Consider the following 227,039-nt stretch of genomic DNA (forward strand, 5'->3'; position numbering starts at 1 on the left):
AGGCGCTCGCCGCGAAGGTCGCCGCGTCCATGTCGGCGTGGCTGCCGCTGTCGACCCGGCTGACGAGGCCGGGCTTCGGGTAGGTGTCGAGTTCGAGCCGCAGCGCCGCGACGGCGAGCGCGGCCAGGTGCGCGCTGGGCGCTACCGCCCCCCTCCCCCCTCTGCGGGGGAGGGTACCCTGCGAAGCAGGGGTGTCGGGACGAAGTCCCGCAGAGAGGGGAACGACGGTGCAGGATCGGGCTGGACCCAGCGTGAGAGCCGCCTCCCTTCCGGAAGCCGGGTTCCCCTCTCCCGACCCGGCCTTACGGCCGGCCCACCCTCCCCCGCAGAGGGGGGAGGGAGATGGGGAGGGCGCGCCCGTCATGCGGCTTCCCGTGGCAGCAGTTCCGCGACGTCGCGCATCTCCAGCCGGTCGCGGTGCTTGGCGAGCACCGGGCCGCCCGCCTCGTGCAGCTCCCGCCACTGGATCCCGGCCCCATCCGAAAAGATCACCTCGCCGTCGATGCGCATCGGCGCCGCCGCCGCGATCCCGGCGAGGCCGGCGAGGAAGCCAGCGGGCAGGTCTGCGACCGGCCAGAGCAGGTCGAGGTCGGAGGCGGGGGAGAGGTAGGCGAGCCCGGTCAGCGCCTGCCAGAGCAGGGCCCCGAACGGGCGCGGGACGATGCCGTGCGCCGCGCCGAGCGCGAGCAGCGCGTCGATCGTCGGCCGCCACGCCTCCGGGGCCGTCGCGCGCGCCTGCGCCAGGGTCGGCGCGGGCAGCGGGGTCAGCGCCGCGGACGGCAGGGCGAGGCCGATCCGGCGCTTGCCCGCCGCGGGCGGCAGCGGCAGGCCGAGGGGCACACGGGCGCGATCCTCGCCCGGCGCGTAGCGGCGCACGATCAGCGGGCGGCCTCGGACGGCCCAGTCGGCCACGAGCGGCGCGCCGTCGAGGTCCGGCCGCCGCGCGACGAAGTCCGCGAAGGCCTGCGCCTCGGCCCGGACGAGGTCGTGGCGCCGCAGGTCGTCAGCCACGCCGGGCCTCGGCGGCGACCGCGGCGGCGACGGCCTGCGCCACCGGCCGGCCGCCGCGCTCGGCGCCGAGTCGGTCGCGGACGTCCTCCGCGGGGAGCCCGGCGATCAGGTCGCGGACCTGCGCGTCGAGCGGCCGGGCGGGGTCGAGCACCGCGTGGACCGCGCCCGTCGCCACCATGTTGTCGAGCCCCGGCGCGAAGACCGGCGTCGACTTCGCCATCTCCTCGAGCCGCTCCAGCGGCAGCTTGGTGACGCGGGCGACCGAGGGCAGGTCCATCACGCTGGGGTTGGCGCCGGGCAGCGCCGCCAGCACCCGCGTGGCCAGCGCCGTCGCGATGAAGGCGCCCGCCGCCGAGTGGCCGTAGATCAGGCCGACGGTCGGGTGGCCGGCGCGGTCGGCGAGCAACAGCGCCTTGGCGAGATGGGCCAGGCACTCGTTGAGGCCGAGCAACTCGTCGCGCCGGCTCATGCGCTGGCTGTCGGAATCGACCAGCACGAGGATCGGCACCCTGTCGCCCGCCCGCACCGCGTCGAGCACGGCGCGCGACAGGGCGAGCGCGCCCTCGACGCCGAGCGGGGTGTCCCCGTCGATCCCGATCACCGCGGCCTCGGCCCCGTCGAAGGGCGCACGTCCGGTGACGAGCCCGTCCGCCACCCGGACGGCGTGGCCCTCGGGAAAGAGCGAGGCAAGGATCTCAGCGAGCGTCATGGTGCGCCTCCGCCACCCGGGCGACGGTCTCGTCGAAGGAGGCCGTGGTCATGGCTGGCACCGCGTCCGGATCGTTGACGCCCATCCGCGCCCAGATCTCGGTGGCGTCGCGGCAATCGCCGAAGCGGGCGATGCGCGCCTCCAGGCGGGCCTGCTCGGCCTCCAGCGTGGCGAGATCGAAGGCGGGCGCGCGGCCGATCAGGTCGAGGGCGGCGGCCCGGAAGGCCGCCACCGTGTCGGCCGCGAAGGCGTCGGCGCCGCCGATGAGCCGGCGGTGCTTGCCTCCCATGGTGCGCCAGACCAGCGCGCGGTCGCGGGAATCGAACTCCTCGGCGCCCTGGTTGGTCTCGATCACCTCCGGCCCCGAGACCGAGATGCGCCCGCCCTCGGAGACGGCGAGCCGCGAGCAGGCGCCCGCGATGAGGCCGCCGCCGCCGTAAGCTCCCGCCCGGCCGCCGATCAGGCCGATCACCGGCACGCCCGCGGCGCGCAGCTCCGCGATCGCCCGCATCGCCTCGGCGATCGCGGTCTCGCCCGCGTTGGCCTCCTGCAGGCGCACGCCGCCGGTATCGAACAGGATCAGCACGGCGGCGGGCCGCAGATCGCGCGCGGCCCGCAGGAGACCGATCAGCTTGGCGCCGTGCACCTCGCCGAAGGCCCCGCCCATGAAGCGGCCCTCCTGCGCTGCGACGAGCACGGGCTTGCCGTCGAGCCGGGCGCGTCCCACCACGATGCCGTCGTCGAAGGCGCGCGGCAGGTCGAAGAGCGGCAGGTGCGGACTCATCCGCCGCTCGGTCGGCGGCAGGAACTCGTGGAACGTTCCCGGATCGGCGAGCGCCGCGACGCGCTGGCGGGCGGTGGCCTCGTACCAGCTCAGCGCCCGCGGGTCGGTGCCCGCGGCCATGGGTGCGGCCATGGCTCAGGCCTCCATCAGGCGGGCGCCCTGAAGCAGGCGCAGGGACACGGTGTCGGGGCGGGCGCCCCCGTCGTTGATGCTGATGCGGAGGCCGCCGGGCTGCGCGCGGGCGACGAAATCGGCCACCACGGCCTCCCAGACCGGGCCGTAGCCCGCGATCGGCGTCTCGATCGCGACCTCGCAGGCATCCGGCGGCAGCACCCGCTCCAGCAGGATCTCGAGGTTGCCGGAGGCGACCACGCCCGTGATCGCGCTCGGCGCCGTGCCGCCGAGCGGCTTCTCGGTGGTGTGGCGGAAGGTCAGGGATTCCATGGCGGCCTCACCAGTTCCGGAACTTGGCCGGCGGCTCGTAGAGCCCGCCCGACCAGTGCACGAGGTCTTTGATCGACTTGGCGGCGAGCAGCGCCCGGTCGGCGTCGAGCGGCTCGATGCCGAGATCCTCCGGCCGGCGCACGATGCCGCGGGCGCGCAATTCCTCGACCTTGGCCCGGTCGCGCCCGCGCCCGATCTCGGTGTAGCCGGCCACGCCCCGGATCGCCTGCTCGCGCTCGTCGGCGTCCCGGCAGAGCAGCAGGTTGGCGATGCCCTCCTCGGTGACGATGTGCGTGACATCGTCGCCGTAGATCATCACGGGGGCGAGCTCGAGCCCGGTCTTCCTGGCCAGTTCCAGCGCGTCGAGGCGCTCGACGAAGGTCGGCACCAGCTTGTCGCCGAAGGTCTCCACGAGCTGCACCACCAGCTTCCTCCCGCGCATCAGCATCGGATCGCCGACGCCTTGCGCCTCGTGCCCCGCCTTCATCCAGGTGTCGGAGGGGTGGCGCCGCCCGTGCGGGTCCGAGCCCATGTTGGGCGCGCCGCCGAAGCCCGCCACGCGGTCGCGCGTCACGGTCGAGGAATGGCCCGCGAGGTCGATCTGCAGGGTCGAGCCGATGAACAGGTCGCAGGCGTAGAGCCCCGCCGTCTGGCAGAAGGCGCGGTTGGAGCGCAAGCTACCGTCCCGGCCCGTGAAGAAGACGTCCGGCCGCTCGCGGATGTAGCGGTCCATGCCGACTTCCGAGCCGAAGCAGTGCACCTGTTGCACCCAGCCCGCCTCGATCGCCGGGATCAGCGTCGGGTGCGGGTTGAGCGCCCAGTGCGTGGCGATCCTGCCCTTCAGCCCCAGCCGCTCGCCGTAGGTCGGCAGCAGCAACTCGATCGCCGCGGTGCCGAAGCCGATGCCGTGGTTGAGGCGGCGGATGCCGTACTCCGCGTAGATGCCCTTGATCGCCATCATGGCCATCAGGACCTGCGTCTCGGTCATCGCGGCCGGATCGCGGGTGAAGAGCGGCTCGACGTAGAAGGGCTTGTCCGCCGCGACCACGAAGTCGATCCGGTCGCCCGGGATGTCGACGCGCGGCACGCGCTCGACGATCTCGTTCACCTGCGCGATCACCACGCCGTTCTTGAAGGCGGTGGCCTCCACCACGGTCGGCGTGTCCTCGGTGTTCGGGCCCGTGTAGAGGTTGCCCTCCCGGTCGGCCGAGACGCCCGCGATCAGCGCCACGTTCGGCGTCAGGTCCATGAAGTAGCGGGCGAACAGCTCCAGGTAGGTGTGCACCGCCCCGAGCGCGATCTGCCCGCCGTAGAGCATCCGGGCGATGCGCCCGCCCTGGGGACCCGAGTACGAGTAGTCGAGCCGCCGCGCGATGCCGGTCTCGAACACGTCGAGATGCTCGGGCAGCACGATGCCCGACTGCACCATGTGCAGGTCGTGGACCTTACCCGGGTCGCAGGCGGCGAGCGCGCGGGCGAGGCAGTCGGCCTGCTTCTGGTTGTCGCCCTCCAGGCAGACCCGGTCGCCGGGGCGCAGCACCGCCTCGAGCAGCGCGACCGCCCGCGTCGCCGGAACGACCTTGCCGTCCGCGTAGGCTCGCCCGGCCGCGATGCGCTCGTCGGGGAGCCTCGCCTCGCTGCGCCAGTCCGTCATCGCTGCCCACCCCGATCTCGCATTCACAACGTGCCTAATCCGGTACTCGTGCATTCACAAGGCATCGATTTGGCGATATCGGTATCCCACGCAAGCGCGGCGTCAAGAGGCTGCGCGTGTTCGGACCGCGGGAGGGTGTCATGGAGAGTGCCGGCGCCGAGGAGCGCGAACTCCTCTCCGACCGTATCCGGAACGCGCTCACCGACGCGATCGTCTCCGGCGCCCTCGCGGCCGGCACCGCGCTCGACGAGCAGGAGCTGGCCGACCGCTTCGGCGCCTCCCGCACCCCCGTGCGCGACGCCCTGCGCCAGCTCGCCTTCAACGGGCTCGTCGAGGTGCGCCCGCGCAAAGGCGCGGTGGTGACGCGCATGACCTCGGAGCGCATCACCGAGATGTTCGAGACCACCGCCGAGATCGAGGCCATGTGCGCGCGGCTGGCCACCTACCGGATGACGCTTCTGGAGCGCGGCCGGCTGATGGAGCTGCAGGAGCGCGCCGCCGGGATGATCGCGCGCGGCGACCTCGACGCCTACGACGCCCACAACCTCGTCTTCCACGAGACGCTCTATGGAGCGACCCACAACGGCTTCATGGGCGAGCAGGCATTGGCCCTGCGCACCCGCCTCGTCGCCTTCCGCCGGACGCAGCTGCGCCAGGACGCCCGCATGGCGCGCTCGCACGCCGAGCACGGCGAGATCCTGGCCGCCATGGCCGAGGGCGACGGCGAGGCCGCGGCCCGCCGCATGCGCGCGCACATGCTCAACGCGGCCAACGCGCTCGCCCGCTGGATCGCCGAGCATTGAGCGGCGGACCGGCGCGGTTTCCCTCGGCCCGCCATCCGCTCTAAACCCATCCGGCCAACGCAAGACGCTACGGGTCTCGATCGCCGATGAGCGCGCATGCTCCTCTACCGCCGGCCCGTCCCGCGCCGGACGCCCTCGCCGCCGTCCTCGCCGGACTGCAGGAGCGCTTCGGCACGCGCCTCTCGACCTCCGAGACCCTGCGGGCGCAGCACGCCAGCACGCTCACCTGGGCTCCGAGCCAGCCGCCGGACGCCGTGGTCTTCCCGCACACCACCGCGGAGGTGCAGGCGGTGGTCCGCCTCTGCGCCGGGCACCGGGTGCCGGTGATCCCGTTCGGCACCGGCTCGTCGCTGGAGGGCCACGTCAACGCGCCCTACGGCGGGATCAGCGTCGATCTCTCAGGGATGAACCGGATCCTCGCCGTCCACGCCGAGGATCTCGACTGCGTGGTCGAGGCGGGGCTCACCCGCAAGGCGCTGAACCTGCACCTGCGCGACCAGGGCCTGTTCTTCCCGATCGACCCGGGCGCCGACGCCTCCTTCGGCGGCATGGCCTCCACGCGGGCCTCCGGCACCAACGCGGTCCGCTACGGCACGATGCGCGACGCGGTGCTGGCCCTCACCGCCGTGCTGCCCAACGGGGAGATCGTCCGCACGGGCAGCCGCGCCCGGAAATCGGCCGCGGGCTACGACCTCACCCGCCTGCTCGTCGGCGCCGAGGGCACGCTCGGCCTCATCACGGAGCTGACCCTGCGGCTCAGCGGCATCCCGGAGGCGACGGCAGCCGGGCACTGCTCCTTCCCGAGCGTGAAGGCGGCCTGCGACGCCACCATCCTGACGATCCAGTCCGGCCTGCCCGTCGCCCGGATCGAGCTGCTCGACGCGGTGCAGGTGCACGCCAGCAATGCCTACTCGAAGCTCGACCTCCCCGAGACGCCGCTGCTGCTGGTCGAGTTCCACGGCACCGCGGCCTCGGTGCACGAGCAGGCCGAGCGCTTCGGCGAGATCGCCGCCGGCGAGGGCGGCGGCGCCTTCGCTTGGGCGACCGAGGCCGAGGCGCGCAGCCGTCTCTGGCAGGCGCGCCACGACGCCTACTGGGCGGCGCTCGGACTGCGGCCCGGCGCGCGGGCGGTCGCCACCGACGTCTGCGTGCCGATCTCGCGCCTCGCCGATTGCGTCGCCGAGACCCAGCGCGACATCGCCGGGAGCGGCCTCCTCGCCCCGATCGTCGGCCATGTCGGCGACGGCAACTTCCACGCCCAGCTCCTCGTCGACGTGGACGACGCCGACGAGGTCGCGCGCGCCACCGGCTTCATCGACCGCCTCGTCGCGCGCGCGCTGGCGATGGAGGGCACCTGCACCGGCGAGCACGGCGTCGGCCAGAAGAAGATGCGCTTCCTCGAGGCCGAGCACGGCGCGGAGGCCCTCGCCGCCATGCGCGCCCTGAAGCGGGCCCTCGACCCGCTCGGGATCATGAACCCGGGCAAGATGCTGGAGGCCTGACGGGCCCGGTGGGCCGGCGCTGCCGGAGGCCAGGGCTCCGCCCTGGACCCGCGAAAGGTCTCGACCTTTCGAAACCCCGACCCGGCGGCCTTCGGCACCGCTCGCCGCAACCAACCGGCCGTGCGCGACATTCCGCGCCGGTGGACCGCACTGCGAGGAGGCGACGTGCCCGGCTGGATCGAGAGCGCCCTGTGGTGGCACGTCTACCCGCTCGGCTTCGTCGGCGCCCCGCGCGCGGCGCGGGACGAGGCCGGGCCGGTGCACAGGCTGGGTCGCCTCGAGGCTTGGCTCGACTACGCCGCCGAGATGGGGGCGACCGGTCTCGCCCTCGGGCCGATCTTCGCCGCCGCGACCCACGGCTACGACACCCTCGACCACTTCCGCATCGACCCGCGCCTCGGGAACGAGGGCGATTTCGACGCGCTTGTCGCGGCGGCCCGCGCCCGGGGGCTGCGCCTGCTGCTCGACGGGGTGTTCAACCATGTGGGCCGCGATTTCCCGGCCTTCGCCGAGGTGCTGCGTTCGGGCCCGGACGCGCCCCGGGCGGGCTGGTTCCGCCTGTCCTGGCCGCGCGGGCCGGGGCTTGAGCCGGACTACGCCTGCTTCGAGGGGCACCGGCACTTGGTCACCCTGAACCACGACGCGCCGGAGGTCGCCGCCTATGTCGAGCGGGTGATGACGCACTGGCTGGCGCGGGGCGCCGACGGCTGGCGTCTCGACGCGGCCTACGCGGTGCCGCCCGCCTTCTGGGCCCGGGTCCTGCCGCGAGTGCGTGCCGCCCATCCGGAGGCCTACTTCGTGGGCGAGGTGATCCACGGCGACTACGCGGGCTTCGTGGCGGCGAGCGGCCTCGACGCCGTGACCCAGTACGAGCTCTGGAAGGCGATCTGGAGCGCGCTGAACGACCGCAACCTCTACGAGCTGGCCCACGCCCTGGAGCGCCATGATGGCTTCCTCGACCGCTTCGTGCCCCTGACCTTCCTGGGCAACCATGACGTCACCCGGATCGCGAGCCGGCTCGCCGACCCGCGCCACCTGGGCGCGGCGCTCGCGGTGCTGCTCACCTGCGGCGGCACGCCCGCGATCTACGCGGGCGACGAGCAGGGGTTTCGCGGGGTGAAGGAGGAGCGCGAAGGGGGCGACGACGCGGTCCGGCCGGAATTCCCGGCGACGCCCGCCGGCCTCCCGGCGGAGGGCTGGCCGACCTACCGCCTGCACCGGGACCTGGCCGGGCTGCGCCGCGCCCATCCCTGGCTGCACCGGGCGCGCATCCGGATCGACCATCTGGCCAACCGGCAGATGGTGGCCCGGCCGCACGCGGACGGGCACGCGCTCCTGCTCGCGCTCAACCTCGACGACGCACCGGCCGCCCTGCCTTCCCCGCGGGGGCGGGCCGTCGAGGCGGGGACCGGGCAGGTGATCGATCCCGGCGCGGCCGGCGCGCGCATCCTGGTTCCGCCCCATGCCTGGGCGGTGCTCTCCTGCGCCTGAACCGGCCGGAGCGGGCGGCCCGCGGCTCAGTCGTTCGCGCCGAGGCTCTCGATCAGGTGGTTGAGGTCGGTGCGCAGCGCCCGCACTTCCGGCTCGCTCAGGGCGAGCTGGCACATCACGCTCTCCCGCACGCGCACGGCCTCGCCCCGCAGGCCGCGCCCCTCCGCGGTGAGCGCGATCTCGACCTCGCGCTCGTCCGACTGGCGCCGGCTGCGCAGCAGGAAGCCGGCCCCTTCCAGGCGCTTCAGCACCGGGGTCAGCGTACCGGAATCGAGCCGCAGGCGCCGCCCGATCTCCGAGACGGTGACGCGGTCCTGCTCCCACAGGACGAGCAGGACGAGATATTGCGGATAGGTCAGCCCGATGCGATCGAGGAGCGGCCTGTAGGCCTTCGTCATGCGGTGGGCGGCCGCGTAGAGCGCGTAGCAGAGCTGGTTGTCGAGCAGCAGCGGATCGCGCGCCGGATCCGCCTCCTCCCGTCTGTCGTCGACAAGAACCATCAGACTCGCTCGCAACCGTTCCGGCAACGCATCTGGCCGGATGCCCTCTCCCCTACGATACCCGAGGATGCGCCCTGCGCCAGAGCCGAAATTTCCCCACCCGTATCGAAGGATAGATCGTCCGCGGTTTCAAGAGCCGCCTCGCCCGCGGCCCCAGGGGATCCCGGTCCGGTCCCTGCGCCGGAGGCTCCGTTCGCCCGCGGGCGGGCCCGGCTCTGGTCGGCGCCGTCCGCGCGGAACCGATGAAGCGGCCCCTGCCGCACCACCGAAACCGGACCGTCGGCATCGGCGAGAAAAGGACTTGCCAAGCCGGAAACGACCCCTTAGACACCCGCTCACGGACGGGGCGGCGCCGCTGCCAGCCCGGTCCGACAGGCGCCCGTAGCTCAGCTGGATAGAGCACCAGACTACGAATCTGGGGGTCAGAGGTTCGAATCCTTTCGGGCGCGCCATCACTACGCTAAGCCATTGCTTGGCCTGAAATTCCCCTTAAATCAGTGCCTTAAGCAGCCGCCGGTCCTGCAATCCGGTGATGCAAAATGCTATGGCACGCATGGCCTACCGAACCACGGATCGGAACGGGACGCTCTACTTCCGCCGGGTCATTCCCGCCGAGCTGCGCCCCTTCATGCCCGCCCCTTGGACGGGTAAGGCGAACTGGACGAAGAGTCTCCGGACCAAGGAAGCGCGGAAGGCGGTCCAGCCCTACGCTCGCTGCCTGAGCGACTGTGAGGCGGACTTCGTGGCGGCCGAGCGGGCAAAGCGCGGCGAAGCACCGATGGCCGCCCCTCTGCGCCGGTCCGCCATGCCGTCTGTCGAGGAGATCGAGGCGGACGTGTTTGCCGCGCTTCTGGCCGCCGACGATGCGGCGCGAACCGATGGCGACGCCCGCAAGCAGCTTCAGACCGCCGAGGCGAGAGCGGAGTTGCCGCACCTGAGGGCCATCGCGCTCGACGGCCGATGGATGGAAGAGGACTTCTTCGAGGGCTACGGCGAGGAGCTGGAACTGCTGCACGGCGATTATGCCAGGGCACTCGCACGCCAGAACCCTCAGGTCGTGGATGCGGAGTGCCGAGCCTTCCTACGCCACCGCGGCATCCCGATCGAGCCGGACTCGGGCGACTACCGCGAGGCAGCCATGGCGATCTTGCGAGCCCATGTGCGTGCCTACGAGGCGAAGCTGGAGCGTCAACTCGGCAAGGCCATCGCCACCCCCGCGCCGAGCCGCAGGAGGGGGCCAACGTTGTCCGAAGCCTATGCCGCATGGAAGACCGGGAGTGGCGCTCGGGGCAGCAAGAAGCCGGGCGAGCGGACGCTGCTTGAGGCCGACTACGCGGTGCGGCGCCTCACGGAGTGGCACGGGGATATCCGGCTGGGCGACCTCACGCGGGAGAAGGCGCGGGACTTCAGGGACAATCTCGCCCGGGTGCCCACACGGTTGCCCGGCGACCTGAAGCGACTACCGATGCGCGACCTCCTCAAGCGAGACCTCAGCGCCTACGCCCCGCAGCACGCGGCCACGATCAACAAGACCCTCAACATCCTCGCCGCCATCGCCAACCACGCGGAGGCGGCCGGGAGCCTGGACGGTGTGCCGGACTTCAAGAACCCCTTCGGCAAGGGCACCAAGTTGGTGGTGGATGCGAGGGTGGAGGAGAAGCGGCAACCGTTCAGCGCCGCGGACCTCACGGCCATCTTCACCACGGGGGTCTTCCGGAGCGGGGAGCGCCCGCGAGGCGGCGGCGGCGAGGCGGCCTTCTGGCTCCCGGTTCTTGCGCTGCTGTCTGGCGCCCGCCAAGGCGAGCTGGCGCAGCTTCGCCTTACGGACCTGTCTCAGGATCGGGAGACGGGGGTCTGGTATCTCGATATCAGCACGGCGGGCGGCCGGAGCATCAAGACCGCCTCCTCCCGCCGGAAGATCCCGCTGCATCCTGAGCTGGAGCGCATTGGCCTCCTTCGCTACCGGCAAGCCCTTCTGGACGGCGGGGCCAAGCCCGAGGCCTCCCTGTGGCCGAACGTCGAGGCGGACAAGGAGGGGCGGCAGAACGGGCCATGGTCGAAGTGGTTCAACCGATACCTGCGCGACAAGGCAGGCATCGAGGATCGCACCAAGGTGTTCCACTCCTTCCGGCACAGCTTCAAGGAGCTGGCGCGGGCGGCACGCCTCGGGGAGGACGTGCACGATGCGCTCACCGGGCACACAGGCGGAGGCCTCGGCCGGAGGTACGGCGGGTTCGGCTTGAAGGTGCTCGCGGAGGAGTTGGCGCGGATCGAGGCGCCGGACGCTGTGCGGAGCTTGAGGTGGGAGGAGCGGTGACATGCATAACGACCTGCCTTCGAGTAGCGCAGGTGGAGGATTCCGCTAAGAGGACCGCGTACGCTCTCCTATCCGCAAACAGAGGTGAACTTCGCTCTTGTCGTATATGCGCAGGTAGGTACAACTGCGGCTGGCTGGGCAATAAGGCGGCGGGCAACGGTCGCAGGCCGGGGGGCAAGTGATCACCATCCAGCATACCCAAGAGTGCCTCTCCCTCGCCTATGTCCATGCAATTGCGGGTAGAGCAGGCGCTAATTTGCTGGTGGGCCGTGTGCACGACTACGGAGTCGATGGCTCGTTCAGGCACGTCGAAATCTTCGATAATGGCCGGAGAGTCGAATCCGGAACCGCAGTAGATTTTCAATTAAAGGCGACCACGCGGTGGTCTGCCAATGAAACTGAGATCATTTATGATCTCGAAGCTAAAACATTTAATGATTTTATCAGGCGTAGATCACGCGCCATACCATTCATTCTCATTGTTCTCTGTCTGCACTCGAAAATGGATCAGTGGCTGACCACTACCGAAGACGATCTCGTTCTTCGACAGTGCTGCTATTGGTTCAAGCCGACTGGTGCTATAACTTTGAATCCTACAACCATAAGGATCAAAGTGCCGCGAGTAAATATTTTTACAGCAGAACGACTCGCGACGATCTTGGAGGAAGAGGCTGCGGCTGAGTTGGAGCTGGAACCATGAGCAACAGCTTTACCTCTGCGACTCCGGCAACATCCATTGGCTACCTCCGGCGTTATTTGGCGGCCTATGGGTGGAAGAGGAAGTCGCTGAAAAGATCCGATCTAGAGCTATTTGTACTAGCTAGCGGCGATCGACAAGAGCTTAAAATCGTTCTTCCAACTGATAATCATGATCCAGACATCGCTCGCCGCGTCGAGTTCGCTCTACGTACGCTTGCTGGCGTCGAAGATCGAGATACGAATCAGATTTCCGAAAGCGTTCAACTTATCGCAACCGACCTTTTAAAGGCCAGCCTTCCAGATCATATGGTTTGGCACGGAAGTAGCATAAAGCTTAGGGTAGCTGAAAACTTCCTGCGGACTTCCCGGCGACTGCTTACTGCGGCAGCTGCGATGGAAATCGAACCAAATCCCTTTCAAGTCGCGTTGCCTAGCGAAAGCGAGGAATACGCTCATCGCTGCAGGCTAGGGCATACCTTTGAGGGTAGCTTTGGCTTTCGCATCGAATCCCCGGTAGGGCCGCATCCTGACAGGAGCTTGCCGGACGAAGACATTCATCCTCCGCCCTTCGAACGCATGGTTATGAAACGCCTGATTCGAGGCTTCAGAACCATAGCAAAAGCCAGTGCCACAGGGGAGCCTGAAGCTATCTCGCGCAATTTTGGGTTCGGATTTAATGCCGATATGTGCGACGAGCTAGTACGCATGATTGAATCTACAGACGCAAATATAATCAGCTTTGGCTTCGAGCTTTCGCCCGAGTGGAAGACAACGGACGACGTTTCCAAAAGCGAACAAATCAAGATATCGAGTGAAGCAGTAGGCGTTATAAAATTCGCAGCATCGTCTCTGCGCGTTCAAAAACCTAATCGTCGCCAGAGAATACAAGGCAGGGTAGTTAGGCTTAGCACTAGGGAAAATCCAGCCGACCTATTCAGCAGCTCAGGATCGCGCGAAATTGCTGTTAGCTGGGAAAGCGAGGAACTGGGTGATATTTCCGTCACGCTACGCCTTCCACCGCAAGAGTACCGAGAAGCGGTCGATGCGCATACGAGCTTCCGACAGATCGCAGTGAGCGGGATTCTCGACAGGTTGGGACGAAGGTGGGTTTTGAACGATTTGGCAGATTTCGAAGTTCTACCGACTGACAAAGACAAGCACGCCTAATAAATGTGGGCACTCGCTGAGCCTAATGATACATCGTTCCCCTAGAGTGGCCGGTCGTGGACTGACAATCGCTGGAGCGATTTTGCTGTTGGCTGTACTTGCAGAAGCGGCGGCCAGCACCGCAAGGCATTGCATGTCGCGATCTTTGAAGAACTTACTAGCAGAGAGTTATGAACCTGCTGATAAAATCTCATCACTCGCAGATCAATACTGCTCCGCGCTGCACGCCGAACGCCCGGCCAACCTCTTTCAGACTATCTGCGCCGATCCCGTGGTCCCGGCTTCAAAGGTCCTCTCTACCGTCTATCTAGTAGCGCTCGCTGCTGCGGCTCATGTCCCTCGCAACGTAGTCACCGGAGTAGGAGTGCTGGCCAAACACCAGCCATCCGAGCCCGAAGCCGACAGCGCCAGCGACAAGCAGGCCGGTCATGGTTCCACTGTCCACGTTGCCAACCGCTCGGCTGCCTTTTCGGAGGTAGCGTGAGCCATACTCCGAGGCGCTGTCCCAAGTGTCTGATGCCCGTTCGGTCGCTCCGCGCAAGGTTTGCCGCGCCTGATCTGTTGCCCCGCCCGCACCACTCGATGAGCCGCCACCGCTGCGGCCTGATGCTGGCCCACCATCGGACCTGCCAAGCGGATCTTGTGAGCTAACGTCTGCCATGGTCCGCACTCCCTCTTGCTCGCAAGGCCGACCGAGAGCCGGACCCAAGGCGTCGTGCGATCGGCTTGCTCCAGGGCCAACTCACCTGCCCGGCGAGGTATCCAGCTGGTGCGGGCTGCGCCCGTGCGGTCTCGCTTCGCTCCCCTCTGATACCTCTGCCCTTCGGGCGTGCGCCTTCGGCGGTTGAGACCCACTTCGCTATCCACTGCCATGCAGGCCGAGCGGGTGCCCTCAGCGCCAATTACGCGGGAACAGATAGCGTACCGCAGGTGCTCACCATGCCACCCGCGATGTGCTGCCGCCGAGCTGGTTAGCAGACCCCCTTCATCACCTCCTCATCCAAGGCGGCCCTGAGGTCACTGCACCGGATAGATTGGCTCACCTCCGCCCAACAGTCCTTATGTGGTCCTCTAGGTCCGCCCTGAAGTCGGCCTTGATGTTCCCTGGTATTGGTGCCTGAAGTGACCGAGATGGTCCCTACCTGAAGCGTTGGTGCACAAAGGTAGGGGCTACTTCATGCCCTCCCTGATGTCGGCCTTGGGTCGGCTTCAGGCGAACTGGTGATGAGGCGAGACCACTACCGCCACCATCCACCGAGAGGCGCCTCAAGGGCCTTCCGCCCAGTTCTGCCATAGCGACCGATGCGGCGAGGGCAGCCACTGAGGCCCACCCCCCGGTATCCTTTATGTGGGCCATAACTTTAGTAGAGCGATTTCAAGAGGATGGGCAGGCGGTAGCCGGTTATTGCCTCCGCTGCATCGCCCATGATGGTAGTAGCTTGGTGAGCCTGTGATTGCGCAACCATGAGTCCGTCGTGCATCGGTATCGCTGGTATCCTTTTTTCGGCCAGGGTGAGGAGCGCCGCTATGAGGATCTGGGACTCGATGAACATGAGCCGGAGCCCGATGCCCGTTTCGAAGATTCCCGCTAGGGCCGGGTGGCCGGCAAGAATGGCTCCCCTAAGCTGAAGCCCAGAGATGTTTGGCGGCAGCTCGCCTCTGGTGCCTCTAGGAGCCCGCGTGAGGGGCGAAGTCCGAAAGAGCATGGCGAGGGCCGCCTTCTTCACTCCTGGCCGCCAGCGCGGCTCTGAGAGCCCCGGAATGACAGCGTAGAGGTCGCCTTCCGGCGGCGGCTGGCCAGCCTCCAGGTAGGCAAGGCGGAGGAACATGCTGGCGAAATCTAGGTCTGCTACTGGCTCACCCATGATGCGGATACCGCGGCGCTGAGCCTTGGGCAGGTTCTGCCACCACCCGAATAGCCGGCCGCCGAGGTCGAACCGCTCCGTTCCCTCCGGGGCATCTGGCGGAAGGTTGAAGTGGCGGCGGAGAAAGGGGAGACCGCACTGGATAGATTGGCCTTGGGCATCCTCCAAGCGAATGTCCGCGTCGCCCAGGAAGGCGTTGATGATCCCCACCTCAGCCCTGAAGCGCCCCGTCACGGAGGCTTCTTGGTACTCGATGAGTTCGCGGCCTTCCTCCCGACCCGCGAAGTCCCGTTCCACCCGGCTGAGGAACACTGTCTCTCGCCCTGGTATCTGGCCGAAGTCGCGCTTGCTGATGCGAGAGCGGTGCAAGTCATCGGCAAACGAGCCCGCGGCCGTGATGGTGCTGGCTACGCGCTTCGTGGTGGACCGCTCCAGCCGAAGGATTCCATAGGCTGCCAACAGTTCCAGAATTTCAGGAAGGCGCCGAAAGCCCGACCGCTCATATCGGGAAGTCCGCTGCTTGGCTGCCCGAAGACTCACCCCGATGGTCGGGGCCTCCATGGCAGCGGCAAAGGCGAGGTTGGCGAGGATTGCTCTGACGATGTTATCCCGGTTCTGCCGGTCTGCCGGACGGAGGCGGCGCTGACGGTCATGCTCCACCGCCCTGCCCCAGTTGAGAATGAGGTCTCCTGCAATTGTCTCCAGGTGAGGATCGCTGCACGAAAGCCAGGCGTCAAACATGATGTTGCGCAGAGGATTAGTTGCACGCGCAGGGCGGCTCTGAGCCCTCTCGACAGGACGATATGCCTCAACCTGTGCTGCCCGCATTGCTGTAACAGTATCACACATCTGCGCGTGACCCCTCACAGTCCGCGGGCTGCAGCGAGCTTCCGACGCCATGCCGGCTGCCACCCAGGCACCTGTGAAGGGTGCGGGCCATGCTTCTCCCGCTTGAGTCGGCGAATGGTGTCACGCTCTCGGCTGGTGATGAGGTCGCAAATTTCCTCAGCCGCCTCGCCCATCACCCGGAGCACCCGGCCCGAGGATTTCGGGTAGACGTGCATCTCGGCCGGCGCGATGGTGCCGTTAGGGAGCGGGAAGTCCCATCTTCGATGGGTCCCGGACGCCAATCGGTGCATGGCCTTGGCGGTCTGCACGATGCGGAACTCGCAGATTCGGTGGCTGTCCGCGTCATCCTCTACGAGGGCCGCCACTCCGAGGTGGATGGCCAGCAGGCGCTCCGGCTTCACGCCGGCCTCACGGAGCCGCGCGAATGCGACCTTAGCCCGGTACTTCGCCGAGCGCCGCTTCAGGTTCATCACTGGATCTACCGGCCCTGCGCCGTCGAGGAGACCCCGCAGCGACAGTAGAACGAGGGAGAGGATTGGGTCTGCGCGGTGCTGTCTGATCCATGCCAACGCGGTCTTCACGTAAGGACTCAGCTCAGTGGCGCGGATGGCCGGGGCGACGGGTGAGCCGAACCGAGCCTTGCGCTGCCCATGATAGGTGCAGAAGTTCCCGTTCAGGCCAGTGCCCGCGGCACGGCGGGTTGGCCGCCCGCAGCCCATCACCGTGCACTTCTCGAAGAAGTCCTGCTTGGGCGAGGCGACGCGGTGCGCAATCTCGGCCCTGCGCTTGCGGGAATCGGAGTGGCTGGTCATCAGGCTGCCGGCCATCAGTAGCCCGCGGTGCCCAGGAGCAATTCGTCGTGCAGGAGGAACAGCGCGTGCAGGTTACGCTCGTAGGCGTGCACGTCGGCAGCGGCCCGGTGCGCCAGCTCTACCGAATGGCGAGTGGCCACCTCGCGGGCATCCTTAGTGGGCTTGCCGGCGCCTTGCAGACTCAGAAGGCTCGGCCGGAGGTCGCCCGTGTCCTCACCCATGCGCACGCTCTGGTGCGGTCCCGCAGCAAGCACGATCCGCGACACCGGCATCGTGTCCTTGGGATGATCCGCGAAAGTAAGCTTCGGGTAGATCCTCCCCGCCGGGTCGCGCGATGAGCTGTTCCGGTTTGTCGTGATGCTGTTCCCAAAGCGCGTCAGCTCGAACAGGATGCCGGCGCTGGGGACATGCAACGTCATGACGACGGGCTTGATGGCGCCCACGCGGACCACGAACGCATCGTCCTCTAGCGGCAAGTCTGGTGCGATGACGGCGCTCCCTTTCGCCCAGTCAGGCGCGATGCTGAAGGCGTTCTGGCGGTCTACCAGTAGGCGTTCAGGCGTTAGGAGAGGTGACACAAAAAATAAGGTCTCGGCCACTTCAGGCTTCCTTTCAGATTAAAATTACAACGCGCAGCCTGGCCACAGATACTAAGTATACCTCAGCACCGAATCAGCACGCCAAAGGCCGCGCGTGGTCGTTTTGGGAGCCACTATGCTCCGAACGCCAGGTCCTACGGGGTTAATGCTGGATAGAGAGTGACGACAGCCGGTGCGACGGCCTCTGTTGCTTACAGATGCGAGAGCACATCTTGTTCGTCAATAGGGGGCGAGAAGCTCCGTTTTGGCCAGAGAGTACTCCCGCCAGCAACAATGTCCTTCCTGAGGACATTTGAATTGAATAGGCTCAATGACTTCGCACTGAGGATTTTCCTACTTCCGCAGTTGGGGCCGCTCCAAGCTGCGCCAGCGGATCCAAAAATGGCCGTTGCCTGCGACACCCTGCCACACAGTCGGCAGTTTACGACCCATCCCTCAAATCTGGAGCATGGTCGCTCCCGATGTTCGCGCGTAACGTCACCCGGGCTAAGGCCCACTCAGTACCGCTCGCCCACGTATTTGCCGGCGGCGTCGAAGCTCATGGACCGCTCATAGCCGAAGGCGTTCCAGAACCGATCACACGCAACCCTGACAGAGCCCGCCTCACCGCCGTCGCCGTCCACTCTCCGCCCTTGAGCGGCGTCGGCTGGCCCAACTCGTTAAGTCGCTTTGCCAGACTGGTGTTTGCCGGTGCAGCTGTGGCTCAATCTACTGTGGCGCCGGCTCCAGCTACGGCGGCCAATGCCGCTCTAGATCAAGGTCGGATTGCGGAGTGGACGTTCTGCTCTAGGTTGAGACCCTGCTGTTCAGCCTGAGACCCACAACATGATCTTCGTGGCAGACGCAACCGGGCTTTGCGTTCACATCGGCGACGAGTGGACAGCGCTGACAGGCCAGCCGGTCGCGGAAGGCCTCGGGCATGGTTGGGTATCACGGGTTCATCCTGAAGACCGCGGTATCGTGCTGGATATCGTGAAGGCTGCGGCCCGCACAGCCAGCGAGTTCAGCGTCAGGTACCGCATTCTGCGACCCGAAAATAAGCCATGCTGGGTTGCGGCCGGCTGTGTTCCCTCGATCGGGTTCCCCGAGGGGAAGTTCATCGGCTATCTCGGCTCACTGGTGAAACTGGCCGAGGACAGCACTGCGGGAATAACAGCTTACGGCCATGTCGGCCGCTTCACCCCTCCGCCGGCCCATGGCCTGACTGCGCCGCAAGACAAACTAGACCGGATAGCCGATCACCTAATCATGGCGCACTCCCTGATCGAGAGCGATGGCGCCAAGGCTGCCCTGCCAGGGCTGCGGATGGCGCTGTTTGAAGTGGGCCGCGCCTTGGCAGCCCGGGACAGGACCCAACCGATCCTCAACTAAGTGGGTACGCCGGGTTTCGACTTGGCCGGGCGGCGTCCATGCGGCCATACCGGTATGAACGGATCATTCTAGCGACTCCCAAGAGTGGCTATGATCCCCGGCCAATCGGAGATGAAGACCCTAAGCTTATGACCAGCGAGGCCAACATGCGCCTTCACAATGAGGCATCGGCCGCAGTCGTCCGGATCGCCAAGATATTAGGCGTGCCAACCTCCGCGTTCGATGACCCATTGGATAAGGCGAGCGCAGAGATCCAAGAGGTTTTGGCCATCTTTGCCAACCTGCGATGCCCTAATGCTCGTCAACGCTGCCTGGAATACCTGAGAGCAGAGGCGAAGCGACACGAGATGAGGCCATTTGGCTAGTGCTGCGCGGCTGCCGCCGTGAACCCTCGCGCCGTCCCGCACGTTCGGCATCGTACCAATCGCGAGGTTTTACTATGCGCTCAGTTCTGCTTGCCCTACCGCTAGCCGTGGCGTTTGCCGGTGCGGCTGTGGCTCAGTCTGCTGTGACGCCCGCTCCAGGCGCTCCCGCTCCGGGCGCTCCTGGCGTAGCGGCGCCGCTCACCGGTGCGACCGGCTCTCCGGCCGCAGGCAGCTATTCCCCGACCGGCCGTCCTGCCGACTCGATCTCCAACGACTCTTCCGCGGCCGGCAACGCAGGACAGCCTTCGCGCGTGGCGCCTCAGGGTGGTGGTGGTAGCAGCCGTTGATAGGTGTTGCCCCTCAGGTATACCAGCAGCGGTTGTGGTGGGTTAGGTTGACCGCAGTTCGGTAATCGAGACCCCGGACCACCTGAGCGGCGCGGCCTTCATGGGTTCGCGCCGTTTCCTTTCGCGGGTGCCTCAGGCATTCCATCTCGCTAACGCCGCCGCAGCCTCCTCAGGGTTGGCCGCGATGCGATAGACAGTCTGCCGCGTCACGCCAGTTGCCTGCGCCGTAGCAGTCACTGATTTGCCCTGGGCGAGGAGCTGTTGCACGACCTCAAGCTGCGCCACGTTGTAGCTCGGCTTGCGGCCCCGGTAGGCGTCCTCGCGGCCCTTAGCGTGCTCGATGCCGGCCTTCTGTGCTTCCTTGGTCGCCTCCGCTTGGGCCTGCGCCGTGGCTGCCATGAAGCCGATCAGCGCATCTCGCACGGCCTGCTGCATTGGGTCTGACGTAGCGCCATCAAAGGTGAGGTTGTTGATGACGGTGCGGACGATCACGCCCCGCCGCATCAACTCCCGGATGGTGTCACACACGTCCCCGTAGTTGCGCCCGAGGCGGTCCACCCAGCGCACCACTAGCGTATCCCCGCGGCGGAGCATGTCGAACAGCCTACGGCCCTGCAGGCGGTCTCGGAGGGCGGTGGTGAGGCCCGAGGCCCCCTCGTCCGCCACCACCTCGTCTACCTTGAAGCCTGCTCCTTCCGCCTGCTTGCGCTGATGGGCGAGGGTCTGCTCCGCTGTCGAGACGCGGGCGTAGAGGATGGTCTGAGACAAAGCGTTCGTCCGAATGGGTGCTGTCCATTAGAACGGCCGTCCGCAAGCCGAAGTCAACCCTTACGGACGTGCTTTCGGACAGCTTGGCGCCTGTCCACTGCGGTATACCTTTGTGGACGGTAGGCATTTGTTAGGCAAACCAGACGGCGGCGAGAATGACGAGCCAAGGCGAGACCACCAAGCGCTTCAGCCAAGCCGCCATTGAGGCTGCCAACCGGGCCGAGGCCACGGCACTCCTCATCAGGTGCGGCTTCCGCGTCTACCGGCCCGAAGCCGACATTGAGGGTGAGGACCTAGTGCTCCGCCAGCCAGCCGGAATGCTGATCCCCGTGCAGCTCAAGCCCCGGATCTACGTGGACGGACAGCGATATAGCGGCTTGGGCTTATTCATGCTCTTTCCGCTCGGCCCCTTCACACCAGCAGCACCGCGCCCGTGGTTTCTGACCCCGCACGATCCCCTGTATGCCGAGGTCGAGAAGCGCCATGGGCACACGCCGAAGTGGACTGGCCGTTGGCATAGCGCCTACCCCGGCAGCGCACTGCGGGAGTATCTTGCGCCGTTCGAGGTCACCCCGCCGGCCGAACCTGAAGCGCCTGAGCCTGCCTAGCCCACGGGCCGGAGCACCGTGATCACCCACCCCCGGCCTCGCGTTGGCCTGAAGGGGAACCGGGGGTGGGTACAGGGGGGAAATTCAATCCGCCACCACGAGAGTGACCCCTCAAATTCATGACCCCTGTGGGTAGTTCGGGCTATCACCCTGGCTCGAGCCCTGAGCGTAACGCTGCCCCCGCATGGTCTGTCACCTTGCGTTCCTTGGTCTCGCGAGGCTGATCGCCCACAGCACTCCACTCACGGGACGTAGAGGCGCATCTCTTCAGGTGCTGAGCCCCGCAACGGGCCAGCCGAAAGAGGAAACGAAGCCGCTCCGGCTGACCCGCGTCTCCCCAAGCCTGGGGATAAGCGAGGAGGCATCTGTATATCAGCACGAGGTGTGCCAGAGCGCGGCGCCGAGACCACTCGGACCCGGGCTCGCGTTCGGCTGATAGAGGGACCCAGGGGGGGGTACCGGAGGAAATCCTGCCGCTCGTCTTTGCGTATGGCGTCTGAAGTGCGTGACCCTTGATGGAAGCCGGAGGCAATGCCATGGCTGGCACTAGGCGTTTCCGGAAAGCCCAACGCTTAGCTCGGCAATAAGTTCAGCGGAGGAGCCGTTGTGTTTGCCTAGGATGCCCCGCACGAGATCAATGAAACCGTATAAGTAGGACTCTGCCCGTTCGATTGCCTCGATGCACTGCTGCATGTCTGCCAAGGACAGGCCATCAAGCTGACCAGCAGGCGCCCAGCGGTTCACATCGAGCGTAGGGCCGGTCCAGCGGATATGGGTCTTCCTTTGCCGGACAGTACCTCCGAGCATCCCATGAGCGACCTTGTTGCGCGTTTCTTTGAGGCGGTTGAGCGTAACGAGCAGCTTACTCCAAATCGGCACAATCTGAGCCTCATGCTCCGACCGGGCAAACACCGGCCTCAGCGAGGCGTCAACAATCTTGAACCGTGCTTCTGTGTTTCCAGCGGCGAAATAAACCGGCAAAGCGATGTTCGGATCGCCGATAACGGTGTCTAGCAGATCCGCCATTCGGTTCTCGATGCCTGCCCAAGCGCTTAATACATCAGCTACTGCAACTTTGAGGGCTACAACTTCTTTTGTAGCCTGCCCTGCCTGGAAATTTTCTGGGCAAACCATGCAACCGCCTCGATGCCAAATGTCTTAAGCTGTCTCGCCAGCCGGGCTTTGGAGCCGTCTCAGGTCCGGCGCCCTGGCGTGGCTTTACGCTTCCTCGCCGCCTTCTTGGCCGTAACGGCTCTGGTCAGCTCGGCAACGGTCAACTGTTGCTGACGACGAGCTATGGATGTGGCCGTGCCGATCCACCACCCGGCAGCACGGTTGGCGGCTGAGAGCCAGACGCTCAAAGCGGGGTTCTTCATGCGGGCCTCAAGAGGGTTGGTGCAGCCGCCCCAGCGACACAACGCGCCAATAGCCCGAAGGTGGCCCCTTGCCGGTCCTGCCGCCAAGTCCTACAATCTGCTTCGTCTCTGCGGCTGCAAAACGCTGATTTGATTGCGGAATTTCTGTCGGCCTTGCCCTCCTTTCGGGCGCGCCATTCACGAACAGAACTGTGAACGCTGGGAGCGGCGTCCGGTCCGTTCGTGACAGCTCTTTCGCGACCATCACGCCGACCTGCCGATTTGGATCTGGTTGGGCTGCACCTCCACCCGGTCGATGACCGCGCGGATGTAGGTCTTTCGGAACGGAACCTCGCCCTCTCGCAGCCGCGCCCGCATCTCAGATGCGTACGTCGCGTCGCGCTCCGGTGCCATCGCCACAGGCTCCAGGATCTGCTCGCGTAGGCGCTCCAGTGCGGCCCGCGCCTGATCCCGATCGGTGCGTAGCGTGTCGAGCCGCTGCTTCAGCGTCGGATCAACCGAGCAGGTCGTCGATGAGACGGGTGAGATGCTGCTCGGTCGCCTCAATCTCCGGGATCGTCACCGCGGGCCGGTCTGGCAGGCAGAGCAGGATCACGGGCTGCGCATCGACTTCACGGGTGCGACGACCCGCGCCCGTGCTCCGGGAGCATGCCGTCCGGTCGGGCGGGCTCGGCCGTGCGGCGCGCAACGCGGCGGGACGTGTGTGAGCCGAGTGACTTACGCATGGCAGGGCTCCGTGGAAGGACCCCTCCAATTACACCGGCCTGCCCCCGAAAACGGGGATAAAAACGCGCTCGGCGCGGCCAGACGGCAGAGACCTCATCCTGAATTTGAGGCAGGAAGGGGACCTCGGGCACCGCGCCTTCGCGGTCCATCAGCAGCCTCGGCCAGCTTCTCCGAGGCGGACATCGACGTGGGTTGGCGTAGAGGTCTCAAACGCGCCACAATCGGACCGTGTGTCCAGAGCGTCTGAGGGTCCGCTCCTGCCGTTAGGGATAGCCTTCGCGTGATCCGGAGGCGCAGTAGCAATGCTGAGAATAGCCTCGCCTGGAAATCAACTCGGCCATCCCACCGCGGCCGCTCCTCACGGTTCTGCGAGCGGCCGAAGATTATAGCCCTGCGGCTTCGTCCGCTCGATCGCCGCAGCCGTCCGCACCACGTCGAACTCGCCGAGAGTGCGACCAACGATCTGCAGGCCGACCGGCATCCCGTCCGAGGCGATCCCCGCGCAGACGGAGGCTGCGGGCTGGCCGGTGAGGTTGAAGGGATAGGTGTAGAAGGCCCAGGAGACGAGGCTGCGGTCTTCCAGCCCGGCCGGAATGTTCCGGCCTGCCTCCAAGGACGAGATCGGCAGGGTCGGCGATAGAAGCACATCGTACTCGGTGAAGAAGCGGACCATCCGGTCCCGCAGCGCGTAGCGCGCGAAGACGGTCTCGTAATAGGCGCGCATCTCCTGGGCGAGGGCGGCGTCCAGTACGTCGGCGACGGCCGGGTCCAGGAGATCGCGGCGGTTCTCGAGAACGCCGCGCAGGCGGGTGCCGATCCCGGCGTAGAACTCGGCGGTCCAGAGATCGGCCGGGTCGGCGTCGAAGACGGCCTCGACCTCCTCCACGCGTGCGCCCTGGTCTGCCAGGGCCATGGCGGCGCAGCGGGCGATGGCCGCGACCTCCGCGCTCGGCCGCGCGTAGCCGAGGGTCGCGCTCCAGGCGACGCGGAGCCCGGCGACGGAAGCCTTCGCCGCCCCCAGGAGGTCGGGCACGGGCCCGGCCACCGCGAAGGGGTCGCGCGGGTCGTGACCGGCGACCGCGATCGTCAGCAGGGCGGCGTCCGCCGCGTTGCGCGCGAGCGCGCCGACATGGGCGAGCGTCGGCGTCGCCGAGGTCGGCCAGACCGGCACGCGGCCGAACTGCGCCTTGAGGCCGACGAGGCCGGTGAGCGCGGCCGGGATGCGCAGCGAACCGCCGCCGTCGGTGCCCAGCGCGAAGGGCGTGATGCCGGCCGCCACCGACGCGGCCGCGCCCGCGCTCGAGCCGCCCGGCGTCTTCGTCAGGTCCCAGGGATGACGGGTGATGCCGGTCAGCGGCGAGTCGCCCACGGGCTTCGCCCCGAACTCGCTCGTCGTGGTCTTGCCGATGATGACGGCGCCCGCGGCCCGCAGGCGCTCGACCGAGGGTGCGTCGGCGGCCGCGACGTTGTCCGCCATGGCGCGCGAGCCCGAGGCGTAGGGCTGCCCGCCCACCGCGATCAGGTCCTTCACCGAAACCGGCAGCCCGTGGAGCAGCCCGAGGGGGGCATCCCGCATCACGGCGTCCTCGGCCCGCCGGGCCGCCGCCCGGGCCTGGTCCGGCATCAGCAGGCAGAAGGCGTTCAGCGTGGCCTGGCTCGCCTCGGCGCGCGCGAGGGCGCGCTCGGTCAGTTCCACCGGCGACACCGCGCGCGTCGCGATCAGGCGCCGCAGGTCGAGCGCGGTCATGAAGTCGAGGTCGCTCGTCATCGCTCCGCTCTCCTGAACCCAGAGGCGGCGCCCCGGCGGGGCGCCGCTTGCGCGTCAATCGTTGACGATGGCGAAGGCGCGCACCGGCGAGCCGGAGCCGCCCTTGAACTTCAGCGGCACGCCGAAGAACTGAACCTCGCCCTTGCCGAGCAGCTCCTCGAGGTTCACCAGCCACTCCCAGTGGCTCATGCCGAGGTCGCGGCAGAGGCGGTGCTGGGCGAAGACATTGTCGCTCGGCTTGTCGGTCGAGGGCCCCTCGACGCCGTGCATCCGCGAGCCGCGCGCGTGCAGCCACTGCGTCGCCTCCGCGGTGAGCAGCGGGTTCTTCCACACCGAGTCGAGGCCCGGATAGTTGCGCGCGTGGAAGCCGGTGCAGAGCAGGACGATGTGCCCGTCGACCTTGACGCCGCTCTTCTCCTCCGCTGCCTCCATGTCGGCGACGGTGATGTCGCCGAGGTCGGGGATGTGGCGCAGGTCGAAGCAGACCGCCTTGCCCATGAACAGGTCCAGCGGCATCTCGTCGACGGGCTGGCCCTTCGGGTTCACGTGCAGGAAGGCGTCCACGTGGGTGCCGACATGGTCGAGCATCGCGATGAAGTTCGTCTGGAAGGTCATCGCGTCGCCCGGCACGCCGAGACCGAGGGCGGCCGAGCTCTCGTGGCTGAGATGCGTGGTGATCACCGGCCGCTGGAAGAGCTTGTGGGCCGGCATGTTGTCCTCGATCAGGAGGCTCAGGTCGACGACGCGCTGGGGCATGGCGGGTCCTTATCGGGCGTGGGAGACCGTTCGCGGCGCCGGAGGGTGCCGCGCCGGGTCGGGTCTTCGGGGATGCCGCTCTCAGGCGGCTTTCTTCTTGCCGAGGAAGGCCTCCATGACCTCCGGGTCGCGGGCGATGAGCCCGCTCGGGCCGTCCCGCACCACGCGCCCCTGCGCCACCACGTAGGCGTGGTCGGCGATGGCGAGCGCGTAGGCCGCGAGCTGCTCGACGAGAAGAATGGTGAGGCCCTGGCGGTTGAGGTCGCGCAGGACGCCGATCAGTTGCTCGACGACACGGGGCGCGAGGCCGAGCGAGAGTTCGTCGATCACGAGGAGGTCGGGCTCGGCCATAAGGCCGCGGGCGATGGCGAGCATCTGCTGCTCGCCGCCCGACAGGCTGCCGGCGGGCTGGCGCAGCCGCTCGCGCAGGCGCGGGAAGAGCGCGAGCGCGCGCTCCAGCGTTTGCTTGGCTCGGGCCGTCCTGAGGCCGCCATGGGTGTAGGCGCCCAGGATCAGATTGTCCTCGACGCTCTGGTCGGGGAAGATCAGGCGGCCCTCGGGCACCATGGCGAGGCCGCGGGCGACCTTGGCGTGGGCCGGCAACCGCGTGACCTCCTCGCCCTTGAAGAGGACAAGGCCGCCGCACGGCCGGACGAGGCCGGTGATGCCGCGCATCAGCGAGGTCTTGCCGGCCCCGTTGTTGCCGATCACGGCGACCAGCTGGCCGCGCGGGACGGTGAGGCTCGCGCCGCGCAGAGCGGTCGCCGCACCGTAGCGGACTTCCAGGTTCTCGACCGTCAGAAGGGTCTCGCTCATCACGCGGCCTCCGCGTCGAGGATGGCGGAGGGGCCGCCGAAATAGGCCTCGATCACCCGCGGATCCGCCTGCACCACCTCCGGACGGTCGCTCGCGATGATCTGGCCGTAATCGAGAACCGTCACGGTGTCGGCGACCGCCATGATCAGATCGACGTGGTGCTCGATGAGCAGCACCGAGACACCGAGCCCCGCGATCTTCCGAATCATCGCCTCCAGCTCGTCGATCTCCTGCGTGGTCAGGCCGGCGGCGGGTTCGTCGAGGAGCAGCAGGCGCGGACGCGTGGCCAGCGCGCGGGCGATCTCCAGGCGGCGCTGATGGCCGAAGGGCAGGAAGCACGCCTGCTCGTTGGCCGCCTCGGTGAGCCCCACGAAATCGAGCAGCCCGATCGCGGCCGCCCGGCAGGCGGCCTCCTCGCGGCGGAAGCGGGGCGTGCGCAGCACCGCGCCGGGCAGGCCGTAGCCGAGATGGCTGAAGCCGCCCACCATGACGTTCTCCAGCACGCTCATCTGCCCGAAGAGTTCGGTGTTCTGGAAGGTGCGGGCGAGGCCGAGCCGCGAGACGGCGTGGACCTTCCGGCCGGCGAGATCGGTCCCGTCGAGGCGGAACGTCCCCTCGCTCGGCCGATAGAAGCCCGAGATCGTGTTGACGAAGGTCGACTTACCGGCCCCGTTCGGGCCGATCAGGGCGTGGATCTCGCCCGGGGCGACCCGGACGCTCGCGGCGGAGAGCGCCGTCAGCCCGCCGAAGCGCACGGTGAGGCCGTCGGTCTCCAGGCCGGCCGGCGCGCGGCCGGCCAGGATCGCGGCGGCGGGCGTGCCCTCTGCCGGATCGACGCCGCGCGGGGCGGGGCGCAGGCGGGCGTAGAACTGGCCCAGCGTGCCCAGGATGCCGCCCGGCAGACCGAACATCACGGCGAGCAGCAGGGCGCCGTAGGCGAATTTCTGCCACTCGGCGAAGCTCTGCAGCACCTCCGGCAGGTAGGTCAGGATGAAGGCGCCGACGACCGGCCCGAAGGTCGAGGCCGCGCCGCCCAGGATCACCATCAGCAGGAAGCGGACGGAATCCGAGAAGGTGAAGATGTCGGGCGAGATGTAGGCGTTGAGGAAGGCGTAGAAGCTGCCCGCGATCCCCGCCGTCACCGCCGCGACCGCGAAGGCGAGCGTGCGGATTCCCGTAGCGCCGATGCCGAGGCTGCGCGCGGCCGTCTCGCTCTGAGCGACCGCCAGCATCGCGCGGCCGTAGCCCGAGTGCTTGAGGTTGTGCGCCGCCAGCGTGGCAAGGAACAGGGTGACGGCCAGCACCGCGTAGAAGGCGTAGCCCGAGAGCGGGTAGCCGAGGAGGTTCGGGCCGGGGATGCCGGTGAGCCCCGTGGTGCCGCCGGTGAGGCCCTGCCACTCGATGGCGACGTTCTCGACGATGAGGCCGAAGGCGATCGTCACCACCGCGAGGTAGACGCCCCGCACCCGCACGCTCGGATAGGCGAGCGCGGCGCCGAACAGCCCGGCCACGAGGGCCGCGCCGAGACTGGCGAGGACGAGGTCGAGGCCGAGCCGGATCGCCAGGATCGACCCCGTATAGGCGCCGAGCGCGAACAGGCCGGCCTGGCCCAGCGAGACGAGGCCGGTGAGCCCGACCAGGACGTTCAGGCCGACCGCGATCACGCCGTAGATCAGGAACAGCATGAACAGGCGCAGCTCGTACTCGTTGCCGGAGGTGAGCGGCACGACGACGAGGACGGCCGCGAGCAGCGCGAAGCCGAGGGCGTGAAGAGCCTTCATACCTTGAAGATCTCCCGGCGGCCGAACAGGCCCTGAGGAAAGGCGAGGAGCACGAGGATCATCGCGCTGAAGCCGACGATCTCGCGCGCCGCGGTCGAGACGTAGCCCTCGACGAACTTCTCCATGACGCCGAAGGCGAGGCCGGCGAGCACCACGCCGGGCCCGCTGGTGATGCCGCCGATGATGGCGACCGCGAACCCTTTCAGCCCGAGCAGGACGCCCATGCTGGCCGAGGCCTGGATCACGGGCGCGACGAGCACGCCCGCGCCCGCGCCGAACAGGGCGGCGAGGCCGAAGGAGAGCATCACGATGCGGTCGACGTCGATGCCCATCAGGGACGCCGCTTGGCGGCTATGGGCGACCGCCTGCATCGCCCGCCCGACGAGCGTGTGCCGCTGCATCAGGTGGAGGCCCACCATCGCCAGCACCGCGACCGCCGGGATGGCGAGTTCCTGCGGGTAGACGCCCGCGCCGAGGATCGAGATCGCCTTGTCGACGCCCGGCGAGGGCAAGGGCCGCGAGAAGCCGCCGAACTGCATGGTGGCGAGCGATTCCGCCATGATGCCGACCGCGATGGTGGTGAGCATCCAGCCGATCGAGGCGTTGGCGCCGATGAACGGCCGCACCGCGAAGCGCTCCAGCACCACGCCGAACAGGGCGCCGGCCAGGATCGCCAGCAGGCAGGCGAACGGCAGCGGCAGGCCGGCGTCGAGGCCCATCACGGCGAGCACGGCGCCGATCATCAGCGTGTCGCCGTGGGCGAAGTTCACGGCCTTGGCGGCCGACCACATGATGTGGAAGCCCAGCGCGACGAGGGCGTAGATGCCGCCGATCGCGAGGCCCGAGAGCGTGTATTGCAGGGCGGTCGTCATGGCTGCCGCGTTGGCTCCCGGTGCGAGGCGGGCAGGTCGTTCTGCGGAGGCAGGGCGCGGTCCGGCCCGGTGAGGGGGGATCCGGGCGAACCGCGCCCTGCCCCTCCCCGCCGGGGAGGGCGTGGGAGGCGCGTGTGCGCCTCCGGCTCGTCGTTCTTCAGTTCGACTTGCCGTAGGGCGTCTGGGCGATCGGCAGGAGCTTGCCGTCGGACCAGACGGTCAGCTTGTAGTCGCGCGGCAGGATCGCGTCCTGGCGCTCGGGATCGGCGGCGTCGAAGGCCGGGTCGTACTTGGCGACGAGGCCGTCGTACCGGACCTGGTAGAGCGCCTCGCGGACCTTCTTCCAGTCGTAGGCGCCGGCCTTCTCGATCGCCTGGGCCACGATGTGAACGGCGTCGTAGGCGTTGGCGATGCCCGAGCCCATCTTGATCTGCGACGGGTCCTTGAGGCCGTACTTCGCCTGGATCTTCTGCCAGAGCGCCTGACCCTTGGGATCGAGGTCGCCCATGAAGCTGTAGGTCTGCACGACCTCGACGCCGTTGGCGAGCGGGCCGGCGAGCTCGCCGAGATTGCCCGCGATGCCCCAGGCGCCGATGATGGTGGGCTTGTAGCCGACCTTGTCCATCGAGCGGACGAGCTGGTTGCCCTCGCGGTCGAGGGCCCAGAATAGGGCGACGTCGGCGCCGGCATCGCGCGCGCGGATCGCCTGCGCGGTCATGTCCTGGTCGTTCCAGTTGAAGGTCTCGGCGGCGACCAGCTCCTTGCCGGCCTTCGCGATGGCGGCCTTGACGTCCGGCACCGCGCCGTTGCCCCAGCCGGTATTCTCGTAGAAGAACGCGATCTTGCCCGTCTTCGAGACCTTGGCGGCCTGCTCGACGAGGAAGCGGGCGACCCATTTGTCCTTGGCCGAGACCCGGAACATGTAGTTCGGGCTGCGGCCGTTCTCGATCGCCTGGGTGTTGGCCGCGAGCACGCCGACGAAGGGGATGCCGATGGCGTGCACCGGCTCGACCTGCGCCACCGAGACGGTGGAGTGATAGCCGCCCAGGATCACCACGCACTTGTCGGCGAGCGCGATGCGGCGCGTGTTGTCGACGCCGCGCGGCGGCGCGCCGGCATCGTCGTACTGGACGAAGCGCAGAGGCTTGCCGAGGACGCCGCCCTTCGCGTTGATCTCTTGGATGGCGATCTCGGCACCCATCTTGATCGCCTGACCGCCGAACGCCGCCGGGCCCGTGATCGCCGCGGAATTGCCGATGCAGGGCTCCTGCTGCGCCAGTGCCGAACCGGGAACCGTGAAAGCCAGGGGCGCGGCCAGGACGAGGCGGCGCAAATACTTGTGCGCTTCCATGCGATGGGCTCCGATTTCCTGATGATGGCCCGGGTTCGGCCCCGATGCTTGATCGATGAGCCTCAGGCTACGCAGCGAATACAGGGGCCCGCAAAGACCAATTTCCGATACAAGACATTGGAAAATCCTATGAGCCTCAATCATAGGCGGGATCCGACACGGTGCTCGGGCGTCAACACACTGCGTCGCAAACACAATTTTTGACGCAATGCACATAGCTTGCGCAGATTGCCCAGGCCTAGAGCAGTTTGACATGCTCGTGGCGTTGCAACGATCCTGGCGTGCGCCTTGAGCAGGATCGCCATGGATCTTCGTCAGCTTCGGTACTTCGCGCAGATCGCGGAGAGCGGAAACGTCTCGCGGGCCGCCGAGGTGCTGCGGATCGCCCAGCCCTCGCTCAGCCAGCAGATGCGCAACCTCGAGGACGAACTCGGCGTCGCGCTGCTGTTCCGGCACGCCCGCGGGGTGACGCCCACCGAACTCGGGCTCAAGTTCTACGAGCACGCGCGGCGCATCCTGCAGGAGGTCGAGCGGGCCAAGGAGGTGGTGCGCTCGCAGGCGACGAGCCCGAGCGGGCGCATCTCGGTCGGACTGCCGACCTCGGCCTGCCGGGGCCTGTCCCTGCCGCTGCACCGAACGATGGCGGAGGCGCTGCCCAACATCAGCCTGCACATCGTCGAGGCGATGAGCGGGACGCTGGACGAGTGGATCCAATCCGGTCGCCTCGACGTCGCGCTTCTCTACGACCACAAGGCGTTCGAGCACGTGGCCTGGACCGAGATGATGGTCGAGGACCTGATGTTCGTCGTCCCCGCCTCCCACCCGCTGGCCGCGCGTCGCGAGATCGCGTTCGGCGAGGTCTTCCGGCAGGCGCTGCCCGTGGTGCTTCCCGGGCGGCCGAACGTGCTGCGCACCGTGATCGAGCAGCTCGCGGCGCGCCACGACATCACGCCGATGGCGACCGACTGCGAGAGCCTGCCGGCGATCGCGGAGCTCGTGCGCGCCGAGGCCTTCGCGGCCATCATGCCGCATTTCGCCCTGGCCGCGGAGATCGAGCGCGGCGAGATGGTCGCCATACCGATCGTCGATCCGACGCCGTCCTGGCGGCTCTCGGTCGTGGTCTCGCAGCGTACCCTGAATGCCCGCGGCAGCGAGGCCGTCGCAGAGGTTCTGGCGGGCGTGATCGGGGATCTGGTCGAGCGCTCCATCTGGCGGGCGCGCCTCAAGCCGACGGAGCGCCCGGCCCCCGTGCGGGTGCGCGCATAAGAGACTGAGACCGCATGACCGAATTCGACCTCGCCATCCGGGGCGGCACGCTGGTGACCGCCACCGACACGCTCCGCGCCGATCTCGGCATCCGCGACGGGCGCATCGCGGCCGTGGCCGAGCGGATCACCGACGCCGCCCGCACCCTCGACGCGTCGGGCCTCCTCGTGCTGCCCGGCGGCATCGACAGCCACGTCCACATCGCCCAGGCCTCGGGACCCGGGATTGTCATGGCGGACGACTTCGCCTCGGCGACGCGGGCCGCGGCCGCGGGCGGCAACACCTGCGTGATGCCCTTCGCGCTCCAGCCGCGCGGCGCGTCCCTGCGGGAGGCCACCCACGCCTACCGGGCGCTCGCGGAGGGGCAGTGCCACATCGACGTGGCGATCCACCTCATCGTCTCGGACCCGACGCCCGCCGTGCTCGGCCAGGAACTGCCCGCGCTGATCGCCGAGGGCTACACCTCGTTCAAGGTCTTCATGACCTACGACGACCTCGTCCTGAACGACCGCCAGATCCTCGACGTGTTCGACGTCGCCCGCCGCGAGGGCGCGCGCGTGATGGTCCATGCCGAGGGCTACGACACCATCCGGTACATGAGCGAGAAGCTGGAGCGCGCCGGCCAGACCGCGCCCTACGGCCACGCCCTGTCGCGGCCCGAACTGGTGGAGCGCGAGGCGGCGCACCGGGCGATCGCCCACGCGGAGCTGGTGGATCTCCCCATCGTCATCGTGCACGTCTCGGGCGAGCAGGCCATGGAGCAGATCGCCTGGGCCCGGGCACGGGGCCTGAAGATCCACGCCGAGACCTGCCCGCAATACCTCACGCTGACGGCCGAGGACCTGAAGGGCCGCGGCAACCCCGATCCGATGGCGGGCGCGAAATACGTCTGCTCGCCCCCGCCCCGCGACAGCGCGAGTCAGGCCGCGATCTGGCGCGGGCTGGAGACGGGTTTGTTCGAGATCGTCTCCTCGGACCATTGCCCGTTCCGCTACGACGACCCGAGCGGCAAGCTGAACCCGCGCGCGAAGGAGTCTTTCCGCTACGTGCCGAACGGCATCCCGGGCATCGAGACGCGTCTGCCGATCCTGTTCTCGGAAGGCGTCTCGACGGGCCGGATCTCCCTGAACCGCTTCGTGGACCTCACCGCCACGAATCACGCCAAGCTCTACGGCCTCTACCCGCGCAAGGGCTCCATCGGCGTTGGGTTCGACGCGGACCTGACGCTCTGGGACCCGAACCGCCGCGAGACGCTCACCCAGGCGAGGCTGCATCACGGCGCGGACTACACCCCCTGGGAGGGGTTCTCGGTGACGGGCTGGCCGGTGATGACCATCGCGCGGGGCGTGGTGGTGGCGGAGGACGGCCGGTTCACGGGCGCCCCGTATCGAGGGCGGGTGATCGACCGGACGGTGCAGTCCGCGCCACCACGGTGAGCCGAGGCGGCGACACCCCAACCGATCCGCCTCTCGGCCGGCGAACGCACGTTCGCGGTGCGGTACACCCAGGCGGTCCAGTCCGCGTGCATCGTCACCTCCCCGGCCCTGGGCTGGTTCACGGCACAGGTACGTCCTCCGTCAGGGAATCGATTGAGAGCAGGTAGCCGAGCAGCGCCTCTTGATCGCTGAGACTGTACCCCGCCGCCGCATCGACCCAGTAGGCATGCCCTTCCCCCGTTACGCGTGCCGTGCGCGCCGTGACGGAGGCGCGGTTGGCGGCCACGACCCGCCCGCGCAGGTCTCGGTCCACCAGGGCGCGCAGGCTGTTGCGCGGGTCAGGCGCGAGGCCACGGGCGAGGGTGCCGGGTACGCCGAGCTGCCCGGCGGGGTCGGGCCCGACCGCGACACCGCTGTCGTGCAGGTAGGGCGCCGACCACGTGAGGCCGACGAGATTTGGAACCTTGTAGCCACCTTCGGTTCCGGCATGCGCCCAGCCCAGCTGAACCTGGCGAAGCGCGTCTCCATCCAGGGGGATCGGCACGATCTTCGGGTCGGCTTGCAGCGGGAACGGGGTATCGGTCGCGAACATCGTGGGAGCGGAGAGACGCGCCTCCATCTTCGCCCCGGCGCGGGCCCGAGTCGGCTCGGTGCCGATCTCGCCTACGGGCACGATCCGATTGTTGGTGAGCGCAGGGCCGGAATGGCACCCAGCGCACCCGGCCCGCTCGAACACCGTGCGCCCGGCCGCAACCTCGACTTTCGGGGCGGTCGGCGGACGCAGCAGGTTTTGAAAGGCCGACATGGCGTTGTTGGCGAAGTTCGCCGGCTCCCCGGGTACGGAGGCGAACAGACCGTTGTCGGTCATGTAGTTCGTTGCCGGAAAGCTTGGCAGGACGGCGTACCGGTTGAGGCCCGGCGAGCCGGGCGTCGGGTCGAAGGCGGCCAGGATCGTGCTCGGCGTCCTGCCTCCCTTAGGATCGTAGCGCAGGGACGGATTGATCGCCCCCTGGAACAGGATGCCGAGGTAGAGATCCGGATCGAGCCCGAACAACCAGGGCGCCGCGGCGGCGAGCTGCGTCGTGTCGGAATTGGCCGCGTGCACGTTGTTGTTCAGCGACGACAGACCCTTGAAAGGCCCGACGGCTTCGCGCCCGCTCCAGCTGTAGGGCTCGCCGTAGGCGGAGAAGCTCGACGGGATGGAGGTCGGGTTCGTCACCCGGTCGGCGGAGGAGTCGAAGCTGCCCGGCGGCCAGCTCGCGACCTCGATCTTGGCCGCGGCCTCCAGCTTGTCGCGGTCCGGCAGCACCGCGGTGCCTCCGCCAGGGGTCGGTACCGTCCGCGCCGGATCGCCGGCGAGGGCCGCGAGATCGACGCTGCCATGCATGAAGTAGGCCGAGGCGTTGGCCGAGAGCGCGAGCAACAGGCCAGCGTTGAGGTCGGCGTTCGGCGCCCCCTCTACCACTTTGCCGGTGCGCGGATCGACCGCCGCGTGGCAGAGGGCACAGGTGATGCCGAGGCGCAGGTGACCGCGGTCGTAGAAGGTCTTCAGACCGATGATGCCGAGGCCGCCCGTCTCGACGTCCAGGCCGGTCGAGACGAGATCGCCCTTGCGCCATTGGCGCTCGCCGATCCGCACGTCCTGTGCGACACGGACCTGGAGATTGTTCGTGGCTTTCCCGCCGAGAAGGAGCACGGCGCGGGCGACCTCGTAGGGCGTCAGGGCGCCGTCGAGCATCCCCATGACGTCGGTGAGGAAGACCTCGTTCCCGAAGGTCTCGGTGTAGAAAGCCTCCCGACCGCGCGCGACGACGGCCTCGTCGATAGCGAAGGCGCCGGCTTCGGGCGCCAGCGTCCGGCGCCCCGCCTCGGTGGCCCGCAGGGCCTGCGCCTCCTCCGGACCGATGCGACGCCCGAGGAGATCGTAAGCCGTACGGATCGGGTAACGGTCGGGGTTCGCGAGGGCTTCGCGCGCGGGCATCGGCGCGTAGCTGAATCGGCCAAATTTCGCGACGGTGGCGACAAGAATGAGGACAGTGAAGGCGATCAGGATCAGATAACGGGAACGCATGCCGAGGTCGGATCTCCGGCCTGCAGCGGCCGCCGGACAACGGGCGTCGACGGCCACGGTTCGATGACAGATCCGCGAGGCAGCGGGCGTCGTGCAAAACCTCGTTTGGACAGATCGTCCGCTTCGGACGACGAAAGGAAATTGGCGCGACGGTTCGATTGGGCCGGAGGTACGTCTGCTCCCTGGCAAACGCGGAGCGTCCGCTCCCCACGCCAAACGGAAGTTCGCGGCCCCTTTGTCGAATGTCCGATCCGTGTGCGGGATCGGACCTCCATGATCGGGACCGGGTCAGGCGAAGTAGCCTGCGCTTACCTGCTCGGCCCGGATGCCGGAAAGATCGAGCACGCCTTCGCCCGAGAGCAGGAGGAGCGCGCCCCGTTCTACGCCGAGGAGACCGTGTAGGTTCGCCCGCCCAGCGCGATTCGGTCGCCCTCGGCCTGGTGAAGCCCAGGATCAGGTTGCTGCTCGACCCGGTGACGCTCGGCGTGGCGCTGGGCTTGTTCGTCGGCAAGCGGGCTCCGGGCTGGCCATCTTGGTGCTGGTCACCGCGCTCAAGCGGGTCGGACTCGCCCGGGAGGAAACGGAGGATTGAGCCGATGTCGATGAATGGGAAAGTGCCACCCGCCCGGGCTCGGGCGGCGGAATGGGAGGGGCGCCGGTGAGGGCGAGGGTACGGGCCTGGATCGAGTTCCTGGGCGACCAGTTCTGGCTGCGTCCGGCGCTCGTCGTGCTCGCCTGCATCGGCCTGGCCCAGGTCGCCGTGTGGCTGGAGACCGCGCAGATCGCCGGCCACGACCCGTCCTCCCCGAACGCGGACTGGGGCTGGACCGGGGGCGCCGAGGGGGCAAGGGCACTGCTCAGCGCCGTCGCTTCCTCCACCATCGGGGTGGCGGGCACCACCTTCTCGATCACCATCGCGGCGCTGACGCTGGCCTCGAACCAGATGGGGCCTCGGCTCCTGCGCAATTTCGTGCGCGACGCCCGCAACCAGCTCGTGCTCGGGGTCTTCCTCGGCACCTTCGCCTACGCGCTGATGGTGCTGCGCACGGTGCGCACCGTCGAGGAGGAGACCTTCGTCCCGCACCTCGCCATTTCGGGTGCCGTGCTGCTGGCGCTGGTCTGTATCGGGACGCTGGTCTGGTTCGTCCACCACGTCGCCACCAGCATCAACGTCGAGACCGTGGTCGACGCCGTCCACCGCGACCTCTGCGCGGCCGTCGAGGCGCGGACCCGCGACGGGGCCGACGTCCAGCCACCGACGGAAGCCCCGCGCGGCGCCCCGGTCGCGCCGGCGGACGGCGGCTATCTGCAGGCGGTCGACACGGATGGCCTCGCCGACTGGGCACACGAGCGGCGCGTCGTCCTCGCCCTGAGGGTTCGTCCGGGCGATTTCGTGCCACGGGGATTCCCGGTCGCCTTCCTCTCCGCGGGCGTCGAGGACGCCGCCGAGGCCGTCGGCCGCGCGCTCACCTTCGGGTGCCGGCCCGCCGCGCTGCAGGACCTCGAATACTCGGTGCGGCAGCTCGTCGAGATCGCGGTGCGGGCGCTCTCGCCCGGCATCAACGACCCGATGACGGCGGGCAGCGTACTGGACCACCTGGGCGACGCCCTGTGCCGGATCGCGCCGCGGCACCTGCCGACCGGAGCCGTTGCTCGCGAGGGCCACGTCGTGCTCGTGCATCCGGTGACGGACTATGACGGCCTGTGCGACGCGATGTTCCACATGATCCGCCAGAACGCCGCCGGCTCGGTCCACGTGCTCGCGCGGATGCTGGACGTCCTCACCCGCGCCGCGGAGGTCGAGCGACTGACCTCGCGCCTGTCCGAGCTCGGGCGCCATGCCGACCTCGTGCTCGCCGCCGCGCGGCGCGACGTCGCCGACCCGCGCGACCTCGCCGACCTGGAGGAGCGGCACACCCGCTTCGTTCGGGTGCGTGCGGGAGCGGCTCAAGCTGTCGGGTGAATCGATGCGGCATGCCCTGTCGACGAGGATCGTTGAACTCTTGGGGGCGGCCCGTCGGGATCGAGTGGCAGGCCTACAAGTGCACCGGGATGGCCGCCGCCACTGCGAGCGAGACGAAGGTCCGTCCATTGCCGCGATGGATCTCGGGACGGCCGGCGTCGGCGTCCTTAAGCCGTGAGATCATGCGGGGACGATTGGCTTGAGCGCTCTCCACCGAAGTGGATGCCGGTTCGGCGAAAGAGAGCGCGTCACAACAAGGACTTAGAGCCGTTCCCGATTGCAACGTGATGGGGAACGGCTCTAAGGAGAACCGCGGTCGCGGTCCCCACCGACGAAACCGCGACATGCCCGGTCGGGTCCGGATCATCGGCTTGGCCCATAGCGTCCCGCAAGGGCGCTTCGGCCATGTCGTCGTCGCTCGGCACGCCCGGCCCGGTCAGCGCCTGCTCGTCGCCGAGGAGGTGCTGGCCGGACGCGATCACGTACCGACCCGCGAACGCGCCGTGGCGGAACACCGCCTGCTCAGCAACCCTACCGATGCAATTTGTGGAAGAAATGTGGCGCCGCCCCCTTCCCAGCTGGGCCTGGAGAGGCCGCGGCCAAAGTCAAGATCGACCCGTCTCTCGCCAAGCGGCCGGCGAGCCCGATCCGACGAAACCCAGGTAAGCGTACCCACTGGCTGTTGAGAGCGAATCCAACGGGCTTGCCAATAGCTCGAACGAGCGAGGGCGCCGACTTACGCGTGCTAACTTTTGGGAGATTCTTGTTAGCACCGCGGATCATGGATCCTAGCCAAGTGCTTGATTTGTATGGCGCGCCTACGGGGAATCGAACCCCGGTCTGATCCGTGAGAGGGACCTGTCCTAACCGCTAGACGATAGGCGCTTTACTTGAGCAAGACTTGCTTACTACATACCTACCTTGGGACAGTCAACGATCGTAGCGGTCATTGGAACACCTGCAGGCCGGCAACCCTTGGTAGGCTGACCGTGCCCAACCCCTTGTACCTACATACTCGGTAGGGTCGAAGGGGCATGAAGCTGTCCTAGACCGCTGGGCGATGGGAGCTTCCCGCGGCGGCGTGGCGATCCTATAGCGACGCCTGAATGCGGGAGCAACCCCCGCGTGACGCTTTTTCGAGGCGGGCGGGAGAAACGGTGTGACGGGTGATCCGGTGGGGAATGCGGGCGGGACGGAGCGGCAGGGCGTGGTCGCCGCGGAGGCGCCGGTGCGGCTGGATCGGGCGCTGGCGCTCCTGTTCCCCGACCTCTCGCGCTCGCGGCTCCAGGATCTGGTGCGGGCGGGCCATGTGCGGCGGGACGGCGCGGCGGTGCGCGACCCGTCCCTGAAGGTCGCGGCCGGCGCGAGCCTCGCCGTCACGGTGCCGGAGGCCGCGCCCGCCGCGCCGCTGCCCGAGGCGCTCGGCCTCGTCGTGCCCTACGAGGACGACGACCTCGTCGTGATCGACAAGCCCGCCGGCCTGGTGGTGCATCCAGGCCCCGGCAACGAGACCGGCACGCTCGTGAACGCCCTGCTCGATCATTGCGGCGACAGCCTCTCGGGGATCGGCGGGGTGCGCCGGCCCGGCATCGTGCACCGGCTCGACAAGGACACGAGCGGCCTGATGGTCGTGGCCAAGAACGATGCCGCCCATCACGGCCTCGCCGCGCAGTTCGCCGACCACGGCCGCAGCGGGCCGCTGGAGCGCGCCTACCTGGCGCTGGCCTGGGGCGTGCCCGAGCCCGCGCGCGGCACCGTCACGGCCGAGCTCGCCCGCTCCCGGCACAATCGTGAGAAGATCGCGGTGGTGCGCCCTGGCGAAGGCCGCCACGCGGTGACGCACTACGCCGTCGAGGCGCGCCACGGCGCGGAGGTCGCCCGGGTGCGCTGCCGCCTGGAGACCGGGCGCACACACCAGATCCGGGTGCACCTCGCCCATATCGGGCACCCGCTCCTCGGCGACCCGGTCTATGGCGCAGCCTTCAAGACCAAGGCGGCGCGGCTGCCGGAGGCGGCCCAGGCCGCGCTCGCGGCGCTGCGGCGGCAGGCGCTGCACGCGGCGCTCCTCGGCTTCGCGCATCCGCGCACGGGCGAGCATCTGCGCTTCGAGAGCGCGGCCCCGCCCGACCTCGCGCGGCTGGCCGCGACGCTCGGGCTGTAACCGCCGCACGGGGACAGCGAAGGGGAAGGGCAAAGGGGGATGGCGCGCCCGAGTTGCCCGCCGGCAACGGTCAAGCCCGATCCGCGCGCAGGTGCGAAAGGACACCGATACCCGCGGCCAATCGTGCCAGTGTCAACCGACCGGGCCCTCGCGCGTTGATCACGACAACCGGTTCGCGGAACCGCTACCGGCCCGACGGCTCACGGAGTACAGATGGTGAGTCGCACGGCCGGCTCAAGGAGCGACCGTCCGCAACACGCGTCCGCCCGGGAGGGGGACCCTCAAGGAGAATGCCCATGGCCGGCGCTTTGCCCGTGCTCGCCAACGAAGGTGGCCTGTCGCGCTACCTCGACGAGATCCGCAAGTTCCCGATGCTGGAGCCGTCGGAGGAGTTCACCCTCGCCAAGAGCTGGCGCGACGGGGGTGACCGCGAGGCCGCGCACCGCCTCGTGACCTCGCACCTGCGTCTCGTCGCCAAGATCGCGATGGGCTACCGCGGCTACGGCCTGCCGATCGGCGAGGTGGTCTCGGAAGGCAATGTCGGCCTGATGCAGGCGGTCAAGCGCTTCGACCCCGACAAGGGTTTTCGCCTCGCCACCTACGCCATGTGGTGGATCAAGGCCGCGATCCAGGAATACATCCTGCGCTCGTGGTCGCTCGTGAAGATGGGCACCACCGCCAACCAGAAGAAGCTCTTCTTCAACCTGCGAAAGGCCAAGGGCCGGATCTCGGCGCTCGACGAGGGCGACCTCAAGCCGGATCAAGTCGCACAGATCGCGACCCGCCTCGGCGTGCCGGAGCAGGACGTGGTCGACATGAACCGGCGCCTGTCCGGCGACACCTCGCTCAACGCGCCGCTGCGCGAGGAGGGCGAGGGCGAGTGGCAGGACTGGCTCGTCGACAACAGCCCGAGCCAGGAGACCGTGCTGGTGCGCGAGCAGGAGGGGCAGAACCGCCTCTCGGCCCTGCGCGACGCCCTCGGCGTGCTCAACCCGCGCGAGCGCCGCATCTTCGAGGCGCGGCGGCTGGCCGACGACCCGATCACGCTGGAAGACCTCTCCGGCGAGTTCGGCGTCTCCCGCGAGCGCGTGCGGCAGATCGAGGTGCGGGCCTTCGAGAAGGTGCAGGAGGCGGTCAAGCGCAACCTCGCCACCCGCGAGGCCTCCCCGGGCCGTGAGGCGCGGGCCGAGGCCTGACGCCGCCGGAATCCCGACGCCGCGCGCCGGGATCGCCGCTCCGATGCCGCCCGTTTCGGAAGCGGGCGACGGAGGCCGGCGGCTCAGGCGGACGCGACCGCGCCGGCCCTCACCGCCACTGCTCGAACGCCCGCTGCATCACCTGCGCGCCCGTGTTGCCCTTCTCGAAGGTCACCACGGCGCGCTGACCGTTGGCGTAGCGCAGGCCGAGATCGAACCAGTTGCGATGGAGCAGGAAGTCGGTGTTCCGATCGACGTCGTTGCGCAGGGACGACAGCCCGATCAGGAACAGGTTCTCGCGCACCCGCACCGGCAGTCCCGAGAGGGGTGAGCCCCGGGCGCCCTCATCGTCCTTGGCCTGGAGCAGGCCGACATCCTGAACCGTCCGCTTCGACGCCTCCGGCCCCGACGGGCTGAAGGCGAGGCTCACGGTGTGCGAGGCCGGCAGGGTCGCGTCGAGATTGCGCTGGATCGTCAGCGTCAGGGTGAGGGCGTCCGGGATCGTGATCGTCGCGACGATCGCCGTCTGCAGGGGCTGACCCTGCTCGCCGCTCACGGATTCCAGCCGCCACAGGACGCGCCCCTGGCTCGTCACCGGCTGCGCGTCCGGTCCGCCGCCGCCCTCCTCCAGCAGCGTCGCGCGCTGCGCGACGGCGAGGTCGGGCTGGGCCGGCGCCTGACCCGCCCCTTGAGCGGGCGCGCGGCCCTCGGCGGGCGTCGCGCGCTCGGCCGGCGCCGGCTCGCCGCCGACCCGGTCCGCGAATTTCGCGTCGCCGCTCTCGGGCTGGCTGTCCGCGCCGCTCGGCGCGGCCGCCTGGAACTCGGTCGGACGATCGCGCAGCAGGTAGGCCGCGACCGCGATCGCACCGATCACGCAGGTGAGTACGACCCCCACGAAGGCGTTGCGCAGGAGCCGCGAGCGGTTGCGCGGCGCCACCACGTCGATGCGCGGGCGCTGGCGCCCGTTCGCGATCTCGGGCGTGGCCGCCGGCTCCGGGGCGGCGACCGGCTCCGGCTCGGATGGGGGCGGCGCCTCGCCGGGCGGCCGCGGGGCGGCGATGGCGATGGCCGGCTCCCGCGGCGGCTCCACCGGCGCCGGGACGAAGTGCGGCGGGGGCGCCGGCGGCAGGAAGGGCTCGGCCGGGTGCTCGGGCGGCGCGGCCTCGGCGAAGGCGGCCGGCCCCGGCACGGGCGGCGGCGGGGCCGGCGTCTGCACCGGCGGCGCCGGCGAAGGGACGGCCGGCGGCGGCTCCGGCACCTTGGCCGGACCCTGCGCCGGGGCGGGCGCGACCGCCGGCGCGGCGTCCGGATCGTTGGCGGCGGCCGGGATGTCGTAGGTCGCCTCCAGACGGGTGATCGCCGTGTCGAGCGCCCGGCGCTCGGTGTCGATGTCGTCCTCGCTCAGCGGCGGGTCGATCGAGCGGAGCTGGGCGACCAGCGCGTTGCGCGCCCGGTCGTAGACGGCCCGGCGCATCGCGGGCGTCCGGTCGGGCAGCGCGTCGAGGGCGCGCGCCAGCAGCGGGTAGTAATCGGCCATCGTCCCCGGTCCGGTCCCCTACGGGCTGACCTCTGGGCGCCACGCGCCCGAGGCTCGTGCTGCCTAGTCCTCGAAGGGGTTGTGCATCAGGATGGTGTCGTCGCGCTCCGGCGAGGTCGAGAGCAGGGCGACGGGCGCCCCGATCAGTTCCTCGATCCGGCGCACGTACTTGATCGCCTGCGCCGGCAGCTCCGCCCAGGAACGGGCGCCCGCCGTCGTCTCGGCCCAGCCCGGGAACTCCTCGTAGATCGGCTCGACCCGTCCTTGCGCCGCCTGGCTCGCCGGCAGGTGGTCGATGGTCTGGCCGTCGAGGCGGTAGCCGGTGCAGATCCGGATGGTCTCGAACCCGTCGAGGATGTCGAGCTTGGTCAGCGCGATGCCGTGGATCCCCGAGGTCCGCACGGTCTGGCGCACCAGCACCGCGTCGAACCAGCCGCAGCGGCGCTTGCGGCCGGTGTTGACGCCGAACTCGCGGCCCTTGGCGCCGATGGTCTCGCCGATCTCGTCGAACAGCTCGGTCGGGAACGGGCCCTCGCCCACGCGGGTGGTGTAGGCCTTGGCGATGCCGAGCACGTAGCCGATCGCGCCGGGCCCGAGGCCGGAGCCGGTGGCGGCCTGGGCGGCGACGATGTTGGAGGAGGTCACGAACGGGTAGGTGCCGTGGTCCACGTCGAGGAGCGCGCCCTGCGCGCCCTCGAACAGGATGCGCTTGCCGTGGCGGCGCTCCTCGTCGAGGAGCGACCAGACCGGCGCCACGTAGGGGAGGATGGTGGGCGCGATCGCCTTCAGCTCAGCCAGGAGCGCGCCCGCGTCGACCTCGTCGATCCCGAGGCCGCGACGAAGCGCGTTGTGGTGGGCGAGCAGGCGCTCGATCTTGGCGGGCAGCGTGTCGGGGTCGGCGAGGTCGACGACCCGGATGGCGCGCCGGCCGACCTTGTCCTCGTAGGCCGGGCCGATGCCGCGCTTGGTCGTGCCGATCTTGAGACCCACATTCGCGGTCTCGCGGAAATGGTCGAGCTCGCGGTGCAGCGGCAGGATCAGCGTGGCGTTGTCGGCGATGCGCAGCGTCTCGGGCGAGATCGCCACGCCTTGGCTTTGGATCCGCGCGATCTCGTCCACGAGATGCCAGGGATCGACCACGACGCCGTTGCCGATGACCGAGAGCTTGCCGCCGCGCACCACGCCGGAGGGCAGCAGCGCCAGCTTGTAGGTGACGCCGTCGATGACGAGGGTGTGGCCGGCATTGTGCCCGCCCTGGAAGCGCACCACGATGTCGGCCTGCTCGGAGAGCCAGTCGACGATCTTGCCCTTCCCCTCGTCGCCCCACTGGGCGCCTACGACGACGACGTTCGCCATGCGTGCCTTCGATCCGTGTGTTGTGCCAGCGGACGATAAGCCGGCTTGTGCGCGGGTAACCCGTTGCCGTGAGACCCTTTCCGCGATCCGGCCCGGGAAATCAAGCAAGCCGCCCCCAGGCAGCGGTGCATGGAGCGGTGCATGGCGGACGGGACGCTCCGCGCGACAGGCGCGCCGGGGGCGCCTAGAAGAGCCGGGAGACCGGCCCGAGCGGAGACCCGAGACGATGCGCACCGAGACGCCCCCGCTGATCCACCTCGCGGATTACCGGCCGAGCGACCACCTGATCGAGCGGGTCGATCTCGACGTGCGGCTCGACCCGCACCGCACCCGGATCACGGCGGTGCTGAGCCTGCGCCCGAACCCGGCGGGCGAGGCCGGGGCGCCGCTACGCCTCGACGGCGACGACCTGCGCCTCGTCGCGCTCGACCTCGACGGCGCGCCGCTGGCGCCGGGGAGCTTCACGGCCGGGCCGCAGGGGCTGGAGATCGCCGAGCCGCCGCAGCGCCCCTTCACGCTCACGATCGTCACCGAGGTGGATCCCACCGCCAACACGAAGCTGATGGGGCTCTACCGCTCCGGCGGGGTCTACTGCACCCAGTGCGAGGCGGACGGGTTCCGGCGCATCACCTACTTCCTCGACCGGCCGGACGTGCTCTCGGTCTACACCACCCGGATCGAGGCCGACGCCGCCGAGGCGCCGGTGCTGCTGGGCAACGGCGATCCCGTCGAGGGCGGCCCGGTCCCCGGCACCGACCGGCACTACGCCGTCTGGCACGACCCGCACCCGAAGCCCGCCTACCTGTTCGCCCTGGTGGGCGGGCGGCTGGACCCTGTCGAGACGACCTTCCGCACGCTGGAGGGGCGCGACGTCCGGGTCGCCGTCCATGTCGAGCCCGGCAAGGCGGAGCGGGCCGCCTACGCGCTCGACGCGGTGATCCGCTCGATGCGCTGGGACGAGGAGGCCTTCGGGCGCGCCTACGACCTCGCCGTGTTCAACGTCGTCGCCGTCTCGGATTTCAACATGGGCGCGATGGAGAACAAGGGCCTCAACATCTTCAACGACAAGTACGTGCTGGCCAGCCCCGAGACCGCCACCGACGCCGACTACGCGGCGATCGAGGCGATCATCGCGCACGAGTATTTCCACAACTGGTCGGGCAACCGCGTCACCTGCCGGGACTGGTTCCAGCTCTGCCTGAAGGAGGGCCTGACGGTCTTCCGCGACCAGGAATTCTCCTCCGACATGCGCTCGCGCGCGGTGCACCGCATCGCGGAGGTCCGCGCCCTGCGCGCCCGGCAGTTCCCCGAGGATGCAGGCCCGCTGCGCCACCCCGTGCGCCCGACCGCCTACGCGGAGATCAACAACTTCTACACGGCGACCGTCTACGAGAAGGGCGCCGAGATCGTCCGGATGCTCAAGACCCTGCTGGGCCCCGAGGCGTTCCGGGCCGGCATGGACCGCTACTATGCCGACAACGACGGGCGCGCCGCCACCGTCGAGGACTTCCTGAAGGCCTTCGAGGCGGAGAGCGGGCGGGACCTTTCGGCGTTCGCGCAGTGGTACGCCCGGCCCGGCACGCCGCAGCTCACGGCCTCGGGCCGCCACGACGCGACGGCGCGGACCTACGACCTGACCCTCGCCCAGAGCCTCGACGACGGCGAGCCCCTGGTGATCCCGGTGGCGCTCGGCCTCGTCGGCGCGGGCGGCGCCCTCGACGGCGCGACCTGCCCTGAGGTGCGGGACGGGGTCTACGTGCTGGCGGCGCGGGAGGCGACGCTCCGCTTCTCGGAGGTGCCGGAGCCGCCGGTGCCCTCGCTGCTGCGCGGCTTCTCGGCCCCGGTCCGGCTCCAGGCCGATCTCTCGGAGGGCGACCATCTGCGGCTGCTCGCCCACGACACCGACCCGTTCAACCGCTGGCAGGCCGCGCAGAGCGTCGCCCACGCCCTGATGCGCGGCGGCAGCGCCTCGGCCGCCTTCGCGGAGGCGCTCGGCCGGCTCCTCGACCGCGAGGGCGCGCGCGACCCCGCCTTCGCGGCCCTGGCGCTCGCGATCCCGAGCGAGGGCGAGGTCGCCAACGAGATGCGGGCGGAGGTCGATCCGGACGCGATCCACGCCGCGCGCAGCGCGCTCCGGCGCGAGCTCGGCCTCGCGCTCCGCCCGCGCCTCGACGCGCTCTGGGACGCGCTCGCCGAGGCACCTGGCGTCCCCTACAGCCCCGACGCCGCGGCGGCCGGCCGGCGGGCGCTCCGCAACGCCGCCCTCGACCTCGTGGCGGCCGGCGACCCGCAGACCGGCGCCGCCCGCGCCGCGGCGCACTTCGAGGCCGCCACCAACATGACCGACCGGCTGGCGGCGCTCGGCACGCTGGCGCTGATCCCCGGCGAGGCCCGGGAGGCCGCGTTCGCCGCCTTCGCCGAGCGCTACGCCGAGGAGCCGCTCGTCCTCGACAAGTGGTTCGCCGTCCAGGCGATGATCCCCGAGGACGGCACCCTCGCGCGCATCGCGCGCCTCACGGCGCACCCGGCCTTCGCGCTGACGAACCCGAACCGCGTCCGGGCCCTCATCGGCTCCTTCGCGTTCGGCAACCCGACCCAGTTCGCGCGGCCGGACGGGGCCGGCTTCGCCCTCGTCGCCGACACGGTCCGGGCGCTCGACAGCACGAATCCGCAGGTCGCCGCCAAGCTGCTCACGGCCTTCGGATCCTGGCGCCGCCTGAAAAAAACACGCGCCTGTAAGGCCGAGGAAATCCTCAAGCAGATCAAGACGATCCCGGGCCTGTCGCGGGACGTGGCCGACATCGCGGCGCGCAGTCTTGCGCCAATTAACCATTTGTAAACCAAACCGAAATAGCCGCCGGGGCGAATCCGCAACAGCCTCCCGCTGTCAAGCTGTAGCCTCAAAAATCCGTGGACAATCGCGGCGGCCCCAAGGCATATTGAATCCAGATTCGGGACGGCGCCGAGCGCCTCCCGACATCCCGATTTTCCCTAGGACGAGGTCCGGACATGCCGGAGGCGGCTTCCGCTTCCCTCTCCGCGCGTGCGGACACGATCTTGGGCGTCCACTGGCCGGCCCGTGCCAGGAGCGGGCGCCTCGCCCGGGTCGAGGCGGGGCTGCGCTACGCCATCCCCGCGCTGCTCTCGTGCTTCCTGGCCTGCCTCGTCGGCCTCACCGTCGTCCATGTCCGCGGCGAGCGCGACGAGATCGCGGCGGCCGCCGCCGCCGAGATCACGACGACGCTCCGGCTCGCCGCCGCGTTGCCGGGCGGCTCCATCGACCTCGCGGCGCTCGCGGCCGGTCAGGCCCGGACCGAGCGGCGCCTGCTTCTGATCGCCCCCGACGCGCGCATCCTCGCGGCCCAGCCGCCGCTGCCGGCCGGGCAGGACCGGCTCGTGCAGGTGCTCGGGGAGGCCGAGGCGCTGACGGTTCTCGGGCAGCGGGCCGGCGTCCTGACCCTGACGCCCCCGGGCGGCGAGCCGGTGCTCGCCGCGATGGGGCGGCTGCCGGACGGGCAGAGCCTCGCCGTGGTTCAGCCCCTGGCGCCCCTGCTGGCGGGCTGGCGCGAGCGCGCCCGCGACCAGACGGTGCTGGTCGGCGCCGCGATCCTCGTGATCCTCGGCGTCGCCGTGGCCTACGGGCTCCAGAGCCGCCGGGCGCAGACGGCCGACCGGGTCTGCGAGCAGATCCGCCAGCGCCTCGACATCGCCCTCGGCCGCGGCGGCTGCGGCCTCTGGGACTGGGACATCCCGCGCGGGCGGATCTACTGGTCGAACTCGATGTACGCGCTCCTCGGCTACCGGCGCGAGCACGAGTACCTCTCCTTCGGCACCGTGAACGCCCTGGTGCACCCGGACGATGGCGACCTCTACAGCCTCGCCCGCGGGCTGGCGGCCAACCAGACCTCGGTGGACCACGCCTTCCGGATGCGCGGCGCCGACGGCGCCTACGTCTGGCTGCGCACCCGCGCCGAGGTGGTGCCCGACCCCAACGACGGCGGCAGCCACCTCGTCGGCATCGCCATCGACGTGAGCGAGCAGCACCAGCTCGCCGAGACCAGCGCCACCGCCGACATGCGCCTGCGCGACGCGATCGAGGCGATCTCGGAAGCCTTCGTGCTCTGGGACACCGGCAACAAGCTGGTCCTGTGCAACTCGAAATTCCGCCACCTGCACGCCCTCAACCCGGAGGACGCGCAACCCGGCCGCCGCTACACCGAGGTGATGAGCCGGGGCATGCTCCCGCAGATCCGGCGCGAGATGCCGGAATCGGGGGCTGCCACCGCCCGCACCTTCGAGGCGGAGCTGACGGACGGGCGCTGGCTCCAGATCAGCGAGCGCCGCACCAAGGACGGCGGCTACGTCTCGGTCGGGACCGACATCACCAGCCTGAAGCGGCACCAGGAGCAGCTCGTCGCCTCGGAGCGCGAGCTGATCGAGACGGTCAAGGACCTCAAGCGCTCCCGCCGCACCCTCGAGGTCCAGACCCAGCAGCTCGCCGACCTCGCCGAGCGCTACCTCGACCAGAAGGCCACCGCCGAGACCGCGAGCCAGGCAAAATCCGATTTCCTCGCCAACATGAGCCACGAGCTGCGCACGCCGCTCAACGCCATCATCGGCTTCGCGGACGTGATGGCCAGCGGGGTGTTCGGTCCCCTCGGCTCGCCGCGCTACACCGAGTACTGCCGCGACATCGGCGAGAGCGGGCACTACCTGCTCTCGGTCATCGACGACATCCTCAACATGTCCCGCATCGAGGGGCATCGCGTCCGCCTCGCCCCGCGCGAGATCCCGGCGGAGCAGGCCGTGAATGCGGCGCTGAAGCTCGTCGCCGAGGCGGCGCGGGCGAAGTCGCTGCATGTCGGCCTCGACATCGCGCCCGACCTGACGGTGCTCGCCGACGCGCGCGCCCTGCACCAGATCCTGACCAACCTCCTGCAGAACGCCGTGAAGTTCACCGCCGCCGAGGGCCGCGTCGTGGTGCGCGCCCGCCGGGCCGGCGACCGCACCCACATCTTCGTGGAAGACACCGGCATCGGCATCCCGCGCACCGTCCTGCCCCGCCTCGGCCAGCCCTTCGTGCAGGTCGAGGCCAACATGACCCGCAGCCACAAGGGCTCGGGGCTGGGCCTCGCCATCGCGCGCTCGATGGCGGAGCTGCACGGCGGCTCCCTGCGGATCCGCTCCGAGGTCGACCAGGGCACGATCGTGCTGGTGCGACTGCCCGCCCCCACCCCGGAGCGCCTGGCCCAGGCCGCCGCGATGGCGGCGCCCGACGCGGGCGCGCAGGAGACGGTGGCCGCCCTGCGCGAGGCCTCGGGCGCGACGCGCCGCCGCGAGATGGCCCGCGCGGCGATCTGATTCAGCGCAGGTAGATCACGCTGTAGAGCGTGCGCCGCAGCTCCGCCTCCCAGAGCCAGATCCGGCCGTCCTCGCAGCGCTCGCGAATGCCGGGGCGCATGTGGGCGCAGTAGGCGCCCGTGTTGTCCTGCACGCGGTACTGGCAGCGCCCGCCGACCCGGCGGCGGGCCACCACGGTGCTCGAATGGTCGGCGGCGAGATCCGGGTCCTTCGGGTCGCGCGCCTCGAGGATGTACCAGCTGTAGCCGATCGTGGGCGCCCGGCCCCGGTCGAGGGCGTAGTCGAGCATCGCCAGCATCCGGTCGATCCGCGTCCGCGCCGGAAGCTTGCCGGTCTCGATCATCGCCATGAACTCGAGCTGGTTCGAGGCCACCCGGTAGGAGACCGGCAGCAGCGGCACCGGCGAGGGCCTGCGTCGGCAGAGTGCCGCGACCCGCGCCATCCAGGCCGCGTTGAGGGCGTCGGCCCGGCGGCTGCGCAGCCGCTCCACCGTCGCGCCGGTCGCCCGGAAGCACTGGTTCGGCGCCCGCACGTAGGCGCCGTAGCGCTGCGCCAGGAAGAAGCGGGCGTGGTGCGCGTAGCCCTCGTGCGAGGGCAGGTCGCGCTCGTCGCAGAGCCCGTCGAGATTGTAGAGCAGCGCCGCCGCGTCCTCCTCGCCGCCCTCCAGCTTGTCGAAGTAGGGCTCGTGGCGGGGGTTGCGGGTCGGGTCGATGTCGACCGCGTTGCGGCTCCAGGCGATGTCCTCGCGGAAGCGCGGATGCGCCCGGAGGTGCCGGGCGAGGCGCGGATCGGGCAGCGCGGCGAGGCGCTCGGGGTCGGCGAAGTAGAACTTGGTGGCGACGTCCAGCGGCGAGACCGCGCGCCCGACCCGCTGCGAGATCATGTCGGCGGTGGCATAGGCGAAGCAGATCGCGCTCTCCCCCTGCCCCACCGGGATGTCGGCGGGCCGCGGCGAGATCTGCACGCCCCCCGGCAGGGCGTGCGCGGCCGGCGGCATGGCGATCCGCACCGCCGGGCAGCCGGGGCTGCGGGCGTAGCGGGGTGCGGCCGGCAGCAGGTCCTCAGCGATGGCCGGGCCGGCGAGCGCGACCAGCATCGCGGCGAGCGCGCCGCGCCGCCGGATCCAGCATCCCCCGATCATTCCCGCCGCCCCCGCCGTCATCATCGAGGCCCGGCGGCCCCGGCACCCCTATAGCAAAGCCGTGCTCAGCGCGCCTCGCTTCCGCGCCAGGGCGGCGCCCGGTCGGTGGCCGAGAGGGTGTCGCGCGAGGCGGCGTCCGGGATCTCGGGGACCGGCTGGCCGGCGCGCCGGATCAGCCCGGCCAGCGCCTCGCGGGCGACGCGCTCGCGGGTCTCGGGCGGCAGCGCCGCGGCACCTGCCTGGATCGCGGCCGGGGCCGCGCCGGCCACCGCCGCCAGGACCGCGCCGCCGGAGGGCAGCGCGGGGGGGAGCGCATCCGGATCACCGCGCCTCAGGGCGAAGTAGGAGAGCACGCCGATCACCAGCATGGCGCGCAGCAGGAAGGACATGGGCTCGGCCCCGCGAAAATCCTGAGCAAGGTCGCGCGACCGTGGCGCGCGGGATCTGAAGCAGCCCTCAACGCGGCGCCCGAATCCTTCGACATGGTGAATATGGCTCCGTCCATCCGGCATGCGGCCGGTTACCTGCCGGAAAGCATCCCGGGCGATCGCGGAAGCCGGGCAACACTCGTTTAAGCGCCCCCTGCGACGGTCGGCCGGTCGTTCGAAGTCGAGCCGGGGACGCCGGGGCCGAGAGGTCCAGCGTTTTGCGTGTCAGTCTTGCGTATCAAAGATGTTCTGCCCTCGCTGATCGACGCGCGCCTCGCGGGTCTCGTGCACGATTCCGTGCAGGACGAGGCGGTGCGCCATCGCCACGAGCGCTTCCTGATCTCGCGGCTCGCAACCGGCGCCGTGATGATGGCGGCGCTGCCGCCCTACCTCGTCTGGCGCGGCGTGCCCTCGGTGATCGAGGGGCTCGCGGTGGCGAGCCTGCTCCTGCCGGTGCTGGCCGCCGTGATCCTCTCCCGCACCGGCCATCTCTGGATGGCGCACGCGATCTCCTCGGCGGGGCTGACCGGCCTCGTCGTCTGCCTCGCGGGCCTCACGGGCGGGGCGGGTTCGGCCGCCGCGGTCTGGCTGGTGGCGATCCCGCTGGAGGCCGCGATCTCGGGCTCGAAGCGCTCGGCGATCTCGGCCGCGGGGATCGCGGCGCTCGGCGCGCTGGTCGTGGCCTGCGCCGGGAGCTGGATGCCGGCCGGCCCCGTGCTCGACCTCTCGGTCTCCGTCGCCATGCCGGTCTTCGTGATCACGGCGATCGGCCACGTCGCGGCCCAGCTCGTCGGCCACCTGCGGCACGAGGGCCGGGTGCGCCGGCGCCTGCAGGACAACGAGGCGCGCGACCGCCTGCTGCTCTCGGCGATCGACGACCTCGTCACCTGGCACGACGTCAACGGCCGCGTCATCGAGGCCGGCGCCTCGGCCGCCCGCTTCCTCGGCGTCGAGGCCGGCGCCTTGCGCGCCCACGGCCTCCTGGAGCGGGTGCACGTGGCCGACCGCCCGGCCTTCCTGCAGGCGCTGAGCGACGTCGCGGCGACCGGCCGGCCCGCCACCGTGCCGTTCCGCCTCCACGTCGAGGCGACCGCCGACCGCACGGACGGCGCCCGCCTGATCCACGCCGAGATGCGCGCCCACCGGATCGCGCGCGGGGTGGAGGGCGCGGTCGCGGGCGGCGGAGTGGAATTCGGGGTCGTGGCCGTCACCCGCGACGTCACCGAGCACCGCCGGCACGCGGAGGAGCTGGAGCGCGCCCGCGCCGAGGCGGAGCGGGCCAACGAGATCAAGAGCCGGTTCCTGGCCAACGTCACGCACGAGCTGCGCACGCCGCTCAACGCCATCATCGGCTTCTCCGAGGTGCTGGGGGGCGCCGGGGCGGGCACGCTGGGGTCCGAGCAGGCGCGGGAATATGCCGGGATCATCGCGACGTCGGGCCGCCACCTCCTCGACGTGGTCAACTCGCTCCTCGACATGAGCCGGATCCAGAGCGGCAACTTCGACTACGCGCCGGAGCCGACCGACGTCGCCGACCTCGTGCGCAGCTGCTGCGACCTGATGCGGCTGCGCGCGGACGCCGCCGGGATCGCCCTGGTGCCGCCGGCCGCGGGCGGTCCCGTGGAGATCACGGCCGACCCGCGCGCCTGCCGCCAGATCCTGATCAACCTCCTGTCGAACGCCGTGAAGTTCACCGCCCGCGGCGGCCGGGTCGAGGTGGCGCTGCGGCGCACCGGCGCGGGACTCGAGATCGCCGTGTCGGATACCGGCGCTGGCATCCGCGAGGCCGACCTGCCCCGTCTCGGCACACCGTTCTTCCAGGGCGGCGGCAGCGACTACAAGCGGGCGCACGAGGGCACGGGCCTCGGCCTCTCGGTGGTGCAGGGCCTCGTCGGCCTGCACGGCGGCTCGATCGCCATCGAGAGCGCGCCGGAGATCGGCACGAGCGTCACCGTGACGCTGCCCCGCCTCTGTCGCCCGATCGATGCGCCAGCGGCGCCCGCCCCGGTCTCGACCTCGGTGCGGCGGCTCGTGCCCCGGGCCGCCGGCCCGGTGGTCCGTCTGCCCCTCGGCCTGTTCGAGCCGGCGACCACCGGGACCGAGTCCACCCGCCCCCTGAGACGCGCCGGCTGAGGGCGGATCCACGCGAGAAGCCCCGATCCCGGCAGGGATCGGGGCTACGCCATGAGGAGTGAGGATGCGCGATTACCGCGAGATCAGCGTGGCGGGCGACGAGCGACCGCAGAGGCGCGACACGGCCCCGAGGCGCCCCGCACCCCGGCGGCGGCAGCCCACGCCGGACTGGCGGGGGCTCGCCCTCTCCGGGCTCGGCGGGACCGTGCGCCTCTGCCGGACCCAGCCCGGCAGCGTTCTGGGCTCGCTGGCGGTACTGGGCGCCGTCGCGGCGGTCTGCGTGAACGCGCTGGGCTCGCAGGCGGGCCGCCACCCGGCCCCGATCCTGCCGAAGCCGGCGGTGGTCGCCTCGGCCAAGGCGCCGCTGCCGAGGGAGGCCGCAAGACCTGCGCCCGAGCGTCCCCCGGAGGTGCAGCGACCGGCCGAGCCCGTCCGGACCGCCGAAGCGAGACCGGAGCCGCGCAGGGAGGCGGCCAAGCCTGAAGCCAAGCCCGACCCGATCGCCGCGCTGATCCGCTCCGAGGAGACCACGGCCTCGGTGAGCCCGAAGGACACCGCCGTGATCCAGGCCCAGCGGGCCCTGAACAAGCTCGGCTACGGCCCGCTCAAGGCCGACGGCCTGATGGGCCCGGGGACCCGGGCGGCGATCGAGAAGTTCGAGCGGGCCGCAAAGCTGCCGGTGAAGGGCGAGCCGGCGGGCCGGACGCTGCGCGAACTGTCCCAGAAGGCCGGACAGGGCTGAGGTCCGGCGCGAGGCACGGCTTGCATCGCCGCGCGGGGGCGCGCATCCCGGCGCGTCCCGAGGGTTCCCGATGCCGCGCCTGCGCTCCGACTTCTTCGTCTCCGCCCATCTGCGCCGCCTCGACGTGGCGAACATCCCGGCCGTGCTGCGCCGCCGCGGCGCCGCGGAGGCCGGTTCGATCTTCGTGAAGGTCGATCGCCTCGACGGCAGCGCCGACCTCTATGGCCCCGCCCCGCAGGCCCTGTTCGACGACGAGAATTCGGGCGACCGCCGCTTCAGCCCGCTCCTCCAGGGCTCGACGCCCCTCGACGTCGAGGAGCGGCTGGCGAAGGAGGCGCGGTTCGACTCGGATCTCTGGATCATCGAGATCGACGACCGGGCGGGACGGCATTTTCTGGATCTGGCCGAGTAGCGGGTCTCAGATCGATCCCACCGTCCTGAGCCGCGCCCGCGGGTGGATCTCGGCCTGGCTCATCACCGGGGTCTCGCGGCGGAAGCGCTCGATGATCGAGCGCACGAAGGGCCGGGACTGCGCCGAGGTGACGAGGACCGGCATCTCGCCGAGCCGGGCCGCCTGCTCGAAGCGGTCGCGCACCGTGTTGACGAACTCGGAGAGCTTCGAGGGCTGCATCGCGAGGTAGCGCTCCTCGCGCTCGCCCACGATCGAGTCGAGGAAGGCCTGCTCCCAGGCCGGCGACAGGGTGATGATCGGCAGCATGCCGTCCGGCCCCTGGTACTGCGCGCAGATCTGGCGACCCAGGCGGGCGCGCACGTGTTCCACGATGTCGCGCGGGTTCTTCACCGCGCCCGCCACCTCGGCGATCCCCTCGATGATCGCCCCGAGATCGCGGATCGAGACCCGCTCGGCGAGCAGGAACTGCAGCACGCGCTGGATGCCGGTCGTGGAGATCTGGGCCGGCACCACCTCCTTCAGGAGCTCGCCGTGTTCCTTCGGTAGCTCGCGCAGAAGCTTCTGCACCTCGACGTGGTTGAGGAGTTCCGAGACGTGCGCCTTGATGATCTCGGTGAGGTGCGTCGAGACCACGGTCGCGGCATCGACCACCGTGTACCCCTTGAGCTGGGCCTGGTCGCGAAGCCCCGCGTCGATCCAGGTGGCGGGCAGGCCGAAGGTCGGTTCCAGCATGTGCTGGCCGGGCAGCTGCACCTGGCCGCCCATCGGATCCATCGCCATGAACTGGCCGGGGAAGATCTTGCCGGTGCCGGCCTCGATCTCCTTCACCCGCACCACGTAGGCGTTGGCCTCGAGCTGGACGTTGTCGAGGATACGCACCGAGGGCATCACGAAGCCGAGTTCCGCCGCGAGTTGGCGGCGCAGCGCCTTGATCTGGTCGGTGAGCCGGTCGCCGGCCTCGCCGTTGACGAGCGCGAGCAGCGCGTAGCCCATCTCCAGCTTCAGGTCGTCGAGCTTGAGCAGGTCGGTGACCGTCTCCTCCTTGGCGGCGGCCGCGGCTGCCGGATCGGCGGGCTTTCCGTCCGCGTCGAGGGGCGGCGCCTCCTTGGCGGTCTTGGCGATGCGCCACGCGGCGTAGCCGGCGCCGCCCGAGAGCAGCAGGAAGGGCAGGATCGGCATGCCGGGCAGGAAGCCGATCAGGATCATGACGCCCGCCGACATGCCGAGCGCCTTCGGGTAGTGCGCGAGCTGCTTGCCGAGCGCCTTGTCGGCCGAGCCCTTCACGCCCGCCTTCGAGACCAGGATGCCGGCCGCCGTCGAGACGATCAGCGCGGGCACCTGAGAGGCGAGGCCGTCGCCGATGGTGAGCAGCGTGTAGCTCTTGGCCGCCGCGCCGAAGGGCATGCCCTGCTGGGCCACACCGATGATGATGCCGCCGATCACGTTGATGAAGGTGATGAGCAGCGCCGCTACCGCGTCGCCGCGCACGAATTTCGAGGCGCCGTCCATCGCACCGAAGAACGAGGATTCCTCCTCCAGCGCCGCGCGCCGGGCCTTGGCCGCCTTCTCGTCGATCAGCCCCGCCGAGAGGTCGGCGTCGATCGCCATCTGCTTGCCGGGCATCGCGTCGAGGGTGAAGCGCGCCGCGACCTCGGCGATGCGGCCCGAGCCCTTCGTGATGACGACGAAGTTCACGATGATCAGGATCGCGAACACGATGATCCCGATGACGAAATTGCCCCCCATCACGAAGTTGCCGAAGGCCTCGATGACGTGGCCGGCCGCCGCCGTGCCCTCGTGGCCGTGGCCGAGGATCAGGCGCGTCGAGGCGAGGTTCAGCGCCAGCCGCAGCATGGTGGCGATGAGGAGCAAGGTCGGGAAGACGGTGAATTCGAGCGGGTTGTCGATGAACAGGCCCGTCATCATGATCAGCACCGACATGATGATCGAGACGGCGAGCAGCAGGTCGAGCAGCACCGCGGGCAGCGGGAAGATCAGCACCGCCAGGATGCCCATCACGGCGGTGGCGAAGAACAGGTCCGAGCGCTTGGACAGCGCCTGGAGGTCCCCGCGATTGGGCATCGTGAAGCCGGAGAGCGCGCCCCCGATCCCGCCCTTGGCCGGCATTGTGGCCGTGTCGCTCATGCCCGGTCTCTCACCCGCCCTCGCGCCCGGAGCCTCCGGCTCCGGACGGACACGGCAAGATTTGCCGGGTGCATGGTTAGCGGGACGTTAATCGGAACCCCGGCGCGCGCCCGGGGCTTGTGACGGAACAGGCCGCCACGGGACAGCGCACGGAATCGAGGCCCGGCGGCGCCACACCGATCGCCCCCACGAGGATCGCCGCCGATGCGCAGCCCGCTCCTGCCCGCAGCCCTTCTGGCCCTCATCGTGACCGGCGCCTCCGCGCAGGAGCCGCAGGCCAGACCGCAGGCGGCCCCCGAGGCGCCGCACGGACAGGGCGCGGTCGGCGAGCCGCTCCAGCCCGGCGCCAACAGCTTCACCGAGGCCCAGGTGCGCGAGCGCTTCGCCAAGATGGGCTTTGCCGAGATCACCGACCTGAAGAAGACCGACCAGGGCATCTGGCAGGGCACCGCCACCCACGCGGGCAAGCAGGTTCGGATCGGCATGGATTACCGCGGCAACGTCGCCGCCCAGTAGCGGCGGCCCGCCCCACACAGACCCGGAGACAGACCATGGCCACACGCGCCGTCACGGCCCTGTTCGACGATTACGAGGCGGCGGCCCGCGCCGTCGACAAGCTGGAGGCGGAGGGCATCCCGCACAGCGACATCAGCATCGTCGCGAGCGATCCCAAGAATCGGATCGGCGGGCGCACGCCCACCGCCCGCCCCGCGGCCGAGGAATCGGACGCGGCGGACGGCGCCGGCACGGGCGCGACGCTCGGCACGGTACTGGGCGGCGGCGCCGGCCTGCTCGCCGGTCTGGGGCTTCTGGCGATACCGGGCGTCGGCCCGGTGGTGGCGGCGGGCTGGCTCGTCGCAACCGTGACGGGAGCCGGCGTCGGCGCGGCGGCCGGCGGCCTGATCGGCGGCCTCACCGGCGCCGGGCTCAGCCAGCACGAGGCCGAGACCTACGCGGAGGGCGTGCGCCGCGGCGGCACCCTGGTCACCGCGCGCGTCGATGACGGGCTGGCCGACCGGGCGCTGGCGATCCTCGACAAGCACGGCTCGATCGACCTCGACGAGCGCGCCCAGGGCTGGCGCGCCGAGGGCTGGACGGGCGGCGGCGCGACGGACGGGACGGCGTCCAGCAGCGCGAGCGGCCTGGGCACGGCGAGCGCCGCGGGCGCGGCGTCCGGGGGCCTCGGTGATCCGAGCGCGCCCGCGACCGCCGGCCTGCCGAAGACGACCGACGTGGCGCGCGAGGAGCCGGGCCGGCAGACGGGTACCGCCCCGGCGCCGGGCCAGACCCACGGCGCGACGACGCGCTGAGGCGTCATGCGGCTTCCGGCCGGTCCCTTCGCGTGTTGCTGTATCCCTCTCCCCGCCGAGCGGAGGGAGGGAGGAGCTACAGCTTGAGGCGCTGAGGCAGCGTGCCCGTATCGGACATCCCGAAACGAGAAAGGGCCGCCCCCCGGGCGACCCTTTCCGATTCGCAGTTTGGCGCGCTTCAGGCCCGCAGGCGGGTCCGGACCTCGCCGAGGCTCGACCGGATCAGGTTCTGGGCGGCGTCGCCCTGCATCCGCTCGCGCAGGATGGTCTCGGAGACCTTCACGGCGGCATCCGCCGCGGCGGCGCGGACCTGGGCCTCGGCCTGAGCCTCGGCCTGGGCGATCTTCGACTCGGCCGCCTTGGTGCGGCGGGCCACGAAGTCGTTCAGGCGCTGATGACCCTCGGCGGCGGCACGCTCGGCCTCCTCGCGGGCGCTCGCGACGATCGCCTCGGCCTCCCGCTCGGCCTCGGTGCGGCGGCGCTTGTAGTCCGCCAGCACGGCGGCGGCCTCTTCGCGCAGGCGCTTGGCCTCGTCGAGTTCGTTGCGCACGCGCTTGGCGCGGCTGTCGAGCCCCTTGGTCATCGCGCCGAAGGCCCCGGCCTTGGCGGCGAGCGCCAGGAAGACCACGAAGGCGACGAGGACCCAGAATTCCGCGGTGAGCAGCATGGTTGTGGGTTCCTACTCAGTGCGCGGTGGCGTTGAGGGCGCGCTCGACGCTGGCCTGGTCGGGGGCCTGGCCGGTGAGGCGCTCGACGATGGCGGTCGCGGTCTCGCCCGCGATGGTGCGGACGTTGCCCATGGCCTGCTCGGTGCGGCCGCGGATGGTGGTCTCGGAGGCGGCCAGACGCTGGTTCAGCTCGGCCTCCAGCGTCTTGCGCTTGGTCTCGGCCTCGGCCGAGAGCGCGTTGCGGGTCTCCTGGGCAATCTCGCGGGCCTTGCCCTGCGCGTCGGCGAGCGACTTCTCGTAGGCCGCGCCCGCGGCATCGGCCTCGGACTTCATGCGCTGGGCCTCGTCGAGGTCGGCCGAGAGCCGGGTGGCGCGATCGTGCAGGATGCCCTGGATGCGCGGCAGCGCGATCTTCGACATCAGGTAGTAGAGCAGGCCGAAGGCCAGCGCGAGCCAGACGATCTGCGCCAGGAAGGTATGGGTCTCGAAGGGCGGGAAGGCGTGCTTCTCGGCCGGGTGCAGGATCTCGCCCTTGCCCGCGTAGGTGTCGGTCCCGGGCGGCGGAGTGGTGAGAGGGTTCGGCTGCGCCATGGTCCCGTCCTGAAAGGAGTGTGAAAACAATCGAGCGCTCGCAGGTCTAGCCCGAGCGCTCGGTGTCTCTCGCGAAGCTCCCGCCGCGTCGCCGTGGCCGGAGTGGGATCCGTCGGGATCGGGAGCTTTGCGGGGAACACCTGAGCCGTGCCCGTCGCCGCGGCGGACCCGCGGCGACGGAGCGATCCCGCCTCAGACGGCGAAGAGGAGGAGCAGCGCGACGAGCAGCGAGAAGATGCCGAGCGCCTCGGTCAGCGCGAAGCCGAGAAGCAGGTTGGTGCGCTGGCTGTCGGCGGCCGAGGGGTTGCGAAGCGCGCCGGCGTAGAACTGGCCGAACAGGTTGCCGAGGCCGATGCCCGCGCCCGCCATGCCGAGGCAGGCGAGACCGGCGCCGATGTACTTCGCAGCGACGGGATCCATGAGTAACTCCTGAGGTTTCGAACGATTTTCGTTGCGCGGAGGGAGGCCGGCCGAGGGTTCTCAGTGGCCGGGGTGAAGGGCGTCGGCGAGGTAGACCGCCGTCAGCGTCGCGAAGACGTAGGCCTGCAGGGCCGCCACTAGGAATTCCAGGGCCGTCAGCGCGATGGTGAGGAAGAGCGGGAGCGGGGAGAGGATGCTCCAGGCGCCGGCGAGCAGGAGCTGCGCGACGAAGAAGGCGAAGATCTTGAGCGCGATGTGGCCCGCCAGGATGTTGGCGAAGAGACGGACCGAGAGGCTGATCGGGCGCGAGATGAACGAGACGATCTCGATCGGCACCATGATCAGCAGGAGGGGCTTGGGCACGCCCGCCGGGATGAACAGGCCGAGGAAGTGGCTGCCGTGCTTCATCACGCCGTAGATCACGACCGTCGAGATCACCAGGAAGGCGAGGCCGAAGGTGATGATCAGGTGGCTGGTCACCGCGAAGGCATAGGGGATCATCCCGAACAGGTTCAGGATGAGCACGAACATGAACAGCGAGAAGACGAGCGGCAGGAAGCGCTGCTCCTTGTCGCCGGTCGCCTGGTGCAGCGTATCGGCGATGAACTCGTAGAAGACCTCGGCCAGCGCCTGCATCCGGCCCGGCACCACCGAGCGGCCGGCAGTGGCCACGATGGTGATGAAGGCGATGACGCCGACGGCGGCGAACATGTAGAGCGCCGACTGGGTGAAGGCGATTTCCTGGTTGCCGATATGGCCCAGCGAGACGAGCGGCTTCAGCTCGAACTGGTGGATCGGGTCGATGCTGGCCGCCATGCTCTTGCTTCTGCTCCCTCGCGCGCTCGGGCGGCCTTGGCGGCCCGCCCCGGGCGGCTAACCCGAATCCGTGTCGACCCTCAAGGGCCTTTGCGATCTTTTGGGCCCCCGGGGCCGTTCGTCCCCGAGAAGCCGGACAGACGCATGATGTTGTAGACGCCCGTCACGAACCCCAGCAGCACAAGGACGATCATCCCCCAGGGTTTCGTCCCGAGGAAATGGTCGCACAGCCAACCGAGGATTCCGCCCGCGATGATGGCGGCGATGAACTCCGTGGAGAGCGTCATCGCCTGCCCGAGGGAGGAGTGCGCGGACGGCCCTGGACGCGGCGAAGGATCGGAAGAGGCCGCGGGCCGCTTGCCGTCGATCTGCGTCTCGAGACGTCTGAGCCTCGCGGAGAGTTCGCTGTCCGTGGGTGCCCGGTCTCCCTGCCCCTCGCCCTTGGTGTCGTTGCCGCTCACGGCGCGACCTCACAGTGTCGAGAGGACCCGGAAACGAGGCTTGCCCCCTTCAAGCGCGGCGCACCATAGTTTCGCCCCTATGGCGTGTCAAGGCACGGACAACATCAACCAAGTCACTGCGAAAGTTGATGTTTTGGCGTTTTCCGGGCCCGCCGGGACAGCTTGGCCCTCGATAAGCGTCGCCGCGGCGCTCAGGCCCCGAGGATCGGCTTGATCACCTTCTCCATCCCGTCGATCGTCATCTCGCCCTTGTAGCGCTCGCCGTTGATGAAGAAGGTCGGGGTGGAATCGACCTTGAAGGTGTCGAGGCCGCGCTGCTTCGTGGCGTTCACGCCGTCGTAGAGCTTCTGGTCCTTCAGGCAGGCCTCGAACTTCTCCTTGCTGATGCCGGCTTGGCGCAGCATCTGCTCCAGGGCGTCCACGGGCTTCTGCTGGAAGGCCCAGGCCTGCTGCTGGTCGAAGAGCAGGTCGGTGATGGGGTAGTACTTCGCGTCGCCGTCGCAGCGCGCCAGCATGAAGGCCGCGGTGGCCAGCGGATCGAGCGGGAACTCGCGCAGGGTGAAGCGCACCTTGCCGGTGTCGATGTAGCGCTCCTTGAGCGCCGGCCAGGTGGTGCGGTGGAAGGCGGCGCAGTGCGAGCAGGTCATCGAGGCGTACTCGATGATCGTGACCTTCGCGTCCTTCGGACCCAGCCAGACGTCGCCGAGCGGGCCGGGCTGCATCAGCGCGGCGGCGTCCACGCCCTGCGCCAGGGCCGGCAGGCCGAGCTTCGGCAGGATGACGGCCGCGCCCACGGCGAGCCCGGTGAGTTTCAAAGCGTCGCGCCGCGTGATCATGTCGTGACTGGCTCCGCTGATGGTCGGACGATCTCCGGGTCTGCGGTAGCGGGGCCGGACGGCGCTTGCAAGGCGACGAATCGACGGCGGTCCAGGCCTCGCCGGGTTACGGGGATGGCCCTGCGGCCGCGGCGATCCTCAGACCGCCTTCTCCTTGAGCTTGTGCTCGATCTCGTGGGCATCGAGGCCCGGGGCGGTCACCGGAGGCTCTGGCACGGCCGGCGTCTCGTTCCTGCCGACCGCGGCCGCGAGGCGCGAACGCTCGAACATCAGCACGATCACGATCGAGGCGAGCAGCGGCAGCCAGAGATAGAACACCCGGAAGACGATCACCGCAGCGATGACGGCGTCCTTCTGGGCGGCGTCGGTGATCTGCATCGCCGTGATGAAGACCAGCTCGAACACCCCGAGACCGCCGGGCGCGTGCGAGGCGAGCGCCAGCGAGAACGAGGCCAGGAAGATCGCCAGAACGGTCAGGAAGTCGACACCCATCGACTCGGGGAGCGCGAAGTAGATGATGCCGGCCGCGCCCAGCAGTTCCAGCGGCGCGGCGATCAGCTGGCGGCCCATGATGCCGGGGCGCGGATATTCCAGCTTGAACGCGCGGATGTGCAGCGGCGGCAGGCGCAGGACAGAGCCGGCGACGTAGAGCGCCACGAAGGCCAGCATGCCGATGCCGACGACGAGCGCGGTCTTCGGGTCGGTGAAGACGGCCGGGAGCTTGCCCTCGAGCCGCGAGAGCAGGTGCGGGTCGAGGACGAGGGTCAGGCCGCCGAGCGACACCGTGCCGAGGAAGAAGGTGAAGGAGCACAGCGCCACCAGCACCGCGACCTGCGCGGCCGAGAGCCCCTTGGCGGTGTAGGCCCGGTAGCGCACCAGCGCGCCCGAGAAGACCGAGGCGCCGATATTGTGCGAGAGCGCGTAGGTGGTGAAGGAGCAGAGCGAGACGAACAGCCACGAGATGTGGCGCACGCCGAGATGCAGCAGCGCGATCCGGTCGTACCAGGCCAGCGCCGCGTAGGCGACGAGGGTCGAGACCAGCGCCAGCAGGATCCGGTGCGGCGGGATCGCCAGGATCGCGCCCCAGATCGCCGAGAGCGAGGTGGACTTCAGTTCCTGGTAGAGGAAGTAGCCGGAGACGACGACGGCCGCGAGGCCGACGAGCGGCCAGATGAACTCGCTGATCTTCTTCATGGCACTCTCGTCCCCGGATCGGCGACCCTGATGCGCCAGGAACCGGCGCGCCGCAAGCGGGACGGGCCGCCCCTGCCGGGCGGGTGATGTCAGGCGATCGTGACCGTTTCGTGTGGGGCCCCCGGGATCGATCTCCGGCGGCGGAGCCGAACGCCGCGCGGGCGGCGGCGCATCCGGCCGGGTGTCGCGCAACGAAAAAGCCCGCCCCGTTCGGCCGGGGCGGGCTTCGGCAACGATCAGGACAGGGCGATCAGCCCTGCGGCCACTCGCGGATGTCGACGAAGCGGCCGGCCACCGCCGCGGCGGCGGCCATCGCCGGGGAGACGAGGTGCGTGCGCCCGCGCGGGCCCTGGCGGCCCTCGAAATTGCGGTTCGAGGTCGAGGCGCAGCGCTCGCCCGGCCGCAGCTTGTCCGGGTTCATGCCGAGGCACATCGAGCAGCCGGGCTCGCGCCAGTCGAAGCCCGCCGCCTTCAGGATCTTGTCGAGCCCTTCCGCCTCGGCCTGCGCCTTCACCAGCCCGGAGCCCGGCACGATCATCGCCGACACGCTCTGGTGCACCTTGCGGTCGCCGACGACCCGCGCGACCTCGCGCAGGTCCTCGATGCGTCCGTTGGTGCAAGAGCCGATGAAGACCCGGTCCAGGGTGATGTCGGTGATCTTGGTGCCCGGCGTCAGGCCCATATAGGCCAGCGCCTTCTCCTTCGACTGCCGCTTGTTCTCGTCGGCGATCCGGGCCGGATCCGGCACGAGGCCCTGGATCGAGATCACATCCTCGGGGCTGGTGCCCCAGCTGACGATCGGGGGGAGGTTCCCCGCATCCAGCCGCACCTCGCGGTCGAAATGGGCGCCCTCGTCGCTGACGAGGCTCTCCCAGTAGCGCCGCGCCGCGTCGAAGGCCGCGCCCTGCGGCGCCTTCGGGCGGCCCTTCACGTACGCGAAGGTGGTCTCGTCGGGCGCGACCATGCCGGCCCGCGCCCCGCCCTCGACCGTCATGTTGCAGATCGTCATCCGGCCCTCCATCGAGAGGGCGCGGATGGCCTCGCCCGCGTACTCGATGACGTGCCCGGTGCCGCCGGCCGTGCCGATCTCGCCGATGATCGCCAGGATGATGTCCTTCGCGGTGACGCCCGGCGGCAGCGCGCCGTCGACCGTGACCCGCATGTTCCGGGCCTTCTTCTGCACCAGCGTCTGGGTGGCGAGCACGTGCTCGACTTCGGACGTGCCGATGCCGTGGGCCAGCGCCCCGAAGGCGCCGTGCGTCGAGGTGTGCGAGTCGCCGCACACGATCGTCTGGCCGGGAAGCGTGAAGCCCTGCTCCGGCCCGATGATGTGGACGATGCCCTGGCGGCGATCCAGCGCGTCGTAGAACTCGATGCCGAAGTCGCGCACGTTCTCGGCCAGCGCCTCGAGCTGCGTGCGGCTCTCCGGATCCTCGATCCCCGCGCGCCGGTCCGAGGTCTGGACGTTGTGGTCCACGACCGCCAGCGTCTTCTCGGGATGGCGCACCCGGCGGCCGGCCACGCGCAGGCCCTCGAACGCCTGGGGGCTCGTCACCTCGTGCACGAGGTGGCGGTCGATGTAGAGGAGGCTGGTGCCGTCCGGCTGAACATCGACGACGTGGTCGTCCCAGATCTTGTCGTAGAGCGTGCGCGGGCTTGCCATGGCTTGGAGTTCGCTGTGGGGACCGACCGGGGCACCCGATGCACCCGGCTTGGAACCTCTCTTAGTAGGGGTCCGAGGCGAGAATCGGAAGAGGCGCCGCGCCGCCGCCGCGGGATGGCTGGCCGGCTTCTGTCGCACGGGTGCCGCGCGCGGGCGGCGACAACCGGCCCGGATGCGGTATGTGGAGGGATAGGCGTGCCCCGCGCGCCAGCCGGAGTCCCAACCGTGAGCGAGCCCGCCCCGCCCGAGATCCTGATGCTCCGGCCGATGCACCCGGTCGTGGCGGAGGCGCTGGGTGCCCGCCTCACCCTGCACCGGGTCGACGGCGCCGCCGACCCGGAGGCGCTGCTGAGAGAGGTCGCGCCCCGCATCCGCGGCCTCGCGGTCGGCGCGCAGACGCCGGTCGACGGCGGCCTGATGGACCGGCTGCCGAAGCTGGAGATCGTCGCCAATTTCGGCGTCGGCTACGACACGGTGGATGCGCGGGCGGCCGCCGCCCGGGGCGTCGTCGTCACCAACACGCCGGACGTGCTCACCGACGAGGTGGCCGACCTGACCCTCGGCCTCCTGCTCGCCACGCTCCGCCGGATCCCCCAGGCGGACCGCTACCTTCGGGCCGGACGCTGGCCGCAGGCGCCCTTCCCGCTCTCGCCGTCCTTGCGCGGGCGCCGGATCGGCATCCTCGGCCTCGGCCGGATCGGGCGCGCCATCGCGCGCCGGCTCGAAGGGTTCGGGGTCGAGATCGCCTATCACGGCCGCTCGCGGCAGGCGGACGTGCCCTACGCCTACCACCCCACCCTCGTCGGCCTCGCCGAGGCCGTGCACGTGCTGATCGTGGTGGCGCCGGGCGGCCCCGGGACCGCGGGGCTCATCGACGCCGCGGTGCTCCGGGGGCTCGGGCCGGAGGGCGTCCTGATCAACGTCGCCCGCGGCAGCCTCGTGGACGAGGCGGCGCTGGCGGCGGCGCTGGCGGACGGCACGATCCAGGCGGCCGGGCTCGACGTGTTCGCGGACGAGCCGCACGTGCCGGCGGACCTCGTGGCGTGCGACAACGCGGTACTGCTGCCGCATGTCGGCTCCGCCTCGCACCACACCCGCGCGGCGATGGGCCGGCTCGTGGCCGACAACCTGCTCTCGTGGTTCGAGGGGCGCGGGCCCCTGACCCCGGTGGCGGAGACGCCCTGGAAGGCCGGCGCCGAGCCATCCGAGGCGCCCGGCCCCGAGACATCCCGGAAGGTCGAGGCGTGAGACAGCTCCCCCTCGCGGCCCTCGCTGCCCTGCTGGGCCTCGGCGCGGCCGCGGCGCAGGAGGCGATCCCCGCCCAGCCGCCGCAGTTCCCGCCCCTGCTGCCTTCCGCGCCACCGGACCTCACGCCCGCCGCGCCGGAGGCACAGCCGACCTCTCCGCCGCCGGCCGATCGCCTGCCGGATCGATTCACCGGCGTCCCCGGTACCTGGGACCTCTCCCGCGACGGGACGAACCGGCGCTGCGTGATGACGCTCGGCCTCGACAACGGGCCGGTGGGGCGCAAGCTCGCCTTCCCGGCGGGCTGCCGGAGGGCGCTGCCGCTCACCGCCACCATGGTCGGCTGGCTCTACACAGAGGGCGGCGTGCGCCTCGTCGACAAGAACGTGCGCCCGCTCCTGATCTTCACCCCCCGGCCCGACCGGGGCAGCTACGGCGCGAAGGCGGAGAGCGGCGAGGTCTACAGCTTCGTGCCCCTCGATATCGCGGCGATGCGTCCGCCCGCGCCCGAAGCGGCCCTGCCCTCTGCAGCGCCGCCATCGGAGGCCGCCTCCAGCGTCGCCGGACAGTCGGCTCCGGCCGCCCTCCCCGCGCCCGCGGCGGGCGCCCCCGAGCCCGGCCTCTACGCGCTCGACCGTTACCGCGACCGCGATGTCTGCCGGCTCGAACTCGCCGGCGGTGGGGCCGTGTCCCTGATGCCGGGCTGCCGCGACAGCGGGATCGAGGTGTTCGGGCCCGCCGGGTGGAGCTTCGCCGCCGGCCGCCTGACGCTGACGGCCCGGCGCGGCCACACGGTCGGCCTGGTGCCGAACGGCGAAGGGGCCTGGCGGCGCGACCCGGAGACCGGCACCACCTTCGTCCTGCGCAGGGTCGAGCCCTGAGACCGTTGCCAAGTCCATCCCGTAGACCAGAGCTCAGCCCCGGGCCCGCGCGAGGTCCCGGACCTTTCGAAGGCCCGACGGGGTCGGCGCCCTACCCGACCTGATCCTGCACCGGCATCATGCGCTCGTGCAGGCCGTCGCGGCGCACGGCGACGTGCCAGACGGTCGCCAGGACGTGCAGGCCGACCAGCAAGTAGACCGCCCACTGCCCGGCGAGGTGGACGGACTGGAAGATCTTCTGCAGCCCCTCGTCCTTCGGCAGGCCCGGCACGGTGAAGAGCCAGAAATACGGGGTCGAGCGGCCCGCCAGCGCGCTGAGCAGGTAGCCGCTCACCGGCATGATCAGGAAGACCGCGTAGAGCAGCCAGTGGTTGATCCGGCCGAGCACGGCGAGCGCGGCGGGCATGCGCGGCTCGGGCGGCGCCGGGTGTAGGATGCGCCAGACGATGCGCACGACCACGAGGGCGAACAGCGTCAGCCCCACCGACTTGTGCAGCACGAACATGTCGCCCTTGGCCGGCGCGTCCCGGGCGAGGCTCGTCGCGATCCAGGCGAGGGGCAGCACCGCGGCGACGAGGAGGGCGGTCAGCCAGTGCAGCGCCTGCGCGACCCCGTTGTAGCGCGGCATGCCCGAGGCGGTGACGTAGGTGGGCGGCATCGTTCGCTCCGGCGCGGCCTGGATTTGATCCAAGTTAGATCCGGACGGGGCGAAGGGAATGGCCGCCATGGACGGGGCGGGCAATCGCGCTACAAACTCCGGCTCGAGGCTCATACGGATGTGGACGCCATGCCCCTGCTGCGCCGCGAGGCCCTCGTCCTGATCGGTGCCGCCCTGGCCCTACCCGCCCGCGCGGCGGAGGGTCGGGCCACGGACTTCGCCTTCGACAAGCCGGAGGGCGGCCCGCTGCCGCTCTCCGCGTTCCAAGGCCGGCCGATCCTCGTCGTCAACACCGCGACCGCCTGCGGCTTCGCCGGGCAGCTCTCCGGGCTCCAGGCCTTGTGGACCCGCTTCCAGGACCGCGGCCTCGCGGTCGTCGGCGTGCCCTCCCCGGATTTCGGAAACCAGGAGCCGCTCGACGGGCCGGCGATCGCGGAAGCCGCGCGCAAGAACCACGGCGTCACCTTCCCGCTCACCGCCAAGACCCGCGTGAAGATGCCGAACGCCCACCCGTTCTACGCCTGGGCGGCCGCCCAGCGCCCGGGCGAGACCCCGCGCTGGAACTTCCACAAATACTTGGTTGCCCGGAACGGCGCCCTGGCCGGCGCCTTCGCCACCCAGGTCGAGCCGAACGACCCGCGTGTGATCTCGGCGATCGCCGCGGAACTGGACAAGGCCTGAGGGCGCTCAGGCCGCGAAGATCGCGCGTCGCCCTTGCCAAAGCCCGAAAAACCCCCTATGCGCCGCCCCTCGCGTTCGCTCCGGCCGGGGGCTGAACGGACGGTGCCGCCTGCCGGCACAGGGCCTTGGCCCGTCGTCCCGTGTCTCCGCCTTCGATCAACCGCTCGGGCCATCATCACGGCTCGAAGGGCTTGGCGCCGGGCAAGCGTGAACGAACCGGCCCGGCGACCCGCGCAGCGCGTCACGGGCCTCATCCACGATGAAAGGCCCGAAATGCCTCTCTACGAGCACGTGCTCCTCGCCCGCCAGGACGTGACGTCCCAGCAGGTCGAGACCATGATCGACACCTACAAGGGTGTGATCGAGCAGAACGGCGGCCGCCTCGAGAAGATCGAGATGTGGGGCGTCAAGTCCCTCGCCTACCGCATCAAGAAGAACCGCAAGGCGCACTTCGCGCTCCTCAACATCGACGCCCCCCCGGCCGCGATCGCCGAGATGGAGCGTCAGATGCAGATCTCGGAAGACATCCTGCGCTTCATGACGATCCGCGTCGAGGAGCTGGAGCAAGAGCCCTCCGCGATGATGCAGAAGCGCGACCGCGACGACCGTCGCGACCGCGAGCGCGGCCGTCGCCGCGACGACGAGGGCTTCGGCGGCGGTGGCGGCTTCGGCGGCGACCGTGGGGATCGTGGCGACCGCGGTGGGGACCGTCCCGAGCGGGGCGAGCGTCCCGAGCGCAACTTCGGCGGGGAGAACTAAGTCATGGCCTTCGGTGCTGGTGGCGGCGGTGGCCGTCGTCCTTTCTTCCGTCGTCGCAAGACCTGCCCCTTCTCCGGCGCGAACGCTCCGAAGATCGACTACAAGGACGTGAAGCTCCTGTCGCGCTACGTCTCGGAGCGCGGCAAGATCGTGCCGAGCCGCATCACCGCGGTCTCCGCCAAGAAGCAGCGCGAACTGGCCCAGGCCATCAAGCGCTCCCGCTTCCTCGGCCTGCTGCCCTACGTCATCAAGTAGGTCTTTTCTGACCAGGCCGGTCCGGTTCCACGGGCCGGCCCCCGTATCATCAGAAGACGACGGCTTTTCCCGGCCGCCGTCATCGTTGGGGCCCACAATGCCTCTAACCCCGGTCGCATGAGACCGGCGGGACAGCGGAACCCATGACCCAGTATCTCGGCATCGGCATCGGCGCGGGCCTCGTCTCGGCCCTCCTGTTCGGCGTTCTCCTGAAAGGAACGCTGCTCGCGTTCGTGCTGAACCTCGTCTCGCCGCTGCCCATCCTGATCGTCGGCCTCGGCTGGAGCCACCGCGCCGCGCTCGCCGCCGCCGTCACCGGCAGCCTCGCGCTGGCGCTCGCGGTCTCGCCCTCGCTCGGCCTCGGCTTCGCGGCCTATCTGGCGCTGCCCGCGTGGTGGCTCGCCTATCTCACGCTGCTCGGCCGCCAGAACCCCGACGGCACGACGGAGTGGTACCCGACCGGGCGTCTGCTCGGCTGGGTCGGCAGTACCGCGGGTGCCGCAGTCGTGGCGATCGCGCTCCTGTCCTCGTCGAGCTACGAGGCCTACGAGACGCAGATGCGCCAGCTCGCCGGCAACCTGATCCGCGTGCAGATGCGCGACGGCACCGCGCCGGCGCCGCGCACGGAGACGAGCGAGGACGCCGAGCGGAGCGCCGAGACGCCGACCGCGCCCCCTGCCGAGCCCGCCGACCCGAAGGCCAAGGCCCAGGCCGAGCTGCACGCGGAACTCGCCGACGCGATGGGCCGCCTCCTGCCCGGCATCGCCGCCACCGGCCTCGCGCTGCTCCTCGTCTTCTATCTCTGGGCCTCGGCCCGCATCGTGCGCCTCTCGGGCCGCCTGCTGCGGCCCTGGCCGGACATCCCCTCGACCGCGATGCCGCGGGGCGTGCTCGGCCTGCTGGCGCTCGCCGTCGTGCTCACCCTGGCGCCGGGCTATCTCGGCGTGTTCGGCACGGCACTCGTCGGCGCGCTCTGCGCGGTCTTCGCGCTGCAGGGGCTCGCCGCCTTTCACGACCGCAGCCGCGGGCGGCCCGGGCGCGGAGCGCTGCTCTTCGGCCTCTACCTCATCCTGTTCGTGACGCAGGGCATCGCCCTCGTCGCGCTGACCCTGTTCGGCCTCGCCGATACCGCCCTCGACCGCCGCCGCCCCCGGGGCGGCCCGGCGACCTGAGACCCGTACACACACCCCTCTGAAAGGATCAGAACCATGGAAGTCATCCTCCTCGAGCGCGTGGCCAAGCTCGGCCAGATGGGCGAGACCGTGAACGTCCGCCCGGGCTTCGCCCGCAACTTCCTCCTCGCCCGCGGCAAGGCGCTCCGCGCCACCGAGGCCAACAAGAAGCGCTTCGAGGACCAGCGCGCCCAGCTCGAGGCGCGCAACCTCGACCGCAAGAAGGACGCCGAGGCCGTGGCCGAGAAGCTCGACGGCCAGAGCTTCATCCTGATCCGCCAGTCGGGCGAGACCGGCGTGCTCTACGGCTCGGTCTCCACCCGCGACCTCGCCGAGGTCGTCTCGAAGGAGGGCTTCACGGTCGAGCGCGGCCAGTTCGTGCTCAACCAGCCGATCAAGACGCTGGGCCTGCACACCGTGCCGGTGGTCCTGCACCCCGAGGTCGAGGTGAAGGTCACCGTCAACATCGCCCGCAGCCCCGAGGAGGCCGAGCGTCAGGCCCGCGGTGAGTCGGTCACCGAGCGCGAGGCGTTCAACCTCGACGACCTCGGCCTCGAGGTCGGCGCGGCGCTGGCCGAGGCCGGCGAGGGCGCCGACGACCGCGGCTGATCCCTTCGCGACCGGTGGACAGCGGGGATGATCGTCCCCGAGGGTTGACCGGTTCCTAATTTGTTCCAAACATGGACGCCCGCCGCTCTCCCGAGCGGCGGGCGTTCTTCGTGTCGCACCCCCGGCGCGCGGGCGGCGCGGCAAGCATCGGTCAACCATACCGGTGCATGGTCCGTGCAAGGTGAAGTCGCGCGGCCCACGGGGGACGCGCCTGAGGAGCTAGCCGATGGCCCTGCCCAACGCCCTGACGGCCCGGCTCGAGGCGGTCCCGACCGAGTACCGGGTCCAGCCCCACAACATCGACGCGGAGCAGGCGCTGCTCGGCGCGATGCTGGTCAACAACGACGCCTACTACCGCGTCTCGGACTTCCTGCTCTCCGAGCACTTCATGGAGGAGGCGCACCAGCAGATCTTCACGGTCGCCGTCTCGCTGATCAAGGCGGGCAAGCTCGCCACGCCCATCACCATGAAGACGTATCTGGGCGACGCCGATTTCGGCGGCCAGACGGTGATGCAGTACCTCGCCCGGCTGGCGGCGGATGCCACCACCGTCATCAACGCAGGCGAGTACGGCCGCACCATCTACGACCTCGCCATCCGCCGCCGGCTGATCAACATCGGCGAGGATCTGGTCAACGGCGCCTACGAGGCCCCCGTCGAGCAGGCGCCCCGCGAGCAGATCGAGCTGACCGAGCGCCGGCTCTACGAACTGGCCGAGGCCGGCCGCTACGACGGCGGGTTCCAGAAATTCTCCGACGCGCTCACCACCGCCATCGACATGGCGGCCAAGGCCTACCAGCGCGAGGGCAAGCTGTCGGGCATCGCCACGGGCCTCAGCGACCTCGATTCCAAGATGGGCGGCCTGCAGCCCTCCGACCTGATCATCCTCGCGGGGCGCCCGGCCATGGGCAAGACCTCGCTGGTCACCAACATCGCCTTCAACATCGCCAAGGCCTACCAGGGCGAGAAGGGGCAGGACGGCGTCACCAAGACCGTCAACGGCGGCATCGTCGGGTTCTTCTCGCTGGAAATGTCGGCCGAGCAATTGGCCACCCGCATCATCGCCGAGCAGTCGGGCGTGCCCTCCTACAAGATCCGCCGCGGCGACATCCGGCCGGAGGACTTCTACAAGATCACCGACGCCGCCCGGGAGATGCAGACGATCCCGTTCTACATCGACCAGACCGGCGGCATCTCGATCGCCCAGCTCGCCGCCCGCGCCCGGCGCCTGAAGCGCCAGAAGGGCCTCGACCTGCTGATCGTGGATTACCTCCAGCTCCTCTCCGGCTCGTCCAAGAAGGGCGACAACCGCGTGCAGGAGATGACCGAGATCACCACCGGCATGAAGGCGCTGGCCAAGGAACTCTCGGTGCCGATCATCGCGCTCTCGCAGCTCTCCCGTCAGGTGGAGAACCGCGACGACAAGCGCCCGCAGCTCTCGGACCTGCGCGAATCGGGCTCGATCGAGCAGGACGCCGACGTGGTGATGTTCGTGTTCCGCGAGGAGTACTACGTCGGCAACAAGAAGCCGCGCGAGGGCACCGAGGAGTTCTTCGCCTGGGAGGCCGAGATGCAGCGCGTCCACGGCAAGGCCGAGGTGATCATCGGCAAGCAGCGCCACGGCCCCACCGGCACGGTCGAGCTGCAGTTCGACGCCAACATCACCCGCTTCTCGAACCTCGCCCAGAGCGACCGCCTGCCCGAGCCGATGTGATCCACCTGCTCGAGGGTCGTAGCCGGTAGATGCCGCTCGCATGGATCGGCATTGCCGCGACGGCGTATAGGAGGGCGGAAATGCGCTGAAGACCGGCGCTTGCTCGGAGGAACGAACGATTCCCCCCACCGGACCCGTCGGACACGGCGCCCGCCTCACCGTCGATCTCGCGGCCATCGCCGAGAACTGGCGCCGCCTCGGCGCTCAAGGGCCCGGCACGCCCTGCGCCGCCGTGATCAAGGCCGATGCCTACGGTTGCGGGCTCGCGGCGGTGGCCCCCGCCCTGTGGCGGGTGGGCTGCCGCACCTTCTTCGTGGCGCATCTCGGCGAGGGGGCGGCGGCGCGGCGGGCAGTCCCTGAGGCCACGATCTACGTGCTGAACGGGCTGCCGCCGGGCGGTGCCGACGCCTTCCTGCGCGACGGCCTGCGGCCCGTCCTCGGCTCGCACGACGAGCTCGACGCCTGGGCCGGGGCGAGCCAGGGCGCGCACGGGGCCGCGCTCCACGTCGACACCGGCATGAACCGGCTCGGCCTCTCGGTGCCGGAGGCGCTGGCGCTGCGCGCAGATCCCCGCATCCGCGCCGCCGGCATCGACCTCGTGATGAGCCATCTCGTCAGCGCCGAGCAGCCTGAGGATCCGGTCAACGCCCGGCAGATCCGGGACTTCTCGGCCGCGCGCGCCGCCTTCCCGGAGATCCCGGCCTCGCTCGCAAACTCCTCGGGCATCTTCCTCGGAAGCGCCACGCACCACGACCTGCTGCGGCCGGGCTACGCCCTGTTCGGCGGCAACCCCACGCCCGGGCACCCGAACCCGATGCGGCCGGTGGTGCGGCTGGAGGCCGAGATCGTGCAGGTGCGCGCCGTCGAGGCGGGTGCGGGCGCCGGCTACAACCACCGCTGGATCGCCCCCGGCCCGCGCCGGCTCGCCACGCTGTCGCTCGGCTACGCCGACGGCTACCCGCGCGCGGCGAGCGGGCGCGGACACGCGCTCGTCGGCGGGGTCGCGTGCCCGATCCTCGGCCTGATCTCGATGGACCTGATCATCCTCGATGTCACCGAGGCGCCTGACGCCCGGCGCGGCGCGACCGCCGTATTGATCGGCGACGCGCTCGACGTGGACATTGTCGGGCGCGCGGCCGGCACGATCGGCTACGAGATCCTGACCGGCCTGGGTTCCCGGTATGTTCGCACCTATGTAGAGTGAGGCTGGTTCGACCGTCCGGCACTCGCGAGATCCATGGCCAAGATCCACCAGACCTTCGTCTGCCAGTCCTGCGGGGCGGTCTACAACCGTTGGCGCGGGCGGTGTGAGGCCTGCAACGGTTGGAACACGATCGTCGAGGAGACGCCGGGCGGCGGCGTGCAGGCGGGCCCCGCCGCGACCCGGCCCTCGCGGGCGCGGGGCCGTGTCTTTCCGCTCGAAGGGCTGACCGGCGAGGCCAAGCAGGCGCCGCGCATCCCCTCGGGCATCGCCGAACTCGACCGCGTCACCGGCGGCGGCTTCGTGCGCGGCTCGGTGATCCTGCTCGGCGGCGATCCCGGCATCGGCAAGTCCACCCTCCTGATGCAGGCCTCGGCCGCCATGGCCGGCACGGGCCAGCGCGTCGCCTACATCTCGGGCGAGGAGGCGGTGGGACAGGTGCGCCTGCGGGCCGAGCGCCTCGGACTCGCCGACCGGCCGGTGGAGCTCGCCGCCGAGACCAACGTCGAGGACATCGTCGAGACGCTCTCGCAAGGGCGCCCGCCCGCGCTCGCCATCATCGACTCGATCCAGACCATGTGGACCGAGACGGTCGATTCCGCGCCCGGCACCGTCACGCAGGTGCGCTCCTCGGCCCAGAGCCTGATCCGCTTCGCCAAGACCACCGGCACGGCGGTGATCCTGGTGGGCCACGTCACCAAGGACGGGCAGATCGCGGGACCGCGCGTGGTCGAGCACATGGTCGATGCGGTCGCCTCCTTCGAGGGCGACCAGGGCCACCATTTCCGCATCCTGCGCGCGGTGAAGAACCGCTTCGGTCCGACCGACGAGATCGGCGTGTTCGAGATGACGGACGGCGGCTTGGCCGAGGTGCCGAACCCCTCCGCCCTATTCCTGGCGGGGCGCGACCATCAGGCGGCGGGCACCGCGGTCTTCGCCGGCATGGAGGGCACGCGCCCGCTGCTGGTCGAGATCCAGGCGCTGGTGGCGCCCTCGGCCCTCGGCATGCCGCGCCGAGCGGTGGTCGGCTGGGACCCGAACCGGCTCTCGATGGTGCTCGCGGTGCTGGAGGCCCATGGCGGCATCCGGCTCTCGGGCCACGACGTCTATCTCAACGTCGCTGGCGGCCTGCGCATCTCCGAGCCCGCGGCCGACCTCGCGGTGGCGGCGGCGCTGGTCTCCTCGCTCTCCGGCTCGGCCCTGCCCCCGGAGACCGTCTATTTCGGCGAGATCGGCCTGTCGGGCGCGATCCGGCCCGTCGCGCAGGCGAGCGCCCGCCTGAAGGAGGCGCAGAAGCTCGGCTTCGCCAAGGCCTTGATGCCTCAGGGCCGCGAGACAGCCGACCGGGCGCTCGCCACCGAGGCGCTGCGCCACATCGCCGACATGGTGGCGGGCATCGCGGCCAACGGGCCCAAGCGCGGCGGGCGCGGCCGCAACCACAATCCGCGCTACGAGGAGGCGGATTAGCCCTTCGCCCACCGGTTGCGCGCAATCCCCGCACAAGGGTGACGGCTGAGGTTCCTCGGGATATACAGGCGCCGCGGTCCCCGGGGGAGCCGCGCGACCACCGCCCATGGCCGATCCCCGCCCGACCCAGATGCGCTGATGCCGTTCTCCATCCTCGATCTCGTCGTGCTCGGCATCGTGGTGATCTCCGCGCTGCTCGCGGCCGTGCGCGGCGTGACCCGCGAGGTGCTCGCGATCATCGCCTGGGTCGCCGCCGCGGCGGTGGCCTGGAAGTTCCACCCCATGCTGCTGCCGACCGTGAAGCAGCACGTGAACAGCGACACGGTGGCGCTCGTCGCCTCGATCGCCGCGATCTTCCTGGCGACGCTGATCGTCGTCTCGATCATCACCGTGAAGATCTCCGACGTGGTGCTCGACTCGCGCATCGGCGCGGTCGATCGCTCGCTCGGCTTCCTGTTCGGGGCCGCGCGCGGCTTCCTGATCTGCGTGATCGGCTGGGTGTTCCTGTCCTGGCTCGTACAGGGCAAGGTGCCGGACTGGGCCTCGCAGGCGCGCTCGCGCCCGATGCTGGAGAAGTCCGGCGACGCGCTCGTCGCGCAATTGCCCGAGAATCCGGAAGGCTTCCTCAAGCAGTTCAAGAAGCCGAAGGTCGACACTCCCCCAAACGAGCCGGTCGATGCCCCGGCCGACGAGACCCCGGCCCAGCGCCGCACGGACGGCGCAGCCACGCCGGCGCCGCGACGCTGACCTGCGCGCGCCGGCGCTTGGTCGGCGGGCGGAAAGCCCCTAGATAACCGCGGTCGAGGCGGCCGGGTGGAATGATTCCACGCAGCATTGCCTCACGGCCCGCGCCAGCATATCCGGCGCCCGCCGCCGGATCCCGGCGGCCATCAGGGACCGACATCGAGCATGCCCGACCGCGCCGTTGCTTCCGCTTCCGCCGATTTCGACCTCGATCTCGACGGCGATACGCTGCGCGAGGAGTGCGGCGTCTTCGGCATCTTCGATCATCCGGACGCCTCCGCCATCGTGGCGCTGGGGCTGCACGCCCTGCAGCACCGCGGCCAGGAGGCGGCGGGCATCGTCTCCTTCGACGGCGCGGTGTTCCACTCCGAGCGCCGCCCCGGCCTCGTCGGCGACTCCTTCTCGGACGGCGAGACCATCGCCCGCCTGAAGGGCCGTGCCGCGATCGGCCACGTGCGCTACTCGACGACCGGCGGCACCATCCTGCGCAACGTTCAGCCGCTCTTCGCGGAGCTGGCCAGCGGGGGCCTCGCGGTGGCCCACAACGGCAACCTGACCAACGCGCTCTCGATCCGCCGCGACCTCGTGCGCGACGGCGCCATCACGCAATCGACCTCGGACACCGAGGTGATCCTCCACCTTGCGGCCCGCTCGCGCAAACCGCGGATCATCGAGCGCTTCATCGACGCGCTCCAGGCGATCGAGGGCGCCTACGCGATCGTGGCGCTGACCAACAAGAAGCTGATCGGCGCCCGCGACCCGCAGGGCATCCGCCCGCTGGTGCTGGGCGAGCTCGACGGCCGCTACATGCTGGCCTCCGAGACCTGCGCCCTCGACATCATCGGCGCCAAGTTCGTGCGCGACATCGAGAACGGCGAGATCGTGGTGATCTCGGAAGAGGGCGTCGAGTCGATCCGCTTCGCCGAGGCCCGGCCGATGCGCCCCTGCATCTTCGAGTACATCTACTTCGCGAGGCCCGACTCGGTCGTGAACGGCAAGAGCGTCTACGCGGTGCGCAAGAACATCGGCCACGAGCTCGCCCGCGAGACGCCCGTGGAGGCGGACGTGGTGGTGCCGGTGCCGGATTCCGGCGTGCCGGCGGCGCTGGGTTTCGCGCAGGAGACCGGCCTGCCCTTCGAGATGGGCATCATCCGCAACCACTATGTCGGCCGCACCTTCATCCAGCCCACACAATCGGTGCGCGAGCTCGGCGTGCGCATGAAGCACTCGGCCAACCGCGCGGCGATCGAGGGCAAGCGCATCGTGCTCGTCGACGACAGCCTGGTGCGCGGCACCACCTCGGTGAAGATCGTGCGGATGATGCGCGAGGCGGGCGCCAGCGAGGTGCATTTCCGCATCGCCAGCCCGCCGATCATGCACCCGGACTTCTACGGCATCGACACGCCGGAGCGCGAGAAGCTCCTTGCCGCGACCCACGACCTCGAAGGAATGCGCCAGTACATCGGCGCCGACTCCCTGGCCTTCCTGTCGATCCCCGGCCTCTACCGGGCAATGGGCGAGGAGGCACGCGACAGCGCCTGCCCGCAATACACCGACCATTGCTTCACCGGCGAGTACCCGACCGCGCTGACGGATCTCGCCATCGCGGGGCCGAAGCGCTTCGCGATGCTGGCCGAGGCGGACTGAAGCCATGGCGGAGAAGGTTCTCGACGGCCGCGTCGCCGTCGTCACCGGCGCCTCGCGCGGCATCGGCCGGGCCGCGGCGCTGGCGCTGGCGGAAGCGGGTGCGCACGTGATCGCGGTCGCCCGCACGCAGGGCGCGCTGGAGGAACTGGACGACGCGATCCGTCAGCGGGGGGCGAGCGCCACCCTCGTGCCGCTCGACCTCACCGACTATGACGGGATCGATCGCCTCGGCGCGGCGATCAACGAGCGCTGGCGGCGGCTCGACATCGTGGTCGGCAATGCCGGCATCCTCGGCAACCTGATGCCGGTCGGGCACGTCACCCCGAAGGTCTGGGACCAGGTGATGGCGATCAACGTCACGGCGAACTGGCGCCTGATCCGCTCGCTCGACCCGCTGCTACAGATGTCGGATGCCGGCCGTGCGGTCTTCGTCTCGTCGGGCGCGGCCTCGAAGTGCCGGGCCTACTGGGGGCCGTACTCCGTCTCGAAGGCGGCCCTGGAGGCGCTGGTTCGCACCTACGCGGCCGAGACCGCCAACACGCGGATCCGGGCGATGCTGCTCAACCCGGGCCCGCTGCGCACCAGTATGCGCGCCGCGGCGATGCCGGGCGAGGACCCGGAGACGCTGAAGACCCCCGAGGATCTCGCCCCGCACATCGTGCGGCTGGCGAGCCCGGCCTCCGAGGACACCGGCAAACTCTACGATTTCCCGAGCGATCGGGTTCTGGAATTCCGCGCCCCCGAGTAAGGGGGTCCGGGGCCCAAGGCCCCGGCGGGTTCGGGCAGAGCCCGCCCCCTCACTTCCGGGTTCGCGTGCCATGATCGACGTCCGCTGCATCTGCGCCATCGGCCAGCGGGGCCAGCTCGGCCTCAACGGGCACCTGCCCTGGGAGGGCAACACCGACCCGCTCTTCGTGGAGGACGTGACGCGCTTCTTCGCGCTGACGATGGGTCACGTGCTGATCGCCGGCCCGAAGACGGTGGCCTCTGTGCCCGAATTCGCCTTCAAGGACCGCACCATCGACGTGATCCGCTCGCACGAGGATCCGGAAGCGGTGCTGAAGCGCTACCCGGGCCGGCGCATCTTCGTGGGCGGCGGCATCGCGGTCTGGAACGTCTACGCGCAGTACATCCAGCACTGGGACATCACGCGCCTGCCCTACGACGGCGAGGCCGACCGCTGGTTCGACCCGGCCTGGCTTGTGGGCGGGGCTCTGCGGACGCCTTAGCGGCACCTTTGTGGCGCTTCGGGAGTTGATGCGCACGCGTCCCCGAGGGTCACAATGCGTTCAGCGTCCTTCCGCTTCGGCATCGAGGAAGAGTATTTTCTGGCCGATGCCGAGACCCGAGGCACGCCCCGCCGGTCGGTGAAGCCGTTCCACACGGAGGTTGCCGAGCGCCTGCCCGAGACCGGGCGCGAGCTGCTGCAATGCCAGGTTGAGGTCTGCACGCCGCCGGTGACCGAGTTCGGCGCCGCGCGGGAGAGCCTCGCCCGGCAGCGCGCGGCGCTCGCCGACGTCGCGGCCGCGCACGAACTCCTCGTCTTCGCCGCCGGCACGCACCCGGTCGCCGACTGGGCCCGGCAATTGCCGACCAAGGGCGATCGCTACCGCGGCATTCTGCGCGACGTCGGCCTCGCCGGCCGGCGCAGCCTGATCTGCGGCATGCACGTCCATGTCGAGGTTCCGGATCCGGACGCACGCATCGACCTGATGAACCGGCTGCTGCCGTTCCAGCCCCTGCTCTTCGCGCTCTCGGCCTCCTCGCCCTTCTGGCAGGGCAAGCCCACGGGGCTCACCGCCTACCGGCTCAGCGCCTTCGGCGAACTGCCCCGCACCGGCCTCCCCGAGCTGTTCCCGGGACCGGAGGCCTACGCCCGCTACGTCCGCATCATGGAGCGTGCCGGCTCGATCCAGGATCCGAGCTTCCTGTGGTGGTCGCTCCGGCCCTCGATCAAGTTCCCGACCCTGGAGCTGCGCATCGCCGATTCCTGCACGCGGCTGGAGGATGCGCTGGCCATCGCCGCCCTGTTCCGCTGTCTCGTGCGCCTCGTGGTGCGGAGGCCCGACCTGAATGCCGGTCTCGACGGCGTCTCGCGTGCGCTCGCCGAGGAGAACCTGTGGCGGGCCCAGCGCAGCGGCATCGGGGCCGAGCTGATCGACGAGGCGCGGGAGGAGGCGCTTCCTTATGGGCAAGCCCTCGACGCGCTGCTCGACCTGATCGCCGAGGACGCGGCCGCGCTCGGCTGCGCCGAGGAGGCGGCGCGCGCCCGCACCATCCTCGCCGACGGCACCAGCGCGGATGCGCAGATCGCCGCCTTCGAAGCCGCCCGCGAGCAGGGACTGACCAACCGTCAGGCCCTCGACGCGGTGGTGGACTGGCTGGCCGCGACGAGCCGCGGCCAGACCCCGGGACGCCCCTGATCAGCGCTTGTCGAACGGGTTCTCGGACGTCCGCAAGGATAGCCGGATCGGCGTGCCCGGCAGGTCGAAGGCCTCGCGTAGGCCGTTGACGAGATAGCGGGTGTAGGATTTCGGCAGGGCGTTGAGCTGGTTGCCGAACAGCGCGAAGTGCGGCGGACGGCTCTTCACCTGGGTGGCGTAGCGGATCTTGATGCGCCGGCCGGAGACCGCGGGCGGCGGGTTGCGGCTGGTCGCCTCGGAGAGCCAGTCGTTGATCCGCGAGGTTGAGACGCGCCGGTCCCAGACCTCGGAGGCCTGGACCACGGCCTCCATCAGCTTGTCGATACCATTGCCGGCAAGCCCCGAGAGCGGCACCACCGAGACGCCGCGGACCTGCGGCAGCAGGCGGGTGCAGTCCTCGCGCAGGGTCTTCAGCAGGCCCGGCTGGTCGGCGACGAGGTCCCACTTGTTGAGGCCGATGACGAGTGCCCGGCCCTCGCTCTCGACGAGATCGACGATGGTGAGATCCTGCTTCTCGAACGGGATCGTGGCGTCGAGGAGCACCACCACCACCTCTGCGAAGCGCACGGCGCGCAGGCCGTCCGAGACCGCGAGCTTCTCCAGCTTGTCGTCGATGCGGGCGCGGCGGCGCATGCCGGCCGTGTCGTGCAGCTTGATCCGGCGCCCGCGCCATTCCCAATCGAGCGAGATCGAGTCGCGGGTGATGCCCGCCTCGGGACCGACGAGCAGGCGGTCCTCGCCGAGCATCCGGTTGATCAGGGTCGATTTGCCGGCGTTCGGGCGGCCGACGATGGCGACGCGCAAGGGACGGCCGCCGGGCGCGTCCGCGTCGTCGTCCTCCATATCCGGGTCCGGCTTCGGCAGCGCATCCCTCAGCGCCTCGTGCAGCTCGCCCAGGCCCTCGCCGTGCTCGGCCGAGAACGGGATCGGGTCGCCGAGGCCGAGGCGGAAGGCATCGTAGGCCCCGGCGAGCCCGCCGCCGCCTTCCGCCTTGTTGGCGATGAGGATGACCTGCACGCCGGAGCGGCGCACCAGTTCGGCGAAGGGCTGGTCGGCCGGCAGCACGCCCGCGCGGGCGTCGATGACGAACAGCACCACGTCGGCGGCGAGGATCGCGGCCTCGGTCTGCATGCGCATGCGGCCGGTCAGCGAATCCTCGTCGGCCTCCTCGAGCCCCGCCGTGTCGATGATGCGGAACGCCAGGCCGCCGAACTGCACGTCCCCCTCCCGCCGGTCGCGTGTGACGCCGGGACGGTCGTCCACCAGGGCGAGCTTGCGGCCGATCAGGCGGTTGAACAGGGTCGACTTGCCGACATTCGGCCGGCCGACGATCGCGACGGTCGGCAAATCCATGGGGTCTCTCGTATCGTTCGTCCCTCGCGGGGACGGCTGCGTGCCCGCGAGTGCTCCAATGAAGGCGCCGCCGGCCCGGGCGTCGAACGGCCCGGGACGACGGCGTGTGTGACTGATCCTTACACCAAGTCGCTCAGGCGCTTGGTACGAAAAGATCTCAGCGCGTCGGCGGGGGCGGCGCGGCGGGCTCGGCCTTGGCCTCGGTCACCGTCACGGGGCCGCCTGCCACGAGGGCCACGTAGACCTCGATGCGCTGGCGCAGGCCCTGCGGCGTCTCGGGGTCGGCGTTGAGCTGGTCGAACCAGCGCCCCGCCTCATCGTACTGGCCGCGCCGGAGCGCGGAGAGGCCCAGCATCTCGCGGGCGGTGTGGCGGAAGGGCGAGCCGGCGGCGAGGCTCTGGAGGCTCGCCAGCGCGGGCGCCGGATCGGGCAGGTCGATGCGCAGCAGCGCGGCGCGCAGGCGCGCGAGATCGCGCAGGCCCTCGCCGACCGCCGAATCGGCGGCGATCCTGTCGAACTCGGCCGCGCCCTTGGCCGGGTCGGCCTTGCCGGCCTCGGTGGCGGCGCGGATGCGCGCGAGCAGGCGGTAGCCCGCCGGGCCCTGCGCCTCCAGGTCGTCGAAGATCTTGTCGGCCTCCTGAGCCTTGCCGTCGCGGGCGAGGCGGTTGGCCCGGTCGAACTGCTCGGAGGCGGCCTCCGCGGCCGAGCGTTGCGCGCTCTGCCAGTAGCGCCAGCCGCCGACGCCGGCCACGACGAGGATCGCCAGCGCGATGATCACGCCGCTGTAGCGCCGCCAGATGTTGGCGACCTGATCCCGGCGATAGTCCTCGTTGACCTCGCGGATGAACTCGTTGTTCTCAGCCATTCGTCCCCGGTCCGCGGCGTGCCGCGGGCCACCTCGCATCCGTCAGGGCCACGCGCCTAGCACGTTGTTCGGGGATTGGCGACCGGCCCCTCGCTTCAGGCCTGCCCCGGCCAAACGGCGACGCCGATGAGCCAGGGATGGAGCCAGCGGGCGAAGACGAACCACGCCGCGACGCCGATCGCCACGGCCAGCCCGTCGTTGCGCCAGCCGGCCGGGGCGGCCTGCCCGCCGTGCTGGCTCGCCACCGCGCCGGCCGGCACACCGCGGCGCTTCACGCTGATGCGGTCAATCACCGCCCAGGCGAGGAAGGCGGCGAACAGCACGATCGAGCCGAGATCGCCGTTGGCGAGGAGATGTGCGGTCGCCCAGATCTTCACGGCGAGCAGCATCGGGTGCTTGGCGAACGCACGGATCCGACCCGGCAGGTAGGCCGAGGCCATCACCACGAAGGCCAGCAGCACGAGGATCAGGGCGAGGTGGCGGGTGAAGACCGGCGGGTTCCAGACCGGGATGTAGCCGGTCGCCCGGTAATGGCCGTAGCCGACCCCGATCAGCACGAGCCCCAGCACCGAGACCAGGGTGTAGCCGAGCTTGTACTTCGCCTCGCCGACGCGGCCCACCAGTTCGGCCCGGCGCGCCCGGGCCATCGAGAAGGAGTGGGTGCCGAGAAACAGCACGAGGCCGAGGATCATGATCAGCATGGGCGGGGTCTCGGGGGAATCTCGCGGGCTGTGGAGGGGCGCGGCGCGCTCAAGCTCCTTGTAACGGTTCCGGTCTGAAAGTCCTGCGGATTGTCGGGCCGGGCGGCCCGCGCGGCGGCCTGCCGCGGCTCACCGGAGAACCGCGATGCGCGCGCCCGCATTCCTGGCCCTAGCGCTTCTCGGCGCCCCCGCCGCGGCCGAGCCGGCCGGGCCGCCGCTGTCGAGCCTGACGCTGGTGGGGCCGCCGATGGCGATGTTCCGGGCGCCGCGCGACGCCTGCGACGGCGTGGACCTGCCCGACGCGCCCCTGCGCGCCTTCCGGGACGCGACGGGAGCGGTGGTGGCGTTCGGCCTGCACCACCGCAACCGGGCGTTGCGCGGACCCGACCTCGACCGCCTGAAGATCGACTGCGCGGTGGTGCTCGAATCCGGCCACAGGCCGGACCCGGCGCTCTACGACGACCGCTCCTGGATCACCGCCACCTGGACGGAGGATGGGCGCAACGTCGCCGCCCTCCTCCACCACGAGTACCACGCTGACGCGCATCCGGGCCGCTGCCAGGCGCAGAGCCTGATGCCTTGCTGGTACAACACGGTGACGGCCGCCGCCTCGCGCGACGGTGGACGCAGCTTCGGTCGGGCCGCGCCGCCGGTGGTGGTCGCTGCCCCGCCCTTCACCCAGGATATCGACCAGACCCGGCACCGGGGCTTCTTCAACCCCTCGAACATCCTCGGGGACGGGCGCTGGCGCTACGCGCTCGTCGCCACCACCGGCTGGGACCGGCCCGGCAGCGATCAGGCGGCGGGCGTCTGCCTGTTCCGCAGCGACGATCCGGCCGACCCGCGGCGCTGGCGCGCCTGGACGGGGGGCGGCTTCGCCGCCGCCTTCCCGGATCCCTACCGGATCCGAGTCAGGCTCCCCGACACCTGCCGACCGGTCGGGCCGTTTCCCGGCCCGGTCGGGGCGGTGGTGCGCCACCGCGGCAGTGGCACCTACGTCGCGGTCTTCATGGCGGCGGCGGGCGGCGACTTCCCCCGATCCGGTTTCTACTGGACGAGTTCGCGCGACCTGATCGCCTGGGACCGCCCGCGGCTGCTGCTCGCCGGCACCACCCTGTACGACGATCCCTGCAAAGCGGGGGGCGAGATGGTCGCCTACCCGTCACTGATCGATCCCGCGGCACAGGGCCGCAACTTCGACGATGTCGGCGAGCGGGCACTCCTCACCTACGCGACCCTGCGCACCGAGGGCTGCACGGTCACGGCCGAGCGCGACCTCGTGCGGCGCCCGGTGGCGATCAAGGTCTGGCCCTAGAGAGTTGCCCCCTCCCCGAGGTGACGGGAGGGAGCGTGGCGGATGGCCCCCTAGCGCCCCTCGTCGATGCGCTGGCCAAGCAGCGCGATCGCCTTCTGGTAGACGCCGGCCGCGTTCCAGCCCTGGATCGCCGCGAAGTTCGGCTCGCCCGGCTGGTAGCCGGCGCCGGCCCGCCAGCCATGGCCCTTGAGGAAGTTCGCCGTCGAATTGAGCGCCGTGCCGACGTTGTCCAGGCTGCCGCCGGTGCCGTAGGTCAGCACGTTCTTGGGCAGGAACTGGGTGTGGCCGACCTCGCCGTGGGCGGCGCCGCGGGTCGTGGGCGTGAGGACGCCGCGATCGACGAGGGTGAGCGCCGCGTAGAGCTGATCGGTGAAGTACTCGGAGCGGCGGCAATCGTAGGCGAGCGTTGCCACCGCCGAGAGGGTGTTCACGTTGCCCTTCACGGCGCCGAAGCCGGTCTCCATGCCCCAGATCGCCAGCAGCGGGCCCGGTGGCACGCCGTAGCGCTGCTCGATCTGGGCGAAGAGGGCCGCGTTCTGCTGCTTCAGCTGGCGGCCGCGCGCCACGATTGTGTTGCCGCCGCGCTTGGCCAGGAATTGGTCGAGGGAGAGCTTGAAGCTCTTCTGGCCCCGGTCCGCCGAGATGGTCGCGGTGGAGTAGGAGGTGTCCATCAGGGCCGCGAGGCTCTGGGCGCTCGCCCGGCCGCGGGCCTCCTGGGCGAATTCCCGCTTCCATGCCTCGAAGCCCGCGCCGGTATTGCCGCACTGCGCGGCCTCGGCGCGCTGGCCTGAGCCGGCGAGGAGCGCACCGGCCAAGACCCCGGCCGTGATCCCCGCCACGATTCCCGGCTTCGTGAACCCGCGTCTGCTCATGGGAAACTCCTGTCGCGGCGGCCTTCGGACGTCGTTCTGCCCGGCCGTCCGCCTTTAGCACGGCTATATGTCCGCGCGGGTGCGCAACCCAAGAGGCCGACCGCACAGTTCCTGCCGAGCTTGCAGGCTTTCCATCCGTAACCCTTGCGAATCCTCACCGCCGTGACGGGGATCAATTTTTTTGAACCATGCAGAAAAATGCATGTGCTTGGCCTCGCGCGGGCGCCCGTGTAGAGATCGGGTCTGCAAGAGCCCGCCCGTGCACGCCGACGGATGGCGGGTCCACCCGCCCGCAGACAAGAACAGAGGCCATGCCATGAGCGCCGGTACCGCCGCCGACAAGCATTTCACCGACACCTTCTTCGCCGCCCCCCTCACCGAGGCCGACCCCGAGATCGCCCGCGCCGTCGAGCAGGAGCTCGGTCGCCAGCAGCACGAGATCGAGCTGATCGCCTCCGAGAACATCGTCTCGCGCGCCGTGCTCGAGGCGCAGGGCTCGGTGCTCACCAACAAGTACGCGGAAGGCTATCCGGGCCGGCGCTACTACGGCGGCTGCCAGTTCGTGGATGTCGCCGAGAACCTCGCCATCGAGCGTGCCAAGCGCCTGTTCGGCGTCGGCTTCGCCAACGTGCAGCCGAATTCCGGTTCCCAGGCCAACCAGGGCGTCTTCATGGCCCTGATGCAGCCCGGCGACACCTTCATGGGCCTCGACCTCGCCGCCGGCGGCCACCTCACCCACGGTGCGCCCCCGAACGTCTCGGGCAAGTGGTTCAAGCCGGTCTCCTACACGGTGCGCCGCGAGGACCAGCGCATCGACATGGAGCAGGTCGAGCGCCTCGCCCACGAGCACAAGCCGAAGGTGATCATCGCGGGCGGCTCGGGCTACCCGCGCCACTGGGACTTCGCCAAGTTCCGCGCGATCGCCGACGCGGTCGGCGCCTACTTCTTCGTGGACATGGCCCATTTCGCGGGTCTCGTCGCGGCCGGCGTGCACCCGTCGCCGTTCCCGCACGCGCATGTCGCCACCACCACGACCCACAAGACGCTGCGCGGCCCGCGCGGCGGCATGATCCTGACGAACGACGAGGCGCTGGCCAAGAAGTTCAACTCGGCGATCTTCCCCGGCCTGCAGGGCGGTCCCTTGATGCACGTCATCGCCGGCAAGGCGGTGGCCTTCGGCGAGGCGCTGAAGCCCGAGTTCAAGATCTACGCCCGCCAGGTGATCGAGAACGCCAAGGCGCTCGCCGACACCCTGATCTCGGGCGGCTACGACATCACCTCGGGCGGTACCGACAACCACCTGATGCTGGTGGACCTGCAGAAGAAGGGCCTCACCGGCAAGGCGGCGGAAGCCGCGCTCTCGCGGGCCGACATCACCTGCAACAAGAACGGCGTGCCCTTCGACCCGCAGAAGCCGACCATCACCTCGGGCATCCGCCTCGGCACCCCGGCCGGTACCTCGCGCGGCTTCGGCGTGGCCGAGTTCAAGCAGATCGGCGGCTTCATCGTCGAGGTGCTGGACGGCGTCGCCGCCAAGGGCGAGGCGGGCGACAGCGCGGTCGAGGCCAACGTCAAGAGCCGCGTGCACGCGCTGACCGAGCGCTTCCCGATCTACGGCTGAGGCTCGGTGTAGCGGCCGCACTTCCGGCGGCTATCCCGGCCGCACTTCCGGCGGCCGGCACGACGGTCTAGGACGCGGGCCGCGGATCCTTCTGGGTCCGCGGCCCGTCTCGTTCCACGGCACCGAGGTCCGCCCGATGCGCTGTCCCTATTGCGGCGGCTCCGACACCCAGGTGAAGGATTCCCGACCGAGCGAGGATGGGGCGGCGATCCGCCGCCGCCGGGTCTGCCCAGATTGCGCCGGCCGCTTCACCACCTTCGAGCGGGTTCAATTGCGTGAGGTCACGGTGGTGAAGCGCTCCGGCAAGCGCGTGCCCTTCGACCGCGACAAGCTGCAGCGCTCGATCGACGTGGCCTTGCGCAAGCGCGCGGTCGATCCGGACCGGGTCGAGCGTCTCGTCAGCGGCATCACGCGCCAGCTCGAGAGCAGCGGCGAGGCCGAGGTCAGCTCGGAGGCGATCGGCGAACTGGTGATGGAGGGGCTGAAGGGCCTCGACGACGTCGCCTACGTGCGCTTCGCCTCCGTCTACAAGAATTTCCGCGAGGCCAAGGACTTCGAGGACCTGCTCGGCACCCTCGGGGGAACGCTCGCGGCGGGTGTCGAGACCGAGGTCGCGGCCGCGGAGGCCGCCCCCCCTCCCCGGCGCCGCGCCCGGCAGGCCAAGCCGTGAGTGTGGCCATGAGCGTGCCCCCGAGCGACGCGCGCTACATGCGCCTCGCCCTGGCGCTGGGGCAGCGCCATCTCGGCCGGACCTGGCCGAACCCCTCGGTCGGGGCCGTCGTGGTGGCGGGGCCGCCGGGCGCGGAGCGGATCGTCGGCCAGGGCGTCACCGCGCCGGGCGGTCGCCCGCACGGCGAGCCGCTGGCGCTGGTCCAGGCGGGGCAGGCCGCGCGCGGCGCGACCCTCTACGTCACGCTGGAGCCCTGCTCCCATCACGGCCGCACCCCCCCCTGCACCGAGGCGATCGTGGCGGCCGGGATCGCGCGCGTGGTCAGCGCGATCGAGGATCCCGACCCGCGGGTGGCCGGCCGCGGCCACGCGCTCCTCAGGGAGGCCGGGATCGCGGTCGAGACCGGGCTCTTGGCCGACATGGCCCGGCGCGACCATCTCGGCCATATCCGCCGCGTCACGACGGGGCGTCCGGCCATCCACCTGAAGCTCGCGCGGACCCGCGACGGCTTCGCCGCCGCCTCGGGACCGGAGCGCCTGCGCATCACCGGGCCGGTCGCGGACGGGGCGGTGCATCTCTGGCGCGCGCACGCCGACGCCATCCTGGTCGGCATCGGCACGGCGCGGGCGGACGATCCCTCGCTCACCGTGCGACTGCCGGGGCTGGCCCAGCGCTCGCCCCAGCGGGTGGTGCTCGATTCCCGCCTCGTGCTTCAACCGCAGAGCGTGCTGGTGCGCACCGCCCACGACGTGCCAACGCTGGTGCTCGCCACGCGCGGCGCCCCGGCCCACGCCAAGCGCATGCTGGAATCGATGGGGCTGGAGGTGGTCCGGGTCGCCGACGACGGGCAGGGGCGCGTCGATCTGTCCGCCGCGCTCGCGGCGCTCGCCGAGCGCGGGCTGACGCGCCTGTGCAGCGAGGGCGGCCCCCGCCTTGCGGACGCGCTGGCCGAGGCCGATCTGATCGACCTGTGCACGCTGATGACCGGCCCGAGCGAACTGGGGCCCACGGGCGGTCTGCCGGCGATCGGGCCGCACCTGCGGGCACTTCTCGACGGCGGGCGCCTGCGCGCGGTCGAGGCGCGCACCCTCGGGCCCGACCGGGCCGTCACCTACGAGCGGATCGATTGAGATGTTCACCGGCCTCGTCAGCGATATCGGAACGGTGCTCGCGGTGGCGGGCGACGCGCGTATGCGGCGGCTCACCATCGCCTGCGCCTACGACCCGGCCGGCATCGCGCTCGGCGCCTCGATCGCCTGCTCGGGGCCCTGTCTCACCGCCGTCTCGATCGAGCCGACCGATGGCGGCGCGGTCTTCGCCGTGGACGCGGCCGCCGAGACGCTCGCCCGCACCACGGTCGGCTCCTGGCAGCCGGGCCGGCGGATCAACCTGGAGCGCTCGCTGAAGATCGGCGACGAGCTCGGCGGCCACCTCGTCACCGGCCATGTCGACGGACTCGCCGAGATCGTGGCGCACGAGCGCGTCACCGACGCGGAGAGTTCCTGGGGGGCGAGCGAGCGCTTCACGCTGCGGGCGCCCGCGGAACTCGCCCGCTTCATCGCTCCGAAGGGCTCGGTCTGCCTCGACGGCACCTCGCTCACCGTGAACACGGTGGACGGCGACCTGTTCACGGTGCTGCTGATCCCGCACACGCTGGAGGTCACCACCTGGGGGGAGCGCCGCCAGGGCGACCGGCTCAACCTCGAAGTCGATCTCATCGCCCGCTACGCCGCGCGGCTCACCGAGGCACGGGCGCGAACGGAAAGCTGAGCCGTTCGGAGGCGATCGTGACCGGCTCCCTCTCCCATAGGGAGAGGGTTGGGGTGAGGGGTATGACGGTCCAGACCTGAGTACGCGATCGACGCGCGTTCAGGTCTTCGACTCATTCGGGAACGTCATACCCCTCACCCGGCTTTCTGCGAAAGCAGACCTCTCCCTACAGGAGAGGGGACCCACGCCTCGCTCGGAAATCGTCCGCTGCGCTCACGAGAGTACGGCAGCGCATCACATCCTCAGCGCGGCGGGATCGAGTAGGTGCCGGTGGCGTGGCAGACGATGTCGTCGCCGCCGCCCGCGGCGGTGATCGCGACCTCGCCGACCGCGAGCCGGCGGCCGAGCTTCATCAGCCGGGCCTCGGCGAGGAGGTCGCCCAAGGCGGGCTTCCGCAGGAAGTTGAAGTTCAGGCTCGTCGTCACCGCGAGCGCCACCGGGCCGATATTGGCCAGGATCGCCGCGTAGAGCGCGTAATCGGCCAGCGCCATCATGGCAGGCCCCGAGACGGTGGCGCCGGGACGCAGGAAACGCTCGTGCGCCTCGAGCCGCATCCGGGCGCCGAGCGGCGCGACGGCTTCGAGATGGTAGGCCCGTCCCCCCGCCTGCATCTGCGGGAACTCGCGGTCGAGGAAGTCCCGCGTCTCCGCGAGGGTCAGGACGGTCGTGCTCATGGCCCCATGCAGCACGGGCGCGGGTGGCGGGCAAGGGTATGAGGCGCCGTCAGCTTCGCCGGCATCGATGGATGAAACACCGCCCTTCTCCCGGACGCCCGGAGCGCCACCAGCATACTGCCAACTCCCGATCTAGAAAAAAATCGGCCGGGCGCTGGCGTGGTGCTCGGCCAGCACCGTGCCGCTGGCGGGGTCGATCTCCTTGAGCACCACGTCGTAGCCCCAGAGGTCGGCCAGATGCTGGAGCACGCGGTTCGCGTCCTCCTTCTGGAGCGTGATGCGGTTCAGCGCCTTGTGGTGCAGGATCAGCCGGCGGTCGCCCTCCAGGTCCACGTCCACCACCTCGATGTCGGGATCGAGCCACGCGACGTCGTACTGGCGGGCGAAGGAGCGGCGCATCTTGCGGTAGCCGCGCTCGTCGTGGATCGCCGCGACGCGCAGTTCCGGCTCGTCGGGATCGTCCACCACATGGAACAGGCGCAGGTCCCGCATCAGCTTCGGGGAGAGGAACTGCGCGATGAAGCTCTCGTCGCGGTAGTTCTCCCAGACGTCGCGCAGCACGGCCATCGCGTCGCCGGTGCCGGCGATCTCGGGGAACCAGTCGCGGTCCTCGGCGGTCGGCTGCTCCACGATGCGCTGGATGTCCTGCATCATCGCGAAGCCGATCGCGTAGGGGTTGTGACCGCCGTAGGAGCGATCGTCGTAGGTCGGCTGGCGGATGACGTTGGTGTGCGACTGCAGGAACTCCAGATAGGCCGCCTCTCCGATCTGCCCCCGCTGCGAGAGCGCGTTCATGATGCGGTAATGGACGTAGGTGGCGCAGCCCTCGTTCATCACCTTGGTCTGGCGCTGCGGGTAGAAGTACTGCGCCACGAGGCGCACGATGCGCAGGATCTCGCGCTGCCAGGGCCGCAGGCGCGGGGCGACCTTCTCCAGGAAGTAGAGGATGTTCTCCTGGGGCAGTTCCAAGAGCGCCCGCCTGCGCTCGGCGGCCGCGTCCGTGCGCGCCGCGCCGGGCTTGGCCGGCAGCGTGCGCCAGAGGTCGTTGTAGATCTGCTCGCCGTGCTCGACGCGCTCGCGCTCGCGGCGCTGCTCGGAGGCGAGGTCGGGGCGCTTCTTGCGCGGGTAGCGGTGCACGCCCTGGCTCATCAGGGCGTGGGCGGCGTCCAGCACCTGCTCGACCGCCTGATGGCCGTGGCGCTCCTCGCAGCGCGCGATGAAGCCCTTGGCGAAGTCGAGATAGTCGAGGATGCCCTCAGCGTCGGTCCACTGCTTGAACAGGTAGTTGTTCTTGAAGAAGTGGTTGTGGCCGAAGGCGGCGTGGGCGATCACCAGCGTCTGCATGGTCGCCGTGTTCTCCTCCATCACGTAGGAGATGCACGGGTCGGAGTTGATGACGATCTCGTAGGCCAGTCCCATCAGGCCGCGGCGGTAGCCCGCCTCGTGCTGGGCGAAGTGCTTGCCGAAGGACCAGTGCTTGTAAAACAGCGGCATGCCGATCGAGGCGTAGGCGTCGAGCATCTGCTCGGCCGTGATGATCTCGATCTGGTTCGGGTACCAGGAGAGGCCGAGTTCCGGCCCCGCCACGGCCTCGCAGGCGTCGTGGATGCGCCGGATGGTCTCGAAGTCCCAGTCGTTGCCCGAGAACAGCAGCTCGCCGGGCTTCGGCGGCTGGATCCTGGGGCGGCTCAGGCTGGTCACCATCCGGCCAATCTCCTCGCTGTCCACTCCCCTCCCCGCGCGGGAAGGAGCCTCACGCCTCCGCCTTCGCGTCCTTGCGGCCGAACAGCTCGCGGAACACGGGGTAGATCTCGCGGCGGTGGTTCACCTTGCGCATGGCGATGGCGCCGCCGGACTTGGCGACGGCCTCGTAGGTGCGCCAGAGCGTGGTGCGGTGCTCGACGAAGCCGGCCCGCGGCCCGTTCTCGTCGCCGACCTCCAGATAGGCGAAGTGCTGGCAGGCCGGCAGGATGTGGGCGCGCAGCAATTCCGTGGCGGTCGGCCCGTCGGAGGAGACGTTGTCGCCGTCGGACGCCTGCGCCGCGTAGATGTTCCAGTCGTTCGGATCGTAGCGCTCGGAGATCACCCGCTTCATCTCGACGAGCGCCGAGGAGACCAGCGTGCCGCCGGTCTCGCGCGAGCCGAAGAAGGTCTCCTCGTCCACCTCCGTCGCCCGGTCGGTGTGGCGGATGAACACGATCTCGACGTGCCGGTAGCGGCGCGTGAGGAAGATGTGGAGCAGGATGTAGAACCTTTTGGCGAGGTCCTTCATGTGCTCGGTCATCGAGCCGGAGACGTCCATCAGGCAGAACATCACGGCCTGGGCGATCGGTTTCGGGTAGGGCTCGAAGCGGCGGAAGCGCAGGTCGATCGGATCGACGTAGGGGATGCGCTTCGAGCGCTCGCGAAGCAGCGTCAGCGCCTGGACGAGGTCGGCCCGCTCGGGCGCCTCCTCGGGCAGGGCGTCGATGCGGGCCTCGAGCGCCGCGATCTCGTCGGGCTTCGGGCGCTTGAGCGCGATGCGGCGGGACATGGAGTTCCGCAGCGTCCGGCCCAGCGCGAGGTTGGCGGGCGAGCCCGTCACCGTGTAGCCGGCCCGGCGCATGCCCTCCGTCTCGACCACAGCGAGGCGGCGCTTGGCGAGATCCGGGAGTTCGAGGTCCTCGAGGAAGAGTTCCAGAAACTCCTCGCGGGTCAGCACGAAGCGGAAGGCGTCCTCGCTGTTCTCGCCGCCCTCCCCGCCCTCGCCGGAGCCGCGCCCCCCGCCGCCTCCCGGCGGGCGCTCGATCGTGTCGCCCTCCACGTAGGTCTTGTTGCCGGGCAGGATGTGGTCCTGCAGGCCGGTGCCGGGCTGGCGCGAGAAGCGCGGCTCGCGCACGCCGTCCGCCGGCACGGAGACGCGGCCGTCCTTGCCGAGGTCCTTGATGTCCCGTTCGCGGGCGGATTCGCGCACGGCCCGCTGGGCCACGTCCTTCACGCGGCGGAGGAAGCGCTGCCGGTTGGGGAGACTCTTGCCCCCGGGATTGAGTCGACGGTCGACGATGTGCATTCGGTGCCCGAACCCTCGTCCGCTCTGATTCCGGCCGGCCATGATCGCCGGCCGGCCGCTCGAAACTGTGGCGGCTTGAGGGTGTGGCCGGCCTCAAGCCGGCCTGTGCCCCCTACCCCGCCTGCTTCACCCGCATGTACCACTCGACCAGCCGGCGGACCTGCCGCTCGGTGTAGCCGCGCGCGACCATGCGCTCGACGAACTCGCCGTGCTTCTTCTCGGTGTCGCCGTCCTTCTTGGACCCGAAGGAGATCACCGGCAGCAGCTCCTCGACTTGGCTGAACATCCGCCGCTCGATCACCTCGCGCAGCTTCTCGTAGCTGGTCCAGCTCGGGTTGCGGCCGCCGTGCTGCGCCCGGGAGCGCAGGGCGAACTTCACCACCTCGTTGCGGAAATCCTTCGGGTTGGCGATGCCGGCGGGCTTCTCGATCTTGGTCAGCTCCTGGTTCAGCAACTCGCGGTTGAGGAGCTGGCCGGTCTCGGCGTCCTTGAAGTCTTGGTCCTCGATCCAGGCATCCGCGTAGTCGATGTAGCGGTCGAACAGGTTCTGCCCGTAATCGTGGTACGACTCGAGATAGGCCTTCTGGATCTCGTGGCCGATGAACTCCGCGTAGCGCGGCGCGAGCTCGGTCTTGATGAACTCCAGATAGCGCTTCTCGGTCTCGGGCGGCAATTGCTCGCGCTTGAGCGCCTGTTCGAGCACGTACATCAGGTGCACGGGATCGGCCGAGACCTCGGTGGTGTCGTGGTTGAAGGTCGCGGCCAGCACCTTGAAGGCGAAGCGGGTCGAGATCCCGTCCATGCCCTCGTCCACGCCGGCGGTGTCCTTGTACTCCTGCATCGAGCGGGCGCGGGGATCGACCTCGCGCAAGCTCTCGCCGTCGTAGACCCGCATCTTGGAGAACAGGTTCGAGTTCGCGTGCTCGCGCAGCCGCGAGAGCACCGAGAACCGGGCCAGCATCTCCAGCGTGCCCGGCGCGCAGGCGGCGGCCGAGAGTTCCGAGCCGGAGATCAGCTTGTCGTAGATGCGCTGCTCCTCCGTCACCCGGAGGCAGTACGGCACCTTGATCACGTAGATGCGGTCGATGAAGGCTTCGTTGTTCTTGTTGGTCTTGAAGGTCTGCCACTCGGACTCGTTCGAGTGCGCCAGGATCACGCCCGTGAACGGGATCGCGCCGATGTTCTCGGTGCCGACGTAGTTGCCCTCCTGCGTCGCCGTGAGCAGCGGGTGCAGCATCTTGATGGGCGCCTTGAACATCTCGACGAACTCCAGGACACCCTGGTTCGCCCGGTTCAGTCCACCCGAGTAGGAGTACGCATCCGGGTCCGCCTGGGAGAGGGTCTCCAGGCGGCGGATGTCGACCTTGCCGACGAGCGAGGAGATGTCTTGGTTGTTCTCGTCGCCGGGCTCGGTCTTGGCGATGCCGATCTGGCGCAGGCGGGACGGCCGGACCTTGATCACCTTGAAGCGCGAGATGTCGCCGTTGAACTCGTCGAGGCGCTTGAGGGCCCAGGGGCTCATCAGGCCGGTCAGCCGGCGGCGCGGGATGCCGTAGCGGCTCTGGATCTCCGCGCCCATCGTCTCGGGGTCGAACAGGCCCAGCGGGCTCTCGAAGACCGGCGAGACCTCGTCGCCCGCCTTCAGCACGTAGATCGGGTGGACCTCCATCAGCGCCTTCAGGCGCTCGGCGAGCGACGACTTGCCGCCGCCGACAGGGCCCAGCAGGTAGAGGATCTGCTTGCGCTCCTCCAACCCTTGAGCGGCGTGGCGGAAGAACGAGACGATCCGCTCGATCGTCTCCTCCATGCCGTAGAACTCGGCGAAGGCCGGGTAGGTCCGGATGGTCCGGTTCATGAAGATCCGGCCGAGGCGGGAATCCTTGGCGGTGTCGATGAACTCGGGCTTGCCGATGGCCTCGAGGATGCGCTCGGCCGCGGAGGCGTACATCAGCGGCTCGTCGCGGCAGGCCTCCAGATACTCGGAGAGCGTCATCTCCGTGTCGCGGCGCGCCTCGTAGCCTCTGGCGAAGCTCTGGAAAAGGTCGTTCGTCGCATGCATCGGCATTCGATAACCCTCTCAGACCACGGTTAGCTTCATCCTGTCCCGGCCCGGATGCAACTGACAGGCCCGCTTTTGTCGCACTGCGACGGAGACGCCGCAGGTGCGTGTGCCGCCTGCAACACTCCGCCTTTCGGCGGGCCGGATCAACACTCTTCCGGCTCCCTTGCGCGAGGCTGGGTGATCGCGGGCCTCGCCGAGGCGCCCGTGACCGAACGTGGACGCGCGGCCTGTTGTGCGATGCACAACAGGCCCGATGCGACGCGGCGCGTCAGAGATCGTTGCTGTCCTTCTTGGCGTCGCCCCCGCCCTTCGAGGCCGCCTCGACCGTGATCTTGAAGACCCGGGTCTGGACCTCGCCGTCGGCGCTCTTCACCTCGAACGTCAGCTCGTCCGAGCCGGTGAAACCGTCCTTGGGCTGGTAGAACACGCCCATCACGCCGGCATCCTTGTTCGGGCAGCGGAAGTTCCCCGGCGTCTTCTGCTTGCCGGCCTTCACGATCACGGCGCCGTTCTTCGGGAAGGCGGAGAACCGGAATTCCGGCATCGGCCCCTCCGAGCAATCCTTCTTCAGGTTCGGCGTGACGAGGAGCCGGCCCGTCTTGCCGGAGGCCACCGTCTCGGTCTTCTGGACCGTGTCGGCCAGGACCGGGCCTGCGGCGGTCAGGAGGCCGCCGGCGACGAGCGCGGCGAGCGGGCGGGCGAAGGTCATGCTGGGCTCTCCCCTGGAGCGTTCTCGAACCGGCGTCGGCTGCGCCGGGACACGCCATGTGGGGAGGCGGCGGCATCCCGTCGAGGGGCGGCGCGGCTCGGCGGGGAGCGGCCGGCACTAATCCTGGAGCGCGGCCGCGACGATGCCGGTGACCCGCGCGAGGGCGGCCGGCTCCAGCTCGTCCTTCAGCATCGCGGCGAGCCGCGCCTCGACGCGGGCCCGCTCGCCCGCGTCGGCGACGGGCGTGACGGGGATGTCCGCCTCGTCGATGCGGCAGACCCGGCGGATGGTCTCGGCGGCGGCGAGCAGCGCCTCCCGGTCGGCGGGACCCATCTCCCAGAGCGGGTTGCGCAGCCGGCTGATCACCCGCTTGGCATCGCGGTAGGCGTGGTCGGCCTGGGTCGCCGCCTCGATGCGGCTCGCGAGGTAGACGAGTTCCAGCACCTCGGAGGCCGCCTGCGGGCAGGCGCGCACGACCCGCATCAGGCGGCTCGTCAGTTCCTGGGTCGGCGAGAGCGGGCGGCGAGGCGCTTTCATGCGCCGGTCAACGCCAATCCTCCGGAAAGGTTCGCGGCCCACCAGGTGGGAAAGGCGTTGGCGGACCAGTGGGTTGCGCACCATTGATCGGCCGGGCGCGACGCCCCCTCCTGTCCGCGGTCGGGGCAAGCGTGGAGAATGGGCCCCCTCCCTCGGCTCGGGCGAGAACCGCGCCGCGCCCCCTCTCCCGATCCGGCCCCGCGCTCGCTCGGCATCTGCGATCGCGCTGCTCTTTTGGGGAAGGGGAGCGTCGCGCGCTATTCCGGCTTCTCCCGCAGGGCCGCCAGCGCGTCGCGGCAGGCGTGGAGCTCGGCCAGCACCGCCTCGAGGAGCGCGCGCTGGGGCATGTCAGGCTCGAGGGGAGCCGCCTCGCGCTGCGTCTCGGGCGCCTCGGGGGCCGCCGCCACGGCCTCGCCGCGGCCGACCGCCTGGACGAAGCGGACACCGTTCTCCCGCAGCACCCGTTGCGCGCCCTGGATGGTGTAGCGCTGGACGTGCAGCATGTGCCGGATGCCGGCGATCAGCGCGACGTCCTCGGGCCGGTAGTAGCGGCGCCCGCCCGCGCGCTTCAGGGGCCGCACCTGCCCGAAGCGCGTCTCCCAGAAGCGCAGCACGTGCTGGGGCACGTCGAGGGCCTCCGAGACCTCGCTGATCGTCCGGAAGGCGCCGGCCTGCTTCGCCCCCGGATCGTCGGCGGGTGTGGCGGCAGGGGGCGCTGGCGGCATGAGCGGTTCCGTCGGGCAAGCGCGGACGGTCCGCCCGCGGGGCCCCGATCATAGGCCCGGCCCGCGGGTCACGGCCAGGGCGCAGACCGAAGAGGGGCGTTGGCCAAAAGGAAAGGCCCGCGGCGAGCCGCGGGCCTCCCGGAATCCTGGGTCGCGGCCCGCGCGGGCCGCGCCGCCTCAGCGCGAGTAGAACTCGATGACGAGGTTCGGCTCCATCTGCACCGGGTAGGGCACCTCGGAGAGGCCCGGCACGCGGGTCACGCGGGCGGTCATCTTCTGGTGATCGACCTCGATGTAGTCCGGCACGTCGCGCTCGGCGAGCTGGGTGGCGACCACCACGAACTCGAACTGGCGGGCGGCCTCGCGCACCTCGATCACGTCGCCCGGCTTCACGAGGTAGCTCGGGATGTTCACCCGCTGGCCGTTCACCTTGATGTGGCCGTGGTTGATGAACTGGCGGGCGGCGAACGGGGTCGCCACGAACTTCGAGCGGTACACGACCGCGTCGAGGCGGCGCTCCAGCAGGCCGATCAGGTTCTCGCCCGAGTCGCCGCGCAGGCGGATCGCCTCGGCGTAGTAGCGGCGGAACTGCTTCTCGGTGATGTTGCCGTAGTAGCCCTTGAGCTTCTGCTTGGCGCGCAGCTGCGTGCCGAAGTCGCTCATCTTGCCCTTGCGGCGCTGGCCGTGCTGGCCGGGGCCGTACTCGCGGCGATTCACGGGGCTCTTCGGGCGGCCCCAGATGTTCTGGCCCATGCGGCGATCGAGCTTGTGCTTCGCCTGAACGCGCTTCGACATCGCGGTTCCTCTGTCTTCTGTTCGTGCTTCGAGGAACGCGCCCTCCTCTCCCCCCGGCCGGAGCCGTCCTCGGCCGGGGCCGAGCGGGGCGACAGAGCGGGGTTGAGCCCGCCCACGGGTGCGTTGAAAATGCAGCGGGGCCCCTCATCGGAGCCCCGCGACGGCGCGTCTGTAGTGCAGACGGCCGGTTCGGTCAACCTGCGGCCGGGATCGTCAGTTGCCGTAGGGGTTGTAGGGGTTGGCGGCGAGGTGCGGCAGGCCCGCGAAGGCATAGCGCAGGCCGATGCGGAACTCGTTGGCCGTGAGATCCTTCAGGCGGGTGCCGTAGCCGTAGGCGTCCACGCCTGTGCGCAGCTTGCCGAGATCGACGTAGCGGTAGGCCGCGTCGAGGCTCAGGCCGTAGCCGAGATCGTAGGACAGGCCGGCCGTGAGCGCCCAGGCGAGCGAGGTGACGGAGCGCTTCCCCCGCGGCACGGGATCGCGCGGGCCGGTTCCGGGCGAGCCGTCGCAGGCGTCGAGGAAGCAGGAGGTCTGGGTGTAGTTGCGGGTGGTGCCGATATCGGCGACGCCGACGCCCGCGCCGATATAGGGCGTCAGCCCCCACCACGTGCCGAGGTCGGCGTAGACGTTGACGAGCGCGGTGAGCGCGTCGGCGCGGCCGGTCTCGATGTTGCCGCCGGTCTCGAAGTTCGAGCGCGACGAGAAGGCGCTGAAGCGGGTCGGACCCCGCTGGTCGATGGTGGCGTCGATCCGCAGCCACGGATTGACCCGGTAGCCGACGCCGCCGCCGTAGCCGCCCGCGTCGCCGACCCGCAGGCCGACATAGGGCGGCCGGTTCGGGTCGCTCGGATCGGGCGGGGTGTCGTCGCGGGGCCGGCCGTAGCTCGCGTGGGTGAAGTCGCCGCGCAGGTACCAGCCCGAGCCGATCTCGACCGGCGGTGGGGCCTCGACCGGCGGCGGAGGCGGCGGTAGCGCGGTCGGCAGGAGATCGGCGGCCCCGGCCTGGTGGAGGGAGCCGGCCAGCGCGATGAGCGCGCAGACCGGCAGACGTGCAGACGCAACCATGGATCGTCCCGACGCTTGGGCCCGGCAGGCTCGACGGCCTCGCGGGGCGGTGGACCAGGGGCCCGGGGAGCCGGACGGACCGGCCGAATCGAATACTGACAAACAAGGGTTAGGAGGGACTTAACCCTAACCGAGGCGCCCGCTCCCGCGGGCGGATCACGCGGCCCGGGGAGACGGTCCGGACACGCAAGGGGGGCGGCGCGTGGATCCGCGCCGCCCCGCAGCCTCCCGGGTCCTCCCGTGGGGCGTCAGTACTTGCGGACCAGCGGGCCGGGGGGCGGCGGCGGCGCGTAGTCGGCCATCAGCGGGGGCAGCGGGGCCGCGACGATGCCGCCGAGCAGGTAGCGGAAGCCGAGCCGGACGTCGTGCGCCTCGAGGTTCTTGAACTTGTAGGTCGTGCCGGGGCACCCGTCGCTGCCGAAGCAGTTCAGGCTGCCGCTCTTGACGCTGCCGAGGTTGAGGTACTCGTAGGCCAGTTCCAGCCGCAGGTTCGGGGTCACCGCGTAGCCGAGGCCGGCGTGCAGGCCCCAGGCGAAGGTCGTGGTATCGCTCGGCCGGATCACGCCCGCTCCGCCCGTCGCGGTGCCCGACCCCACGTCGGTCAGCGTGCCGAGGTGATGGAAGGCCGCGCCGACCGAGCCGCCGCCGAAGAACGACACGCCGTTCCAGGTGAAGAAGTCGTACGAGCCGCGGGCCATCGCGACGATCGTGGAGACGTGGCCGGTATAGAAGTCGAGACCCTTGCCGGGCGACTTGCAGGTCCCGTCCGCGTCGAAGTTCGCGTTGAAGCAGCCCGCGTAGCTCTCACCGAAGCGCAGGGTTGCGGATGTCCGGTACTGGGCCACCGCCTCCACGCGCAGGCCGTTGCCGAACTCGTAGCCGAAGCCGCCGCCCGCGAAGGCCTGGTCGCCGATCTCGCGGTACTCCTCGTGGTAGCCGCCCTTCGGCTGCGGGAAGCCCGGCTTGTCGTACCCCTCGAACTTGCTGAGGCGCAGCGCGCTGACGCCGACCTCGCCGCGCAGGTACCAGCCGCCGCCGACATCGACGACGGGGGGCGGCGGGGGCGGCGGAGGCGGGGGCGGCAGGAGGTCGGCGGCCTGGGCGAGGCAGGGCGCGCCGACGCTCGCTGCGAGCGCGAGGCGGCGCACCAAGGCCGAGTGCTTGGAGCGGGCCATTAACGTTTCCTTCACTCGAATGCGAGCCGGAAGCTGTGTTCGCACGCTCCGGAAGACAATCGAAAGGATGAACGCAAGAACTTAAGCCGGGCTTAACGTTAAATCTTAGACCCACGGAATCGCGCCGCCGTGAACGGAGGCCGGGACCTCAGGGCGCCGGGGGCGGCCGATCCCCGATGAAGAGGCCGTGCCGGCGCAGGCCGTCGGCGAGCCGGCGCAACTCCGCGTCCCGCCGCGCCGACGCCCGGGACGCCGCCCCGTGGGCGGCGTGCAGGATCTCGTGGATCGTGCCGAGACGGCGGGCGGAGGCGAGCCCGTCGAGGACGAGCGGGCTCGCCTCCGCCGGGCCGGGCGCATCCACCACCGTGCCGACCCACTCGCGGATCGAGCCGTCGACGTTCTCGACCGGCACCTCGCGCACCTGCATCCAGCGGTAGTCGCCGTCGATGTGGCGCACCCGGTAGGCGAGTTCCACGGGCTCGCGGACGCGTCGCGCGGCGGCCCAGATCCCGAGCGTGCGCGCACGGTCGTCCGGGTGCAGCGCGTCGAGCCAGCCGCGCCCCAGGAACATCTCGGCTTCCTGGCCGGTGCGCTCGGTCCAGCCGTAGCTGTGCGTGATCTGGCCGTCGGGCGCCGCCCGCCACTCGATCACCGCGCTCGCCCGAACCAGCGCGAGGTAGCGTTGCTCGCTCTCGTGCAGGGCGCTCCCAGGGTCGGGGATACGCACCGCGCCGCCCACGCCATCCCCGATGACGTCTTCGATGACGCCCCCGGTGGCGGCGCCCGGCACGGCCCCCGGACGGCCGGCTCGGCGGAACACGGGCTTGTAATGGCCGCGCGGCAGTTCGACCCGTACGCTGCCGACGCGGCCCGGCTCATCGTAGATGGCGGCGAGTACGCCCCGCAGCCGCCGCGCCTCCACGCGGACGATGGCGTCCGTGACGGGATCGAAATCCGGGGGGCGCCCCAGCGCCTGGGTGGCGATCGTGTACGCCTTCAGGCGATGGCCGCGCCCGCCGAGGCTCTCGCGCACGATGTAGCCGAGGAAGGCCGAGAGCTGCGGCGCCTTGCGCATGGCCGGATGCTGCAGGAGGGCGGCGACTTCCGCGGAGATCTCGCCCGGCTCGATCGTGCTGCGGTCCATCTGTGGGTGCGCGTGCCCCGCGACTGGAAACGCGATCGCTAGCACAACTTTTAGTAGAAAAACAGGCTCTCGATGAGGCCCCGCACGGGAACCGGGCGGCGCGTCCCGACTCCGTTCCGCCCCGGCGGCTGCGGCCCGGTGCGCGCCCGACGCGGAACGGAACGGATGGCGGTCCGGCTCCGTTGGCTTCGGAACGAGTGCCCTTTCGGCCTCACGGGAGATCTCAGTCCATGGCCCTCAAGATCCTGTCCGCCCCGCTCCTGGTTCTGGCTCTCGCGGCCGGCGGCCTCTCGGCCGCGCAGGCGCAGAGCAACACCTCGACGCCGGGGGCGCCCGCCGGCGACAGCGGCGGCAACGCCTCGACCGGCAGCACCGCCGCGCCGAGCGGCAAGTAACCAGGGACAAGTAACCAGGGGCAAGTCGCGAGCGGGCAAGTCGCGAGCGGGCGAGTACCCAGCGGCCGGCTCACCGCCGAAGCCCGACCGAGGAGCCGCGCGCCCGCCGTGCCCTGATCCCCGGGCCGGCCCCCGGCCGGCCCGGCGGGCGCCGGGACCCGTTCAGGCCCGGCAACTCTCGAACCCGGCGCGGATCGCCTCCGCGTCGAGGTTGCGCCCGATGAACACCACCCGGGAGACCCGGGGCTCGTCGGCGCGCCACTCGGCCTGCACATCCCCGTCCAGGATCATGTGCACGCCCTGGAAGACGAATCGCTTCGGCTCGCCCGGGAAAGCGACGATGCCCTTGCAGCGCAGGATGTCCGGCCCCTGGACCTGGGTCAGGTTGGAGATCCAGGGCATGAACGTCTCCGGGTTCACCGGCCCGTCGATCCGGGCCGAGACCGACCGGATCTCGCTGTCGTGGTGATGATGGTGGCCCGCCTCGAGGAACTCGGGCTCGAGATCGAGGATGCGGCCGAGATCGAAGGCGTTGCGCTCCAACACCGCGTCGAGGGGGACGGCACAGTCCTTCGTCCGATGGATCTTGGCGAAGGGGTTGATCGCCCGGATCTCCCCCTCGACGCGGTCGAGTTCGGCCGGCGTGACGAGGTCGGACTTGTTGAGCAGGATCACGTCCGCGAAGGCGATCTGGTTGCGGGCCTCGGGTGCGTCCTTCAGGCGGTCGGTCAGCCACTTGGCGTCGGCCACCGTCACGACGGCGTCGAGGCGGGCGGCCTCGCCGACGTCCTGATCGACGAAGAAGGTCTGGGCGACGGGGGCGGGATCGGCCAGTCCGGTCGTCTCGACGATGATCGCGTCGAACTTGCCGCGGCGCTTCACCAGGCCGTCCATGATCCGGATCAGGTCGCCGCGCACCGTGCAGCAGACGCAGCCGTTGTTCATCTCGAACACTTCCTCGTCGGCGCCCACCACGAGGTCGTTGTCGATGCCGATCTCGCCGAACTCGTTGACGATCACCGCGTAGCGCCGGCCGTGGTTCTCGGTGAGGATCCGGTTGAGCAGCGTCGTCTTGCCGGCGCCGAGATAGCCCGTGAGCACCGTGACGGGGATCTTGGCCGAGGCCGGCGACGTGGCAGCGGGGGACGGGGCGTCGGACATGGCTTCCCTTCGGCTTCACTCTTCGGGCGGGTTCCTCGCCCGCGGGCGCCGCGCCCGGGGGCGAGGCCGTGACCTGTCATATCGTTACGCGCGCGCCGGATGGAAGGCGGCGGGAGGCCGGCGCAGGCCGAGGCCGCGGGAGAACGCCCCACTCTGGAAATGAACAGAAATTGTTCAGCAATGGGCCGGCTTTCGTAGGACTTTCCGTGACTTGAACAAAAATTTGCGGCCCACCGAGGCAGATTTCCGTGGCATTGTTCAACCCAGGCGGGTAAATTCCAACACCCAACGACCGGGTCCGCCGAATGAACCACGACGTCACTCCCAACCATCCCGGGCGGCTCAGGCATGATGTCGACCAGATGCCGGCCGACACGCGCACCGGAGGCCGCGATGATTGATGGGACCCCATTTCGGACCGGCGATGCGACAGACGAGCGGCTGGCGCGGATCGCCGAACTCGTCGGCCGCCCCGTCGAGGCTTTCCGGGCGCCGGAGAGCGATGCCCTCGGCGAGGCCCTCGAACTGGTGAAGCTCTGGGAGCGGATCGACAGGGCCGGCCGCGCCCGCCTCCTGGCCTGCGCCCGCGCCGAGGCGACCCGCACGGGCGACCCGCAGCGTCCGGCCGCGTCGGCGCGCGCGTCGGTGTGATCCGGCGCCGGCCGCGGCGCACGCTCCGCGGAGCGCGCCCCGGCCGCGTTGCGGGCGCGAGGACTCGATCGGACGAGGCAAAGCCGCCGCGCAGCCGCGCGATCCCCCGCCCTTAACGATCTGGTCAGCCTGTTCCGGGAGGGTGCGCGCCCGGATCAGCAGAGGAATGAGCATGTCCGACACGATCGACACCGTGGGCGTCGCGGGCGACCGCATCCGCTCCATCATCGAGCGCATCGAGCGGCTCGACGAGGAGATCAAGGACCTGATGGAGGCCAAGAAGGAGATCTTCGCCGAGGCCAAGGGCGAGGGTCTCGACGTGAAGGTGCTGCGGGAGATCCTGAAGCTGCGCAAGCAGGACAAGGACGAGCGCGACGAGCAGGAGAGCCTGCTCGAACTCTACCTGCGCGCCATGGACGCACCGAGCCCGGCACCGATCGCCCAGGCCGCCTGACCACCGCGGCCGCGCGACGGCCGGCCGGCGCGGGGTCCCACGGGGGCTCCCGCAGCGGCCGGCCGCCGCGCCGGAACGGTGCCGCCCGAATCCTGGGGAGCGCGGCCATCGGGCGCGGACCCGGGAGTGGGGCTCGCGGGTTCTGAAGGGACATCGCCGCGAGGGGGCAGCGGCCGCGGGCAGCGGCGGGTGCCGCCTGCGAGGGCCCCTGCGATCCATCGAGCACCCATCGAGCACCCATGGCCAAGCGGAAGACGAGAGCCGAGACCCAGCCCGAGACCGAGGCGCCGCTCGTGCCCACCGGCGCGCTGGCGGTGGCCCTGCTGGGCCTCGCCGGGCAGGGCGCCCCGCTCGTCCACGTCGCCCGCGACGAGCGGCGCCTGGAGGCGATCGCCGCGATCCTGCGGGCGCTCGCCCCGGATCTCGGCGTCGCCATCCTGCCGGGCTGGGATTGCCTGCCCTACGACCGCGCCTCGCCGTCGCGGGGCGTGATGGGCGCGCGGGCCGGCGTGCTGCGCTGGCTCACCGACGCGGAGAATAGACCCGACATCGTGCTGACCACGCCGCCGGCCCTGATCCAGCGGGTGCCGCCGCCCGCGACCTGGGCGGACGCCCGCGTCCTGATCCGCGTCGGCGACACCCTGGACGCGGAGGCGATGACGGCCGCGCTCCGGCGCCTCGGCTACATCCTCGACGACCGGGTGGACGAGCCCGGCGAGTTCGCGATCCGCGGGCGCACCCTCGACGTGTTCCCGGCCGCCTCCCCCCTGCCCTGCCGGGTGGAGCACGACGGCGCCCGGGTCGCGCGGATCCGGGCCTACGACCCGCTGACGCAGCGCTCGCACGAGGAGACCGCGGAGCTGGTGATCGACCCGGCCACCGAGATCATCCTCGCCCCCGGCTCCGAGGAGCGCCTGCAGCCCTTCACCGGCCAGGAGCACGGGCTCGCCCGGTTCTACCCGGCGCTGCCCTGCCTGCTCGACGACCTGCCCGAGGCCCGCTTCGTGGTCGAGGCCGGGGCCGAGGCGCGGGCCGAGGCCTTCTTCGAGCAGATCGCGGACGGGCGCGAGAGCGGCGAGGCGGCCAAGGGTGGCGGCCAGGCTCGGGGTCGGGCGGATCAGGATCCGCTCTACCTCGCTCCGGAGGAGTGGGCGCGGCTCCTCAGGGAGCGCCGGCTCGCGGCTGCCACCGAGGAGGCGGACGCGTCCCTGGCCGCCTTCGTGCGCCAGTCGCGCCCGACCGCCGCCTTCACCAAGACGCTCCGGGACCGCCTCAGGGCGGGCGACCGGATCGTGCTCGCCGGGCCGGAGCGGTCGCTGCGCCGTCTGGTCCGGCAGGCCGAGCGCTCGGGCGAGCGCCGCGTGCGGTCCGTGCCGGACTGGGCGACGGCGGAGCGCGCCCGCCCCGGCGAGATCGTCGCGCTCGCTCTGCCGCTCGATGCGGGCTTCCGGGTGCCGGAGGCGGGCATCAGCGTGTTCGCGGCGGCCGACCTCTACGGCCAGCACGCCGGCGCGGCGGGACAGCGGGCCGCGACCCTGCCGCTCGGCGAGGTCGAGCTGCGCACCGGCGACGTCGCGGTCGATCGCGACAACGGGCTCTGCATCTTCGAGGGCCTGGAGCGGGTCGGCGGGAGCGAGGCCCTGCGCCTGCGCTTTTCCGGGGACGACGTGCTGATGCTGCCCGTCACCCAGGCCGACCGGGTCTGGCGCTACGGCTCGGACCCGGAGGCGGTCGGCCTCGACAAGCTCGCTTCCGCCTCCTGGCGCCGGCGCCACAGCGAGGCGGAGGCCACCATCGCCCGCACCGCCCGCGTCATGGTGGGGCTGGCGCAGGAGCGGGCCGATGCCAGTGCCCCGGCGCTGCGCCCGCCGGAGCGGGAGATGGAGCGCTTCGGCGCGGGCTTCGGCTTCAGCCTGACGCCGGACCAGGCCGCCGCGACGGACGCGGTGCTGACCGACCTCGCCTCCGGCCGGCCGATGGACCGGCTGGTCTGCGGGGATGTCGGCTTCGGCAAGACCGAGGTGGCGCTGCGCGCGATCGCGGCGGCCGTCTTCGCGGGCAAGCAGGTCGCGCTGGTGGCGCCCACCACCGTGCTGGTGCGCCAGCACGTGCAGACGCTGGAGCGGCGGTTCGGCCGCTTCGGGATCGCGGTCGCGCAGCTCTCGCGCCTCGTCGGCCCGGCGGAGGCGAAGCGGGTGAAGGCGGGGCTCGCCGACGGCTCGATCCGTGTCGTCGTCGGCACCAACGCGCTCGCGGCCAAGGGCGTCGCCTTCGCGGATCTCGGCCTGACCGTCATCGACGAGGAGCAGCGCTTCGGCGCGAAGATGAAGGAGTCGCTCCGCGCGCTCGCGGGCGGCGGCCACGTGCTGACGCTCACCGCCACGCCGATCCCCCGCACCCTGCAATCGGCGCTGGTCGGCCTGCGGGCGCTCAGCGTGATCGCCACGCCGCCCGCGGTGCGTCAGCCGATCCGCACGGTGATCGCGCCGTTCGAGGCCGAGACGGTGCGGGCCGCGCTGATGCGCGAGCACCGCCGCGGCGGCCAGAGCTTCGTGGTCTGCCCGCGCATCGAGGACCTCGAGCCGATGGCCGAACGCCTGAGGGCGATCGTGCCCGAACTCGCGATCGTCCTGGCGCACGGCGAGATGAAGGCCGCCGCGATGGACGCGGCGATGATCGACTTCGCCGACGGCGCGGGCGATGTGCTGCTCGCAACCTCCATCATCGAGAGCGGGCTCGACGTGCCGAGGGCCAACACGATGCTGGTCTGGAACGCCGAGCGCTTCGGGCTGGCGCAGCTGCACCAGCTGCGCGGCCGGGTCGGGCGCGGCCAGCGCCGGGGCGCGGCCTACCTGCTGAACGATCCCGAGCGCCCGCTCTCCGCCGGCGCCGAGAAGCGCCTGCGCACGCTCGAGGCCCTCGACCGGCTGGGGGCGGGCTTCACCATCTCGGCGCGCGACCTCGACCACCGCGGCGCGGGCGACCTCGTGGGCGACGCCCAGGCGGGCCACGTCCGGCTGATCGGGCTCGGCCTCTACCAGCACGTGCTGCAGCTGGCGCTCCGCGCCGCCAAGGGCGAGCCGGCGGAGGACTGGCGGCCGGAGATCAACCTGGGGCTGGAGGGGGCGATCCCCCACGACTACATGCCCGAGCCCGAGATCCGGCTCGGCCTCTACACCCGCCTGCTGCGGGTGGGCTCGACCCAGGAGATCGACGCGCTCTGCGCCGAGACCGACGACCGCTTCGGACGGATGCCGGAGGGGGTCGAGACGCTGGTGACGCTCGCGCGGCTGCGGGTCCAGTGCGGTGCGCTCGGGATCAGCCGGCTCAGCGGCGGCCCGCAGGGCGTCGCGGCGGATTTTCGCGAGGCGGGCCGGATCCGGGCGCTGGCGCTCGACGGCGACCTCGCGGTGCGGGACGGCCGGGTGATCCTGAAATGCACGACGCGGGACGCGGCCGAGCGCGGCCGCCTCGCCGTGGAGCTGCTGGAGCGCATCGCCGAGGCCTGCGAGGCGGCGGCCTGACGCCGCCGCCCGCGCATCCGCCCGTCAGGCCATCTGCTTGCGGGCGAACAGGGCTCCGGCGAACGCCACGGCGGAGCCGGCCGCGACGATGCAGATCATCAGCAGGCGCCGCGGCTGGGTCGCGGATTCGGCCATCACCGGCGGCACGATCAGGCTGAAGAACTCGATCTGGCGCGCCGCGATGATGCGGGCGCGCTCGTTGGCCGCCAGCACGGCGGCGTAGTATTTCTCGGCGTTCTTGCGCTCGTTGTCGAGCGCCTCGAAGCGGGTCAGCGCGTCGGCGAGGACGCGCTTCTGCTCGGCGTCCTGGCTCGTCGCGGTGCGCTCGATCCGCGCGATGTTCTCGTCGAGATCGCGGATCTGCGTCTTCATCTCGATGATGCGGTTCGAGTTCGGCCCGAGGTCGCGCTGCGCGACCGAGAGCTGGATCGATTTCTCGACGCGGGCAGCGCGCAGCTCGCCGATCGTCTTCAGGTTCGCCTCGTTGGTCTTCTGCGCGTCGAGCACGCCGTCGCGGTTGCGCAGGTCGCGCACCTCCAGGCGGACCTTGCGCATGCGGTCCTCGGCGAGCTTCAGCTCGCGGTTGCTCTCGGCCACCGCGTCCATGCGGGCGTTGAGGCTGAGCCGGTTCACCACCGCCTCGGCCTCCTTCAGGATGGCCTGGACGAGCGTGAACGATTCCTGCGGGTCGAAGGCGTTGACCGTGAGGACCATGACGCCGGAGCCGGACTCGACGGTGATGGCCACACGCTCACGCCAGTAGTGCAGGAACCTCTCGATCGGCTTCTCGGGATTGAAGCGGGAGAGGATGTCGATGCTGTCGCGGCTGAACCACGCGCGCAGCGGCAGTTCCTTCTCCAGTGTCTCCAGCATCGGCCGGCTGAGCACGTACTGGTAGGTGATCAGGGTGTCCTGGGCGATGAGTTCCTTGGGCACGCCCGAGTTGGTGCCGACCGAGTCCGGGTTGGCCTTCTCGGAGCCGCCGAGCGCCGGGCGGATCGCGAACTGCGCCTCGGTGACGTAGCGGTCGGAGGCGATCAGCCCATAATAGACCGCTCCCATCAGGGTCGGCAGCACGAAGCAGACCACGAACAGCACGGGCAGCCACGGGTCCCGCTTCACGTGGCTCTGGTAGGAGCGGATGCCCTTCCGGCGGTCGGCGAAGCGCGACATCCGGGCGAACTGCCGGAGCGACTCGGCCACCGCGTTGGACTTGTCCGCGGTGGTAAGCGGCTGACCCTGCGGGTTGCGGATCTCGACGTTCATGGGGCTGTTCGTGTCCAGGTCCGGGGGCCGTGTCCGGGGCGAGTCGCCTCGCATGCCCGCGCGGCGAAACCATGTCCGCAAACGCCACGGTCCGCCAGCGCAGTCCTCGCGCCCGCCCGGCGTTCAGGCGTTCAGGCGGCGGTAGACCTCGATGGCGTCGTTGACGTCCTCGTACACGATGGCGCGGCCGTTGAGCAGGACGATGCCCTGCTGGCACCACTCGCGGATCGTCTCCATCGAGTGCGAGACCATGATGACGTCGGCGTTCTTGCGGCGCTGGGAGAAGACCTCGGTACAGCGCTTCTGGAAGCGCGCGTCGCCCACTGCCGTGACCTCGTCGATCAGGTAGCAATCGAACGGGATCGCCATGCTCATCCCGAAGCCGAGGCGCGCGCCCATGCCGGAGGAGTAGGTCCGGATCGGCACGTCGAGATAGCTGCCGAGTTCGGAGAAATCCTCCACGAACTCGAGCACCCGCTTCGGGTCCTCGCCGTAGATGCGGGCGACGAAGATGACGTTGTCGCGCCCCGTCATCTGCGGGTGGAAGCCGCCGCCGAAGCCGAGCGGCCAGGAGACCCGCAGGCCCCGGTGGATCCGGCCCCGGGTCGGATCCTCGACCCCGCCGATCAGGCGCATCGTGGTCGACTTGCCGGCGCCGTTGATGCCGAGGATGCCGTAGCTGATGCCGGGCTTCAGGGTCAGCGAGACCCGCTCCAGGATGGTGCGGCGGTGGCCGTCCGTCTTGTAGATCTTGGTGACGTTGTCGAAGCGGATCACCGGGAAGGGGCCCTGCGGGATGGCGCCGCCCTGGCGGGCGGGTTCGGTGCGCGGCTTGGCCGGTGAAAGCGGCGAATCTGAGGATGGCGCGCCTCGCCTGGACGGGGCGCGGGTCCCGCCTCCCTGCCGTGCGGGACAGCGGGATCCGCGATCCTTGGAGCCTCCTCCGGAACCGGCGGCCCTACCGGAACGGCGGCTCGTCGAAGCTCCTCAGCTTGCGCGAGTGCAGGCCGTGGCGGTCGGCACGCAGCACGTCGAGGGCGGCGAGCCCGATGCGCAGGTGCTCGCCCACCGCCCGCTCGTAGAAGGCGTTGGCCGCGCCCGGCAGCTTGATCTCGCCGTGGAGCGGCTTGTCCGAGATGCAGAGGAGCGTGCCGTAGGGCACGCGCAGGCGGTAGCCCTGCGCGGCGATCGTGCCGCTCTCCATGTCGACGCCGATGGCGCGGCTGAGGTTGATCACCCGCCGCTCCTGGGTGAAGCGCAACTCCCAGTTCCGGTCGTCGTAGGTGACGACGGTGCCGGTGCGCAGGCGCCGCTTGAGGGCGTCGCCGTCCTCGCCCGTCACCTCGGCCGCGGCCGCCTGGAGGGCGAGCTGCACCTCGGCGAGCGCCGGCACCGGCACGTCGGGCGGCACCAGCGCGTCGAGGATGCGGTCGCGCCGGAGATAGCCGTGGGCCAGCACGTAGTCGCCCATGCGCTGCGACTGCCGCAAGCCTCCGCAATGGCCGACCATCAGCCAGCAATGCGGGCGCAGCACCGCGAGATGGTCGGTGATCGTCTTCGCGTTGGAGGGGCCGACGCCGATGTTGACGAGCGTCGTGCCCTGCATGGCGCCGTCCGGCCCGCGCGCCACGAGATGGTAGGCCGGCATCTGGAAGCGGTGCCAGGGCGAGGCCGCGATGAGGGCTGCAGGATCCGCGGAGGCCGCCTCGGCCCGGCTCACCCGCACGCCGCCGGGCAGGATCAGTTCCTCGAAGCCCTCCGCGCCCGAGGCCAGCCGCTCCAGCCCGTGGCGGACGAACTGATCGACGTAGCGGTGGTAGTTCGTCAGCAGGATCCAGGGCTGGACGCAGGCCCAGTCGCTGCCCGTGTAGTGTACGAGGCGGCGCAGCGAGTAGTCGACGCGCACCGCGTCGAAGAGCGCGAGCGGGCGCGGGGCGTCGCCCCGCTGCTCCCAGAGCCCGTCCGCCACCTCGTCGCCGACGACCGAGAGCAGCGGCACCGGGAACCACGCGGCGAGGTCGGCGCCGTCCGGCGCCCGCCGGCTCGGGCCGATGCCGGCCTCCAGCACGTAGGGGTACGGGATCTCCTGGGCGCTGAGCCCCACCTCGAGCGAGACCCCGTAATCCTCCACCAGCGGCCGCAGCTGCTGGATCAGGTACTCGCGGAAATGCGCGGGCTGCGTCACGGTCGTGGCGTAGGTGCCGGGCGCCTGGAGCTTGCCGGTGGCCCGGCTGATCCGCGGCATCGGTCCGCTCGGCTGGTAGGTGACGCGGATCTCCGGATAGCGGAACTTCAGCCGCTCGGCCGCGTCCGGCGGCGCCCCGCCGTCGAGATAGCGCGCCAGCGCGGCTCGCAGGGCCTGCGTCGCCTCCGCGTGCAGGGCGACCAGGCGCTCGACCGCGACGCCCACCTCCGCAATGGCCTCCATCGGCCGCAATTCCTCGACCAAGCCGCTCTCCTTCCAGCACGCCAGCGTCCCTTATACCGCGCGGGCACACCCCGCGTCGCGGCTTGCGGCGCGGCCCCGGGTGGCCGAAACGCGGAGGCGACGCATGACCCCGAAAGGCACCCCGTGAGCCAGGACGACGATTTCGGGCCCCGGCCCGGCGAGGAGAGCGTGGCGCTGCCCGAGCGCTTCGACGCGGGCCTCCACTTCATCGGGCGCCTGCGCACGCCGTGGACGCGGCGCGCCGCGTGTCCGAAGAACGGGACGCAGAGCGAGGCGGTCTGCACCGCGGTGGTCGATCCGCCCTACGCGCCGGCCCTTCAGGACATCGAGGGCGCGAGCCACCTGATCCTGCTCTACTGGATGGACCGGGCGGACCGGACGCTGGTCCGCCAGCGGCCGCGCCACGCGGACGGCAGCCGCGGCACCTTCTCGCTACGCTCGCCGGCCCGCCCGAACCCGATCGCGCTGGCCGTGGTCGAACTCCTCAGGCGCGAGGGCGACAGCCTGCGGGTGCGCGGCCTCGACTGCCTCGACGGCACGCCCCTCCTCGACATCAAGCCGTACTACGCCACGACCGACGCGCGGCCGCAGGCGACGGTGGACCGCGCGGGCACGCGGTGAGGCGCGCCGTCGCGGCCGTCGCGGCCGCGGGCCTGCTCGTCGGGCTCGGCTGGATCCTCGGCGGGAGCGTTCGCGGGCCGGCGTTGGATGCGCGCCAGTACGGGCAGGGCCGCCTCGCCGCGGTCCAGCAGCATCTCGACGAGGCACCGGCCGGGTTCGTGTTCGTCGCGGGCGACAGTCAGGCCGAGCTGCAGAGCCCGGCCCAGCGCCCCTGCGGGCTCGAACTCGTCAACGGCGGGATCGCCGGCGCGAATGCCGAGGCCTACGCGGATTTCCTCGCGGGCCTGCGCTTCCCCCGCCGCGCCCGCGCCGCCGTGCTGGCGATCGGCACGAACGACCTCGTCGCGAAGAACCGGCCGGGCCGGGCCGAGAACGCCGTACGGTTCGAGGCGGCGAGCGAGCGGATCCTGCTCACGCTCACGCGGCACGCGGACCGGGTGGTGGTGGCGGCGCTGCCGCCGATCGGGCGCGCGCTCGGCGGGCGGCTCGATGCGAGCTCGGTGGCTCCCTACTCGGCGCGCCTGCGGGCTGTCTGCGCCCGACTGGGCTGCCGAATCGCCGATCCCTACGCAAGCTTGCGGGACGGGGAGACCGGCTTCGCGCTCCCCGGCGCGATGGGCAACGGGCTGCACGTCGCGGCCTACCGGCCGGTGATGCAGGCGCTGGAAGCGGAGATCTGCGGACCAACCGCCCCGTGAGATAGCCTCACGCCTCCCGTGCCGGCGGCCGGATGCGGTAGCAGCCGACGTAGAGCGCGGGCAGGAACAGCAGCGTCAGGGCGGTCGCCGCCAGGATGCCGCCGATCATCGCGTAGGCCATCGGGCCCCAGAACACCTCGCGGGCGATCGGGATCAGGCCGAGGCTCGCCGCCGCCGCGGTCAGCAGGATCGGGCGCATGCGGTGGCGGGTGGCCTCCACCACGGCGTCCCAGGGGGCCAGCCCCTCCGCCTCGCACTCCTCGATCTGGCTCACCAGGATCACGGCGTTGCGCACGATGATGCCGATCAGCGCCAGGATGCCGAGGATCGCCACGAAGCCCATCGGCTTGTCGAAGAGGAGCAGCGCCGGCACGACGCCGATCAGCCCGAGCGGGGCCACCGAAAACACCAGCAGCAGCTTCCCGAAGCTTTGCAGCTGGATCATCAGGAACACCGCCATGGTCAGCAGCATCACCGGCACCACCGCGGCGATCGGGCCCTGGCCCTTGGCGGCCTCCTCGACGGCGCCGCCGGTCTCCAGGGTGTAGCCCTCGGGCAGGGCCTTCGCGAAGGCGTCGATCTCCGGCTTCAGCGCCGCCACCACGGTCGGCGGCTGCGTCGTGTCGGTGATCGCGGTCCGCACGGTGATCGTCGCCACGCGGTTGCGCCGCCAGACGATCGGCTGCTCGAGGTCGTAGTCGATCCGGGCGAAGGCCAGCAGCGGCACCGCCGTGCCGTTGGCGAGCGTGACCTGGAGGCTCTGGAGCGTGTCGAGCGAGGTGCGCTCGGCCGCCCGCGCCCGGCCCACCACGTTCACGAGGTAGATCGAATCGCGCACCTGCGTGATCGTGGTGCCGCCGACGACGCCGTTGAGGATGCCGGCGATGTCCTCGCTGGTCACGCCGAGCTGGCGCGCCTTGTCCTGCAGGATCTCGACCCTGAGCACCTTGCCGGGCTCGTTCCAGTCGAAGGTCGGCACCGCGACGTGCGGGTTCTTCGCCACCACGCTGGCGAGGCCGAGCGCCTGCTCGCGCAGCACCTGGATGTCGGGCCCGCTCAGCCGATACTGGATCGGGCGTCCGACCGGGGGCCCCAGCGCGAGCGCGTTCACGAACACGTCGGTGCCGACGAAGTCGCGCTTGCCGAACGCCTCCAGGCGCCGGAACACGCGGTCGCGCGCCGCCAGCGACTTCGTCACGATGACGATCTGCCCGAAGAAGGCGTTGTCCAGCTGCTGGTCGAGGGGCAGGTAGAAGCGCACGGCGCCCTGGCCGACATAGGACGACCAGCGCTCGATGTCGGGATCGCCCTTCAGCCGCTCCTCGAAGCGGTCCATCTGGGACTTGGTCTCGGTGATCGTGGCGTTCTGCGGCAGGGTCATGTCGACCAGGATCTCGGTGCGGTCCGAGGCCGGGAAGAATTGCTGCTGGACATGGGTCATGCCGAACAGGGCGACCCCCATCAGCGCGACGCAGATCGCCACGGTCGTCCAGCGGAACCGCATGGCCACGCGCAGCACCGCCAGGAAGGCACCCGCGAGCCGGCCGGGAGGCGGCGCGCCCGCATGGCCCTCCGGGGACGCGTGCGTCTTCATCGTCTTCGGCAGCAGGGTCACGCCGATCAGCGGCGCGAACAGCACGGCCACGATCCACGAGACGAGCAGCGAGGCCGCGATCACGACGAAGAGCGAGTAGGTGTACTCGCCCGCCGACGAGCCGTTGAAGCCGATGGGCAGGAAGCCCGCCACCGTCACCAGCGTGCCGGTGAGCATCGGGAAGGCGGTCGAGGTGTAGGCGTAGGTCGCGGCCTTGCGCAGGCTCTCGCCGAGTTCGAGGCGGGCCACCATCATCTCGACGGTGATCATCGCGTCGTCGACGAGGAGGCCCAGCGCGATGATGAGGGCGCCGAGCGAGATGCGCTGGAGCGTCACGTCCATCACCTGCATCACCACGAAGGTGATGGCGAGCACGAGCGGGATCGACAGGCTGACCACGAGGCCCGCGCGCAGCCCGAGGCTCACGAAGCTCACGCCGAGCACGATCACCACGGCCTCGACCAGCGCCTTGGTGAAGCCGCCAACCGCCTCCTCGACGATCTTGGGCTGGTCCGAGACGAGGTGGACGCCGACGCCGATCGGGAGCTTGCCCTCGATCAGCCGCATGCGCGCCTTCAGATCCTCGCCGAAATGCAGGAGGTTGGCGGAGGGCCGCATGGCGATCGCGAGGCCGATCGCCGGCTTGCCGTCGACGCGGAACATCGCGGCCGGCGGGTCTTCGTAGCCGCGGCTGATCTCGGCCACGTCGTAGAGCCGGAAGAAGCGGTCGTTGACGCGCAGGTTCAGGCCGAGCAGCGATTCCTCCGAGGCGAACTGCCCGCTCACCCGGACGGAGACGCGCTCGGGGCCGGCCTGGACGACGCCCGAGGCGGTGACCGCGTTCTGGGTCTGGAGCGTGCGGATCAGCGACTGGATGTCGATGCCGTAGCCGGCGAGCTTGCGGGTGGCGAAGTCGAGGTAGATCGTCTCCTTCTGGGTGCCGAGCAGCAGGGTCTTGCCGATGTTGGGCACCTTCAGGATCTCGGTGCGCACGCCCTCGACGTAGTCGCGCAATTGCCGGTGGGTCAGCCCGTCGGCCGTGAAGGCGTAGACGTTGCCGTAGACGTCGCCGAACTCGTCGTTGAAGAACGGGCCCTGCACCCCTTGCGGGAAACTGCCCTGGATGTCGCCGAGGCGCTTGCGCACCTGGTAGAAGGCCGGCTGGATCTCGGCCTTCTTGGTGGTGTCGCGGAATTGCACGAACACCGTGGCGTTGCCGGGCGTGGTGTAGCTGCGCACGTAGTCGAGCGCGTTGATCTGCTGCAGCTCCTTCTCGATCCGGTCGGTCAGCTGCTCCAGCGTGTCGCCGATCGTGGCGCCGGGCCAGACGGCCCGGACCACCATGGTCTTGATCGCGAAGGGCGGGTCCTCCTCGCGGCCGAGCTTGCCGTAGGCGAGCGCGCCGGCCAGCAGGCAGACGCCCATCAGGAACCAGACGAAGGAGCGGTGGCCGAGCGCCCAGTCGGAGAGGTTGAAGCCCGTGCCCGCCGGGGCGTCGGACGCGTCGCGCGGCGCGTGCATCTCAGAGAGCCTCGTCGGCGAGCCGGACCGTCTGGCCCTCGCTCAGGGAATGGGTGCCGGCGACGACGACGCGCTCGCCGGGCTCGACGCCGCCGGTCAGGGCGGCGAAGCCTTGGCTGCGCCCCGCGACCGTGACCGGCCGGCGCGCGACGCGGGTGCCGGCGGCGTCCACCACCCAGACCGCGTCCCGGCCCTCCGCCGAGAGGATCGCGGCCTCGGGCAGCACGACGTGCGGCGGGACCTTGCGGGTCAGCCCGACCGTGATGGTCGCGCCGAGCCGGAACGCCTCCGGCGGGTCCTGCAGCGTCATGCGGATGCGGCGGGTGCGGGTGCTCGCGTCGGCGAAGGGGGCGACCTCGCGCACGGTGCCGGTCGCGGTGACCTCGGGGGCGCTCTGGAGCGCCACGGTGAAGCGCGCGTCGCGCGGCATGGCGCCGAGGAGGTCCTCGGGGATGTCGACCACCGCCTCGCGCACCTCGGGGCGGGCCACCGTCACGATGGTCTGCCCGGCGGTGACGTCCTGCCCGACCTCGGCCCGGCGCTCGGTGACGACGCCGTCGAAATCGGCCTGCAGCTCGGTGTAGCCGATCTGGTCGCGCGCCTTCTGCAGGCCGGCCTGCATCTGGGCGAGCCGCGCCTGGGTGGTGTCGCGGTTGGCGGTGGCGGTGTCGAGCTGGGCCTGGGTGACGTTGCCGCCCTCGAACAGGCGGCGCACGCGCGCCTCGGTGGCGGCGGCGTTCTCCGCCTGGGCGGTGGCGTCGGCCACGTCCGCCTCCGCCCGGGTCAGGGTGAAGCGCGTCACGATCGGGTCGAGGGCGGCGAGGCGCTGCCCTTTGCGGACCACGTCGCCCACCGTGACGTCGCGCGCGACGACGCGCCCGCCGATGCGGAAGCCGAGCTGGGACTGGTAGCGCGGCTCGATCGTGCCGGCGAAGGGGCCGAACCGCTTCGTATCGACCACCTTGGCCACGGTGTAGAGCACCGGGCGCACCGGCGCGGGCGCCTCGGCCGCCTCCTGCTTGCAGCCGCCGAGCGCCAGCAGGCCGAGGGCGGCGATCGCGATCGGACGTCTCATCGTCCGGCCTCCGCGAGCGTCACCGCGAGGCCGGGACGCAGGAACTGGATACCGGCGATCACGACCTCCTCGCCCGGCCTCACGCCGTCCTTCAGCGCGATGGAATCCGGGGCGTAGCGCTCGATCGCGACGACGCGCGGCTCGACGGTGCTCGTCGCCGGGTCGCGCACCCAGATCGCGGGCCGGCCGCGCCAGCGGTAGAGGGCCGACCAGGGCAGGACCACAGCCCTGCGCTCGGCGAACCGGCCGCGCCCGATCACCACGGCGCCCAGCGACATGCCGGGCGGCGTCTCCCGCAGCCCGACCTTCACCCGCACCGTGCCGGAGGCCGGATCGACGCTCGGCGCGATCTCGCGCACGGTGCCGACGCCGCGCACATCCGGATCGGCCTGGAGGGTGACCTCGACGGTCCCCGAAGCCGGCGGGCCCGCCAACAGGGCCTCGTAGACGTTGAAGACCGCGTCGCGCGGGCCGTCCTGCGCGACGGTGAGGACGGACTGCCCGGCCTGCACCACCTGACCGGTCTCCAGCGACCGGCTCAGCACGATCCCGGCGACGCCGGCCCGCAGCTCGGTGTACGAGAACTGCTCGCGGGCCGTGCCGAGGGCGGCCTTGGCCGACTCGACGGCGGCCTGGCTGACGCGCAGCTGCTGCTCGGCGTTGTCGTAGCTCGGACGGGTGGTGAAGCCGCTGGCGAGCAGCGATTTCTGGCGCTCGTAGGTGAGCTTGGCCTGCGTCGCCTGCGCCTCCGCCGACGCCAGCACGGCCTCGGCGTTGGCGAGGTTGGCGCGCTGCTCCTGCGGGTCGAGACGCGCCAGCACCTGGTTGGCGGTGACGTGATCGCCGACCTCGACTTGGCGCTCGGCGATCTTGCCGCTGGTGCGGAACGAGACGCTGGTCTGCGCCTGAGCCTGGATGTCGCCGGTGAAGACCGCCTCGGAGGCGACCGACGTCTCGGCGGCGACCTGCGTGCGCACGAGCGTCTGTGCGAGGAGCGGCACAGCTTCGGAGGCGGCGGCGGGCGCGCCGCCGGCGAGCGCCAGGAGGCCCAGCAAGGCGCAGGACTTCGGGTACGATCCGGACACGGCTGCCTGAACCTCGCAACGGGGCTGCGGTCTATCGCGGCGCCGACATATCCGCTATTCTACCGACCGTCCAGACGGTTTCTCAACGGACAGGGTACGATGGCGCACATCCGGCGCGCGGATCGCGCGCAGATCATCCTCGACGCGGCCGAGGCCTTGCTGCGCCGCTCCGACGCGCGGACGCTGACGATCGATGCCGTCGCCGCGGAGGCGTGCCTGAGCAAGGGCGGGGTGCTGCATCACTACGCCTCGAAGGACGCGCTGATCGCGGCGCTGGCCGCGCGGCGCGTCGGGCTGATCCGCGACGGCATCGCCGCGCTGCTGGCCGAACAGCCACCCGGGCCGGCGGCGCTGCCGCTGGCGGCGGTCGCACACGCGCGGCAGGTCTATGCCGAGGAATGCGGCTTTCCCGACGCGCTTCTGGTCGCGTCCGCGGAGAACCCCGCGGCGGTGGCGGGCTTCCGCGCCTTCCTGGCCGATCTCTTGGAGCAGATGGCCGCACTCGGCTGCCGGCCCGGCGCGGGCGAGGCGCTGATCTTCTCGATCCTCGGACTGATGCTCACCCGCTCCCTCGGCTTCCACAGGCTCGACGGAGCGGAGGCCGGACGGCTGTTCGACGCGCTGGAGGCGCAGGCGCGGATCCTGGCGGTGGAGGGAGATGGGGGCTGATACCGTTCCCGGTCGAAGAGTTCGGTTTGAGGCATCGTCTCAGGACGAAGCACGGGTCCCCATCCCATAGGGAGAGGTCCGCTTTCGCAGAATGCCGGGTGAGGGGTATGACGTGACAGATGAGGGCTGGACCTGAACGTGCATCGACCGCGTGTTCAGTCCTGTGAGGTCATACCCCTCCCCCCAACCCTTTCCCTATGGGAGAGGGGGCGCGGCGCGGCTCACCGCGGCCGGCCGAACCGATCAACCGGAGACCGTATCAGGCGTTCGCGTCGAGCCAGGCCACCACGCCTGACAGGTCGAACCCCCGCTCCGTCCCGAAGGCGCGCACGTCCTCGCGCCGCATCCGCCCCGCCAGGACCTCGCCGATCACCCAGAGGGTGAGGGAGCGCGTGCCGCCGCGGCAATGGGCGAGAACGGGGCCGGGCGACGCCTCGACGGCCTCGTGGAAGCGCAGGGCCGCCTCACGGGTGATGGTCGGGCCCGTCACCGGCAGGTCGAGATAGGCCATCCCGGCACCCTCGGCCGCCCGCCGCTCCGCCGCGGAGCCGGGCTGAGCCGCCTCCTCGCCGTCCGGCCGGTTGTTGATCACGAGGCGCACGCCGCGCCCGGCCAGCGCGGCGATCTCCGCCTCGCTCGGCTGATCGGCGACCGAGAGCTTGTCCGTGACGGGTGTGATCTTCATCGCGATTCTCGACGTGCGTGGCGCGCGGGCGTCGGCGTCAATTGTTGGCCGTGCGGAAGGTGTCGCAGGAGCGGGTCTGGCCGCTCTTGTAGCCGGCCATGAACCAGCGCTTGCGCTGCTCCGAGGAGCCGTGCGTGAAGGAGTCCGGCACGGCGTAGCCCTGGGAGGCCTCCTGCAGCTTGTCGTCGCCGATGGCGCTCGCCGCCTGGAGCGCCTCGTCGATGTCGCCGGGCTCCAGGGCGTTCCACTTGTCGTTCGAGTTCTTGGCCCAGACGCCCGCGAGGCAGTCGGCCATCAGCTCGACGCGCACCGAGAGCGCGTTCGCCTCGCGCTTGCTCGACGCCTGCTGCTGGCGCGCCTGGACCTTCGGCAGGATGCCGAGCACGTCCTGCACGTGGTGGCCCACCTCGTGGGCGATCACGTAGGCGTAGGCGAAATCGCCCTTCACGCCGAACTTGGTGGCCATCTCCTTGAAGAAGGAGGTGTCGAGATAGACCTTCTTGTCGAGCGGGCAGTAGAACGGGCCCATCGCGGCCTGCGCCGAGCCGCAGCCGCTGCGCGTGCCCCCGGTATAGAGCACCATCGTGGTGGGCGTGTACTGCTTGCCGGTCTGGTTGGGCAGGATCTGGTTCCAGACGTCCTCGGTGTTGCCCAGGATCTTCGAGGCGAAGCGGCCGGCATCGTCGGTCGGCTTCTGATTGCGGCGCTGCTGCGTCTGCGGATCGACGCGCTCCTCGCGGCTCTGGCCGCCGCCCCGGGTCATCTGCTCGGCACCGCCGATCAGGATCGCCGGGTTGATGCCGGTGACCCAGCCGATGATCAGCAGCACGACGATGGTGCCGATGCCGAGGCCGCCCGCCCCGCCGCCGGGAAAGCCCATGCCGCCGCCGCCCTCGCCGCGGCGATCCTCGACGTTGTCGGAACTCCGGAAATCGTCCCAGCGCATGAGCCCGCCGCCCTTGCCACGCCGCCGTACCGGCGGTCACCTGCCACGCCGCCGGTCTCCCGGCGGCTACCTGCCGCACCGCCGGAGGACCGGCGACCGTTAGTAATGGCCCGGCAAAAGCCCCGGTTCCCCCGTACGGTCAAGCCTTTCCGTCGAGCGCGGCGCGCACGAGCCGGAAGTCCCGCCAGGCCAGCCGCTTCTGCACGGGCTGGCGCAGCAGGTAGGCTGGATGCAGGGTCGCGAGCGCCCGCACCTCGCGGTTCGGCAGCCGATAGGGGAAGAAGCGCCCGCGCGCCTTCAGGATGCCGTCCTTCGTGCCGGTCAGCGTCTGCGTCGAGGGGCTGCCGAGGCACACGACGAGGTCGGGATCGACCAGCTCGATCTGCCGCTCGATGAAGGGTTTGCAGACCGAGACCTCCTGCGGGGTCGGATTGCGGTTGCCGGGCGGCCGCCAGGGTACGATGTTGGCGACGTAGGCCTCCGTGCGGTCGAGGCCGATCGCCTTCATCATCCGGTCGAGGAGCTGGCCGGAACGGCCCATGAACGGCTTGCCGACCCGGTCCTCGTCGGCGCCCGGCGCCTCGCCCACGAACATCACCCGGGCCGCCGGGTTGCCATCGGCGAAGACGAGGTTCTTGGCCGTGAAGCGCAGCGGGCAGGCGTCGAAGTCACGCAGGATGGCCTCCAGCTCCGCGAGCGTTCCGGCCGCCCGCGCCCGGGCGCGGGCGTCGCTCGCGGCCTCGTCGGGCTTGGCGGAGGCCGACTGGCCGAAGGTGCGCTGCGGCGACGGCCGGGCCGGCGGCGGTGCCTCGCCCCGTGGCGGCAGGGCCGGGCGCGCCGGCTGGAGCGCGGCCTGAGGCGCGGCCTGAGGCGCGGCGCGGCGCGGCGCCGGCGCGTCGGCCTCGCCGAAGCGATCGTGCGGGCGCTCGTCCAGGGCCGCGTCGACGCCGGACTCCGCGTGGAAGTCCAGATAGGCGATCAGGTCGTGCTGCGCGTCGGCGGGGGACGTCATGAGGCCGATGTGGGGTGTCATGAGCCTGTGGACAACGCGGGTGCCGGGGTGACAGGAGGCGGCAGGATGGCACGCCTCACCTGCCAGGCGCGGCTTGCCATCCTACCTTAGAACGGGTTGAGAGCGAGCGCGACCGGGTCGAGACCATCGCGCACGAACGATAAGGCCGAAGGCCGACGGAGAGGCAGGAGACACGGACGATGGCGCTACCCGAACGCGAGGGCATGGATTTCGACGTGGTGATCGTCGGCGCGGGGCCGGCGGGTCTCGCCGCGGCGATCCGCCTGAAGCAGCGCGCCGCCGAAGCCGGCGAGGAGATCAGCGTCGTCGTGGTGGAGAAGGGCTCCGAGGTCGGCGCCCACATCCTCTCGGGCGCGGTGATCGACCCGTCCGGCCTCGATCTCCTGGTGCCGGACTGGCGCGACGACCCCGAGCGTCCGCTCAAGACCGCCGTCGAGCGCGACGAGTTCATGTTCCTGACCAAGAACAGCGGCGTCACCCTGCCGAACGTGTTCTTCCCCAAGCTGATGTCGAACCACGGCAACTTCGTCGGCTCGCTCTCGAACGTGACGAAGTATCTGGGCGCCAGGGCCGAGGCGCTCGGCGTCGAGATCTATCCGGGCTTCCCGGCCGCCGAGGTGCTCTACGACGAGCGCGGCGCGGTCATCGGCGTCGCCACGGGCGATCTCGGCATCGGCCGCTCGGGCGATCCGCGCGACGACTACACCCGCGGCATGGAGCTTCGCGGCAAGTACACGATCTTCGGCGAGGGCGCCCGCGGCTCGCTCACCAAGACCCTGATCGACCGTTTCAAGCTCAACGCCGGCCGCGACCACCAGAAGTACGGGCTCGGCGTGAAGGAGTTGTGGCAGCTGGCGCCGGGCAAGTTCGAGCCCGGCCTCGTCCAGCACACGATGGGCTGGCCCCTGCCCAACAAGGCCGGAGGCGGCTCCTGGCTCTACCATTTCGACGACCATCTCCTCTCGGTCGGCTTCGTCACGCACCTGAACTACGAGAACCCGACCCTGTCGCCGTTCGAGGAGTTCCAGCGCTTCAAGACCCATCCGATGATCGCCGAGACCTTCGAGGGCGCCAAGCGCATCGGCTACGGCGCGCGCGCCATCATGGAGGGCGGCTGGCAGTCGGTGCCGAAGCTCGTCTTCCCGGGCGGTTGCCTCGTCGGGGACTCGGCCGGTTTCGTGAACGTGCCGCGCATCAAGGGCTCGCACAACGCGGTGCTCTCCGGCATCCAGGCCGCGGACGCGATCGGCGAGGCGCTCAAGGCCGGACGCCAGGGCGACGAGCTCGCCGCCTACGATCGCGGCTGGCGCGACAGCCCGATCGGGCTGGACCTGAAGCGCGTGCGCAACGTCAAGCCGCTCTGGTCCAAGTACGGCACGCTGGTCGGCGTCGGCCTTGGCGGGCTCGACATGTGGTCGAACACCATCCTCGACGCCTCGCCCTTCGGCACGCTCTCCCACGGCAAGCCGGATCACGCCTGCCTGAAGCCGCTCTCGGAGGTGACGCCGATCGTCTACCCGAAGCCCGACGGCAAACTCACCTTCGACCGGCTCTCCTCGGTCTACCTCTCGAACACGAACCATGAGGAGGACCAGCCGCCCCATCTGCAGGTCAAGGATCCCGGCCTGCAGAAGTCGTCCGAGCACGACGTCTTCGGGGGGCCGAGCGCGCGCTATTGCCCGGCGGGCGTCTACGAGTGGGTGGAGGACGCGGCGGCCCAGGGCGGCGTGCGATACCAGATCAACGCGCAGAACTGCGTCCACTGCAAGACCTGCGATATCAAGGACCCGAACCAGAACATCAACTGGGTCACGCCGGAAGGACCGGGCGGGCCGAACTACCCGAACATGTGAGGGCTTCCGGGACGGCGCCGGCAGGGGCATGCGCAGGTCGTTCTTGGGTATCGACGCTTCGGTTCTCTTCCGCCGGCATTCCGTGGCCGCGTCGGCGGAACCCGGGCTCCATGGACACCGTCCTGCTCCGTCCTGCCGCTGCGGTGTGCACGGATCCCGGGCCCGCCTGCGGCGCGCCCGGATTTCGGTGGGGGCGTGGGGTCGTCGGCGGCGATCGCCCCGGGTGACGGCCGGGGCCGAGACGCGGTCCTGCACCTCGGCTATGCTCCGGCCCGAGGTCGGCTCACGGCCGGTGAAGGAGGGTCGATGACGCGTAGCAGGCCTCGCCGGAACGGCCGGCCCCTGTCGGCCCTGCTCCTGGCCACGATCCTGGCGGGCGGGAGCCTCCCGCTCGGTGGGACGCCGGTGCATGCGCAGTGGGGTGACAGCTACGACGCGCCCCGACGCCGGCCCCGCGACTCCTATTACGCCCGCGACGACGCCTATCGGCCGCCGCCGCGCCGCTACGCGCCGCCCCAGGAGGCGCCGCGCCAGTTCTACTGGCCCTGGGAGGACCGCCCGCAGCCGCAGGCGCAGCCCCCCGCCGCCGAGCCGGCCTATCGGCGCCCGCGTCCGCGCCCGGCAGAGACGACGCGCTCCTCCGAGGGGAGCCGGCCCGCCGTGAAGCGCCAGACGCGGTCGGCCCCCGCCGCGCCGCCGAAGCCCGCGGTCGCCAAGACGGAACCGAACATCCAGATCGCGGTGTTCGGCGACTCGCTCGCGGACCATCTCAGCCGCGGCCTCGACGACGTGTTCGAGGACAACGCCGACGTCGCCGTGATCGACCGCGCCAAGGGTGACAGCGGCCTCGTGCGCCGCGATGTCGTCGATTGGCCGAAGGCGGCGGAGGATTACCTGAAGGCCAGTCCGAAGGTCGCCTACGCGGTGGTGATGCTGGGTGCCAACGACCGGCAGGCGATCCGTGAGGGCGAGGAAAGCGTCGAGCCACTGAGCGAGCGCTGGCGCGAGATCTACCGCGCCCGCGCCGCCGCGCTGGTGAACGTGTTCCGCGGCCGCAAGCTGCCGCTGATCTGGGTAAGCGCACCGCCGATGCGCAGCGAGAGCCTCACCCGGGACCTCGCGGCGATCAACGACATCGTCCGCGAGGTGGTCCAGCGCGAGGGCGGCATCTGGGTCGATGTCTGGCCGGGCTTCGTGGACGACCGCAACCGCTACACCGCGTCGGGTCCCGATCTCGAAGGCCAGACGGCGAAGCTGCGCACCTCGGACGGCGTGCACTTCACCCATGCGGGCGCGCGCAAGCTCGCCCACTTCGTTGATGTGGAACTGAAGCGCCTGATGGGGAACGCCGCGCCGACGCCGGAGGCGCCCGCCGCGGTCTCGGCCGCGCCGGGCCCCGCCCTCGACGGGGCACCGGCCAAGCTCGACGACGTGGCGGCGATCGACCGCCAGATCACCGCGATGCTGCCGAGCCTGCCCGAGCCGCCCGGAATCCCGGCCCTGCCGGTGAAGGCCGCCGCAGGGCCGGTGGTGCCGCTCGGCCGCGCCGAGATTTCGCCCGGCGGCGCGCTGATCAGCGGGCGCCCGCAGGACGGCGACCCCTCCGGCAACGTTGACCGCGCCCTGCAGCGCGGCACCGCCCCCATGCCGCAGCCCGGCCGCGCCGACGACTTCCGCTGGCCGCCGGGATAGGTCCCGGTTTCGAAAGGCCTGAGGCCTTTCGTGGGTGCGGGGTGAAACCCTGCTTTTGAAAGCTCCGCCCCGGCAGAGCGGGGGCGGAGCTTTCAATCCCGGGGCTGCGCGCCCCGGGACCCCGCCTGCAGCGCCTCTAGGCGCCGAAAGGGCCTCGGGCCCTTTGGGATCCCCGGACCTTACCGCGGCAGGATCGTCGCGCCCATCAGGTGCTCGTCGATGGCGCGGGCCGCCTGGCGGCCCTCGCGGATCGCCCAGACGATCAGGGACTGGCCGCGGCGCATGTCGCCCGCCGCCCAGACCTTCGGGTCGGAGGTGCGGTAATCCTCGTCGTTCGCCTCGATGTTGCCGCGCTTCGTCATCGCGACGCCGGACTGCTCCAGCAGCCCCTTCTGGACCGAGCCCGCGAAGCCGATCGCCATGAAGACGAGGTCGGCCGGCAGCACGAACTCGGTGCCGGGGATCGGCTGGCGCTTCTCATCCACGCGCGCGCAGACCACGCCGGTGACGCGGCCCTTCTTGTTGGCCTCCAGCCGCAAAGTGGCGGCCTGGAACTCGCGCTCGGCACCTTCGGCCTGGCTCGACGAAGTCCGCATCTTGGTCGGCCAGTAGGGCCACACCGAGAGCTTGTCCTCGCGCTCCGGCGGGCGGGGGCGGATGTCGAGCTGCGTAACCGAGAGCGCGCCCTGGCGGAAGGCGGTGCCGACGCAGTCGGAGGCCGTGTCGCCGCCGCCGATGACGACGACGTTCTTGCCAGCCGCGACGATCGGCGGCTCGCCGTTGCCCGGCATCGGCTCGGCGGCCACGCGCCGGTTCGACTGGACGAGGTAGGGCATCGCGTAGTGCACGCCCTCCAAGTCCTGGTTCGGCAATTGCGGGTTGCGCGGGTCCTCGGCGCCGCCGCAGAACATCACGGCGTCGAACTCGGCCTTCAGCTCCTCGACGGACTTCGTCACGCCGATGTTCTGGTTGTAGTGGAAGACGACGCCCTCGGCCTCCATCTGCTTCACGCGCCGGTCGATGTGGCGCTTCTCCATCTTGAAGTCCGGGATGCCGTAGCGAAGCAGGCCGCCGGCCTTCGGCTCCCGCTCGAAGACGTGCACGTCGTGCCCGACGCGGGCGAGCTGCTGGGCGGCGGCCATGCCGGCCGGGCCCGAGCCGACAATCGCCACGCGCTTGCCCGTGCGGGTCTCGGCCGGCTCGGGCTTCACCCAGCCCATGTTCCAGGCCCGGTCGGCGATCGCCTGCTCGATCGTCTTGATGGCGACCGGCTGGTTCTCGAGGTTCAGCGTGCAGGCCTCCTCGCAGGGGGCGGGGCAGACGCGGCCGGTGAACTCGGGAAAGTTGTTGGTGGAGTGCAGGTTGCGCGCGGCCTCCTCCCAGTCCGACTGGAAGACGAGGTCGTTCCAATCCGGGATCTGGTTGTGCACCGGGCAGCCCGTGGGCCCGTGACAGAACGGGATGCCGCAATCCATGCAGCGCGCCGCCTGCTTGGTGAGGTCATGCTCGTCGAGCGGCAGCGTGAACTCGCGGAAGTGCCGGATCCGGTCGGCGGCGAGCTGGTACTTCTGCTCCTGCCGGTCGAATTCGAGGAAACCCGTGATCTTGCCCATCGGTCAGCCCCTGGGCCCGCGCGTCTCCCGACTGCGCCGCCCGCATCGTCCAATATCCTGAGCGCGTGACCGGGCGGCGAACCGCCCGGTCGTCTGGCGATGCCTACTCGGCCGCCACCGGCATCCGCGCCATCTCCATCTCGCGCAGCGCCCGGCGGTACTCCACCGGCATCACCTTCACGAACTTGGTGCGGTAGTTCGCCCAGTCGTCGAGGATCGCCTTGGCCCGGGGGCTGCCCGTGTACTTGAGATGGTTGGTGAGCAGCTGGCTCAGTCGCTCCTCGTCGTGGCCCGACATGTCGGCCAGGATATCGACGCGCCCCTTGGTCTCCAGGTCGCCGTCCTGGTGGAAGCGGCGCATCAGATCGTCCTCCTCCTCCACGGGCTCCAGATCGACCATCGAGAGGTTGCAGCGCTTCGAGAACGAGCCGTCCTCGTCCAGCACGTAGGCGAGGCCGCCCGACATGCCGGCCGCGAAGTTGCGGCCCGTCTCGCCGATCGACACCACGACGCCGCCGGTCATGTACTCGCAGCCGTGGTCGCCCATGCCCTCGACCACCGCGATGGCACCGGAGTTGCGCACGGCGAAGCGCTCGCCCGCGGAGCCGCGGATGTAGCACTCGCCCGCGATCGCCCCGTACAGGACCGTGTTGCCGGCCATGATGGTGCGGCCTTCCGCCGACTTCAGCGCCTCGCTCGGGCGGATGATCAGCTTGCCGCCCGAAAGCCCCTTGCCGATGTAGTCGTTGCCGTGGCCGGTGAGCTCGATGGTGACGCCGGCCGCGACCCAGGCGCCGAAGCTCTGGCCCGAGGTGCCGCGGAGCTTCACCACGATGGTATCGTCCGGTAGCCCCTCGTGGCCGTGCGCCTTCGCCACCGCGCCGGAGAGCATCGCGCCCGCGGCCCGGTCCGAGTTCTTGATCACCTCCTCGATCACCACCGGCGTGCCGGTCTCGATCGCGCCTTGCGCTTTCGCCAGCAGGCGCCGGTCGAGCACGGTGTCGATCGGGTGGTGCTGGGTCTCGACATGGCGGATCGCCACCTCGGGGCCGACATCGGGCCGGTGGAACAGCTTCGAGAAGTCGAGGCCGCGCGCCTTCCAGTGGGCGATGGCCTCCCGCTTGTCGAGGAAGTCCGAGCGGCCGACCACGTCCTCGAGCTTCGTGAAGCCCATGGCGGCGAGCAGCTCGCGCAGCTCCTCCGCCACGTAGAAGAAGTAGTTCACCACGTGCTCGGGCGTGCCCTTGAAGCGCTTGCGCAGCACCGGATCCTGGGTGGCGACACCGACCGGACAGGTGTTGAGGTGGCACTTGCGCATCATGATGCAGCCCGCCGCGATCAGCGGCGCGGTCGAGAAGCCGTACTGGTCGGCGCCGAGGAGCGCCGCGATCAGCACGTCCCGGCCGGTGCGGATGCCGCCGTCGGCCTGCAGCGCGACGCGGCCGCGCAGGTGGTTGAGCACCAGCGTCTGCTGCGTCTCGGCCAGACCCGTCTCCCAGGGGCCGCCCGCGTGCTTGATCGAGGTGAGCGGGGCCGCGCCCGTGCCGCCGTCGAAGCCGGAGATCGTGATGTGATCGGCGCGCGCCTTGGCGACGCCCGCCGCGACCGTGCCGACGCCGACCTCGGAGACGAGCTTCACGGACACGTCAGCCGCCGGGTTCACGTTCTTCAGGTCGAAGATCAGCTGGGCCAGATCTTCGATCGAGTAGATGTCGTGGTGGGGCGGCGGCGAGATAAGGCCGACGCCGGGCGTCGCGTAGCGGACCTTGGCGATCTTGGCGTCGACCTTGTGGCCGGGCAGCTGGCCGCCCTCGCCGGGCTTGGCGCCCTGCGCGACCTTGATCTGCATCATGTCGGCGTTGACGAGGTACTCGGTCGTGACGCCGAAGCGGCCGGAGGCCACCTGCTTGATCGCCGAGCGGCGCGAGCGCCCGTCCGGCAAGGGCTTGAAGCGCTCGACCTCCTCGCCGCCCTCGCCCGAGTTCGAGCGGCCGCCGAAGGAGTTCAGCGCGATGGCGAGCGTCTCGTGCGCCTCCTTCGAGATCGAGCCGTAGGACATCGCGCCCGTGGCGAAGCGCTTGACGATCTCGGCCGCGGGCTCCACCGCGTCGATCGAGACCGGATCGCGGCCGAGCTCGGCCGCCGACTTGATCTTGAACAGGCCGCGGAGCGTCTTGAGGTGCGTTTCCTCCTCGTTCACGAGGCGGGCGAACTCGCGGTAGCGCTCGGGCAGGCCGAGGCGGACGGCGTGCTGGAGCGTCGCGACGGTGTCTGGCGTCCAGGTGTGGGTCTCGCCGCGGAGCCGATAGGCATACTCGCCGCCCACATCGAGGGCGTGCCGGTAGATCGGCGCGTCCCCGAAGGCGTCGCGGTGACGGCGTGCCGTCTCCTCTGCGACCTCGGCCATGCCGACGCCCTCGATCATCGTCGCGGTGCCGAAGAAGTCCCGCTCGACGAAGGACGAGTTCAGGCCGATCGCGTCGAAGATCTGCGCGCCGCAATAGGACTGGTAGGTCGAGATGCCCATCTTGGACATCACCTTGAGCAGGCCCTTATCGATCGACTTGATGTAGCGGTAGATGATCTCGTCATCGACGAGGTCCGGCGGGTACTCGTCCTTCATCGCCAGCAGCGTCTCGAAGGCGAGGTAGGGGTTGATCGCCTCGGCGCCGTAGCCGGCCAGACACGCGAAGTGGTGCACCTCGCGCGGCTCGCCCGACTCGACCACGAGGCCGACCGAGGTGCGAAGCCCCTTCCGGATCAGGTAGTTGTGCACGGCCGCGGTCGCCAGCAGCGCCGGGATCGGAATCCGGTCCGGCCCGACCGCGCGGTCCGACAGGATGATGATGTTGTAACCGCCGCGCACCGCGACCTCGGCCCGGTCGCAGAGCCGGTCGAGCGCGCCCTCCATCGCCGCCGCACCCGTCTCGGCCGGGTAGGTGATGTCGAGGGTCTTGGTGTCGAAGCGGTCCTCAAAATGGGAGATCGAGCGGATCTTCTCGAGGTCGCCGTTCGTCAGGATCGGCTGGCGCACCTCGAGCCGCTTGCGGCGCGAGGCCCCCTCCATGTCGAGGATGTTTGGCCGGGGCCCGATGAACGAGACGAGGCTCATCACGGCCTCCTCGCGGATCGGGTCGATCGGCGGGTTGGTGACCTGTGCGAAATTTTGCTTGAAGTAGCTGTAGAGCGGCTTCGGCTTGTCGGAGAGGGCGGGCAGCGGCGTGTCCGAGCCCATAGAGCCCACCGCCTCCTGGCCGGTCACGGCCATGGGCTGCATCAGGAGCTTCAGGTCCTCCTGGGTGTAGCCGAAGGCCTGCTGGCGATCGAGCAGGCTGACGTCCGAGCGCGACTCGCGGGGCTGCACCGGGCGCAACTCCTCCAGCACGATCTGGGTGTTCTTCACCCAGTCACCGTAGGGGTGGGCTGCGGCGAGTTCGCCCTTGATCTCCTCGTCGGAGACGATGCGGCCCTTCTGGAGGTCGATCAGCAGCATACGGCCCGGCTGCAGGCGCCAGGACTCGACGATCTTCTCGTCCGGGATCGGCAGGGTGCCCATCTCGGAGGCGAGCACCACCAGCCCGTCATCCGTGACGATGTAGCGGGCAGGGCGCAGGCCGTTGCGGTCGAGCGTCGCGCCGATCTGGCGGCCGTCCGTGAAGCAGACGGCGGCCGGCCCATCCCATGGCTCCATCAGGGCAGCGTGGTACTCGTAGAAGGCACGCCGCTCCTCGCTCATCAGCGGGTTGCCGGCCCAGGCCTCCGGGATCAGCATCATCATGGCGTGGGCGAGCGGGTAGCCGCCCTGCACCAGGAACTCGAGCGCGTTGTCGAAGCAGGCGGTGTCGGATTGGCCCTCGTAGGAGATCGGCCAGAGCTTCGAGATGTCGTTGCCGAACAGCTCCGAATCGACGCTGGCCTGGCGCGCCGCCATCCAGTTCACGTTGCCGCGCAGCGTGTTGATCTCGCCGTTATGCGCGACCATCCGGTAGGGGTGCGACAGGCGCCAGGTCGGGAAGGTGTTGGTGGCGAAGCGCTGGTGCACCAGGGCCAGCGCCGAGACGTAGCGCTCGTCCTTCAGGTCGAGGAAGTAGCCGCCGAGCTGCGTCACCAGCACCATGCCCTTGTAGACGATGGTGCGGCTCGACACCGACACGGGATAGAACGCCATCAGGCGCGGGTCGCCGGCCTTATAGACCTTGTTCGAGATCACCTTGCGGGCAACGTAGACGCGGCGCTCGAAGGCATCCTCGTCGGCGACCGTCGCCGGGCGGCCGATGAAGACCTGCCGGTGGGCCGGCTCGGTCTCCAGCACGGCCTTGCCGAGATCGGACGGATCGACAGGCACGTCGCGCCAGCCGAGCAGCGGCAGGCCCTCGTCGGCGAGCGCCTGCGTGACCAGCTCCTCGACGATGCGGCGGGCCTCTTCCTCCTTCGGCAGGAAGAGCTGGCCGACGGCGTACTGCCCGGCTGGGGGCAGCTCGAAGCCGAGGCGCGAGCACTCCTCCGCGAAGAAGGCGTGCGGGATCTGGGTGAGGATGCCGCAGCCGTCGCCCATCTTCGGGTCGGCGCCGACCGCCCCGCGGTGGTCGAGGTTTTCCAGGATGTTGAGACCCTGCTCGACGATGGAATGCGTGCGGCGGTCCCGCATGTCGGCGACGAAGCCGACACCGCAGGCGTCGCGCTCGTGCGCGGGGTCGTAGGCGCCCTGGGCTTTCGGCAGGGCCGGATCGCGCACGATGAGCGGAGCCGGACCGCCGCGCGGCGCCGGAGCCGTGTTCGTCTCGCCGAAAGCTGCCATGCCCTGATCTTCCATCCCGTTCGATCCGACTGTCCAGGCGATCCGCCCGGAGGCCAGCATGTTTCATGCCCGAACATCAATCGATGCCGGGCCTGTCAATTCGTCTCGTCGGGTTAGACCGGTTCTTCCCTGGGGAAGCGCCCGCCGACCCGCGGGCTCGCCACCAGCCCGTCTTCAGCCGGCGTGGGCCCGAATCGCCGGAGCGGCGATCGGCTTGCGGATGTGTTTCGACGTCGCGACGCGCACGTGACCGACACCTCTGCCCAGGACATGGGCACCCGGGGGGCGCCCGCCGACAAATGGGACAGCCGTACTGTCCTAAAACCGCAAACTGACAGATTCCAATCGTTCCAGCAAGAGGGGTGCGCTTTGTCACGCACGCCCCCTTGCCGCAGGCGCGGGCCTGCCCAACTGCGCGCCGGATCGCGGCGGCCCGGCAGAGGCTGGCGCGTGGCCGGATCGCGCGCCCCGCATTCTCGCCCGAATCTGCTGGTTAACGAAACCTTGCCGAGCACAAGCGGCATGCGGGGCAACGACCCTGCGCGTACGGGCCCCGGACCCGATCCAACGGTCCGGGGCCGTGCCGGTCGAAGCGACCCGCCGGCCCGGCAGAGCGTGAGACAGATCGAGACGCGCATGCAGACGAGTCCGCGAAGCGGTACAGGCCGTCGTTCCACCCGTCGCCGGCTCGGAGCAGGCCTGCGCGCGGCCGCGGCCGCGTGCGCCCTGCTGGCCGGATCGGCTCTCTCGGCTCAGGCCCAGTACGTCTTCGAGGACGAGATCCTGCCCCCGCGCGCGGTCGCCTGGCGCCTGAGCGACCGCGGCTTCACCGGCATCGGCCGCCCGCGCTTCGACGGTCGCGCCTACGTCGTGGAGGCCTTCGACCCGCGCGGCGACCGGGTCCGCCTCGTCGTCGCGCCGGACAGCGGCGCGATCGTCGGGCGCCAGCGCCTCGACGCGCCGGTCGCGCTCGGGCGTCCTGTGCCGGGCTACGGCTGGACCGAGGAGGATTACGGCCCCGCCCGCAGGCCGTCGCGGGCGCAGGAGGCCGAGGGTCTGGTGCCGCCCAGCCGCATCCCGATGCCGGAGGAGCGCGGCGCCTATCCGGCGCGCCCGCTACCGCCCGTCACACCGCGCGCCCACGAGCCCGCGCGCCGTGAGGCGGCCCGCGAGGCGGCCCGCGAGGCCTCCGTGGCCGATCCGGGCGGCAACCCCCTCGGCCTGAACCCGGACACGGCCACCCGTCAGGCCGCGCCGCGCCGGACCGCCCGCACCGCCGTGCCCGGTGAGAAGGCTGCGAGCCCCCGCCTCTCCGACGTCAAGCCGCCCGAGAAGCCCGCCGCCCGCCTGACGCCCGAGGCGCCGCGGCCGGCCGCGCCCGCGGCATCCAAGCCGGAGGCCCCCGCGACCGAGTCGGCCAAGGTCGATCCGAAGGCCGATGCGCCGAGGGGCCCGTCCATGCCCGCCGCACAGACGCCCAAGGCGGCGGACGCGAAGCCCGCCGACAAGCCGGCCGAGAAGTCCGCGGATGCGGGCTGGAAGGATCCGCCGGAGGGCAAGCGCACCGTGCGGGTGATCGGCGGCGCCACGATCGTGCCGGGCACGACCGAGAAGGACGGCGCGACGGCGAACTGAGGCAGGGCCTCACACCGTTTCCGGTTGAAGCGTTCGGTTCGACGCAACGTTTCAGGACGAAGCGCGGGTCCCCTCTCCCATAGGGAGAGGTCTGCTTTCGCAGAAAGCCGGGTGAGGGGTATGAGGCGTCCGAACAGGGCTCGATCTGAACGCGCGTCGATGGCGTGCTCAGCTCTGAAAGGCCATACCCCTCACCCCAACCCTCTCCCTATGGGAGAGGGGGCGCGGCGCGGTTCCAGTGGCGATCTCGGAGACGACCCCGCCATATGCGATCGCCCTGCCCTATGGGAGAGGGGGCGCGGCGCGGTTCATCCCACACGGCCGCACCCATCGACCGGAAACGGTATCAGCCCGGCATCACCAGCCGCTCGCCGCCGCAGAACACCGTCAGCGTGTCCGAGCGCGCGATCGCGCAGAGCGTCATGTCGTGACCGCGGGCGCGCGCGAGCGCCAGGGAGGTCGGGGCCGAGATCGCCACGATCACGGCGGCGCCGAGGCGCGCGGCCTTCTCCACCATCTCGAACGAGCAGCGGCTGGTGATCACCGCGAAGCCCGTCGCCGGGTCGCGGCCGGAGCGCATCAGCGCGCCGATCAGCTTGTCCAGCGCGTTGTGGCGGCCGACATCCTCGCGCACCGCGACGAGCGCGCCGTCGAGATCCGCCCAGGCGGCGGCGTGCACCGCGCGGGTCTCGTGGTTCAGGACCTGCGCCTCGGAGAGCGCCGAGAGCGCCCGCTCGATCGCCGCGACGGTGACGCGGATGGCGGGCGCCGCCCGCATGTCCGCGACCGGCAGCGAGGCGAGGTCCTCGACCCCGCAGACGCCGCAGCCGGTGCGCCCGCTGAGCGCCCGCCTGCGGGCGAGATGCTCGCGCAGCCGCCCCGGCGCGAGGTCCACGAGGAGGCGCACGCCCCCCTGCTCGCCCTCCCGCCCGCTCTCAAGCGCCACGCCCCGGATCTCGTCGGCAGACTCGACGATCCCCTCGGTCAGGCTGAACCCGTAGGCGAAATCCTCGAGGTCGGCCGGCGTCGTCATCATCACCGCGTAGGGCACGCTGCCGTAGACGAGGTTGACCGGCGTCTCGACGGCGAGGGCCCGGCTGTCCGCCCGCGGCTCGGCCTCCCGGTAGGCGACGACCCGCGTCGGCACCCGCACGGCCGGCTCCGGCAGGCCCGCTCCGTTCCCCGCGACATCGTGCCCAGACATCGGCAACCTGCAGCTTCTCGCGGCCTCGACGGCCATCGGGGCCCCTCCTACACCAACCCGCCCGGCGAGCGAGGGTGGCGGGCGCGGATTTGCGACGCGCAGGGTGCGGGAAAGCGCGCGATGCGACGCTTGTACGGTTGCGCCTTGCACGCCCATGTGATCTGACACCGCGATCGGAAACCCCGGCCTCACGGCCGTCGGGGCCGCGAAGTCGGTTGCGCGCTAGCCGGAGATAGGGTCTCGCGCGGCCAAGAAGAAGAGTCTCCGAGGGGAGCTAAGGGAGCCACATGCGGACGGCGCGGACGAAAACACCATTCTTGTCGGGGGTGGCCGCGCTCGGCGCCCTCCTCGTGACGTCCTCCCAGACCTTCGCTGCGGGTGTCGGCCAGCCGGTGCCGTGGCAGATGGACCGTCAGGTCGCGGTCACGGAGAACGCGCGCGACATTCACAGCTTCGAGCACGGGATGCACTGGCTCTCGCTCGGCATCTCGCTCTTCGTTCTGGGCCTGATCCTCTGGTGCATCTTCCGCTTCGGCGAGAAGCGCAACCCGACGCCCTCGAAGACCACCCACAATACCGCCATCGAGATCGCCTGGACGATCGTCCCGGTCCTGATCCTGGTCGCCGTCGCGATCCCCTCGTTCCGCCTGCTGCGCACGCAGCTCTCGGACCCGAAGGCCGACGTGATGATCAAGGTCATCGGTCACGCCTGGTACTGGTCCTACGAGTATCCGCAGACCGACCAGGGCGGCGGCTTCACCTTCGACGCCAACCTCGACGAGGACAAGCAGCCGAAGCTGCTCGCCACCGACAACGACATGGTCGTGCCGGTGAACAAGGTGGTGAAGATCCAGGTCACCTCGACCGACGTGCTGCACTCCTGGGCGCTGCCCTCCTTCGGCTTCAAGATCGACGCGATCACGGGCCGCCTGAACCAGGCCTGGTTCAAGGCCGACAAGGAGGGCACCTACCACGGCCAGTGCTCCGAACTCTGCGGCCAGCGCCACGCCTACATGCCGATCACCGTGCGGGTGGTGAGCGAGGAGGCCTACGCCCAGTGGCTCACCGAGGCGAAGACCAAGTACGCCCGCCTCGACGACGGTGCGAGGCTCGCCGACGCGCGCTGAGCGCCCTTTCCGGGCCGGCGCCCCTCGGGGCTCCGGCTCGGCTCACCGCGAGACAATCAGAGAGAAACGCACAAGGCTCTTCGATCCATGGCAACAGCCGCTGCACACGGGGCGCACGACGCCCACGACGACCATAAGCCGAGCTTCTTCGCCCGCTGGTTCCTGTCGACCAACCACAAGGACATCGGCACGCTCTACCTGCTCTTCGCCTTCTGCGCGGGCATGGTCGGGGCGTTCCTCTCCTTCGGCATCCGCATGGAGATGGAGGAGCCCGGGCTCCAGTATTTCTCCAACCCGGCCACCTACAACGTGTTCGTGACCGGCCACGGCCTCATCATGGTGTTCTTCATGGTGATGCCGGCCCTCATCGGCGGCTTCGGCAACTGGTTCGTGCCCCTCATGATCGGCGCGCCCGACATGGCGTTCCCGCGCATGAACAACATCTCGTTCTGGCTGACCTTCGCGGGCTTCCTGAGCCTCGTCTGCTCCCTCTTCGTCGAGGGCGCACCGGGCGCGCAGGGCGCGGGCACCGGCTGGACCGTCTACCCGCCGCTCTCGGCCGCCGGCCATCCCGGCCCCGCCGTCGACTTCGCGATCTTCGCCCTGCACCTCTCGGGCGCGGGCTCGATCCTGGGCGCCATCAACTTCATCACGACCATCCTCAACATGCGCGCCCCCGGCATGACGCTGCACAAGATGCCGCTCTTCGCCTGGGCCGAGCTGGTGACCGCGTTCCTGCTGCTCCTGTCGCTCCCGGTGCTCGCCGGCGCGATCACGATGCTGCTCACCGACCGCAACTTCGGCACGACCTTCTTCGACCCGGCCGGCGGCGGTGACCCGATCCTCTGGCAGCACCTGTTCTGGTTCTTCGGTCACCCCGAAGTGTACATCATGATCCTGCCGGCCTTCGGCATCGTCTCGCACATCATCGCCACGTTCTCGCGCAAGCCGGTCTTCGGCTACCTCGCGATGGCCTACGCGATGGTCGCGATCGGCGTCGTCGGCTTCGTCGTGTGGGCCCACCACATGTACACGGTCGGCCTCTCGCTCCAGACGCAGTCCTACTTCGTGTTCGCCACGATGGTGATCGCGGTGCCCACCGGCGTGAAGATCTTCTCCTGGATCGCCACGATGTGGGGCGGCTCCATCCGCTTCACCGCCGCGATGCACTGGGCGATCGGCTTCATCTTCCTGTTCACCGTCGGCGGCGTCACCGGCGTCGTCCTGGCGAACTCGTCGATCGACAAGTACCTGCACGACACCTACTACGTCGTGGCGCACTTCCACTACGTGCTCTCGCTCGGCGCCGTGTTCATCATCTTCGCCGGTGTCTACTACTGGTTCCCGAAGATGACCGGTCGCATCATCCCCGAATGGGCCGGCAAGCTGCACTTCTGGCTGGCCTTCATCGGCGCGAACGTCCTGTTCTTCCCGATGCACTTCCTGGGTCTGGCCGGCATGCCGCGTCGTTACGCCGACTACCCGGAGGCGTTCGCGGGCTGGCACAAGGTCTCGACCTACGGCGGCCACATCTTCGCGCTCGGCATGTTCGTGTTCGTGATCGGCGTGGTCCTGGCCTTCCGCTCGAAGGTGCGCGCCGCGGACAACCCGTGGGGCGAGGGTGCGACGACGCTGGAATGGACCCTGTCCTCGCCGCCGCCCTTCCACCAGTTCGAGACCCTGCCCCGCATCGTGGACGAGCCGGGCCACCACTGAGGACGGATCGGTCCGGGATATGCTTCCCGGACCGCGCGGGGACCGCGACAGCGGCCCCCGCCCTTCCCCGGGCGCCGTCGCGCGGCGCCCCGGAAAGGGCGAGATCTCCCGGTAGCGGGCCGCATCGGGCCCACGGGCTTGGAATTGTTCCGTTTCGCCTTTACCGCCGCCATGACGGCCGGCGCGCCAGAGCCAGTGATGTCGATGACGAGTCTGACCAACTCCCTGCCCGCCGAGCGCGAGGCTTTCGCTCCGGCGGTCGGCGGCGACGTGCCGGACTACTTCGCCCTGCTGAAGCCGCGGGTGATGGTTCTGGTGATCTTCACCGCGCTCGTCGGCATGGTGGTCTCGCCGCACGGCCACGTCTCGCCGGTGATCGGGGCGATCTCGCTGCTGATGATCGCGATCGGCGCCGGGGCGTCGGGCTGCCTCAACATGTGGTGGGACGCCGACATCGACGCGGTGATGACCCGCACCGCCAAGCGCCCGATCCCGGACGGGCGCATCCGGCCGAACGAGGCACTGGCCTTCGGCCTGTTCCTCTCGGTCGGCTCGACGCTGATCCTCGGGCTCGCGGCGAACTGGCTGGCCGCCGGGCTCCTGGCCTTCACCATCGTGTTCTACGCGGTGATCTACTCGATGTGGCTGAAGCGGGCGACCGCGCAGAACATCGTCATCGGCGGCGCCGCGGGCGCCCTCCCCCCGGTGATCGGTCAGGCGGTGGTCTCGGGGACGGTGGGCATCGAGTCGCTCGTGCTCTTCGCCATCATCTTCATCTGGACGCCCCCGCACTTCTGGGCGCTCGCCCTGGTGAAGGCCGGCGAGTACGCCAAGGCCGGCATCCCGATGATGCCGAACGTGGCCGGGCCCGAATCCACCCGCCGCCAGATCGTCTGGTACACGGTGCTGCTCGCCCCCCTCGGCCTCGTGCCGGTCGCCCTCGGATTCGGCGGCCTGCTCTACGCGGTGATCGGCGTGCTGGGCGGCCTCGGCATGCTGGCCTTCAGCGTGCAGGTGCTGCGCAACCGCGAGGGCGAGGCCGAGAAGCGCGCCGCCATGGGCATGTTCGGCTTCTCGATCCTCTACCTCTTCCTGCTCTTCGCCGCGCTGCTTGCCGAGCAGAGCCTGGGGCTGTTCCGGCCGCTGGTGGCCTGATTGACCATGATGGATCCCAAGGTCGAGTACCGTCCCCTCACGCCGGAGGAGGAGGCGCGCCGCCGCAAGCGCTCGGTGGCGATCGCGCTCGCGCTCGGCGCGATGGTTCTGCTGTTCTTCGTGCTGACCATCGCCAAGCTCGGGCCCCAGATCATGAGCCGGCCCCTCTGATCCGGTGAGGCAGGGATGACGAACGCGCCGCAGAACCGGAAACTGGGCCGCACCGCCCTCGCCTGCGCGGGCTTCGCGGCGGGCATGCTCGGCCTCGCCTTCGCCTCGGTGCCGCTCTACGACGCCTTCTGCAAGGCGACCGGCTACGGCGGCACCCCGCGCCAGGGGCCGGTGCCGACCGCGGTCGCGGCCAAGCCCGGCGATGCCATGCTGGTCCGCTTCGACACCAACGTCGCGCCCGGCCTCGGCTGGAAGTTCCGCGCCGAGAGAGGCGGCGTCGAGGCCCCGCTCGGCGAGACCCAGACCGTGTTCTTCCACGTGAAGAACACCGGGCCGACCGCGACCACGGGGGTTGCCACCTTCAACGTGCAGCCCGAGCTGATGGGCGGCTACTTCGTGAAGGTCGAGTGCTTCTGCTTCAAGGAGCAGACGCTCCAGCCCGGCGAGACGCTCGACGTGCCGGTGGTGTTCTACATCGACCCGGCCGTGCGGGCGGATTCCAACACCGCCGCGCTATCCGAGATGACCTTGTCCTACACCTACTTCGCCTCGAAGAACGGGCAGCCGGTCACCGCCGCGCTCGACCGGGGCGGGACGGTGCCGGGACGGGGGAATTTCTAGGCCCCGCGGCGGCGCCAAGCGTGACAACAGCCGCGCCCGTCCAGTATGGGTGCGGCCAGGGTTTTGAGACGAGCTTCGACGGGGCGGCACAGGCCCCGCGATCGTGAGGGCAGGACCCGCGGCCGGCGACGGCGCGGTCCCAAGGGGTCAGGAGAAACGTTCCGATGGCAGAGGCGCACGCCAAGAACCACGATTTCCACATCCTGGCGCCCAGTCCGTGGCCGCTGCTGGGTGCGATGTCGGGCTTCGTGATGACCACGGGCGCCGTGTTCTGGATGAAGAGCATCCAGTTCGGCACCCTCACCCCCGGGCCCTACGTGTTCGGCGCCGGGCTGCTCGGCGTGCTCTACACCATGTTCGCGTGGTGGAGCGACGTGGTGAAGGAGGCCAATTCCGGCGACCACACCCGCGTGGTGCAGCTCCATCACCGCTACGGCATGATCATGTTCATCGCCTCCGAGGTGATGTTCTTCGTGGCGTGGTTCTGGGCCTATTTCGAGGCCGCGCTCTACACCGCCGACCCGATCCAGGCCTCGCGCGTGGAGTTCACCGGCGGCACCTGGCCGCCGAAGGGCATCGAGGCCTTCGATCCCTGGCACCTGCCGCTGCTCAACACGCTGATCCTGTTGACCTCCGGCACCACCATCACCTGGGCCCACCACGCCCTGCTGCACGGCGACCGCAAGGGCCTGAAGCTCGGCCTGCTGCTCACCGTGATCCTCGGCGTGCTCTTCACCGCCTGCCAGGCCTACGAGTACCACCACGCCGCCTTCGGCTTCTCGGGCAGCATCTACTCGTCGACCTTCTTCATGGCGACGGGCTTCCACGGCGCGCACGTCATCATCGGCACGGTCTTCCTGATCGTCTGCCTGCTGCGCGCCAACGCCGGCCAGTTCACCACCCAGCAGCATCTCGGCTTCGAGTTCGCCGCCTGGTACTGGCACTTCGTCGACGTGGTCTGGCTGTTCCTCTTCGCCGCGATCTACGTCTGGGGCGCGGGCGCCGGCCACGGCGCGCACTGAGGACCGGCCGCCGCGCTCCGCGCATGGCGGCGATGCGAAGGGCGGCTCCGGCCGCCCTTTTTCATGCGCGCGACGCCGCGCGATCCCATATCGGACGCGCGGGGGACCCGCGTTCGAGGGAAGCACGATCTTGGATCACAGCCATCAGCGGCCGGAAGCCATTCCGACGGGCCTGCGCGGGCGCTGCCCGCGCTGCGGCGAGGGCCGCCTGTTCAAGGGCTTCCTCACCCTGCGGCCGTCCTGCGAGGCCTGCGGGCTCGACTACACGAACTTCGACTCGGCGGACGGGCCGGCCTTCTTCGTGATGTCGATCGTCGGCCTCGTCGTGGTCGGCCTCGCGCTCTGGATGGAGATCACCTACGAGCCGCCGATCTGGGTCCACGCCCTCGTGGCGGGGAGCCTGTCGATCGGGCTCAGCCTGATGCTGGTGCGCCCGCTCAAGGGCATGCTGATCGCCCTGCAATACGCCAACAAGGCCGAGCAGGGGCGCTTCGAACAGTGAGCGCCCGACCGGAGACTGGGCTGCCCGCGCCGCGGGGCGCGTGGCGCGATCTGGTCGCGCCGGGCCTCTCGGCGCTGATCGTGCTCGCCATCCTGCTCGGGCTCGGCGTCTGGCAGATCGCCCGGAAGACCGAGAAGGAGGCGCTGATCGGGCGCATCCGGGAACGCTCGCTGGCTGCCCCGGTCGCGCCGCCGTCGCCGGATGCCTGGAACCCGGCCCGCGACGAGTTCCGGCACGTCCGGGTGACCGGCCGTTTCCTGAACGACCGCGAGACCCTGGTGCACGGCCTCGCCCCGGGCGACACGCCCGGCCGCGCGCTGCAGGGCTACTACGTGCTGACGCCGTTCGAGCGGACGGACGGCGGCACGCTCCTGATCAATCGCGGCTTCGTGCCGACCGAGCTGAAGGCGCAGGCCGACCGGCGCGACGGCCTCGTCGCCGGCGAGACCGCGGTGACGGGCCTCCTGCGGGCCAGCGAGCCGCGGGGCCTGTTCGTGCCCGCCCCCGACCCGGCCCGCGGCGCGTGGTTCAACCGGGACATCGCGGGCATCGCCGAGGCCCGCGGCCTCGGACCCGTGGCGCCCTACCTCGTCGAGGCGGATGCGGTGCCCGGCCAGACGAGTTGGCCGCGCGGGGGCCAGCTCCGCATCGACCTCCCCAACAACCACCTGCAATACGCCTTCACGTGGTTCGGCATCGCTGCCTGCCTCGTCGGCGTGTTCTCGGTCTTCGCCTGGCGGCGCCTGCACGATCCGGCGGCCTGACACCAGGCCCCGGCTTGCGGACCCGATCGGCCGCGCTACCCTCATGGGCCGGGTACCTCCGGGCAGGTGGGCACGATGCGCGCGCGACTGACGTCCTCGGTGATCCTCGCGGCACTTCTGCTGGCGTCCGTCCCCGCGGCCGCCTTCGACGAGGCCGACCGGGAGGCCGCACGGGCCGTCATCGCGCGACAGGTGGACGCTCTCGGGCGCGACGACGCGGCGACCGCCTATGCCCAGGCGGCCCCCGGCATCCGGGACCTGTTCCCGACGCCCGAGGTCTTCATCGGAATGGTCCGGACGAACTATCGCCCGGTCTACCGGCACCGCAGCTTCGTCTTCGGCGCCGCGCAGGACGGCGGCGCGACCAGCCTGTCCCAGTCCGTCGCCATTCAGGACACCTACGGGGTCGATTGGACGGCCGAGTACAGCCTGGAGCGGCAGCCGGACGGCCAGTGGCGCATCGCGGGCTGCCGCCTGACCAGGTCCCCGGGTGTCAACCTCTGATTGCACTATCAGATGAAAGCAATCGGAAGCAATCACAAGGCCCGAGACACGGTTTATCTTTCTATCGCCCAGTTCGAATTCGCCCGATGACTTCGAAGGAAAACTGGATCCAATCGTCCTGTCCGCGGTTGTCGGGCCTGAACGGGCACGGAGATCGAACCGGTATGGCCAAATCCAGGCAGGACATGGACCGGGAAGCCGCTGCCGCGACGGCGCGACCGGAGGATGCGGATCGCTACGACCCGGTCCGGAGCGCCCTGCGGAGCGCCCGCGACGCGTTCGATCCGGACGGGGCGACGCGCGAGCACCGCGCCGCGACCGCGCCGCTGGTCTGGTACATCGAGGACACGCTTGACATGGCCCTCGCGAAGCCGGCCGCCGGGACGGACCTCGAGAAGCCGTAGCCGCGCAGCGATACGGCGCCGGCGCACTTCGACACCGCTACGCGCATCGTGTAGAGGGAGCGCCTTCTCCCGGAGGCCCCTGTGCTGCACGTCTCGACCCGCGGCGACGCCGCGCCGCTCTCGTTTTCCGACGCCCTCCTCGCCGGCCTCGCCCGCGACGGCGGCCTCTACGTGCCCGAGAGCTGGCCCGGTCTGACGAAACCCGAGATCGCCGGCCTCGCGGGCCTCTCCTACGCCGACGCCGCCAAGCGCGTGCTGCGCCCGCTGGTCGATGGCGAGATCGCCGACGCCGACCTCGACCGGATGATCGACGAGGCCTACGCCACGTTCCGGCACCCGGCGGTCTGCCCGATCAACCAGCTCGACGACAACCTCTTCCTGCTCGAACTCTTCCACGGCCCGACGCTCGCCTTCAAGGACGTGGCGATGCAGCTCCTCGGGCGGCTGATGGATCACGTGCTGCGCCAGCGCGGCAGCCGCGCCACCATCGTGGGCGCCACCTCGGGCGATACCGGCTCGGCCGCCGTCGAGGCCTTCGGCGGGCTCGATCAGGTCGACATCTTCATCCTCTACCCGCACGGCCGGGTCTCGGAGGTGCAGCGGCGCCAGATGACCTCGGTCGCCGCCCCCAACGTCCACGCGCTCGCGCTCGACGGCACGTTCGACGATTGCCAGAACATCGTCAAAGCCCTGTTCCAGCACGCCGACTTCGCCGACTCGGTGAAGCTCTCGGGCGTCAACTCGATCAACTGGGCCCGCGTCGCCGCGCAGGTGGTGTACTACTTCACCAGCGCGGTGGCGCTGGGCGCGCCGCACCGCCCGGTCTCCTTCGCGGTGCCGACGGGCAATTTCGGCGACATCCTGGCCGGCTGGGTCGCCAAGCGCATGGGCCTGCCGATCGAGCGCCTGATGATCGGCACGAACGCCAACGACATCCTAGTCCGCACCCTGGAGCACGGCGCCTACGAGCTGCAGGGCGTGACGCCGACCACCTCGCCCTCGATGGACATCCAGATCTCCTCGAACTTCGAGCGGCTGCTCTTCGAGGCGCTCGGGCGCGACGCGGCCTCGATCCGCCGCCTGATGGCGGGCCTGAAGCAGTCCGGCGGCTTCCGCCTGGACGAGTCGGTGCTGGCGACGGTGCGGGCCGAGTTCGACGCGCACGCGGTCTCGGAGGCCGACGTGATGGCGGAGATCCGCGAGACGCACGCCGCGACCGGCGTGACGCTCGACCCGCACAGCGCCATCGGGGTCCGCGCCGGCCGCCGCCTCCTGGGCAAGGATCCGCGCACGCCCGTCGTCGCGCTCGCCACGGCGCATCCCGCGAAATTCCCGGACGCGGTCGCCCAGGCGACCGGCGGCGCCCGCCCGGCGCTGCCCCCGCACCTCGCCGACCTGATGGAGCGGCCCGAGCGCATGACGCGCGTGGCCAACGACCAGGCCGCCGTCGAGGCGCTGATCCGCGAGCGTGCCCGCATCACGAGAGGCGCATGAACCAGCATTTCGACACGCACGGCGCCTCGCCCTCGCTGCGGGTGACGCGGCTCGCCAACGGCGTCACGGTCGCGACCGAGGCGATGCCGGGCGTGGCCACCGCGACGCTCGGCGTCTGGGTCGGCGCGGGCTCGCGCCACGAGCGGGCCGACGAGAGCGGGCTCAGCCACCTCATCGAGCACATGGCCTTCAAGGGCACGCGCACCCGCTCGGCGCGCGCGATCGCCGAGGACATCGAGAATGTCGGCGGCGAGATCAACGCCGCGACCTCCGCCGAGGGCACGAGCTACAGCGCGCGCGTGCTCGGCGAGGATGTCGGCATCGCGCTCGACGTGATCGGCGACATCCTCACCGACTCGGTCTTCGACGCCGGGGAACTCGCCCGCGAGAAGGGCGTGATCCTGCAGGAATACGCCGCCGTCGAGGACACGCCCGACGACGTGGTCTACGACGCCTTCACGGAAGCGGCCTTCCCCGACCAGCCGATCGGCCGGCCGATCCTGGGGCGGCCCGAGACGATCCGCAGCTTCGACGAGGCCGCGATCCGCGCCTATCTGGCCCGCGAATATACGCCCGACCGCTACGTCGTGGCGGCCGCGGGCGCGGTGGAGCACGAGGCCTTCGTGGCGGCAGCCGAACGCCACTTCGGCGCGATGCCCGCCGTCGAGGCGCCCGCCGCCGTCGCCGGCAGCTACGGCGGCGGCGAGCGGCGCATGCCGAGGAAGCTCGAACAGGCCAACCTCGTGATCGGCCTGCCCGGCCTCTCCTTCCGCGACGACGGCTACTACGCCCTGCACATGTTCGCGCAGGTGCTCGGCGGCGGGCTGACCTCGCGCCTCTGGCAGGAGGTGCGCGAGACGCGCGGCCTCGCCTACGAGATCCAGGCCTTCCACTGGCCCTTCTCCGATTGCGGCCTGTTCGGCATCGGCGCCGGCACGGCCGGCGGCGACGTGGCCGAACTCGTCTCGGTGACGCTCGACGCGGTGGTGCGCGCCACGCGCGACATCGCCCCCGAGGAGATCGCCCGCGCCAAGGCGCAGCTGAAGCTCTCCCTGCTCGGTGCGCTGGAGACGCCGGGCGGGCGCATCGAGCGCAACGCGCGACAGATCCTGGCCTGGGGCCGGGTGATCCCGGCCGCGGAGGTGATCGCGAAGGTCGATGCCGTGACCGTCGAGGACGTGCGGGCGGCGGGCGCCGCGATCCTCGCGGGCGCGCCGACGCTCGCGGCGATCGGTCCGATCAAGGGCCTGCCCTCGCTCGACAAGGTCGGGGCGGCCCTGCGGGCGGCCTGACCGAAACCCGCAGGGCGATCGCCTGTGCCGACACGGCCGGAGCGCGCGCGCTTCGGCCCGGGTGCTATCGCGGCGCGGGCCGGCAAGGCTTGTCGGCTTCCCGAAATCGCCCGGCGCCGCGGACGGAACCGCGCGCCGTACAGCGGATGGCGGGAATCCTGCTCAGCGAGCCTGCGCGTCCCTGTTTGTTGGGCGGGGCGCCCCGCGGTCGGGCATCCCCAACTTGTTTTGGCCGCAAACGCGGGCGATCCGTCCCGGGTCGCCTGTCGGCAGGAAGCGGTGGGTCGCTCGGCTCCACGTCTCCCGTCGGCTTGCCCGGGATCGACCCCGACTTTACCAAAAGCTAACTGAGCCGTTCACGCGCTCGCCCGCCCGGCCGGAACCCGTCTCGTTGCGCATCCTCGTCCTCCTCCTCGCGTTCCTCGTCGGCGCCCTCGCGGCGAGCACGCCCGCGAGCGCGGTCGAGGCGGTCCGCGTCACGCTGGACGCCCCGGTCATCGACCTGACCCAGGCGATCGAGCGCTACCGCTCCGACGGCGACCTGATCCAGATCTCGACCGCGCCCGGCAAGGACGGCATCGTCCGCCGCATCGTCGTGAAGGCGCGCGACGCAGGCGCGCGGCCCGACTGGATGGTCTTCGCGCTCACCAACGACACCGACGAGCAGATCGACCGCATCCTGGTGGCGCCCCACTTCCGGCTGGTCGATTCCGGCGTGGTCTGGCCCGATCTCGGCGGCTCGCGCATCGCCGCGATCACCGCGAGCCAGGGCATCCGGCCCGAGCGGGACGAGAACCCGGAGGCCGACCAGTTCGTCATCACGCTCGATCCCGGCACCACGATCACCTACGTGGCCGAGCTGCGGGGGCCGAACATCCCGCAGGTCCACCTCTGGGACCAGGACGCCTACCGCAAGAAGGCCGCCGGGCTGACCCTCTACAAGGGCATCATCATCGGCATCGCGGGCCTGCTCGCCCTCTTCCTCACCATCGTGTTCGTGGTGAAGGGCGCGATCATCTTCCCGGCGGCGGCCGCGCTCGCGTGGTCGGTGCTCGCCTACGCCTGCATCGATTTCGGCTTCCTGCAGCGGGTCTTCCCGGTGACGGAGCTCGCCGAGCGGGTCTACCGGGCCTCCGCCGAGGCCGTGCTCGGCGCGACCCTCCTGGTCTTCCTGTTCGCCTACCTGAACCTCTCCCGCTGGCACGTGCGCTACAGCCACGTCGCCTTCTTCTGGCTGGCCTTCCTGGCGGGCCTCGTGGGGCTCGCGGTGTTCGATCCCCCGGTGGCGGCGGGCGTCGCCCGCATCTCGATCGCCGCGGTGGCGGGGGTCGGCCTCCTCCTGATCCTCTACCTCGCCACGCATAACGGCTACGACCGCGCCATCCTGCTCGTGCCGACCTGGACGCTGCTCGTGGTCTGGGTCACGGCCGCGGGCTTCGCGGTGACGGGCCAGATCGGCAGCGAATTGGTGCAGCCGGCCCTCATCGGCGGCCTCGTGCTCATCGTCATGCTGATCGGCTTCACGGTGATGCAGCACGCCTTCGCGGGCGGCGGGCTCTCGCACGCCCTCGTCTCCGACACCGAGCGGCGCGCGCTGGCGCTGACGGGGGCGGGCGACATCGTGTTCGACTGGGACGTGCCGGGCGACCGCGTCTTCGCCGGCCAGGAGATCGAGAGCCAGCTCGGCCTCTCCCGCGGCGCCCTCGAAGGGCCGGCCGCGAACTGGCTCGCGCTCCTCCATCCCTTCGACGTCGAGCGCTACTCGGCCGCCCTCGACACCGTGATCGAGGAGCGGCGCGGGCGCATCGTGCACGATTTCCGCCTGCGCTCCTCCGGCGGCGCCTATTTCTGGTACCGTCTGAAGGCCCGGCCCGTGATCGGCTCGGACGGCGAGGTGATCCGCGTCGTCGGCACCATCGCGGACGTGACCGAGGTGAAGACCGCCGAGGAGCGCCTGCTGCACGACGCCGTGCACGACAGCCTCACCGGCCTGCCGAACCGCGAGCTGTTCGGCGACCGCCTCGACGCGGCGCTCGCCTTCGCCAGCCAGGACGCGCGCCTGAAGCCCACCGTGATCGTCCTCGACATCGACCGCTTCAAGGGCATCAACGACGCGATCGGCCTGTCTGCGGGCGACTCGATCCTGCTCACGCTGTCGCGCCGCCTCGGCCGCCTGCTGCGCCCGCAGGACACGCTCGCGCGGGTCGCGGGCGACGCCTTCGCGGTCATCCTGCTCTCCGAGCGCGAGCCCGACCGGGTGCTGGCCTTCGCCGAGATGATCCGGCGCACCATCGCCACGCCGATCACCTACGCCGACCGCGAGATCTTCCTCACCGTCTCGATCGGGCTGGCGCTGCACGAGACGGGCGCGCACCCGAAGCGCGACGACGTCTACCAGAGCGCCGAGATCGCGATGATCCAGGCCAAGCGCGGCGGGGGCGACCGCATCGAGGTCTTCCGCGCCAACATGCGGGCCGAGCGCTCGGACCGGCTGATGCTGGAAGGCGATCTCCGCCGGGCGATCGAGCGCAACGAGATGAAGGTCCTGTTCCAGCCGATCGTCCGGCTGGAGGACCGCACGGTCGCGGGCTTCGAGACCGTGCTGCGCTGGGACCATCCGAAGCTCGGGCGCATCCCGTCGGCGACCTTCATGCCGGTGGCCGAGGAGACCGGCTTCGTCGTCAACCTCGGCATCTTCGCGCTGGAGCGCACGGCGCTGGAACTCGCCGCCTGGCAGCGGGCGCTGGAGGTCGAGCCGCCGATCTTCGCATCCGTCGACGTCTCCTCCCGCCAGCTCCTGCGCCACGACCTCCTGCACGACGTGAAGACGGTGCTGGCCCGCTCCGGCGTGCTGCCGGGCTCGCTCAAGCTCGAGCTCTCCGAGAGCCTCGTGATGGAGAACCCCGAATACGCCGCCCAGATGCTCGCCCGCATCCGCGACCTCGGGGCGGGCCTCTGCCTCGCCGATTTCGGCACCGGCTACTCGGCGCTCTCCTACCTGCAGCGCTTTCCCTTCGACACGATCAAGGTCGATCAATCCTTCGTGCGCCAGATGGCGACCGGCAAGACCGCGATCCTGCGCTCCATCGTCAAGATGGCGACCGAGCTCGACCTCGCCATCGTGGCCGAGGGCACGGAGTCGGAGGCCGACGCGCAGGCGCTGGCCGAGCTCGGCTGCGAGTACGCCGAGGGCTACGCCTTCGGCGAGCCGATGACGATGCTCCAGGCCCGCCAGCTCTGCGGCGCGGCGCCCGAGGCCGCCTGAGCCGCCGCGGATCCGGACAGGATCGGGTCCGCGCGGAACGGGTCGACGGGTCCACTTAAATCTGCCTTAACCATGTTGCGGCAAGGTCCTGTGGAAGGACGGCCCTCCGCGCGCAGGCTTGCGCGGCGGCCTTGTCGAGTGGAGGGGCGTATGGCCGAGGCGGCGCGTCAACTGGATCAGACCGTAGGGGCCGACGTGGTGCGTCGGCTGATCGCCCGCCCGATTCGCCTGGAGCACACCCGGTACATCGCCGAGGTGGCCGCGTCGGAGCCCGTCGTGGACGAGGCCGCGTACGCGGCGGCGCCGGACGAGGCCCGCGACGTCGCCTCCCTCGAGGCCGAGCTCGCCCTGCTCAAAGCCGTGCTCGACGCGGAGCGCCGCGAGGCCGCCAGCCTGCGCGCCCGCCTCGCCGATCCCGCCGCGTCCGATCCGGCCGACCCCGCGGCCGTGCGCGCGCGCTGGGCCGGCTTGGTCGACGACCTGCTGCTGCGCCTGCGCTGAACCACTCTCATTCCGCTGACCAGGAGACGCCCATGAGCGCGCGTTGCTCGCTCATCGTCAACGGCAAGTCCGTGCGCGTCTCAACCGGCGACACGCCCGTCGAGGCTGCGCTGGCCGAGGGTATGATCGGGCCGATGCAGGCCCTTCACGGAACCGCCCTGCTCGGGCAGGGCCCCGGCCCGGCCGTGCGGCGAGCGCGGGCCCGCAGCAGGCGGCCCGACGCCCTCAAGACCGCCCCCCTGTCCGGCCGCACGATCGAGCCCGCCGAGGCGCGCGCACTCCCGCGGGCCAGCCGCAAGGGCTCCCTGAGCGAGGTGCGGGTGCTGAGCCCGCACGTCGTCGAGGCGGTCGTCACGCTGACGAAGCGCATCGATCTGGAGCCGGGCCATCAGGTCGCGGTGAGCTTCGAGGGGCTGGCCCCGCTCACCCTGGCCCCCACCCTGCGGATCGCCGGGACGACGGAACTCAACGAGCTGGTCTTCCACCTGCCGCGCTGCGAGCGGGACGGCAGCCTCGTCGAGGCGCTCGCCCCGCGGGCCGCCGTGAAGGTGAAGGGTCCGGTCGGCCGCGGCCAGTACCGCCCCGGCGGCGGCCGGCTCGTCCTCGTCGCGGCCGGCACCGGCTTCGCGCCGATCTGGTCGATCGCCCACGCGGCCCGCTACATCGAGCCCGCCCGCGAGTTGCACCTGATCGTCGGCGCCCGCGACGCGCTCGACCTCTACATGCGCGACAGCCTCGACTGGCTGCGCCGCACCGGCGTCGCCCGCCTCGTCCTCACCGCCGACCGCGGACGCCAGCGCCCGCCGGACGTGCGGCCGGGCCCGCTCACCGCCCACCTGCCGACGCTGCGCGCCACCGACGTGGTGCATGTGGCAGGCTGCGCCTCGACGGTCGGCGCCGTGCAGGTGCTGGCCGCGTCCGTGGGGGCGCGCTGCTACCCGATCCCGGTGGATCTGGGCTGACTACCCGAGGGGGCCCCCTCTCCCCGCTTGCGGGGAGAGGGAAGCCGCGCATCAGACCTTCGCAGCATGGCTGGCCAAAAGAAAACGCCCCGTCCCTCTCGGGATGGGGCGCTCGCTTCGAACCCGGCTCAGGCGGTCTTCACCCGCCAGATCTCCTCGGCATATTCCCGCATCGAGCGGTCGGAGGAGAACCACGCCATCCGGGCCGTGTTGTGGATCGCCCGCTTCCACCAGCCCCGCGGGTCGTTCCAGGCGGCGTCGATCTCGCGCTGCGCCCGCCAGTAATCGTCGAAGTCGCAGGTGAGCAGGTACTGGTCGCGGTGGCGCAGGTCGTCGGTCAGCGGCCGGAAGCGGTTGGGCTCCTCGGGCGAGAACCGGCCGGACGCGATCATGTCGAGCGCGGCGGCGAGACGCGGCGAGTTCCAGATCGCGTCGCGGGCGTAGTGCGGCTCCGCCGAGCGGGCGCGCACGCCCGCCGCGTCGAGACCGAAGATGAAGATGTTCTCCGCCCCGACATGGTCGCGGATCTCGATGTTGGCGCCGTCGAGCGTGCCCACCGTGAGCGCGCCGTTCAGCGCCAGCTTCATGTTGCCGGTGCCCGACGCCTCCATGCCGGCGGTCGAGATCTGCTCGGAGAGGTCGGCCGCCGGGATGATCGCCTCGGCGAGGCTCACCGAGTAGTTCGGCAGGAACACCACCTTCAGCCGGTCGGCGACGTCCGGGTCGTCGTTGACCGCGCGGGCGACGTCGGCGGCCAGCTTGATGATCAGCTTGGCCTGGGTGTAGCTCGGCGCCGCCTTGCCGCCGAAGATCTTGACCCGCGGCGTCCAGTCCTTGTGGGGCTCGGCCTTGATCGCCTGATAGAGCGCGACCGTCTCGACCACGTTGAGGAGCTGGCGCTTGTACTCGTGGATGCGCTTGATCTGCACGTCGAACAGGGCGGACGGATCGACCGTGACCCCGGTGCGGTCGTAGATCACCTCGGCCAGCGCCTCCTTGCGGCCGCGGCGCACGGCGGCGTAGCGCGCGACGAAGGCCGGATCCGCGGCGTAGGCGTCGAGGCCCTTGAGGAGTTCGGGGTTGTCGAGGACGCCCTCGCCCAGGGTCTCGACCGCAAGCTTCGTCAGGCCCGGGTTGGCGTTGTGCAGCCAGCGCCGGAAGGTGATGCCGTTCGTCTTGTTGACGATCTTCTCCGGCTCCAGCGCGTGCAGGTCGGCGAAGACCGTCTCGCGCATCAGCTCGGTGTGCAGCGCCGAGACGCCGTTCACCCGCCGCGAGCCGTGGAAGGCGAGGTGCCCCATGCGCACCCGCCGCCCGTGCGATTCGTCGATCAGCGAGACCGAGGCGAGATGGGCCGCGTCGCTCTTGCCGCTCTTGCCCTGCTGCTCGAGATGCATCCAGTTGATCAGGTAGATGATCTGCATGTGGCGCGGCAGCAGCCGCTCCATCAGCTCGACCGGCCAGGTCTCGAGCGCCTCGGGCAGCAGGGTGTGGTTGGTGTAGTTCAGCGTGTTGGTGGTGACGTGCCACGCATCCTCCCAGGTGAGGCCGTGGTCCTCCAGCAGGATGCGCATCAGCTCCGGCACCGCGATCGCCGGGTGCGTGTCGTTGAGCTGGATCGCGGCGTGGTCGGGCAGCGAGCGCACGTCGCCGCGCTCGGCCACGTGGCGCAGCACGAGGTCCTGCAGCGACGCGGAGGTGAAGAAGTATTCCTGGCGCAGGCGCAGTTCCTGGCCCGCGGTCGAGGAATCGCTCGGGTAGAGCACCCGCGAGATCGCCTCGGCGCGCATGCGGTTCGCCACCGCGCCCACGTGGTCGCCGCCGTTGAACTGGCCGAGATCGACCGGCGCCTCGGCCTCCGCCTTCCATAGGCGGAGCGTGTTGACCGTCTTCCCCCGCCAGCCGACCACCGGCACGTCGTGGGCCACCGCCCGCACGGTCTCGGCCGGGTGCCAGGTGCGGCGGATGACGCGTTCGCTCACCATCGACATGGTGACGGAGCCGCCGAAGCCGATCGTGTAGGTCGCGGCCGGCCGGGCGAACTCCCAGGGGTTGCCCTCGCTGAGCCAGGTCTCCGGCGCCTCGCGCTGCCAGCCGTCCTCGAAGGACTGGCGGAACAGGCCGTGGTCGTAGCGGATGCCGTAGCCGAAGGCCGGGATGCCGATGGAGGCCATGCTCTCCATGAAGCAGGCGGCAAGGCGCCCGAGGCCGCCGTTGCCGAGCGCGGCGTCCGGCTCCGCACCCTCGACCGTGCCGAGATCGACGCCGAGTTCGGCGAGCGCCTTCCGGGTGGTCTCGACGAGACCGAGATTGTTCATGGCGTCGGACAGAAGGCGCCCGATCAGGAACTCCAGCGAGAGATAGTAGACGCGCTTGTTCGGGACCTGCTTCTCGGCCGCCAGGCAGGCATCGACGATCCGGTCGCGGAGCGCCAGCGCGGTGGCGGCGAACCAGTCGCGCTCCCGCGCGGTCTCCGGCGTGCGGCCGATCGCGTAGGCGAGCTTGGCGCGGATCGCCTCGCGCAGGTCGACCACCGCGTCACCCGTGCTCGGGACGGAGGGTCGCACGCTCCGTGCGGGGGCTTTCCCGGCCGTCACGAGCGTGTCATCCGATTTCTCGACACCGGCGGCGGACGGAGAAAGAACTTCGTTGAGCACGTCAAATCCCCCATTCAAGGCCCCGCTGCGTCTTTGCGCGTCCGTTGCCGCACCCGGAGTGCTCCTGGATGGCCGGCCCGGCGTTCGGGGCTGATGATCCTGCGACCGCGTTGCGGCCGTGTGAAGGCGTGTCTGAGGCATGAATCGGCCTCTGCAAGCGATGTGCCGCCCGCACTGTGATGCGTTCGACACAAATTGCCCGACCAGGGACCAGTTTTCACCACTCCGGTTGAAGCAATGCTGAATGCGCCCGATCGATCCCGGCGGCCGGCTCAGCATCGGGTCGCCTCGCCGGCGCCGAAGAGCTAACCCTGTCAGCGCAAGCCAACGAGTCGGCACGACTCGCACGAGGGCCGACATGACCGAGACCGTCTGGTGGAAGCGCGGCACCGTCTACCAAGTCTATCCGCGCTCGTTCCAGGACAGCGACGGCGACGGCGTCGGCGACCTCGCCGGCATCACGGCCCGGCTCGACTACCTCGCCTGGCTCGGCGTCGATGCGGTCTGGATCTCTCCCGTGTACCCCTCGCCGATGGCCGATTACGGCTACGACGTGGCGGATTATTGCGGCATCGATCCGCTGTTCGGCACGCTCGCCGACTTCGACCAGTTGGTGTCGGAGGCCCATCGGCGCAAGCTGAAGGTGATCCTCGACTTCGTGCCGAACCACTCGTCGGTCGCCCATCCGTGGTTCGCTGAGGCGCGGGCCTCGCGGGACAACCCGCGGCGCGACTGGTACATCTGGCGCGACCCGGGGCCCGACGGCGGTCCGCCGAACAACTGGCTCTCGAATTTCGGCGGCCCGGCCTGGACGCTCGATCCGACGACCGGCCAGTACTACTACCACGCCTTCCTGCGCGAGCAGCCGGACCTGAACTGGCGCAACCCCGCCGTGCGGGCGGCGATGTACGACGCGCTGCGCTTCTGGCTGGAGCGCGGCGTCGACGGGTTCCGGGTCGATGTGATCTGGCACCTGATCAAGGACGAGTCGTTCCGCGACAACCCGGCCAACCCGCACTTCGCCGAGCACCTGCCGGAGATCAACCGCTTCCATCAGGTCTACTCCGCCGACCGGCCGGAGGTGCTCGACGTCATCGCCGAGATGCGGGCCGTGCTGCGCGCCTACGGCGAGCGGGTGCTGATCGGCGAGATCTACCTGCCGCTGGAACGGCTGATGGCCTATTACGGCGCCGACCTCTCGGGCGCCGACATGCCCTTCAACTTCCAGCTCATCCAGACGCCCTGGCGCGCCGACGCGGTGCGGGAGCTGGTGGAGAACTACGAGGCGGGCCTGCCCGAGGGCGGCTGGCCGAACTGGGTGCTCGGCAACCACGACCAGCCCCGCATCGCCGCGCGCATCGGCGAGGACCAGGCCCGCATCGCCGCGATGCTGCTCCTCACCCTGCGCGGCACGCCGACCCTCTACTACGGCGACGAGCTCGGCCTCGGCCACGTGCCGATCCCGGAGGATCGCGTGCGCGACCCCTGGGAGATCAACGAGCCCGGCCACGGCCGCGACCCGGAGCGCACGCCGATGCAGTGGGAGCCGGGGCCGCAGGCGGGCTTCAGCGCCGCCGAGCCCTGGCTGCCGCTCTCGCCCGACCACGCGACGCGCAACGTCGAGTGCCTGCAGGACGTGCCGGGCTCGATCCTGACGCTCTACCGCCGCCTGCTGGCGCTGCGCCGCGAGCACGACGCGCTCGCGGTGGGCAGCTACCGCACGATCGCCCTCGGCCTACCCGACATCCTCGCCTACGAGCGCGGCGCGGGCGAGGCGCGCCTGCGGGTGATCCTCAATTTCGGCACCGCCGCGCACGAGATCCCCCTGCCGGAGAACGAGGCCTGGACGATCCTCCTCTCGAGCCGGGGCGGCCGCGCAGGGGAGCGAGGCGCCGGGCGGATAAGACTGGGCGGGGCGGAGGGCCTCATTCTGATGCAGTCCTGACACGGGGTTGCCGCATCGCAGCGTGAACCGGAAAAAAGCCGTGTTTGCCTGGCCTGGTTTGTGCAACGCACAGGAACCGACTCGGTCCGGAAGCGTTGCCATGACGAACTTGGCCGCGGGCGCCTCAGCCCGTCTCGGGCGACGTGCCCGTATCGAGAACGCTGCGATGAGTTTCTGGGGTTGTTCGGGCGATCACAGCCACGAGCCGCAGCCAAGCCCTGCACCCGATCCAATCCTCGATTCCCGGACCTCGCTCCAGCCACGCGTGCTGTTCGCCACGCCGGAGATGGCTGACTTCGTGAAGACCGGCGGCCTCGGCGAGGTCGCCGGCGCACTGCCGCGCGCCCTGCGCCGCGGCTTCGACGTCCGCGTGCTGATCCCCGGCTACCGGCAGGTCCGCGCGGCCCATCCCGACATCCCAGTCGTCGCGCGCCTCAACGGCTATGCCGGCGTCCCGGCCTGCGATCTCGGCCTCGTCGAGACGGAGGACGGGCTGCAGATCTACGTCCTCATCAACGACGAGCTGTTCGCGCGCGACGGCACGCCCTACGGCGACGCCGGGGGCGATTTCGGCGACAACGACCTGCGCTTCGCCCGGCTCAGCCTCGCGGCCGCCGAGATCGCGGTCGGCGCGGATGCCGCCTGGCGCGCCGACCTCCTGCACCTCAACGACTGGCAGGCGGCGCTAGCACCCGCCTATCTGGCCTGGCGGGGCCTGCGCGTACCGAGCGTGCTGACGATCCACAACCTCGCCTACCAGGGCCTGTTCCCGCAGGCCAATCTCGCCCGGCTCGGCATGCCGGACTCCGCCTTCCAGGTGAACGGCGTCGAGTTCTACGGGCAGCTCTCCTTCCTGAAGGCCGGTCTCTACTACGCCTCCTACATCACCACCGTGAGCGAGACCTACGCCCGCGAGATCCAGACGCCCGACATGGGCTGCGGTCTCGACGGCCTCCTGCGGACCCGCGCCAGCCAGGGTCGTCTCGCCGGCATCCTCAACGGCATCGACGAGAGCTGGGACCCGCGCACCGACCCGCACCTCGCCACCCGCTTCGAGGCCGACGACTGGAAGGGCAAGCGCGCCAACGCCGAGGCCGTGCGCCAGCATTTCGGCCTCGCGGTCTCGCGCGGCCCCCTCTTCGCCATCGTGTCGCGGCTGGTGCACCAGAAGGGCATCGACCTGTCGATCCAGGCGGCCGAGACCATCGTGGCCGAGGGTGGCCAGATGGTGGTGATCGGCCAGGGCGAGGGCCGGTTCGAGAACGCCCTGCGAAGCCTCGCCTGCCGGTACCCGGAGGCTGTCGGCGTGCATGTCGGCTTCGACGAGGCGGATGCCCGCCGGATGTTCGCGGGCAGCGACTTCCTTCTGATGCCCTCGCGCTTCGAGCCCTGTGGCCTCGCCCAGATGTACGCCCAGCGCTTCGGCTCGCTGCCGATCGTGCGGCGCACCGGGGGCCTTGCCGACACGGTCGAGGACGGGGTGACGGGTTTCAGCTTCTCGGAGCGGGACGAGGGCGGCCTCGGCGGCGCGGTGCGGCGGGCGCTCGACACCTTCGGGCAGAAGAAGCGCCTCAACACGATGCGCCGGACCGCGATGGGCCGCAGCTTCGGCTGGGACAACTCGGCGGCCCACTACGCGGCCCTCTACGCCCGCGCCTTCGGCAACGCCGCCCCGCGCTGGCGCGCGGCCTGAACCTGGGATTGCAAAGGGCCTGAGGCCCTTTGGCAGGGTTCGGGGCGGAGCCCCGAGCTTGGCTTCGCCGACCAGGGCGCTGCCCTGGACCCGCGAAAGGTCGTGGACCTTTCGAAACCATGACTTCGAAAGGCGCGCGGGATTCACCCGCGCGCCTTTCGCGTTCTCAGCGCTGCAGCACGAAGATCGTCGTGCCGAGCGGCGGCAGGGTCAGGTTCAGGGACTGCGCCTGACCGTGGCTCGGGCTGTCGTCGCTGTGCAGGCCGCCCCGGTTGCCGACATTCGAGCCGCCGTAGACCTCGGCGTCCGAGTTGAAGGCCTCGCGGTAGAAGCCCGCCTCCGGCACGCCGATGCGGTAGCCCTCGCGGGGCACGGGCGTGAAGTTCGAGACCACGATCGCGATCTCGCCCGGCTCGCGGCCCTTGCGGGCCCAGGCGATGACGCTGTTGTCCTGGTCGTCCGCCACCAGCCACTGGAAACCGCCCGCCTCGACGTCGCGGCTGTAGAGGGCCGGGGTCGACGTGTAGAGGCGGTTGAGGTCGCGGATCGCGTCCTTCACACCCCGGTGCAGGGGATCGTCGAGCAGGTGCCAGTCCAGCGACTGGTTGTGGTTCCACTCCTTCTCCTGGCCGAACTCGCCGCCCATGAAGAGCAGCTTCTTGCCCGGGTGCCCCCACATGAAGCCGAAATAGGCGCGCAGGTTCGCGAACTTCTGCCAGCGGTCCCCCGGCATCTTGCCGAGCAGCGAGCCCTTCCCGTGCACCACCTCGTCGTGGGAGAGCGGCAGCACGAAGTTCTCGGAGAAGGCGTAGAGCAGGCCGAAGGTCAGGTCGTGGTGGTGGTAGCGCCGGTGGATCGGCTCCTTCGAGATGAACTGCAGGGTGTCGTGCATCCACCCCATGTTCCACTTGAAGCCGAAGCCGAGGCCGCCCGTGTAGGTCGGGTGCGAGACGCCGGGCCAGGAGGTCGATTCCTCCGCCACCGTGATGGTGCCGGGCGCGTGGCTGTAGGTCGCCTCGTTGGTCGCGCGCAGGAAGTTGATCGCGTCGAGGTTCTCGTTGCCGCCGTACTGGTTCGGGATCCACTCGCCCGCGCGGCGCGAGTAATCGAGGTAGAGCATCGACGCGACCGCATCCACGCGCAGGCCGTCGAGGTGATAGTGCTCCAGCCAGAACCGGGCGTTGGCGGCGAGGAACGTCGCCACCTCGGTCCGCCCGAAATTGTAGATGTAGGTGCCCCAATCCTGGTGGAAGCCCTGGCGCGGGTCGGCGTGCTCGTAGAGATGCGTGCCGTCGAACAGGCCGAGGCCGTGCGCGTCGAGCGGGAAGTGGCCCGGCACCCAGTCGAGCAGGATGCCGATGCCGGCCGCGTGCGCCGCATCCACGAAGGCCGCGAACTCCTCGGGCGTGCCGAAGCGGCTCGTCGGCGCGAACAGCGAGACCGGCTGGTAGCCCCAGGACCCGTCGAACGGGTACTCGGTGATCGGCAGGAGCTCGATATGGGTGAAGCCCATCTCCTTGACGTAGGGGATGAGGCGCTCGGTCATCTCCTTGTAGGTGAGGTAGCGGTTGCCCTCGTCGGGCACCCGCGCCCACGAGCCGAGATGGACCTCGTAGATCGAGATGGCGCTGTGGCGCGGGTCGCGCGCGCCGCGCGTCTCCATCCAGCCCTTGTCCTGCCACGCGTAGCGGGTCGCGCCGTTGAGGACGGAGGCGGTCTCGGGCGGGTGCTGGGCCCGGAAGGCGACCGGGTCGGCCTTCAGGGGTAGCACGGACCCGTCGGGCCCGCGGATCTCGAACTTGTAGGCCTGGCCGACCTTGAGGCCCGGGACGAACAGCTCCCAGACGCCGCCGTCCTGCCACTGCCGCATCGGGTGGCGGCGGCCGTCCCACTCGTTGAAGTCGCCGACCACGCTGACGCGCCGGGCGTTCGGCGCCCAGACGGCGAAACGGAAGCCGTCGATGCCGTCGAGGTTGCCGAGCTGGGCGCCGAGCACGCGGTAGACGACGTTGGTGCCGACCTCGCGCAGGGCGTTGACGTCGTGCTGCTCGATCGACGAGCCGAAGCTGTAGGGGTCGTAGCGCTTGCGCCGCGCGCCGTCCCAGGCCTCGATCTCGATCTCGTAGAGCGGGCGGCCCTCGCTCTTCACGGACGCGACGAAGAAGCCGTCCGGGTGGCGCCGCTCGAACGGGATGCTCCGCCCGGCGGTGAGCAGCGTGGCGGCGCGCGCCTCGGGCAGCACCGCGCGGACCTCCCAGGCGCCGGGGCCGACCTGATGCGGACCGAGGATCCCGAAGGGGTCGCCGTGGTCGGCGGCCATCACCGCCTTGATCGCGTCCGGGTGCAGGCTCGGACGCGCGGCGGGCGGCGGCGCCTCGGCGGCCCGGGGCGGAGCAGATCCGCGCTCGGTTCCGCTCGCGAAGCTGTCGTCGATCGCCGTCATTCAAGCGCCTTTCGTGCGTTCGTCCAGAATATTGAGAACCCCGCGCGCCGGGATTTCGATCCAGTCCGGACGGTTGTTGGCCTCGTAATCGATCTCGTAGAGCGCCTTGATCAGCAGACAGAGGCGCAGGAGATTGTCCTGGGTCGCCGCATCCGTGACGGCGGCCGGGCTCTCGCGAACCGCGTCCGCGTAGCCGGCCAGGAACGCCTCGTTGATCATGCCGAGCCACGCCACCGCGGCGTTGCGCCCGCGCCCCTCCGAATCGGCGAAGCGGCTCGCGATCTCGCGGATCACCGTCTCGGCGCCGTAGGCGAAGGAGCGCAGCATCCCGGCGACGTCGCGCAGGGGCGTCGACTTGGCGCGGCGCTCGTCCGCCGGCCGCGAGGGCTCGCCCTCGAAGTCCACGATGATGAGGTCGCCTTCCGAGACCAGCACCTGGCCGAGATGGTAGTCGCCGTGGATGCGCGTCTTGTGCGCCCCCCGCGGCATGCCCTGGGTGAGCCCGGCGATCAGCGCCTCGACCTCGCCGCGGCGGCCGTAGAGCTCGGCGACGTTCGGCCGGTCGAGCCCGCGCTCCACCACGGTCTTCATGCCCGCGAAGGCGCGCTCGGCCTGGAGGCGGGCGTCGCGGGCCAGCACCGCGAGGTCGTCCTCGCCGAAGGTCTCGGGCTGGAAGGCCGCGTCGTCGCTGTCGGTCGCGAGCGCCCGGTGCAGCTCGGCGGTGCGGCGACCGAGGAGGTCGGCCCAGCGCAGGTGCGCGCCGAAGGCCTCCTCCGGCGGCGGCGCCTCGCTCTCAGGGGCCAGCACCACGGTCTCGAAGTCGCGGCGCAGGCCCTCCAGCATCACCGTCCAGGCGTCGCCCTGGTTGAGGACGTAGCCCTGCAACACGGCGAGCGCCGTGCGGGTGCCGTCCTCGGCGACGTGCTCCAGAGTGCCCAGCAGCGCGGGGGTGTTGGTGAAGTGCGCGACCTCCGTGAGGAAGCGCCCGACCTCGACCTCGGGATGCGTGCCCGGCTGGAGCCGCCGCAGCAGCTTCAGCATCATCTTCGAGCCGATGGCGATCGAGGTGTTGCTCTGCTCCGCCGAGAGGCGGCGCACCTCGCCGGCCTCGTAGGTGATCTCGGGATCGTAGGCCGAGGTCTTCGAGAAGACGAGCGTCCCGCGCTCGGTCGGGATCTCGCGGCCGTCGCGCATGCCGTCGATCAGGGCGACCGCGAAGTCGCTGGAGGCGGCGGCGCCGTAGAGCAAGCCGGTGCGGGGCCCGCGGCGGACGCGGGCCACCGCGTAGGTCATCAGGGTCTCGTCCTCGCGGCCCTCGTCCACGCCGACGGGCACGAAGTAGTCCTGGCGCTCCCCGTTGGCCAAGCTCACGGTGACGCGCGGCAGGAGGAAGCGGGCCTCGCCCTCGCCCTCCTTGAGCACGGCGCAATCGATGATCTGCACGCCCTTGATGCGCGAGCCCTTGGCGCCGAACCAGCGACGGCTCGCCAGGAAGGGCGGGATCACGGTCCGCTCGAAGGCCGTGCGCTCGCGGCCCGCGACCAGGGACTCGATGCCGCCGGTCAGCACCAGCGTGAACAGCTCCGGCGCCTCGCGCTGCGGGCCGACCGCGCCCGTGTTCGCCGAGGAGAGCGAGAACCAGTAGAAGCCGTAGGCCGGCAGCGTGAGCAGGTAGGGCAACTCGCCGATCGCCGGGAACTCCGTGCCGCCCGTCAGCTCGATCGGGACGGCGCTCCTGAGTTCCGACAGGTCGAGCTGCACGGCCTGCGGCGCGCGCGAGAGGTTGGCCACGCAGAGGATGCGCTCGCCCTCGAACTCGCGGATCCAGGCCAGCACCTTGCGGTTCGCCGGATAGAGGAACTGGATCGTGCCGCGGCCGAGCGCGACCGAGTTGTTGCGGATCGCGATCATGCGCCGCGTCCAGTTCAGCAGGCTCGTCTGGGCCTGGACCTGCGCCTCGACGTTGATCGCGTCGAAGCCGTAGATCGGGTCCTGCACGGAGGGCAGGAACAGCTTCTGCGGGTTGGCGCGCGAGAAGCCGCCGTTGCGGTCGGGCGACCATTGCATCGGGGTGCGCACGCCGTCGCGGTCGCCCAGATAGATGTTGTCGCCCATGCCGATCTCGTCGCCGTAGTAGAGCACCGGCGTGCCGGGCATCGACAGGACGAGGGACTTCATCAGCTCGATCTTGCGCCGGTCGTTCTCCAGCAGGGGCGCAAGGCGGCGGCGGATGCCGAGATTGATGCGCGCGCGGCGCTCGGCGGCGTAGAACGACCAGAGGTAGTCGCGCTCCTCCGCCGTGACCATCTCGAGCGTCAGCTCGTCATGGTTGCGCAGGAAGATCGCCCACTGGCAGCCCTCCGGGATCTCCGGGGTCTGGCGCATGATGTCGGTGATCGGATGCCGGTCCTCGCGGGCGATCGCCATGTACATGCGCGGCATCAGCGGGAAGTGGAATGCCATGTGGCACTCGTCGCCGTCGCCGAAATACTGCGCCGTCTCCTCGGGCCACTGGTTGGCTTCCGCCAGCAGCATCCGGTCCGGGTAGCTCGCATCGAGCGCCGCGCGGATCGCCTTGATGACGTCGTGGGTCTCGGAGAGGTTCTCGCAGTTCGTGCCGTCGCGCTCGATCAGGTAGGGGATCGCGTCGAGGCGCAGCCCGTCGACGCCCATGTCGAGCCAGTAGCGCATCACCTCGATGACGGCTTCCAGCACCGCCGGGTTGTCGAAGTTCAGGTCGGGCTGGTGCGAGTAGAAGCGGTGCCAGAAATACTGCTTGGCGACCGGATCCCAGGTCCAGTTCGAGACCTCGGTGTCGAGGAAGATGATGCGGGTGTCCTTGTACGGCTCGTCGGTGTCCGACCAGACGTAGAAGTCGCGCTCGGGGCTGCCGGGAGGCGCCTCGCGGGCCCGCTGGAACCAGGGATGCTGGTCCGAGGTGTGGTTGATGACGAGCTCGGTGATGACGCGCAGGCCGCGCTCGTGCGCCGCTGCCACGAAGGCCTTGAAATCCTCCATGGTGCCGTAGGACGGGTTGATGTCCCGGTAATCGGCGATGTCGTAGCCGTCGTCGCGCAGCGGCGAGGGATAGAACGGCATCAGCCAGATCGCGGTGACGCCGAGATCGCGCACGTAGTCGAGACGCTGGGTCAACCCCGCGAAGTCGCCGATCCCGTCGTTGTTCGAGTCGAAGAACGACTTGACGTGGATCTGGTAGATGATGGCGTCACGGTACCATTGCGGATCGCTGCGATCGATCATCGCGTCGCTGCCTCATGCGTCGGGGCGGGTCGGAGCCGGTCCCGCCCGACGGGGGTCGGCGCGTGAACGGGCGAGATGCGGCTTGACCGCATCATCGCGGCAACAGCGCGGCAGAGCGCGCCGGGTCGGTGTCTGGTCGCACGCGAGCGCTCATCCCGCAAGGCGCCGCGGCACCCGCAGGCGCCAGATCACGCAGGAGCGCTCCGCCGGATCGAGGGCGATCCGGTGCGATTTGCCGCGCAGCTCGAAGGTGTAGCCTTGGAGCAGGTCCTCGACCTCGACCGCGCCGTCGTCGGGCAGGCCGAACAGCCAGAGCGGCACCTCGTAGGTGCATTCCTGGCGGTTCTTCGGGTCGAGGTTGACCATCACGAAGACGCAGTTGTCGAGCTCCGGCGTCACCTTGGCGTAGGCGATGATCTCGTCGTTGAAGGCGCCGCAGAAATGCACGTTGCGGAAATCCCAGAGGGCCGGGTTCTCGCGGCGGATCTGGTTGAGCTTGATGATGTGCTCGCGGATGTTGCCGGGGCGATGGTAGTCCCAGGCCTTCAGTTCGTATTTTTCCGAGTTCAGGTACTCCTCCTTGCCGGGGTACGGCGCGGCCTCGCACATCTCGAAGCCGTTGTAGATGCCGTAGACGGAGGAGAGCGTCGCGGCGAGCGTGGAGCGCACGACGAAACCCGGCCGGCCGCTGGTCTGGAGGTAGTACGGATTGATATCGGGTGTGTTGGCGAAGAAGTTCGGGCGGTAGTACTCGCCCATCTCGCCGGCGAGTTCGAGGGCGTACTCGGTCAGCTCCGCCTTGGTGTTGCGCCAGGTGAAATAGGTGTAGCTCTGCTGGTAGCCGGCCTTGGCGAGCTTCTTCATCATCTTCGGCCGGGTGAAGGCCTCAGCGAGGAAGATCGCGTCCGGATACTGGCCGTTGACCTCGGCGATCACCCATTCCCAGAACGGGATCGGCTTGGTGTGCGGGTTGTCGACCCGGAAGATGCGCACGCCGCGCGCGCACCAGCCGAGCAGGATGTCGCGCAGCTCGATCCAGAGCGAGGGCAGCGCGCCGCCGTAGAAGTGGACGTTCGAGATGTCCTCGTACTTCTTGGGCGGGTTCTCGGCGAACTTGAGCGTGCCGTCCGGGCGCCACTCGAACCATTCGGGGTGGTTCTTGATCCAGGGATGGTCGGGCGAGCACTGGATCGCGAAATCGAGCGCGATCTCCATGCCGTAGGCGTGGCTCGCCGCGACGAGCCGCTCGAAATCCTCGAGCGTGCCGAGATCCGGATGCACGGCCTCGTGGCCGCCCTCCTCGGCGCCGACCGCGTAGACCGAGCCGACATCGCCCGGCAGCGCCTTCAGGGTGTTGTTCTTGCCCTTGCGGTTGGTGCGCCCGACCGGGTGGATCGGCGTGAAGTAGAGCACGTCGAAGCCGAGTTCGCGGATCTGCGGCAGGCGGTCGATCACGTCCTGAAAGGTGCCGTGGCGGTTGACGTCCATGGACTGCGAGCGCGGGAAGATCTCGTACCAGGCCGAGAACCGGGCCGCGAGGCGATCCACGATCACCGGCAGCACGACGGGATAGCGGGAGAGGTTCACGCGCTCGGCATGGGCCCGCACCAGCTTCACCGAATCGGGCTGCAGGATGCGGTCGAGTTGCGCCGCAGAACCGCTCTGCTCGGCGGCCAGTGCCGAGACCAGGGCCGCGAGCCGGTCCTTGTCGCGGCCGGTGGCGAGATCGGCCGCGGTCTGGACGAGCGCCACGCCCTCGATCGTCTCGAGGCGGACATCGACGCCCGCGTCGCGCTTCTTCAGGGTGTCGCGCATCCAGGACGAGAAGCCGTCGCGCCACGCCTCGATCGTGACCTCGTAGCGGGCGTTCTTCTCCAGCGGGACGCTGCCGCCCCAGCGGTCGTTGTCGATGAAGACCATCGGGTCGCGCCGCCACGTCTCGGTGCCGGCCACGCGCGAGAGAACGGCGGCGTCGATGATTTCGTGGCCGTCCGAGAAGATGTCGGCCTCGACGTGCAGTGACTCGCCGACGACGCGCTTCACCGCCGAGCGGCCGCCGTCGAGTTCCGGCGTCACCGCCTCGATGACGACGCGGCCCCTCCCCTCCGGCCGGTCGTGCAGAGGCAGACGCGCGACCTTGGCGGCGTCGGCCGTGATGATGCGCAGTTCTCCCGGCGCGAGGTCGATCGCGCTGCCCGGGTGAAAGGCGATCGGCTCGGCCTCCGGCGTGCGGTCGGTCCAGGGCCCGAGCATGCCGCCCGTGCGGGCGATCAGCGTGCCGGCATCGACCGGGAGCGGGCGCTCGGTCGGGTTGTAGAGCACGATCACGGCGTTGCGCGCCGAGGCGTGGTGGCCGGTGTCGAAGCGGGCGAGCGCGACGAGATCGGAATCGGGCGCCGAGATGCGCTGTTGCGCGCCCTCGACGTTGGCGGCCGGGATCTCGGCGCGCAGCTTATTGATCGCCGCGACCGAGGCCGAGATGTCGATGCCGGTATCGTGCTCGCGGGAGGCGGGCGTGGTCTCGACCACGTGGAGGCGGCGGCGGTAGCCCCACTCGTAGCCCACCGGCATCAGCACGCCCGCCGAGAAGAAGGCGGCGAGCGCGTAGCGCGCGCGCAGGTGCGCGGCGATCTCGGCGGCACCGCCCACCACCTCGGCCGCGAGGCGGCCCATGTCGTGGTTCTCCGGGAAGGCGATGGAGGGCGCGAGGACGCGCAGGCGCTCGTACTGCTCCAGCGCCCAGCCCTTCTTCAGGTCCCACCACGCGAAGGAGTTGAACAGGTAGTCGAAGCCGGCGCCGGCCGTCTCGCGGGCCTGCTCGAAGGTGCAGCCCAGGGTCTCGGCGGCGAACAGGCACTCGGGGTCGCGCCGCTTCGCCTCGCCGATGAGGACACGCCACGTCTCGGCCGGGACCATGTAGGCGGCGTCGCACCGGAAGCCGCGCACGCCTAGCCCCTGGAGCTTGGCCACGTAGGCGCCCCAGATCCGGGTCAGTTCGTGGCGGGCGTGCTCGGCGTGGTAGTCGAGCTCGGCCAGATCCCCCCAGACCGTGCGCTTCGTCGGATCGTCCGGATCGACCGCGAAGGGGCTGGCGATGGTGCCGTCCGCGTCCTTCAGGAAGAGGTCGGGCCGCTCGCGGGCGAGTGTGCCGTCGTTGGCCGTGTGGTTGATGACGAGGTCGGTCATCACCTTGAGGCCGGAGGCCTCGGCCGCCGCGCAGAAATCGCGGATCTGGTCGTCGTCCGAGCGGCCGTCGGCATCGCGGAACCGCTCGTCCAGGCGGTCGGGGTCGGCCACCGCGTAGAGGCTGCCCGAGCCGCCGGTCTGGTGGAACGGGTTGAGGTAGACCCAGTCGAAGCCGAGATCGGCGATGCGCGGCAACTCGCGCGTCCAGTCGGCGACGCGCCCCACCAGCAGCGGGAACAGGTTGTAGATCCGCGGCCCCTCGGCCCGCGGCGCGAAGGCGGCCGGCAGGGCCTCGACGCCGGTCGCCGGGGCGGCCTTCGTCGCGGTGGTCGGTGCGTTCATGCAGGCCTCTTCGTCGTCTCGCGTGTGGGGCTAACGCCCGAGCATCCGGCCCGCTCCGGGCGTGGGACCCGCGAATGTCTTGAAAATCCGCGGGCTCCGGGGCCGCTGTCTTAAGCGGCCTCTATGTCACTCCGTCCGTCGCAGCACCGCGAAGGGCAGGTGCCGGAACAGTTCGGCGCAGTCGGCCTGCCCGCCCGCGCGGGTCTCGCCGGTGACGAGATCGCGCCAGCGCGTGCCCGCGCCGAGGTCGAGCACGGTGCCGGCGAAGCCCTCGCCGGACCAGACCTGTCCGTCCGGCACGAGCTTCGCCACGAGCCGCGGCACGGCCACGACGAGATCGTCGCCGCCGCCCGCGCCGTCCGCCCGCTGGAAGGCGAGGACGTGGGCCGCCTTCGCGCCCTCGGCCGGCAGGGCCCGGTAGTCGGCATCGGCGTAGAAGCCCGCCCGCTCGGCGCGCTCCGCGAGGAGCTTGGCGAGCACCGCCTGCTTCACGCGCCCGTCCCACCACGTACCCAGAAGTTCGGAAGCGGGACGTCCCTCCTCCAGCGCCCGCGCCAGCGCCGGGTAGTCGACCGGGCGGCGGTTGTCGGGATCCACGAAGGAGAAGTCCCAGAACTCGGTGCCCTGGTAGGTGTCGGGCAGGCCCGGCAGGGTCGCCTTCAGCACCGTGCGTCCCAGGGACGTCAGCATGCCGAGATGGGCGAGGCGCTGGGCGAAGGGGCGCAGTTCCCGCAGGAAGTCCGAGCCCGGCGCGACGATCGCCTCGAACAGGCGCTTGACCGCGCCCTCGTAGGCCTCGTCCACGTTGACCCAGCTGGAGCGGCGCTTGCCCTCGCGCATCGCCTTCTCGCCGTAGGCGATGAGGCGCTCTCGGAAATCCTCGATCCCGGCCGCGTCGTCCTGCTGGAGGAGTTCCAGCGGCCACGCGCCGAGGATCGCCTGGAAGAACATCCACTGGTCGTTGGCGTCGGGCGCGGGCTCGTCGTCGATCGTGGCGAGGTGCGGCCCGGCGGTCGCGCGCCAGAGGTCCCAGGCGCGAGCCCAGGCATCCGGCATCTCGGAGAGGGCGATGAGGCGCGTGCGGGCGTCCTCGCCGCGCTTGGTGTCGTGCGTCGCCGTGGTGATCATGGCGTTCGGCCAGTCGCGGGCACGCGCCGCCTGGAGCGCGTGAAAGTGCTCCGCGTCGATGCCGTACTCGCCCGGGTCGCCGCCGACTTCGTTGAGGCCGAGGAGCAGCGCGTAGCGGTAGAAGAGGGTGTCCTCCAGGCTCTTGGCCATGACCGGGCCGGTCAGCTGCTGGAAGCGGCGGCGGAAGCGCAGCACCACCCGCGGATCCGGTCGGCCCGGCCCGGAGGTCTCGACGCGGCCGAGCAGCACGTTCTGCGCGAAGTCGTGCACCGAGCGGTCCGGCAGGCCGGACCAGCGCTTGGCCTTGGCCACCGCGCCCTCGATCAGCCGGACGTCCTCGGCCTCGATCTCGGCGTCCTCCAGTTCCGGCGGCAGGTAGCTGCGGTAGGTGGGAAAGCGCGCGATGATCTCGATGAGCGCCCGGCGGATGGCGTTGACCGAGAAGTCGCGGGTGCGCCGGTCGGCGTCGGCCACCTCCTTGAGGTCGGCGGTCAGCACCTCCAGCTCGCTCGCGAAGCTGATCTCGAGGATCTCGGCCTTCGCGGCGCGGAGCTGGAAGCCGTAGGGCTCGTCCATGCCCGAGGCCCACTCGTAGATGCGCCGGACCTTGGCCTGCTTCTCCTTGTCGACCAAGATGCCGTCGAGCTGGTTCAGCACGTCGTAGCCGGTGGTGCCGGCCACCGGCCAGGGCCGCAGCTTCTCGCCGGGCTCCAGGATCTTCTCGACCACCACGTAGAAGCCCGGGCCCACCGCGGCCTGGAGCGCGCGGGCGTAGCCCAGCGGGTCGGCCAGCCCGTCGATGTGGTCGATGCGCAGGCCGTCGATGCGGCCCTCGCGCACGTGCCGGAACACGGTCTCGTGCGAGCGGTGGAAGATGTCCGTCTTCTCGACGCGCAGGCCCGCCAGCGAGTTCACGTCGAAGAAGCGGCGGTAGTTGATGTCGCTCGACGCGATGCGCCAGTGGGCGAGCCGGTAGGCCTGGCTTTCCAACAGGCGGTGCAGCGGCCCGAAGCTGTCCGGGTGTCCCTTGACGCCGTTGAGAAGCTTCAGGCCCCGCTCCATCGCGTCGCGGATCGTCGGCGCCGCGGCGTAGACGGCGGCGAGGCGCTGCTTCAGCCCCTCGGCCTCCTCCGGGAAGCCTCGGCGGCGCTCCGGGTTCGTCTCCTCGCCCATGGTGCGCAGACGCTCGGAGATCGCCATCAGCTCGGCCGAGGCGTCGTCCCCGACCTCGCCGAGGGCGGCCAGCACCCGGTTGAGGATGGTCGGGTAGTTCAGCGGCCGGATCGGGAACTGGTGCTCGTAGTGCCAGACGCTGAAGGCGCCGGCCTGCGGGTCGAACTTCAGTTCCAGCGTGCCCTTCTCCAGGGCCTCGCCGTAGCGGTCGCCCAGGAACGGGATGACGAGGTTGCGGTTCGCCCCCATCCGTTCCCAATCGATGTCGAAGGCGTGCGCGAACGGCGACAGCGGACCCCACTCGAGAACCGAGAGCCACCACGGGTTGTCGGCGCCGCCGACGCCCATGTGGTTCGGCACGATGTCGAGCAGGAGCTTCAGGCCGTGCTCCCGCAGCCGGTCGGAGAGGCGCACGAAGCCTTCCTCGCCGCCGAGTTCCGGGTTGATCGCGCCGTGATCGACGATGTCGTAGCCGTGGGTCGAGCCGGGCCGCGCCTTCTGGAGCGGCGAGGCGTAGACGTGGCTGATGCCGAGCTTGGCCAGGTACGGGACGATCCGCTCCGCATCCGCGAAGGTGAAGTCCTTGTGGAACTGCAGCCGGTAGGTCGCCCGCGGCGGCGGCGCGTTGAGGCGCGCTGCACCCGAATGCGGTCCGCGCTCCTCGGCCGAGAGCGAGGCGGCGAGCTTGGCGAGCGGGCCGCCGGGCTCGGCGATGGCGGTGAGGTCGCGGTCGAGCTTGCGCCGCCAGTTCGGATAGCCCTCGGTCGAGCCCGGCACGTTGGCCTGGGAGAGTTCCGAGATCACGTCCTCGTACTGGACGGCCGTGAGGATCGAGGGCGCGCGGGCGAGATAGCGCGCGGCGGCCTCGAAGGGCGCGGCGTCGGGCGGGTCCCAGCTCGGCAGAAGCTGCTCGCCGGCCAGGGCCTCGGTGAGGCGGCGGCGCTCGGTGACGCGCTCGCCCCGCTCGGCCTCGGCCCGCTCCTGGTCGTAGAGGCCGAGCGCCTGCCGGGTGTCGGTATCGACGCCCCGCCACCAGCCGACGAAGGTCGGCAGGTCGTGCGTGGTGATCGCGGTGAGCGCGTCGCGCGGATAGGCGCCCGGCGCCTTGAAGCGGCCGTCGCCCTCGCGCTCGAAGGCGAGGATGCGGTAGCTCAGGATGCCGGCGCCCATCAGCGCGTCCGAGAAACCCTCGGGCGCGGTGCCGAGATCCTCGGCGATCACGATGCACTTGTTGCGGTGGCTCTCCAGGCGCAGCACGGCCAGCATCGGCTCGAACGGCATCAGGACGTAGGCGCCGTCATGAGCCGAGCCGCCGAGCGGGATCAGGAAGAGCCTTGCCAGCTGGAAGGCGTGGTCGATGCGGATCGCGCCGGCATGGCGCATGTTGGCCTGGACCAGAGCCCGGAAGGCCGCGAGTCCGTCGCGCTCCATCTCCAGCGGGTCGAAGGCCGGCAGGCCCCAATCCTGGCCCTTCGGGGCGAGGAGGTCCGGCGGCGCGCCGATCGAGACGCCGTTGGCGAAGCGCTCGGGATGCGACCAGATCTCGGAGCCGCCGCGGTCGGCGCCGACCGCGAGGTCGCGGTAGAGGCCGATGCGCATGCCGGCCTCGTGCGCGCGCCGGGAGGCCGCGGCGAGCTGACGGTCGGCGAGGAATTGCAGCCAGGCGTGGAAGCTCACGGCCTCGGCGTGCTCGGCCTCGAAGGCGCGCACAGCCTCCGTGCCGGCGCGGCGGTACTCCTCCGGCCAGTCGCCGAGCCAGTGGGCGCCCTGGGCCTTGAAATGGGCCGAGAGCGCTTCGAACACCGCGTGGGCCTGAAGATCCTCGCCGCCATCCTGGCGGAACGCCTGGAAGTCGGCATCCTCGCCGCGGCGGGCCGGCGAATCCTGCCAGAGCGCGTCGAGCACCGGCGCCAGCACGTCCCAGACGCCCTGGTGATCGACGAGGGAGGCCGAGCGCAGGGCCTCGACCGCGCGACCGTTCTCCCTCAGCAGCGCCTCCGCCCGCGAGCCGACGAAGCCCGGCAGGGCGTCCGGCGCGATGAACAGCGTCTCGAGGAACAGGCGCGAGGAGGGCGAGTAGGGCGAGATCTTGGTGCGGTCGGCCCCGAACAGGGCGTGGACCGGGCTGAGACCCAGGAAGGACGCGCCGCGCAGGCCCGCATCGTGCGCGGCCTGCCCCGCATCCGCGTAGGTGCCGATGCCGATATTGTCCGCCGAGCGCAGGCCGTAGAGCTGCGCGGCGAGGCCCCAATCGGCCGCGCCCTCGTCGGCGTAGGCACGCGGGCGCCAGCAGCGCTGCGGCGCGGCGATCACCCAGGCCTCGGCTTTGCGGTCGCCGAGCGTCGCCGTGAGGTGATGGTAGCCGGGCGTCAGCGGCGGCAGCTCGAAGCCCGCCTCGCTGCCCGAGATCGCCGCACGCCCCTCGCGGGCATTGCCGCGCTCGTCCACGACGCGCCACGCCAGGGTACCGGCTTCCGCCCGCACCGGCACGCGGGCGGTGCGGCGCGCCTCGACCGGCATCAGCGGCGGGACCAGCCCGCGGCGCAGGGCCTCGACGGTGCGGAGCGACTCCGCGGCCTCGTCCTCCGAGCCGACCCGGAAGCCGAGGGCAGCCAGCAGTCCCTTGCGGACCTCCAGCTTCGTCTCGACGGGTTTGCCGAAGGCATCCGTGTAGCCGCCGGCGACGCCGACGAGGTCGGCCAGACGTTCGAGAGTGCCGCTCACTGGTTCTTTTCCGTCACGAAGACGCCGGTCCAGCCGGCCAGGCTCGCGCCCCGATCATCGGGCGCGTTGGTCCAGATCACCTCACCGGAGAGATCGTCCGGCTGAAACTCGGCGTCGCCCAGGTTGGCGACGAAGCGGAGCGTCCCGGCGCCGAAGCGCCAAGTGCAATCGACCACGTCGGGGCGCGGCAGGGTCGCGATGGCGCCGCGGTAGCCGGACTTGGCGAGCGGCACGACCACGTCGCGGCGGATCGCCAGCAGGCGCTTCGTCTCGGCGAGCACGTCCTTGTGCGGCGCTCGCTCCGGCTCGGACCAGTCGAGCTTCGAATCCGCGAAGGTCTTCTCCTCGGTCGGGTCCGGGATCTTCGAGGTGTCGTCGGCGAAGGCGGCGAAGCTCTTGAACTCGCGGCGACGGCCCTCGCGCACGGCCTTGTTCAGCTCTTCGTCGGGCGCGAAATCCACGAAGAACAGGAACGGCGTCGAGGCCGACCATTCCTCGCCCATCCAGAGCATCGGGATCTGGGGCGCCAGCAGGAAGCCGCCGCGGGCGAGAGCGAGCTTTCTCGGATCCGAGAGCTGGCTCAGCCGCTCGCCGAGCGCCCGGTTGCCGACCTGATCGTGGTTCTGCAGGAAGGTCACGAAGGCGTGGGGCGGCAGGTGCGCCGAGGGCTCGCCGCGCGGGTGGTTGTCGAGGGTCGGGAAGGGCTCGCCCTGGTAGGCGAAACCCTCCGACAGGCAGCGGGCGAGACGCTCGACCGGCTTGTCCGCGAAGCTCTCGTAGTAGCCGGCATCCTCGCCCGTCAGCAGCACGTGCCAGCAATGGTGCAGGTCGTCCGCCCACTGCGCGTCGTGCTGGCGCGGCTTGCCGTCCGCATCCCGCTCCAGCCACTTGGCTTGGTTCGCCTCGTTCTCGAGCATCAGGTGGATCTGGCGGTCGGGGAATTTCTCCCGGACGGTCTCGCCGAGCTCGGCCAGGAAGTGTCTTTCCGAATCGTCGAGGATCGCGTGCACGGCATCGAAGCGGATGCCGTCGAAATGATACTCCTCCAGCCAGTACAGCGCGTTCTGGATGAAGTACTGGCGCACCGTGCGGCCGCTCTCCTTGCCGTCGAAGTTGATCCCCGCACCCCAGGGCGTCTGGTGACGCTCGGTGAAGAAGGTCTTGGCGTAGGCGTGGAGATAGTTCCCGGCCGGGCCGAAATGATTGTAGACGGCGTCGATGTAGACCATCAGCCCGAGGGCGTGCGCCCGGTCGATCAGGCGCTTCAGGTCGTCGGGCCGGCCGTAGGCTCCGTCCGGCGCATAGGGCAGCACGCCGTCGTAGCCCCAGTTGCGGGTGCCCTTGAAGTCGGCGAGCGGCAGCAGCTCGATCGCGGTGACGCCGAGGTCGCGGATGTATTCGAGCTTGCCCGCCAGCCCCGCATAGGTGCCCTCGGGGGTCGCGGTGCCCACGTGGGTCTCGTAGATCACCGCCTCCTCGAAGGGGCGGCCCGTCCAGGCGTCGTCCGTCCACACGAAGGCGTTCGGGTCGATCACCTCGCTCGGACCGGACACGTCCTCGGGCTGGAAGCGCGAGGCGGGATCGGGCACCACGAGGTCGCCGTCGATGCGGAAACCGTAGCGGGCGCCGGCCCTCACACCCGGCACCACCGCCCGGCGCCAGCCGTGCTCGGCGGCCGGAATGGCGTGGTCCTGCCCGTCGATCACCAGGGTGACGTCCTGCGCGGTCGGGGCCCAGAGCGCGAAGCGCACGCCGCCCTCCACGAACTCGGCACCGAAATCCATGCTGTGGGCGCGCCGCATCGAGCCTGTTCCTTGTCGTCGAAGACCCGCGCTCGGGAAGCGCGGACGAGCCGTCGAACCGTGTCGTGGCACGCCCAGGAACGCCGAACCGGCGGCGCATCGTTGGACGTCTTGGAGCCCCTCACGAAACGCCCGATCGCCGGGAGACCTCCCTCTGCACGCGACGGTGCAGCGGGCGTTTCATGAGAGGCTCTTGGGGAGCGTGCGGGCGTGTCCGGCCCCGCTTCCTCATCAGAAGGCGGCGCGGCGCATCTTGTTCCCGCGCCGCAACTAAGGCGGTGGAACGGTGCGGCAACGGTGTCGCAGGGTAGATTCCGGCGGATCGGGCGGCGGTGCGGATCGGCGTCGCCTCGGGGGCCGGCGCCGGGCCGCGCTCTCGACAACTCCCGGTTGCCGTCCCCCGCAGCGCCATGCGCCAAGTGCACCGTCATCCCGCGGCAGCGCCGGAATGACGGGGGTGGGAACCCGGTCGCGGGAGACCGCCTCAGGCCGCCTCGTCGGTGCGGGCGGCGAGCACCAGCACCGTGCGGGCCGGCAGGCTCAGGCTGCCGCCCCCGGCGAGCGCGGCGGGGCCGAACAGCACGGCGCCGGTCTCGCGCGCGGTGTCGAACACCACGCGCCAGGGGCCGCCGACGTCCGGCGCGATCCGGAAGCTGCAGGCCGTCTCGGCAGCATTGAACAGGATGAGCAGGCGCTGGCCCGCCTCGCCGTCGTTGCCGATCTGCATGCCGAAGGCCTGGCGGCCGTCCTCGCCCCAGGCGGCCCCGTCCATCTCGGTGCCGTCGGGGCTGAGCCAGTGCACGTCGCGCAGCGGCTCCTCCGGATCGATCGCGGAACCGTCGAAGAAGCGGCGGCGGCGCAGAGCCGGCTCCTCGCGGCGCAGGCGGAGCAGGTTCGCCACGAAGGTCGCCAGCGTCGGGTCCGGGTCCGAGGTCCAGTCCATCCAGCTGACGGCGTTGTCCTGGCAGTAGGCGTTGTTGTTGCCGCCCTGGCTGCGCGAGCGCTCGTCGCCCATCAGCAGCATCGGCACCCCCTGCGCCAGCATCACGGTGGCGAGCAGGTTGCGCTTCTGGCGGGCCCGGACCTTCAGGATCTCGGGGTCGTCCGTGTCGCCCTCGACGCCGTAGTTGCGCGAGACGTTGTGGCCGTGGCCGTCGCGGTTGCCCTCGCCGTTCTCTTCGTTGTGCTTCTCCTCGTAGGCGACGACGTCGGCCAGCGTGTAGCCGTCGTGGCTCGCCGCGAAGTTGATGCTGGCGAGCGGCGAGCGGCCGGAGGGCGCGAAGACCTCGCGCGAGCCGGACAACCCTTGCGTCAGCTTCGGCAGGGTGCCGCGGTCGCCGCGCCAGAAGCCGCGGGCGGCGTCGCGGAACTGGTCGTTCCACTCGCTCCAGCCGCGCGGATAGCCGCCGAGCTGGTAGCCGCCCTCGCCGATGTCCCAGGGCTCGGCGATCATCTTGACGCCGGCCAGCACCGGGTCCTGCGCCACGGCCTGGAAGAAGGCGGCCTGGGGCGAGAAGGCCAGCGGCGCGCGCCCGAGCGAGGAGGCGAGATCGAAGCGGAAGCCCGCGATGCCGTAGGCGGAGACCCAGTGGCGCAGCGAATCCATCACCAGCTGCATCACCCGGGGATGGGCGACGTCGAAGGTGTTGCCGCAGCCCGTGCAGTCGATCCCGCGCTGCGGGTCGGCGGGGTCGAGCTTGTAGTAGCTCGCGTTGTCGATGCCGCGGAACGAGAGCGTGGGGCCGTCGAGCCCCGCCTCGCAGGTGTGGTTGTAGACCACGTCGAGGAAGACCTCGATCCCGGCGGCGTTCAGCTCCCGGATCGCCGCCTTGAGGCCGCCGGTCCCGCCGTGCCCGAGATAGCGCGGGTCCGGCGCGAAGTAGCCGAGCGGCGAGTAGCCCCAGTAGTTCACCAGTCCCTTGTCGACGAGGAAGCGGTCGTCGGCGAAGGCCTGGATCGGCAGCAGTTCGAGGGCGGTGACGCCGAGCTTCCACAGGTGCTCGATGATCGCCGGATGGGCCAGCGCCTCGTAGGTGCCGCGCTCGGCCTCGGGGATCGCCGGGTGGGTCATGGTCAGGCCCCGGACATGGGCCTCGTAGATCACCGTCTCGTGCAGCGGCCGGCGCACCGGCCTCAGGGCGAGGTCGGGCACCTCGGGCGCGGTGACGACGGCCTTCGGCATGTAGGCCGCGCTGTCGCGCCGGTCGATCCGGTCCTCGCGGGCGACCCCGCGGCGATGGCCGTAGAGCGCGTCGTGCCAGCGGATGCGGCCCGCGATCTCGCGGGCGTAGGGGTCGAGCACGAGCTTCGAGGCGTTGAAGCGGTGGCCGCGCTCCGGCGCCCACGGCCCGTGCACCCGGTAGGCGTAGAGCTGGCCCGGCAGCACGCCGCGCAGGTACCCGTGCCAGACGTCGTCGGTGCGCGCCGGCAGCCGGATCCGGTGCGTCTCGTGGCGCTCGCCCGGCTCGAACAGGCAGAGATCGACCGCGGTGGCGTGCTCGGAGAACAGGGCGAAATTGACCCCGCGCCCGTCGAAATGCGCGCCGAGCGGGGCCGGCACGCCGTCATCGACGCCGATCATCGGGCAAGTCCGTCCAGAGGGTTCGAGAAGGCGACCGGGATTACTCGGCGGCCTCGGCCGCCGTCGGCGGCTCGCGCTCGACGGTCCGGAAATGCTCGAGCTCGGTCAGGAAGTTGCGCGCCCACCAGTCCACGTCCTCGCGGGTCATCCGCTCGGCCATCGGCTTCCAGCGCTCCAGCCGCTCGCCGCGCGACATGTAGAGCGCCGTGCGGATCGCCTCGGCCACCTCGAAGCGGTCGTAGGGGTTGACCAGGAGCGCTTCCGGCAATTGCCGTGCCGCCCCCGCGAACTTCGACAGGACGAGGACGCCCGGATCCTCCTCGCTCTGCGCGACGACGTATTCCTTGGCAACGAGGTTCATGCCGTCGCGCATCGGCGTGACGAGGCCGACGCGGGCCGCCCGGTAGAGGCCCGCCAGCACGGGCCGCGGATAGGCCTTGGTGACGTACTGGATCGGGGTCCAGGCCGGGTCGCCGAGCGAGCCGTTGATCTCGCCCACCGTCTCGTTCACCTCGCGGGCGAGCTGCTCGTATTCCGGCACCTCGCTGCGGGATTTCGGCGTGATCTGGATGTAGGTGACGTTGCCGCGCTGGTCGGGGTTCGAGGCCAGGAAGCTCGAGACCGCCTCCATACGCTCGGGCACGCCCTTCGAGTAGTCGAGGCGGTCGACGCCGATGATGAGCTTGCGGGTGCGCAGGCCCGCCATGGTCTCGCGCACGACCTTGTTGGACGAGGCCTTCTCGGCCGCCTCCTTGAAGCCCTCGACGTCGATGCCGATCGGGAAGCTGCGGATGCGGGTGCGGCGGCCATCGACCATCAGCGAGCCGCCGCCGAGGGGGATGGCGCGCAGGCTGTCGATCAGGTTGCGCGAGAGGTTCTGGACGTCCGGATCGGTCTGCAGACCGATCAGGTCGTAGTCGGCGATGGCGCGCAGCAGGTCGCCGCTCGCCGGCAGCGAGTTGAAGACGTCGGCCGCCGGCCACGGGATGTGGTGGAAGTAGCCGATCGGGTTGGCGAGGCCGAGGCCGCGCAGCTCCGAGGCCAGCGGCAGCAGGTGGTAGTCGTGCACCCAGATGATGTCGTCGGGCTCGACCAGCTTGGCGAGCGCGCGCGCGAAGGTGCGGTTGACCCGGCTGTAGCCGGCGTAGTCCGAGCGCGAGAAGGCGCCGAGCCCGAGCCGGTAATGCATGATCGGCCAGAGCGCCCGGTTGGCGAAGCCGGCGTAATACTCCTTGTGGTCCTGCGGAGAGAGATCGACCACGGCATACTGCACCCGGCCGCGATCGATCAGCGTCGGCTCCTCGGACGGGTTCTCGCTGATCGTGCCGCTCCAGCCGAACCAGAGGCCCTCGTAGGAGGAGAACGCTTCCTTCACCGCGACGGCGAGGCCACCCGCGGCCACCGCCTTGCTGCCTTCCTCGGGAACCGCCACGCGGTTCGATACGATGACGAGGCGTGCCACGCAGTCGGCTCCCGTTCCCTCAAAATCGTGCGGACGCGAGAGACGCGGCGTCCGCCGTACACCTGCTAGCCAGAACGCGCGGAAGCGAGGCGCGATCCCGCCGACCTGCCGAACCAAGCGCGGAACCGCCCGCCGGGTCAAGGGCCGGCGCGCGTCCTGTCCCGACGATTCACCCTGCCCTTCCTCCCGGACGCCGTCTCCCGGGAACGGTCCGGGACGGGTCCGGGACGGGTCCGTTCGCACCCGGGAGGCCCACCGGGAAGCCCCGGGAGGCGGCGGCGGGAGCTCGGCGGAACGTATCGGAGTTGCACCTGCGAGGACCGGAACCGTAGGGGGTCGAGGCGGTTACTCAGCCACGTTCAGCAACGCCCCGCGCGAGGAGTGACCGATGGCCGCGAGCGAGTTCCCACATCCGGCCCCGGGCGATCCCTCGGCCACCCACGATTCGCCTGGCGCACGGCAGCAGGCGGACTGGCGCGGCCTGAAGGGCGACGTCGAGGGCTTGGCGGACGTCGCCGCCGAGCAGGGACGCGGCCTCCTCGACGCGGTGCGCGTCCAGGCCCAGGACTACGTCGAACAGCGCAAGAACGACGCGGCCGGACAGGTCCACGACCTCGCCCGCACCATCCGCTCGTCGTCCAAGGATTTCGACGACAAGCCCAACATCAAGGCCTTCTTCGACAGCGCCGCGGACGGCCTAGAGCAGCTCGGCTCCTCGATCGAGAGCCGCAGCTTCGGTGATTTCTACGCCGAAGCCGAGTCCTTCGCCCGCCGCGCGCCGGTCGCGGTGGCGGTCGGCACGTTCGTGGCGGGCCTGCTCGCCGCCCGCTTCATCAAGTCGTCGAGCCTGCCGCCCGAGGGCGACGCCCGCGACGGGTTCCGGGGCTGAGCCATGGCGCAGGGTTCCGCACCTCCACCGAACGGGTCGAGCATCCAGGGCCTCCTCGGCGAGGCCCTGCGCGAGACGAACGACCTCGCCCGCAAGGAGATCGCGCTGTTCCGCGCCGAGATGGCGTCGAACCTGCGCTCGCTGATCGTCGGGCTCGCCTGCATGGCGGCCTCGGCCGTCTTCGCCGTGGTGGCGCTGCTCGTGCTGATCGGCGCCTTCGTGAAGTGGCTCGCCACGATCGTGGGGTCCGAGTGGCTCTCGGCGCTGATCGTGGGCGGGGTCCTCCTCGTCATCGCGGTCGGGCTCGCCCTCTGGGCGCGCAGCGCGCTCTCGCTGTCGACGCTCGCGCCGACCCGCACCACCCGTCAGGTCCGCCAGGACGCCCGTGCATTGTCGGAGCGCGTATCCGGATGAGTGGCATGAACGATTTGGAGCGCGACATCGAGGAGAGCCGCGCCCGGCTCGACCAGACGATCGACCGCATCCAGGGACGCCTCAACGCGTCGAGCCTCGTGGACGAGATGCTCGGCAGCGCCCGGCGCACGCCCCTGAACGGCGTCTACGACGGCGCGCTCGAGGCGGTGCGGCGCAACCCCGTCCCCGTCCTGCTGATCGCGGCGGGCGTGGGCTGGCTGATGCACCGCATGTCGCAGGAGGCCAACCGCCGCCGCACCGAGGTGCAGGCCGAGCGCGTCCCCGTCCTCAACACCGGCGCGGCCCGCGTCTACGACCCGGACCGCCCGACGACGAAGCCCGCGGCGGTACCGGCGAACGACATCGTCGATACCACGCACGTCTGAAGTCCCGCACGGGCGCCCCCGTCGCGCCGGAGTCCGAAGGAGTTTCCCATGAGTGAAGGTGCCGGACAGAAGGACGGGCCTGGCCTGCCGCAGCTCGACCCGCACGGGCGCGCGGCGGACCACACCCTGAAGCCGGATCCCCAGGGGATCCACGACCCGCTGGGCCGTGCCGACCACGACCCGCACGGCCGCGCCGCCGACCACACCCTGCATGCCGACCCCGCCGGCGAGCGCGATCCCCTGCCGCGCGCGGGCTTCGATCCGCACGGCCGGACGGCGGACTTCTCCAACAGCAACACCTCGGGCACCGCCTCCGGCGGCGATCTGCGCAGCAAGGTCGAGGGCGTCGGCGCCGCGGCCCGCGAGCAGGCGGGGGCGATCCAGGACCGCGTCGGTCAGGCGGCCGATGAGGCCGGCAGCCGCATCCGCTCGGCCTACGACGACGCGCGCACCTACGTCTCGGAGGCCGGAGAGGGGCATCTGCGCCGCATCGACGACCTGACCGACCGCGGCCGCGAGGGCCTGCAGCGCGGGCGCAACGCCGTGGAGGACTTCGTGGGCGAGAACCCGCTGCTGGTCGGCGTCGTCGGCCTCGCGGCCGGCCTGCTGCTCGGCGCGCTCCTGCCGCGCACCCGGCAGGAGGACCGCAATCTCGGCCCCTACGCGGACGAGGTGCGCGACCAGGGCCTGCGCTACGCCCGCGAGTTCACCAATCGCGGACGGGAATTCGTGCAGACCGCCCTCGATCCGGAGACGGTCAATGCGGCGGCCCGCAAGGTGGCCGGCCAGGACGACGCGCAGAGCCGCAGGCCGGACGATCCGGTGCGGCACACGCTCTGAGTCCGACGTAGATCCCGAATCGGCAAGAGGGCGGTGCCGTGCGCCGCCCTCTTCGTTTGTTCCCGGAGAAGGCCGTCCCTGGGGGAGGCCGCCCCGCTCCCCTCTGCCGCATGCGTCGAATCCGGCGCCACCGCGTTGATCCCGCATGCCCAAGCCCGCCGCCAGACCCGAGCCGCCCGAGACGCCCCGTCTCGGCTTCTGCTGCAAGTTCATCCCCGACGAGCCACCCGGCACCCACGCGACCCAGAAGGCCGCGAAGGAAGCCGCGCTCTTCATGAACCTGACCAGCGCGACGATGGCCCACCTGACGAAGCTCGCCCCCGTCGCGCGGGCGGCGAAGCTCTCGGGGATCGTCACCCACAACCTCGCGGCGCTCGAGCGCCAGATCGACTGGGTCGGCGCCCGCCCGCCCCTCGAGCGCCTGCTGCGCATCGCCAGCAACGTCCTGCCGGGCTACACCCACCCGATCGCCGAGCCGCTCTACGCGGACCCGACCTTCGCACGCGCGATCGAGACGGGGCTCGCGCGGATCGGCGAGCGGGCGCGGGCGCTGGGCGTGCGCCTCAGCTTCCATCCGGGGCCGTTCTGCCTGCTGGCGAGCCGCAACCCGGCCGCCATCGCCAACGGTCTGGGCGAACTGGAATATCACGCCCGCATCTTCGAGATGATGGGCTTCGGATCCGGCTGGCACCCCCACGGCACCCACATCAACATCCATGTCGGCGCGCGCGACCCGGGCCTTGCCGGCTTCCGCGAGACGCTGCCGCGCGCGAGCGAGACCGCCCGCAACCTCCTGACCATCGAGAACGACGATTTCGGCTTCAGCACCGACGAGTTGCTCGAACTCGCCGACGTGGTCCCGATCGTGCTCGACCTGCACCATCACTGGGTCCTCAGCGGCGGCGCGTATCTGGAGCCGGACGATCCCCGCATCGCCCGCATCCGCGAATCCTGGCGCGGCGTGCGGCCGATCGCGCATATCAGCGTCTCGCGCGAGGACATGCTGCCCGCCCCCGACCCCGACGTGCTGCCGGATTTCGGGGCCCTGCGGGCGGCCGGCGTTCCGGTCAGGGAACTCGCCGCCCATTCCGACATGATGTGGAACCGGGCCGTCAACGCACTGGTGGCGCGCCACCTCGCCTGGGCGGATTTCGAGGTCGAGGCGAAATCCAAGAACCTCGCCTCGGTCGGCCTCGCCGATCAGGTCCGGGCGGGCCTGGGGCCCGTCGGCACGGCGCGGGGCCTGATCGCGGCCGAATGAATCTCGACGGCCCCTCCGCCAGAGGCTAGGCATCGGCCATGAAGACCGCCGACTGCGACATCCTCATCGTGCCGGGGCTCCGGGGCTCGGAGGAGGACCACTGGCAGGCCCGCTGGGCGAGCCGGCTCCCGACCGCGCGCCTCGTGCAGCAGGACGACTGGCACAACCCGGAGCCCGGTCCCTGGCGCGCCCGCGTCGCCGAGGCGGTCGCCGCCGCGACCCGGCCCGTGATGCTGATCGCCCACAGCCTCGGCGTCGTCGCCTGCGTCGAGGCGGTGCCGGACCTGAAGCCCGGCATCGTGCGCGGCGCGGTCTTCGTGGCCCTTCCCGACGTCGAGAACGCCCCGGACCTGCCCGACAGCGTGCGCGCCTTCGCGCCTCTGCCGCGCGACCCCCTGCCGTTTCCCTCCCTGGTGGTGGCGAGCCGCACCGACCCGCACTGCGACTATGCCCGCGCCGAGGACTTCGCCTACGCCTGGGGCGCCGCGATCGTGGACGCGGGCGATTCCGGCCACATCAACGTCGCGAGCGGGCACGGGCCCTGGCCCGAGGGCCTGATGCGTCTGGCCGGCTTCATGAAGACGCTCTGAGCGCCGAGCGCGCCGATTAAGGCTTCGTTTACCCTGCGGGGGTCTGGATGGTCGCGAAAGCCGGGCCAGCCCGCCCGCGGGAGATGGATGTGACGCGCAGAGAGCTTCTGGAACGCCTCGATACGGCCATCGCCGCCCTCGGGCCGCGGGCGCCCACGAACTTCAACAGCTCGCTCTTCGGGGATGCCGCCCTGCTCAAGCGCATCGAGGCCTTCGAGGCGCAGATCAACCTCCCCGAGAAGCCGAAGGTCGCCGACTACACCGGCAACATGTTCTCGCGCATCGCCAACCGCCGGGCCGCCGGCGCGAAGTGAGGGATCCCAGGGCTCCGCCCTGGACCCGCCAAAGGCCGTAGGCCTTCGGGATCCAACACCATCCGTGTCCTACCGCGAAGCATCCGCGTCCGGCTGAGCCGCCTTCAGGAGCTCGCCCGCCACGTCGGTGAGCCGCGGCGGGGCCTCCCGGGTGAAGGGCAACGGCCGGCAGACGGCCAGCGCCGCGAGGCCGAACCGGGCGGTCATCAGCCCGTTCAGAACGCCCTCGCCGAGCTTGGCCGAGATGCGCGCGGCCACGCCCAGCCCCAGCACCTGCTGCAGCATGCTCTCGCCCACCGCCATGCCGCCCGTCACCGTGAGGTGGGCCAAAGCCGCGCGGGCGAGCCGGATGAAGCCGAGGAAGCCCGGGCGCCCGCCGTAGATCGCCGCGATCCGGCGCAGAAGCCGCACAGCGGCGAAGACCACGAAGGCCACGTCCACGATCGCCCGCGGGCTCAGCGCGGTCACGGCGGAGACCTGCTTGGCCGCCGTCGCGATGGCGTTGCGGGCTTGGCCGTCGAGGGGCGACAGCAACTCGTGCTCGGCGAGCCCGATGCGGTCGTCCACGTCGAGGATCGCGTCGCCCAAGGTCGCCAGCCGCTCGCGGCCCGGCGCCAGCGCCGCGCGGTCGGCGTAGAAGGCCGAGAGGTCGCGCACCACACCCTGCGCCGCGGTGTGGTCGCGTGTCGCCAGCGCGTCGATCGCGGCCTGCCGCAGGTGCTCGATCTTCCGCTCGCGCCAGAGCCCGGAGAGCTCGCGCGCCACGATCGCCAGCAGGGCCAGCGACGCGAGGCCGAGCAGCGCCAGCGCCACCCAGCCGAGCCAGGGCGCCGTCGCGAACAGGTCCGCGATCAGCCGCTCGACCGAGAGCCCGACCGCGATCGCCACGAGGCCGCTGACCGAGGAGAGCAGCAGCGCCCCCCAGGGCGAGCGGCTTCTGGCGGCGACCGGCACGGGCGTGCCGTCGGCCGCGTCCACGATCTCGAAGGGCTCCTCGACGATCCGGACCTGGGACGGCGCGACGGGCTCGGGTGCCACGCCCTCCGGCGCCGGCTGGTCGGAGGGAATGCGGAAGGCGCGCGGGCGGCGGGGGTTCGACATGGCTCAGGCCTCGAAAACGATCACGCCAACCGGTCCCCGATCAGGAACTGCATCGCCCGGTCGAGCCGGATCTGCGGCAGGTGTCCCGGGCGCCCGAGCGCGTCGGGCCGGACCGGCGGCGGGCGGAACCGGGGAAAGCGGAGCGAGCCGGGCTCGACCGCGCCCTCCAGCACCGCCTCCGGCCGGGCCGGCAGCTCGCCGGGGAAGACGGCCGCCTCGCTCGTCCCGTCGAAGACCTCGCCGTCCACCACCTCGCCCGCCTCCGGCACGCCGGCCACCGCGCGCAGCGCCTCGGCGCCGTCGTGGACCGTGGTCTCGCGGGTGGCCCGCACGGAGGCGAGCGCCACGGTGCCGACCCGCGCACCCGCCGCTTCCGTCCGGCGCATGGCGCGCGAGACGAGCAGGCGCAGCAGCGCGTCGAGCCGGTCGTGGCTCGTCTGGTGGAGGTGGTCGGCCTTGGTCGCGGCGAACAGGATCCGGTCGGCCCGCGGCGCGAAGAGCCGCGAGAACAGGGTGTTGCGGCCGATGTTCAGGCTGAGCAGCACCGCGTCCAGCGCCTCCTCCAGCTCGGCGACAGCGGTCGGGCCGGCATCGACCGCGGCCAGCACGTCGACCAGCACGATCTGCCGGTCGACCCGCTGGAAATGGTCGCGGAAGAACGGCACCACCACCTTGGCCTTGTAGGCCTCGAAGCGTCGCTGCATCAGCCAGGCCAGGCTTTCCGGCGCGATGGCCTCCGGCAGGTTGTCGAGCGGCGCGAAGGTGAGGGCCGGCGAGCCCGCGAGGTCGCCCGGCATCAGGAAGCGCCCCGGCGGCGTGGTGGCCACGGCCTCCGGCCCGTTGCGGAGCGCCGCGAGGTAGGCCTTGAACGCGTCGCTCGCCCGCTCGGCCAGCACCTCGTCCAGCGGCGCGTTCGGATCGAGGGTTTCGAGCAGGGCGAGCCAGGGCGCGGCGCTCTCCGCACGGCCGGCCCGGCGCGTGCCGTTGATCGTGGCGCGCGACCACGCGGTGTAGTCCTGCTCGATCAGCGCGAGGTCGAGCAGCCACTCGCCCGGGTAGTCGACCACGTCGAGCATCAGCGTCCCGGGGCCCGAGCGCCAGCCGCCCGCCCGCTCGTACTCGATGGCGAGGCGGAACTGGCTGATCCGGTCGGTCGAGCGCGGCCAGAGGCGACGCTCGGTGAGCGCCGCGTAGTGGTCCTCGAAGGGGAAGCGCGGCACGTCGTCGTCCGGCTGCGGCACGAGGCGGGCACGGCGCAGCCGCCCCTCGTGCGCAGGGGCGAAGGCCGGCAGCGCGTGGGCCTCGGTGAGATGGTGGATCAGCGCGGTGGTGAAGACCGTCTTGCCCGAGCGCGCCAGCCCGGTGACGCCGAGCCGCAGCGTCGGCTGGACCAGGAGATCGCCCGACGCCTCGGCGAAGGCCCGCATGGCGGATCCGGCACGGGCGGCGAGGTCGGTCAGGGGCACGGAGACTCCCGGGGCGGGCGGTCGGAACGGTGAACTTGGCCGCGCTGAGGTGGCGCGGCACGCGGGTGGGCGCAAGGCCCGGGCGCGCGGACCCCGCTCAGTTCGCCGCCTGCGCGGTCGCGAGGGCGGGGATCGACAGGCGGGCGATCGCCGCCCGGACCAGCTCGGCGGAGGCGCGCATCGTGCCGAGCTCGACCTTCGACATCGCCAGCATCACGCGTTCGAGGTTCGGCCCCGGGCGGCCCTCGGCGTCGAAGAGCTTGAGGTCGTCGTCGGGCCCAAGGCCCACGCTGCCCGCGATGGCGGCGGCGTAGTTGCCGATGCGCGCGGTGTCTCCGCTGCAGATCGGGGCGGGCGCGCGCAGGTCGGAGAGGGTGAAGCCCGGTGCCAGCAGCGGCAGTGTGGCCGATTCGGCGACGAGCTGGGACGGCGGCGGGGTGCGCCGCTCCAGCAGGGCTGCCGGGTTGTCGGCGCCGCGCACCGGGGTGGGGGATGCCGCGATAGCCCGGGCGGGCTTCGCGGCGCTGCCCGGCCGGAGTCCCGGATGGCCGGCCATCCGGGCGAGCGGCGACCAGGGCTGCACGCGCAGGGCCGGGCGGGCGGCGACGCGGCTCGCCGGGGCGGGGCGGCGCGCCGCGGCCACCCGGCGCGGGGCGCCACCGCGCAGGTGGCGGGCGAGGTAGCGGGCGCGCAGCGTCTGCCCCAGCCCGCGGGTCGTCAGGCCCGCTGCCGCGGCGGCCGGAGCGGTCGCGGCGACCGAGGCGACCGGTGCGGTCGCGGGAGCCGGCGTCGCGGGCACGCGGACCGCCGGCGCGGGGCCGCACTCCGCGGGTGCCCAGCGGCGCACGATCGCCAGAGCGGTCCGGCGGCCATAGGTCCGGTAGTAGCGCCGCAGAAGGTTGGCGGCGGCGTCCGCGCCGTCGGCGGCGCTGGCGAACCCGGTATGTCCCTCGGCATCGCCGCCGATCTCGCCGGGCCAGCGGGCGCGCTTGATGCACCAGTAATTGTTGAGCTTCACGCAGCGGGCGACGAAGGCGGGGTCGCTCGCCGAGAGCCGCGCCACCAGGGCGAGCGAGGCCGGCAGCAATGCCTCGCCCGTCTCGCTGCGCCAGTTCGTGACCGCGCGCGCGGCGGCCTCGTAGCGCGCGGCCTCGACCGGAGCCGGCGGGGGCAGCACCGCCTGAGCGGCCAGCCGCTCGGCTCCGGCCTCGATCCGCGGCACGAGCGTCGTCAGGACCATGAGGGCGGTGATCAGCACGGGCGGGCAGGATCTCGGCGGCGGGCCTGGGGGAAACGGCCGAGTTGCCGCAACGGTTCAGACGCGCGTTCCTACCCCCCGAGGCGCTTCAGCGCCGCCTCGTGCAGGCGTGGGTCGCCGGCCGCGACGATGCGGCCGCCCTCCGTCGCCGGGCCGCCGTCCCAGCTCGTGACCACGCCGCCCGCGCCCTCGACGATCGGGATCAGCGCTACGATATCGTAGGGCTTCAGGCCGGCCTCGATCACGAGGTCGATCTGGCCGGCGGCCAGCATGCAGTAGGCGTAGCAGTCGGTGCCGTAGCGGGCGAGGCGAACCGCGTCCTGCACCGCACGGAAGCGCTCGGCCTCCTCGCCCTCCGCGAAGAGGCGCGGGTCCGTGGTGGCCAGCAGCGCCGCCGAGAGGTCGGCGCAGCGGCGGGTGCGCAGGGTCCGCTCGCCCGCGGGGCCGCGCAGCTTGGCGCTGTGCCCGTCGCCCGTGAAGCGCTCGCCGAGAAAGGGCTGGTGCATCAGGCCCCGCACCGCGGTCCCGCCCTTCCGCAGGCCGATCAGGGTGCCCCAGGTCGGCAGGCCGCTGATGAAGGCGCGGGTCCCGTCGATCGGGTCGAGCACCCAGACGCACTCGGCGTCGAGCCGCTCCGAGCCGAACTCCTCGCCCAGGATTCCGTGGCCCGGGAAGGCGTCGCGGATCATGCGGCGCATCACCACCTCGGCGGCGCGGTCGGCCTCGGTGACGGGATCGAAGGGCGCGCCGCCCCGCGCCTTGTCGTCCAGACCGAACTGCGCCCGGAAGAAGGGCAGGATCGCCCGGCCCGAGGCGTCGGCGAGGTCGTGCATGAACCGGCCGAGTTCGACGACGCTCATCGGGCCCCTCCGCCTTCACGGATCATCGGGCGGACGATCCCCGATCCGCCGCTCACGGGGCCAGACGAAGCCGGTCCGCGCCGGTTCCGTCAAGCCCCGTCAAGCCCCGTCAAGCCCCGTCAAGCCTCGGCCGGCTCGGGCGTCCGGGCGCTCCGGCCGGGCGCCCCTTCCTCGCGCACCATGCCGACCACCGCCTCGACCGCCCCGCGCAGGGTGGCGACGTGGGTCTCGGCGGGAATCGCGGTCGGCGCGGTCGCGACGTCGTCGGCCTGCCAGAGGCCGACGAGGAGCGGCACCTTCGGCAGGCGCTGCCGCAGGCGCCGGGCGAGGCGGCGCAGGTGGGTCGGCTCGCCCGCGATGGCCAGCGAGACGATGCAGACCAGCTGCGCGGGACCAGGCTCGAAGGCGTCGATCTTCGCGCGGGCGAGGTCGGAGAAGGGCACCACGCGGGTGCCGAGGCCACGCTTGGCCAGGAGCTGGGCCAGGATCGCGGCGGCCGCCTCGTCGAGGAAGCCGCGGCCGGCCACGCACAGCACCGCGCCGGACCGGGTCCAGGCTTCGGGAAGCGTCGGGGGCTTGGGTGCGAACGGGACGCCGTCCTCGCGGTCGCAGACGCCCTTGCCGCCCCCCGTGGGCGCATCCTCCGGGGCCGCGTCGTCGCGCTCGGCGAGTTCCTCGATCAGCTCGGTCACGCTCTCGCGGATCGCCGACTTCTGCTCGACGGTGAGCACGCCGCGCGCCGCGTCGCGGGCGGCGAGTTCGAGCCCCTTCACCACGACCGTATCGTAGTAGGCCGAGAGCGAGCACTCGGCGAGGATCAGGTCGGCGTGCTCCTGCGCCTCCTCCGGGTCGTCGGCGAGGATGCGCTGGTAGAAGTTCTCGACCGGGGTGAGCGCCGGGGTGTTGCCGAACAGCACGTCGAGGAACTCGAGCTTGTCGACGTGGCGGCCGAGCACCACGAGGCAGACCGTGAGCGGCGTCGAGAGCAGCAGGCCGATCGGCCCCCAGAGCCAGGTCCAGAACAGGGCCGAGACCAGGACCGCCAGCGGCGAGAGCCCGGTCGAGTGCCCGTAGAGCATCGGCTCGAAGATCTGCCCGACCAGCGGCTCGAGCACCACGAAGAGCAGCCCCGTGGCGATGAGCATGTTCCAGCCCGGATCGACCGCCGCCGCGAGCGCCATCGGGAACAGGGCGCACAGGAAGGCCCCGATATAGGGCACGAAGCGCATCAGCGCGGCGAAGATGCCCCAGAGCACGGGATTCGGCACGCCGATGAGGTAGAGTCCGGCACCGATCGCGACGCCGAAGGCGGCGTTCAGTGCGAGCTGGGCCACGAAGTAGCGGCTCAGGCGGCGCGCGGCGTCGTCCATCGCGACCGTGGTGCGGTGCAGGTCGCTGGAGCCGGCGAGCCGGATCATGCGGTCGCGCAGGTCCTCCCGCTGCATCAGCACGAAGATCAGCACCACCACGACGATGCCCGCCGTGGCCAGCGGCTTGAGCGCGGGCGAGAGCAGCTTCTCCGCGGTCTCGAGCGGACCCGGCATGGGCTGGCGCGTCTCGACGACGACCGGCTTCGGCTCGGGCTCGGCACCGGGCTCCGCGGCCGGCTTGTCCGCCTGCTTGTCGCCCCGCTCGGGCGCGCCCGCCTCGTGGATGGCGCGTCCGATTCCGGCCACGTACTCGGTGATGCGGCCGACCGGGCTCTCGCGCAGGCCCTCGACCTTGCGCTCGATCGTGGCGCGGTAGCGCGGCACGTCGCCCGCGAGGTCGGCGACCTGCACGCCGATCAGGGTTGCGAGCGCGGCCACGACCCCCATCGTGAGCATCACCGTCAGCCCGACCGCGAGGAGGCGGGGGATGCGGACCCGGCGCAGGAAGTGGACGAGGGGACCGAGCACGAAGGAGAGCAGCAGCGCGATGGCGATCGGAATCAGGATCTCGCGCCCGAAATAGAGGCCCGCGATGATCACCGCGGCGATCACCACCGGCGAGGCCATCGCGGCGCGCGGGGTCTCGGCCGCGGCGATGCGGGTCGGCCGCGGCGGGATCAGCGGCCCCTCTGGTGTCATGCTCGCCATGCCGTATGCCTGCCCGTGAACGCGACGCTTCGGCGCGGGCTCGGGTCGCGCCGCACGGGGAACCCCCGCGGGCGCCGAAACGATCCCTTGCGGGACGGCAAAGCTCACGCGGGCGTGAAGTCAGGGCATGAGGCTCAGGGCGCGAAGGGCGTCAGGGCGTGCCCGGCCGCCTCCAGGGCGCGGCGCACGGCCCGCGCCGTCGCGAGGGCGCCGGGCGTGTCACCGTGGACGCAGACCGTGTCGATCCGCACAGGCAGGCGCCGGCCCGAGACCGTGGTGACGGCCCCCTCCTCCACCATCGCGGCAACGCGCGCGGCGGCCTCGTCGGGGTCCTCGATCACGGCGCCGGGGAGCGCCCGGGAGGCGAGCTGGCCGTCCTCGGCGTAGGCGCGGTCCGCGAAGACCTCCCGGGCGACGGCGAGCCCGGCCTCGAGCGCGCCCCGCTCGGAGGGCAGGCCCGGCATCACCACGAGGACGAGGCGGGGATCGACCCCGCGCACGCCCCGCGCCACCGCGGCAGCGACCTCGGCCTCGGCGTTCTGGAGGTTGTTCAGCGCGCCGTGCGCCTTGACGTAGGTGACGCGGTGGCCTGCCAGCGCCGCGCAGGCCTGGAGCGCGCCGACCTGGTAGGCGACGAGGTTCTCGATCGCGCGCGCGCCCATGCGCACGACCCGGCGGCCGAAGCCCTGGAGGTCGGCGAAGCCCGGATGGGCGCCGAGCGCGACGCCGCGCACCCGCGCGGCTTGCGCCGTCGCCACCATGATGTCGGGATCGCCCGCGTGCAGCCCGCAGGCGACGTTGGCCGAGGTGACCACGTCGAGGATCGCCGCGTCGTCGCCCATCCGCCAGGGGCCGAAGCCCTCGCCGAGGTCGCTGTTCAGATCGATCCGCATTCCCGCGCTCCGCATCGAGGACCGGCGCTCCCGGGGACGCACCCCGCTCAGACAACGACCGGCAGTTCGGCCTGCTCCTCCACGCCGAAGACGCGCTTGTAGCGCTCCACCTGCGCCGCCGGCCCCTGCGCCTTGCTGGGGTTGTCGGAGATCTTCACGGTCGGATGACCGTTCGCCTCCGAAACCTTGCAGACGATCGAGATCGGGTCGAGCCGGCCGTCCGGGACGAGGCCGCGGAAGTCGTTCGTCAGCAGCGTGCCCCAGCCGTAGCCGATCCGCATCCGCCCGTGGAAATGGGCGTGGATCCTCTCGATCGTGTCGATGTCGAGCCCGTCGGAGAAGATCGCCAGCTTCTCGCGCGGGTCGCAGCCCCGCTGGCGCCAGAACGCGATCACCTCCTCGCCGCCCTCGATCGGGTCCTTCGAGTCGATGCGGATGCCGGTCCAGGCGCTGATCCAGTCGGGGGCGTCCCTGAGGAAGCCGGTGGTGCCGTAGGTGTCGGGCAGCGCCACCAGCAGGTTGCCCTCGTAATCCTGCTGCCAGTCGCGCAGCACGTCGTAGGGCGCGCGCGCCAAGGCTGCGTCGTCCGGGCTCAAGGCCGCGTAGACCATCGGCAATTCGTGCGCGTTGGTGCCCACCGCTTCCAGCTCGCGCCGCATGGCGATGAGGCAGTTCGAGGTGCCGGTGAAGTGGGGGCCGAGCCCCTCCTGCATCGCCTGCACGCACCAGTCCTGCCAGAGGAAGCCGTGGCGGCGACGCGTGCCGAAATCGGCGATCGAGAGGTCGGGCAGGCGGCGCAGGCGCTCGATCTTCTCCCAGACGCGGCTCATCGCGCGGGCGTAGAGCACTTGGAGGTCGAAGCGGCCCATGCCGCGCAGCGTGGCGCGCGAGCGCAGCTCGTTCAGGATCGCGAGCGCGGGCACCTCCCACATCGTGGTCTCGAGCCAGGAGCCGTGGAAGCTCAGCTCGTACTGCCCGTCCCGGACCGCGAGCTCGTAGTCCGGCAGGCGGAACTCCTCGAACCACGCGATGAACTCGGCCGAGAGGATGCGGCGCGTGCCGTAGAAGGCGTTGCCGCGCAGCCACGTCGCCTCGCCGCGCCCGAGGCGGAGCGAGCGGGCATGGTCGAGCTGCTCGCGCAGCTCCCCCGCATCGACCGCCTCGGCGATGCGGACGCGGTGCGTTCGGTTGTGGATGCCGAAGGTGACGGCGACGTCGCCGTGCCGGCGCAGGATCATCTGCGCCATCAGGAGCTTGTAGAAATCCGTATCGAGCAGCGACCGGACGATCGGGTCGATGCGGAAATTGTGGTTGTAGACCCGCGTCGCGAGATCGGACATCGATCGGGATCGGCTCCGTCCGCGGGCATGGCGACGCCCGCGAGCGCAGGGCGCACGCGGGCGGCACAGGAGTCAATGGCTTGGCCTATGTCAGCCGGGACAGGTTCGCCCGGTCCGACCCCGAATTCAGGCCAGATCGACCTTCTTCACCTCGGTCTTCGGGCTCTCGCCGGTGAGCGTGGCCTTCAGGTAGCCGTAGAGGTGGACCATCGTGCTGTTCGGGCTGTCCCAGTACTCGCCCTTCTCCGGATGGACCCGGATCAGCGCCACCTCGGGGTCGTCCTTGCCGTTGGGGAACCAGGTCTTCAGGCTCTCCTGCCACTTCTCGTCGATCTTGGCCTGATCGCGCACGATCTCGGCCTTGCCGGCGACCGAGACGTAGGTCTGGCTCGACGGGTCGGAATAGGCGAGGTTGATCTGGTTGTCGCGGCTGATCTCGGTGGTCTTGGGCGAGTGCAGCTTAGTGAAAAACCAGAGGTCGCCGTTCTCGTCGGCGTCGTTGTTCCACATCGGCCGGCTGTTGAGCGTGCCGTCGGCGTCGACGGTGGTCATCATCGCGATCTTCACATCCTTGATCAGGTCGAAGAGCTTCTTCGCGCCCTCGTGGTCGCGGTGGTTGCCCTGATGCATGGAATCTCGTCTCCTACACGTCGCGTCGGTCGGTCCGGGCGGAGGGGCGCCGAGCGCGCCGCGAGCCCCCGCCTGAAGGCTGCCCCGACAACGGCCAAGTGCCGGCTTGGTTCAGCCCCGGCGCGAGAAGGACAGAGGTTATCCGCATGCCGCGCGTTGCCCGCGCTCTCGCCCTCGTTGCGGCCTGCCTGGCGGCCTCGCCGACGGCCGCAGAGGTGCGCTTCGGCCCGGGCGTGCGCATCGGCGGGCACGATTTCTCGAGCCGGCGCTACCGCGGCGTCCCCATCGAGCGGGTGCGGCGCCCGCCCGGCCCGCCCGGCTGCCGCCACGTCCGGAGCGGCTCCTACCGGCGCGGCGACGGCCGCGTCGTGCGCGGGCCGATGGAGCGCTGCAACCTCGTGGCGATCCCGCCGCACCGGCGCTGATGCGGTGCACCGTGCCCGGGGGTCTGGTGTTCCGGGCGCGCTCGGTTACATGCAGGATGATTCGCAGGTGGTATACCTGCTCGCGCCACCGGGAGAACGACCTTGGCGATCAGCCGCGACGACGTGATGAAGGCGCTGACGGGCGTGACGGTGGACGCCGCCGGCACCACGCTCACCGGCTCCGGCCGCCTCTCGCAGGTGGTGGTCGATGCAAACAACCGGGTGATGTTCTCGATCCTGATCGACCCGAGCGAGGCCGAGCGGTTCGAGCCGGTGCGGCGCGCCGCCGAGGGCCGGGTACTGTCGATCCCCGGCGTCTCGGGCGTGTTCGCCAGCCTGACCTCGGAGCGGGGTCCGGGCCCTCAGGCACAGAGCCCCGCCCCGCCCCGCCCCGCGGCGCCGCAGCCGCCTCGCCCCGGCGCCCCCCCGAACCAGGGGCCGCAGCTGCCGGGCGTGCGCCACATCGTGGCGGTCGCCTCCGGCAAGGGCGGCGTCGGCAAGTCGACCACCGCCTGCAACCTCGCCCTCGCGCTCAAGGCGCAGGGGCTGAAGGTCGGCCTCCTCGACGCCGACATCTACGGGCCTTCCGTTCCGAAGCTCTTCGGCCTCTCCGGCAAGCCCAACGTGGTCGAGAACCGCTCGATGGAGCCGATGGAGGGCTACGGGCTCAAGGTCATGTCGATCGGCTTCCTGATCGAGCCCGAGACGGCGATGATCTGGCGCGGGCCGATGGTGCAGTCGGCCATCACCCAGATGCTGCGCGACGTGCTCTGGGGCGAGCTCGACGTGCTCATCGTGGACATGCCACCCGGTACCGGCGACGCGCAGCTCACCATGGCTCAGGCCACGCCCTTGTCCGGCGCCGTGATCGTCTCGACGCCGCAGGACCTCGCGCTGATCGATGCGCGGCGTGGCGTGACCATGTTCAAGAAGGTCGCCGTGCCGATCCTTGGCGTGATCGAGAACATGGCGACCTTCGTCTGCCCGAATTGCGGCCACGCCTCCCACATCTTCGGCCACGGCGGCGCCCGCCAGGAAGCCGAGCGCCTCGGCGTGCCCTTCCTCGGCGAGGTGCCGCTCAACATGACGATCCGCGAGACCTCCGATTCCGGCCGTCCGGTGGTGGCGACCGATCCGGACGGGCCGCAGGCGCAGGTCTACCGGGAGATCGCGGCCAAGCTCTGGGCGAACCTCTCGGGCGCGCCCGCCGGCCGTGCGGCGCCGAAGATCGTCATCGAGTGAGCGCGCCCGTCCTCGGCCTGATCCTGGCCGGGGGCCTGGCCCGGCGAATGGGCGGGGGCGACAAGCCCCTGCTCCGGCTCGGGGGACGCACCCTGCTCGCGCGGGTCGCGGAGCGGCTGGAGACGCAGTGCGGGGCAGGGCTGGCGCTCAGCGCCAACGGCGACCCGGCCCGGTTCGGCGCCTTCCCGGGGCCGGTCCTGCCGGACACGCTGCCCGACCGGCCGGGGCCGCTCGCCGGCATCCTGGCAGGGCTGGAGCACGCCGCCTCCCGCGGGGTCGGGGCAATCGTCAGCGTCTCGGGCGACGCGCCCTTCCTGCCCGCGGATCTGGTGGCGCGGCTGGCGGCCTTGCGCCCGGAGGCCGGCATCGCGCTCGCGGCCTCGGGCGAGCGGCGGCACTACACGATCGCGCTGTGGCCGGCGGCGCTCAGGCACGACCTGCGACTCTATCTAGAGGGCGGCGAGCGCCGCGTCGGCGGCTTCATCGCCCGGCACCCGGCGGCGGCGGCCTCCTGGCCGGTCGCGCCGCTGGACCCGTTCCTCAACATCAACACGCCGGAGGATCTGGCGGCGGCGGAGGCCGTGCTCGCCATGTCCGCCCCGCGTTCGGTGTGAGACGAACCTCTCGACCGTCAGCGGATCCCCTCTCCCCGCGCGCGGGGAGAGGGGAAGCCGCGGATCCGAACAGATCATCTCGCCCGCAGCCGGTATCAGATCAGGAGCCGGCTCACGCTGCGCCGACCGTCGCCTTCACGATCTTGTCCGGCGAGCGCGGGGGCTCGCCCTTGTTGATCGTGTCGACCACGTCCATGCCCTCGATGACCTTGCCCCAGACGGTGTACTGGCGGTCGAGGAAGCGGGCGTCGTCGAAGCAGATGAAGAACTGCGAGTTGGCCGAGTGCGGGAAGTTCGTGCGGGCCATCGAGCAGGTGCCGCGCACGTGCGGCTCGGCGTTGAACTCGGCGTTGAGGTCGGGCAGGTCCGAGCCGCCGGAGCCCGTGCCGGTCGGGTCGCCGGTCTGGGCCATGAAGCCGTCGATCACCCGGTGGAAGGGCACGCCGTCGTAGAAGCCCTGGCCAGCCAGCGTCTTGATGCGCTCGACGTGGTTGGGCGCCAGGTCCGGGCGCAACGCGATCACCACGCGGCCCTTGGTGGTCTCGAGGACGATCGTCTCGTTGTCTGCCATGTCGTCGTTCTCCGTTGGTGGAAACTCGTCCCGATCGTCAGGCCGTGCTCGTGCGACGGCCTAACCCGATCCGCGGGCTCGCGGCAAATCGGGAGGTCAGCGGGTGCCCCGATAGACGAGGCGCAGGCCGATCGGCCGGCCGGCGATGGCCCGGCCGAGATCCGGCGTGATCCGGGCCGGCGTGCAGGCCTTGAGCGCCCGCAGGGTCGTCCGGAGGAGCCGGTTCCTCGCCTCGCCCGCCGCCCCGCTCGTGAAGACGATGCGGGGCGACGCGATGAGGCTGCCGTCCCGCCGCAGGGCGAAGCGGGCCGTGATCTGGACCTCTCCGTGGCCGAGCCCCGCGGGCGGCTGCCAGCAGGCGGCCAGCACCGGATAGAGCTGGGGCAGCGTGTCGGCGGGTGCCGCCGGAGCCTCGGCGAGCGGCACCACGACGGTGCCGCGCAGCGTCTGGGGCAGGCTCAGCGGGGGGCCCGGCGCCCCGTAATAGGAGGCCGACGCCGCACCCGGCAGCAGGGCGCCCGCGAGCGCCGCGCCCCGTATCGTCCGCGCGAGCCTCAGCTCACTTGGCCTTCTCGGCCAGCTCCATCTTCACGATCTTGTCCGGGTCCTTCACCGAGCCGTTGTCGCTCTTGGAGCCCTTCTTGACCTTGTCGACCACGTCCATGCCGTCCGTCACCACGCCGACCACGGTGTAGTTGTTGTTCAGGAAGGTCGCGGGCGCGAGGCAGATGAAGAACTGGGAGTTCGCGGAGTTCGGGTCCTGCGAGCGGGCCATGCCGACGGTGCCCCGCAGGAACGGCGTCTGCGTGAACTCGGCCGGGATGTTCGGCAGCTTCGAGCCGCCGGTGCCGTTGCCGTTCGGATCGCCGGTCTGGACCATGAAGCCGTCGATGACGCGGTGGAACTTGAGGCCGTTGTAGAAACCTTGGCCGACCAGCGTCTTGATCTGCTTGACGTGCTTGGGCGCCAGATCCGGCCGCAGCTCGATGGTGACGCGCCCGTCCTTCGTGTCGAGGTAGACGGTGTCCGGCCCGGCGGCCTGGGCGGCGGGGGCGAGGCCGATTGCGGCGGCGAGCGCGAGCGCGCCGAGGGCGGTGCGACGGTTCATGCGGGGCATCTCCGGTTGGTCGTGGACACTCAAGGGGCTTTGGCGAAGCGCGCGGCGAGGCGCGCCGCCACCGGCCCCGGTACGAAGGGGGCGACGTCGCCGCCCATCGCGGCGATCTGGCGGACGAGGGTCGCGGTGATCGGTCTCACCTGGATCGAGGCCGGCAGGAACACGGTCTGGACCTCGGGCGCCATCGCGCCGTTCATGCCGGCGAGCTGCATCTCGTAGTCGAGGTCGGTGCCGTCGCGCAGGCCCCGGATGAACAGGGTGGCGCCGCAGCGCCGGGCCGCCGCGACCGCGAGATCGTCGAAGCGCGCGATCTCCAGCTCCGCCCCCTCGGCCCGCGCCAGCGGCCCACAGGTCTCGCGGAGAAGCTCGGCCCGCTCCTCGGCGCTGAAGAGCGGCGTCTTTCCCGGATGCACGCCGATGGCGATCACGAGGCGCGACACCAGCCGGCAGGCCTGGCGCACGACGTCGAGGTGGCCGTTCGTCACCGGATCGAAGGAGCCGGCGTAGAGGGCGGTGCGCGTCATCGCCTCCGCCCTAAAGCATTTTCTCGGGGAACGGAACCGTGGCGGCCAGTGCTTGAGGACAGGCCTGAAGCAATTGGGGCTGGGTCAATAGCGGTCGGACCGGACGATTCCGCACCGATTGATCCACGCTAGGGGCAGGACGTTAACGGCGACATTCGGTGGCACCTCGTAGAATGCCAATCTCCGATAGCTCCAGGCGTACGGCTTACAATCCTTGATCGCCGCCGTGTGTAAAAACGACTGAAAATCTGCAGGAGCCTTGCGGATAGACTTGAAGAAAGAGCTCTCATCGACGGAATCGGGCACGAGCACGAGGATACCCTGATGGCGGATCCTGTCCGCGTAGATCCCCACGCTCAGAGTTGGCAGGATTACGGCTAGGACAGTGAAAATCGGCCACCGAAGGAGATCGAAGATTTTGCCTTTTCGTGGAAGCGCGAAAACCAGCGCCGAGATGGCGACGCAGATAGCAGCGACTTGCCGCCAATAGGGAATGCCAAGTCGATCAGACCAGAACGTTGCGAGACCGATGGGTTGCGCCGGATCGCCGAACAACGCCACCGTCACCACGCCGTAAGCGAGCGCGGCGAGAAAGAGCTTCGCGATCCCCATCTCCGACTGCCTACTCGCTGCAGGCGAGAATGCGTCGCGCGCAGAAGGCATTGTCGCGCTCAGTTCCCGCAGATCCGCTCAGAGCCAGATGGCGATCCGGCAACGGGAGCGCGCCTCCTGTTGAGGCACGCTCCCGGCGCTCAGGCCTCGTCCTCCTCGGCCCCGTCCTCGCCCTCGATGTGCTCGACGGAGACCACGCGCTCGGCCTTGTCGGTGTTGAACACCGTCACGCCCTGCGAGGCGCGGCCGACGATGCGGATGTCGTCCACCGGCACCCGGATGAGCTGGCCGGCATTCGTCACCAGCATGATCTGGTCGGTGCTCTCGACGGGGAAGGAGGCGACCAGCTTGCCGTTGCGGGCGTTGACCCGCATCGCCGTGATGCCCTTTCCGCCGCGGTTCGAGGTTCGGTACTCGAAGGACGACGAGCGCTTGCCGAAGCCGTTCTCGGAGAGCGTCAGCACGAACTGCTCCGCTCCACCCATCTCCGAGTAGCGCTCGGTCGAGATCGCGGCGGCGCTCGCCTCCTCGGCCTCGCCGTTGTCTCCGGCGTCCTCGCCGTCGCCGATGACCGCGCGGCGCATCTTGAGATAGCCGGCGCGCTCCTCAGGCGACGCCTCGAAGTGGTTGAGGATCGCCATCGAGATCACGCGGTCGCCCGAGCCCAGGTTGATGCCGCGCACGCCGGTCGAATCGCGGCCCTTGAACACGCGCACGTCCTCGACGGGGAAGCGGATGCACTGCCCCTCGGCGGTGGTCAGCAGCACGTTCTGGTCCGGCCGGCAGATCTCGACGTGGACGATGTGGTCGCCCGCATCCAGCTTCATGGCGATCTTGCCGTTGCGGTTCACCTGCACGAAGTCCGAGAGCTTGTTGCGCCGGACGTTGCCGGAGGCGGTCGCGAACATCACGTCGAGGGTCTCCCAGGAGGCCTCGTCCTCGGGAAGCGGCATGATTGTGGTGATGCGCTCGCCCTCCTGCTGCAGCTGCAGGATGTTCACGAGCGCCTTGCCGCGGGCGTTCGGGGCCGCCACCGGCAGGCGCCAGACCTTCTCCTTGTAGGCCTGGCCCTGGTCGGAGAAGAACAGCACCGGCGTGTGGGTGTTGGCCACGAACAGCCGGGTGACGAAATCCTCGTCGCGGGTGCTCATCCCCGAGCGGCCCTTGCCGCCGCGGCGCTGCGACCGGTAGGTCGAGAGCGGCACGCGCTTGACGTAGCCGGCGTGGGACACGGTCACCACCATGTCCTCCCGGGCGATCAGATCCTCGTCCTCGACGTTCGAGTCGAAGTCCACGATCTCGGTCCGGCGCGGCGTGGCGAAGAGGGCACGCACCTCGGCGAGCTCGTGCTTGACGATGCCCTGGATGCGGGCGCGCGAGCGCAGGATGTCGAGGTAGTCGGCGATCTCGTCGGCGAGCGTCTTCAGCTCGTCCCCGACCTCGTCGCGGCCGAGCGCGGTGAGGCGCTGCAGGCGCAGGTCCAGGATGGCGCGGGCCTGCGTCTCGGAGAGCCGGTAGGTGCCGTCCTCGGAGACGCGGTGGCGCGGGTCGTCGACGAGCGCGATCAGCGGGGCGATGTCGTGGGCCGGCCAGTCGCGGCCCATCAGCGCCTCGCGGGCGGCGTTCGGGTCCGGCGCGGTGCGGATGAGGCGGATCACCTCATCGATGTTGGCGACCGCGATCGCGAGGCCGCACAGGACGTGGGCGCGCTCCCGGGCCTTGCCGAGCAGGAACTTGGTGCGCCGGGAGACAACCTCCTCGCGGAAGTCGTTGAAGGCCTGGAGCAGGTCCTTCAGGTTCATCAGCTCGGGGCGACCGCCGTTCAGCGCCACCATGTTGCAGCCGAAGGAGGATTGCAGCGGCGTGTAGCGGTAGAGCTGGTTCAGCACGACGTCGGCCATCGCGTCGCGCTTGATCTCGACCACGATCCGCATGCCGGAGCGGTCGGACTCGTCGCGCAGGTCCGAGATGCCCTCGACGCGCTTCTCCTTCACCAGCTCGGCGATCTTCTCGATCAAGGTCGCCTTGTTCACCTGGAACGGGATCTCGGTGAAGATCAGCGCCTCGCGCTCCTTGCGCAGCTCCTCCACGTGGGACTTCGCCCGCATGATGATGGAGCCGCGGCCGGTGTTGTAGGCCTGGCGCGTGCCGGCGCGGCCGAGGATCAGGCCGCCGGTCGGGAAATCGGGGCCGGGCACGATCTCGATCAGCTGCTCGATCGTCAGGCCCGGATCGTCGATCAGCGCCACGCAGGCGTCGATCAGCTCGCCGAGATTGTGCGGCGGGATGTTGGTGGCCATGCCGACCGCGATGCCGCCCGCGCCGTTGGCGAGCAGGTTCGGGAAGCGGGCCGGCAGAACGGTCGGCTCTTCCCGCGACTCGTCGTAGTTCGGTCCGAAATCGACGGTGTTCTTGTCGATGTCGGTGAGCAGCGCGGTGGCGGGTTTGGCCAGCCGCGACTCGGTGTAGCGCATGGCCGCCGGCGGATCGCCGTCGACCGAGCCGAAATTGCCCTGCCCGTCGATGAGCATCAGGCGCATGGAGAAGTCCTGCGCCATCCGCACGAGGGCGTCGTAGATCGATTGGTCCCCGTGCGGGTGGTAGAGACCGATCACGTCGCCGACGATGCGGGCCGACTTGACGTATTTGCGCTCCGGCAGGTGCCCCGACTCGAAGGCCGAGTAGAGGATGCGCCGGTGCACGGGCTTGAGCCCGTCGCGCGCGTCGGGGAGCGCGCGGCTCACGATCACGCTCATCGCGTAATCGAGGTAGGAGCGGCGCATCTCGTCGGTGATGGAGACGGGGCGGATGTCGGTGGCGGGCGGCGGCGCGCCGGCTCCCGGATCGTTGGTCTCGGCCAAGGCTACCTGTCCAGAATCTGGGGCGTACCGCCCCGGCTCGGGTCGCGTCGCGCCCGCCCGGACGGGGGCGCGGGAAGATCCGTGATATCAAATGGTTAAATAAGACTCACGGAGCCCCCGCGCAAGCGCGGCCTCAGGCGGCCAGCGGCATCGCCGCGCGGGCCGAAGCCTTTCCGATCCCGAGGAAATCCTCGACCGCCGCGAGGTCCGGGAAGCTCATGAATTCGGGCCGCAGCGGCGCGGGCAGGCCCTCGAAGCCGAGGCCCGGGAAGGCGTCGGGGTTCGGGTAGAGCTGCCAGGGCGCGCCCGCTTCCGCGGGCTGGAACAGCATCGCCACCTTGCGGCGGCCGAGTTTCACCAGCCGCGTCGGGCTGTAGCTCAGGGTCTCGATCGCGTAGCGGTCCTGACGACGGTCGGCGGCGCGGCGCATCGGGGGCTCCTCTCGTTCGAAGTCGGGGGTCGGACGTCTCGATCAGGCGGCGCGGCGTCGGCCCTTGGTACCGGGCCAGCCGAGCGCCACGAGGCGGGCCTTGGCGTAGTCGCGCACCTCGTCGCGGGTGCCTTGCGGCATGCCGGCGAGGATCCGTTGCGTCTCGCCCGCCAGCATCAGGTCGGTGACGGCGTTGATGGTGTCGGTCGCGTCGATGGCGCGTTTCAGGTCGGCCTCGGCCTCCGTCACCTCGTCGAAGGCGGGCGCCTCGAAATCCTCGTCCACCGCCTGCACCTCGGCCAGGCGCCCGCCGCGGAACTCGTCGGCCTCCTCCTCGGAATAGACGAGGCCGTGCAGCTCGATCAGCTTGAGGATGACGCGGTCCTTCCCCCGCTTCTCGGCCATGGCGTAGACGTAGGCCGCCTGCTTGCCCGAGACGCGGTAGTTCACGTTCACCAGCGCCTCGCCGATCGACCACTCGACGCGCTCGGTCCCGGCCTTGGCGCCCGGAAGGTGCCCGGTCACCAGCACCACGGCCTCGTCGCGCTCGGCCCGGATGATCGTCGGCGGGTCGAAGCGGATGCCGGCCTGCGCGGCGATGCGCTCCAGGGTCTTGTGGTAGATCACCGCCGTGCCCTGAACCCGCCAGACGTTGCCGGCGAAAGGCTCGCCGTAGCGGACCAGGGTGTCGGCGATCTGCTTGTCGGCGGTTCGCATGGGCTCTCACCTCGGGGCCGGCCGCGCCGCGGAAGCGCGGCCATTCGTTCCTGTTTTGTTCTTACCCTTTATGGAGGGTTATCCACAGGCTTGCAAGGGGTGACCGGGCTTGACGGGCGTGATTCGAGGCCCGCCTGCGACTACCGCGCGGCGCATAGTGCGCGGGTCCCCGGAGCCGTAGCGGAGGGCACGGTGCGGTTCCGGGCCGAAGCCGGGCCGCCCCCCGCAGCGGGCGGAGTGGCGGGTGCGGCCCGCCCCTAATTCTGCCCGTCCCGGCCCATCTGCAGGGCCACGCAGGTCCGCACGAGATCGCCCAGCGTCAGCTCCTTCGTGTCGCCGATATTGGCCGTCTCCTCCAGACAGCGCATGAAATAGGTGTTGCTGAGGTCCGGGGAGAGCTGCGTCATCGACCTGCCCATCCGGTTGGTGAAGTCGATCTTCTCCTCCATGCCGGCCCGCGGCCAGAGGGAGGCCTTGTCGTCGAGCTTGAGCCGTGCCGCCGCCTGGGCGGCGACCGGGACCATCGCGATCGAGACGATAACGAGACGCAGCACAGACATCGGGGATCCTCCGCTCTTCTAAAATTCTTATTTGAAATCAATTGCCTGCCGGTGGCTGCCGTCTACATAGCGCTCGTGTGGGCGCGGCAAGGCGGCAGCCGGGCCGGGCGGCTTAGCCCGGAAGAGGACCTCGCCGAACGGTGGCCCCGGCGGTATGCGGACGTACCGTCCGCGGTCCACTCGCCGCAGCGCTCTCGCCGCGGCCCTCTCGCGATCCCGGGGGGCATCGGCCGAACCACTTTCGGTTGCAGATGACCGGCACTTGCCAGCCACCCGTCCGCGACCTACTTTGCGATGCAAAGCAGACCGTAGCCGCAGACCGCGAACCGGACCACACGGGGGTTTTGGCCGATGCGCGACCTCGACAGAGCCCTGGCGGACATCGTCGCGATCCGCAGCCAGCTTGCGCGCGACGAGACCTTCCGCGGCCTCGGCGCCGCGACCGTGGCGGCGACCGGCATCGTCGCCCTCATGGTGGCGGGCGCCCAGGCCCTTTGGCTGGGCGATCCGAACGCGCGGCCGCTGCTGTTCTTCACCATCTGGGTCGGCGCGGCGCTCGTTGCCTTCGCGCTCGTCGGTGTCGAGACCGTGCGGCGCTCGCGCCGGATCCATTCGGGCCTGGCCGACGCGATGATCTGGAACGCCATCGAGGTGTTCCTGCCCACCGCCGGCGCCGGCGCCTGCCTCGGCCTGGTGATCGGGCGCTTCGCGCCGGAGGCGGCCTGGATGCTACCCGGCCTCTGGCAGGTGCTCACCGGGCTCGGCCTGTTCGCCTCGGCGCGCATCCTGCCGCGCAGCGTGCAGAGCGTGGCGGCCTGGTACCTGCTCGCCGGCCTCGGCGGTCTGGCGCTCGCGAGCACCACGCACGCCCTCTCGCCCTGGCTGATGGGCCTGCCCTTCTTTCTCGGCCAGGGCTGGCTCGCCCTGATCCTCCATCGCGCGACGCGGGGCGACGATGGCGCTCGCTGACGCGGACGAGGGCCGGTTCTCCTACGAGGGCCTGGACCGGACCATCCACGAGAAGGCGCGCCTCGGCGTGCTGACCTCGCTGGTCGGCCACCCCAAGGGGCTCCCCTTCCCCGACCTGAAACGGCTCTGCAACCTGACCGACGGCAATCTCAGCCGGCACCTCGCGGTGTTGCAGGAGGCCGGGCTGGTGAGCCTGCAGAAGGGCCACGCCCACAACCGGCCGCAGACGCTCTGCCGCCTGACGCCGGCCGGGCGCGCGCGCTTCCTCGAATACCTCGCGGTGCTGGAACGGGTGGTGCGCGACGCGGCCGAGGCCGCGGGGCCCGCCCCGGACCTGAAGACCGCCTGATGGACCAGCCCGCCCCGACGCCGCCCCCCTCACGACCGGAGACCTCGACGATGCCCAGCCCGGCCGAACCGCGACCCGGCCTGCACGCGGCGATCATCATGGATGGCAACGGGCGCTGGGCGACGGCGCGCGGCCTGCCGCGCTTCGCCGGGCATCGCCGCGGGGTCGAGGCGATCCGGGCCACCGCCGAGGCCTGCCCCGACCTCGGCATCGGCACGCTGACCCTCTACGCCTTCTCCAGCGACAACTGGCAGCGCCCGGCCGACGAGGTCGGCGCGCTGATGCGGCTGCTGCGCTCCTACCTGCGCAACGAGACCGCGCACCTCGCCCGCACCGGCACCCGGCTCAGCGTGATCGGCCGGCGCGACCGCCTCCCGAACGGCATCCCGGAGGCGATCGGGGCGGCCGAGGCCGCCACCGCGGCCGGCACGCGGCTCCACCTGCGCATCGCGGTCGATTACTCGGCCCGCGACGCGATCATCGCGGCCGCCGCGCGCCTTGCCGACCCGGCGACCTCCCGGGAGGCCTTCGGCCGCATGGTGGCGGGCGAGATGCACGGCTCGCCGGTCGACGTGGACCTCCTGATCCGCACCGGCGGCGAGAAGCGGCTCTCGGACTTCCTGCTCTGGGAGGCTGCCTACGCCGAGCTGCACTTCACCGACCGGATGTGGCCGGATTTCGGGCGGCCCGACCTCGCCGAGGCGGTCGCCGAGTTCGCCCGGCGCGACCGCCGCTACGGCGGCCTCAACCCGCCCAAGGTCTCGGCCGCGGCCTGAGACGGCCAGCCGCGCGATCGCCCGGGGAGGCGGGGTTCCCCTCTCCCCCTCGTCGGCGCGCGGGCCGGCCCCAGGCGTGCGTCAGCCGGCGACGAACAGGCCGGCGATCGCCGCGCTCGTCAGGTTCGAGAGGCTGCCGGCCAGGATGGCGCGCAGCCCGTAGCGGGCCAGCTCGGGCCGCCGCTCGGGCACGAGGCTCGCGAAGCTCGCGAGCTGGATGGCGATCGAGGCGAGGTTGGCGAAGCCGCAGAGCGCGAAGCAGACGATGGCGGTGCTGCGCGGGTCGAGCCGGCCGGCTTTCAGGGTCGGCGAGAGGTCGGCGTAGGCCAGGAACTCGTTGAAGGCGAATTTCTGCCCGATCGCGCCGCCGACGAGCGCGGCCTCGCTCCAGGGCACGCCGAGCAGCCAGGCGAAGGGGCTGAGGACGGCGCCCAGCACGCCCTCGATCGAGATCTGCGGGTAGCCCGCGAAACCGCCGAGCCAGCCCAGCAGGCCGTTCGCCAGGGCGATCAGGCCCACGAAGGCGATCAGCATGGCGCCGACCGAGACCGCCACCGCCAGCCCCTTCTGGGTGCCGTCCGCGGCGGCCTCGATCAGGTTGGCGGCCCGCCGCTCGCCGAAGGTGACGCGGGTCGTGGTGATGCGGGTGGGCTCCACCGTGGGCATCAGGATCTTGGCATAGAGCAGGCCGCCCGGGATCGCCATCGCGGAGGCCGCGAGCAGGTAGGTCATCGGCACGCCGAGCGCGGCGTAGCCGGCCAGGATCGAGCCCGCCGTCGAGGCGGCCCCGCTCGTCATCACGGCGAAGAGCTCGGCCCCCGTGAGCAGCGCAAGGAACGGCCGCAGCGCCACGGCGATCTCGCTCTGGCCGATCGCGACCGTGATCACCGCCGCGAAGGACTCGATCGGCGAGGTGCCGAGGACACGCCGGAGCCCCGCACCGAGCCCGCGCGCCATCAGCTGCATCACGCCGAGATGATAGAGCACGCCGATGAGCGCCGAGACGTAGAGGATCTGCGGCAGCACGCGCAGCGCCAGGACGAAGCCGGAGCCGCCGAACAGCTCGAACATCCTCGGCTCGACGAGGCCGCCGAACAGGAAGGCGGTGCCGCGGTCGCCGTAGGCCAGCACCGCCTGCACCACGCCCGCCGCGAGCGCCAGCGCGGCCTGGCCCGCCGGCACGAACAGCACCAGCGCGCCGAGCCCGACCTGCAGCGCGAGCGCCGGGAGCACCACCCGGAGGCGGATGGCCCGCCGGTTGCTCGAGAGCAGCACGGCGATGCCGAGCAGGAGCAGGATGCTGGCGGCGGCGTGGATCAGGCGATCGATCATCGGGAACGCGGGGAAGCGGGCGGCCGGAACCTTGGCCGGTCCTGCCCGTCTTGGAAAGCTCGGGCCGGGCCTCGGCGGTCCTTTCCGCGGCTCTCGGGCATCGGCGGGTGGATATGCCGTCCGCGCGTCCTAGAACGCCCTCCATCTCCCGAGCGGCGAAGGGACGGACGTCATGGCGAGCTTGCGCGCGCATCTCGGGGCCTGGATGGTACGGCGGAACGTCCGCAACCGCCTCGGCGCGATGGAGGACGTCGGCCGGATCCGCGCCGTGCTCAACGGCGCCACCTTTCCGGACCCGCCGGGCGTCCGCTACGAGGCGGGCCGCCTCGGCGGTGTGCCGGGCGAGTGGGTGCGCCCGGCGTCGGGCCACGGGGCGCGGCTGCTCTACCTGCACGGGGGCGGATTCGTGGCCTGCTCGGCCAAGACCCATCGGCCGGTCACGGGCGGCCTGGCCCGGCGCGGCCTCACGCTCTTCGTGCCCGATTACCGGCTCGCCCCGGAACATCCCTTCCCGGCCCCGCTCGAGGACGCGCTTGCGGCCTGGACGGCCTTCGCGGCCGAGGGGCCGGCGGTGATCGCGGGCGACTCGGCGGGCGGCAACCTCGCGCTCCTGGTGCTCCTGGCCGCCCGCGACCGCGGCCTGCCGATGCCGCGCGCCGCCGCCCTGTTCTCCCCCGCGGCGGACCTCGCCAAGACGGACGGCTCACGCATCACGAATGCCCGGCGAGACGCGATGTTCGATCCGGTCTCGGTCGCGCGGCTGCTGCCGCTCTATCTCGGCGGCGGCACCGACCCGGCCGACCCGGCGGTCTCGCCGCTGCGGGCCGACCTCGCCGGCCTGCCGCCGCTGCTGTTCCACGTGGGTGAGCGCGAGATCCTGCGCGACGATTCCGTGCTGATGGCCGAGAAGGCCCGCGCCGCCGGCGTCGAGGCCCGGGCCGAGGTCTTCCCCGTCGTGCCCCACGTCTGGCAGTTCGCGCACAGCTTCGTGCCGGAGGCGCGGCGCTCCCTGGACGAGGCGGCCGCGTTCCTGAAGCGCCACGCCGGACCTTGAGGCGCGACGATCGGGCGGTTCGCGGGATCCCGCGCGGGGACACGCGGGCTCCTTCGCGAGGGCGCCGTCAGGGCGCGGGGCGGCGGAGGGGCGGCGGAGGGGCGGCTTGCCGAAGCGGTGCATCGCGCGACGCGGCCGCGCCTCCTGCGGCGAAAGCCGCGCCCCCCTTCCCGCCGTGCCGGAATGGGGGGCGTGGTTCAGGCCCGCCCGGAGGGGTGTCGACCGCCTCAGGCCGCGGGGGCGTCCTCCTCCGGCTCCGGATCGGCCGTCCACGCGGTGGCGAAGGCGGCGAGCCGGCGCGCGTCGGGGAAGGCCAGCACCGTCACGGTCCGCTCGGTCGGCGCCGCCCCCGGATAGGGTGCGAGCGCCACGCTCACCTGCGTCAGCCGCGCCTCCGGGGCCTCCGCCGCGATCCAGGCGGCGGCCGCATCGTCCAGGCGGTCGGGCGCGGCGAGCGCCCGGGAATCGCCGCGCAGCACGATCACGTACGATCCGAGACTTGGATCCGCCTCCTGGACCGCCTTGACGACGTCGATCACGCGCCGCTCTCGGGGAATTCGTTGATCTGGACCTGGGCCTGACGGTCGGTGAACTTCGGGATGTCGCCGAAGATCTCGGCCCCGTGCGCGGCGGCCGCCTTCTGGAAGGCGTCGGCCGATTCCCAGGTCAGCAGGGCCATCACCTGATAGGGGGCCTCGCCCCCGTCCGGCGTCGAGACGCCGCGCACGATCTTCGCCTCGTGCAGGCCGAAGGAGGACCAGCGCTCGCGCACCAGCGGCATGTGGTGGCCGAGATAGTAGGCCATGTCGAAGCGGCCGCCGGCCGGGTACATCACGCTCACGAGGATCATCGTTTCTCTCCCGGTGCCCGTCCGGCGGGCGGTCCCCGCTGGCGGGCGCCGCCCGGTGCGGGACTTCGTGTGCCGGGCGCGGACGCGCCCGGTCTGGATCTAGGGCGGCGCGGCCCTCAGTGCAGCTTCACCCGCGGCTCGGTGCGCCGGGTCAGCGCCCGGGCGGCGGCGTCGAGCGCCGTCTTGACGGTGCCGTGCAGCGCCCGCTCGTGCATCTTGTAGAGCGAGCGGTACATCAGCCGGGCGAACAGCCCGGCGATGAACATGTTCTTCCCCTGGATGAAGCCCATCAGGCTGCCCACCGTGGAGTACTCGCCGAGCGAGACCAGGGAGCCGAAGTCGCGGTAGCGGAACGGCGTCAGCGGCCGCCCGGCCATCTTGGCGGGGATCTGCTTGACGAGGTAGGTCGCCTGCTGGTGGGCGGCCTGGGCGCGGGGCGGCACGGGCGTGTCGGAGCCGGCCTCCACGAGGTAGGCGCAGTCGCCGATCGCGAAGATGTCCGGGTCGCGCGTGGTCTGGAGCGTCGGCGTCACCACGAGCTGGTTGGTGCGCGTGGTCTCGAGCCCGCCGATATCGTGCAGGAAGGGCGGCGCCTTCACGCCCGCCGCCCAGACGACCAGTTCGGAGGGGATGAAGGCGCCGTCGGCGAGCGCGACGCCGTCGGCCCGCACCTCGGTGACGCGGGCGCGCACCCGCACCTCGACGCCGATCTTGGTGAGCAACGCCATCACCTCCGCCGAGAGCCGGTGCGGCACGGCCGGGAGGATGCGGTCGGCGGCCTCCACCAGGGTGATCTTGAGGTCCTTGTCCGGGTCGATGCGGTCGAGGCCGGTGCCGACCACGTGGCGCAGCGTGCGGTGCAGCTCGGCAGCGAGTTCCGTGCCGGTGGCGCCCGCACCGATCACCGTGACGTGGAGCTGGCCCGGCCGCACCGGGCCGGTCTGGGTGTGGGCGCGCAGCATCGCGTTGACGAGGCGCTGGTGGAAACGCACCGCCTGGGCCTGGGTGTCCAGCGCGATGGCGTGCTCGGCCACGCCCGGCGTGCCGAAATCGTTGGTGGTGGAGCCCACCGCCATCACGAGCGTGTCGTAGGGAACCGTCCGCTCGGGCGTCACCTCGCGCCCTTCCGCATCGTGGCTCGCGGCGAGCTGGACCGTGCGCGTAGCCCGGTCGAGCCCAATCATCTGGCCGATGCGGTAGCGGAAATGGTGCTGGTGGGCGTGGTGCAGGTAGTCCACCGCGTGGTGCCCGATGTCGAGGCTGCCGGCCGCCACCTCGTGCAGCAGCGGCTTCCAGATATGGGTGCGGGCCCGGTCCACCAGCGTGACGTGCGCCTTGCCCTTGCGGCCGAGCTTGTCCCCGAGCTGCGTGACGAGCTGCAGGCCGGCGGCGCCGCCTCCGACCACCACGATGCGGTGCAGGCCGCTCTCCTTCTCGGCAGGTACCATTCCGTCCCCTCAAGCGCTCGTCGGCCCGGCACGTCCGGCCACCGCGATCTCATCCCTGCTTACACAGGATAGGCGTCTGTATGCCAGATCTTCCCGTCACCCCGTCCGGCCTCTTGCGCGGGACGCGCGCTCAGGCCTGCGGCGCGCCGGGCTGGCGCAGAGGATGCGCCTCGGCGAAGGCGGGCAGCGCGAGGCAGGTCTCGGCGATGCGGGCCACGGTCGGATAGGGCTCGGTCGGCACCGAGAAGATCCTGGTGCCCACCCAGAGGCTGACGAGGCAGAGGTCGGCGTGGCTGACCTGATCGCCCTGGCAGAACCGGCCGGTGCCGGGCTCGCCGCTCAAGCGCTTCTCCAGCGTCTCCAACCCGGTGGTGAAGCTGTGGCGCACGAACTCCATCATGCGCGCCTGGGGCAGGCCGTAGGCTTCCATCAGGTAGGTGCGCACCCGCGGCACGTAGAGCGGGTGCGTGTCGCAGGCGACGACCTGGGCGAGCGAGCGCGCCCGCGCACGGGCCCGCGGGTCCTCCGGCAGCAGGCGCACGCCGCCCCGCGTTTCCTCCAGATAGTCGAGGATGGCGAGCGACTGGGTCAGCGGCGGCCCGTCCCCGTCGAAGAGCGCCGGCACCGCGCCCTGCGGGTTGATCGCCCGGAATTCCGGCCGGTGCTGGTCGCCCGCGTCGAGGTCGATGAAGGTCTCCTCGTACGGGATCTGCTTCAGCTTCAGGGCGATCCGTACCCGGAAGGCGGCGGCCGAGCGCCAGTTGCCGTACATCTTCATCGTGTGCCCCCATCTCGCCTGCCACCGAGCACACCCCAGAGCGGTCCGAACCGCAAGGGCCGCGCCCGTCATGATCCGGGCCTCTCCCCGGCCTGCTATCCGCCGGCTGAAAACCTGCCCGGCGCTGCGACGCGTTGCCCCGGCCGCGGCTTCCTGCAAAGACACGGGCTCAAGGACACGCTTCGGGCCCGCACGAGCCCCGATGGAGCACCGGGATGCAGATCGCCACACCCTACCTGATGTTCCTCGGCGACGTGCCGGACAAGCTGGCCGCCAAGACCGCCTACGGCATTGCCGACTGGCGTCCCGAATGGTGCGTCGGCCAGATGCGCCTGCCCGGCTGCGCGGCCGATCTCGGCATCCCGGACCTCACCCTCGACGAGGCGCTCGCCAAAGGCTGCCGGACGCTGGTGATCGGCGTGGTCAACGCGGGCGGCGTGCTGCCCGAGCACTGGGTCGCCGAGATCGTGGCCGCCCTCGATGCCGGCCTCGACGTGGCGAGCGGCCTGCACGTCCGGCTCGGCGCGGTGCCGGCGATCGCGGAAGCGGCCGAGCGCAACGGCCGCCAGCTCCACGACGTCCGCCACACCAGCGAGACCTTCGCCACCGGCAAGGGCACGCGGCGGCCGGGCCTGCGCCTGCTGACCGTCGGCACCGACTGCTCGGTCGGCAAGAAGTACACCGCGCTGGCGCTGGAGAAGGGCATGCGGGCGCGCGGCCTCGACGCGGATTTCCGCGCCACCGGCCAGACCGGCGTGTTCATCTCCGGCCGGGGCGTGGCCATCGACGCGGTGGTGGCCGATTTCATCTCGGGCGCCGTCGAGTGGATCGCGCCGGCCGCCGCGCCGGGGCACTGGGACCTGATCGAGGGCCAGGGCTCGCTCTACCATCCCTCCTTCGCGGGCGTGAGCCTCGGGCTGCTCCACGGCGCGCAGGCGGACGCCTTCGTGGTCTGCCACGAGCCGACCCGCACCACGATGCGCGGCGTCGAGCACCCGCTGCCGACGATCCGGCAGGTGATCGACCTCACGGTGCAGCTCGGGCGGCTCACCAACCCGGAGATCCGGCCCGTCGGCATCGCGGTCAACACGCAGGCGCTGGAGGAGGCCGAGGCCCGCGCGCTCCTCGACCAGCTCGCCGTCTCGCACGGCCTGCCCGCGACCGACCCGGTGCGCTTCGGCGTCGAGGGTCTCGTCGATCGGATCGTCGCCGAGTTCCCGGGAGCCTGAGGCGATGACCCGCCGCCTCACCGTCGCCGTCGAGCGCTTCCCCATCGCGGGTGCCTTCACGATCTCCCGCGGCAGCCGCACGGAGGCCGCGGTGGTGGTCGCGCGCCTCAGTGACGAGGCGGGCTTTGCCGGGCAGGGCGAGTGCGTGCCCTACGCCCGCTACGGCGAGAGCGTGGAGAGCGTCGCCGCGCTGATCGCGGCGCAGGAGGAGGCCGTGGCGGCCGGGATCACGCGAGCCGAGTTGCTGGAGCGCCTGCCCGCGGGCGCGGCCCGCAACGCGCTGGACTGCGCGCTGCTCGACCTCGAGGCGAAGCAGCTCGGCCGGCCCGCCCACGAGATCCTCGGTCTCACGGCGCCGGGCCCGGCGGTCACCGCCTACACCTTGAGCCTCGGCACGCCGCAGAGCATGGAGGAGGCCGCCCGCAAGGCCGCCGCCCGCCCGCTCCTGAAGGTGAAGCTCGGCGGCGAAGGAGACCCGGAGCGGATCGCGGCGGTGCGCCGGGGCGCGCCGGATTCGCGCCTCATCGTCGATGCCAACGAGGCGTGGCGGCCGGAGACGCTGGCGGCGAACCTCGCGGCCTGCCTGGCGGCGGGCGTCGGCCTGATCGAGCAGCCGCTGCCCGCGGGCGAGGACGCGGCGCTCGAAGGGATGGAGCGCCCGATCCCGATCTGCGCCGACGAGAGCCTGCACGACCGGGCCGGGCTCGACGCGCTCGCCGGGCGCTACGACGCGATCAACATCAAGCTCGACAAGACCGGCGGCCTGACCGAGGCGGTGATGCTCGCCCACGAGGCGCGCGCGCGCGGCCTCTCCTTGATGATCGGCTGCATGGTCGGCACCTCGCTCGCCATGGCGCCCGCGATGCTGCTCGCCCACCACGCGGACTACGTCGATCTGGACGGCCCGCTGCTGCTGGCCCGCGACCGCGAGCCGGCGCTGCGCTTCGAGGGCAGCACGATCCACCCGCCGGAGCCGGCGCTCTGGGGGTGAGGCCTCAGCGCTGCGGCGTCGCCACCACGGCGAGGCCGAGGCGGTCGAGGGCGTCGCGCAGGGACGCGTCCTCGATGCGCGAGACGGCCTGGGCCACCTCGCCGCGCCGGCCGGGATCGATCTCCCGGCGCCGCGCGGGCGCCCCGGGCCGGCCGACCCGGTCCTGCTTCATCACGATCCGGCCGATGCAGGCCCAGCCGTAATGCGCGTTGATGCGCTGGATCACCACGGGGGCGAGGTGCTGCAGCTCGATCGCGAACACGCTCTCGACCTGCACCACGAGGGTTCCCGCATCGGGCGCCTCGGCGCTGTTGCGGCGCTTGCGCGGCCACTCGATCCGCGCGGGGCGACAGTAGCGGGCGAGCCGCGCGCCCACGATGTCGGGCCAGGCGGCCAGGATGTCGGTCGAGGCGAAGCCCTGCGCGGCAAAGGCCGGCCCGATGCAGCCCTCGATCAGTTCCGCCAGCGGTTTGACGCGCGCCATGGTCTCTCGAACGCCTCAGCGGCCACGCCCGCACGATAACCCGCCGATGGTTAACGCGGCAGCCCTTTGACCGGGCCCGCGCACCGGCTATCACCGCGGGGATGCCAGCGTCCGACTCGTCCGATCCGGGCCTCCCGCCCGCCCGCGCGGCCGACCTCCTCGCCTGGTACGACCGGCACCGCCGCGTCCTGCCCTGGCGGGCGCTTCCCGGCGAGACCCCCGACCCCTACCGGGTCTGGCTCTCCGAGGTGATGCTGCAGCAGACCACCATCGCGGCGGTCCGCCCCTATTTCGAGCGGTTCCTGGCGCGCTTCCCCGATATCGGCGCGCTTGCCAGCGCGCCCGAGGAGGCGGTGATGTCGGCCTGGGCCGGGCTCGGCTACTACTCGCGGGCGCGCAACCTGCACGCCTGCGCGAAGGCGGTGGCGGCGGCTAGGGCCTTCCCCGACACGGCCGAGGGCCTGCGCCGGCTGCCCGGCATCGGCGCCTACACGGCGGGCGCCATCGCGGCCATCGCCTTCGGGCGCGCGGAAGCCGCCGTCGACGGCAACGTCGAGCGCGTGATGAGCCGCCTCTACGCGGTGGAGGCGCCGCTGCCCGGGGCGCGGACGGAGATCCGGCGGCTGACGCAGGCCCTGGTGCCGGCGGAGAGACCGGGCGACTTCGCGCAAGGGCTGATGGATCTCGGCGCCACGATCTGCACGCCGAAGCGGCCCGCCTGCGCGCTCTGCCCCTGGCTCGCGCCCTGCCACGCCCGGGCCGCGGGCACGCAGGAGACCTTCCCGCGCAAGATCAAGGCAGTGAAGGGGGCGCTGCGGCGCGGCGCGGCCTTCGTGGTCGTGCGCGCGGGCGACGAGGCGGTGCTGCTGCGCACGCGGCCGCCGGAGGGATTGCTGGGCAACATGGCGGAGCCGCCAACGAGCGCCTGGGAGAGCGATTACGATCCGGCCGGCGCTCTCCTCGACGCGCCGCTCGACGCCCGCTGGAAGCGCCTGCCGGGCCTCGTGCGGCACGGCTTCACGCATTTCCCGCTGGAGCTGACGGTGTTCCTGGCCCGGGTCGCACTCAACACGGCGCCGCCCGCCGGCATGCGCTTCACGCCCCGGCGGGATCTCGCCGAGGAGCCCCTGCCCGGCCTGATGCGCAAGGTGCTGGCCCACGCCTTCGACCCGCGGCCGGAGCCCGAGAAGAAGCCGCGCGGCCGCCCCAAGAAGGAGCCGCCGCCGATGCCCCTCCTCGCGGTGTTCGACGAACCCGAGGTGGTGGCCGAGCCCCCGCCGCGCTTCCGCCCGGTGCCGAAGCCGCGCCCGCGCATCGCGGAGGTGCCGCCTCCGGACACCGAGGAGATGTTCTCCGACGAGCCGCCGCCGGAGGTGTCGACCCCGCGCCGGCCGGTGCGGGGGGCGGGCCGGCGGCGCTGACGGCGATGTCGAGCCGCCATTCCCTGCAGACGGGCCACCGTCCCGCTTCCTCGATCCCCGGCCACGGGCGGGCGCACCCGCTATTCCCGTCCCTTCGCGGGACGGGAGAGCGCATGGTTCGGTGCGTTCGATCCCAGGACCCGTTCACCCCTCCGCGAACAGCTCCGGGTGCCTGAGCCGCAGCGCGTAGACCAGTACCAGGGTCTTCATGTCCGCGATGGTGCCGCGCTCGCTCATCGCCGCGACTTCGGCGAGCGGTAATTCGTGCACGGTGATCGCCTCGTGCTCGTCGGCGAGACCGCCGCCGGGGCCGGCCTTGTCGGACTCCGAATAGGGAGCGAGGAACAGGTCCATCCGCTCGGTCGAGATGCCGGGCGCGGTCCAGGCGCTGACCACGAGCTCGAGCGCGTCCAATCGCAGGCCGGTCTCCTCGAAGGCCTCGCGGCGGGCGCCCTCCTCGGGATTGCCCTCGTCGAGGATGCCGGCCGGCGCCTCGATCATCTCGGGGGGGCCGTCGGCGTAGAGGACGGGGGCGCGGAACTGCGAGATCAGTACGGCGGTGCGCCGGACCGGATCGTAGGGCAGCACCGCGACCGCGCGCCCGTGATCCTCGATCTCGCGCTTCACGCGCGTGCCGTCCGCCATCGTCACCTCGGCGACGAGGAAGCGGGCCCAGCCGTCGTGGATGAGGCGGGTGCCGCCGATATAGGGTGCCATCTGCCGGAGATTCCTGCCGTTCGTCCTGAGCGCTGCGGGGAGCGCATGGCTCAGGAATGCGGCGTCATCGCGAAGCCCCGGAGAAAGCTCTGCGAATCCGCGGCGGCGCCGCGATCACCCGGAGCCGTCGGCCCCGCGGAGGACGACGAACCGGAGCACGCCGCCTTCTCGCGCGCTCGATTCCAGGCGATGCCCGTCCTCCCGGAGGAGGTTCGGAATGTCGATGGCCGCCATCGGGTCGGTGCAGGTGAGGGTGAGGCGCGCCCCGGGCGCGAGCGTCCGGAGGGCCTTGCGCGTCCGGAGTACCGGCAGCGGGCATTTCAGGCCCGTCAGATCCAGATCGACCCCGTCCGCCATGACCGCACGCGAGAAAGCCCCGCCGACGCGGTGCGCCGACAGGGCTTTCCTTAGTGGGTCCGGTTCGGCCTGTCAGCCTTACCAGCCGCCGTAGCCGTAATAGCCGCCATAGGCCGGGTAGCCGTACCCGTAGCCGACCGGCGCGTAGCCGTAGGCGGGGTAGCCGTAACCGTAGCCGCCGCCGTAGCCGCCATAGTAGCCGTAGCGCGGGGCCGCGCTCGCCGCGATGGCGCCGCCGATCAGGCCGAGGGCCGCGCCGGCCGCGAGGGCGCCGCCGACATTACGGCGATAGCCGTAGCCCCGGTAGCCGTAGCCGCCGTACCCGCCGCGCCAGCCGTAGCCGCGGCCGTAGTAGCCGCCGCGCCAGCCGACATTGTCGACCGTGGCGTTGGCGCCGCCCACCTGGTTGCCCGACAGGGCAGGAAGCGGGGCCGCCTGCGCGGTCTGCACGGCACCGATCGAGGTCCCGAGTGCCGTGACGCCGGCCAGGGCGAGAGTCATGAAGCGCGACATGATCGCGATCTCCTGAGCATGGGAAGGTCCCGGAAAACGGCGGGACCGCCCCTCTCGTTCCAGTCCGTACGGTCGCAGGCCCACGAAAGTGCGCGGCCGCACACGGGTCCGTGCCGGGACCCGCTCGGGCGCTTCAGAAGATGCAGGCCTCGAAGGCCGGCTCCACCGAGCGCTGCCACGCGCCCTCGTAGGCGGCGAGCCGGTCCTCCGCGCGCGAGCGCCCGGCCGCCACGATGGCCTCCAGCGGCTGCAGGTAGATCGTCTCGTCCCGGCCCGACGCGTCCCGGCGGGCGCGGGCCTGCAGGCCGGCGCGCGCGATGGCCAGGGCCTCCGCCGCGACCGCCCCGAGGCTGCGCCCACAGATCGGCGTGGCGAGGCCCAGCCGCGGCACGGTGGCGCGCATGGCCTCGCGCCCCTGCGCGCTCCAGCCCTTGGTGAGGTCGAGGCCCGCGTCGAGGGCGGCCTCGTCGTAGAGCAGGCCGGTCCAGAAGGCGGCCTGCGCGGCGATCATGTCCGGGCCGCCGACATCCGCGCCGCGCATCTCGAGGAAGCGCTTCAGGCGCACCTCCGGGAAGGCGGTCGAGGCGTGGTTGGCCCAGTCCGAGACGGTGGCGTACTCGCCGGGCAGCTGCGCGAGCTTGCCCGCCATCAGGTCGCGAAAGGAGGCGCCCGAGACGTCATGGTAGGTGTCGCCCCGCTTGACGAAGTACATCGGCATGTCGAGCAGCCAGTCGACGTAGCCCTCGTAGCCGAAGCCCGGTTCGAAGGCGAAGCCCAGCATGCCGGTGCGGTCGGCGTCGGTGTCGCGCCAGATCTCGGAGCGGCGGGAGAGGAAGCCGTTCGGGCGCCCGTCGGTGAAGGGCGAGTTGGCGAAGAGCGCGGTCGCCACGGGCTGCAGGGCGAGCGAGGCGCGCAGCTTCCTGACCATGTCGGCTTCGGAGGCGAAATCGACGTTCACCTGCACGGTGGCGGTCCGCAGCATCATGTCGAGGCCGAGGCTGCCGACCTTGGGCATGTAGCCCGCCATGATCCGGTAGCGGCTCTTCGGCATGACGGGCGTCTCCTCGCGCCGCCATTTCGGGCTCATGCCGAGATCGAGGAAGCCGATGCCGAGCGGGTCGGCCGCCCGCTTCGTGGCGGCGAGGTGCTCGTCGAGCTCCCGCACGGTGGCGTGCACGTCGGGCAGCGCCGCGCCGGAGAGTTCGAACTGCCCGCCGGGCTCGATCGAGATCGCCCCGCCCGCCTCCGCGTGCAGGCCGATGATGTTGCCGAGATCGAGGATCGGCTCCCAGCCGGTCTCGCGGCGCAGGCCTTCGAGCAGCGCCCGGATGCCGTGCTCGCCCCCGTAGGGCACGGGCGTGTTGTCCGCCCGGTAGAACGGGATCTTCTCGTGCTCGGTGCCGATGCGGAACTGCTCGCGCGGCTTCTCGCCTTCCGCGAACCAAGCGATCAGCTCGGCGCGCGTGGTGAGCGGGGTGGTGTCGGAGATGTCGCGCGCCATGCGCCTTCTTCCCGTGCGTCGTCGTCTGCGATGGGTTGAAGCGCGCCGGGCGTGCCGGCGAGTCCAAGGTCCCGACCCGTTGAACGGGATGTCGTGCGCTTAATCCAGCCGGCAAGGCGCGACAACGCGCTCGCGTGCGGCCCCGCCGCGCCGTTTCCGCCCATCCGGGCGGCCCGAGCCCCTCCATGTGCGTCCGCGCACACGGCCAAGCCTGGGATCACCGTGGTCCTCGGGTCCTTCGGTCCAGGGGGGCGAAGCCCCCGGTTTGGGATCGGCCTCAGGGATCCGAGACTTGTCCGCTTCCCTGCCGGGCGTCGCCGAGCACGGCCTGGACCAGGGCGAGCACCGCGACCGCGGCGGTGTCGGCCCGCAGAATGCGTGGCCCCAGCGAGAGCGCGACGGTGTTCGGGCGGGCGGCGATCAGGTCTCGCTCCTCGGGCGCGAACCCGCCCTCCGGCCCGACCAGCACGGCGAGCGGGGGCGGTGCGGCCGGGTCGCCCGCGCCGCGCAGCGCCGCGACCGGGTCGGCGACGGGCGCGTCCTCGTCGCAGAAGACCAGCAGGCGCTCCGGCGCGAGCGCGGCCAGGGCTTCGGGCAGGCGCGCGGGCTCGGCGACCGCCGGGATCGCCAGGATGCCGCACTGCTCGGCGGCCTCCACCACGTTCGCCCCGAGACGTTCCAGGTTGATCCGCTCCCCTTGCGTGTAGCGGGTGAAGACCGGCCGGATCGTGCCCGCGCCCATCTCGACCGCCTTCTGGGCGAGGTAGTCGAGGCGCGCGCTCTTCAGGGGTGCGAAGAGGTAGTGCAGGTCCGGGGCCGCATTCTGGGGACGGGTCCGCTCGACCACCATCAGGTCGGCGCTCTTGCGGCCCGAGGGGACGAGGCTCGCCCGCCACTCGCCGTCGCGCCCGTTGAAGAGCAGGACCGGATCCTCGGGCTTCCGGCGCAGGACGTTGAGCAGGTAGTTCGCCTGCGCCCGGTCGAGCGGCAGGCTGGCGCCCGCGTGGAGATCCGCCGCGACATGGAGCCGGGGCGCGGTGAAGTCGTAGGCTGCCATGCCGGTCTGGTCGCGCGGGGCGCGGCCCCTGTCAACGCATCGCGCCCGGGAGCACCGAAACGTTGCCGAAAGGTTACAGCGGGGCTTTTTCAGCCCGAACCGCCCCTCCCGCGGCAACCCTTCGCGCCTTCGCGGTTGGCAGCGGCGGCCCGCGTCTTGATTGACGCCACATTCCTGTGGCGAACCGGACACCAAGAACACAGCCGCCGTTCCGGCCGGGCTCCGGCGCCCGGCGCAGCCCAGAATGGCGGCCCCAGGGATACGGCCCAAAGGACCCCAGGAGTCTAGGCGATGGCATTCAGGACCTGCGTACTGGCCGCGGCGGCGCTCGCCGGCAGCACCCTCTGGGGCGCCGCCGCCCTGGCCCAGTCGTCGAGCGATTGCGGCGCGATCCAGAAGACCCTGGAGGAGCGCAAGGCCCTGGTCGCGAAGGCGAACGCCGCCTCGACCTCGAAGAAGAAGATGACCCCGCAGGAAGCCTGCGCCCTGTTCGGCAAGCTGCAGCAGAACGGCGCCTCCGGCATCAAGTGGATCGAGGCCAACAAGGAGTGGTGCTCGATCCCCGATTCGTTCGCGCAAGGGTTCAAGGCCGACAACCAGAAGGTCGGCGAGGTCCGCACCAAGGTCTGCGGCATGGCGGCCCAGGCCGCCAAGATGGAGGCGCAGGCCCGCGCCCAGGCGGCGAACGGCGGCGGCGGCGGCCTGCTCGGCGGGCCCGGCCTGACCGGCTCGTTCAAGCTGCCCCAGGGCGCGCTCTGATCCTCCGGTGCGCGCGGCGCACGGGGTGAGCGGCCCCGCGGACGGGCGCGAAGCGGCCGCGGACGGACGCGTCGCGGACGCGGTCGCGGGACACTGGGTCGACCGGCTCGCGCCGCGGGCTGCCCGGCCCTATCTGCGGCTCGCCCGCATCGACCGGCCCATCGGCTGGTGGCTGCTGCTCCTGCCCTGCTGGTGGTCCGCCGCGCTCGCCGCGACCCGGGCCGACCATCCCTGGCCCGATCCCTGGCACCTCGCGCTGTTCCTCGTCGGCGCCGTGGCCATGCGCGGGGCCGGCTCGACCTACAACGACATCGCCGACCGCGACCTCGACGCCCAGGTGGAGCGCACGCGCTCGCGCCCCCTCCCCTCCGGGCAGGTCCGCCCCCGGGCGGCGGCCCTGTTCCTGATCGCGCAGGCGCTGGTCGGCCTCGCGGTGCTGCTGCAGTTCAACGGCACGGCGATCCTCGTCGGCCTGTGCTCGCTGGTGCCGGTGGCGATCTACCCGTTCATGAAGCGGGTGATGCCGATGCCGCAGGCCGTGCTCGGGCTGGCCTTCGCCTGGGGCGCGCTGATGGGCTGGGTCGCGGTGTTCGGCACGCTCGGCGCGCCGGCGCTCGCGCTCTACGCGGGCTCGGTCGCCTGGGTCGTCGGCTACGACACGATCTACGCCGTGCAGGACATCGAGGACGACGAGATCGCCGGGATCCGCTCCTCGGCCCGCCTGTTCGGCGACCGGCTGAGGTTGGCCGTGGGCCTCTGCTACGGGATCTCCGCGCTGTGCATCGCGCTCGCCGTGCGGGGCGCAGGGTGCGGGCCCCTGGCCTATCTGGGCGTCGCGGCCTTCGCGAGCCATCTCGCTTGGCAGGTCTGGTCCCTGCGGGAGCGGGACGGGCGCGGGGCACTGACCCTGTTCCGGGCCAACCGCGGGGCGGGTCTCATCCTGTTCGCGGGGCTGGCCGCCGATACGGTGGCGCTCGGCTGGCTGTACTGAAGCGCTCTCAGGTCCGGGCGATGATCTCGTTCTCGCCCCGGTGGATCAGCGGGCGGGCCGGCAGGCGGCCGGTCTTGCGGCGGACGAGGAAGCGCGGGCGCCGGTCGCAGAGCGAGCCGTGGCGGCGGCGCATCCGGGTCTTGCCGAGCGCGAGGCGGCCGAGCTGCTGCGAGACCGGGCAGAGCACGCCGTCCTCGCGCACGATCATCCGGGCAAGGCCCGCCCGCTGGGCGATGTCGCGCCACACGGCGACGACCTCCTCCTCGCAGAACGGCCCGAGCTGGTCGAACACCCGGCCCTCGGCGTCGACGAGCGCCAGCTTGAAGCGATCCTCACCGCTCATCTCGCTCTCGTCGCCCGCGAAGGCGAGGGCGACGCCGGCGGGCTTCGCGCCCTGCTGGCCGGCGCCGAACACCGGGAGCGCCGGGAAGGCGGCGGGCCAGACCGGGGCGGAGGCGCCGTCCTGGCAGTGGATCTCGTGCGGGCTCGCCATGGTTTCGAAGGTGTTCATCGGTTCGATGCCCTGTTGCAAGTGGCGATCTCTGTCGGACCGTCCGTTATGCAGAGCAGATTGGGCCCCGACCTCCCTCGATGACCTTAAGAGCCAGCGTTAAGCGAATCTGGACCCGGGGGTTGCTGGCGGAATGCTCAACGCTTCCTTGCCCCGATGCGACGGATGCGACCGATCCGACCGGCGGTGCCACGCTGCTTGTGGCCCCCAGCACCGCACCTTAGAACAGGTGGCACCGCCGGCCTCGCCGGCCCGACCCTCTCTCGTCCCCGTGTCGCCCGGTCCGCAAGCAGGGATCGCCGCGCCGCTTTGGGGCCGACCCGAACCGGATCACGGATGCCCGACCCGATCTCCGCCGATGCCGTGTCCGCGCTGATGCCGGCCCTGCGCGGCGCGCTCCGCGAGGCGGCGGACCTCGCCCTGCCCTTCTTCCGCCGGGGCGACCAGACCTCGGCGCGGGTCTGGTCGAAGGCCGGCGGCTCGCCCGTGACGGAGGCCGACGTCGCCGTCGACACCTTCCTGAAGATCCGCCTGAGCGAGCTGGTGCCGCAGGCCGCGTGGCTGTCGGAGGAGACGGCGGACGACCACGCCCGGATCGGGCGCGACCTCGTCTGGATCGTCGATCCGATCGACGGCACGCGCGCCTTCCTGTCGGGCCATCCGGACTGGTCGATCGCGGTGGCGCTGCTGTCGGCGGGCGAGCCGCTCGTCGGCTTCGTGCACGCCCCCGTCTGCGGCAAGGCCTACGAGGCCGTGCGCGGGCAGGGCGCCACCTGCAACGGGGAGCCGATCCGGGTCTCGGAGCGCGCGGACCTGCCCGGCGCGCGCGTCACCGGCCCCAAGCCGATGTTCGACCGGCTCGAGCGCGGCGTGGCGCGCGGGGGGGCGAGCGCGGATTTCACGACGGTCGAGCGCATTCCCTCGCTCGCCCTGCGGCTGGCGCGGGTGGCCGAGGGCGCGATCGATCTCGGCCTGATCACCGCGAATGCCCGAGACTGGGATCTGGCGGGTGCGGATCTCGTCCTGCGCGAGGCCGGCGGCAGCGTGCGCGATCGCGGGGGCCGGATGCCGGCCTACAACCGGCCCGAACCCGTGCACGGCGAACTCGTCGCGGTCACGGACGGCTTGCGCGATCAGGCGCTGTCGGCCTGGCAGATGGGTGGGTAGGGGACGGCCGGAGGGCAGCTTGCCGAACGGGCCGCCCCGAGGAGGCCCCGAGGAGGCTCAGATCGCGGCTTCCCGCAGCCGCACGGTGTCGGGCGCGAGGCCGAGGCGCTCGGCGAGATGCCAGCGCAGTTCGCGCGGCGAGTGGTAGCCGTAGCTGCGGTCGATCAGATGGGAAAGGTCGGCCCTGCGCCCGGCGCGGGAGGCTTCGTTGAGGGTCCTGACCCGAAAGGTCGGCGCGTCGGTGACGGGCGACCGGGCGCTCTTGAGGCGCGTGTACTCGAACTGCATGTCTTTTCTTGTTCTGTCCAATGTCGGCGCAGGTGATGCCCGGTCCGTCCGGCCCCTGCGACTCCGTTTCTTCGTGTGCTTTCGACCGTCCGGCGCGACCGGTCCCGCGGATGAGCGCGGGACGGCAGCGTCGGAGGGCTTCGGCCGGGTTCCGGCCGCGTGGAGCGGGCTCCGGTTGCGAGAGCCGCGGGAGGGTGCGTCAGGCCGCCTGGAGGTTGCCCGCGGCTTCCTTGCCGCTGCGCTTGTCGGCCACGATCTCGTAGGAGAGCTTCTGGCCCTCGACGAGGTTACGCAGCCCAGCGCGCTCCACGGCGGAGATGTGGACGAACACGTCCTTGCCGCCGTCGTCGGGCTGGATGAAGCCGTAGCCCTTGGTCTCGTTGAACCACTTCACGGTGCCGGTATTCACGTATAGTACCTCGTATCGTCCATAAGAAGACGACGATCCGTACGCCCGAGGACGCAGATCGCTTCGTCTTCGAAAGTCTTGCAGAGCAGGCAGGGCGCGAGACGCTGAACCTTGAAAAGCGTCGGTCTCGATCGGTGGCCCTCCACGGACATATCTAGTGGGTCCTTGCGGCCGCAACAAGGCGAGGCCGCCATCCAATTTCCCTCCGGGCCCCGCGGCCTTCTCGCCGGAGGAGCCGCACGGCCCTGTGAATCCGGGCCGGCGCGGTGCATATATGGTACGCGTTCAGGCAGTTAGGCGATCCATGGCAGGCATCTCGGTTTCGTTGGAAGGAGCCAACATTCAGCTCTCCTTCCAGAAGGACGATCAGGCGACGGCCGTGGTGATGGATGCGCGCGCCGCCCGCGCCCTGGTGCGGGCCGTCGGCCAGCTGCTCACCGCGATCGACGACTCGGAGGAGCCCGAACTGCCGGAGGATCTGAGCGACGAGGAGGTCGCGATGCTCGACGTCACCTCCTCGGCGATCGAGGTCGGGACCGACGAGCAGGGGCAGGCCGTGGTCGCGCTGCAGGCGGGCGCCCTGCCGCCCTTCCAGCTTCGACTGACCGACGAGGAGGCCCGCCACGTCGCGACGAGCCTCGCCGAGATCCTGAACGCGCCGCGCGACGTGCGGGCCTCGCACGGCGGCCACTGAGGCCTCCGGCCGGGAGGCTCCTCCCCCGCGGGGGGAGGAAGACGGCGCCCGCTACATCCGCACGCCCGGATCGGTCGGGCTGCCGGGAAAGACGTCGGGCTCGGAGCCTGGGCCGCCCGGCTCGCCGATGCCGGGATCGTTCACCGGGTAGGGCGTGCGCGGGCCGGTGGGGCCGACATCCGGCAGATCGTCGGGCTGGGGCGGCGGCGGAAGGTCGCCGGGCGCGGGGTCGGGCGTCGGAAGGCCGGGATTGGCCATGCGCGGATCTCCTGGTTGTCGGGCTGGCTGTCTGGGATGTGTGGGCTAACGGCCGCGCCGCCCGCCTGTTCCGGCCCGACGCCGACGCGGGCCCGCCCTGCCCTCACCGGGCGGAACGCCGCGACGCCGCTCCCGTTGCCAGTCCAGTCCAACGACGAAACGGGAGACGACGCCATGCCCGACATCAAGCAGTCCAAGGTCCTGATCCTCGCCACCGACGGGTTCGAGGAGACCGAACTGACCGTGCCGCTGACCAAGCTGCGGGAAGCGGGCGCGACCGTGCACGTGGTCGCCCCGAAATCCCGCGAGGCGAAGGAATCGATCCGCGGCTGGGACAAGACCGATTGGGGCAAGAACGTCGCGGTCGATCACGATCTGGAGGCGATCGACGCCGCCGCCTACGACGCGCTCGTCCTGCCGGGCGGCCAGATCAACCCGGACAAGCTGCGCCTCGAGCCGAAGGCGCTGGAGGTGATCAAGGGCTTCCTCACCTCCGGCAAGGTGGTCGCCGCGATCTGCCACGCGCCCTGGCTGCTGATCGAGACCGGCGCCGTGAAGGGCCGCGACGTGACCTCGTTCAGCTCGATCAAGACCGACGTGATCAACGCGGGCGGGCGCTGGCACGACAAGGAGGTCGTGACCGACCAGGGCATCATCACCAGCCGCAATCCCGGCGACCTCGACGCCTTCGTGGCCAAGATCATCGAGGAGGTGCGCGAGGGCAAGCACGAGGCCCGTCAGCTCGCCGCCTGACCCGCCGCACCGGAGCTGAGAACGAGAGAGGCCCGCACGCCGTCGGCGTGCGGGCCTCTTGTCTTTAGGCGCCGAGGGCCGAGGCCTCAGTTCGCCTCCTCGTCGCCGGGCTCGAAGGTCTCCGGCATGGTCGACTCGGCGCTGGCGACCGGCGTCGGCGCGCTGATCGTCGAGGGCACGTTCACGCCGTCGCGCTTGTAGATGTCGTCGCGGAACTGCACGAGGCCGTCCGGGGTCGACCAGGCGGTGATGTAGGTCCAGTAGACCGGCACCGGCTGGGTCAGCGTGGCGTCGATGCGCTTGCCGCTCTCGATCGCCTGCTCGACCTGCTCGCGGCCCCAGCCGGGCGTGTCCTTCAGGAGCCACGTGATGTACTCGCGCACGTTCTGCACGCGCACGCAGCCCGAGGAGATGAAGCGGAAGTCGTCGCCGAACACGCCCTTGGTGTTCGTGTCGTGCATGAACACGCCGTAGGGGTTCGGGATGTTGATGCGCACGATCCCCATCGAGTTGAAGTCGGCGCCCGAATCCTGCCGGTAGGTGTAGCGCGTGCCCTCGTCCGAGAACCAGTTCACCGACTTCGGCGAGATCTCGCCGCCGCCCGACAGGATGCGGATCTTGTTGTCGGTGAGGTAGTTCGGATCCTTCTGCATCTTCGGGATGAGGTCCTTCTTCACGATCGAAGCCGGGACCGTCCAGGTCGGGTTGAAATTGATCTGCGTCGCCTTGGTGTTCATGATCGGCGACTGGCGGTCGATCTTGCCGACGCCGGCGGCGTGCAGGGTCACGACCTGCCCGTTCTCGACCGTCTGGACGAGGGCCGCCGGGATGTTGGTGATGACGAAGCGGTTGCCGAGGTTGCCCGAGTAGGAGCGCAGGCGCACCGCGTTGATCTCGAGCTGGCGCAGGCGGATGTCGGCCGGCACGTTCATGGCCTGCTGCGTGGCGAGGCTCATGGCGCCGGTCTGGCTGAGCCCGTGGCGGGCCTGGAAGCGCTTCACGCCGGCGGCCACGTAGGAATCGTAGACGCCCGAGGTGCCGGCGGCCGCGTCGAGGTCGCCGGTGACGATGAGGCGCTGGCGGACGGCCGCGACCGCCGGGCCCTTGGCGCCGATGCGCAGGCGGTCGGCGCCGCCGACCTGCCGCCAGCCGCCGCGGGCGACGATGTCCTTGTAGCGCTCGACCATCTGCTCGGTCGCCGCCACGGTCTGGGGCGACAGGATCGGGGTGGACGAGCGCTGCACCTGCATGGCGGCGGGCGATGCGTAGTCCTGCGCCCACTCGGCCTGGGCGAAGCCGCCCGGTTCGCGGGCGAGGGCGCCGCCCGCGGTGGCGGCGGTGGCGAGCAGCGCGAGGCTCGTGGAGACCCGCAGGGTTGCCAGTTTCAGCATGGGCCGGTGGCTCTGTCCGTCGGTGGGCGAGATACGGGTTCGGCAGGCCGGATCGCCCGCCGCGCCCCTTGTCGCCGGGGTATCTGGGTACGGTTAAGAACCCATGGGGACCCGGCCAGAATGTGGCGCGCGGGTGCGGCGGCGCACCCGCCACGGCCCCGCTCGTCCCGTCGCCCGGCTGCCCGAGCGTGGCCGTGGCAGAAAAGCCGCACCGTCGCGTTTCGGGACCGGGCCGTCCCGCACCGGGACGGCAAGCGCCGGTCACGGCCCCGCCCCTCCCCTTCCGGCGCGTCGCCGCCGGTGCGGCGCCGGCGCATTAACGTTATGTTTAGCTATCGTTACCGGATCGCCCCGCGGGGCGCTAGGATTGCGTCCACGACCACGCGATCGGCGTGCGGATCCCGACACGGGACGCCGCCCGAACCGGGGTTCAGGAGGCAAGATGAACGGCTTCGACGTCACGTTCCGCGACGAGCGCGACTGGGTGGATTTCGGCCGGACCTATGTGGGGTCGGAGGCCTTCCGCGCCCTCTTCCGCGACGGCATGGCGCTGGTCGAGGAGACCGCGGCCTATCTCGACGGCGAGGGCCGCGAGGAGTCCCGCCTGATCTCGCGCGACGCAACCCTCTGCTACGCCTCAGAGAGCATGCGGCTGACCACGCTGCTGATGCAGGTCGCCTCGTGGCTCCTGGTGCAGCGCGCCGTCTCCGAGGGCGAACTGACCCCGAGCCAGGCCCTTCAGGAGAAGAACCGCGTGCGGCTCGCCGCCGCCGAGCCGCCGAAGCCCGAGAGCTTCGGCCTGCTACCGGTGCGGCTCCAGAACCTGATCCTGCGCACCCGTCGCCTGCACAGCCGCATCCTGCACCTCGACGGCCTGATCTCGGAAGACCGTCCGGCCCCGGTGCCGCGCGAGAGCCCGGTGGCGGCCCAGCAGGGCCTGCTCCGCTCGGTCTTCCAGCACCACTGAGGACGCGCCCGTCGTCCCCTCTCGCTCTGGGGAGGGAGAGGGACGCACGGGGCCCGAAGCACCGTGCGGGCACGAAAAAAGGGGCGCTTCCTTGCGGAGGCGCCCCTTTTTCATGCCGTCCCGGAGGCCGGCGCGCCGCCTCAGCGGCGGCCGACGAGGTTGCCGAAGCGCGAGTTGAAGCGCGAGACGCGGCCGCCGCGATCGAGCATCTTCTGCTCGCCGCCGGTCCAGGCCGGGTGGGTGAGCGGATCGATGTCGAGGTTCAGCGTGTCGCCTTCCTTGCCGTAGGTCGAGCGCGTCCGGTAATCGCTGCCGTCGGTCATCACGACCTTGATGAAGTGGTAGTCGGGGTGCTCGGTACCCTTGGCCTTCGCGGCCGCGTCCTTCGCCATGACCTTTGTCCCTGCAGTGCCGTCCGGGTGGGGATCGCCCCGCCCGCCGGGTTGACCTGGTGTTCTTGGAATTGTTGCAATGAACCCGAGGTTCATGGCAACGGCTCGTGCAACGCCGACCGGCCCGTCTCTAGAGGCCCGCGGCCATTCAACACGCGCAATCGGATGAAGCCGCGCGTATATCCCAGGCTCCGTCCGCGAACAAGCGCACTCGTACAGGGTGGGATCCGAACGGAACGCCATGGGTAAGACAACACGCGGGGCCGAGGGGCGCGGCAAGGCATCGCTCGGCGCCCTGCGCCCCCTCCTCCCCTACGCCGCGCGCTATCGCGGCCGCATGCTCGCGGCGCTGGTCGCGCTGGCCGCCGCCTCCGCCGCCACCCTGACGGTGCCGATCGCGATGCGGCGGGTGATCGACCACGGCTTCTCGGCCGAGGGCTCCGCCGTCATCGACGCCTATTTCCTGGCGCTGCTGGGCGTGGTCACGGTGCTGGCGCTGGCCTCGGCCGCCCGCACCTACACTGTGACGACGCTCGGCGAGCGCGTGGTGGCGGACCTGCGAAGCGCCGTCTTCGCCCGCCTCACGGTGCTCGACCCGGCCTTCTTCGACCGCACGCAGTCCGGCGAGATCGTCTCGCGGCTCACCGCCGACGCCACGCAGGTGAAGGCGGTGTTCGGCGTCTCGATCTCGATCCTGCTGCGCAACCTGTTCCTGTTCATCGGCGCGGTCGCCATGATGGTGGTGACGAGCCCGCGGCTCTCCGTGATGGTGCTGGCGGCCATCCCGCTCATCGTCTTCCCGCTGATCGTCTCGGGCCGCGGCGTGCGCCGCCGCTCGCGCGCCGCGCAGGACCGGCTCGCCGACGCCTCCGCGTACGCGGCCGAAGCCGTGGGGGCCGTGCGCACCATGCAGGCCTTCGGCCGCTCGGAGGCCACCGCCGCCCGCTTCGCCGCGGCCTCGGAGGAGGCCTACGGGGCGGCCCGCAACTCGATCCGGGCCCGCGCCCTACTGACGGGCGTCGCCATCTTCCTGATCTCGACCAGCGTCGTCGGGGTGATGTGGTACGGGGCGCAAGGGGTGCTCAGCCACCAGATGAGCGCCGGCCAGCTCTCGCAGTTCGTGCTCTACGCGGTGTTCGGCGCGGGCGCGCTCGGCCAGCTCTCCGAGGTCTACGGCGAGATGGCGCAGTCGGCCGGCGCCGCCGAGCGCCTGGCCGAGATCCTGGCCGCCGAGCCGGCGATCGGCCGGCCGGCCGATCCAGTGGCTCTACCCGTCCCCGCCCGCGGCGCCGTGACCTTCGAGGCCGTGCGCTTCGCCTACCCGACCCGCGAGGAGAAGCCGGCCCTCGACGGTCTCACCTTCCGCGCGGCGCCCGGCGAGCGCATCGCGCTGGTCGGCCCGTCGGGTGCCGGCAAGAGTACCGTGCTGCAACTGCTGCTGCGCTTCTACGACCCGCAGGCGGGCCGCGTGCTGGTCGATGGCGTCGATCTCGTCCGCACCGATCCGGACGACCTGCGCGCCCGCATGGCGCTGGTGCCGCAGGACCCGACCGTGTTCTCCGGCACGGTGATGGAGAACATCCGCTACGGCCGCACCGAGGCCGGCGAGGCGGAGGTGCGGCGCGCGGCCGAGCTCGCCCACGCGGCCGGCTTCATCGAGGCCCTGCCGCAGGGCTACCACACCCAGATCGGCGAGCGCGGCGTGACGCTGTCGGGTGGCCAGCGCCAGCGCATCGCCATCGCGCGGGCGATCCTGAAGGACGCGCCGATCCTGCTCCTCGACGAGGCGACCTCGGCCCTCGATGCCGAATCGGAGCGGGCTGTGCAGCAGGCGCTCGACACGCTGATGCGGGGCCGCACTACACTGGTCATCGCCCACCGGCTCGCCACGATCCGCGCCGCCGACCGCATCCTCGTCCTCGACGAGGGCCGGATCGTCGAGGCGGGCACGCACGAGAGCCTGCTGGCGCAGGGCGCGCTCTACGCGCAGCTCGCCGCGCTCCAGTTCACCGACGCGCTGGACGAGACCGCCCGCGGCAAGGGCCAGCGGGCGCGGACGGAGACGCTGCCGGCGGCGGAGTAGCGGCGGCGCCTTCAAGGAAGCCCGTGCCTCCTGCGGGCAGCCACCGCGAGAGTCGGCGGATCCCTTCTCCCTGCCGTGCGGGGAGAGGGCATCGGCGACCTCGTCGTCGCCGAAGCGAGGCGGCGCATCGATCCCGAAGGGACCGACCCGGGGGTTGATGGGGCTTCGACGAAAGAGGCTTGTCCGGATCCGCCCCCTCACCGCCGCTGCGGCCTCGCCTCAGCCTCCCGCAGGCACGACAAGGTGCCCGCGGGCCTCTCCCCGCACGCGGGGAGAGGGAGAGCCGCGGTAGCCAGTGTGATCGACCGGAAACGATCTCGCGTAGCGGACGAGATGCGTCGAAGAGAGTCGAACCCCTTTAGCGCCGCGCGGGGATCAGCGCCCCGAGCGCGGCGACGAGCCAGCCGGCCATCAGGGCGGTGCCGCCGATCGGCGCGGCCATCGGGAAGAGCGGCCTCGTATAGAGCGCCCGCAGCGCGAGGTCGCCGCTGAACAGGGCGAGGCCGGCGAGCAGCAGGAGCGCGGCGAGCCGCGTCGGCCACGCCCGCGTCAACCCGGCACCGCCCAGCGCGGCCAGGGCCAGGATCGCAGGCGCGTGGAAGAGCAGGAACTGCGCGGCGGTCTTCAGCGAATCCGTGCCCGTCCCATGCGCGGCCGCGGCGGAGGCCGCAACGCCGAGTCCGCCCGCGAGGGCGGCCAGCGCGACGACCAGCCGGTCGGCAAGGCTCACGGCGCGCGCTCCGCGAGCAGCCGGGCGATCGCCGCGCGCAGCTCCGGCACGCCGCTGTCGTCGCGGCTCGAGGTCAGGATGATCTGCGGGAAGGCCGCCGGGCGCCGGGCAAGCGCGGCCTCGATGCCGGCGAGCCTGTTCGCGACCTCGGACTTCTTCAGCGCGTCGGCCTTCGTCAGTACGATCTGGTAGCTGACGGCCGCCTTGTCCAAGCCGTCGAGCACGTCGGTGTCGAGGCTCTTCAGGCCGTGGCGCGCGTCGATCAGCACGAAGACCCGGGCGAGGTTGGCGCGGCCCTTGAGGTAGTCGTGGATCAGCCGCGTCCAGGCCTCGACCTTCGCCTTCTCGACCGCGGCGTAGCCGTAGCCCGGCATGTCCACGAGGCTGAGGCGCGGACCGACCTTGAAGAAGTTGAGCTGCTGCGTCCGCCCCGGCGTGTGCGAGGTGCGCGCCAGCGTGTTGCGGCCGGTGAGCGCGTTGATCAGGCTCGACTTGCCGACATTCGAGCGACCCGCGAAGGCGATCTCGACATCCTCCATCGGCGGTAGCCGGTCGAGGGTCTGGGCGGCGGCGTAGAAGTCGGCGGCGCCCGCGAAAAGCAGGCGGCCGGCCTCGATGAGGCCGGCCTCCTTGTCGTCGTCCGTCTGGTTCACGAGGCGGGTCTCAGCTCTTGGCGGCCACGTTCTTCGACGCGCCGCGACGGAACGTGCCCCTGAGGTTGTCCCACAGCTCTACCTTCACGCCGTTGCGGCGCATGATGACGTATTGCTGGATCACCGAGAGGGTGTTGTTCCAGGCCCAGTAGATCACCAGGCCGGCCGGGAACGAGCCGAGCATGAAGGTGAAGATGATCGGCATGAAGGTGAAGACCTGCGCCTGGACCGGGTCCGGCGGCGCGGGGTTCATCTTCATCTGCACGAACATCGTGATGCCCATGATGATCGGCCAGATGCCCAGATGCACGAAGTCGGGCGCGGCGTAGGGCAGAAGGCCGAACAGGTTGAGGAAGCTCGTCGGATCGGGCGCCGCCAGATCCTGGATCCAGCCGAAGAAGGGCGCGTGCCGCATCTCGATGGTGATGAACAGGACCTTGTAGAGCGCGAAGAAGACCGGGATCTGGATCAACACGGGCCAGCAGCCGGCGACCGGGTTGATCTTCTCCTTCTTGTACAGCTCCATCATCGCCTGCTGCTGCTTCATCTTATCGTCTTTGTACCGCTCCCGGATGGAGGCCATCTCGGGCTGCACGGCCTTCATCTTGGCCATGGAGACGTAGGAGCGGTTGGCGATAGGCAGGAAGAAGAGCTTCAGGATCGCCGTGACGACGAGGAT

General features: G+C 70.8%; 201 protein-coding genes and 2 tRNA genes (2 of these 203 only partly in view). 94 read left to right on the forward strand and 109 right to left on the reverse strand.

What is annotated here, in order from left to right; translation table 11 throughout:
* The 6 genes from MFF56_RS00775 to mdcA form a co-directional block, all read right to left on the reverse strand.
* Positions 1-127, reverse strand: the start of a protein-coding gene (locus tag MFF56_RS00775; RefSeq protein ID WP_238229358.1) for a triphosphoribosyl-dephospho-CoA synthase. Its footprint begins 674 nt before the window's first position; only the first 127 of its 801 coding nucleotides appear in the window; it begins with the start codon at positions 125-127; the stop codon falls past the left edge of the window.
* Positions 128-360: 233 nt separating this feature from the next.
* Entirely contained in the window at positions 361-1,011 is a 651-nt protein-coding gene (mdcG, locus tag MFF56_RS00780; protein WP_066924151.1) for a malonate decarboxylase holo-[acyl-carrier-protein] synthase, read from the reverse strand.
* The gene (gene mdcE, locus MFF56_RS00785; protein ID WP_066924149.1) at positions 1,004-1,720 is read right to left on the reverse strand and encodes a biotin-independent malonate decarboxylase subunit gamma; all 717 of its coding nucleotides are present in this window, start codon (positions 1,718-1,720) and stop codon (positions 1,004-1,006) included. Before mdcE ends, mdcG begins: the two co-directional genes overlap by 8 nt.
* Entirely contained in the window at positions 1,707-2,636 is a 930-nt protein-coding gene (locus tag MFF56_RS00790) for a biotin-independent malonate decarboxylase subunit beta (protein ID WP_066924146.1), read from the reverse strand. The genes mdcE and MFF56_RS00790 overlap by 14 nt, the downstream gene beginning before the upstream one ends.
* A 3-nt stretch (positions 2,637-2,639) precedes the next feature.
* The gene (gene mdcC, locus MFF56_RS00795) at positions 2,640-2,948 is read right to left on the reverse strand and encodes a malonate decarboxylase acyl carrier protein (RefSeq protein WP_066924144.1); all 309 of its coding nucleotides are present in this window, start codon (positions 2,946-2,948) and stop codon (positions 2,640-2,642) included.
* 7 nt (positions 2,949-2,955) lie between these two features.
* The gene (gene mdcA, locus MFF56_RS00800; RefSeq protein WP_066924142.1) at positions 2,956-4,602 is read right to left on the reverse strand and encodes a malonate decarboxylase subunit alpha; all 1,647 of its coding nucleotides are present in this window, start codon (positions 4,600-4,602) and stop codon (positions 2,956-2,958) included.
* Positions 4,603-4,742: 140 nt separating this feature from the next.
* Between mdcA and MFF56_RS00805 the strand changes: the two genes are divergently transcribed.
* The 3 genes from MFF56_RS00805 to MFF56_RS00815 all read left to right on the forward strand — a co-directional run bounded on the left by MFF56_RS00805 (position 4,743) and on the right by MFF56_RS00815 (position 8,398).
* Positions 4,743-5,405 (forward strand): GntR family transcriptional regulator, encoded by a 663-nt coding sequence (locus tag MFF56_RS00805; protein ID WP_066924140.1) that lies wholly within the window; start codon positions 4,743-4,745, stop codon positions 5,403-5,405.
* Positions 5,406-5,491: 86 nt separating this feature from the next.
* Positions 5,492-6,907: an FAD-binding oxidoreductase gene (locus tag MFF56_RS00810; RefSeq protein ID WP_066924138.1), complete on the forward strand. Its 1,416-nt coding sequence runs from the start codon at positions 5,492-5,494 to the stop codon at positions 6,905-6,907.
* A 165-nt stretch (positions 6,908-7,072) separates the two neighbouring features.
* Entirely contained in the window at positions 7,073-8,398 is a 1,326-nt protein-coding gene (locus tag MFF56_RS00815; RefSeq protein WP_066924137.1) for an alpha-amylase family protein, read from the forward strand.
* Positions 8,399-8,424: 26 nt separating this feature from the next.
* Here MFF56_RS00815 and MFF56_RS00820 read toward each other — a convergent pair whose 3' ends face one another.
* Positions 8,425-8,898, reverse strand: coding sequence for a MarR family winged helix-turn-helix transcriptional regulator (locus MFF56_RS00820; RefSeq protein WP_066924134.1), 474 nt, complete (start codon positions 8,896-8,898; stop codon positions 8,425-8,427).
* Positions 8,899-9,273: 375 nt separating this feature from the next.
* Between MFF56_RS00820 and MFF56_RS00825 the strand changes: the two genes are divergently transcribed.
* The 5 genes from MFF56_RS00825 to MFF56_RS00845 all read left to right on the forward strand — a co-directional run bounded on the left by MFF56_RS00825 (position 9,274) and on the right by MFF56_RS00845 (position 13,565).
* Positions 9,274-9,350, forward strand: a tRNA-Arg gene (locus MFF56_RS00825).
* 101 nt (positions 9,351-9,451) lie between these two features.
* Complete coding sequence (locus MFF56_RS00830) at positions 9,452-11,215, forward strand: site-specific integrase (protein ID WP_238229311.1); 1,764 nt, start codon at positions 9,452-9,454, stop codon at positions 11,213-11,215.
* Between the two features lie 178 nt (positions 11,216-11,393).
* The gene (locus MFF56_RS00835; protein ID WP_082773145.1) at positions 11,394-11,915 is read left to right on the forward strand and encodes a DUF4365 domain-containing protein; all 522 of its coding nucleotides are present in this window, start codon (positions 11,394-11,396) and stop codon (positions 11,913-11,915) included.
* The gene (locus tag MFF56_RS00840) at positions 11,912-13,081 is read left to right on the forward strand and encodes a hypothetical protein (protein ID WP_156453836.1); all 1,170 of its coding nucleotides are present in this window, start codon (positions 11,912-11,914) and stop codon (positions 13,079-13,081) included. The genes MFF56_RS00835 and MFF56_RS00840 overlap by 4 nt, the downstream gene beginning before the upstream one ends.
* A gap of 88 nt (positions 13,082-13,169) precedes the next feature.
* Positions 13,170-13,565: a hypothetical protein gene (locus tag MFF56_RS00845; RefSeq protein ID WP_197430632.1), complete on the forward strand. Its 396-nt coding sequence runs from the start codon at positions 13,170-13,172 to the stop codon at positions 13,563-13,565.
* Positions 13,566-14,442: 877 nt separating this feature from the next.
* Here the strand turns inward: MFF56_RS00845 and MFF56_RS00850 are convergent.
* The 3 genes from MFF56_RS00850 to MFF56_RS00860 all read right to left on the reverse strand — a co-directional run bounded on the left by MFF56_RS00850 (position 14,443) and on the right by MFF56_RS00860 (position 17,206).
* A complete protein-coding gene (locus MFF56_RS00850; RefSeq protein WP_156453835.1) occupies positions 14,443-15,687 on the reverse strand; it encodes a hypothetical protein in 1,245 nt (414 codons plus the stop codon).
* 122 nt (positions 15,688-15,809) lie between these two features.
* Entirely contained in the window at positions 15,810-16,622 is an 813-nt protein-coding gene (locus tag MFF56_RS00855; RefSeq protein WP_238229312.1) for a hypothetical protein, read from the reverse strand.
* Positions 16,622-17,206, reverse strand: a complete 585-nt coding sequence (locus MFF56_RS00860; protein WP_066924129.1) for a hypothetical protein — start codon at positions 17,204-17,206, stop codon at positions 16,622-16,624. The genes MFF56_RS00855 and MFF56_RS00860 overlap by 1 nt, the downstream gene beginning before the upstream one ends.
* 825 nt (positions 17,207-18,031) lie before the next feature.
* On the opposite strand from MFF56_RS00860, the gene MFF56_RS00865 reads away from it, so the two are divergent.
* Positions 18,032-18,577, forward strand: a complete 546-nt coding sequence (locus tag MFF56_RS00865; protein ID WP_082773144.1) for a PAS domain-containing protein — start codon at positions 18,032-18,034, stop codon at positions 18,575-18,577.
* 844 nt (positions 18,578-19,421) lie between these two features.
* Here MFF56_RS00865 and MFF56_RS00870 read toward each other — a convergent pair.
* On the reverse strand, positions 19,422-20,057 hold the full coding sequence (locus MFF56_RS00870) for a recombinase family protein (RefSeq protein ID WP_066924127.1): 636 nt from the start codon (positions 20,055-20,057) through the stop codon (positions 19,422-19,424).
* A 155-nt stretch (positions 20,058-20,212) separates the two neighbouring features.
* Here MFF56_RS00870 and MFF56_RS00875 point away from each other — a divergent pair, with 155 nt between their 5' ends.
* Positions 20,213-20,665: a hypothetical protein gene (locus MFF56_RS00875; protein ID WP_066924125.1), complete on the forward strand. Its 453-nt coding sequence runs from the start codon at positions 20,213-20,215 to the stop codon at positions 20,663-20,665.
* Positions 20,666-21,211: 546 nt separating this feature from the next.
* Here MFF56_RS00875 and MFF56_RS00880 read toward each other — a convergent pair.
* The 8 genes from MFF56_RS00880 to MFF56_RS00915 all read right to left on the reverse strand — a co-directional run bounded on the left by MFF56_RS00880 (position 21,212) and on the right by MFF56_RS00915 (position 30,111).
* Positions 21,212-21,799 carry a hypothetical protein gene (locus tag MFF56_RS00880; protein ID WP_156453962.1) on the reverse strand — a complete coding sequence of 196 codons (588 nt, stop codon included), beginning with the start codon at positions 21,797-21,799 and terminating at the stop codon, positions 21,212-21,214.
* A 485-nt stretch (positions 21,800-22,284) separates the two neighbouring features.
* Positions 22,285-22,434, reverse strand: a complete 150-nt coding sequence (locus MFF56_RS00885; RefSeq protein WP_238229313.1) for a hypothetical protein — start codon at positions 22,432-22,434, stop codon at positions 22,285-22,287.
* Positions 22,435-23,125: 691 nt separating this feature from the next.
* On the reverse strand, positions 23,126-24,535 hold the full coding sequence (locus MFF56_RS00890; RefSeq protein WP_066926379.1) for an amidase family protein: 1,410 nt from the start codon (positions 24,533-24,535) through the stop codon (positions 23,126-23,128).
* A gap of 54 nt (positions 24,536-24,589) precedes the next feature.
* Entirely contained in the window at positions 24,590-25,291 is a 702-nt protein-coding gene (locus MFF56_RS00895) for a cyclase family protein (RefSeq protein WP_066926376.1), read from the reverse strand.
* Positions 25,292-25,372: 81 nt separating this feature from the next.
* Positions 25,373-26,107 (reverse strand): ABC transporter ATP-binding protein, encoded by a 735-nt coding sequence (locus tag MFF56_RS00900; protein WP_066926374.1) that lies wholly within the window; start codon positions 26,105-26,107, stop codon positions 25,373-25,375.
* Positions 26,107-27,888, reverse strand: a complete 1,782-nt coding sequence (locus MFF56_RS00905; protein WP_066926372.1) for a branched-chain amino acid ABC transporter ATP-binding protein/permease — start codon at positions 27,886-27,888, stop codon at positions 26,107-26,109. The genes MFF56_RS00900 and MFF56_RS00905 overlap by 1 nt, the downstream gene beginning before the upstream one ends.
* Positions 27,885-28,760, reverse strand: coding sequence for a branched-chain amino acid ABC transporter permease (locus tag MFF56_RS00910; RefSeq protein ID WP_066926370.1), 876 nt, complete (start codon positions 28,758-28,760; stop codon positions 27,885-27,887). The genes MFF56_RS00905 and MFF56_RS00910 overlap by 4 nt, the downstream gene beginning before the upstream one ends.
* A 157-nt stretch (positions 28,761-28,917) precedes the next feature.
* Positions 28,918-30,111, reverse strand: coding sequence for an ABC transporter substrate-binding protein (locus tag MFF56_RS00915; protein ID WP_066926368.1), 1,194 nt, complete (start codon positions 30,109-30,111; stop codon positions 28,918-28,920).
* 303 nt (positions 30,112-30,414) lie between these two features.
* Between MFF56_RS00915 and MFF56_RS00920 the strand changes: the two genes are divergently transcribed.
* Together MFF56_RS00920 and hydA are read left to right on the forward strand one after the other, a co-directional pair.
* A complete protein-coding gene (locus tag MFF56_RS00920; protein ID WP_066926366.1) occupies positions 30,415-31,377 on the forward strand; it encodes a LysR family transcriptional regulator in 963 nt (320 codons plus the stop codon).
* A gap of 14 nt (positions 31,378-31,391) precedes the next feature.
* Positions 31,392-32,813, forward strand: a complete 1,422-nt coding sequence (gene hydA, locus MFF56_RS00925) for a dihydropyrimidinase (RefSeq protein ID WP_066926364.1) — start codon at positions 31,392-31,394, stop codon at positions 32,811-32,813.
* A 118-nt stretch (positions 32,814-32,931) separates the two neighbouring features.
* Here hydA and MFF56_RS00930 read toward each other — a convergent pair whose 3' ends face one another.
* The gene (locus MFF56_RS00930; protein ID WP_156453963.1) at positions 32,932-34,884 is read right to left on the reverse strand and encodes a cytochrome C oxidase Cbb3; all 1,953 of its coding nucleotides are present in this window, start codon (positions 34,882-34,884) and stop codon (positions 32,932-32,934) included.
* Positions 34,885-35,157: 273 nt separating this feature from the next.
* On the opposite strand from MFF56_RS00930, the gene MFF56_RS32040 reads away from it, so the two are divergent.
* Complete coding sequence (locus MFF56_RS32040; RefSeq protein ID WP_280949103.1) at positions 35,158-35,286, forward strand: hypothetical protein; 129 nt, start codon at positions 35,158-35,160, stop codon at positions 35,284-35,286.
* Positions 35,287-35,542: 256 nt separating this feature from the next.
* Positions 35,543-36,847: a DUF2254 domain-containing protein gene (locus tag MFF56_RS00935; protein WP_238229314.1), complete on the forward strand. Its 1,305-nt coding sequence runs from the start codon at positions 35,543-35,545 to the stop codon at positions 36,845-36,847.
* A 248-nt stretch (positions 36,848-37,095) separates the two neighbouring features.
* On the opposite strand, the gene MFF56_RS00940 is transcribed toward MFF56_RS00935, so the two are convergent.
* Positions 37,096-37,362, reverse strand: coding sequence for a hypothetical protein (locus MFF56_RS00940; RefSeq protein ID WP_066921204.1), 267 nt, complete (start codon positions 37,360-37,362; stop codon positions 37,096-37,098).
* A 295-nt stretch (positions 37,363-37,657) separates the two neighbouring features.
* Positions 37,658-37,732: transfer RNA gene (locus MFF56_RS00945), tRNA-Glu, on the reverse strand.
* A gap of 274 nt (positions 37,733-38,006) precedes the next feature.
* On the opposite strand from MFF56_RS00945, the gene MFF56_RS00950 reads away from it, so the two are divergent.
* Together MFF56_RS00950 and rpoH are read left to right on the forward strand one after the other, a co-directional pair.
* Positions 38,007-39,008: an RluA family pseudouridine synthase gene (locus MFF56_RS00950; protein ID WP_197430536.1), complete on the forward strand. Its 1,002-nt coding sequence runs from the start codon at positions 38,007-38,009 to the stop codon at positions 39,006-39,008.
* Between the two features lie 296 nt (positions 39,009-39,304).
* Positions 39,305-40,204: an RNA polymerase sigma factor RpoH gene (gene rpoH / locus MFF56_RS00955; RefSeq protein ID WP_066921201.1), complete on the forward strand. Its 900-nt coding sequence runs from the start codon at positions 39,305-39,307 to the stop codon at positions 40,202-40,204.
* A 109-nt stretch (positions 40,205-40,313) separates the two neighbouring features.
* Here rpoH and MFF56_RS00960 read toward each other — a convergent pair whose 3' ends face one another.
* Together MFF56_RS00960 and MFF56_RS00965 are read right to left on the reverse strand one after the other, a co-directional pair.
* Complete coding sequence (locus tag MFF56_RS00960) at positions 40,314-41,741, reverse strand: histidine kinase (protein ID WP_066921199.1); 1,428 nt, start codon at positions 41,739-41,741, stop codon at positions 40,314-40,316.
* A 63-nt stretch (positions 41,742-41,804) separates the two neighbouring features.
* Positions 41,805-43,097, reverse strand: coding sequence for an adenylosuccinate synthase (locus MFF56_RS00965; protein WP_066921198.1), 1,293 nt, complete (start codon positions 43,095-43,097; stop codon positions 41,805-41,807).
* A 226-nt stretch (positions 43,098-43,323) separates the two neighbouring features.
* Between MFF56_RS00965 and pepN the strand changes: the two genes are divergently transcribed.
* Both pepN and MFF56_RS00975 read left to right on the forward strand, forming a co-directional pair.
* Entirely contained in the window at positions 43,324-45,936 is a 2,613-nt protein-coding gene (pepN, locus tag MFF56_RS00970; protein ID WP_238229315.1) for an aminopeptidase N, read from the forward strand.
* A 170-nt stretch (positions 45,937-46,106) separates the two neighbouring features.
* Entirely contained in the window at positions 46,107-48,458 is a 2,352-nt protein-coding gene (locus tag MFF56_RS00975) for a PAS domain-containing sensor histidine kinase (RefSeq protein WP_066918121.1), read from the forward strand.
* Position 48,459: 1 nt separating this feature from the next.
* On the opposite strand, the gene MFF56_RS00980 is transcribed toward MFF56_RS00975, so the two are convergent.
* Together MFF56_RS00980 and MFF56_RS00985 are read right to left on the reverse strand one after the other, a co-directional pair.
* Positions 48,460-49,599, reverse strand: a complete 1,140-nt coding sequence (locus MFF56_RS00980) for a hypothetical protein (protein WP_238229316.1) — start codon at positions 49,597-49,599, stop codon at positions 48,460-48,462.
* Between the two features lie 65 nt (positions 49,600-49,664).
* Positions 49,665-49,988 carry a hypothetical protein gene (locus MFF56_RS00985; protein WP_066918741.1) on the reverse strand — a complete coding sequence of 108 codons (324 nt, stop codon included), beginning with the start codon at positions 49,986-49,988 and terminating at the stop codon, positions 49,665-49,667.
* Between the two features lie 261 nt (positions 49,989-50,249).
* Here MFF56_RS00985 and MFF56_RS00990 point away from each other — a divergent pair, with 261 nt between their 5' ends.
* From MFF56_RS00990 to MFF56_RS01000, 3 genes are all read left to right on the forward strand, one after another.
* Entirely contained in the window at positions 50,250-52,160 is a 1,911-nt protein-coding gene (locus tag MFF56_RS00990) for a PAS domain-containing sensor histidine kinase (protein WP_238229317.1), read from the forward strand.
* Between the two features lie 64 nt (positions 52,161-52,224).
* A complete protein-coding gene (locus tag MFF56_RS00995) occupies positions 52,225-52,902 on the forward strand; it encodes a peptidoglycan-binding domain-containing protein (protein ID WP_238229318.1) in 678 nt (225 codons plus the stop codon).
* A gap of 70 nt (positions 52,903-52,972) precedes the next feature.
* Positions 52,973-53,314 (forward strand): DUF1491 family protein, encoded by a 342-nt coding sequence (locus MFF56_RS01000; protein WP_066922452.1) that lies wholly within the window; start codon positions 52,973-52,975, stop codon positions 53,312-53,314.
* 6 nt (positions 53,315-53,320) lie between these two features.
* Here MFF56_RS01000 and flhA read toward each other — a convergent pair whose 3' ends face one another.
* Positions 53,321-55,459 (reverse strand): flagellar biosynthesis protein FlhA, encoded by a 2,139-nt coding sequence (flhA, locus tag MFF56_RS01005; protein WP_066922450.1) that lies wholly within the window; start codon positions 55,457-55,459, stop codon positions 53,321-53,323.
* Positions 55,460-55,663: 204 nt separating this feature from the next.
* On the opposite strand from flhA, the gene MFF56_RS01010 reads away from it, so the two are divergent.
* Positions 55,664-55,975, forward strand: a complete 312-nt coding sequence (locus tag MFF56_RS01010; RefSeq protein ID WP_066922448.1) for a hypothetical protein — start codon at positions 55,664-55,666, stop codon at positions 55,973-55,975.
* 35 nt (positions 55,976-56,010) lie between these two features.
* A complete protein-coding gene (locus tag MFF56_RS01015; protein ID WP_238229319.1) occupies positions 56,011-56,769 on the forward strand; it encodes a general stress protein in 759 nt (252 codons plus the stop codon).
* Between the two features lie 178 nt (positions 56,770-56,947).
* On the opposite strand, the gene MFF56_RS01020 is transcribed toward MFF56_RS01015, so the two are convergent.
* The 8 genes from MFF56_RS01020 to leuC all read right to left on the reverse strand — a co-directional run bounded on the left by MFF56_RS01020 (position 56,948) and on the right by leuC (position 63,418).
* A complete protein-coding gene (locus MFF56_RS01020) occupies positions 56,948-57,433 on the reverse strand; it encodes a F0F1 ATP synthase subunit B family protein (protein ID WP_197430585.1) in 486 nt (161 codons plus the stop codon).
* A gap of 19 nt (positions 57,434-57,452) precedes the next feature.
* Positions 57,453-58,028, reverse strand: coding sequence for a F0F1 ATP synthase subunit B family protein (locus MFF56_RS01025; RefSeq protein WP_066922444.1), 576 nt, complete (start codon positions 58,026-58,028; stop codon positions 57,453-57,455).
* A 192-nt stretch (positions 58,029-58,220) separates the two neighbouring features.
* Positions 58,221-58,448, reverse strand: a complete 228-nt coding sequence (locus MFF56_RS01030; protein ID WP_066922442.1) for a F0F1 ATP synthase subunit C — start codon at positions 58,446-58,448, stop codon at positions 58,221-58,223.
* 60 nt (positions 58,449-58,508) lie between these two features.
* Positions 58,509-59,264 (reverse strand): F0F1 ATP synthase subunit A, encoded by a 756-nt coding sequence (locus tag MFF56_RS01035; RefSeq protein WP_066922440.1) that lies wholly within the window; start codon positions 59,262-59,264, stop codon positions 58,509-58,511.
* 80 nt (positions 59,265-59,344) lie between these two features.
* A complete protein-coding gene (locus tag MFF56_RS01040) occupies positions 59,345-59,725 on the reverse strand; it encodes an AtpZ/AtpI family protein (protein WP_066922438.1) in 381 nt (126 codons plus the stop codon).
* A 191-nt stretch (positions 59,726-59,916) separates the two neighbouring features.
* Positions 59,917-60,561, reverse strand: a complete 645-nt coding sequence (locus tag MFF56_RS01045; protein ID WP_066922436.1) for a thioredoxin domain-containing protein — start codon at positions 60,559-60,561, stop codon at positions 59,917-59,919.
* A gap of 138 nt (positions 60,562-60,699) precedes the next feature.
* Positions 60,700-61,755, reverse strand: coding sequence for a putative bifunctional lysylphosphatidylglycerol flippase/synthetase (locus MFF56_RS01050; protein ID WP_066922434.1), 1,056 nt, complete (start codon positions 61,753-61,755; stop codon positions 60,700-60,702).
* Between the two features lie 250 nt (positions 61,756-62,005).
* Positions 62,006-63,418 carry a 3-isopropylmalate dehydratase large subunit gene (gene leuC / locus MFF56_RS01055; protein ID WP_066922432.1) on the reverse strand — a complete coding sequence of 471 codons (1,413 nt, stop codon included), beginning with the start codon at positions 63,416-63,418 and terminating at the stop codon, positions 62,006-62,008.
* A 255-nt stretch (positions 63,419-63,673) separates the two neighbouring features.
* On the opposite strand from leuC, the gene MFF56_RS01060 reads away from it, so the two are divergent.
* Both MFF56_RS01060 and MFF56_RS01065 read left to right on the forward strand, forming a co-directional pair.
* Positions 63,674-64,666, forward strand: a complete 993-nt coding sequence (locus MFF56_RS01060) for a 2-hydroxyacid dehydrogenase (protein WP_066922454.1) — start codon at positions 63,674-63,676, stop codon at positions 64,664-64,666.
* Positions 64,663-65,544 carry an AprI/Inh family metalloprotease inhibitor gene (locus MFF56_RS01065; protein WP_066922430.1) on the forward strand — a complete coding sequence of 294 codons (882 nt, stop codon included), beginning with the start codon at positions 64,663-64,665 and terminating at the stop codon, positions 65,542-65,544. Before MFF56_RS01060 ends, MFF56_RS01065 begins: the two co-directional genes overlap by 4 nt.
* A 91-nt stretch (positions 65,545-65,635) precedes the next feature.
* Here MFF56_RS01065 and MFF56_RS01070 read toward each other — a convergent pair whose 3' ends face one another.
* Positions 65,636-66,202, reverse strand: a complete 567-nt coding sequence (locus MFF56_RS01070; protein WP_156453722.1) for a cytochrome b — start codon at positions 66,200-66,202, stop codon at positions 65,636-65,638.
* A gap of 129 nt (positions 66,203-66,331) precedes the next feature.
* On the opposite strand from MFF56_RS01070, the gene MFF56_RS01075 reads away from it, so the two are divergent.
* The 13 genes from MFF56_RS01075 (at position 66,332) to MFF56_RS01135 (ending at position 78,874) form a co-directional block, all read left to right on the forward strand.
* Entirely contained in the window at positions 66,332-66,883 is a 552-nt protein-coding gene (locus MFF56_RS01075) for a glutathione peroxidase (RefSeq protein WP_066922427.1), read from the forward strand.
* A 273-nt stretch (positions 66,884-67,156) separates the two neighbouring features.
* Complete coding sequence (gene rpsF, locus MFF56_RS01080) at positions 67,157-67,642, forward strand: 30S ribosomal protein S6 (protein ID WP_238229320.1); 486 nt, start codon at positions 67,157-67,159, stop codon at positions 67,640-67,642.
* 3 nt (positions 67,643-67,645) lie between these two features.
* Complete coding sequence (gene rpsR, locus MFF56_RS01085; RefSeq protein WP_066921788.1) at positions 67,646-67,897, forward strand: 30S ribosomal protein S18; 252 nt, start codon at positions 67,646-67,648, stop codon at positions 67,895-67,897.
* 143 nt (positions 67,898-68,040) lie between these two features.
* Entirely contained in the window at positions 68,041-69,069 is a 1,029-nt protein-coding gene (locus MFF56_RS01090) for a DUF2232 domain-containing protein (protein ID WP_066921786.1), read from the forward strand.
* A 36-nt stretch (positions 69,070-69,105) separates the two neighbouring features.
* Positions 69,106-69,678, forward strand: a complete 573-nt coding sequence (gene rplI, locus MFF56_RS01095) for a 50S ribosomal protein L9 (protein WP_066921784.1) — start codon at positions 69,106-69,108, stop codon at positions 69,676-69,678.
* Between the two features lie 226 nt (positions 69,679-69,904).
* Entirely contained in the window at positions 69,905-71,392 is a 1,488-nt protein-coding gene (locus MFF56_RS01100; protein ID WP_066921782.1) for a replicative DNA helicase, read from the forward strand.
* Between the two features lie 118 nt (positions 71,393-71,510).
* Positions 71,511-72,596 (forward strand): alanine racemase, encoded by a 1,086-nt coding sequence (alr, locus tag MFF56_RS01105; RefSeq protein WP_082773010.1) that lies wholly within the window; start codon positions 71,511-71,513, stop codon positions 72,594-72,596.
* 33 nt (positions 72,597-72,629) lie between these two features.
* Positions 72,630-74,060: a DNA repair protein RadA gene (gene radA, locus MFF56_RS01110; protein ID WP_238229321.1), complete on the forward strand. Its 1,431-nt coding sequence runs from the start codon at positions 72,630-72,632 to the stop codon at positions 74,058-74,060.
* A 138-nt stretch (positions 74,061-74,198) separates the two neighbouring features.
* On the forward strand, positions 74,199-74,807 hold the full coding sequence (locus MFF56_RS01115; RefSeq protein WP_066919634.1) for a CvpA family protein: 609 nt from the start codon (positions 74,199-74,201) through the stop codon (positions 74,805-74,807).
* A gap of 162 nt (positions 74,808-74,969) precedes the next feature.
* Complete coding sequence (purF, locus tag MFF56_RS01120) at positions 74,970-76,451, forward strand: amidophosphoribosyltransferase (protein WP_066919633.1); 1,482 nt, start codon at positions 74,970-74,972, stop codon at positions 76,449-76,451.
* Positions 76,452-76,455: 4 nt separating this feature from the next.
* The gene (locus MFF56_RS01125) at positions 76,456-77,199 is read left to right on the forward strand and encodes an SDR family NAD(P)-dependent oxidoreductase (RefSeq protein ID WP_066919631.1); all 744 of its coding nucleotides are present in this window, start codon (positions 76,456-76,458) and stop codon (positions 77,197-77,199) included.
* 70 nt (positions 77,200-77,269) lie between these two features.
* Complete coding sequence (locus tag MFF56_RS01130) at positions 77,270-77,680, forward strand: dihydrofolate reductase (protein WP_066919629.1); 411 nt, start codon at positions 77,270-77,272, stop codon at positions 77,678-77,680.
* Positions 77,681-77,734: 54 nt separating this feature from the next.
* On the forward strand, positions 77,735-78,874 hold the full coding sequence (locus tag MFF56_RS01135; protein WP_066919627.1) for a carboxylate-amine ligase: 1,140 nt from the start codon (positions 77,735-77,737) through the stop codon (positions 78,872-78,874).
* Here the strand turns inward: MFF56_RS01135 and der are convergent, their stop codons facing one another.
* The 3 genes from der to MFF56_RS01150 all read right to left on the reverse strand — a co-directional run bounded on the left by der (position 78,875) and on the right by MFF56_RS01150 (position 81,793).
* Positions 78,875-80,227, reverse strand: a complete 1,353-nt coding sequence (gene der, locus MFF56_RS01140) for a ribosome biogenesis GTPase Der (protein WP_066919625.1) — start codon at positions 80,225-80,227, stop codon at positions 78,875-78,877.
* Positions 80,228-80,384: 157 nt separating this feature from the next.
* Entirely contained in the window at positions 80,385-81,092 is a 708-nt protein-coding gene (locus tag MFF56_RS01145; protein WP_238229322.1) for a tetratricopeptide repeat protein, read from the reverse strand.
* Between the two features lie 95 nt (positions 81,093-81,187).
* Positions 81,188-81,793 carry an NnrU family protein gene (locus MFF56_RS01150; protein WP_066927358.1) on the reverse strand — a complete coding sequence of 202 codons (606 nt, stop codon included), beginning with the start codon at positions 81,791-81,793 and terminating at the stop codon, positions 81,188-81,190.
* A gap of 145 nt (positions 81,794-81,938) precedes the next feature.
* Between MFF56_RS01150 and MFF56_RS01155 the strand changes: the two genes are divergently transcribed.
* Complete coding sequence (locus MFF56_RS01155; protein ID WP_066927357.1) at positions 81,939-83,108, forward strand: hypothetical protein; 1,170 nt, start codon at positions 81,939-81,941, stop codon at positions 83,106-83,108.
* Between the two features lie 50 nt (positions 83,109-83,158).
* Here MFF56_RS01155 and MFF56_RS01160 read toward each other — a convergent pair whose 3' ends face one another.
* Positions 83,159-83,980: a lytic murein transglycosylase gene (locus tag MFF56_RS01160; RefSeq protein ID WP_066927355.1), complete on the reverse strand. Its 822-nt coding sequence runs from the start codon at positions 83,978-83,980 to the stop codon at positions 83,159-83,161.
* Between the two features lie 316 nt (positions 83,981-84,296).
* Here MFF56_RS01160 and glyA point away from each other — a divergent pair, with 316 nt between their 5' ends.
* The 4 genes from glyA (at position 84,297) to MFF56_RS01180 (ending at position 88,041) form a co-directional block, all read left to right on the forward strand.
* Positions 84,297-85,601, forward strand: coding sequence for a serine hydroxymethyltransferase (gene glyA, locus MFF56_RS01165; protein WP_066927353.1), 1,305 nt, complete (start codon positions 84,297-84,299; stop codon positions 85,599-85,601).
* Positions 85,602-85,737: 136 nt separating this feature from the next.
* The gene (gene nrdR / locus MFF56_RS01170) at positions 85,738-86,271 is read left to right on the forward strand and encodes a transcriptional regulator NrdR (RefSeq protein ID WP_066927351.1); all 534 of its coding nucleotides are present in this window, start codon (positions 85,738-85,740) and stop codon (positions 86,269-86,271) included.
* 8 nt (positions 86,272-86,279) lie between these two features.
* Positions 86,280-87,401, forward strand: a complete 1,122-nt coding sequence (ribD, locus tag MFF56_RS01175; protein ID WP_066927349.1) for a bifunctional diaminohydroxyphosphoribosylaminopyrimidine deaminase/5-amino-6-(5-phosphoribosylamino)uracil reductase RibD — start codon at positions 86,280-86,282, stop codon at positions 87,399-87,401.
* 1 nt (position 87,402) lies between these two features.
* Positions 87,403-88,041, forward strand: coding sequence for a riboflavin synthase (locus tag MFF56_RS01180; protein WP_066927347.1), 639 nt, complete (start codon positions 87,403-87,405; stop codon positions 88,039-88,041).
* Between the two features lie 242 nt (positions 88,042-88,283).
* Here MFF56_RS01180 and MFF56_RS01185 read toward each other — a convergent pair whose 3' ends face one another.
* From MFF56_RS01185 to MFF56_RS01235, 11 genes are all read right to left on the reverse strand, one after another.
* Positions 88,284-88,715 carry a PaaI family thioesterase gene (locus MFF56_RS01185; protein WP_066927806.1) on the reverse strand — a complete coding sequence of 144 codons (432 nt, stop codon included), beginning with the start codon at positions 88,713-88,715 and terminating at the stop codon, positions 88,284-88,286.
* 132 nt (positions 88,716-88,847) lie between these two features.
* Positions 88,848-90,419 (reverse strand): SpoVR family protein, encoded by a 1,572-nt coding sequence (locus tag MFF56_RS01190; protein WP_066927808.1) that lies wholly within the window; start codon positions 90,417-90,419, stop codon positions 88,848-88,850.
* 49 nt (positions 90,420-90,468) lie between these two features.
* Positions 90,469-91,764: a YeaH/YhbH family protein gene (locus MFF56_RS01195; protein ID WP_238229323.1), complete on the reverse strand. Its 1,296-nt coding sequence runs from the start codon at positions 91,762-91,764 to the stop codon at positions 90,469-90,471.
* 112 nt (positions 91,765-91,876) lie between these two features.
* Positions 91,877-93,829, reverse strand: a complete 1,953-nt coding sequence (locus MFF56_RS01200; RefSeq protein WP_066927641.1) for a PrkA family serine protein kinase — start codon at positions 93,827-93,829, stop codon at positions 91,877-91,879.
* A gap of 265 nt (positions 93,830-94,094) precedes the next feature.
* Positions 94,095-94,535, reverse strand: a complete 441-nt coding sequence (locus MFF56_RS01205) for a 4-aminobutyrate aminotransferase (protein ID WP_066927639.1) — start codon at positions 94,533-94,535, stop codon at positions 94,095-94,097.
* Positions 94,536-94,652: 117 nt separating this feature from the next.
* Complete coding sequence (locus MFF56_RS01210) at positions 94,653-95,072, reverse strand: hypothetical protein (RefSeq protein ID WP_066927637.1); 420 nt, start codon at positions 95,070-95,072, stop codon at positions 94,653-94,655.
* A 257-nt stretch (positions 95,073-95,329) separates the two neighbouring features.
* A complete protein-coding gene (locus MFF56_RS01215; protein WP_066927635.1) occupies positions 95,330-95,797 on the reverse strand; it encodes a MerR family transcriptional regulator in 468 nt (155 codons plus the stop codon).
* A gap of 177 nt (positions 95,798-95,974) precedes the next feature.
* The gene (rpsD, locus tag MFF56_RS01220; protein ID WP_066927633.1) at positions 95,975-96,592 is read right to left on the reverse strand and encodes a 30S ribosomal protein S4; all 618 of its coding nucleotides are present in this window, start codon (positions 96,590-96,592) and stop codon (positions 95,975-95,977) included.
* Between the two features lie 213 nt (positions 96,593-96,805).
* Entirely contained in the window at positions 96,806-97,657 is an 852-nt protein-coding gene (locus tag MFF56_RS01225; RefSeq protein ID WP_066927630.1) for an outer membrane protein, read from the reverse strand.
* 248 nt (positions 97,658-97,905) lie between these two features.
* The gene (locus MFF56_RS01230) at positions 97,906-98,832 is read right to left on the reverse strand and encodes an outer membrane protein (protein WP_238229324.1); all 927 of its coding nucleotides are present in this window, start codon (positions 98,830-98,832) and stop codon (positions 97,906-97,908) included.
* Positions 98,833-98,980: 148 nt separating this feature from the next.
* On the reverse strand, positions 98,981-99,976 hold the full coding sequence (locus MFF56_RS01235; protein WP_238229325.1) for a PAS domain-containing protein: 996 nt from the start codon (positions 99,974-99,976) through the stop codon (positions 98,981-98,983).
* 230 nt (positions 99,977-100,206) lie between these two features.
* On the opposite strand from MFF56_RS01235, the gene MFF56_RS01240 reads away from it, so the two are divergent.
* On the forward strand, positions 100,207-100,371 hold the full coding sequence (locus MFF56_RS01240) for a hypothetical protein (protein WP_197430557.1): 165 nt from the start codon (positions 100,207-100,209) through the stop codon (positions 100,369-100,371).
* A gap of 162 nt (positions 100,372-100,533) precedes the next feature.
* Here MFF56_RS01240 and MFF56_RS01245 read toward each other — a convergent pair whose 3' ends face one another.
* Entirely contained in the window at positions 100,534-101,532 is a 999-nt protein-coding gene (locus tag MFF56_RS01245) for a CobW family GTP-binding protein (RefSeq protein ID WP_066921769.1), read from the reverse strand.
* Between the two features lie 393 nt (positions 101,533-101,925).
* Here MFF56_RS01245 and MFF56_RS01250 point away from each other — a divergent pair, with 393 nt between their 5' ends.
* The 3 genes from MFF56_RS01250 to MFF56_RS01260 all read left to right on the forward strand — a co-directional run bounded on the left by MFF56_RS01250 (position 101,926) and on the right by MFF56_RS01260 (position 106,161).
* On the forward strand, positions 101,926-102,183 hold the full coding sequence (locus MFF56_RS01250; RefSeq protein WP_066921767.1) for a hypothetical protein: 258 nt from the start codon (positions 101,926-101,928) through the stop codon (positions 102,181-102,183).
* Between the two features lie 172 nt (positions 102,184-102,355).
* Positions 102,356-102,637: a DUF2312 domain-containing protein gene (locus MFF56_RS01255; protein ID WP_066921779.1), complete on the forward strand. Its 282-nt coding sequence runs from the start codon at positions 102,356-102,358 to the stop codon at positions 102,635-102,637.
* Between the two features lie 239 nt (positions 102,638-102,876).
* Positions 102,877-106,161, forward strand: a complete 3,285-nt coding sequence (locus MFF56_RS01260; RefSeq protein WP_082773009.1) for a DEAD/DEAH box helicase — start codon at positions 102,877-102,879, stop codon at positions 106,159-106,161.
* Between the two features lie 24 nt (positions 106,162-106,185).
* Here MFF56_RS01260 and MFF56_RS01265 read toward each other — a convergent pair whose 3' ends face one another.
* The 3 genes from MFF56_RS01265 to MFF56_RS01275 all read right to left on the reverse strand — a co-directional run bounded on the left by MFF56_RS01265 (position 106,186) and on the right by MFF56_RS01275 (position 109,855).
* Positions 106,186-107,427, reverse strand: a complete 1,242-nt coding sequence (locus MFF56_RS01265) for a KpsE/RkpR family capsule polysaccharide export protein (protein WP_066921765.1) — start codon at positions 107,425-107,427, stop codon at positions 106,186-106,188.
* A gap of 123 nt (positions 107,428-107,550) precedes the next feature.
* Positions 107,551-108,204: an ABC transporter ATP-binding protein gene (locus MFF56_RS01270; protein WP_066921763.1), complete on the reverse strand. Its 654-nt coding sequence runs from the start codon at positions 108,202-108,204 to the stop codon at positions 107,551-107,553.
* Between the two features lie 181 nt (positions 108,205-108,385).
* Positions 108,386-109,855 (reverse strand): AMP nucleosidase, encoded by a 1,470-nt coding sequence (locus tag MFF56_RS01275; protein WP_066921773.1) that lies wholly within the window; start codon positions 109,853-109,855, stop codon positions 108,386-108,388.
* Positions 109,856-109,999: 144 nt separating this feature from the next.
* Here MFF56_RS01275 and tsaA point away from each other — a divergent pair, with 144 nt between their 5' ends.
* Both tsaA and MFF56_RS01285 read left to right on the forward strand, forming a co-directional pair.
* Positions 110,000-110,497, forward strand: a complete 498-nt coding sequence (tsaA, locus tag MFF56_RS01280) for a tRNA (N6-threonylcarbamoyladenosine(37)-N6)-methyltransferase TrmO (RefSeq protein ID WP_066921762.1) — start codon at positions 110,000-110,002, stop codon at positions 110,495-110,497.
* On the forward strand, positions 110,494-111,195 hold the full coding sequence (locus MFF56_RS01285; RefSeq protein ID WP_066921760.1) for an SGNH/GDSL hydrolase family protein: 702 nt from the start codon (positions 110,494-110,496) through the stop codon (positions 111,193-111,195). Before tsaA ends, MFF56_RS01285 begins: the two co-directional genes overlap by 4 nt.
* Before the next feature lie 7 nt (positions 111,196-111,202).
* Here MFF56_RS01285 and MFF56_RS01290 read toward each other — a convergent pair whose 3' ends face one another.
* Genes MFF56_RS01290 through MFF56_RS01300 form a run of 3 tightly spaced genes read right to left on the reverse strand, consistent with a single transcriptional unit; the run spans position 111,203 to position 116,470 of the window.
* The gene (locus tag MFF56_RS01290) at positions 111,203-114,310 is read right to left on the reverse strand and encodes an efflux RND transporter permease subunit (RefSeq protein WP_066921758.1); all 3,108 of its coding nucleotides are present in this window, start codon (positions 114,308-114,310) and stop codon (positions 111,203-111,205) included.
* Position 114,311: 1 nt separating this feature from the next.
* On the reverse strand, positions 114,312-115,385 hold the full coding sequence (locus tag MFF56_RS01295) for an efflux RND transporter periplasmic adaptor subunit (RefSeq protein ID WP_066921756.1): 1,074 nt from the start codon (positions 115,383-115,385) through the stop codon (positions 114,312-114,314).
* Complete coding sequence (locus MFF56_RS01300) at positions 115,382-116,470, reverse strand: efflux RND transporter periplasmic adaptor subunit (RefSeq protein ID WP_066921754.1); 1,089 nt, start codon at positions 116,468-116,470, stop codon at positions 115,382-115,384. Before MFF56_RS01300 ends, MFF56_RS01295 begins: the two co-directional genes overlap by 4 nt.
* 99 nt (positions 116,471-116,569) lie before the next feature.
* Between MFF56_RS01300 and MFF56_RS01305 the strand changes: the two genes are divergently transcribed.
* Positions 116,570-117,139 (forward strand): TetR/AcrR family transcriptional regulator, encoded by a 570-nt coding sequence (locus MFF56_RS01305; RefSeq protein ID WP_066921752.1) that lies wholly within the window; start codon positions 116,570-116,572, stop codon positions 117,137-117,139.
* A 259-nt stretch (positions 117,140-117,398) separates the two neighbouring features.
* Here the strand turns inward: MFF56_RS01305 and MFF56_RS01310 are convergent, their stop codons facing one another.
* From MFF56_RS01310 to MFF56_RS01320, 3 genes are all read right to left on the reverse strand, one after another.
* Entirely contained in the window at positions 117,399-117,824 is a 426-nt protein-coding gene (locus MFF56_RS01310) for a protein tyrosine phosphatase family protein (RefSeq protein ID WP_066921751.1), read from the reverse strand.
* A 37-nt stretch (positions 117,825-117,861) separates the two neighbouring features.
* Positions 117,862-118,770, reverse strand: coding sequence for a KPN_02809 family neutral zinc metallopeptidase (ypfJ, locus tag MFF56_RS01315; RefSeq protein WP_238229326.1), 909 nt, complete (start codon positions 118,768-118,770; stop codon positions 117,862-117,864).
* Positions 118,771-118,909: 139 nt separating this feature from the next.
* On the reverse strand, positions 118,910-119,782 hold the full coding sequence (locus tag MFF56_RS01320; RefSeq protein WP_066925895.1) for a uracil-DNA glycosylase: 873 nt from the start codon (positions 119,780-119,782) through the stop codon (positions 118,910-118,912).
* Positions 119,783-119,982: 200 nt separating this feature from the next.
* On the opposite strand from MFF56_RS01320, the gene MFF56_RS01325 reads away from it, so the two are divergent.
* Together MFF56_RS01325 and MFF56_RS01330 are read left to right on the forward strand one after the other, a co-directional pair.
* Complete coding sequence (locus MFF56_RS01325; protein ID WP_066925899.1) at positions 119,983-121,656, forward strand: electron transfer flavoprotein-ubiquinone oxidoreductase; 1,674 nt, start codon at positions 119,983-119,985, stop codon at positions 121,654-121,656.
* A gap of 306 nt (positions 121,657-121,962) precedes the next feature.
* Positions 121,963-123,348, forward strand: a complete 1,386-nt coding sequence (locus tag MFF56_RS01330) for an SGNH/GDSL hydrolase family protein (protein WP_066925902.1) — start codon at positions 121,963-121,965, stop codon at positions 123,346-123,348.
* 179 nt (positions 123,349-123,527) lie between these two features.
* Here MFF56_RS01330 and MFF56_RS01335 read toward each other — a convergent pair whose 3' ends face one another.
* Positions 123,528-124,961, reverse strand: coding sequence for a glutamate synthase subunit beta (locus tag MFF56_RS01335; protein ID WP_066925905.1), 1,434 nt, complete (start codon positions 124,959-124,961; stop codon positions 123,528-123,530).
* Between the two features lie 103 nt (positions 124,962-125,064).
* Positions 125,065-129,759, reverse strand: coding sequence for a glutamate synthase large subunit (gene gltB, locus MFF56_RS01340; protein ID WP_197430709.1), 4,695 nt, complete (start codon positions 129,757-129,759; stop codon positions 125,065-125,067).
* Positions 129,760-130,395: 636 nt separating this feature from the next.
* Between gltB and MFF56_RS01345 the strand changes: the two genes are divergently transcribed.
* Positions 130,396-131,394, forward strand: a complete 999-nt coding sequence (locus MFF56_RS01345) for a PepSY domain-containing protein (protein ID WP_066925910.1) — start codon at positions 130,396-130,398, stop codon at positions 131,392-131,394.
* Positions 131,395-131,740: 346 nt separating this feature from the next.
* Here the strand turns inward: MFF56_RS01345 and fdhD are convergent, their stop codons facing one another.
* Positions 131,741-132,598, reverse strand: coding sequence for a formate dehydrogenase accessory sulfurtransferase FdhD (gene fdhD, locus MFF56_RS01350; protein WP_238229327.1), 858 nt, complete (start codon positions 132,596-132,598; stop codon positions 131,741-131,743).
* Positions 132,599-132,885: 287 nt separating this feature from the next.
* Here fdhD and coxB point away from each other — a divergent pair, with 287 nt between their 5' ends.
* From coxB to MFF56_RS01425, 15 genes are all read left to right on the forward strand, one after another.
* Entirely contained in the window at positions 132,886-133,725 is an 840-nt protein-coding gene (gene coxB / locus MFF56_RS01355; protein ID WP_066926901.1) for a cytochrome c oxidase subunit II, read from the forward strand.
* Between the two features lie 87 nt (positions 133,726-133,812).
* Entirely contained in the window at positions 133,813-135,441 is a 1,629-nt protein-coding gene (gene ctaD / locus MFF56_RS01360) for a cytochrome c oxidase subunit I (RefSeq protein WP_066926899.1), read from the forward strand.
* Positions 135,442-135,645: 204 nt separating this feature from the next.
* The gene (locus MFF56_RS01365) at positions 135,646-136,596 is read left to right on the forward strand and encodes a heme o synthase (RefSeq protein ID WP_066926908.1); all 951 of its coding nucleotides are present in this window, start codon (positions 135,646-135,648) and stop codon (positions 136,594-136,596) included.
* A 6-nt stretch (positions 136,597-136,602) separates the two neighbouring features.
* Positions 136,603-136,767, forward strand: a complete 165-nt coding sequence (locus MFF56_RS01370; RefSeq protein WP_197430733.1) for a cytochrome c oxidase system small membrane protein — start codon at positions 136,603-136,605, stop codon at positions 136,765-136,767.
* A 15-nt stretch (positions 136,768-136,782) separates the two neighbouring features.
* The gene (locus MFF56_RS01375; protein ID WP_066926897.1) at positions 136,783-137,388 is read left to right on the forward strand and encodes a cytochrome c oxidase assembly protein; all 606 of its coding nucleotides are present in this window, start codon (positions 136,783-136,785) and stop codon (positions 137,386-137,388) included.
* A 164-nt stretch (positions 137,389-137,552) separates the two neighbouring features.
* On the forward strand, positions 137,553-138,410 hold the full coding sequence (locus tag MFF56_RS01380) for a cytochrome c oxidase subunit 3 (RefSeq protein ID WP_066926895.1): 858 nt from the start codon (positions 137,553-137,555) through the stop codon (positions 138,408-138,410).
* Positions 138,411-138,540: 130 nt separating this feature from the next.
* Positions 138,541-138,912 carry a DUF983 domain-containing protein gene (locus tag MFF56_RS01385; RefSeq protein ID WP_373324008.1) on the forward strand — a complete coding sequence of 124 codons (372 nt, stop codon included), beginning with the start codon at positions 138,541-138,543 and terminating at the stop codon, positions 138,910-138,912.
* The gene (locus MFF56_RS01390) at positions 138,909-139,676 is read left to right on the forward strand and encodes an SURF1 family protein (protein WP_238229328.1); all 768 of its coding nucleotides are present in this window, start codon (positions 138,909-138,911) and stop codon (positions 139,674-139,676) included. The genes MFF56_RS01385 and MFF56_RS01390 overlap by 4 nt, the downstream gene beginning before the upstream one ends.
* A gap of 75 nt (positions 139,677-139,751) precedes the next feature.
* Positions 139,752-140,180, forward strand: a complete 429-nt coding sequence (locus tag MFF56_RS01395) for a DUF4864 domain-containing protein (RefSeq protein ID WP_066926893.1) — start codon at positions 139,752-139,754, stop codon at positions 140,178-140,180.
* A 164-nt stretch (positions 140,181-140,344) separates the two neighbouring features.
* Positions 140,345-140,584: a hypothetical protein gene (locus MFF56_RS01400; protein ID WP_156453990.1), complete on the forward strand. Its 240-nt coding sequence runs from the start codon at positions 140,345-140,347 to the stop codon at positions 140,582-140,584.
* An 81-nt stretch (positions 140,585-140,665) separates the two neighbouring features.
* Complete coding sequence (thrC, locus tag MFF56_RS01405) at positions 140,666-142,078, forward strand: threonine synthase (RefSeq protein ID WP_066926889.1); 1,413 nt, start codon at positions 140,666-140,668, stop codon at positions 142,076-142,078.
* Positions 142,075-143,370, forward strand: coding sequence for a M16 family metallopeptidase (locus MFF56_RS01410; protein WP_066926887.1), 1,296 nt, complete (start codon positions 142,075-142,077; stop codon positions 143,368-143,370). The genes thrC and MFF56_RS01410 overlap by 4 nt, the downstream gene beginning before the upstream one ends.
* Before the next feature lie 391 nt (positions 143,371-143,761).
* Positions 143,762-146,635 (forward strand): sensor domain-containing phosphodiesterase, encoded by a 2,874-nt coding sequence (locus MFF56_RS01415; protein WP_066926885.1) that lies wholly within the window; start codon positions 143,762-143,764, stop codon positions 146,633-146,635.
* A 150-nt stretch (positions 146,636-146,785) separates the two neighbouring features.
* Positions 146,786-147,136: a hypothetical protein gene (locus MFF56_RS01420; protein WP_066926883.1), complete on the forward strand. Its 351-nt coding sequence runs from the start codon at positions 146,786-146,788 to the stop codon at positions 147,134-147,136.
* A gap of 32 nt (positions 147,137-147,168) precedes the next feature.
* Positions 147,169-148,098 (forward strand): ferredoxin reductase domain-containing protein, encoded by a 930-nt coding sequence (locus MFF56_RS01425; protein ID WP_238229329.1) that lies wholly within the window; start codon positions 147,169-147,171, stop codon positions 148,096-148,098.
* A gap of 128 nt (positions 148,099-148,226) precedes the next feature.
* Here the strand turns inward: MFF56_RS01425 and MFF56_RS01430 are convergent, their stop codons facing one another.
* Positions 148,227-150,755, reverse strand: coding sequence for a glycogen/starch/alpha-glucan phosphorylase (locus tag MFF56_RS01430; RefSeq protein WP_066926879.1), 2,529 nt, complete (start codon positions 150,753-150,755; stop codon positions 148,227-148,229).
* Positions 150,756-151,113: 358 nt separating this feature from the next.
* Here MFF56_RS01430 and MFF56_RS01435 point away from each other — a divergent pair, with 358 nt between their 5' ends.
* Both MFF56_RS01435 and glgA read left to right on the forward strand, forming a co-directional pair.
* Positions 151,114-152,700: an alpha-amylase family glycosyl hydrolase gene (locus tag MFF56_RS01435; protein WP_066926877.1), complete on the forward strand. Its 1,587-nt coding sequence runs from the start codon at positions 151,114-151,116 to the stop codon at positions 152,698-152,700.
* Positions 152,701-152,866: 166 nt separating this feature from the next.
* Positions 152,867-154,393, forward strand: a complete 1,527-nt coding sequence (gene glgA, locus MFF56_RS01440) for a glycogen synthase GlgA (RefSeq protein ID WP_066926876.1) — start codon at positions 152,867-152,869, stop codon at positions 154,391-154,393.
* A gap of 166 nt (positions 154,394-154,559) precedes the next feature.
* Here glgA and glgB read toward each other — a convergent pair whose 3' ends face one another.
* The 7 genes from glgB to MFF56_RS01475 form a co-directional block, all read right to left on the reverse strand.
* Positions 154,560-156,836 carry a 1,4-alpha-glucan branching protein GlgB gene (gene glgB, locus MFF56_RS01445; protein WP_066926873.1) on the reverse strand — a complete coding sequence of 759 codons (2,277 nt, stop codon included), beginning with the start codon at positions 156,834-156,836 and terminating at the stop codon, positions 154,560-154,562.
* Positions 156,837-160,097 (reverse strand): maltose alpha-D-glucosyltransferase, encoded by a 3,261-nt coding sequence (gene treS, locus MFF56_RS01450; protein WP_066926871.1) that lies wholly within the window; start codon positions 160,095-160,097, stop codon positions 156,837-156,839. It abuts the gene before it with no gap.
* A 150-nt stretch (positions 160,098-160,247) separates the two neighbouring features.
* Positions 160,248-163,625 carry a maltotransferase domain-containing protein gene (locus MFF56_RS01455; RefSeq protein ID WP_066926869.1) on the reverse strand — a complete coding sequence of 1,126 codons (3,378 nt, stop codon included), beginning with the start codon at positions 163,623-163,625 and terminating at the stop codon, positions 160,248-160,250.
* Positions 163,626-163,751: 126 nt separating this feature from the next.
* The gene (locus tag MFF56_RS01460) at positions 163,752-168,650 is read right to left on the reverse strand and encodes a malto-oligosyltrehalose synthase (protein ID WP_066926867.1); all 4,899 of its coding nucleotides are present in this window, start codon (positions 168,648-168,650) and stop codon (positions 163,752-163,754) included.
* Positions 168,647-170,452 (reverse strand): malto-oligosyltrehalose trehalohydrolase, encoded by a 1,806-nt coding sequence (gene treZ / locus MFF56_RS01465; protein ID WP_066926865.1) that lies wholly within the window; start codon positions 170,450-170,452, stop codon positions 168,647-168,649. The genes MFF56_RS01460 and treZ overlap by 4 nt, the downstream gene beginning before the upstream one ends.
* A gap of 484 nt (positions 170,453-170,936) precedes the next feature.
* Positions 170,937-173,033 (reverse strand): glycogen debranching protein GlgX, encoded by a 2,097-nt coding sequence (gene glgX / locus MFF56_RS01470; protein WP_066926863.1) that lies wholly within the window; start codon positions 173,031-173,033, stop codon positions 170,937-170,939.
* 40 nt (positions 173,034-173,073) lie between these two features.
* The gene (locus MFF56_RS01475; protein WP_066926861.1) at positions 173,074-174,495 is read right to left on the reverse strand and encodes an alpha,alpha-trehalose-phosphate synthase (UDP-forming); all 1,422 of its coding nucleotides are present in this window, start codon (positions 174,493-174,495) and stop codon (positions 173,074-173,076) included.
* A 388-nt stretch (positions 174,496-174,883) separates the two neighbouring features.
* Between MFF56_RS01475 and MFF56_RS01480 the strand changes: the two genes are divergently transcribed.
* The 7 genes from MFF56_RS01480 to MFF56_RS01510 all read left to right on the forward strand — a co-directional run bounded on the left by MFF56_RS01480 (position 174,884) and on the right by MFF56_RS01510 (position 179,189).
* The gene (locus tag MFF56_RS01480; protein WP_066926859.1) at positions 174,884-175,384 is read left to right on the forward strand and encodes a hypothetical protein; all 501 of its coding nucleotides are present in this window, start codon (positions 174,884-174,886) and stop codon (positions 175,382-175,384) included.
* Positions 175,385-175,387: 3 nt separating this feature from the next.
* Positions 175,388-175,798: a phage holin family protein gene (locus tag MFF56_RS01485; RefSeq protein WP_066926857.1), complete on the forward strand. Its 411-nt coding sequence runs from the start codon at positions 175,388-175,390 to the stop codon at positions 175,796-175,798.
* Between the two features lie 5 nt (positions 175,799-175,803).
* On the forward strand, positions 175,804-176,184 hold the full coding sequence (locus MFF56_RS01490) for a DUF3618 domain-containing protein (protein WP_082773326.1): 381 nt from the start codon (positions 175,804-175,806) through the stop codon (positions 176,182-176,184).
* Positions 176,185-176,232: 48 nt separating this feature from the next.
* The gene (locus tag MFF56_RS01495; protein ID WP_066926853.1) at positions 176,233-177,024 is read left to right on the forward strand and encodes a hypothetical protein; all 792 of its coding nucleotides are present in this window, start codon (positions 176,233-176,235) and stop codon (positions 177,022-177,024) included.
* A 145-nt stretch (positions 177,025-177,169) separates the two neighbouring features.
* The gene (locus MFF56_RS01500) at positions 177,170-178,285 is read left to right on the forward strand and encodes an apurinic/apyrimidinic endonuclease family protein (RefSeq protein WP_066926850.1); all 1,116 of its coding nucleotides are present in this window, start codon (positions 177,170-177,172) and stop codon (positions 178,283-178,285) included.
* A gap of 38 nt (positions 178,286-178,323) precedes the next feature.
* On the forward strand, positions 178,324-178,875 hold the full coding sequence (locus tag MFF56_RS01505) for an RBBP9/YdeN family alpha/beta hydrolase (protein WP_066926848.1): 552 nt from the start codon (positions 178,324-178,326) through the stop codon (positions 178,873-178,875).
* An 83-nt stretch (positions 178,876-178,958) separates the two neighbouring features.
* Positions 178,959-179,189, forward strand: a complete 231-nt coding sequence (locus MFF56_RS01510; protein WP_238229360.1) for a hypothetical protein — start codon at positions 178,959-178,961, stop codon at positions 179,187-179,189.
* Between the two features lie 69 nt (positions 179,190-179,258).
* Here the strand turns inward: MFF56_RS01510 and MFF56_RS01515 are convergent, their stop codons facing one another.
* The 8 genes from MFF56_RS01515 to MFF56_RS01550 all read right to left on the reverse strand — a co-directional run bounded on the left by MFF56_RS01515 (position 179,259) and on the right by MFF56_RS01550 (position 188,815).
* Complete coding sequence (locus MFF56_RS01515; RefSeq protein WP_066926846.1) at positions 179,259-180,290, reverse strand: YcjF family protein; 1,032 nt, start codon at positions 180,288-180,290, stop codon at positions 179,259-179,261.
* Positions 180,291-180,310: 20 nt separating this feature from the next.
* Positions 180,311-181,717 carry a YcjX family GTP-binding protein gene (locus MFF56_RS01520; RefSeq protein ID WP_066926844.1) on the reverse strand — a complete coding sequence of 469 codons (1,407 nt, stop codon included), beginning with the start codon at positions 181,715-181,717 and terminating at the stop codon, positions 180,311-180,313.
* Between the two features lie 136 nt (positions 181,718-181,853).
* The gene (locus MFF56_RS01525; protein ID WP_238229331.1) at positions 181,854-183,014 is read right to left on the reverse strand and encodes a hypothetical protein; all 1,161 of its coding nucleotides are present in this window, start codon (positions 183,012-183,014) and stop codon (positions 181,854-181,856) included.
* Between the two features lie 71 nt (positions 183,015-183,085).
* A complete protein-coding gene (gene hisN / locus MFF56_RS01530; RefSeq protein WP_066920489.1) occupies positions 183,086-183,874 on the reverse strand; it encodes a histidinol-phosphatase in 789 nt (262 codons plus the stop codon).
* 119 nt (positions 183,875-183,993) lie between these two features.
* Entirely contained in the window at positions 183,994-185,952 is a 1,959-nt protein-coding gene (locus MFF56_RS01535) for an AI-2E family transporter (RefSeq protein WP_066920487.1), read from the reverse strand.
* 134 nt (positions 185,953-186,086) lie between these two features.
* On the reverse strand, positions 186,087-186,845 hold the full coding sequence (locus MFF56_RS01540) for a LamB/YcsF family protein (RefSeq protein ID WP_066920485.1): 759 nt from the start codon (positions 186,843-186,845) through the stop codon (positions 186,087-186,089).
* Positions 186,846-186,892: 47 nt separating this feature from the next.
* Positions 186,893-188,185, reverse strand: coding sequence for a nicotinate phosphoribosyltransferase (pncB, locus tag MFF56_RS01545; RefSeq protein WP_066920483.1), 1,293 nt, complete (start codon positions 188,183-188,185; stop codon positions 186,893-186,895).
* Positions 188,186-188,311: 126 nt separating this feature from the next.
* Positions 188,312-188,815: a pyridoxamine 5'-phosphate oxidase family protein gene (locus MFF56_RS01550; protein ID WP_238229332.1), complete on the reverse strand. Its 504-nt coding sequence runs from the start codon at positions 188,813-188,815 to the stop codon at positions 188,312-188,314.
* Positions 188,816-188,961: 146 nt separating this feature from the next.
* On the opposite strand from MFF56_RS01550, the gene MFF56_RS01555 reads away from it, so the two are divergent.
* From MFF56_RS01555 to mobA, 3 genes are all read left to right on the forward strand, one after another.
* On the forward strand, positions 188,962-189,240 hold the full coding sequence (locus MFF56_RS01555; RefSeq protein ID WP_238229333.1) for a hypothetical protein: 279 nt from the start codon (positions 188,962-188,964) through the stop codon (positions 189,238-189,240).
* Between the two features lie 102 nt (positions 189,241-189,342).
* On the forward strand, positions 189,343-190,482 hold the full coding sequence (locus MFF56_RS01560; RefSeq protein WP_238229334.1) for an Mrp/NBP35 family ATP-binding protein: 1,140 nt from the start codon (positions 189,343-189,345) through the stop codon (positions 190,480-190,482).
* Positions 190,479-191,096 (forward strand): molybdenum cofactor guanylyltransferase MobA, encoded by a 618-nt coding sequence (gene mobA / locus MFF56_RS01565; RefSeq protein ID WP_082773096.1) that lies wholly within the window; start codon positions 190,479-190,481, stop codon positions 191,094-191,096. The genes MFF56_RS01560 and mobA overlap by 4 nt, the downstream gene beginning before the upstream one ends.
* 112 nt (positions 191,097-191,208) lie before the next feature.
* Here the strand turns inward: mobA and MFF56_RS01570 are convergent, their stop codons facing one another.
* The 9 genes from MFF56_RS01570 to MFF56_RS01610 all read right to left on the reverse strand — a co-directional run bounded on the left by MFF56_RS01570 (position 191,209) and on the right by MFF56_RS01610 (position 198,488).
* Positions 191,209-191,667 (reverse strand): peptidylprolyl isomerase, encoded by a 459-nt coding sequence (locus MFF56_RS01570; RefSeq protein ID WP_066923421.1) that lies wholly within the window; start codon positions 191,665-191,667, stop codon positions 191,209-191,211.
* Between the two features lie 96 nt (positions 191,668-191,763).
* Complete coding sequence (locus MFF56_RS01575; RefSeq protein WP_373324009.1) at positions 191,764-192,096, reverse strand: UCP034077 family protein; 333 nt, start codon at positions 192,094-192,096, stop codon at positions 191,764-191,766.
* A 130-nt stretch (positions 192,097-192,226) separates the two neighbouring features.
* A complete protein-coding gene (locus MFF56_RS01580; protein ID WP_066923415.1) occupies positions 192,227-192,775 on the reverse strand; it encodes a peptidylprolyl isomerase in 549 nt (182 codons plus the stop codon).
* 29 nt (positions 192,776-192,804) lie between these two features.
* Positions 192,805-193,308, reverse strand: coding sequence for a pantetheine-phosphate adenylyltransferase (gene coaD, locus MFF56_RS01585; protein ID WP_066923413.1), 504 nt, complete (start codon positions 193,306-193,308; stop codon positions 192,805-192,807).
* 84 nt (positions 193,309-193,392) lie between these two features.
* Positions 193,393-193,920, reverse strand: a complete 528-nt coding sequence (locus MFF56_RS01590) for a hypothetical protein (protein WP_066923410.1) — start codon at positions 193,918-193,920, stop codon at positions 193,393-193,395.
* Between the two features lie 140 nt (positions 193,921-194,060).
* The gene (gene gyrA, locus MFF56_RS01595) at positions 194,061-196,781 is read right to left on the reverse strand and encodes a DNA gyrase subunit A (RefSeq protein ID WP_066923407.1); all 2,721 of its coding nucleotides are present in this window, start codon (positions 196,779-196,781) and stop codon (positions 194,061-194,063) included.
* A gap of 133 nt (positions 196,782-196,914) precedes the next feature.
* Positions 196,915-197,211 carry a hypothetical protein gene (locus tag MFF56_RS01600; protein WP_066923403.1) on the reverse strand — a complete coding sequence of 99 codons (297 nt, stop codon included), beginning with the start codon at positions 197,209-197,211 and terminating at the stop codon, positions 196,915-196,917.
* Positions 197,212-197,253: 42 nt separating this feature from the next.
* Positions 197,254-197,928 (reverse strand): trna delta -isopentenylpyrophosphate transferase, encoded by a 675-nt coding sequence (locus tag MFF56_RS01605; RefSeq protein ID WP_066923401.1) that lies wholly within the window; start codon positions 197,926-197,928, stop codon positions 197,254-197,256.
* 257 nt (positions 197,929-198,185) lie between these two features.
* Positions 198,186-198,488, reverse strand: a complete 303-nt coding sequence (locus MFF56_RS01610; protein WP_238229335.1) for a hypothetical protein — start codon at positions 198,486-198,488, stop codon at positions 198,186-198,188.
* Between the two features lie 351 nt (positions 198,489-198,839).
* Here MFF56_RS01610 and MFF56_RS01615 point away from each other — a divergent pair, with 351 nt between their 5' ends.
* From MFF56_RS01615 to MFF56_RS01625, 3 genes are read left to right on the forward strand one after another with little or no spacing between them, the layout of a single operon-like run.
* Positions 198,840-199,457, forward strand: a complete 618-nt coding sequence (locus MFF56_RS01615; RefSeq protein WP_066923397.1) for a hypothetical protein — start codon at positions 198,840-198,842, stop codon at positions 199,455-199,457.
* Positions 199,444-199,806 carry a transcriptional regulator gene (locus MFF56_RS01620; protein WP_238229336.1) on the forward strand — a complete coding sequence of 121 codons (363 nt, stop codon included), beginning with the start codon at positions 199,444-199,446 and terminating at the stop codon, positions 199,804-199,806. Before MFF56_RS01615 ends, MFF56_RS01620 begins: the two co-directional genes overlap by 14 nt.
* Before the next feature lie 50 nt (positions 199,807-199,856).
* Positions 199,857-200,582, forward strand: a complete 726-nt coding sequence (locus MFF56_RS01625; protein WP_066925375.1) for a di-trans,poly-cis-decaprenylcistransferase — start codon at positions 199,857-199,859, stop codon at positions 200,580-200,582.
* A gap of 81 nt (positions 200,583-200,663) precedes the next feature.
* Here MFF56_RS01625 and MFF56_RS01630 read toward each other — a convergent pair whose 3' ends face one another.
* Positions 200,664-201,914, reverse strand: a complete 1,251-nt coding sequence (locus MFF56_RS01630) for a NupC/NupG family nucleoside CNT transporter (RefSeq protein WP_066925378.1) — start codon at positions 201,912-201,914, stop codon at positions 200,664-200,666.
* Positions 201,915-202,086: 172 nt separating this feature from the next.
* Here MFF56_RS01630 and MFF56_RS01635 point away from each other — a divergent pair, with 172 nt between their 5' ends.
* Entirely contained in the window at positions 202,087-202,968 is an 882-nt protein-coding gene (locus tag MFF56_RS01635) for an alpha/beta hydrolase (protein WP_066925381.1), read from the forward strand.
* 227 nt (positions 202,969-203,195) lie between these two features.
* Here the strand turns inward: MFF56_RS01635 and MFF56_RS01640 are convergent, their stop codons facing one another.
* The 4 genes from MFF56_RS01640 to maiA form a co-directional block, all read right to left on the reverse strand.
* The gene (locus MFF56_RS01640) at positions 203,196-203,507 is read right to left on the reverse strand and encodes a hypothetical protein (protein WP_066919401.1); all 312 of its coding nucleotides are present in this window, start codon (positions 203,505-203,507) and stop codon (positions 203,196-203,198) included.
* On the reverse strand, positions 203,504-203,818 hold the full coding sequence (locus MFF56_RS01645; protein WP_066919403.1) for an EthD family reductase: 315 nt from the start codon (positions 203,816-203,818) through the stop codon (positions 203,504-203,506). Before MFF56_RS01645 ends, MFF56_RS01640 begins: the two co-directional genes overlap by 4 nt.
* A 116-nt stretch (positions 203,819-203,934) precedes the next feature.
* Positions 203,935-205,266 (reverse strand): NAD(P)/FAD-dependent oxidoreductase, encoded by a 1,332-nt coding sequence (locus tag MFF56_RS01650; protein ID WP_066919405.1) that lies wholly within the window; start codon positions 205,264-205,266, stop codon positions 203,935-203,937.
* A gap of 130 nt (positions 205,267-205,396) precedes the next feature.
* Positions 205,397-206,044 carry a maleylacetoacetate isomerase gene (maiA, locus tag MFF56_RS01655; RefSeq protein WP_066919407.1) on the reverse strand — a complete coding sequence of 216 codons (648 nt, stop codon included), beginning with the start codon at positions 206,042-206,044 and terminating at the stop codon, positions 205,397-205,399.
* A 215-nt stretch (positions 206,045-206,259) separates the two neighbouring features.
* Between maiA and dgcN the strand changes: the two genes are divergently transcribed.
* Both dgcN and dgcA read left to right on the forward strand, forming a co-directional pair.
* Complete coding sequence (gene dgcN, locus MFF56_RS01660) at positions 206,260-207,273, forward strand: N-acetyltransferase DgcN (RefSeq protein ID WP_238229337.1); 1,014 nt, start codon at positions 206,260-206,262, stop codon at positions 207,271-207,273.
* Between the two features lie 4 nt (positions 207,274-207,277).
* Entirely contained in the window at positions 207,278-208,264 is a 987-nt protein-coding gene (gene dgcA, locus MFF56_RS01665; RefSeq protein WP_066920749.1) for an N-acetyl-D-Glu racemase DgcA, read from the forward strand.
* Between the two features lie 4 nt (positions 208,265-208,268).
* On the opposite strand, the gene MFF56_RS01670 is transcribed toward dgcA, so the two are convergent.
* Positions 208,269-208,748 carry a DUF721 domain-containing protein gene (locus MFF56_RS01670; protein ID WP_066920751.1) on the reverse strand — a complete coding sequence of 160 codons (480 nt, stop codon included), beginning with the start codon at positions 208,746-208,748 and terminating at the stop codon, positions 208,269-208,271.
* Between the two features lie 101 nt (positions 208,749-208,849).
* On the opposite strand from MFF56_RS01670, the gene mutY reads away from it, so the two are divergent.
* On the forward strand, positions 208,850-210,169 hold the full coding sequence (gene mutY / locus MFF56_RS01675; RefSeq protein ID WP_066920753.1) for an A/G-specific adenine glycosylase: 1,320 nt from the start codon (positions 208,850-208,852) through the stop codon (positions 210,167-210,169).
* Positions 210,170-210,313: 144 nt separating this feature from the next.
* Here mutY and MFF56_RS01680 read toward each other — a convergent pair whose 3' ends face one another.
* From MFF56_RS01680 to MFF56_RS01700, 5 genes are all read right to left on the reverse strand, one after another.
* On the reverse strand, positions 210,314-210,886 hold the full coding sequence (locus MFF56_RS01680) for an NUDIX domain-containing protein (RefSeq protein WP_066920755.1): 573 nt from the start codon (positions 210,884-210,886) through the stop codon (positions 210,314-210,316).
* A gap of 114 nt (positions 210,887-211,000) precedes the next feature.
* Entirely contained in the window at positions 211,001-211,243 is a 243-nt protein-coding gene (locus MFF56_RS01685) for a sulfurtransferase TusA family protein (protein WP_238229338.1), read from the reverse strand.
* 78 nt (positions 211,244-211,321) lie between these two features.
* On the reverse strand, positions 211,322-211,756 hold the full coding sequence (locus MFF56_RS01690) for a hypothetical protein (protein ID WP_238229339.1): 435 nt from the start codon (positions 211,754-211,756) through the stop codon (positions 211,322-211,324).
* 133 nt (positions 211,757-211,889) lie between these two features.
* Positions 211,890-213,257 (reverse strand): glutamate--cysteine ligase, encoded by a 1,368-nt coding sequence (locus MFF56_RS01695; RefSeq protein WP_238229340.1) that lies wholly within the window; start codon positions 213,255-213,257, stop codon positions 211,890-211,892.
* A 277-nt stretch (positions 213,258-213,534) separates the two neighbouring features.
* Positions 213,535-214,314 (reverse strand): 16S rRNA (uracil(1498)-N(3))-methyltransferase, encoded by a 780-nt coding sequence (locus MFF56_RS01700; protein ID WP_238229341.1) that lies wholly within the window; start codon positions 214,312-214,314, stop codon positions 213,535-213,537.
* 291 nt (positions 214,315-214,605) lie between these two features.
* Between MFF56_RS01700 and MFF56_RS01705 the strand changes: the two genes are divergently transcribed.
* Both MFF56_RS01705 and ubiA read left to right on the forward strand, forming a co-directional pair.
* Complete coding sequence (locus MFF56_RS01705) at positions 214,606-215,073, forward strand: hypothetical protein (protein WP_066918601.1); 468 nt, start codon at positions 214,606-214,608, stop codon at positions 215,071-215,073.
* Between the two features lie 25 nt (positions 215,074-215,098).
* Positions 215,099-216,064, forward strand: coding sequence for a 4-hydroxybenzoate octaprenyltransferase (gene ubiA / locus MFF56_RS01710; protein WP_066918610.1), 966 nt, complete (start codon positions 215,099-215,101; stop codon positions 216,062-216,064).
* 7 nt (positions 216,065-216,071) lie between these two features.
* Here the strand turns inward: ubiA and MFF56_RS01715 are convergent, their stop codons facing one another.
* Positions 216,072-216,575, reverse strand: a complete 504-nt coding sequence (locus tag MFF56_RS01715; RefSeq protein ID WP_238229342.1) for a DUF6101 family protein — start codon at positions 216,573-216,575, stop codon at positions 216,072-216,074.
* Between the two features lie 336 nt (positions 216,576-216,911).
* Here MFF56_RS01715 and MFF56_RS01720 point away from each other — a divergent pair, with 336 nt between their 5' ends.
* A complete protein-coding gene (locus tag MFF56_RS01720) occupies positions 216,912-217,742 on the forward strand; it encodes an inositol monophosphatase family protein (RefSeq protein WP_066918604.1) in 831 nt (276 codons plus the stop codon).
* Between the two features lie 57 nt (positions 217,743-217,799).
* On the opposite strand, the gene MFF56_RS01725 is transcribed toward MFF56_RS01720, so the two are convergent.
* Both MFF56_RS01725 and MFF56_RS01730 read right to left on the reverse strand, forming a co-directional pair.
* Positions 217,800-218,030, reverse strand: a complete 231-nt coding sequence (locus MFF56_RS01725; RefSeq protein WP_066918606.1) for an AsnC family transcriptional regulator — start codon at positions 218,028-218,030, stop codon at positions 217,800-217,802.
* A gap of 199 nt (positions 218,031-218,229) precedes the next feature.
* Complete coding sequence (locus MFF56_RS01730) at positions 218,230-218,439, reverse strand: cold-shock protein (protein ID WP_066918608.1); 210 nt, start codon at positions 218,437-218,439, stop codon at positions 218,230-218,232.
* Between the two features lie 304 nt (positions 218,440-218,743).
* On the opposite strand from MFF56_RS01730, the gene MFF56_RS01735 reads away from it, so the two are divergent.
* Positions 218,744-219,133: a hypothetical protein gene (locus MFF56_RS01735; RefSeq protein WP_238229343.1), complete on the forward strand. Its 390-nt coding sequence runs from the start codon at positions 218,744-218,746 to the stop codon at positions 219,131-219,133.
* Positions 219,134-219,184: 51 nt separating this feature from the next.
* Here the strand turns inward: MFF56_RS01735 and MFF56_RS01740 are convergent, their stop codons facing one another.
* Positions 219,185-219,391: a hypothetical protein gene (locus MFF56_RS01740; RefSeq protein WP_066924701.1), complete on the reverse strand. Its 207-nt coding sequence runs from the start codon at positions 219,389-219,391 to the stop codon at positions 219,185-219,187.
* A 174-nt stretch (positions 219,392-219,565) separates the two neighbouring features.
* Between MFF56_RS01740 and MFF56_RS01745 the strand changes: the two genes are divergently transcribed.
* Positions 219,566-220,144, forward strand: coding sequence for a type 1 glutamine amidotransferase domain-containing protein (locus MFF56_RS01745; protein WP_066924699.1), 579 nt, complete (start codon positions 219,566-219,568; stop codon positions 220,142-220,144).
* Positions 220,145-220,230: 86 nt separating this feature from the next.
* Here MFF56_RS01745 and MFF56_RS01750 read toward each other — a convergent pair whose 3' ends face one another.
* Positions 220,231-221,535 (reverse strand): L,D-transpeptidase family protein, encoded by a 1,305-nt coding sequence (locus MFF56_RS01750; RefSeq protein WP_066924697.1) that lies wholly within the window; start codon positions 221,533-221,535, stop codon positions 220,231-220,233.
* Positions 221,536-221,977: 442 nt separating this feature from the next.
* Here MFF56_RS01750 and rcdA point away from each other — a divergent pair, with 442 nt between their 5' ends.
* Positions 221,978-222,502 (forward strand): protease adaptor protein RcdA, encoded by a 525-nt coding sequence (gene rcdA / locus MFF56_RS01755; RefSeq protein WP_066924695.1) that lies wholly within the window; start codon positions 221,978-221,980, stop codon positions 222,500-222,502.
* 140 nt (positions 222,503-222,642) lie between these two features.
* Here rcdA and rpmE read toward each other — a convergent pair whose 3' ends face one another.
* A complete protein-coding gene (gene rpmE, locus MFF56_RS01760; protein ID WP_066924693.1) occupies positions 222,643-222,894 on the reverse strand; it encodes a 50S ribosomal protein L31 in 252 nt (83 codons plus the stop codon).
* 241 nt (positions 222,895-223,135) lie between these two features.
* On the opposite strand from rpmE, the gene MFF56_RS01765 reads away from it, so the two are divergent.
* On the forward strand, positions 223,136-224,977 hold the full coding sequence (locus MFF56_RS01765; protein WP_066924691.1) for an ABC transporter transmembrane domain-containing protein: 1,842 nt from the start codon (positions 223,136-223,138) through the stop codon (positions 224,975-224,977).
* Positions 224,978-225,335: 358 nt separating this feature from the next.
* Here MFF56_RS01765 and MFF56_RS01770 read toward each other — a convergent pair whose 3' ends face one another.
* The 3 genes in view from MFF56_RS01770 to yidC are tightly spaced (at most 10 nt apart) and all read right to left on the reverse strand, a layout consistent with a single transcriptional unit that may run on beyond the window.
* A complete protein-coding gene (locus MFF56_RS01770; RefSeq protein ID WP_066919986.1) occupies positions 225,336-225,707 on the reverse strand; it encodes a DUF423 domain-containing protein in 372 nt (123 codons plus the stop codon).
* A complete protein-coding gene (gene yihA, locus MFF56_RS01775; protein ID WP_066919988.1) occupies positions 225,704-226,360 on the reverse strand; it encodes a ribosome biogenesis GTP-binding protein YihA/YsxC in 657 nt (218 codons plus the stop codon). Before yihA ends, MFF56_RS01770 begins: the two co-directional genes overlap by 4 nt.
* 10 nt (positions 226,361-226,370) lie before the next feature.
* Positions 226,371-227,039 carry the 3' end of a membrane protein insertase YidC gene (gene yidC / locus MFF56_RS01780; RefSeq protein ID WP_066919989.1) on the reverse strand. 1,179 nt of this gene lie beyond the right edge of the window, so the window shows 669 of its 1,848 coding nt (coding positions 1,180-1,848); its start codon lies beyond the right edge, outside the window; its stop codon occupies positions 226,371-226,373.

The sequence above is a fragment of the Methylobacterium hispanicum genome, assembly GCF_022179285.1.
GTDB lineage: Bacteria > Pseudomonadota > Alphaproteobacteria > Rhizobiales > Beijerinckiaceae > Methylobacterium > Methylobacterium hispanicum.

Bases quoted from the DNA above. Each gene is read 5' to 3' on its own strand.
- MFF56_RS01365 (WP_066926908.1), top strand. From the start codon at position 135,646: ATGACGAGTCTGACCAACTCCCTGCCCGCCGAGCGCGAGGCTTTCGCT.
- rpsR (WP_066921788.1), top strand. From the start codon at position 67,646: ATGGCCTTCGGTGCTGGTGGCGGCGGTGGCCGTCGTCCTTTCTTCCGT.
- MFF56_RS01235 (WP_238229325.1), bottom strand. From the start codon at position 99,976: ATGGACCGCAGCACGATCGAGCCGGGCGAGATCTCCGCGGAAGTCGCC.
- MFF56_RS01455 (WP_066926869.1), bottom strand. From the start codon at position 163,625: ATGAACGCACCGACCACCGCGACGAAGGCCGCCCCGGCGACCGGCGTC.
- gltB (WP_197430709.1), bottom strand. From the start codon at position 129,759: ATGGCAGCTTTCGGCGAGACGAACACGGCTCCGGCGCCGCGCGGCGGT.
- MFF56_RS01345 (WP_066925910.1), top strand. From the start codon at position 130,396: ATGCAGACGAGTCCGCGAAGCGGTACAGGCCGTCGTTCCACCCGTCGC.
- MFF56_RS01395 (WP_066926893.1), top strand. From the start codon at position 139,752: ATGCGCGCGCGACTGACGTCCTCGGTGATCCTCGCGGCACTTCTGCTG.
- MFF56_RS01705 (WP_066918601.1), top strand. From the start codon at position 214,606: ATGGCATTCAGGACCTGCGTACTGGCCGCGGCGGCGCTCGCCGGCAGC.
- MFF56_RS01155 (WP_066927357.1), top strand. From the start codon at position 81,939: ATGCGCGCGCCCGCATTCCTGGCCCTAGCGCTTCTCGGCGCCCCCGCC.
- purF (WP_066919633.1), top strand. From the start codon at position 74,970: ATGCCCGACCGCGCCGTTGCTTCCGCTTCCGCCGATTTCGACCTCGAT.
- MFF56_RS01160 (WP_066927355.1), bottom strand. From the start codon at position 83,980: ATGAGCAGACGCGGGTTCACGAAGCCGGGAATCGTGGCGGGGATCACG.
- MFF56_RS01310 (WP_066921751.1), bottom strand. From the start codon at position 117,824: ATGAAGATCACACCCGTCACGGACAAGCTCTCGGTCGCCGATCAGCCG.
- MFF56_RS01295 (WP_066921756.1), bottom strand. From the start codon at position 115,385: ATGAGACGTCCGATCGCGATCGCCGCCCTCGGCCTGCTGGCGCTCGGC.
- MFF56_RS01625 (WP_066925375.1), top strand. From the start codon at position 199,857: ATGCCCAGCCCGGCCGAACCGCGACCCGGCCTGCACGCGGCGATCATC.
- MFF56_RS00975 (WP_066918121.1), top strand. From the start codon at position 46,107: ATGCCGGAGGCGGCTTCCGCTTCCCTCTCCGCGCGTGCGGACACGATC.
- MFF56_RS00895 (WP_066926376.1), bottom strand. From the start codon at position 25,291: ATGCCCCAGCGCGTCGTCGACCTGAGCCTCCTGATCGAGGACAACATG.
- MFF56_RS01615 (WP_066923397.1), top strand. From the start codon at position 198,840: ATGCGCGACCTCGACAGAGCCCTGGCGGACATCGTCGCGATCCGCAGC.
- MFF56_RS01185 (WP_066927806.1), bottom strand. From the start codon at position 88,715: ATGAGCACGACCGTCCTGACCCTCGCGGAGACGCGGGACTTCCTCGAC.
- MFF56_RS01205 (WP_066927639.1), bottom strand. From the start codon at position 94,535: ATGACCTTCGCCCGCCCGCTCGCCGCGCTCGTCGCCGGCGGCCTCCTG.
- MFF56_RS01715 (WP_238229342.1), bottom strand. From the start codon at position 216,575: ATGAACACCTTCGAAACCATGGCGAGCCCGCACGAGATCCACTGCCAG.
- glyA (WP_066927353.1), top strand. From the start codon at position 84,297: ATGAGCGCCGGTACCGCCGCCGACAAGCATTTCACCGACACCTTCTTC.
- fdhD (WP_238229327.1), bottom strand. From the start codon at position 132,598: ATGTCTGGGCACGATGTCGCGGGGAACGGAGCGGGCCTGCCGGAGCCG.
- MFF56_RS01685 (WP_238229338.1), bottom strand. From the start codon at position 211,243: ATGGCGGACGGGGTCGATCTGGATCTGACGGGCCTGAAATGCCCGCTG.
- MFF56_RS00855 (WP_238229312.1), bottom strand. From the start codon at position 16,622: ATGGCCGGCAGCCTGATGACCAGCCACTCCGATTCCCGCAAGCGCAGG.
- MFF56_RS01500 (WP_066926850.1), top strand. From the start codon at position 177,170: ATGCCCAAGCCCGCCGCCAGACCCGAGCCGCCCGAGACGCCCCGTCTC.
- MFF56_RS01425 (WP_238229329.1), top strand. From the start codon at position 147,169: ATGAGCGCGCGTTGCTCGCTCATCGTCAACGGCAAGTCCGTGCGCGTC.
- dgcN (WP_238229337.1), top strand. From the start codon at position 206,260: ATGCAGATCGCCACACCCTACCTGATGTTCCTCGGCGACGTGCCGGAC.
- MFF56_RS00960 (WP_066921199.1), bottom strand. From the start codon at position 41,741: ATGGCCGATTACTACCCGCTGCTGGCGCGCGCCCTCGACGCGCTGCCC.
- MFF56_RS01125 (WP_066919631.1), top strand. From the start codon at position 76,456: ATGGCGGAGAAGGTTCTCGACGGCCGCGTCGCCGTCGTCACCGGCGCC.
- MFF56_RS01225 (WP_066927630.1), bottom strand. From the start codon at position 97,657: ATGGTTGCGTCTGCACGTCTGCCGGTCTGCGCGCTCATCGCGCTGGCC.
- MFF56_RS01735 (WP_238229343.1), top strand. From the start codon at position 218,744: ATGGCAGGCATCTCGGTTTCGTTGGAAGGAGCCAACATTCAGCTCTCC.
- MFF56_RS01570 (WP_066923421.1), bottom strand. From the start codon at position 191,667: ATGGCAGACAACGAGACGATCGTCCTCGAGACCACCAAGGGCCGCGTG.
- MFF56_RS01150 (WP_066927358.1), bottom strand. From the start codon at position 81,793: ATGCTGATCATGATCCTCGGCCTCGTGCTGTTTCTCGGCACCCACTCC.
- MFF56_RS00920 (WP_066926366.1), top strand. From the start codon at position 30,415: ATGGATCTTCGTCAGCTTCGGTACTTCGCGCAGATCGCGGAGAGCGGA.
- MFF56_RS01700 (WP_238229341.1), bottom strand. From the start codon at position 214,314: ATGGCAGCCTACGACTTCACCGCGCCCCGGCTCCATGTCGCGGCGGAT.
- MFF56_RS01335 (WP_066925905.1), bottom strand. From the start codon at position 124,961: ATGGGCAAGATCACGGGTTTCCTCGAATTCGACCGGCAGGAGCAGAAG.
- MFF56_RS01540 (WP_066920485.1), bottom strand. From the start codon at position 186,845: ATGCGGATCGATCTGAACAGCGACCTCGGCGAGGGCTTCGGCCCCTGG.
- MFF56_RS01480 (WP_066926859.1), top strand. From the start codon at position 174,884: ATGGCCGCGAGCGAGTTCCCACATCCGGCCCCGGGCGATCCCTCGGCC.
- MFF56_RS01645 (WP_066919403.1), bottom strand. From the start codon at position 203,818: ATGATCCTCGTGAGCGTGATGTACCCGGCCGGCGGCCGCTTCGACATG.
- MFF56_RS01025 (WP_066922444.1), bottom strand. From the start codon at position 58,028: ATGGCGCAGCCGAACCCTCTCACCACTCCGCCGCCCGGGACCGACACC.
- hydA (WP_066926364.1), top strand. From the start codon at position 31,392: ATGACCGAATTCGACCTCGCCATCCGGGGCGGCACGCTGGTGACCGCC.
- MFF56_RS01100 (WP_066921782.1), top strand. From the start codon at position 69,905: ATGGCCCTGCCCAACGCCCTGACGGCCCGGCTCGAGGCGGTCCCGACC.
- MFF56_RS01305 (WP_066921752.1), top strand. From the start codon at position 116,570: ATGGCGCACATCCGGCGCGCGGATCGCGCGCAGATCATCCTCGACGCG.
- MFF56_RS00850 (WP_156453835.1), bottom strand. From the start codon at position 15,687: ATGTTTGACGCCTGGCTTTCGTGCAGCGATCCTCACCTGGAGACAATT.
- MFF56_RS01515 (WP_066926846.1), bottom strand. From the start codon at position 180,290: ATGTCGAACCCCCGCCGCCCGCGCGCCTTCCGCATTCCCTCCGACCAG.
- pncB (WP_066920483.1), bottom strand. From the start codon at position 188,185: ATGTCCGATCTCGCGACGCGGGTCTACAACCACAATTTCCGCATCGAC.
- MFF56_RS01590 (WP_066923410.1), bottom strand. From the start codon at position 193,920: ATGGGGATCGCGAAGCTCTTTCTCGCCGCGCTCGCTTACGGCGTGGTG.
- MFF56_RS01550 (WP_238229332.1), bottom strand. From the start codon at position 188,815: ATGCATCAGGGCAACCACCGCGACCACGAGGGCGCGAAGAAGCTCTTC.
- MFF56_RS00965 (WP_066921198.1), bottom strand. From the start codon at position 43,097: ATGGCGAACGTCGTCGTCGTAGGCGCCCAGTGGGGCGACGAGGGGAAG.
- rpsD (WP_066927633.1), bottom strand. From the start codon at position 96,592: ATGTCGAAGCGCGTTCAGGCGAAGCACAAGCTCGATCGCCGCATGGGC.
- MFF56_RS00930 (WP_156453963.1), bottom strand. From the start codon at position 34,884: ATGCGTTCCCGTTATCTGATCCTGATCGCCTTCACTGTCCTCATTCTT.
- MFF56_RS01680 (WP_066920755.1), bottom strand. From the start codon at position 210,886: ATGGCACCCTATATCGGCGGCACCCGCCTCATCCACGACGGCTGGGCC.
- MFF56_RS01060 (WP_066922454.1), top strand. From the start codon at position 63,674: ATGCTCCGGCCGATGCACCCGGTCGTGGCGGAGGCGCTGGGTGCCCGC.
- MFF56_RS01135 (WP_066919627.1), top strand. From the start codon at position 77,735: ATGCGTTCAGCGTCCTTCCGCTTCGGCATCGAGGAAGAGTATTTTCTG.
- rpoH (WP_066921201.1), top strand. From the start codon at position 39,305: ATGGCCGGCGCTTTGCCCGTGCTCGCCAACGAAGGTGGCCTGTCGCGC.
- MFF56_RS01090 (WP_066921786.1), top strand. From the start codon at position 68,041: ATGACCCAGTATCTCGGCATCGGCATCGGCGCGGGCCTCGTCTCGGCC.
- ypfJ (WP_238229326.1), bottom strand. From the start codon at position 118,770: ATGCGCTGGGACGATTTCCGGAGTTCCGACAACGTCGAGGATCGCCGC.
- hisN (WP_066920489.1), bottom strand. From the start codon at position 183,874: ATGAGCGTCGTCGAACTCGGCCGGTTCATGCACGACCTCGCCGACGCC.
- MFF56_RS01255 (WP_066921779.1), top strand. From the start codon at position 102,356: ATGTCCGACACGATCGACACCGTGGGCGTCGCGGGCGACCGCATCCGC.
- MFF56_RS01050 (WP_066922434.1), bottom strand. From the start codon at position 61,755: ATGAAGAAGATCAGCGAGTTCATCTGGCCGCTCGTCGGCCTCGCGGCC.
- MFF56_RS00820 (WP_066924134.1), bottom strand. From the start codon at position 8,898: ATGGTTCTTGTCGACGACAGACGGGAGGAGGCGGATCCGGCGCGCGAT.
- MFF56_RS01605 (WP_066923401.1), bottom strand. From the start codon at position 197,928: ATGCGAACCGCCGACAAGCAGATCGCCGACACCCTGGTCCGCTACGGC.
- rpsF (WP_238229320.1), top strand. From the start codon at position 67,157: ATGCCTCTCTACGAGCACGTGCTCCTCGCCCGCCAGGACGTGACGTCC.
- MFF56_RS01600 (WP_066923403.1), bottom strand. From the start codon at position 197,211: ATGCGCCGCGCCGCCGACCGTCGTCAGGACCGCTACGCGATCGAGACC.
- MFF56_RS01275 (WP_066921773.1), bottom strand. From the start codon at position 109,855: ATGGAGGCCATTGCGGAGGTGGGCGTCGCGGTCGAGCGCCTGGTCGCC.
- MFF56_RS00890 (WP_066926379.1), bottom strand. From the start codon at position 24,535: ATGACGAGCGACCTCGACTTCATGACCGCGCTCGACCTGCGGCGCCTG.
- MFF56_RS01375 (WP_066926897.1), top strand. From the start codon at position 136,783: ATGACGAACGCGCCGCAGAACCGGAAACTGGGCCGCACCGCCCTCGCC.
- MFF56_RS01745 (WP_066924699.1), top strand. From the start codon at position 219,566: ATGCCCGACATCAAGCAGTCCAAGGTCCTGATCCTCGCCACCGACGGG.
- MFF56_RS01670 (WP_066920751.1), bottom strand. From the start codon at position 208,748: ATGGCGCGCGTCAAACCGCTGGCGGAACTGATCGAGGGCTGCATCGGG.
- MFF56_RS01495 (WP_066926853.1), top strand. From the start codon at position 176,233: ATGAGTGAAGGTGCCGGACAGAAGGACGGGCCTGGCCTGCCGCAGCTC.
- mutY (WP_066920753.1), top strand. From the start codon at position 208,850: ATGCCAGCGTCCGACTCGTCCGATCCGGGCCTCCCGCCCGCCCGCGCG.
- mdcA (WP_066924142.1), bottom strand. From the start codon at position 4,602: ATGACGGACTGGCGCAGCGAGGCGAGGCTCCCCGACGAGCGCATCGCG.
- MFF56_RS00915 (WP_066926368.1), bottom strand. From the start codon at position 30,111: ATGGAAGCGCACAAGTATTTGCGCCGCCTCGTCCTGGCCGCGCCCCTG.
- MFF56_RS01505 (WP_066926848.1), top strand. From the start codon at position 178,324: ATGAAGACCGCCGACTGCGACATCCTCATCGTGCCGGGGCTCCGGGGC.
- MFF56_RS01720 (WP_066918604.1), top strand. From the start codon at position 216,912: ATGCCCGACCCGATCTCCGCCGATGCCGTGTCCGCGCTGATGCCGGCC.
- coaD (WP_066923413.1), bottom strand. From the start codon at position 193,308: ATGACGCGCACCGCCCTCTACGCCGGCTCCTTCGATCCGGTGACGAAC.
- MFF56_RS01555 (WP_238229333.1), top strand. From the start codon at position 188,962: ATGCCGCGCGTTGCCCGCGCTCTCGCCCTCGTTGCGGCCTGCCTGGCG.
- MFF56_RS01180 (WP_066927347.1), top strand. From the start codon at position 87,403: ATGTTCACCGGCCTCGTCAGCGATATCGGAACGGTGCTCGCGGTGGCG.
- MFF56_RS00810 (WP_066924138.1), top strand. From the start codon at position 5,492: ATGAGCGCGCATGCTCCTCTACCGCCGGCCCGTCCCGCGCCGGACGCC.
- MFF56_RS01320 (WP_066925895.1), bottom strand. From the start codon at position 119,782: ATGACGTCCCCCGCCGACGCGCAGCACGACCTGATCGCCTATCTGGAC.
- MFF56_RS01250 (WP_066921767.1), top strand. From the start codon at position 101,926: ATGATTGATGGGACCCCATTTCGGACCGGCGATGCGACAGACGAGCGG.
- MFF56_RS01410 (WP_066926887.1), top strand. From the start codon at position 142,075: ATGAACCAGCATTTCGACACGCACGGCGCCTCGCCCTCGCTGCGGGTG.
- MFF56_RS00805 (WP_066924140.1), top strand. From the start codon at position 4,743: ATGGAGAGTGCCGGCGCCGAGGAGCGCGAACTCCTCTCCGACCGTATC.
- MFF56_RS01765 (WP_066924691.1), top strand. From the start codon at position 223,136: ATGGGTAAGACAACACGCGGGGCCGAGGGGCGCGGCAAGGCATCGCTC.
- rpmE (WP_066924693.1), bottom strand. From the start codon at position 222,894: ATGGCGAAGGACGCGGCCGCGAAGGCCAAGGGTACCGAGCACCCCGAC.
- MFF56_RS00875 (WP_066924125.1), top strand. From the start codon at position 20,213: ATGACGAGCCAAGGCGAGACCACCAAGCGCTTCAGCCAAGCCGCCATT.
- MFF56_RS01620 (WP_238229336.1), top strand. From the start codon at position 199,444: ATGGCGCTCGCTGACGCGGACGAGGGCCGGTTCTCCTACGAGGGCCTG.
- MFF56_RS01190 (WP_066927808.1), bottom strand. From the start codon at position 90,419: ATGGTGACCAGCCTGAGCCGCCCCAGGATCCAGCCGCCGAAGCCCGGC.
- MFF56_RS01400 (WP_156453990.1), top strand. From the start codon at position 140,345: ATGGCCAAATCCAGGCAGGACATGGACCGGGAAGCCGCTGCCGCGACG.
- MFF56_RS01490 (WP_082773326.1), top strand. From the start codon at position 175,804: ATGAACGATTTGGAGCGCGACATCGAGGAGAGCCGCGCCCGGCTCGAC.
- MFF56_RS00830 (WP_238229311.1), top strand. From the start codon at position 9,452: ATGGCCTACCGAACCACGGATCGGAACGGGACGCTCTACTTCCGCCGG.
- ctaD (WP_066926899.1), top strand. From the start codon at position 133,813: ATGGCAACAGCCGCTGCACACGGGGCGCACGACGCCCACGACGACCAT.
- MFF56_RS01000 (WP_066922452.1), top strand. From the start codon at position 52,973: ATGCCGCGCCTGCGCTCCGACTTCTTCGTCTCCGCCCATCTGCGCCGC.
- MFF56_RS01650 (WP_066919405.1), bottom strand. From the start codon at position 205,266: ATGGTACCTGCCGAGAAGGAGAGCGGCCTGCACCGCATCGTGGTGGTC.
- MFF56_RS00995 (WP_238229318.1), top strand. From the start codon at position 52,225: ATGCGCGATTACCGCGAGATCAGCGTGGCGGGCGACGAGCGACCGCAG.
- MFF56_RS01435 (WP_066926877.1), top strand. From the start codon at position 151,114: ATGACCGAGACCGTCTGGTGGAAGCGCGGCACCGTCTACCAAGTCTAT.
- mdcE (WP_066924149.1), bottom strand. From the start codon at position 1,720: ATGACGCTCGCTGAGATCCTTGCCTCGCTCTTTCCCGAGGGCCACGCC.
- MFF56_RS00840 (WP_156453836.1), top strand. From the start codon at position 11,912: ATGAGCAACAGCTTTACCTCTGCGACTCCGGCAACATCCATTGGCTAC.
- MFF56_RS01145 (WP_238229322.1), bottom strand. From the start codon at position 81,092: ATGGCTGAGAACAACGAGTTCATCCGCGAGGTCAACGAGGACTATCGC.
- MFF56_RS01330 (WP_066925902.1), top strand. From the start codon at position 121,963: ATGACGCGTAGCAGGCCTCGCCGGAACGGCCGGCCCCTGTCGGCCCTG.
- der (WP_066919625.1), bottom strand. From the start codon at position 80,227: ATGGATTTGCCGACCGTCGCGATCGTCGGCCGGCCGAATGTCGGCAAG.
- MFF56_RS01260 (WP_082773009.1), top strand. From the start codon at position 102,877: ATGGCCAAGCGGAAGACGAGAGCCGAGACCCAGCCCGAGACCGAGGCG.
- MFF56_RS01325 (WP_066925899.1), top strand. From the start codon at position 119,983: ATGGCGCTACCCGAACGCGAGGGCATGGATTTCGACGTGGTGATCGTC.
- MFF56_RS01740 (WP_066924701.1), bottom strand. From the start codon at position 219,391: ATGGCCAATCCCGGCCTTCCGACGCCCGACCCCGCGCCCGGCGACCTT.
- MFF56_RS01030 (WP_066922442.1), bottom strand. From the start codon at position 58,448: ATGGATCCCGTCGCTGCGAAGTACATCGGCGCCGGTCTCGCCTGCCTC.
- MFF56_RS01610 (WP_238229335.1), bottom strand. From the start codon at position 198,488: ATGTCTGTGCTGCGTCTCGTTATCGTCTCGATCGCGATGGTCCCGGTC.
- radA (WP_238229321.1), top strand. From the start codon at position 72,630: ATGGCCAAGATCCACCAGACCTTCGTCTGCCAGTCCTGCGGGGCGGTC.
- MFF56_RS00885 (WP_238229313.1), bottom strand. From the start codon at position 22,434: ATGGCACCGGAGCGCGACGCGACGTACGCATCTGAGATGCGGGCGCGG.
- MFF56_RS01010 (WP_066922448.1), top strand. From the start codon at position 55,664: ATGCGCAGCCCGCTCCTGCCCGCAGCCCTTCTGGCCCTCATCGTGACC.
- MFF56_RS01520 (WP_066926844.1), bottom strand. From the start codon at position 181,717: ATGCGGGCCTTCGCCGAGGCGTCGGGCGATCTCCTGGTCCAGCCGACG.
- flhA (WP_066922450.1), bottom strand. From the start codon at position 55,459: ATGAGCGACACGGCCACAATGCCGGCCAAGGGCGGGATCGGGGGCGCG.
- glgA (WP_066926876.1), top strand. From the start codon at position 152,867: ATGAGTTTCTGGGGTTGTTCGGGCGATCACAGCCACGAGCCGCAGCCA.
- glgX (WP_066926863.1), bottom strand. From the start codon at position 173,033: ATGATCGGCGTCGATGACGGCGTGCCGGCCCCGCTCGGCGCGCATTTC.
- ribD (WP_066927349.1), top strand. From the start codon at position 86,280: ATGAGCGTGCCCCCGAGCGACGCGCGCTACATGCGCCTCGCCCTGGCG.
- MFF56_RS01045 (WP_066922436.1), bottom strand. From the start codon at position 60,561: ATGATCACGCGGCGCGACGCTTTGAAACTCACCGGGCTCGCCGTGGGC.
- MFF56_RS32040 (WP_280949103.1), top strand. From the start codon at position 35,158: ATGATCGGGACCGGGTCAGGCGAAGTAGCCTGCGCTTACCTGCTCGGC.
- MFF56_RS01070 (WP_156453722.1), bottom strand. From the start codon at position 66,202: ATGCCGCCCACCTACGTCACCGCCTCGGGCATGCCGCGCTACAACGGG.
- MFF56_RS00980 (WP_238229316.1), bottom strand. From the start codon at position 49,599: ATGATCGGGGGATGCTGGATCCGGCGGCGCGGCGCGCTCGCCGCGATG.
- MFF56_RS00865 (WP_082773144.1), top strand. From the start codon at position 18,032: ATGATCTTCGTGGCAGACGCAACCGGGCTTTGCGTTCACATCGGCGAC.
- MFF56_RS01580 (WP_066923415.1), bottom strand. From the start codon at position 192,775: ATGAACCGTCGCACCGCCCTCGGCGCGCTCGCGCTCGCCGCCGCAATC.
- treS (WP_066926871.1), bottom strand. From the start codon at position 160,097: ATGATCGATCGCAGCGATCCGCAATGGTACCGTGACGCCATCATCTAC.
- MFF56_RS01230 (WP_238229324.1), bottom strand. From the start codon at position 98,832: ATGGCCCGCTCCAAGCACTCGGCCTTGGTGCGCCGCCTCGCGCTCGCA.
- MFF56_RS00790 (WP_066924146.1), bottom strand. From the start codon at position 2,636: ATGGCCGCACCCATGGCCGCGGGCACCGACCCGCGGGCGCTGAGCTGG.
- rcdA (WP_066924695.1), top strand. From the start codon at position 221,978: ATGAACGGCTTCGACGTCACGTTCCGCGACGAGCGCGACTGGGTGGAT.
- pepN (WP_238229315.1), top strand. From the start codon at position 43,324: ATGCGCACCGAGACGCCCCCGCTGATCCACCTCGCGGATTACCGGCCG.
- MFF56_RS00985 (WP_066918741.1), bottom strand. From the start codon at position 49,988: ATGTCCTTCCTGCTGCGCGCCATGCTGGTGATCGGCGTGCTCTCCTAC.
- MFF56_RS01035 (WP_066922440.1), bottom strand. From the start codon at position 59,264: ATGGCGGCCAGCATCGACCCGATCCACCAGTTCGAGCTGAAGCCGCTC.
- MFF56_RS01535 (WP_066920487.1), bottom strand. From the start codon at position 185,952: ATGGCGAGCATGACACCAGAGGGGCCGCTGATCCCGCCGCGGCCGACC.
- MFF56_RS01245 (WP_066921769.1), bottom strand. From the start codon at position 101,532: ATGTCCGACGCCCCGTCCCCCGCTGCCACGTCGCCGGCCTCGGCCAAG.
- glgB (WP_066926873.1), bottom strand. From the start codon at position 156,836: ATGACGGCGATCGACGACAGCTTCGCGAGCGGAACCGAGCGCGGATCT.
- maiA (WP_066919407.1), bottom strand. From the start codon at position 206,044: ATGAAGATGTACGGCAACTGGCGCTCGGCCGCCGCCTTCCGGGTACGG.
- MFF56_RS01195 (WP_238229323.1), bottom strand. From the start codon at position 91,764: ATGCACATCGTCGACCGTCGACTCAATCCCGGGGGCAAGAGTCTCCCC.
- MFF56_RS01420 (WP_066926883.1), top strand. From the start codon at position 146,786: ATGGCCGAGGCGGCGCGTCAACTGGATCAGACCGTAGGGGCCGACGTG.
- MFF56_RS01380 (WP_066926895.1), top strand. From the start codon at position 137,553: ATGGCAGAGGCGCACGCCAAGAACCACGATTTCCACATCCTGGCGCCC.
- MFF56_RS01370 (WP_197430733.1), top strand. From the start codon at position 136,603: ATGATGGATCCCAAGGTCGAGTACCGTCCCCTCACGCCGGAGGAGGAG.
- MFF56_RS01510 (WP_238229360.1), top strand. From the start codon at position 178,959: ATGGATGTGACGCGCAGAGAGCTTCTGGAACGCCTCGATACGGCCATC.
- MFF56_RS01725 (WP_066918606.1), bottom strand. From the start codon at position 218,030: ATGCAGTTCGAGTACACGCGCCTCAAGAGCGCCCGGTCGCCCGTCACC.
- treZ (WP_066926865.1), bottom strand. From the start codon at position 170,452: ATGCGGCGCGCCCACAGCATGGATTTCGGTGCCGAGTTCGTGGAGGGC.
- MFF56_RS01130 (WP_066919629.1), top strand. From the start codon at position 77,270: ATGATCGACGTCCGCTGCATCTGCGCCATCGGCCAGCGGGGCCAGCTC.
- MFF56_RS01210 (WP_066927637.1), bottom strand. From the start codon at position 95,072: ATGAAAGCGCCTCGCCGCCCGCTCTCGCCGACCCAGGAACTGACGAGC.
- MFF56_RS01630 (WP_066925378.1), bottom strand. From the start codon at position 201,914: ATGATCGATCGCCTGATCCACGCCGCCGCCAGCATCCTGCTCCTGCTC.
- MFF56_RS01695 (WP_238229340.1), bottom strand. From the start codon at position 213,257: ATGGCGCGCGACATCTCCGACACCACCCCGCTCACCACGCGCGCCGAG.
- MFF56_RS00900 (WP_066926374.1), bottom strand. From the start codon at position 26,107: ATGAGCGAGACCCTTCTGACGGTCGAGAACCTGGAAGTCCGCTACGGT.
- rplI (WP_066921784.1), top strand. From the start codon at position 69,106: ATGGAAGTCATCCTCCTCGAGCGCGTGGCCAAGCTCGGCCAGATGGGC.
- mdcC (WP_066924144.1), bottom strand. From the start codon at position 2,948: ATGGAATCCCTGACCTTCCGCCACACCACCGAGAAGCCGCTCGGCGGC.
- MFF56_RS01075 (WP_066922427.1), top strand. From the start codon at position 66,332: ATGCCCCTGCTGCGCCGCGAGGCCCTCGTCCTGATCGGTGCCGCCCTG.
- MFF56_RS01265 (WP_066921765.1), bottom strand. From the start codon at position 107,427: ATGAACGTCGAGATCCGCAACCCGCAGGGTCAGCCGCTTACCACCGCG.
- dgcA (WP_066920749.1), top strand. From the start codon at position 207,278: ATGACCCGCCGCCTCACCGTCGCCGTCGAGCGCTTCCCCATCGCGGGT.
- MFF56_RS01015 (WP_238229319.1), top strand. From the start codon at position 56,011: ATGGCCACACGCGCCGTCACGGCCCTGTTCGACGATTACGAGGCGGCG.
- MFF56_RS01750 (WP_066924697.1), bottom strand. From the start codon at position 221,535: ATGCTGAAACTGGCAACCCTGCGGGTCTCCACGAGCCTCGCGCTGCTC.
- MFF56_RS01635 (WP_066925381.1), top strand. From the start codon at position 202,087: ATGGCGAGCTTGCGCGCGCATCTCGGGGCCTGGATGGTACGGCGGAAC.
- nrdR (WP_066927351.1), top strand. From the start codon at position 85,738: ATGCGCTGTCCCTATTGCGGCGGCTCCGACACCCAGGTGAAGGATTCC.
- coxB (WP_066926901.1), top strand. From the start codon at position 132,886: ATGCGGACGGCGCGGACGAAAACACCATTCTTGTCGGGGGTGGCCGCG.
- MFF56_RS00910 (WP_066926370.1), bottom strand. From the start codon at position 28,760: ATGACGACCGCCCTGCAATACACGCTCTCGGGCCTCGCGATCGGCGGC.
- MFF56_RS01200 (WP_066927641.1), bottom strand. From the start codon at position 93,829: ATGCCGATGCATGCGACGAACGACCTTTTCCAGAGCTTCGCCAGAGGC.
- MFF56_RS00905 (WP_066926372.1), bottom strand. From the start codon at position 27,888: ATGAAGGCTCTTCACGCCCTCGGCTTCGCGCTGCTCGCGGCCGTCCTC.
- MFF56_RS01215 (WP_066927635.1), bottom strand. From the start codon at position 95,797: ATGCCGCCAGCGCCCCCTGCCGCCACACCCGCCGACGATCCGGGGGCG.
- MFF56_RS01240 (WP_197430557.1), top strand. From the start codon at position 100,207: ATGGCCCTCAAGATCCTGTCCGCCCCGCTCCTGGTTCTGGCTCTCGCG.
- MFF56_RS00880 (WP_156453962.1), bottom strand. From the start codon at position 21,799: ATGGTTTGCCCAGAAAATTTCCAGGCAGGGCAGGCTACAAAAGAAGTT.
- MFF56_RS01485 (WP_066926857.1), top strand. From the start codon at position 175,388: ATGGCGCAGGGTTCCGCACCTCCACCGAACGGGTCGAGCATCCAGGGC.
- MFF56_RS01690 (WP_238229339.1), bottom strand. From the start codon at position 211,756: ATGTCGCGCTTCATGACTCTCGCCCTGGCCGGCGTCACGGCACTCGGG.
- leuC (WP_066922432.1), bottom strand. From the start codon at position 63,418: ATGGCAAGCCCGCGCACGCTCTACGACAAGATCTGGGACGACCACGTC.
- MFF56_RS01115 (WP_066919634.1), top strand. From the start codon at position 74,199: ATGCCGTTCTCCATCCTCGATCTCGTCGTGCTCGGCATCGTGGTGATC.
- MFF56_RS01290 (WP_066921758.1), bottom strand. From the start codon at position 114,310: ATGCACGCGCCGCGCGACGCGTCCGACGCCCCGGCGGGCACGGGCTTC.